The sequence below is a fragment of the Neorhizobium sp. S3-V5DH genome, assembly GCF_004343065.1.
GTDB lineage: Bacteria > Pseudomonadota > Alphaproteobacteria > Rhizobiales > Rhizobiaceae > Neorhizobium > Neorhizobium huautlense.
Map to the genome: position 1 here is coordinate 110347 of NZ_SMCL01000001.1, position 228227 is coordinate 338573.

Below are 228227 nucleotides of genomic sequence, written 5' to 3' on the forward strand. Positions count from 1 at the left end.
ACGCGAGACTGTCGAACGCGAAGCGGTTGATCTTGACAAGGCTTTCGAGGATCATCTGACCCATCTGCTGGTCCACGGTTTCCTGCATCTGTTCGGTTACGACCATATCCAGGCGGACGAGGCGGAGAAAATGGAAGCGCTGGAGACTCGCATTTTGGCGAAGCTCGGCCTATCTGACCCCTATGCGGGGCAGGACCCGATAGTATAGTATTGGACCTATGAACGATTTTTCGAGCAATGTTGCCCGCGAGGGCAAGGACGCCGACACCAGTTCCTCGGAAGAGGGCAGTAGTCCGTCACGATCCGAACACCAACCCAGATCGCATAATTCATTCTGGTCGCGCGTCCTCAGGCTGCTGCGCCCGTCGCAAGGCGAGAAGCTCCGGGAAGATCTCGCCGACGCGCTGCTGACCGATACCAATGTCAGCAACGCTTTTTCGCCCGAGGAAAGGGCGATGCTGCACAATATCCTCCGCTTCCGCGAAGTTCGCGTCGAGGATCTCATGGTGCCGCGCGCCGATATCGAAGCGGTCGACATGAACATGACGATCGGCGAGCTGATGATCCATTTCGAGGAGACCGGTCGTTCGCGCATGCCCGTCTACGGCGACAACCTCGATGACGCCCGCGGTTTTGTGCATATCCGGGATCTTCTCTCCTATCTTGCAAAGCAGGCTCGCAACAAACGGCGCGTGAGTGCGCGGGCGGCGCCGGCTCAACCGATGCCGCTTTCGACCGACAAACCGGAAAAGGCGGAAAAGCAGATCCGCACGCCACGGCCGGCCTTCGATCTCGGCCGCGTCGATCTCGAGCAAACGGTCGCCGAGGCCGGGCTCATCCGGAAGATCCTGTTCGTGCCGCCATCCATGCTCGCCTCCGATCTGCTGCAGAGCATGCAGGCGGCGCGTACGCAGCTTGCGCTCGTCATCGACGAATACGGCGGCACCGACGGCCTTGTTTCGCATGAGGATATCGTCGAAATGGTGATCGGCGATGTCGAGGACGAACATGATAACGAGGAGGTCATGTTCTCCCGCGCCGGCGATGATGTTTTCGTCGCTGATGCTCGCATAGAACTTGAGGAAATAGCCAAGGCGATCGGCTCGGATTTCGATATCCGAGATCGCCTGGACGACGTCGATACGCTGGGCGGACTGATCTTCTCGGCCCTTGGCCGTATTCCGGTCCGTGGAGAAGTGGTGCAGGCGGTTCCTGGCTTCGAATTCCAGATCCTTGACGCGGATCCCCGCCGCATCAAGCGTGTGCGCATCATGCGCAAGCGCGCTCTCACCCGCCGCCGTCCGAAGGGCGAGGCAGATCTGCTCCTTGCCGACCAGACGGCGCCTGCCGTATTGCCGCCTCCATCAACCCGCGAGGCGGAACGGCCTCATCAATAGCAGCCCGGGGCGTTCGGTCTCTTTGGCTCACGACAAGTCGGCCGTTTTTTGGAAGACTGCGGCGGCTGATTCGGGGAAAAGGGGACGATATGGAGCGGCTGGCGGGCAGGATCATGCTTCTTTGGGGCTTTCCGCGCGTCATCGTCGCTTTTCTAGCCGGGGCGATCGGTGCCCTGGCCCTGCCGCCGGTCGGATTCTTCGCCACCTTTTTCATCTCCTTCACGCTGCTCGTCTGGCTGATGGACGGTTCGACCGGTAATCCGGCGGGCGGAGTTTGGCCCCGCTTGCGTGCCGACTTCCTGCTCGGCTGGGTTTTCGGGTTCGGTTATTTCGTCGCCGGTCTCTGGTGGCTGGGCAACGCGCTCCTGGTGGAGGCGGACGATTTTGCCTGGGCGCTGCCCCTGGCGGTCCTTGGTCTGCCTGCCTATCTCGCTTTGTTTTATGGCTTTGCCACATCGGTCGCCCGCCTTCTCTGGTCTGATGGCGTCGGCCGGATCGCGGCGCTCGCCTTCAGCTTCGGTCTGGCGGAATGGCTGCGTGGCTTCGTCGCGACCGGTTTTCCCTGGAATGCCGTCGGTTACGGGGCGATGCCCATGCCTTTGATGATGCAATCCTCTGCGGTGTTGGGCATCGGCGGCGTCACCGTGCTTGCCGTCTTTGTTTTTTCGGCGCCGGCCCTCGTAGGCACGCGAAAAGGCATGCGCACCGGCCTGGCGGCGGCTGCGGTGCTGTTTTGCGCTCACCTCGGATTCGGCGGTTACCGGCTGTACATTGCCGACCGCATCCCGGCGCCAGCCACCGCGAGCCAGATGACGGTTCGCATCGTCCAGCCGGTGATCGATCAGGCCCGTAAGCTCGACGATAGGGAGCGGGCGGCGATCTTCGAGGAGCATCTTTCGCTTTCGGCCCTGCCACCCGAAAATAACGGCAAGCGGCCGGATCTGATTGTCTGGCCGGAGACCTCCGTGCCGTTCATCCTCACCCAGAATCCCGACGCGCTGAGCCGGATTGCGGAAGTTCTTGAAGACGGGCAGGTCCTGATAACGGGGGCCGTGCGTTCGGAAGACGCGGGCGCCGGCTTGGCGCCTCGCTTCTACAATTCCATCTATGCGATCGACAGCGACGGCCAGATCATATCCGCGTCGGACAAGGTGCATCTCGTGCCGTTCGGCGAATATGTGCCCTACGAGGATCTGTTGCGCAATATCGGCATTCCGGACGCAATCGCCATGCCGGGCGGCTTCACGGCGGCGCCGGCGCGGGCGCTCCTGACGCTCCCCGATGGCAGGACCTTTTACCCGCTCGTCTGTTACGAGGCCATCTTCGCCGACGAGATCGGCTCCGACGTCGAGGGCACGAGCGCGTTGTTGAATGTCACCAATGACGGCTGGTTCGGCGCTACGCCCGGTCCATATCAGCATTTTCAACAGGCCCGGATACGCGCCGTCGAGAGCGGTCGGCCTCTGATTCGTGCGGCAAATACCGGCATTTCAGCGGTTGTCGATCCATACGGAAGAGTCGTAGCCGGTTTAGGTTACAATCAGAAAGGCGTTATGGATGCAACCGTCGGAGGTGATCCGGTATCGCATTGGGACAGCGAAACACGCAGAAATTACTTCTGGTTGCTTACGGCATTTATGTTGCTGATTGCAGTCGTCTCGCGCACTGGTTTTAATTTTCGAAAGAATTGACCAAAAACCCCTAAAAATGCATAGTGGCTTTAGCCTCTCGTCGCGCCCGTTATGCTTTTCAGGTTGAGCTTGTTGTGACCAACCTTACGAAGCGTAGCATACACGCAGACCGGGTTATGGGGATTGAACAGCAAACTCGACAGGACGTCGTTATGATTGAGAATAAGAAGAAGCCGAACCCGATAGACATTCATGTCGGGAGCCGGATTCGCCTTCGCCGAACCATGCTCGGAATGAGCCAGGAAAAGCTGGGCGAAAGCCTCGGGATCACCTTTCAGCAGATCCAGAAATACGAAAAAGGTACCAACCGGGTCGGTGCGAGCCGGCTGCAGAACATATCGAGCATCCTGAACGTTCCGGTTTCCTTCTTTTTCGAAGATGCTCCGGGCGAACATTCCGGCCAGGGGGGCATGGCTGAAGCGTCGAGCTCGAACTATGTCGTGGACTTCCTGTCCTCCGCTGAAGGCCTGCAGCTCAACCGGGCTTTCGTAAAGATCGCAGACCCGAAGGTGCGGCGTCGTCTGGTGGATTTGGTCAAGGCGCTTGCGGCGGAAGCCGAAACCGAGTGAGGCGAATCGCCACGACCTCTGAAAAGCGGCCTTCAAGGCCGCTTTTTTGTTGGTTATTTGCTGGATCTGCCCGTTGCAAGATTTTTTAGGATGCACACATAAAGATATATTTATGTGGTTGTACGCTTGTTTTTGGGCGCAAAAATCACTAAACACGTGGCCGTATCTTTCTTTGAGGGGAATTCCCATAATGCGCGCAAGTTACCTGTTCACCAGCGAGTCCGTTGCCGAAGGCCATCCGGACAAGGTCTGTGATCGTATTTCCGATGAAATCGTGGATCTTGTGTACCGCGAGGCCGCCAAGACTGGCGTCGACCCGTGGACAGTCCGCATCGCCTGCGAAACGCTCGCGACCACCAACCGCGTTGTGATTGCCGGTGAAGTCCGCCTGCCGCTGAGCCTAATGAAGAAGGACAAGGACGGCAACGACGTCATCAATCCTTCCAAGTTCAAGTCCGCTGCACGCAAGGCGATCCGCGATATCGGCTACGAGCAGGATGGCTTCCACTGGAAGACGGCGAAGATCGACGTGCTGCTGCATTCGCAGTCGGCCGACATCGCACAGGGTGTGGACAGCGCCGCCGACAAGCAGGGCGACGAAGGTGCCGGCGACCAGGGCATCATGTTCGGTTACGCCTGCAAGGAAACCCCGGATCTCATGCCGGCGCCGATCTATTATTCCCACAAGATCCTTCAGCTTCTCGCTGCTGCCCGCAAGAAGGGCGAAGGCGATGCCGCCAAGCTCGGCCCGGACGCCAAGAGCCAGGTGACCGTGCGTTATGAAAACGGCAAGCCGTCCTGCGTCGATTCCATCGTTCTGTCGACGCAGCATCTCGACGAGAGCTGGGATTCCAAGAAGGTCCGCCAGGTGGTGGAGCCCTATATCCGCGAAGCGCTGGGTGATCTGAAGATCGCCCCGGACTGCAAGTGGTACATCAACCCCACCGGCAAATTCGTCATCGGCGGCCCGGACGGCGATGCCGGCCTGACCGGCCGCAAGATCATCGTCGACACCTATGGCGGTGCCGCGCCCCACGGCGGTGGCGCATTCTCCGGCAAGGACACGACCAAGGTTGACCGCTCGGCTGCCTACGCAGCCCGTTATCTCGCCAAGAATGTGGTTGCCGCCGGCCTTGCAGATCGTTGCACCATCCAGCTCTCTTACGCGATCGGCATCGCGCAGCCGCTTTCGGTCTATGTCGATCTGCACGGGACCGGCAAGGGCGTCACGGAAGACCAGGTCGAAGCCGGGATCCGCAAGGTCATGGATCTCTCGCCGTCGGGCATTCGCCGGCATCTCGATCTCAACAAGCCGATCTACGCGAAAACATCCGCCTATGGCCACTTCGGCCGCAAGGCCGGCCGCGATGGTTCCTTCTCCTGGGAGAAGACGGATCTCGTGAAGCCCCTGAAGGAAGCGCTGAAGGAAGAGACGCTGGAAGCCGCCTGATCGGCCTTTACGGATCGTTCAAGAAGACTGTAAAGCGGGTGTCTCGCGAGCGAGACGCCCGCTTTTATCATGAGAGATAGCCCATGACCGGACAGCAGCACCCCAGTCGCGCCACCGAAGCCTTCTTCGGCCGTCGCAAGGGAAAGCCGCTACGCGAGCGGCAGGCGGAAGGCATGGCGACGCTGCTGCCGGCCTTGAAGCTTGATCTTCAGAACGAAGCACCCGCGCGGTTGTCGGAGCTTTTCCCCGTGCCGGTGGAGGATCTACGGCTGGAGATCGGTTTCGGGGGCGGCGAACACCTCATCCATCGCGCCCAGGAAAATCCGAAGACAGGCTTCATCGGCATCGAGCCCTTCGTCAATTCGATGGCCAAGCTTCTGTCGCGGGTCGATGAGCTGGAGCTGAAGAATATCCGCGTTTACGACGATGACGCTACGCAAGCGCTGGACTGGTTGCCGGACGCATCGCTCGATCGCATCGATCTGCTCTATCCGGACCCTTGGCCGAAGCGGAAACATTGGAAGAGGCGGTTCGTCTCGCAAGTCAACCTCGACCGCTTCCACCGCGTATTGAAGCCGGGCGGCCTCTTCTGCTTTGCGTCCGATATCGACACATACGTCAATTGGACGCTGATCCACTGCCGCAACCACGGCGGCTTCAAGTGGCTGGCGGAACAATCGTCCGACTGGCTAACACCCTTCGCCGGCTGGCCGGGTACACGATACGAAAACAAGGCCCGCCGCGAAGGCCGTTCCTCGGCCTACCTGAGGTTTCGCAAAATCTGAAGGTCAGTGCAGGCTGACGGTCTTCAGATCGTCTTCAGCAGCCTTGAAAAAGGTGCTGGAACGGTTGTCCGTCAGGAGGATCGGTGTGCCATCGGCACCGAACAGAGCCCAAAGATCAAGACTGGGGTCGATTTCGGGGGCTTCGGGGAAACAGCGGGACACTTCGTCCGACCGCATCTTGCGAATGTATCCGACCTCTCCAGCGCCCAGGTGAGCAAGTTCGGACTGCGTCAAACGCGTATTCGCTTCTTTCAGGAGCATTCCAGCCTCCATGGTGAGGATGCAACGGCATTACCGCCGTTGACCTACTCTGAGACGGAAATGTTAATTTTTCGCACCATACGCGCCGGCTCCGGACGGATGAGGTCGATCGAGAGAAGTCCGTTCTTGAGTCCGGCACCTGAGACCTGCATTCCGTCGGCCAGCACGAATACGCGCTGGAACTGGCGGGCCGCGATGCCCCGATAAAGATAATCGCGCTCGGCCTGCTCCACTTGCCGGCCCCGGATGACGAGCTGGTTCTCCTCCGTCATCACCTCAAGTTCGGCTTCCGAAAACCCCGCAACCGCCAGCGTGATGCGCAGGCGCTCCGGATTGCCGGCGGCATCTGGGAGAATGCGCTCGATATTGTAAGGAGGATATCCGTCGTTGGCCTTTGCAAGGCGTTCGAGGGTCTTTTCCATGGCGTCGAAGCCCAGAAGCAGCGGGCTCGCAAACGGCGTTATTCGGCTCATTATCCAGTCCTTGCAACAAGCGACCATGCCGATGCCCGGAAGTCGGCGCATCAGCTCGAAAATCTATATGGGGAGCGGCCGCGGAGACCGCAAGGATCGTGAGGCCGGTCCGGAAACACTGATCTGCCACTGTCCGGGCGCACTTGACAAGGCATTACCCCGAGGCCAACAAACCCCGGCAAATTAAGGGGCTAAACATGCAGAGTAGAAAGATCATTATCGATACCGACCCAGGCCAGGACGATGCGGCAGCCATCATGCTGGCCTTTGCAAGCCCTGAGGAGATCGAGGTCCTGGGGCTTTGCGCCGTCGCCGGAAATGTGCCGCTTTCCTATACGAGCCGCAATCTGAGGATTGTCTGCGAATTGTGCGGAAAGCCGGATGCCCCGGTTTATGAGGGAGCGAAGAAGCCGACGGTCCGCCCGCCGGTGACGGCCGAGCATGTCCATGGCCGGACCGGCCTGGACGGTGCGGAACTGCCGGAACCGACCATGCCGGTCCGCGATCAGCACGCTGTCGATTTCATCATCGAGACGCTCCGTTCCGAACCTGCAGGAACGGTAACGCTCTGCACGCTTGGCCCGCTCACCAACGTGGCTCTGGCGCTGCAGAAAGCCCCCGACATAGCCTCGCGTGTCAAGGAACTGGTGATGATGGGCGGCGGCTTCTTCGAAGGAGGCAACATCACCCCCGCAGCCGAGTTCAACATCTTCGTCGATCCGGAAGCGGCAAAGACGGTCTTCTCTTCGGGCATGCCGATCGTGATGATGCCGCTCGACGTAACGCACCAGCTTCTGACCACCAAGGCCCGCGTGGCGAAAATCGCCGCTTTGGGCACGCGGCCGGCACAGGTTCTGGTCGATTGGCTGGCCTTTTTCGAGCGGTTCGACGTGGAGAAATACGGGTCCGATGGCGGGCCGCTGCATGACCCGACGGTGATTGCCTATCTGCTGAAGCCGGACCTTTTTTCGGGCCGCGACTGCAATGTCGAGATCGAGACCCAATCAAAACTGACGGTCGGAATGACCGTGGTGGACTGGTGGCGGGTTTCCGACCGCAAGCCGAACGCGAAAGTCATGCGGAATGTGGATGCCGACGGCTTTTTCGATCTTCTGACGAAACGTGTGGCCCGGCTTTGACCGGCCGGTAACGAAAAGGCCGCCGGATAACCACCCGGCGGCCTGGCTCAAAGACGCCGCGTGCGCGATCAGAACTCTTCCCACTCGTCGGCGACAGCGGCCGATCCGTGCGAAGCCGCAGCCTTGGCGACAGGTTTTGCGCGTGCAGGCACCGGAGCCGCCGGACTGGCTGGGGGCTCCCGCAGCGAGCGGGCAACCTGGCGCAGAGCCTGAGGCGCGGCATGAGCAACTCCGCCCACTCCGGCAGAGACCCGGAAGCGCGCGACGAGGGAGCGGAGGGTTTCCGCTTCGTTGCTGAGCACGGAGCTCGCCGCCGTGGTTTCTTCCACCATCGCGGCATTCTGCTGGGTGACCTGGTCCATCTGGTTGACGGCGGAGTTGATCTCCTTGAGACCGGTCGCCTGTTCGCTGGCGGATGCGGAGATCTGGCGGATCAGGCCGTTGATCTGCATGACCTGTACCGCAATCTTCTGCAGTGCGTCACCGGCCCTGCCGACCAGTTCGACACCCTCGCCGACCTGCGTTGTCGAGGCGTTGATAAGCGCCTTGATCTCCTTGGCGGCATTGGCGGAACGCTGCGCCAGTTCCCGCACCTCCTGGGCAACGACGGCGAAACCCTTGCCCGCTTCACCGGCGCGGGCCGCTTCGACCCCTGCATTGAGCGCAAGCAGGTTGGTCTGGAAGGCGATTTCATCGATCACGCTGATAATGCGGGAGATCTCCTGTGACGACTGCGCAATGCCCTGCATCGAGGCGACGGCCTTTTGCACCACTTCGCCCGACTTTTCCGCGTCGTCGCAGGCCAGATTGACGGTCGAGGCGGCGGAGCCGGCATTCTCGGCGCTCGAATTCACCTGCGCGGTGAGCTCGTTCAGTGCGGCGGCGGTCTCTTCGAGGCTCGCCGCCTGCTGTTCCGTCCGGCGCGACAGATCCTGCGCGCTGGAAGCAATTTCGCGGGTGCCGTTGCCGATATTGTGCACGGTCGAATTGACGGTGGCGATCGTATCTTCGAGGCTCTCCAGAGCCCTGTTGAAGTCGGTCTTCAGCTTTGCATATTCGCCCGGAAACTCTTCCTCGACCCGGTAGCCGAGGTTGCCGTTGGACAGTTCGGACAAGCCCCTGGCAAGCGATGCAACAATGCGCTGCTGCTCGTTGGCATTCGCCTCACGCTCGCTTTCCGACCGTGTCCGCTCGCTTTCGGCGGCTTTGCGCTGTGCCTCGGCTTCGGTTTCCAGCCGGCGGCTATCGGCAAGCGTGTGGCGGAAGCCTTCGAGCGACGAGGAGAGGGAGCCGATCTCATCGGAGCGGTCCTGGCCTTCGACCGGCTTCTCGTAACGGCCCTTGCTGAGCAGATCGACGCTGCCGAGGATAGCGCCCAGAGGACGGCGCACGAACACGGTGCTGCCGAAATAGAGGGTCACGATGCAGGCGCCCATAATGATCAGGCCGCCGAGGACCATCATCCACGTCTGATCCTGGACAGGCGCCGCGATGACGCTATGCGGCACGTCAAGAACGATGGCCCATGTGGCGTTGAGATCCGGCACGGTGAAGGGATAAACGACGCGCTCGTAGGCCTCCGGAGCGTCAGCAGTGAGATTGGTGAGCTGCAGAGGCGTGTTCGCCTTCAAGGCGGCGAGAAGCTCGCTGGCCTTCTCCCCTTCCACCGGCTTCATCAGCTTGTCGGCATTGACCGGAACGATCCACTTGCCGCCCTGGGACACGAGGAGAACGCGGCCGGAACCGAAGGGCCGCATGGCCTGCAGCTTCTTCGACAGGGTCGAAAGCGAGACATCGAGGCCTGCGACGCCGAGAAATTTGGAGCCGGACATGACCGGATAGGCAACCGAACTCATGGCGGTAGCGTCGCCCGTCGTGCTTTCCACGTATGGCTGGGTCAGTGAACCCTTCTTCGAATTGGCGGCCAGCGAATACCATTCCGCTTGGGTATCGATGTCGAAGACGCTGTAGGCGATCTCCCCGGAGCGGCTCTTCGTCCAGTAGGGCGCAAGTTCGCCCTTCTTGTTGCCGCCCATCTCCTTGTTGTTCACGAGATCCGCATTTTTGCCGTCGAACGTGCCCGGCGCCTCGGCGAACCAGCTACCGTAGGCGAAGACATTCTGCTCCAGATTGGCCTTGAGGGCGTCGACGACGCCTTTGCGGTCGAGGTAGCCGCCGGCATGGCCGCGACCGATTACGCCGGCAATCGAACGGGCGGCACCGGCGAGCTGGCCGATTTCGACGGCGACCTCATTGGCGATCGAGCGCGCTTCCGCCTCGGCCTGCGCCATGGTCAGCGTTGAAACGCGGCTCCGGGTCTGCGAGATCAGGAAAAGATTGGAGAGCACAAGGACGAGAGCTATCGCCAGGCTCGTGACCAGGATGAGTTTCGTGGAAAGGGATCGGATCTTCAACGGGAACATGGGGCGCGCGCCTCGCAATGAGCATTACGGAGGGGAAAATTCACCTTTATCCGATTTGCCCCGTCATGAGGCCGCTCGCGGAAGGCAAGGCGTTCCGCGGAGGTGATGGTGCCACCCTAGGGATGATGTCTTAAATTTGATTAAAGTTAACCTGGTTGGCTTTCGCACTGCAAAAGCAAAACCTGAGTGACTTTAGATCCGGCTGTCGACCTGCTCGGCGACAGGTATGGACGGCTGGGCACCTGGCGTGAGACAGGCGAGCGAGCCTGCAACGGCGGCGCGGCGGAGCGCATCGGAAAAACCGAGGCCCTGTTCGAGGCTTGCGGCCAGATAGCCGCAGAACGTATCTCCGGCACCGACGGTATCGACGGGCTCGATCTTCAAACCGTCAGCTGCAAAGAAGGTCCCTTCGCGGATCGCAATGACGCCTTCGCCGCCGAGCGTGACCACGAATGTCTGGCCGGTTTCGGCATGCAGTTTTTGGAGCGCGGCTTTCCGCGCGTCCCGATCGGCTAGCCGTTCGCCCGCCAGCAGTTCGAATTCGGTCTCGTTGGCAACGACGATATCGGCAAGGCGTGCAAGCCGTGCCGCGTCCGGCGTCAGGGGGGCGGTATTGATCATCGTGGTGATTCCCTTGGCGCGAGCGGCTTTCAAGGCTACCTCCACCGTCGATCCCGGAATTTCGAGCTGCAGCATCAGGATGTCGCCCGGCTGCATCGGATCGATCGCCGCAAGCGCTTGGGCCTCGCGCACAGTGCCATTGGCGCCCGGGACGACGGCGATCATGTTCTCGCCGGTACCGCCGACCAGGATCAGAGCCGTACCTGTCGGTTCGCCGACGCGTGCGACCCCCGAAAGATCTGCGCCGGCATCCTTGAGGAGCGCCAGCGCCTGCGCCGCGAAGGCGTCTTCCCCCACCGCGCCGACCATGTGAACCGCGCTGCCTGCGCGTTGCGCCGCAAGCGCCTGATTGGCTCCCTTGCCGCCGGCTGCAGTCGAGAAGCTTGATCCGGCCACCGTCTCGCCCGGCTCCGGCAGCCGTTCGGTGGTTGCGATAAGATCCATGTTGATGGAGCCGAGAACGGTGATCATGGGCGGCCTGCTGCTGCTTGTTGAATGCGCCGGACACTGCCCGACAGGATCACTCCTCGTCAACTACCCTCAGCTTCAGAAGCCCGGTCCTGCTTTCGACGACCTTGGTTTGCGGCGTCTCGGCGTCTGTCTCGGACTGTCCCGGCGCTTCGAGCTCCAACGCTCCGATTTTGGCGCCGCGCCTCGTGAGCTTTTCGCTCGATGTGACGATTTGCTCGACATCTCTCTGGGCTGCCAGGAAATGCCCCTGGAGCTTGCGTGTTCGATCGTCGAGGCGCGTCAAATCTTCCATGAGCAGTGCCACTTCACCCTGGATCAGATGCGCCTGCTCGCGCATCCGCTGGTCCTTCAGGACCGCCTGGATGACCTGGATCGACAGCATCAGCAGGGAGGGCGAGACGAAGACGACGCGCGAGCGCTGTGCCTTTTGCACGACCGCTTCGAAATGCTCGTGGATTTCCGCAAAGATCGATTCGGAAGGGACGAAGAGGAAGGCCATGTCCTGCGTCTCGCCCGGAAGAAGGTACTTCTCGGAAATATCCTTGATGTGCACTTCCAGGTCGCGCCGGAATTGCTGGGCGGCGGACCTGCGTGCTTCCGGCGCGGCCGCCTCACGGAATGCGTTCCAGGCCTCCAGGGGAAACTTGGCATCCACCACCAGCGGCGGCGCGTTGTTCGGCATCCGGATCGTACAGTCCGGGCGGGTGCCGTTGGAAAGCGACGACTGGAAGGAATAGGCGCCGAGCGGCAAGCCGTCGGCAACGATGGTTTCCATGCGTCCCTGGCCGAAAGCGCCTCGCGTCTGTTTGTTGGAAAGGATGGCCTGCAACCCGACCACGTCCTTGGCGAGCGTCTGAATGTTGTTCTGCGCCGCGTCGATCACGGCAAGCCTTTCCTGCAGCTTTCGCAGGTTCTCATGCGTCGATCTGGTCTGCTCGGTGATCGTCGTGCCGATCCGATGCGTCATGCCGTCGAGCCTTTGGCTGACCGCCTGATTGAGCTCCGACTGGCGGGTCGACAGGGTCTCGGCCATCACCGACAGGCGTCCCTGCATCTCGCTTTGCGCCCGGATGAGTTCGGAAAGCCGCGCTTCCGCTTCCGCAGCCTGTCGTGCAGCATCCTGCCGTCGGCGGCTGTTGCTGCGCAGAACGAGTACCAGGAAGAGCAGGATAACAGCCGCCGCGGCGGCTGAAAACATCACGGTTAGCTGCTGAGAAAAAAGAGGAGAAAGGCGGCTGAAGAGATCGTTCATGCTTTCAGCCTAACAGATTTCTGCGAAGGAGGAAGATCAAAACGTGAACATTGGTTACCAATACAGCGCGATTCCTGTTCCATCGGAAAAAGAGTTGCGTTATGGGGAGATCATGACGATCAAGCCCCTGATTATTTTGCCCGACCCCATCCTGCGCCAGGTGTCCAAGCCCGTCGAGCAGGTGGATTCCGATATCCTGAAGCTTGCAGACGACATGCTGGAGACGATGTATGACGCGCCTGGCATAGGCCTGGCGGCGATCCAGATCGGTATTCCGCGCCGGCTTCTGGTGGTGGATATCGCGCGCGAGGGTGAAGAAAAGGCCCCGCAGGTCTTCATCAATCCGGAGATCGTCAAGTCTTCGGACGAACGTTCCGTCTACGAGGAAGGCTGCCTGTCCATTCCCGAATATTATGCGGAAGTGGAGCGCCCCGCCGTCGTCACCGTCAAGCACATCGGCCGCGATGGGAAGGAACATCTTGTCGAGGCCGATGGCCTGCTTGCGACCTGCCTGCAGCACGAGATCGACCATCTGAACGGCGTGCTGTTCATCGACTACATCTCCCGCCTCAAGCGCGAAATGGTCATCAAGAAATTCACCAAGGCCGCCAAGACGAAAGCCGTCTAAGGCTGACGCCCGCACGGTCTTCAGCTCGAAGGCGCGTTCTTAAAGCGCGAAACGCCATGTCTCTCCGCATCACCTTCATGGGCACGCCGGAATTTTCCGTGCCGACGCTGCAGGCGCTGAAGCAGGCGGGACACGAGATCGCCGCGGTCTACACCCAGCCGCCTCGGCCAGGCGGCCGCCGAGGGCTGGATCTGGTGAAGTCGCCGGTCCATCAGGCTGCCGAACTGCTCGGCATTCCCGTTTTCACCCCCGTCGATTTCAAGGAGCGGGAAGAGCGCGAGAAATTCCGCGCGCTGAATGCGGACGTGGCGGTCGTCGTCGCCTACGGCTTGCTGCTGCCCGAAGCGATCCTCACCGGCACGCGGCTTGGCTGCTACAACGGCCATGCCTCGCTCCTGCCGCGCTGGCGGGGGGCGGCGCCGATCCAGCGCGCCATCATGGCCGGCGATAAAAAGACCGGCATGATGGTCATGCAGATGGAGAAGGGTCTCGATACCGGCCCGGTCGCCCTTACCAAAGAGGTCGAGATCGGCGAAGGCATGACGGCGGGGGAGTTGCACGACAAGCTGATGCTCGTCGGCGCACGCGCCATGGTCGAGGCGATGGAAAAGCTCGAGGGCGGTGACCTGCCGCTGACGCCGCAGCCGGACGAGGGTGTGCTTTACGCCGCCAAGATCGACAAGGGCGAGACCCGCATCGATTTTTCGAGGTCCGCCCGTGACGTGCACAATCATATCCGAGGGTTGTCGCCTTTCCCCGGCGCGTGGTTCGAGGCCGAGATCAACGGCAGACCGGAACGCGTGAAGGTACTCGCCTCGGAAGTGGCTAAAGGCCAGGGCGAGGCAGGCACCGTTCTTGACGATACATTGACTGTGGCCTGTGGCGAAGGCGCCGTGCGGCTCCTGAAGCTTCAGAAGGCGGGTGGCAAGCCGCTGGCGGCGGCTGAATTCCTGCGTGGAACATCCGTTCCCGCCGGCACGAGGTTTTGCTGATGCCGCGCTACCGCATGACCGTCGAATATGACGGCACGCCCTATGTGGGCTGGCAGATGCAGGAGAACGGCCATTCCGTCCAGGCCGCTCTACAGGCTGGCATCCTGTCGCTCACGGGAGAGACAGTCTCGATCCGTGGTGCGGGCCGGACGGATTCAGGTGTACATGCGGTGGGGCAGGTGGTCCACGTTGACCTTTCCCGGGACTGGAAGCCCTACAAGCTGCGCAATGCGCTCAACGCCCACCTGATGATGGCTGGCGAAAAGGTCTCCATCCTGGACGTCTGGGCGGTCGACGACAGTTTTGACGCGCGGTTCTCGGCGCAGCGCCGGCATTATCTCTACCGCATTCTCAATCGGCCCTCGCCGCTCGCCCTTGAAGCCAAGCGTGCCTGGTGGGTGACGCGCGAGCTTGACCACGAGGTCATGCATGCGGCCGCGCAGACCTTGATCGGGCATCACGACTTCACGACCTTTCGTTCCGCCCACTGCCAGGCGGCGAGCCCGATGAGGACGCTCGACCGGCTGGACGTGACCCGCAGCGGAGACCTGATCGAGATCCGGGCGAGCGCCCAGAGCTTTCTGCACAACCAGATCCGCTCCTTCGCCGGCACCCTGAAATTGGCGGGGGAGGGCAAGATGACGCCGGACGACGTTCGCGCAGCGCTCGACGCGCGCGACCGCGCCGCCTGCGGACCGGTCGCTCCGCCGGAGGGGCTCTACTTCCTGAAGGTGGATTATCCCGGCGATACCTGACTGTCTGAAGGGCCCGTGATCGTCAGAAAGGATAAATTCCGAGGAAGCGCTGCATGGCGCCGGTCAAGATCATGTTCGGCACCAGCAGGACAAGGACCAGCGCCGTGGTCATCAGCAACTGCGGCCCGCAGATCATTCGCATGATCCGAGATACCGCAAAGACCAGAACCATGAGCAGGATGAGCTGCATCAGCCCGATGATCGGCGTCAGGACGGGCAACAGAAGCATTGCCAGGCACAATAAACCGTAGATCCATGCAAATGGAACCGCCAGCCAGTTGATCGTCACGGCGATGGCCGGGAATTTGCGGTGGATGCCCATGAACAGGCAGATCAGAGCCGCAAAGACGATCGGCAGCAGCCAGTTGAGAACTTCGAGCATCGCCACGCGGACAAAGAACATACCTCCGAGCCGCGTGCCCGGCGGCATGCTTTGAACCAGCAGGGACCGCAGCCAGATCCAGGACACGAAGACGGCCGGCAGGCACCAGACGAAAGCCCAGAAGGAACGCATCATGCCGCGGTCGGAAACATCGAGCAGGCGGAATCCCTGCGCATCGCCTCTGATCAACAGCCAGAGGCCGCTCAGATATAACCTGACTTCACTGTAGGAGGGCATTATCGAACCAGCGGGAGATGAAGGTCCCATAGATTTGGGTGAGCATCTCCAGATCGGCAAGGGCCACCCGTTCATCGACCATATGCATGGTCTGGCCGACCAGGCCGAACTCCACGACCGGGCAGTAGTCCTTGATGAAGCGTGCATCCGATGTGCCGCCGGTGGTGGAAAGCTGCGGCGTGCGGCCGGTGACCTTTTCTACCGCAGCCGAGAGCGAGGCGATCAACGCGTTGTTGCGGGTCAGGAAGACGTGGCTCGGGCGTTCGGCCCAAGCAATCTCATAACGGGCCGGATCGCGGCCCGGACGCAACGGGCTTTGGACTGCTGCGAGATCGAGCCGGCGAATGATCTCCGCCTTAACCGTATCGGCCGTCCAACTGTCGTTGAACCGGATGTTGAAGGCAAACCCTGCCTTGGCCGGTATGACATTGGTGGCCGAATTGCCGACATCCACAGAGGTGACTTCGAGATTGGAGGCCGGGAATTCCGGCGTGCCTGTATCGAAGGGTGGGTCCATCAGCGCGCTCGCCAAGGGAAGAAGGCCCCGAACCGGATTGTCGGCGAGATGGGGATAAGCCGCATGACCCTGCACGCCGAATACGGTCACTTTGCCGGATACGGATCCCCGCCGGCCGATCTTGATCATGTCGCCGAGTTGATCCGGATTGGTCGGCTCCCCCACGAGGCAGGCGTCCCAGCGCTCGCCCTTTTCGGCAGCCCATTTCAACAGCTTCTCGGTACCGTTGACCGCAGGCCCTTCCTCGTCGCCGGTGATCAGGAAGGAGATCGAGCCTTTCGGAGCACCATGCTTTTCGATGTGACGTGCCAGAGCCGCCACAAAGCAGGCAATTCCACCCTTCATGTCGACGGCGCCGCGGCCAAAAAGCTCGTCGCCCGCGATTTCGGCCGCAAAAGGCGGATGGCTCCACGATGCCTCGTCCCCCGGAGGAACGACGTCGGTGTGGCCGGCGAACATCAGATGCGGACCGTCGGTGCCGAGCCGCGCATAAAGGTTCTCGATATCCGGCAAGCCCGGCTCCGTCGCCACCATGCGCTCGACCTTGAACCCGAGCGGAATGAGCATGGATTCCAGAGCGGTGAGCGCGCCACCTTCGGCCGGGGTCACCGAAGGGCAGCGGATGAGGTCCTGAAGATTGGCGACGGGATCGGATGCGGACATTTCGGATGAGCAGCCTTGAGGTCAGTCGCGCAGAAGTTCGTTGATGCCGGTCTTGGAACGGGTCTTTTCGTCGACGCGCTTGACGATGACGGCGCAGTAGAGGCTCGGGCCCGGTTCCCCGTTCGGGAACGGCTTGCCCGGCATCGAGCCCGCGACGACCACGGAATAGGGGGGCACTTCGCCATAGGTGATCTCGCCGGTCGCGCGATCGACGATCTTGGTCGACTTGCCGATGAAGACGCCCATGCCGAGCACGGAACCCTCGCGCACGATGCAGCCTTCGACGACTTCGGAGCGCGCCCCGATGAAGCAATTGTCCTCAATGATGGTGGGGCCGGCCTGCATGGGCTCCAGCACGCCGCCGATGCCGACGCCGCCCGACAGGTGGACATGCTTGCCGATCTGCGCACAGGAGCCGACGGTGGCCCAGGTGTCGACCATCGTTCCTTCATCCACATAGGCGCCGAGGTTGACGAAAGAGGGCATCAGCACGACGTTCTTGCCAATGTAGGCCGAGCGGCGGGCGACCGCACTCGGTACGGCCCGGAAGCCGGCCGCACGGAATTCGTTCTCGCCCCAGCCTTCGAATTTCGACGGCACCTTGTCCCACCAGGTGGAGTTGCCGGGGCCGTGCTTCACCACCTCCATGTCGTTCAGGCGGAAGGACAGCAGCACCGCCTTCTTCAGCCACTGGTGTACGGTCCAGTTTCCGTCGGCACCACGGCTCGCCACGCGCGCCTTGCCGCTGTCGAGCAGGTTCAGCGCCTCCTCGACCGCATCGCGGATCTCGCCTTTGGTCGATACCGTCACATCGTCCCGGTTCTCGAAGGCGGTCTCGATAGTCTTTTCGAGGGAGGAAAAGTCAGCGCTGCTCATGGGAAATCCTTAAACGTCACTCGGTATCGTGATGGTGGAGAGGTGGCCATTTAGTTCTATTTGCTCTAAGCGACCGCCACTCAGGCGTCAATGTGAATTGGCGTCAACGCATGTTGGCGCTGGAAGGGTCATGCAATGGCAAAGGCGAAGAAGGACGGACCGCGGCGCAAGGATGGCGTCTGGGATCCTCTGAAGGACAACAAGGCCGACAAATATGCGGCCGCCGGTCAGCCGAGGACGCCGCAAACGGAATCTCCGTCCTATCGCCTCGCCTATGCGGACGACGACTTTCTGAGCCGCGAAGAGCTGCGGCCGGTCCGTCTTCAGCTGGAACTTACCAAAGCCGAGATGATGCTTGCCGAACGCGGCATCAAGTCGACGGTGGTGCTGTTTGGCGGCGCGCGCATCCCGGCGCCCGGGCAAAGCGCCTGGGCTGCGCGCAACGAGGTTCAGCGGAAGAATCTCGAAGCGGCATCGGTGTTTTATGACGAGGCGCGGAAGTTTGCTGAACTCTGCGGAAAACACTCGGCCGGGTATAATCATCAGGAATATGTGGTGGTGACGGGCGGCGGACCAGGCGTGATGGAAGCGGGCAATCGCGGAGCCTCGGACGCCGGTGCCCCGAGCGTTGGGCTCAACATTATGCTGCCGCACGAGCAGGCGCCGAACCGTTTCGTAACGCCCGAACTCAGCTTCAACTTCCACTATTTCGCAATCCGCAAGATGCATTTCATGATGCGCGCCAAGGCGGTTGCGGTATTTCCGGGCGGCTTCGGGACTCTCGACGAGATGTTCGAGGCGCTGACGCTCATCCAGACAAAACGCATGGAGCGGATCCCGCTTATCCTCTTCAGCGAGGCGTTCTGGCGCGGCATCATCAATTTTGGAGCACTGGCGGAATTCGGCACGATCGCGCCGGAAGACCTCAATCTCATCAACTTCGTCGAGACGGCCGATCAGGCCTGGAAGATCATCGCCGACTTCTACGAGCATTAGAACTGAAAGAACCCGCCTCTCGGGGGAGGGGCGGGTCCTTCAAGACGACGGCCGGTATTAGTTCCAAAGGGGGCGGGGAACTAGAGGGGGCGGTCCGGCAGGTCGTCGATGGAAATGGTGCCGTCCTTGTTGACGTCCATGCGGGTGAACAGCTGGTCGCCTGCGGTGGTTGCTTCGGTCTTGGTAATCTTGCCATCCCGGTCTTCATCGACCATGCGGAAGATACCGCGGCCCATCATGCCGCCATGTCGCGGGCCATCCCAGCGCGCATTGTGGCGATCCTGGTCATCGTGATCCCGCCCGCCGCGGTGCCAGCCATCGCGATCCCCGTCGTGGCGGCCGTGGCCGCGGTTTTCAGCCTGTTCCGGTGGCGGGTTGTCCTTGCGGAACTCATCCATTTTAGCCTGGCGGAAATCCACGAGTTCGCCTCGGGTGACGGTGCCGTCCTTGTTTGCGTCGATTTCGGCAAACAGCGCATCCTGGCGGGCGGTCAGCTCTTCCTTGGAGATCTTGCCGTCCTTGTTGCCGTCGGCATTCTTCAAGAGACGAACGAACATCACGTCCTGCATCATGCGGCCGCCGGCGCCCTCATGGCGGCCGGGTCCGTCACGTCCCGGTGCCGCGAATGCGGGCAGAGCGGCTCCTGCGACCAGTACGGCACTGAGTGTCGCTAAAACGATCTTCTTCGCGGTCATCGAATGGGTCCTTTCCGGTTAAATCCGATGACCTGAAGATAGGCCCGGCAATCGAAGGGAACCACTTAAACATCCGTAATGTGGATGAACATTTGGTAAGACGGCGGGAACTCAATCGGGCCGAATGCCGGACAGGAAACCTGCCAGATCGTCGGTCACGTAGTCGATATGATCGTCCTCGTCGGTCAGCTTTTCCCAACGCTCCATCAGCACCGTATCGAGGTTGCGGGGAACCAGAAGAACGGTGCGCATACCGAGCGTCTTCGGGACCTGCAGATTGCGAGGGAGGTCTTCGAACATGGCGGCGTGCCTGGTATCGACGCGGTGCAGGCTCGCGAACTTGTCGTAGGTGGCGCCCGCAGGCTTCGGGACATAACCCGCCGCAACGATGTCGAAGATATCGTCGAAATTGTCGAGGATGCCGAGCGCCCGGGCGGCGGCTTCGGCATGCGGTACGCTTCCGTTGGTAAAGATGAACTTGCGGCCCGGCAGCGCCTTGATCGCCTCTCCGAGTTCCGGATGCGGCAGCAGCGCCGAATAATCGATCGCATGGGCGCGCTCTAGAAAACTGTCCGGCTCGATCCCGTGATTCAGCATCAGGCCCTGCAGGGTCGTCCCATGCTCGTGGTAATAGCGCTTTTGCAGCGCCCTTGCGTCCTCCGGCTCGAGCTGCAGCAGCTCCTGCACATAGGCCGTCATGTTCTTGTCGATCTGCGCAAACAGATTGATGTGATGCGGGTAGAGCGTGTTGTCGAGATCGAATACCCATTCCCGGATATCGGCGAAATCGGCAGGATCGGGGGATGTTTTCGGCGTCTTGTCCATGCCCGTCTTATGCACGGCTTGGGCGTCGAAGAAAATCGAAAAGGCGACCTGTTCAGGCCAAATCCGGCCTTGGCGGCCAAATAGCCGGCATGATACCGCCACCAGCATGGAACTTTGGATCCCCATTACAATCGCTGCGGCCTTCTTGCAGAACCTGCGCTCCGCCTTGCAAAAGCGTCTGCAGGGTTCGCTCGGCACCCGCGGCGCGAGCTTCGTGCGCTTCGGCTACGGGTTTCCGATCGCAATCCTCTATGTGCTGGCTTTGCATCACATTGCCGGCTACCCTTATCCCGAAATCAACCCGACCTTCGCCATATGGGCCGGGATCGGGGGGCTGGCGCAGATCTTTGCGACCATCATGCTGGTGCATCTCTTTTCGCTCCGCAACTTTGCCGTGGGCACGGCCTATTCCAAGACGGAACCGGTGCAGGCGGCGATCTTCGGTTTTGTCCTGCTTGGAGAGAAACTCACCTTAGGCGCCATTGCGGCGATCATCGTCGGCGTACTCGGCGTGATGATGATCTCCACGGCGCGGATGCCGCTGTCCTGGCGCAATCTCGCCGTCGCGCTGACGGGGCGGACTGCATTGATCGGTATAGCCTCCGGTGCGGTCTTCGGCATTTCGGCGGTGGCCTATCGCAGTGCCGCGCTTTCGCTTCAAGGGCCGGGGCCGGTTATGGACGCGGCGGTTACGCTTGCCTGTGTAACGACCTTCCAGACAATTTTCATGCTGGTCTGGATGTTCTGGAAAGACAGGCGCGAGATCGCGCAGGTGGTCCGCAGCTGGCGCTCGTCCTCGCTGGTAGGCCTGGCCGGCGTCCTCGGTTCTGCCTGCTGGTTCACGGCGATGACGCTGCAGCAGGTGGCTTACGTCCGTGCCCTCGGTCAGATCGAACTGGTCTTCACCTTCATGGCGTCCTATTTCCTCTTCCACGAGCGGGTGAACCGTATGGAAGCGATCGGCTGTATGCTCATTGTCTGCGGCATTCTCGGGTTGTTGTTCTTCTGAGCCGCGTTTTCTAGGATCGTAAATCGGCGCCCGATTTACGGCGGCGAGAGGCGCAAGCGCGGCTATAACCGCGGGATCAGAAAGGGAGACGACATGGACCAGAAAGAAAAGGCTACCGCATTCGCTGCACTTCATCAGAAGGGTAATCCGGTCATCATCTACAATATCTGGGACGCCGGCACGGCAAAGGCCGTTGCGGACGCCGGCGCGAAGGCTCTCGGCACCGGAAGCTGGTCCGTGGCTGCGGCGCAAGGTTATGCCGATGGCGAGAACCTGCCGATGGAGGCGCTGCTTTCGACCGCAAAATCGATCGCCTCCGCTGTCGAACTGCCGCTGTCGGTGGATTTTGAAGGTGGGTATGCGGAAGATCCGACAGAGCTTGCCAAAAATGTCGCGAAGGTCATCGACACGGGCGCGATCGGCATCAATTTTGAGGATCAGGTGGTCGGCGGCAGTGGCGTTTACCCGATCAGTCGACAGGCGGAGCGCATTCGTGCCATCCGATCTCTGGCAGATTCGCGCGGGATTCCACTCTTCATCAATGCCAGGACCGATCTCTTCCTTCAGGAGGGCGACCGGACAAAGCATACGGCGCTTCTGGATGAAGCGGTCGCGCGGGCGAGGGCCTATGCGGAAGCTGGCGGCAATGGCTTCTTTGCGCCGGGCCTGGCAGATGAGGAGCTTATCCGCAAGCTTTGCGAAGCTTCGCCAGTGCCGGTCAATATCATGATGATGCCGGGCGTCTCGGCGCCGAAGCGGCTCGGAGAACTCGGCGTCGCAAGGGTGAGCTATGGCCCCGGTCCCTACCGAGCGATGATGGCGAAGCTCAAGGAAGATGCCGCGGCGGTCTTCACCGCCGCCGCTTAGGCCTCGATCGAGGAAGGGGTCACGGCACGATCAGCGTGCCGGCCCCATGCTCGGTGAAGATTTCGAGAAGCACCGAATGGGCGGTCTTGCCGTTCAGGATGACGACGCCCTGGACGCCGGCCTTGATAGCGTCGATGCAGGTCTCGACCTTCGGAATCATGCCGCCGGAGATCGTGCCGTCCTTGATGAGCGCCTGGGCCTGCGCGACCGTCAGCTCCTTGATGAGCTGCTTGTCCTTGTCCAGAACACCCGGAACGTCGGTAAGGAAGAGCAGGCGGGTGGCATTGAGGGCGCCGGCGATGGCCCCCGCGAACGTATCGGCATTGATGTTGTAGGTGGCGCCGTCGCGGCCGGGGGCTACCGGGGCGATAACGGGGATCATCTCCGACTTGGCGAGCAGGTCGATCAGCGTGCGGTCGACTTCCACCACTTCACCGACAAAGCCGAGATCGAGCACGCGCTCGATATTGCTGTCCGGGTCGACGACGGTCTTCCTGGCCTTTTCGGCAAACACCATATTGCCGTCCTTGCCGCAAAGGCCGATCGCCCATTCGCCGGTCTGGTTGATCAGCGCGACGATTTCCTTGTTGATCGAGCCTGCCAGTACCATCTCGACGATCTCGACGGTTTTCTGGTCGGTGACGCGCAGGCCGCCTTCGAACTTCGACTCGATGCCCATCTTGGTCAGCATGGCGCCGATCTGCGGACCACCGCCATGCACAACGATCGGATTGACGCCGGACTGCTTGAGCAGCGCGATATCCGCCGCAAACGCCTTGCCGAGCTCGGAATCACCCATGGCGTGACCGCCGTACTTGACGACGATGGTCTTGTTTTCGTACCGCTGCATGTAGGGCAGCGCCTGCGCCAGAAGTTTGGCCTGAAGTTCGCTATCGGAAGTCGTCATCGATTTCCCCGTGATGTGAGTGGGCGCCTTGTAGCGCATGTTTTTGACGGGGGAAATAATCCGATGGCAAGATTTGCCCGTATACCGGCAACGACGCGCCCGGGGAGACACGTGCTTGGCGACAGACATTGAAATAGCCGCCTTGATCGGCCGCGTCGCATTGCGCGACCGAGCCGGTCTGGCGGCGCTTTACGCCGCTGTATCTCCGAAACTTTTTTCCGTCTGTCTTCGTATCCTCAAGGACAGGGCCGATGCGGAAGATGCGCTGCAGGAAATTTTCGTCAAGATATGGCAACGAGCCGACCGGTTCGCTGCCTCCGGTGCGAGCCCGTTGGGCTGGCTTGTGGCGGTGGCACGCAACCAGGCCATTGATCTTATGCGTGCCCGCAAGCCCGTTGCCGACAGTATCGACGAAACTTGGGACATCGCGGATGCGGCGCTCGATCCCGAAACGACCACCGTCCTCAAAGGCGAGGGCAAACGCATTGACAGGTGCATGGAAGAGTTGGAATCTGAACGAGCCAGCGCGGTGCGAAGCGCATATGTGGAAGGTCTGAGCTACCAGGAGCTGGCAGACCGCCACGGCGTGCCGTTGAATACGGTGCGCACCTGGCTTCGGCGCAGCCTTTTGAAATTGAGAGAGTGCCTCGACCGATGACGACGCCCGAACAGAGCGAAGGAGACCGCTCCCGCGATGAATTGCTCGCAGGCGAATACGTCCTGGGCGTACTCTCGCTTGCCGATCGCGAGCGTGTGGCCGCGCGCATAGCGCGAGACCGGGTCTTTGCGGCGATCGTCGCTCGATGGCAGGAAAATCTGGCGAGCTTCAACGACGACTACGATGAGGTTCTCCCACCCGCAGCTGTCTATTCGAAGATAGAGACCCGGCTTTTCCCGCACAAGAGCTTCGCGCAGGAGCTCGTCGCGACCGGCAAATGGTGGAACTCGCTGCTGTTGTGGCGTGGCATTGCGCTTGGGTCCGTGGCTGTACTGATCGCTTACGTTTCGCTGGATACAGGCTGGATAGGCACACCGACGTCTCGTCCGCTGGTCGCCGAGCTTGCAGGGGAAGGCAATTCAATCAGCCTGGTCGCCGCCTACAACGTCGTCGACGGCCGCTTGCGGGTGACACCGGTTGCGGCCGGTGCGGCGGATCAGCATTCGCTTGAACTCTGGCTGGTACCTGGCGGTGACGATCCGGCAATCTCCCTCGGTGTACTGCCTCAGACGGGCGAAGGTTCGGTCGAAATTCCGGCTCACCTCCGTCCGAGACTTGGCGAAGGCGTGACCCTCGCCGTCAGCCTCGAGCCGTTCGGCGGCTCTCCGACCGGTAAAGCCACCGGTCCCGTGATCGCGGTTGGACAGACGCGTCGGTCCAATTAAAATTAGCGCTTAAAAACCAAGTAGTTGAAATTTTTCTGCCACTTTTTTCACTGTGGCTGAAACTCTTTCCCTCTCCCTTCCGTCCCTTGCTGCGTCCCGCAGGCCGCGGGACGTGAACCGCCCTGGGAGGCGCATCCGTGCCGGGGCGATCAGATCCTTTAAAAGGAAGAGGAAAACAGAATGTCCAACTTCGCACTCCGCACATTTGCCGTCGCAACAGCTCTCTCCGCAGCCGTGGTCGCGGCCCATGCCGCCAATCCGAAGGTCGGCGGCGCGGCCATGTTCGAAGACAAGAACATCGTCGAGAACGCGGTGAATTCCAAGGATCATACGACCCTGGTGGCAGCCGTCAAAGCGGCCGGCCTGGTCGAAACGCTGCAGGGCAAGGGGCCGTTCACCGTGTTCGCGCCGACCAACGACGCGTTCGCGGAACTCCCTAAAGGCACGGTCGATACGCTTTTGAAGCCGGAAAACAAGGCGCAGCTGACCAAGGTTCTGACCTGCCACGTTGTCGCTGCGAACGCCATGTCGAACGCTATCGAAAAGATGATCAAGGACGACAAGGGCACCCATGACGTCAAGACCGTCGGCGGCTGCGTCCTGAAAGCCAAACAGGACATGGGCAAGATCACCTTGACCGATGAGAACGGCAATGTCGCCCAGGTTACGATCGCCGACGTGAAGCAGTCGAACGGTGTCATTCACGTAGTCGACAAGGTCGTGCTGCCCAAGATGTAAGGGCCGGTCGCAGGCGTTTTGCCGTTACATCCGGAGCCGGTCGCTTCCTCTGAAGCGGCCGGCTTTGTACGAGAAGTTACAATGGCTGGCCGACGGTCTCCTCGATCGCCTGACGGAGTTCGTCGATGCCTTTGCCTTTCTCAGAAGATGTCGAAAGCACGAAGGGATAGGCAGCGGGCCGTTTGCGGACCTTTTCCGTCGTCTCGGCGATCAGCTTGTCGACCGCCGGCTCCTTTATCTTGTCCGTCTTGGTCAGCACGATCTGATAGGAAACCGCCGCCTTGTCGAGCAGGTCCAAAACCTCGTCGTCATTCTTCTTGAGGCCGTGGCGGCTGTCGATCAGGACATAGACACGCTTCAGCGTGGCACGACCGCGCAGGTAGTCGAAGACGAGCTTCGTCCATGCGTCGACGTGCTCCTTCGGCGCCTGCGCATAGCCGTAGCCCGGCATGTCGACCAAGGCCATGGGGGGCAGATCCAGCCCTTCACCGGAAGAACCCTCCGGCACGAAATAGTTGAGCTCCTGGGTGCGGCCGGGCGTATTGGAGGTGCGTGCCAGACCCTTCTGGCCGACAAGGGCATTGATCAGCGAGGACTTGCCTACATTCGAACGTCCTGCGAAGGCCACTTCAAGCGGGCCTTCGGGCGGCAGGAATTTCATCGAAGGTACGCCACGGATGAAGATCCAGGGGCGGCCGAAGAGCGGCTTGTCGTCCATGTTCTTGTCAGCGGGCATTGGGTTATCGGTCCTGTCTCAATCGAAGCGACACGGCTTCCGGGTTTTGCCGCAGAATGTCAAGCTACGGAAGATATTTGCCTGTCGTCATAAAAGAAAACCCCGGCGGACCGGGGTTTCGGAAGCTATTTCGAGGCTGCCGGTTTTCGCCGGAAGAGGCCCTTCAGATTGTCGAAGAGCTCGATCTTGGCGCCGTGGCGCTTCATGATCATCGCCTGCTGGGTGATCGAAAGCGTGTTGTTCCAAGCCCAGTAGATGACGAGGCCAGCCGGGAAGGATGCCAGCATGAAGGTGAAGACCAGCGGCATCCAGGTAAAGATCATTGCCTGGGTCGGGTCCGGCGGCGTCGGGTTCATACGCATCTGCAGGAACATCGTGACGCCCATGACGAGCGGCCAGACGCCAATCAGCAGGAAGTGCGGCACGTCGTAGGGAAGCAGGCCGAACAGGTTGAACAGCGACGTCGGATCGGGAGCCGACAGATCCTGAATCCAGCCGAAGAAGGGCGCGTGCCGCATCTCGATCGTAACGTAGATGACCTTGTAGAGGGCGAAGAAGACCGGGATCTGCAGCACGACCGGCCAGCAACCGGCGATCGGATTGATCTTTTCCTCCTTGTAGAGCTGCATCATCGCCTGCTGCATGCCCATACGATCGTCGCCGAACTTGGCCTTCAGCTCCTCCATCTTGGGCTGGACGCGCTTCATATTGGCCATGGAGGCGTATTGCTTGCTGGCCAGCGGGAAGAAGAGCGCCTTGACCACCACGGTCGTCAGCAGGATCGCGACGCCGAAATTGCCCACGTGACGGAAGAAGAAGTCCATCAGCTGGAACATCGGCTTGGTGATGAAGTAGAACCAGCCCCAATCGATCAGTCGGTTGAACTGCGGGATTTTGAGTTCCGTCTCGTAGCGCGAGATCAGAGGCACTTCCTTGGCGCCGGCGAATACGAGGTTCTTAAGCTCGGTAGACTGACCCGGCTGGACCGTCAGATCGTCGCCCTTGTAGTCTGCCTGGTAGCTCGCCTGTCCGCCGGTGAAATGCGAGAAACGGGTGACGTAAGGCATGGACTGGGGCGGAGCGATCGTCGCAGCCCAGTATTTGTCCGTGATGCCGAACCACCCGGTGGTTGCCTTGTCGTGGGTATATTGTTCTTCCTCGATATTGGCATAGGTGTGTTCGCTAAGCGCGCCGTCTTCACCCATCACGCCGATGAAGCCTTCATGAATGACCCAGACCGAAGGAGTCGCAGGCTTGTTGTGACGCAGAATCCGCCCATAAGGCGTCAATGTGACGGGTGCGCCGCTGGTGTTGTCGATCTTGTCGTTGACGGTCAGCATGTAATGATCGTCGACGGAGATGGTGCGCGTGAAGGTGATGCCCTTCTCGTTTGTGAAGGACAGCGTCACCGGCGTCTGCTGAGTGAGTTTCTCGCCGCTTGCTACCGTCCACTGGGTTCCCGCGCCAGGAACGGTGCCGATGGATTCGTTCGGAATATAGCCGAGTTCGGTGAAATGCCCGTCCTTGGTGTCGGAGGGCGAAAAGAGCGTGATGATCGGGCTCTGGTCGTCAACGGTTTCGTGATATTCGCGAAGCTTCAGGTCGTCGAAACGCGCGCCGGTGAGATTGATGGAGCCGATCAGGGCAGGGGTTTCGATCTGAACGCGCTGCGACCGTGCAAGCGCCTGATCGCGGGTGATGGTCGTCTGGCCGGATGCGGCACCCGGAAGATTGCCTGTCGGCGCGCTCGAGGCGCCGGGGCTTTCCGGGGATACTGGCTGGGCCGTTTCTCCCTGGAGCGCGCGGCGAGCCTCTTCGGCACGCTGCTGCGCCTCCATCCTGGGATTCATGTAGAGGAACTGCCAGGCAATGACGATCAGCACCGAGAGCGCGACCGCGATGAAGTAGTTACGGTTTTTTTCCATCATGCTTTCCTGGAACGGGTCTCCTCGGACCGCTTCGGCTTCGGCCTGTTTTCAATGCGCTCGATGAGCTGAGCCGTCATATCAGCGAAGGGAGCCGACAGCACCTCCCGACGCGCGACAATCACATAGTCGTGTCCGCTCTTCATTGCAAATCCGGCGGAGTGCCTGACGGCCTCCTTGAGGCGCCGACGCATGCGGTTGCGCTCGACTGCGTTGCCATGTTTCTTAGTGACGGTGAAGCCGACCCGCGGCGCTTCGTCCGGCGCATTGCGGTCGAGCACTTCCAGAAGAAAGGTGCGCCCCCGACGGCTTTCGCCTTGCCGAACAGCAAGAAACTGCGGCCGGCTTTTCAGCCGCCCGACAGTTTTCTTGTTCTTTTTCTCGTCTGTCATCGCCCGGTGATCTCGGGCATCCCAGCCTTAGGCCGAGAGACGCTTGCGGCCACGGGCGCGGCGTGCGGAAAGAACCTTCTGACCACCCTTGGTGGCCATGCGGGCGCGAAATCCGTGGCGGCGCTTGCGAACAAGCTTGGACGGTTGGTACGTACGCTTCATTTATTTAATACCGCGGTGTGCGGCCCTTCTTGGAGTTTGCTTCCGCAAAGAAAGCAAGAGCGTTTAGAGAAACGATCTGCGCAAGCGGCTGCACGCGTGCAAGCCCGCCGGAGCTGAACGTGCGCGGCTTATAAGAGGACTCTGTCTGAAAAGTCAATCGCCGGCGAACTTTTGCGGCTCCGCCCGACCTCCAGAACATTCAATTTGATCAAATCCATTAAGGGTTGCGGAGGTTGCCTGCGCAACTGAAAATGGTTGAAATGTGGCAAAACGATCCCGATTTCTGTCACCCTGTCATCTTTTCCGACAAATAATTCGGGAGAATACAGCGTTCGTTGACAAATTTTCCTCCTCGCTTCGCTGCGTTCAAAGCCCGCCTGCTCAAGGATTGTTAATGACTAGGTGCTAATTCTAGCAGTGATGTCGCGGATCTTCCGCATCAGTGTGCCGTGTCGCCAGCATCCCATGGTGTCTTGCAGGGGGAAAACTGCAGTGAGAATTAGAGCCAAGATCAACCTTCTCGTCGGGCTGATGAGCTTGTTTGCCTGTCTGATCGGCGGGCTTTCGCTTTTCGCGGTCGAGAAGTACCGGGCCCAGAGCCAGCAATACGCCGATGTGGCCGATCGCGCCCACAACGGAGAGCACCTCAACCGGTTGGTCACGGCAGTCGTCATGGATGCCCGCGGTATCTATGCCGCAAAGGATATCGCGGCGACCAAGCAGTTCGGCGAAGGGATTGTGAAATCGCTGGCTGAAATGGAGAAACTGCTAGCCGCATGGCAGCCGAAAGTGCCGGCAGAACAGAAAGCGATCTTCGAGAAGCTGATGGCCCGTTCGGCGGAATTCAAGCAGTTCCGCAGCGAAACGGTCCGCCTCGGCCAGACCGAGGGCCCCGCGGCTGCGAACGTCCAAGGCAATAACGAGGCAAACCGCGCCAACCGCAAGGCCTATCAGGCCGAGATCGATGCGGTGGTGAAGATGGACCAAGCGCAGCTCGACGAGCTTAGCGCCGGTATGGATGCCTTCGGCAACATGGTTTTCTACAGCGTGCTCATCGTCACCGTGATCGGCGTTGCCGGCGGAATGGCCTTCGGTCTGTATCTTGGCCGCAAAGAGCTGAGCCAACCTATTCTCGACCTCACCTCGTCAATGAAGACGCTGGCGGACGGAGATTACTCCGTGGCCGTTCCGCTCGTCGGCCGTAAGGATGAAGTCGGCGACATGGCTGCTGCTGTCGAGGTTTTCAAAAGGAATGGCATCGAGGTCGCTCGCATGAACGCCTCGGAATCCACCCTGCGCGGGAAGAACAACGAATTGCAGGCGCTGATGTCGGCCGTGGTCGCCGCCGCCGCCGAGGGCGACTTCACCCGCCGCATCGACAAGCAGTGGGGCGAAGAGAGCCTCGACCGCTTCGCCAGCAATGTCGACCAACTGGTCGCAAGTGTTGACGCCGGCATTTCCGAAACACGACGGGTCGTCAGGAGCCTTGCCGAAGGCGACCTTACCGATAGCATGAACGGCAATTTCAAGGGAGCTTTTGCCGAGCTGCAGCACAACGTCAACGCCACCATGGAAACGTTGCGCGGAACGATGATCAACGTCCGCAGCGCCAGCGGCTCCATGAACGGCAGCGCTGCCGAACTCAGCAAGGCTACCAATGACCTGTCGCGGCGCACGGAGCAGCAGGCCGCCGCGCTGGAGGAAACCTCCGCCGCCCTCGACGAGATCACGGCTGTGGTACGGACCTCCACCGAAAGGGCTCAAGAGGCAACCGTGATGGTGGGCGAAGCCAAGCAAAGTGCGGTGCAATCGGGCGAAGTAGTGCGCAATGCCGTCGACGCCATGGGCCGGATCGAGCAGGCTTCCCGTGAGATTGCCCAGATTACCAACGTCATCGACGAGATCGCCTTCCAGACCAATCTTCTGGCGCTCAACGCCGGTGTCGAAGCCGCCCGTGCGGGCGAAGCCGGCAAGGGCTTTGCTGTCGTGGCACAGGAAGTTCGCGAGCTCGCCCAGCGTTCTGCAAACGCGGCAAAGGACATCAAGGCGTTGATCAGCAAGTCGGGCGACGAGGTCGCCGGAGGCGTGCTGCTGGTCCAGAAGACCGGCGAGGCGCTGTCGGAGATCGAAACCCGCGTGTTGCGCATCAACGACCATATCCACTCGATCGCGGTTGCCTCCCGGGAGCAGGCGACGGGACTGGCGGAGGTCAACACCGCCGTCAACCAGATGGACCAGGTGACCCAGCAGAATGCCGCCATGGTGGAAGAGACTTCGGCTGCGACCCAGAAGCTTTCTTCTGAAGCCGACAGCCTGTTCGCCATCGTCTCCAAATTCAACATCGGGCATCAGGAGCATCGCGCCGCCGAGCCTGCAAGGTCTTCGCGCCCAGCGGCGGCTGCCACGGCTCAAGTCCAGCGCCCGCGCGTCTCGCCGGTCAAGGCGATGACGGGTGCTCTGACGCGGGCTTTCGGAGGAGGGGCTGCGGCTCGGGCTCCGGTAGCAGCGGCTGCGGATTGGGAAGAATTCTGATCCGACCGGCCCTTTCAAACGAATAGGAAAGCGGAGACGGATGCCGTCTCCGCTTCTCTTTTTGCACTGCCGAAAGAGGGGCTGGTAAAAAAGCGTTGAATCTCTAAAATAGTCGATCATCCGTTGGCTCTGCCAGATGTTGGGCGGAAACGGAATTCGGGAATGGAGATCCGCATGGACGGCGAGGTTCATACCTCGGGGCGCTCGGAATCCTCGCCGGATGGCGCAGGACCGGAACCCATGCCGCGTCTCTTCAGCGGCCTTTCCGGCAGACTTCTCTGGCTTACCGTCATTTTCGTCATGCTGGCGGAAATCCTGATTTTCGTTCCATCTGTCGCAGGCATGCGCATGAACTGGCTGCGCGACCGTCTGGATACGGCCGCCGCCGCGGGCATTGTCATCGACGGTCTGCAACCGTCGGAGCTTCCCCGCGCGGTGCAGGACGATACGCTTCTGGCGACGGGCACCAAGGTCATCGCGCTTAAAAAGGACGGCACTTCCCGCCTGCTGGCGGCCACCGACCTGCCGCCGCAGGTTGACCAGGTCTTCGATCTCACCGATGTGCCGATGTGGATCTCGATGCGCGACGCTCTGGACACCCTGTTCCTGGGCGGGGGCCGAGTCATGCGTGTTTTCGGGGCGATCGGCGACACCGACATGATCATCGAACTGGTGATGACCGACGACGCGCTGCGCAAGGACATGCTGAAATATTCGAAGATGATGTTTCTGCTGTCTTTGCTGATTTCGCTCATTACAGCGGTGCTCATCTTCCTGGCCATCAACCGGATGATGATCATGCCAATCCGCCGGCTGACCCACAGCATGCAGTTTTTCTCGGAACAGCCGGAGGATCCGAGCCGTGTCTTTGCCGGTGACCGGTCGCGCGGAGAGCTTGCCGTGGCCGGCCGGCATCTCGCCGCCATGCAGGTGGAACTGCAGCGCACCCTGAAGCAGCAGAAAAACCTCGCCGATCTCGGTCTGGCCGTTTCCAAGATCAATCACGACATGCGTAACATCCTGGCGTCGGCCCAATTGATGTCCGATCGGTTGACTGATGTCGACGATCCGATGGTGCGCAGTTTTGCGCCGAAGCTCTTGCGCACGATCGACCGGGCCGTGGGTTATACCAGCGAAGTATTAGCTTATGGACAGGCATCCGAAGCGGCCCCGCGCCGCCGCCGTATCCGCCTGGCCGAACTCTGCCAGGACGTGCGCGACATTCTTGCCATCGATCCCGACGCCAGCATCGAATTCATCGATCAGATCCCTGCCGATGTCGAGGTGGATTGCGACAGCGAGCAGCTTTTCCGGGTCATCCACAATATCTGCCGCAATGCCTTGCAGGCGCTGACGAACTTCGATCCCGAGGACACCTCCATGGTCCGGCGCATTACCGTCTCGGCCCATCGGATCGGCAGCGTCGTCAGCATCACGGTCGACGATACCGGCCCGGGAATGCCGCGCAAGGCGCGGGAAAACCTGTTTTCGGCCTTCCGCGGCTCGGCTCGTTCGGGCGGCACGGGCCTTGGTTTGGTGATTGCCCGCGAGCTGGTTCTGGCGCATGGCGGCACGATCGCGCTGGTCGAAAAACCCGGCCCCGGAACGCAGTTCCGGATTGAGATTCCCGACCGTCCAGTTTCGCTGGAAGACTACCGGGCTCGAGCTTGACGCTAATAGATGTTGCTTCTCAATGGCTTGGGCGAGAAGTGACAGCAAAATGACGTTGCCCTCGGTAAAATCGCTTGCAATCTCTCGCGGCACCGATTAGAGGATCGCCACGCAAGCGGTGACGCACTGCTTGCCTACGCACCCGTAGCTCAGCTGGATAGAGCACCAGACTACGAATCTGGGGGTCAGGAGTTCGAATCTCTTCGGGTGCGCCATTTTCTCCTCCATCAGCAATACTCTTCCGAAGCGGTGGCAAACTGCCATTTCCTTGTTGATCCTCGCCGCAGGCCGTGCCACGTGCAAGGTTGAATGTTCTTCCGTGAGGGCGGCAATGGATCGAGATGGCGGCTTTGTGGATCTGCGGGAGCGGCCCGGGCAGGGCAGCAGGCTCGCCAATTTTCTCTCGGGCGGATTGTGGCCGGCGACGCTTTTTCTCGGTGTTTATTTTGTCGCCAGTATCGCCACGCGGCTGGCTTTGCCGCATTCGCTGACACTCGACGAGGCCGAACAGTCTCTGTTCTCGCAATATTGGCTCGCCGGTTACGGCCCGCAGCCACCCTTCTACAACTGGGTACAGAACGCTTTTGTAAGCATCATGGGAATCTCGCTGCTCGCGTTGACGCTGCCGAAGTTCGTGATGCTGCTTCTTTGCTATTTCTTCTTTGGTTTGGCGGCGCGGGAGATCGACGGCCGGGCGGGCTTCGTGGCGATGGCGATGCTGAGCCTGCTCCTGCTGCCACAGGTCTCCTATATGCCGCAGCAGGATCTGACGCACACGGTCGCGGTGCTAATGGCGACCTCTCTGTTTTTTTACGGCTTGTTCCGAACGCTCGCCCGTCCGGATTGGATGGGTTATGCGCTGCTTGGACTGGCGATCGGCATCGGCACCATATCGAAATACAATTTCGTGCTGCTTCCGGCAGCTACGGTCGTTGCCGTCTTCGCCGACAGGGAATGGCGCGCCCGCCTCTTTGACGTCCGGATCCTGCTGACGGCGGCGATCAGCGTGACGATCATCATGCCGCATGCGTTATGGCTGCTCGGTAACCTCGATCTGGCAACCAAAGGCACGATCAGCAAGATGGTCGAAGCGAACGCACCGCACGGGATTGCCCGTATTGCCCGCGCTCTCGGCTCGCTGGCACTCGCCTGCCTTGCTTTCGGGGCGTTGGCGTTGGTTGTTTTTGCGGTGGCCTTCAAAAAGCAGTTCAGGCCGGCGCTGAAAATGAGCACCCGGTGGACGCGTCTCCTGGGCATCATGATGCTGGTCTCGCTGCTTGGCGTGGTTCTGGTGATCCTTTTGGCGGGCACGACGAAAATCACCGAACGCTGGCTCGATCCCTATCTTCTGGTACTGCCGCTATACCTTCTGGTGAAGTTCAGAGGAGCTGGAGCGGATATCGTCGCCAGTCTGAAGCGATTCCTCCCAGTTTTTCTGACCATCATGGCGATCACGCTGATCCCATTGGCGGCAAAGACGGTGACGGCAGGAATGACCGGCAGTTACACGAGGATCAATTATCCGTTCACGCTCGTTGCCGAGACGCTGAAAGCGGAGGGGCAGCCATCATTGATCATCGCCGGCGGCACTCACCTTGGCGGGAATATGCGGCTGCGGTTCCCCGGTACTCCCGTGGTCGACCCGGGCCGGCCGATTGCTGGTTTTCCGCCTCTGGACTCTCTAAAATCACCAATCCTGGTCATCTGGCCGATCAATTCGGACACCGTGCAGCAGCCCCCCTTTGCCCTGCCGCCGGAAGTATCGGCGCTCGGCCTTACGGCCTCTCCCGTGCAGTCCCTGTCGTTCCCGCACGAATATGGCGATGGCAGAACCGGATTGAAGCTCGGCTATCTCTGGCTTCGTTGAAGACCGTAGGTTACCTGATATACCTCTCGCCGAAGTCGCGGCGCGACGAGAAAATTTCACGGAGATCCCGGATGGCTGAAACGGAAAAAGTGGCTCTGATCACCGGTGGCGGGCGCGGCATGGGCGAGGCGATCGCCCGCGAGCTTCATGCTGAGGGATACAAGCTGGCGCTGATGTCGCCGTCCGAAAGCTGTGAAAAGCTGGCGGGCGAATTGGGCGGCGTAGCCTCCCGAGGCGTTGCCGAGAAGGCGGAGGACATCCAGGCGATTTTCGACCTGACGATGAAGACCTACGGGCGGATCGACGCGGTCGTGAACCATACCGGCCATCCGCCGAAGGGAGATCTGCTGGATATTTCTGACGAAGCCTGGACGCTTGGGTCCGACATGATGATCCTGTCGCTGGTACGCATGGCCCGCCTCGTCACGCCGGTCATGCAGAGACAGGGCAAGGGCGCCTTCGTCAACATCACCACGTTTGCGGCCTATGAGCCGTCGTTGGTCTTCCCCGTTTCCTGCACCTACCGTGCGGCGGCGGGCGCTTTCACAAAGCTTTATTCCGATCGTTATGCGGCCGATAACATCCGGATGAACTGCATCCTGCCCGGCTACATCGACAGCCTCAACCACAAGCCGGAAACAGCCGACAAGGTCCCGATGAAAAGAATCGGCCATGTGGAGGAAATCGCCAAGACGGCGGCGTTCCTGCTTTCCGACGGTGCCGGCTACATTACCGGTCAGAATATCCGCGTCGATGGCGGCGTCACCCGTCACGTTTGATCAGAGGTAATGAGATGAGGTGGAAGCGCACCATTCAGCTGCTGGACGTCCATTGCGAAGGCGAGATCGGCAAGGTCGCGATCGGGGGAGTTCCGAAAATCCCGGGCGAAACGCTTGCCGCGCAGCTTCACTGGCTGAACACCGATCCGAAGGGCAGCGAGCTTCGCCGCTTTCTCTGCCTCGAGCCGCGCGGTGCGCCGATCGGTTCTGTCAATCTGCTTTTGCCGGCGAAACATCCGGATGCGGATGCGGCCTTCATCATCCTGCAGCCGGACCAGGCGCATGCAAGTTCCGGCTCCAATTCGATCTGCGTCACGACAGCACTGCTGGAATCCGGTATCGTCGAGATGAGAGAGCCGGAAACGGTCGTGACCCTGGAAACAGCGGCCGGCCTGGTGAAGGCGACGGCCACTTGCCGCGATGGGCGCTGCGAAAAGGTGAAGCTAACCATGGTGCCGTCCTTCGTGCATGACCTCGATGTTGCGCTGGAGACGCCGCACTGGGGACGGATCACACTCGATCTTTGTTATGGAGGCATCTTCTACGCGCTTGTGGACGTCAGCCAGATCGGTTTGACGATCGACAAGGGCAATGCCGCGACGCTGGTTCAGGCAGGAATGGTGCTGAAGGACTTGATCAACCGGGAGATCCCGGTGGTGCATCCGGAAATCCCCGCGATCTCGGGCGTCGCTTATGTCATGTTCAGGGATACGGAATCGGACGGCACGGTTCGTACCTGCACGACCATGTGGCCGGGCCGGGCCGATCGTTCTCCTTGCGGGACCGGGAATTCCGCCAATCTTGCGGCGCTTCATGCGCGTGGCCGCGTGAAGGTGGGCGATACGTTCAGGTCGCGCTCCATCATCGGTTCTCAGTTCGAAGTGGGCCTTGCAGCAGAAACGACAGTCGCGGGAAAGCCGGCGATCGTTCCCACGATCGCCGGCCGCGGCTTTACGTTCGGGCTTCACCAGATTGCGCTCGATCCCTTTGACCCACTGGCAGAAGGTTTCGCCATGACCGATGTCTGGGGCCCTTCCGCAGGAGAGATCTAGATCTCTTTGCCGACGGTCCTAGGCGTCTCCATGTCGCCTGGTTTCAGTACGAGCGAGTTGACGCTTTCCGATTCGGAAGGGTCGTTTGGCGCCGGAACGACGCCGAGTTCCTGCATCTGCAGGAATTTATAGGCACCGAAAACGTCGCCATGTTCGCCGGCTTCGCGGTACATCTCCGCAGCCTTGACGGCGTTGGCTTCGATGCCTTCGCCGGCTTCGTACATCAGGCCCAGATTGATCATGGCGTCCGTATTGCCACGTTGCGCAGCCAGATCGTACCAGGCTATAGCCGTCTGATCGTCCTCCGGAACGAGATGGCCTTCGTCATAAATGGTGCCGATATTGAAGGCAGCGGTGTCGTCGCCCTCGGCCGCGGCCTTGTCGAACCACTGCAGGGCACTGTGAATGTCCGGCTTCGTGCCGAGTCCGTCGCGGTAGGCGACGCCGAGGTTATAGGCGGCAAGCACGTTACCGCTGTGTGCGGCTTCTTTATAGAACTGAAATTCAGCCTGTTCATCACCCAATCGGCCCATCAACATTCCGAAATTCACCTTGGCCGCGGGGTATCCGGCCTGGACGGCTACATTGTAGGCGCTCATCGCCTGGTCTGCCTGTTGAGCCTTGTTGAAAGCTCGGCCGAGCTGATAGGCGAAACGCGGATTGCCGGTGCTTTCGAAAGCCACACGACAGGCATCGACCGCAGTTCCATCGATCTCGCCGATATCAACCGGTGCGAATTCATTGTTGCGTTGCTGATCATAGGGGCTTCCAGCCAGCCGGTCGCATTCGCCTTGCATCATGGAGACAAGCTTCAGATTCGCCTGCTCTTCGGCGCCTGGTGAAACCGTCAGTGCGCAAAGCGCAACGGCAGTGCCTGCGGCAATTGCCAATCCCTTATTGACTTTAAAGGCGCGGGATTTCATTGTGTGCTCCGCTTCACAGATCCTTCAGATTGATTAACGAACGCCGAAAGCGGACGTGGGTTCCTTATGTCCTGGCTTTCGATTGCTGTTCTCTGCCTCCTATTCTGCACATTTGCGTGAAACTCGATATTTGGCAGATGAGATGCCTGGAGCGGTGTCAATCATCACATGTGATTGTTTTGGATGAGTCGTTGGTGGTATGCGGGTGAGATCGAACACATTCGGAAATTCACCATGAAGACACTCACTCTCCGCCGCCCCGATGATTGGCACCTGCATCTGCGCGATGGCGCAGTCCTGCAAGGAGTGATCGGCGATACGAGCCGCCATTTCGCTCGCGCCATCATCATGCCGAACCTGGTGCCGCCAGTGGTGACGACAGCCGACGCGCGGGCCTATCGGGGTCGCATCCTTCAAGCCCTCCCCGAGGGCGACCGGTTCGAGCCGCTGATGACCCTCTATCTCACGGAACACACGGATCCGAACGATGTCGAAGAGGGCCGGAAAAGCGGCCTCATCACCGCCGTAAAACTTTATCCCGCTGGTGCCACGACGAATTCCCATGGCGGTGTCCGGGACATCGACAAAGCCCTGCCGGTGCTGGAGCGCATGGCGAAGATCGGACTGCCGCTCTGCGTCCATGGGGAAGTGACGACGCCGGAGGTGGATATCTTCGACCGGGAAGCGGTGTTCATCGAAACGGTTCTCGACCCGCTGCGCCGGCGCCTGCCCGAGCTCAAGATCACCATGGAGCACGTGACGACCGCAGACGGGATCGATTACATCAAATCGTCCAGGGGCAATCTGGCCGGATCGATCACCACCCATCATCTGATCATCAATCGCAATGCCATCCTGGTCGGCGGCATTCGCCCGCATTACTATTGCCTGCCGGTCGCCAAGCGCGAGAACCATCGTTTGGCGCTCCGCTCCGCCGCGACGTCTGGCGACCCGCGTTTTTTCCTCGGTACCGATTCCGCTCCGCATGTCGACCCGCTGAAGGAGTGCGCCTGCGGTTGCGCCGGCATCTACACCTCCGTGAATACCATGAGCTGCCTGGCCCACGTCTTCGAGCAGGAAAATGCCCTGGACAAGCTCGAGGCATTTACCTCGCTCAACGGTCCGGCATGGTACGGGCTGAAGCCAAATGAAGAAATGATCACGCTTGAGAAGCGGGATCAGCCGGTGAACTTTCCAGGCAAACGTGACACAGAGGCTGGCCCGATTACAGTCTTCGATCCGATGTTTCCGTTGCATTGGGAAGTTCTCTAGAAAGACGCTTCCAATCAGCCCGGCGGCGTGACCGCATTCCTGACGGGTGGTTTCTGCACCTCCTATGCGGCATTCGTCCCCGCCGTTATTTACTGCATCGTCTGGCGCGCCGGCCCGCTTGCTGCTATTGCGGCCCGTGGTTGTCAAACAGGAGCGGGCGCATGATTCAGACCACATTTCCGGAACGCGGCGTAATGGCCGAACTGATGGCGAAGATGCTCTGGGAAATCGGAGCGGTGCATTTCAGCGCCGACAAGCCCTACAAGCTTTCCTCCGGCATGATGAGCCCGGTCTATATCGACTGCCGCAAGCTGATCTCTTATCCGCGCATCCGTTCGGCGATCATGGATTTTGCCGCCGCGACGGTGATGCGCGATGCCGGCTTCGAGAAGTTCGATTGCGTGGCAGGTGGCGAGACTGCCGGCATTCCCTTCGCAGCCTTTCTCGCTGAACGGCTCGGTTTGCCGATGATCTACGTCCGCAAGGCGCCAAAAGGTCATGGCCGCAATGCCCAGATCGAAGGTCATATGCCGGATGGAGCCCGCGTTCTGGTCATCGAAGATCTGACGACCGCCGGCGGCAGCATGTTCAAGTTCATCGACGCGATCCGCGCTGCCGGCGGTGTGGTCGATCATGGTATCGCGCTCTTTTTCTACAGCATCTTCCCGGAAGCCGAACAGCGGTTCTCGAACGGCAAGGTCCAGCTTCACCATATCGCGACATGGCGCAACGTGCTGGCCGTCGCCCGGGAAGCCAAGCTGTTCGATCACAAAACGCTCTCCGAAGTCGAAGCGTTTCTCGATGCGCCGCTCGCCTGGTCCGGGCGCAACGGTGGCGTCAGCGAACTTGCTCTCTGAATTTTTGCTCTGGCAATTTTACAAAAGCTCGCTTAATCGATTGAAATACAGCTTGGACTGGCGCGGGAGGACCCTATGATTTTGTGCTGCGGCGAAGCCCTGATCGACATGCTCCCGCGTGAGACCACGCGCGGGGAAAACGGCTTTGCGCCTTACGCGGGCGGAGCGGTCTTCAACACCGCCATTGCGCTTGGCCGGTTGGGACAGCCCGCGGCCTTCTTCACCGGTCTGTCGGACGACATGATGGGCGATATACTGCGCGATACCTTGCGCAAGAGCCAGGTTGACTTCAGCTACTGCGCGACGCTTTCCAGACCGACCACCATCGCCTTCGTGAAGCTGGTCGACGGCCATGCCTCCTATGCCTTCTATGATGAGAACACCGCTGGTCGGATGATCACCGAGGCGGACCTGCCCGCTCTCGGCGAGGACTGTGAAGCGTTGCATTTCGGTGCAATCAGCCTCATTCCCGAACCCTGCGGCTCGACCTATGAAGCCCTGATGGTGCGGGAGCATGCAAAGCGGGTCATATCGCTGGATCCGAACATCCGTCCCGGCTTCATCAAAGACAAGGCGTCCCACATGGCGCGTATCCGCCGTATGGCGGCGATGTCCGATATCGTCAAGTTTTCGGACGAAGATCTGGTCTGGTTCGGCCTTGAGGGCGACGAGGAGACGCTAGCCCGCCACTGGCTGCATCACGGCGCGAAGCTGGTGGTCGTCACGCGGGGCGCACAAGGTGCTGCCGGCTACACGGCCAATCATAAGGTGACGGTGCCCAGCGAGAAGGTAACGGTCGTGGATACTGTCGGCGCGGGAGACACGTTCGATGCCGGTATCCTGGCATCACTCAAAATGCAGAACCTCCTGACCAAGGAACAGGTCGCCAATCTCTCGCAAGACCAGATTGCCAAGGCTCTGGCACTCGGGGCAAAGGCCGCGGCGATTACTGTTTCGCGTGCCGGCGCCAACCCGCCTTTCGCCCACGAGATGGGTCTGTAAGACAACCATATGCCGTTGGGATAGAATAGGGCGTGTGAACCCGTCCCTCTGCCGGCAGTGCAGAGGGACTTGAGTGGCACAGCGGCACAGCTAGTATCTGACCAATCCGGCGGAAGGCGGACAAGCCGCCCTGCGGTTGGCTATTTCTTCAATTCCGCCAACGCCTGCACCAGCCCCTGCGTTGAGCTGTCATGCCTTGCGGCGCTTTCCTTGCCTTCGATGACCGGCAGCAGGCCCGTTGCAAGCTCCTTGCCGAGTTCCACGCCCCATTGGTCGAAGGAGTTGATGCGGAACAACACGCCTTCCACGAAGACGCGGTGTTCATAAAGTGCGATCAGCCGGCCGAGCGCGAACGGTGTCAGCTTGTCATATACGAAGGTGATCGAGGGCCGGTTGCCGTTAAAGACGCGGTGTGGGGCGATAAAATCGGCCTTCTTCTCGTCCATGCCCTTGGAGGTCAGCTGTTCCTTGGCTTCGTCGAATGTACGGCCCTTCATCAGCGCTTCGGATTGCGCTAGGCAGTTGGCGATCAGCAGTTCGTGCTGATGGCGCAGATGCGGTTCGAATCCGTTGGCGGCGATCATGAATTCGGCGGGTATGATGCTCGTGCCCTGATGGATCAGCTGATAGAAAGCGTGCTGGCCGTTGGTGCCGGGCTCGCCCCAGACAACCGGGCCGGAATTGCCTTCGACCGGTTTGCCGTCGATGGTCACGCCCTTGCCGTTCGATTCCATGTCGAGCTGCTGCAGATAGGCGGGGAAACGGAGGAGCCGCTGGTCGTAGGGCAGGATGGCGCGGGTCGGGTAGCCTAGGACGTTTCGGTGGTAGAAGCCAAGCAGGCCGAGGAGCATCGGAAGGTTCTGGCGAGTCGGCGCGGTGCGGAAATGGGTATCCATGGCATGGGCGCCATCGAGGAATTTGCCGAAGTTTTCGGCCCCGATCGCAATCATCAGCGGCAGGCCGATCGCAGACCAGATCGAGTAGCGGCCGCCGACCCAATCCCAGAAGCCGAACACGCGGTCGCTTTCGATGCCGAAGGCCGCAACCTTGTCGAGCGCGGTGGAGACGGCCGCAAAATGATGCTTCACCGCCGCCTCTCCGAGTTTTTCGGCGATAAAGGCACGGGCAGAAGCCGCATTAGTCATGGTCTCGATGGTGGTGAAGGTTTTCGACGCAATGATGAAGAGGGTCGTTTCAGCATCGAGCAGCTTCAGCGTGTCGGCGATATGCGCGCCGTCGACATTCGAGACGAAATGCGCGCGGGGGCCATCATGAAAAGGAGCAAGCGCAAGCGTTGCCATGACAGGGCCGAGATCGGAGCCGCCAATGCCGATATTGACGACGTCGGTGATCTTTTTGCCCGTAGCGCCTTTCAGCGCGCCCGCGCGGACGCCGTCGGCAAACGCGCCCATCGCGGCGAGGACGGCGTTGACGTCCGGCATGACATCCTTGCCGTCAACCAGAACCGGTCTGTTTGACCGGTTGCGGAGTGCGGTATGCAATACGGCACGCCCTTCGGTAAAGTTGATCGGAACGCCCGAAAACATTTCTTCGCGTTTTTTGGCGACGCCTCCGACTTCGGCAAGCCTTTCGAGGAGCAACAGGATCTCGCTGTTCACCGCCGTTTTGGAATAGTCCATCAGCAGGTCATCGAAGGTCGCGCTGAACCTCTCAAAGCGACTGGAATCGGCCGCGAACGCAGCGCGAATATTGGTGGCATTGGTTTTCGCCACAGCGGATTTCAGGTCTTGGATGATGGCCTGCATGGAAGTTCCTCGCGGTCGGGGAAATGATGAACGGGAACCTATTCGCTTTCCCGGTCAAATCAACCCATTTGGAGCCGTTGCCCGGCAGCTTCTACTGGCCGACGGCCGTCGTCACTGTGTTGCCGGCTGCCGTTCCAAGGCGAAGGATCTGTTCGTCGTAGGACCGGCGCGTCGCGGGATCGAAGACCGCGATCGGGGTGCTGACCGCGACGCTCGCCGCGCCTCCGACCGTTTGCGCAGCACCGAGCGCCACAGCGCCAAGGCGGTCACCGAGCCCGACATCCGAGTCCGTAACCGCCTGGCCGGCGATCAGCCGGTTGCCGATCAGCTGCACCACTTCCGGGCTTTCGGCGAATTTCCCGTGATTGAGGCGATCGCCACCCTTCAGAGCCGTAAGGTCGAGGACGACGATGCCGGCTTTCTCGAATTCCGTGCGGTAAGGCTCAACGGTCGGATCGACCTGCCCCAGACGGTCGATATTGCCGGAGATCCGCCTGGACAGGCTGAGTGCCCGATCGTCGCGGGAGACGAAGAGCGTGAAATGCGGGCGTTTTTGACCGAGCTCGGCAAGCTGCCGGCCGAAGACGTCGACGTCGAGATCGGGAGAGGCGAGAATGACGTTCTGGATTTTCGGGGCGACGCGTCCGTCGCGGATCGCCATCTGCCGTAGCGCCTCGACCGTCAACCAGGAGCCCATCGAATGCGCCATGATGGTGACCTCACCGACGCTCGGCTCCTTGGCCAGGCGATGCAGCATCTCTTCGAGCGCATCGCGCGAATAGTTCGTGCTTTCCTTGTCGTAGTTATAGGCAAAGATGCTGCCGCGTGAGGGCCAGGTGAACAGCACCGGCGCCACATCCGCCTTGGAATCGTGGACGATCTGAGCGAACCGGTAGACCGCGTCCTCGTAGCGGTTGTTGAAGCCGTGTACGAAGACCATGACGCGCCGGCTTTTCGGCAGGTGCTGTCTGAGCCAGCCCTCGGCACCGGTCCGGTCGAGCGGCGTTACCGATACTGTCGCAAATTCCTTGGCGGGATTGGCGGGCAGTTTGGCAGGCCATTGAACCTGGCCGACCTTGCGGGCGCTGTCGGAAGGAATGGAGACAGAGATTTCCGTGACCTGAGGCTCCTTGCCGCGCTCCCCGGAAAACAGCACCCCCGGTGTATCGGTTGGTCGCCGCGTCGTGGCCACGAGGACATCGACCTTGGTGGCGCCGTCGGCCCGAGCCACGGTCGGGATCAACACGCCCTCAGGTCGTCCAGCGCAGCCCGACAACGCGGCCAACGTCGCGACGACGGCAATCAGACGAAGCGGATAAACGGCGCGGCTAAACAAGCGAACTCCAACATGCTCTTGCCCACCCCTGGAGAGAAGCGCTAGTCAAGGAACGCGCCTGCGTCCAGAGCCAAGGCTTCGATTCAGGCAGCGGCACCGGTTCTTGCTGTCGATCTGTCGCCGCAATGCAACGGCGGTCAGCCGCGCAGCTCGCGCCGCAGGATCTTCCCAACGTTCGATTTGGGCAGTTCGTTGCGGAATTCGATAAAGCGCGGCCGCTTGTAATTCGTCAGGTTTTCGATGCAATGGGCCTTGATCTGTGCTTCGGTCAGGTTCGGGTCCTTTTTGACCACGAAGAGTTTGACCGCCTCGCCGGAATGTTCGTCCAGTATTCCGATTGCTGCGCATTCGAGTACGCCAGGATGCTTGGCAACGACCTCTTCAACCTCGTTCGGATAGACATTGAAGCCCGACACCAGGATCATGTCCTTCTTGCGGTCGACGATCTTCGTATAACCCTGCCGGTCCATATAGCCCATGTCGCCGGTCCGGAAGAAGCCGTCCGCAGTCATGACTTTGGCGGTTTCATCCGGACGGTTCCAGTAACCGGCCATGACCTGAGGCCCCCGGATGCAGATTTCACCGACGCCGCCAAGTTCGACTTCCGCACCGTCGTCATCGCGGATCGAGATTTCCGTCGACGATATCGGCAGCCCGATCATGCCGCTGAATTCGGTTGCGTCGAGCCGGTTTGCGGTGGCGACCGGAGAGGTCTCCGACAGGCCATAACCTTCGGTGATCTGGCAGCCGGTCATCTTCAGCCAGCGCTCGGCGACCGGGCGCTGCACCGACATGCCGCCGCCAAAGACGAGCAGCAGCGACGAGAAGTCGAGTTTCTGGAAATCCGGGTTGTTCATCAGCGCATTGAACAGCGTGTTGAGTCCGGGAAAGATGTGGATCTTGTACTTCTGAAGTTCCTTGACGAAGGCCGGGATATCGCGCGGATTGGCAATCAGGATGTTATGACTGCCGGTTGCGACGCCCATCAGCGAATTCACGGTCAATGCGAAGATATGGTAGAGAGGCAGGGCGCAGAGGAACTGGAGCTGATCCGGCCGCGGCTTCGTCAGGAACGCCGTCTCGAGCCAGGTCGCCATCTGCTCCTTGTTAGCGAGCAGGTTGGAATGGGTGAGGATTGCTCCCTTGGAGATACCTGTCGTGCCGCCGGTATATTGGAGGAAAGCGATGTCGCGGCCATGCACCTCGACCGGGTTCACGGTCAGCCGCGCGCCCTCGGCACGCACCTGCTTGAAGCTCTTGGACGAGGCAAGCGACCATTCCGGCACAAGCTTCTTTATCTTGCGCACGACCACATTGACGATATGTCCCTTGAGCCCCAGCATGTCGCCCATGGTTGCAACAACCACATGCTTCACTTCGGTGTTCGGCAAGGCCTGCTGCACGGTATGGGCGAAATTCTCCAGGACGAAGATTGCCTTGGCGCCGGCATCCTTCAACTGATGCTCCAGCTCCCGCGGCGTATAGAGGGGGTTGACGTTGACGACGACTAGGCCAATGCGGAGGATACCGTAAACGATTACCGGGTTCTGGAGGATGTTCGGCAGCATCACTGCGACGCGGTCGCCCTTAACCAGCCCCTGCGCCTGCAGCCAAGCTGCGATTTTGCGGCTTTCCGCTTCAAGCTGCCGGAAGGTGAGGGTCTTTCCCATGCTCGAAAATGCTGGCCGGTCCGCAAAGCGCGAGCAGCTGTCTTCGAAAAGCTCACCTAGCGAGCGATGGGTCAGAGGCGGAATTTCCTCCGGTACCGTCGGGGGATAGGAGGCCAGCCAGATCTTGTCGGGATTGGCGTCGGTGCGTGCAGTGACTTCGCTCATGTGAAACCTCCTCCATCATTCTTCTTGTTGTTCCGCGCTTTCCCTACGCGTGCGGCAAAGTCCTCCACCCTGCCGCGAGAAACAGATTATGCCATGGTCCTACAACGTAAAGCCATAGTGGTCATTTTTAACAGCTATCTAACCTTAACGTAAACGTCAATGCATCTGCCAACCTGGCCACGCACCTTTGCGGGTCGGACAGGAACATACGGGATGGCGGAGCGTTTCCACTCAAGTGATACGAGGAAACCAAGGAGGTGCGTTATGCTGCATCATGAACCCCGGGCCGGTCAGGATCCCTACGTCAAGGATACCCCGTCGCTGATTGCCAGCGACAAGGTGGAAGGGACCCGCGTCTATGGCGCAGACGGCAAGCACATCGGCTCGATCGAGCGCGTACTGCTCGAAAAGCGCGGCGGCCGGGTAGCCTATGCAGTCCTGAGCTTCGGCGGCTTCCTGGGGATTGGTGACGATTATTACCCGCTGCCCTGGGAAAAGCTGCGTTACGACGAAGAACTCGACGGCTACCGCATCGATCTGACCAAGGACCAGATCACGGGCGCGCCGCGCTATCGCGATCTGGACGATGATACCTGGTACAACGACAAGGGCCGGACGATCTACGACTATTACGGCGTGCCGCCCTATTGGATGTAAATCGGTCGTGAGAAGCTTCAGGAGGCTCCGCCATTCGCGGGGCCTCTTTTCATTTGTTTAAAACTATTCTGGCACGCTGCCGTCCGCCCCGATGGAAAACGGGGCGAGAGGACGGCAAATGGGCATGACGGCGGACAAGGCGGGCGGCGTCCGGGATCTGGAACGGGAGGACCTGCCGTCGGTTGCTCAACTGTTTCAGAAGACCTTCCGCGACTCTGAGCCCTTGCGGCCGTCGATGATCCAGTATTTCCGCGAGATCTATTTCGACCACCCCTGGTATGATGACGAAATCCGCTCAAAGGTGTTCGTCAGCGCCGCGGGCGAGATCGAGGGTTTCATCGGCGTTTTTCCATCGCGACTGGAATTGAACGGCAGATCGCTGCGGGCAGCTTTCGCTGGCTCGATGATGGTCGACCGGCCGGAACAGAACCCGCTGGCCGGGGCGCGCCTTCTGCGTTCGTTCCTGGCGGGTCCGCAGGACATATCGCTGACCGAAACCGCCAATGCGCTTGCCCTTGGCATGTGGCAGAAGCTCGCTCTGCCGCTTGATATCGCCTACAGCCTCAACTGGCTGCGCGTCTTGCGCCCCGCCTCGGCGGCGGTTCAGGTTGCCGAACGTGCCGTTAAAGCTGCGCGCTTCCTGCGACCAGTCGGTGCATTGGCCGACGGATTGGTCGAGAAGATGGGCGTATCGCCGTTTCGTGCACCCAAGGTCCATGGCGTAGGTCGGGCAAACTTCTGGGATGCGCCGCGCGAGGAGTTCATCGAGGCGGTTCTGAAACTTGCTGATACTTTCCCGCTGAAGCCTCAGTGGGACCGGCCGACGCTCGAATGGTTCATGGACCAGGCGGAACAGAAACGGCAATACGGAAAGCCGGTCTGGCGTATCGCGGAATCCCGCAACGGCCAACTCGTCGGCTGTTATGTCTATTATGGCCGCCCGGGCGGGATCGCCTGGCTTCTGCAGGCGCTCTGCTCGCCGGCGGTTGCGGGCGATCTGGTGGAGGATCTTTTCGCTCACGCCGATGCCAGTGGTTGCGCCGCGATCCGTGGTGCCGGTCATCCTTGGCTGACGCCCGAGCTCATCAGCCGCAAGACGATGTTTTACGGTCGCGCCTTCTTTGTCGCTCACGCCAAGGACAAGTCGCTATTGGAGCCGGTCAAAACGGGGCAAGGCCTGATCAGCGGTCTTGCCGGCGAAAACTGGACGCGCCTGATCGGCGACGACTTCGACTAAGGCGAGAGAAAAATGCGAGCGTTTTCAGCGCTCGCACTTGCCCAAGCAAATAAGTCCGCCGGTTTACCCGAGCATGGTCAAGGGCTGGGCGTGCAGGTACTCCGCGACCTTGCGCTTCGAGGCGATATTGCGCCAGACGGCGTCCACCTGCTCAGGCGTCAGTTCGGCAGCCTCGCCGACGTCTTCGCGGGCAATGCCGTTGTCGAGACCGTAGAGGCAAAGGTCCATCCGGTCATAGGGTAGCGAGAAGTAATATTCATCCTGGCCCTGGGGCAGCGACCACGTGTCGGTGGTCGGCGGCCGCCGGCGGATCTCGGCGGGTACGCCAAGCGCTTCGGCAAGCTGATAGACCTGGCTCTTGTAGAGATGCGCGATTGGCTTGAAGTCAGCCGCGCCATCGCCATTCTTCACGAAAAATCCCTGGTCGTATTCCAACCGGTTCGGCGTACCCGCCACCGCGGAGTTCAGGCGGTCGGCATGGTAATATTCGATCTGCTTGCGGGTGCGTTGCTTCATATTGGCGGCGGCGATCATGCCGAGATAGACGTCCAGCGGCATGCGATGGCGGCTCTGCTCGCCGGCAGGATTGGCGACCACCAGCCAGGAAATATTGTATCCGCGACCGGTCAACGCATCTTCCAGGACCACCTTGCAGCCCCAGCCCTCGCCGAATTCCGGCACGACCTGGCGGATGAAACCGTCGCGGCGGGTATAGCAACCTGCTGCCGCAAGGGCGGGGCCGATGTCCTCAAGGACCGTTTCGACGCCCACGGCATCGGCGAGCGCCCTGCCAAGGCGAAGGCTCTCGGGGTCGCTGTCATGCTCGGGCATGAAGATGCCGGTCACTTTTACCGGCCCGAGCGCGCGGGCGCAAAGTGCCGCCGTGACGCTGGAATCGATACCGCCGGAAAGTCCGAGCACGGCGCCGCGTTTCCGGAGGTCCTTCGTCACCGTCTCGCGTATCCAATTTGAGATGCGCTCGATCTCCGCCTCCGCATCGAGCTTCAACGTGTCTGGAGAGAACTTTCCCGTCTTCTCGGCAATTTTCATGGCTCGCATCATGCGACATTCCCCTGCGTCGGTTCGTTGTTGCTGTTGTTGGCATTCAGTCTGATTTTTCCGGTGGTCGTTCTCGGTAAGGCATCGCGGAACTCGACGCTTTTGGGCACCATGTAGTCTTCGAGCCGGCCTGCACAGTGCCGTATGATATCGCGCTCGGTAAGGATCGCGCCTTGGCGGAGCACGACATAGGCGCGGATGACCTCACCGAAGACCGGGTCCGGCACTCCGCCGACTGCGGCCTCGGCGATCTCGGCGATCTCGTAGAGCGCCCGCTCGACTTCCTGTGGGCTGACCTTTTCGCCGCGGGTCTTGATGATGTCGTCGCGCCGGCTGACGAAGTAGAGAAATCCGTCCTCATCGGCGCGGAACAGATCGCCAGTATAAAGACGCCGGCCGGTCGGGAGCGGCACGAGTTTTTCCAGTGTCGTCGGGGCGTCGCGCCAATAGCCAAGCATGACATGAGGCCCCTCGACGACCAATTCGCCGATCGTGCCCGGTGATGCCGGGTTTCCGTCTTCATCGACCACATAGGCCCGGGTACCGGGGATGGCTTTCCCCGCGGACAGGGGGCGGTGAGTGGCTTCTGCCGGCGGGAGATAGGTGGCGCGCATGCATTCCGTCTGCCCATACATCAGGAAGAGCTGAGTCTCCGGAAATACATGCCGTAGCCGTTCGGTGAAGGCGGGCGGCATGGCGGCCGCCGCGCTCGTCATGTAGCGTAGGTGCGGCAGGGAGCCCGGCTCGAGATCTTTCATGCCGACGACGAGCGCGGCCATGGGTGGAACGAGAGGAAATCCGGTCACCTTCTCCTGCGCCAGCCGCTCCAGGATCTTGCGAGGGAAGGCGAAGCTCTTTTCCAGGATCAGCGTGCCGCCGACCATGATCATGGTGACGACCTGCGTGATGCCGTAACCAAAGGAAAGCGGCAGGACGTTCAGGACAATATCCTCGGCGGTATTGCCGAGATAGCTGACGATCGATTGGCAGGCCGCATTCACATTGGCATGGGACAGCATCACGCCCTTCGGCTTTCCCGTCGAGCCGGAAGTATGGATCAGCAGCGCGAGGCTGTTGCTGTCTTCGAGTATCTCGATTGGCGCGCTCGGGACACCATCGACGGCGTCCTCGAAACGCAGTGTGAAGTCGGCCTCGTCGCACACCTCTGCCTGAGCCACGAAGACGACCGGACGAATTTTCGTCGCGGCAACCGCCGTTTCGACCGTCGGCTGCAGCCGGGCCTGGGTGATGATCGCAGCAGCTTCGGTACTGTCGAGGATGGCAGCCAGCTTGTCCGCTTTGATGGAAGGATAGAGTGGGCACGGGACGGCGCCTATCTTCCAGGCGCCAAAGAATCCCAAAACAGCCTCCGGCCCATTGTCGAGGATCATCAGGATGCGATCCCCGGGCTTCACTCCATTGCGAACGAAGCTGTCAGCCAGGCGATCCGAGCGGGCATCAAGTTCCCCATAGGTGAGGCGGATGTCGCCTGCCACAAGCGCCGTCTTGCCGGCAAAGCGCCGGGCACTGTCGCGAAGCCTCGCCTCAAGCCGCATCACTGGTCGCCTTTTCGGTCAGTCAGGCAGCGACAGGAAGCTTGTTTGCGAGGTATCTTGTCATGTTGTCGACGCTGTCGAGATTTTCCGGGATGATTTCCTCGTCAGCCACCGTGATGCCATAGGTGCTTTCGAGAAAGGCAATCAGCTCGAGAACCCCTGTGGAGTCGATCACGCCGGTATCGAGCAGAGACTGGCTGTTGGAAATATCGGCATCGGCGCGAAAGAGGAAGTTCTCGGCAATAAACTCGCGCACGGTACCTGTGAAACGTTCAGTCATCGAACAGCCCCTTCAAAAAGCCACACCATGCCCCTTCGAGCCGCCGGGACCGAAGACACATTGGTTTTACTGCGGCTATCCTTTGCCGATAGTCCTGAATCTTTCGCTAAAGCATCCGTGTTGTTTTGAACTGTTCCCGATTTTGCATCCAAAAGCGACGTTCTGCGTTGTGTCAGACTTCAAATAAGGAGACCGGTAATGGCAAAACGGGAACTGATCGATACGGGCACGGACAAGCGCTATGTCCGACGTGATGACAACGGCCGCTTCAAGGAATCCGACGACGTCGGGCGCTCGCTGGCTCAAGATGTGCGAAAAACCGCCAGGACGAAGGCAAAGGCGGGCGAGGGCGATAGAGGCGATCGCCCGCGCTGACAGTGCCCGGTGAAGATCGCGACCTTCAATGTGAACGGCGTCAACGGTCGCCTTGACATTCTTCTCGACTGGCTTGAGGAGGCGCGGCCGGATGTCGTCTGCCTGCAGGAACTGAAGGCTCCACAACAGAAGTTTCCAATTTCAGCCATCGAGAAGGCCGGTTACGGCGCCATCTGGCATGGTCAGAAGAGCTGGAACGGCGTCGCCATTCTCGCTCATGACACCGATCCGATAGAGACGCGGCGCGGCCTTCCCGACAATATGGACGATGAGCACAGCCGCTATATCGAAGCGGCTGTCGGGGGCGTGTTGATCGCATGCCTCTATGCGCCCAACGGCAATCCGGCGCCCGGGCCCAAGTTCGACTACAAGCTCTCCTGGTATCGGCGTTTCCTGGGTCACGCACGGGCACTCATGGATACTGGCGCTCCCGTCGTTCTGGCGGGGGACTACAACATCATTCCGACCGACCTTGACGTCTATGCGCCAGAACGATGGCGCGACGACGCGTTGTTTCGTCAGGAGGTGCGGGATGTTTTTACCGAGCTTCTAGATCAGGGTTGGACGGACGGGCTTCGCAGTCTTCATCCCAACGAGCGCATCTATACCTTCTGGGACTATTTCCGGAATGCCTGGGGTCGCGATGCCGGCCTCCGGCTTGATCACCTGCTGCTCAGCCCTTCGATCGCCGGCCGGCTGGAACATGCCGGCGTCGACCGCCATGTCCGCGGCGGGGATCATGCCAGCGATCACGCGCCGGCCTGGATAGAAATCTCCGACTAGGAGAGAGCGAGCGACATTTCGGATTGTGTCAGCCTGCTTTTGTGCCAGCCGATGCGCCGCATGAAGAGGTCGAGTTGGCCTTCCGGCACGTTCTCGATGATGTAGAGCTTGCGACCGGGATAACGGGCAGCGAGTGCATCGGCCAGCGCGCGACCGGCACCCTGGCGGCGATGGGCCGGGTCGACTGCAAAGCCATAGAAGCGTATGTCCTCGCCGCTGTCGTCGATCAGTGCAGCCGCCCGGCTTTCCAGTGCCATTCCTCTGAGAGGCGAGCCTGCCTGTCGAAAGGATGCGGGGTCCGTCTGCCAAGTGGGATCGGTATCCGAAAATCGCGACAGCATGTCGACAGCTGTCCCGAGATCGCATTCCTCGGCTGGAGCGACATCCGGTACGGCAAGGGATGCAGCCCGGCTGAAGCCAACCAGCGTCCGCGTGATTTGAAAACCGAGCGACAGATAGAGATCGCACGCCTTGGTATTGGAATTGATGACTTCGAGGATCAGCTGCCTTTCGCCGCGGCTTCGAGCGGCGTTCATGGCCTCCTGCATGACGCGCCGGCCGAATCCCCTGGAACGGATGGCCGGGCCAACACCGAGCGCACTGATGCGCGAGCGGTCGCCTCGCCTCGAAATGAGCAGAATGCCGGCGGGCCTGCCGCCGTCGAAGAATATTTCGCTGATGTCAGCGTCGACATCCTCCCGGGCGATACGAAGTGCCAAGGCCTCCGGCCTGACGCTGACCGGCACGACATAGCCGACGAAGCCTTCCGTAAAGGCCTTGGCCGCTTCATCCAGCGAACAGGCTGAAAGCGGGCGACGAGTGACGGCCGCATTCTGATCCATCGATTGTGCCTCCGGCGTTACAGCGCGTTGGTAGGACTGCCCTTTTCGAAGTTTTCCAGATGGCTGACGACTTGCGCCCAAAGCGTCTGCATTGCCTCGTCGCTCGCCCAAGCGACATGCGGCGTAACGATGACGTTTGGTCGGTCGAGGATCGTCAGCAGCGGATTGTCCGGCAAGGGAGGCTCCTTTGTCAGCACGTCGAAACCGGCACCGGCAATCAGCCCCTCGTCGAGTGCCGTTACCAGATCGGCTTCATTCACCAGCCCGCCGCGCGCCGTATTGATGATCAGCGGCTTCCGTTTCATCCGGCGGAACTCCTCTATCCCGATCAGGTTGCGGGTCGTCGGCGTGAGCGGCATATGGAAGCTGATGATATCGGCGGTCTCCAATACCTCGTCAAAGCCGGTGTAGCCGGGCTCGACAGTCTCTGCGTCCTTGCGGGCTGCGAAAACCACGTTCATGCCGAAGGCGTCAGCGATTTTCGCCACGGACTTGCCGAGCGTGCCGCGCCCGAAAATGCCGAGCGTCGAGCCCGCGAGGTCGCGGATCGGATGCGTGAAGAAGCAGAACTGGTCCGCACGCTGCCATTCGCCGCCGATCACGTCCTGACGGAAGCCGACGATCGATCGGCGCAGCGCAAAAATGAGCGCGAATGTGTGCTCGGGCACGGTATTGACGGCGTAGCCGCGCACATTGGAAACGATTATGCCGCGTTCCTTGGCAAACGCGAGATCGATCACGTCATAGCCGGTGGCGGCCACCGCAATCATCTTCAGCTTCGACGCACCGTCGATAGCCCCCTCGCGGACCGGCGCCTTGTTGGTGATGACGATGTCGGCATCGGCAATACGTGCGGGCACGTCCTCCGGCGCCGTTTTGCCATACTCCACCCACTTATGCGCAAAGGCAGGCCGGGTAATCTCGACGGATGGCCCGATCGTATCGCGGTCGAGAAAAACCACCTTCAGCATTGCCTGAAATCCCGCATGGATCAAATCCTCCCGTCGTCCAAAGCGCTGGCCGCGCTCGATTTCTCGTATATCATCCCGCCCGCCATCCGGAAGGTAAAAGTGCGGAGCAAGGAATGGGGGAAGTGTTGGAGCTCGATTGCGTCGTCATCGGCGGCGGCGTGGTGGGGCTTGCAGTGGCGCGTGAACTGGCGATCGCCGGCCGCGAGGTCGTGCTTCTCGAAGCCGAGCCGATGACCGGCAGCGTAACGTCTTCCCGCAACAGCGAAGTGATCCATGCCGGTCTCTATTATTCGACCGGCAGCCTCAAGGCCGAACTCTGTGTTGCCGGCAAGCGCAAGCTCTACGACTATTGCAGGGAGCGCCATATCCCGCACAAGCGGTGCGGCAAGCTGGTCGTGGCTTCCAGCGAGGCGGAGGTCGCTTATCTCGAAAAGCTTCTGAAGCAGGCCGAGGCCAATGGCGTCGATGACTGTTCATTGATCGATAGCGTCGAACTGGCTCGGCTGGAGCCGCAGATCACCGGCTTTGCGGCACTCGTTTCGCCCTCCACCGGTATCATCGACAGCCATCGTCTGATGGAAAGCTATATCGCGGATATCGAAGCTCACAGCGGTGCCATCGTACTGAAGTCCCCCGTGCTCGGCGGAGAGCTTCTCTCCGGTGCAGTTCGGCTTTCGGTAGGCGGCCGCGATCCAGTCGAGATCGAGGCCAAGCTGGTCGTGAATGCCGCGGGTTTGAACGCCTGGGCCGTGTCCGAAAGCATCCTCGGCCTTGATCGAGCGACGGTGCCGGAGCGCTACTACGCCAAAGGCTGCTACTTTTCCCTTGCCGGCAGCGCTCCCGCCGGACGATTGATCTACCCGGTTCCGGAGCCAGGCGGGCTTGGCGTCCATCTGACGCTCGATATGGCGGGACAGGCGAGGTTCGGTCCGGACGTCGAGTGGGTGGAGACGATCGACTATGACGTCGACCCTCGGCGGGCCGACAGGTTCTATGCTGCAATCCGCCGCTACTGGCCGGCTCTGGCGGAGGGCGCGCTGCAGCCGGCCTATTCCGGCATGCGGCCCAAAGTGATGGGGCCGGAAGCGGGAGGCGGCGGCGATTTCATCATTCAGGGACCGGACGCAACCGGCCATCCCGCCTATGTCGCGCTTTACGGTATCGAATCCCCCGGCCTGACGGCCTCCATGGCGATCGCGGAGCGGGTTAGACGCCTGATTTAGGCTGAACCTCGAAGAGACCCCCTCATCCGGCCCTTCGGGGTTGAGGGGGCAGCGTTAAGCGACTATCTCAAAACGCCGCCCGCTTGTCCCGCTTCGCAAGCCGGCCAAGCAGGTAGTCCACCTCCGCCTTGGCCGTAGCCGAAAGCATCTGCGCCGGCTTGCGCTGCACGTCCGTGGCGATGACGCCGCGCCGCTTCAGCACATGCTTGCGCACGGCAAGGCCGACGCCCACTTGCTGTTCGTAGCGGATCAGCGGCAGATGGGCGTCGAAGAGGTCGTGGGCCTCGTCCCGCTTCCCGTCCGCAAAGAGGCCGATGAGTTCCGTCAGCATGTCCGGGAACCCGTAACCGGTCATTGCGCCGTCAGCGCCGCGCTCCGGTTCGAAATCGAGGAACATGCCGCCATTGCCGCAAAGGATAGAGAAGGGCCGCAGGTCTCCAGCCTTCTGCAAGGCGCGAAGCCTGGAGATTTTTTCGAGCCCTGGCCAGTCTTCATGTTTCAGCATCAGGCAGGAGGGATGGTTGGAAATGATCTTCGCGATCACGCCGGGCGACATCACGACGGTCAGCGTCAGCGGGTAATCCTGCAGCACCCAGGGCACGTCGTCGCCGACTGCTTCGACGGCGCCGGCGAAGTAATTGACTATCTGGTCGTCGGTGCGGAGCGACGGCGGCGGTGCGATCATCACCCCTGCCGCTCCCATTTCCATGGAATCGCGCGCCAGGGATCGCATGCCGGCAAAGCCCGGTGCAGAGACGCCGACGATCACCGGTACCGTGGCGTGCGAGACGACGCGTTTGACGATTGCCCGGCTCTCCTCCGGCTCAAGCTTGGGCGCTTCGCCCATGATGCCGAGGATGGTGATGCCGGTGCAGCCGCTTTCCTGGTAAAAGTCGGTCAACCGGTCGACCGAATTGAAGTCAATTGCCCCGTTTTCCAGGAACGGAGTGGTCGCAATTGCATAGACGCCTTTGGATTCCACGCCGAATGTCATTTCTGGCTGTCCTTCCAGGCCTGATAACGGGCCTTGGTTTCGGCATTCATGGGGTAAAGACCAGGCAGCGGTACGCCCCGGTCGACTTCGGTCATGATCCAGGCTTCCATTCGTTCCTGTTCGGGCGCCTCGGCCAGAACGGCATCGAGCAGCTTGGCCGGGATCAGAACCGCGCCGTCCTCGTCCACAACGACGATGTCATCCGGAAACACGGCAACGCCACCGCAGGAAATCGGCTCCTGCCAGCCGACGAAGGTGAGGCCGGCGACCGACGGCGGCGCGGCAATACCATTGCACCAGACCTTCATGCCGCTGCCGAAAACACCTTCCGCATCGCGCAACACGCCGTCGGTAATCAGGCCTGCAACGCCGCGCTTGGCCATGCGGGCGCAGAGGATGTCGCCGAAAATACCGGCATCGGTCACGCCAAGTGCGTCGGCCACGGCCACGCACCCTTCCGGCATGGCTTCGATCGCGGCGCGGGTGGAGATCGGCGAAGACCAGCTTTCCGGCGTCGCGAGATCCTCGCGTGCCGGTACGAAGCGCAGCGTGAAAGCTTTGCCCACGACCCGGCCCTGGCCCGGCTTCAACGGCTTGGTGCCGCGCATCCAGACATTTCGCAAGCCCTTTTTCAAAAGCACCGTGGTCAGCGTGGCGGTGGAAACGCTCTTCAGCGTCTCGGTGATGTCAGGGTCCAGCGACATGAATTCTCCTCGGGAATTTCTTTGGACCGCCACGGCCGGCGGCGGGCGATATTCCTTCGACCTGCTTCCGTCGTCAAGGAACAAGCGGAGGTATCCTGCGGGGCCAGAATGGCGTAACCGGCCATCGTTAAGGATGCTCTAAATTAAGCCTCGCTTAAGGTTAAGGACTTACTCTCCTCAAATGGACAAGGGGATTTTCCGATTGGCCACTGTGCTGGCCGCCCTCGCATTCAGCCTCGTACGCCCCGCCGACGGGCTTGCCGGGCAAAAGCAGGTGTGGCGGGATACCAATGCCCCTCTCGTCATCGACGCCTACGAACTCAACGTCATCGATTGGCGGAAACTCCTCACCGACAAACGTATAGCCGGCTTCATCCACAAGGCCTCCGACGGGCTTCCGGAAAGCTACAGCTGCACCGGAAAACACGGCGGCGATACGGTGGCGCACTGCAAGACGATGTGGCGGAAGTACGCGGTGAGCCGTGAACTCTACCAGACACGTCGCCTCGTCGCACGCGGCGCCGGCCTCCTCTGGGGCGCCTATCATCTTGCGCGGCCGGGAAATCCGATCGACCAGGCAAATCACTTTCTGGATTATGCGGAGCCGGACGACAAGGATCTCATGGTTCTCGATCTTGAGGACCTGGACGACAAGTTCATGTCGCTCGAGGATGCCGAAACTTTCGCGCGGCATCTGAAGGCGAGAACCGGCCGCTACCCCATTCTCTATACGAACCACAGCGTCGCCCGATACATCGCGGTCCGGCGCAACGACTACAAGCTGTTGTCCCGGCTTCCGATCTGGTACGCCCGCTACAAGCCGGATGTTGCCCAGGTGTTTCCGATGGGAAGCTGGTCGAACTACTTTCTCTGGCAGTTTTCTTCTTCATCGAACTGCTCGAAGCGGCATTGCCCGTACCGCGTCCCCGGAACCTCCACGGACATCGACGTCAATGTCGCCGGTATGGGTCTCGATGATCTGAAACGTGTCTGGGCAAAAGGCGAGCTTCTGCCGTCCAATACGCCTGATCCGGCGCTGATCGCGGAAGCGGACTTGCCCTACCGGCCATTCTGAATCGCCACATGGTGTGAAAATGGTGCCGCTTACGTGACTCGAACACGTGACCCCATCATTACGAATGATGTGCTCTACCGACTGAGCTAAAGCGGCACGGGCAGCGGACGGCATCGGCCGGGCTGCGAGTGATGCGGCTGATACAGGCAATGACCTGCAATTTCAAGCCGTGATTTGACCCGGTCTGCGATTTTCCTGTCGGCTGCGGCCGGAACCCGCGCTCAAAGCGCGAGCCGCTTCCGTGCCGCCTCGTATTCCCGCTCGAGCCGGTCGACAAGCTCAGCGACGGGAGCCACTGCTTTCACCGCGCCCACGCCTTGTCCGGCACCCCAGATTTCCTTCCAGGCCTTCGGTCCGCTCACCGCCTGGTCGAAATCCATCTTGGTGGGGTCGGCGACCGGCAGAGCGTCGGGATCCATGCCCATCGCCTTGATCGAGCCTTTCAGATAGTTGCCGTGAACGCCGGTGAAATAGTTGGAATAGACGATGTCGGCGGCGTTCGAATCGGCAATCATCTGCTTGTAGGCGTCGACCGCGCGGGCCTCCTTAGTGGCGATGAAGGGCGAACCGATATAGGCCATGTCGGCGCCCATTGCCTGTGCTGCGAGAATGCCGCCCCCCGTCGCAATCGCTCCGGCCAGCAACAAAGGCCCGTCGAACCATTCACGGATTTCCTGGACGAGCGCAAAGGGCGAAAGCGTTCCCGCATGGCCTCCGGCGCCTGCGGCAACGGCGATCAATCCATCTGCGCCTTTACGGATTGCCGAATTGGCGTGCCGGTTGTTGATGATGTCATGCAGCACGATGCCGCCGTAGGAATGCACCGCCGCATTGACCTCGGGTACAGCGCCAAGCGATGAGATGACGATCGGTACCTTGTATTTCACGCACATCATCAAGTCGTGTTCCAACCGCTTGTTGGACGTGTGCACGATCTGGTTTACGGCGAAGGGCGCGGAAGGCTTTTCAGGATTGGCGGCATCGTAGGCGGCGAGATCTTCGGTGATCATTGCGAGCCATTCGTCGAGCTGGCTTTCCGGCCGCGCATTGAGCGCCGGAAAGGCGCCGATGACACCTGCCTTGCATTGCGCCAGCGTCAGTTCCGGATGAGAGATGATGAAAAGTGGTGACGCGATCACGGGCAGACGCAGCCTGTCCCTGAGGATTGCTGGAAGCATGCGGAAAAGAACCTCCCGATTGACGTTTACGCAAACGTAATTCTGTCTAGCAGATCGGGTCGCGCAGGAAAAGCCGGTGGAAAAATTTCGGAACATTTGTCGCTCATTTCTTCCGGGAGCGCATGAGACATAACCTGACCTTATTTTTCAGCAGTGTGCGGCGCTTGCAGTTCCGCGTGAGAGAGGTTACCGAAACGTAAACTCCCGCGTATTGGGGAATGAGTAGAAGAAGGACCGGCAGTGAGCGGTTTGGAAACGGCCATCAGGAACGCGCTGGATCGCTCCAACAGAGCGGACCGGGAAACCAGGGTTCGTATTTATCAGTCGGCGCGGCAGGCGCTTGATGCCGGCCTTCGCAAGCAGGGCGTGACCGATCGGCTGATCATCATGCAGCAGCATGAGTTGTTGGAAGAGAAGATCCATCAGATCGAGACGGAGGAAGTGCGTCGGCTGACTGAGGCAGCGCCACCGCCCGAGATCGAACTCGAGACCGAGCTTCCCTATATCCCCGCCTCCGAGCCGGTTGCGCCGCCCGTGGTTGTCGCAGCTCAGCAGCGGGCAGAGCTCGGGCCGGACGTGACGCTCGGTGGCGAAACGCGCTCTGCCGCATTCTCAACGCCCCACGCCGCTCACCACGTTGCCCCCGTCACCTCCGAGGCCTCGCCCGTGGCGCCGGTTGCCGCACCCGTTACGACATCCGCGCCGGAGACTTTCGTGGCGCGAGAAGGTGATCTTGGCCGGATTGCAGTCGATCGTGATGAACGCATTGAAGCTGGACCGCCGGTCAAGGAGTCGAAGACGGGAAAAGCCGGGAAAAGCCGGCCCGAACCCTCCGGCACAGGGCTGGACGTGCCGCCGGAGCGGGCCGCCAAACCGCGCAAGCGCCGCAGTTTCCTGTCGCATCTTCTTACGTGGCTGATCACCCTAGGCGTTGTCGGTGGCGCCTGCTGGTGGTTCTACCAATCCGGAATGGTCCAGTCGTTCATCGAGGAGGCAATGAAGGTTGCCGACCAGTCTCTGAGCCGTCAGCAGACCGGGCAGGAGGCAGGAGGTTTCGATCCGCGCAATGGTTTTTCCGACGATTGGGTGGAAATTTTCGTTCCTTCCGGTATCGCGAAGCTGAAGCCCGCCGGTCAGGCGCGCGTCGAAGCCGTGGCCGGAGCGGAGGGACAGGCGGTCCGTATCCTCTCGACGACCACTGGCGAGGGAGGCGACGTCTCAATTGAGGTGCCGGCCGAAGTGCTTCGCGAAATGGCCGGCAAAAGCTCGACCGTGGCGCTGACGTTGCAATCTGCGCAGGATCGTTCCGTGCAGCTGTCGGTACGTTGCGACTTCGGAAGCCTCGGCAACTGCAGCCGTCATCGCTTTACCGCCACGCAGGAAAAGCTGGAGGCGCTCTTCCGCGTCACGTTCGAGCGCTCGCTTGCGCCGAATGCCCCCGGTCACCTGGTCATCAATGCCGGTCTTGACGGGCCTGATCTGCCCGTACTGCTTTATTCGGTCCGCATCCTGCCGGGACAATAGTCCTTATTTCAGGAATTTCGGGCCCTGGCCGAGAATCTTGTGGTCGATCTCACCAATGGCGCTCTTGTCCTTGCCCTCGTAATCGAGCGCCAGCAGCATGTGGCGAATGACATTGAGCCGGGCGCGGCGCTTGTCGTTGGCCAGCAGGATCGTCCAGGGCGTCTCCTGCGTGTGGGTCTTTTCGAGCATGATGTCACGCTTTTTGGTATAGTCGTGCCACTTGTCGAGCGCGGCGATGTCCATCGGCGAGAGCTTCCAGATCTTCAATGGATCGTGCCGGCGGTCGTGGAAGCGCTTGAGCTGCATCTCGCGGCCGATATCCAGCCAGAATTTGAAGAAGATGATGCCCTCGTCGTGGATCGTATCTTCGAACCGCGGCACTGCCTTTAGGAAATCCTCGTATTGTTGGGGCGTGCAGAAGCCCATGACCGGTTCCACTCCGGCCCGGTTGTACCAGGACCGGTCGAAGAGGACGATTTCTCCCGCCGTCGGAAAATGTGCGACGTAGCGCTGGAAATACCACTGCCCGGCCTCGGTCTCCGTCGGTTTATTTAGAGCAACGACGCGGGCCGAGCGCGGATTGAGATAGGCATGGATCGAAAAGATGGTGCCGCCTTTGCCGGCGGCGTCCCGCCCTTCGAACAATGCCATTAGCCGCTTTCCGGTGGCCTTCAGCCAGAACTGCACTTTCACGAGCTCGATCTGCAGTTGTTCAAGCTGCTTTTCGTATTTGTCCTTGTCCATCTTGTCGTCATAGGGATAGCCGCCCGAGGCCAGGGACGCGTCATCGATCCAGTCCGGCAGAACGGGATCATCTATGTCGAACCGTCTGAGCTTGCCGTCGATTTCCAGATTAACTGCCCGGTTCCCTGTCGGATCCGCCATGGTTTATCCCTCCGATGTGCTGGTTTCCCCATATGTAGAGCAGCTTCAATGTTCGGGCACTATCGGGCGGCCATCGTTTTTTGCGCCGACCGCTGCGGGCGATGTATATCTGTCATGCAAGGGGTATATGTGCGCGTGTTCAATATCAAAAACAGCGAGTCGGATCGTGGAGTCGGCACAGGCGAAATGGCGGGAAAGGTTTGGTGGGTTCACGGCGCGGGCACGCCAGGAACGCCCCCTGCTGCTGCTCCTGACGCTGGTTGCCACCCTTGCTCTCGTTGCCGGAATGCAGTGGCCGGGCGTGCTTGCCGGCTGGTTGCTGCTGTTGCTGGCGGTGGTGGCCCGCAAGCCGGCCCAGGCTCCGGCGGCAGAGCGGCAGATGGTGATTGAGGTGGAACCGGTCTTTGATCCGATGCCGCAGGTGGCCGCAACCTTGGCCGCGCTGGACATGCCGGCATTGGTGCTCGGCCAGGATGCCATCATTCTTTTTCAGAACAAGGCGGCAGAAAAGGCTCTCGGAGCGCTGCCCGCCGGTTCGCATCTTTCCGCGAGACTCCGCTCGCCTGGTATTCTCGACATGGTGCGCGAAACGATCGCCACCGATGAGCCGAACCAGATCGAACATTCCGAACGGCTGCCGTCCGAGCGTGTTTACACATTGCGTATCGCTCCGATCGATTTTGGCCGGGTAGGCGATCAGCCTGATCAGGCGCCGCAGAAACTCTACCTCCTGTCGTTCAAGGACATCTCGGAATTGCGCCGGATCGACCGAATGCGCTCGGACTTCGTGGCAAATGCCAGCCATGAGCTGCGCACCCCGCTTGCTTCGCTGCGTGGCTTCATCGAAACCCTGCAGGGGCCGGCGCGATCCGACCCTGCCGCCCAGGAACGCTTCCTTGCGATCATGTTCGACCAGGCCACGCGCATGAGCCGCCTGATCGATGATCTCATGTCGCTTTCGCGCCTTGAGCTCAAATCACACATCGCACCGGATCAGACGGTCGATCTGAAGCCGCTGATCGGTCATGTCCGAGACGCACTCCTGCCTCTTGCCGAAGATCTTGGCGTGGAGATCCGCACTCATCTGCCGGAGGGCAAGGTCGAAGTGCTGGGCGACCGGGACGAACTTGTGCAGGTTTTTGAAAACCTGATCGAGAACGCCTGCAAATACGGGCAGGAGGGCGAGGTTGTCGATGTCTATGTCCGGAACGATCCCACGGAGCCCGTCGAGGTAAGCGTCGTTGACCGCGGGCCGGGCATCCCCGCCGAGCATGTCCCGCGTTTGACAGAGCGGTTTTATCGGGTCAGCGTGGCAGACAGCCGCTCCAAGAAAGGCACCGGTCTGGGGCTTGCGATCGTCAAACACATCCTCACCCGCCACCGCGCCCGGCTGATTGTGAAGTCCGAGGTTGGCAAGGGAAGCGAGTTCACCGTCAGGTTTTGACATAAAACCAGTCGCATCCAGGATACGAACGAGATTCATCGTTTAATTTCAGTTATTTAATATGTCATAAATGTTTCACCGAACTGACATAAAAGAGACGGGCAATAGCCGTTAAGACAAGCGGGCTGAACGCCGGCGAGAGCGAGAGCCGGTGACCTCCGTATTCACACAAGCCCCATAATGGGAGATTCCTCATGAACATCATGAAACTTTCTGCGGCAGCCCTGGTGGCCTCTGTTGCGTTTGCCGGCGCTGCCGCCGCACGCGACCAGGTTCAGGTTGCTGGCTCCTCGACCGTTCTTCCCTACGCAAAGATCGTCGCTGAAACCTTTGGTGAAACCTTCCCGGACTTCAAGACGCCGATCGTCGAGTCGGGCGGTTCGGGCGCCGGTCTGAAGGAATTCTGCAAGGGCGTCGGCGAGGCTACGATCGACATCGCTAATTCCTCGCGCCCGATCAACAAGAGCGAGATCGAGGCCTGCAAGGCAGCCGGTGTCGCAGATGTCCAGGAAATCCGCATCGGTTATGACGGCATCGTCTTCGCCGTCGATTCCAGCAACGGCGACGTGAAGGTCGAGCCAAAGGACCTTTACAAGGCACTTGCCGCAGAGGTCGTCGTAGACGGCAAGCTCGTTGCCAACCCTTATAAGAACTGGTCCGAAATCAACCCGACCCTGCCGAAGGGCCCGATCGCCGCCTATATCCCGGGCACGAAGCACGGTACCCGCGAAGTCTTCGAAGAAAAGATCATGGCGCACGGCTGCAAGGACGCTGGCGCTCAGGACGTCATCAAGGCCGCCATCACCGATGCCAAGCAGGCAACTGCGAAGTGCGTTGCAGTCCGCAAGGATGGCGTGGCTGTTGACATCGACGGCGACTACACCGAAACCCTGGCCCGTATCTCCGCCAACAAGACTGGCCTCGGCGTTTTTGGTCTCGCTTTCTACGAAAACAACGCCGACAAGCTAAAGGTCGCGACCGTCAATGGCATCGTTCCGTCCACGGAAACAATCTCTTCGGGCAAGTATCCGGTCTCCCGCCCGCTGTTCTTCTACGTCAAGAAGGCGCATCTCGGCGTTATCCCGGGCCTGAAGGAATATGTGGAATACTTCATCTCCGACGACATGGTCGGTCCTGAAGGCCCGCTGGCCGAATACGGTCTCGTAGCTGCTCCGGACGATCAGCGCGAACAGGTCCGCAAGGACTTTGCCGCCGGCAAGACGATGTAATACCAAAGGCCGGCGCCGCTTCGCGGTGCCGGCCACTTTTCTGTCGGAGGTTGGGTGCCCGGCCGGCAAGTGAGTTTGTTGCTGAGATTGTTGCGCTTGCGCGACCGCGAATGCGATCGGCTCCGATGAACGGAGCTGGGCGGTGATGGATTGCCGCCGAAGGCGGTACGCCGGGGGATTTTGATGAGTACATCATTGATATTGTTGATTGTGGCGATAGTCGGCCTCGCCGGTTACGGGATCGGCGCACGGCGTTCGCTGGCCATCGCCGGAGGGCTTTCTTCGAAGCTTCATTCGAGGCCCGGTTATTATGGGTCTTTCGTGGCCGTATGTGCCATCGTTCCAGCCGTTTTTATCCTTTTTGTCTGGCTGGTTGCCAGCCCGGCCGTTATCAGTTCCTCGATACGCGGGTCCTTTCCCGAAGAGGTGAAGGCGCAATCCGAAGCAGAGCAGGGACTGGCATTCGGAATGATCACGTCGATCGCCCGCGGTATGAACGTCCTGAGCCTGGAGGAGATCGACCGGATCGGCAGCAATCCTGTCGAGCTTCGCTCGGCACTCGGCGCCAAGGGTGTTCCGCTTGCTGGCGATCCGCAGCCCTATATGATCGAGGCCGCCGGAAACCTGAACACCATGACCTATGCCAGCCGGCTGGCGATGACTGCCGTCGTGGTGGTGTTTTCCGTGCTTGGTGCAGGTCTCGCCTATCGCAGGATCGCGCCGCGTTTCCGTGCCCGCAACCGGGTGGAAAAGGTGATCCTTGTCAGTCTGGTCGTTGCATCCTCCATCGCGATCCTGACAACCGTAGGTATCGTTTTGTCCATGCTGACGGAAGCGACGCGCTTCTTTACGCATGTACCGGCGTGGGAGTTCTTCTTCGGCACCGTCTGGGATCCGCGTTTCGCGGCGGCCGGCTCCGGGGGTTCGGAGGGCCAGTTCGGGCTGATCCCGCTCCTGCTCGGCACCCTCTATATCGGCTTCGTTGCTATGCTTTTTGCCGTGCCGATCGGTCTCTTCTCTGCGATCTACATGGCTGAATATGCGTCGCCGCACGTCCGGTCGACCGCCAAGCCGCTGCTGGAGGTCCTCGCCGGCATCCCGACCATCGTCTACGGCTTTTTTGCCCTGACGACGGTTGGCCCCTTTCTCAGGGACCTGTCCTCGCAGCTGAACGGGCTGGTAACCGGTGACTATTCGAACTTCATTCAGGCACAGAGCGTTCTGACCGCCGGCTTCGTCATGGGCATCATGCTGATCCCATACGTCTCGTCGCTGTCGGATGACATCATTACTGCCGTACCCCGCGCCCTGCGTGACGGGTCTCTCGGGCTCGGCGCCACCCGGTCGGAAACCATCAAACGTGTCATCCTGCCGGCGGCACTGCCCGGTATCGTCGGCGCATTGCTGATGACCGCCTCGCGTGCGGTCGGCGAAACCATGATCGTGGTTCTTGCCGCCGGCGTTGCCGCCCGCATCCAGCTCAATCCCTTCGAGCCGATGACGACGGTGACCGTCAAGATCGTAAACCAGTTGACGGGCGACCTCGAATTCACGTCGCCGCAGACGCTGGTGGCCTTCGCACTCGGTATCACGCTCTTTGCCATCACGCTTTGCCTCAACATCTATGCACTTTACATCGTGCGCAAATATCGGGAGCAGTACGAATGACCGATGTGGTTTCTCCCGTCTCAGGTATTCCCAAGACCAAGGCCGGTCGCAGGGATATCGGCATCAAGCGCCGCTACGCCGCCGAGCGTCGCTTCAGGGCCTATGGTGTCGCCGCTCTTTCCTTTGGCATCATCTTTCTGATGCTTCTCCTGTGGTCGGTGGTCTCAAAGGGCTACACTGCCTTCCAGCAGACGATGATCACCATACCGATCGAATTCTCCGAGCAGACCATCGACCCGCAGAACGAACGTGCCGCAAATCCCCAGAAGCTGATGACCGCGAACTATCCGGTCGTCGCCCGCAATGCACTTGCCAAGACGCTCGGCGTCAGCGTCGATGACCGTGTGAAGATCCGTGCTGTCGGGCAGTTGTTGTCTGACGGCGTGCGTACCCAGCTTCGCGACATGGTCGTCGCCAACCCGGCGATCATCGGAACAACTCAGAACGTCGCCTTGCTTGCTGCCGGTGATATTGATTCTGCCTTCAAGGGCCAGATCAATCTCTCCGTTGCCGAAGGGAACCGCAAGATTTCGGACCAGCAGGTGACCTGGATGAACCAGCTCGCAGAAAGCGGCGTGCTCGCCAAGCACTTCAATACGGGGATCTTCGTCAACGGCGCGTCAAGCCGGCCGGAAGCTGCAGGCGTCGGCGTCGCGCTGATAGGCTCGTTCTACATGATGCTGATCGTTCTGGTCCTGTCGCTGCCGATCGGTGTTGCTGCTTCGATATATCTTGAGGAATTTGCACCGAAGAACAAGTTCACGGACCTGATCGAGGTGAACATCAACAATCTCGCGGCGGTCCCCTCTATCGTTTACGGATTGCTGGGACTGGCTGTGTTTATCAACTTCATGGGCCTGCCCCGCTCCGCGTCTCTCGTCGGCGGCCTGGTGCTGACCCTCATGACCCTGCCGACGATCATTATCGCCACGCGAGCCGCTTTGAAGGCGGTGCCGCCGTCGATCCGGGCAGCCGCCCTTGGTCTCGGGGCGTCGAAGATGCAGACGATCTTCCACCACGTCCTCCCCCTCGCCATGCCTGGTATCCTGACCGGCACCATCATCGGACTTGCTCACGCACTCGGAGAGACGGCGCCGTTGCTCCTGATCGGCATGGTGGCATTCGTGGCCAACTATCCGGCGACGCCGCTCGATCCTTCAACGGCATTGCCGGTCCAGATCTACATGTGGGCGAATGAGGCCGAACGTGCGTTCGTCGAACGTACCTCTGGAGCGATCATCATTCTGCTCCTGTTCCTCATCGTAATGAATGTTGGCGCAATTCTCTTGCGGCGACGCTTTGAGCGGCGCTGGTAAAAGGAGTAGGACACGATGAACATGATGTCAGAAGCAGCAGTTGAAAAGGCGCTGGATCAGAAGATGAACGATTCTTCCTACAAGATGATCGGCAAGGACGTGTCGGTCTATTACGGCGAAAAGAGAGCGCTTTTCGACGTCAACCTGAACGTCCGGGAAAACACGGTGACTGCCCTCATCGGTCCTTCCGGTTGCGGCAAGTCCACTTTTCTGCGCTGCCTCAACCGCATGAACGATACGATCGAGAACTGCCGCGTCACGGGCAGGATCACACTCGATGCCGACGATATCTATGATCAGAATATCGATGTCGTTGAATTGCGCGCCCGCGTCGGCATGGTTTTCCAGAAGCCGAACCCATTTCCGAAGTCGATCTACGAAAACATTTCCTACGGCCCACGTATCCACGGTCTGGCCAGAAACAAGGCCGACATGGATCAGATCGTCGAAGCCAGCCTCCAGCGGGCCGGCCTCTGGACCGAGGTGAAGGATCGCCTGCACGAATCCGGCACCGGCCTCTCCGGTGGTCAGCAGCAGCGTCTCTGCATTGCCCGCGCGGTGGCAGTGTCGCCGGAAGTGATCCTGATGGATGAACCCTGCTCGGCGCTCGATCCTATTGCAACCGCCAAGGTCGAGGAGCTGATCCACGAACTCCGGGCCAACTATACGATCGTCATCGTGACGCATTCGATGCAGCAGGCGGCTCGCGTGTCGCAGCGCACTGCCATGTTCCATCTGGGTCAGCTTGTCGAAGAAAACGACACAGACAAGATGTTCACCAATCCGGACGACCAGCGCACTCAAGATTACATCATGGGCCGTTTCGGCTGATCTGCCGACTGCGCCGCCCGACAACCCAATATCGAGGACTAGACGATGGCATCGACCCATATCCTGTCGGCCTATGATGACGAACTGAAATATTTGAGCCGCCGTATCTCCGAGATGGGCGGTCTTGCTGAGCAGATGTGCGCGGATGCTGTGCGCGCCCTGGTGAATTCGGACTCGGCTTTGGCTCAGAAGGTCATATCGGATGATGTGATCCTCGATCATGCTGAGCGGGAGATTCAGGACAAAGCTATCGTCACGATCGCCAGACGCCAGCCCATGGCTGCCGATCTGCGCGAGATCGTCGGCACGCTGCGCATAGCAGCCGATCTCGAACGCGTCGGCGATCTGGGCAAGAACACCGCCAAGCGTGTCATCGCGGTGCAGGGCACGGGCGTGCCCCGCAAGCTTGCACGCGGCATCGAGCACCTTTCCGATCTGGCGCTGGTACAGCTCAAGGAAGTGCTGGACGTCTATGCCAGCCGCTCGGCGGAAAAGGCCGAAGCGATCCGCATCCGCGACGAAGAGATCGACGCGATGTACACCTCGCTGTTCCGGGAACTCCTCACCTATATGATGGAAGATCCGCGCAACATCACCACCTGCACGCATCTTCTCTTCTGCGCCAAGAACATCGAGCGCATCGGCGACCACGCCACCAACATCGCCGAGACGATCTACTACATGACGACGGGCGCCCAGCCGGAGGGCGAGCGCCCGAAGGACGATACATCGAATACGCTTGGCGCGATCACCGAATGACGGAATGCTGATGGAGCAGAGCTGAGATGCTGCCAAAAATTGCTGTGGTGGAAGACGAGGAAGCGCTGAGCGTGCTTCTTCGCTACAACCTGGAAGCTGAAGGGTATGAGGTCGAGACGATCCTGCGCGGCGACGAAGCTGAAATCAGGCTTCAGGAACGCACTCCGGATCTCCTGATCCTCGACTGGATGCTGCCGGGCGTCTCAGGCATCGAGCTTTGCCGCCGTTTGCGCATGCGCTCGGAGACCGAGCGCCTGCCGATCATCATGCTGACGGCCCGCGGCGAGGAAAGCGAACGCGTTCGCGGTCTCGCAACGGGTGCGGACGACTATGTGGTGAAGCCGTTTTCGACGCCGGAACTCATGGCGCGCGTCAGGGCCATGTTGCGGCGTGCCCGGCCGGAAGTCTTGTCCAGCGTGCTGCGTTGCGGCGATATCGAGCTCGATCGCGAGACCCATCGCGTGCATCGCAAGAGCCGCGAGGTTCGCCTGGGCCCGACCGAATTCCGCCTGCTGGAGTTCCTGATGGCCTCGCCAGGCCGGGTTTTTTCTCGCTCGCAGCTTCTCGACGGCGTCTGGGGTCATGATATCTATGTGGACGAACGCACGGTCGATGTGCATGTCGGTCGTCTGCGCAAGGCGCTCAACTTCTCCAACATGCAGGATGTCATCCGCACCGTTCGCGGCGCCGGTTATTCGATGGAGTCCTGACGGGCGGCGTTGCTGATCGGGCTTGTTTAACCGGTCTTGCTGATCGGGTCGGCCACGGCCTTGGATTCCGGTGACCCCTTGAAGCGCAGGAAGATCGACAGAACCACCAGCACCGCAGTCGAGAGGAATTCGGATTGCCAGTTCTGGAAGGATTCAAACCAGAATTGCGCGTCTCCCAGATATTGCCAGAAAGGCATTGTCGGCTGCCCGTGCATGGCGGCTTCCACATTGGCAGCCTCGAAGCTGTAGCGAAGATGCAGCACGAATGTGAGCAGGAACAGCAGGCCGAGCGCGATCCCGAGCGAATAGGAATAGAGGCCGCGAATGAAGGAGCCCGCCTTTACCGGCCATGGCGCCTCGGGATCGGGTAGATGCTTCCGCGGATCTTCATCCTGCGGGTTGGGTTGATCCGGATCCTTCGATTCCGCCGAGCCCTTTTGATAGAGCATCGCCGTCAGCATAACATAGGCGGACATCTGCAGAAATTCGCTCTCCCAGTTCTCGAAGATGGCGGAGAGAAAATGTCCAGAGGTGAGATAGTCGACAGCCGAGAGCGCGACCTGTCCGTGTTCGGCGAGTTCGTCGTTATGAACGCTCCACCCGGAAATAAACGTCCCGCCGATCGTGGCAAGCGCCGCCACCATCAGCACGATCGTCAGACCGTTAGCTCGCAGGAAAGACATGATCGAACCTTCAAACCGTGATCGGATATCCGCATCAACGGTTGATGACATAGAACGTTCCATGCCGGTTCTACGAGCAAAAACAGAACGTTGATCGGGGATCCTACGTGGGTTGGCCAAGGTGCCTAAGGCGTTGGGAGACCGTTATCCGGTGGTAGCTGCCTTGGACCATTCCGGCAGCGGAAACAGCCGGTCATAGGCCCAGTTGAAGACGAAGGCATAGATCACGTAGAAAACTGCGAAGGATATATCCATTGTCAGCGCCTGAATGAGACTCACGTCGAGATACCAGGCGATCAGCGGCAGCAATACGATAAGCAGGCCAAGCTCGAACAGGATCGCATGCGCTATCCGCACGACAGGGCTCTTTTGCGTGCTGCCGGTCAGCCGCCGCATCAGGTGGTCGAAACCGATATTGTAGAGGTAGTTCCATCCCGTTGCCAGCGTAGCTGAGCCAATCCCGACAATCCCGATATCTTCCACCGGCATGCCGAAAGCTATGGCGCCGAGCGGCGTGACAAGAGCGAGCCCGATCAGTTCGAAGCTGATTGCGTGGCGGATGCGGTCGCGTGTGGAACGCATGGTAACCTCCAGGGAGCCCTGAACCCAAGGTCCTTGTTCTTACCGGGTCGTCCCGATGTGATGCCCATGAGGGGGAGGTCGTCCTCGCGCACATCAAAATAGGCATCATCTAACGACGAGGCAAGCGCCGGAAGACATGGCTGCTATGCGGAATGAAGAAAGCGGGCAAAAGCCCGCTTCAATTCCCGTCTCGGAGCGTACCGGTCTTATGCCCGGGCAGCAGTCCTGCGGCGATCGTGTATCGGCTGATAGGCAAGCCGTGCGTGGTAGCTGCAATAGGGGGAGGAGTCCGGGGATTCGCAGCCGCAGAAATGGAAATCTTCCTTCAACGGGTCGCCGACCGGCCACTTGCAGGTGCGTTCCGTCAGCTCGGTCAATGCAAGGCGACGGGAGATAGGCACCACCACGTTGGAAGCCGGACGGTATTCCATCTCCTCGAAGGCTTCGACTTCGATCTCTTCCTTGACCACGGTCGCGCCGACGGCACGGGCGACTGTCCGGGTCGCGACGCGAGATGCATAATTCGGTGCCCGAGGCGCTGAGGTCGTCCGCTTGGCCGCCGCGCGGCCCGTAGCGACAGTGCCCCCAGCCTTTGCCCGGCCCGGCAGGCTGAGGCGGTGCACCTTTCCGATCACGGCATTACGGCTTACGCCTCCGAGTTGTGCGGCGATCTGGCTGGCGCTCAGACCTTCCGACCACAGTCTCTTGAGTTTCTCGACACGCTCGTCTGTCCAATTCATGCCCGTTCTCCGCCTTTGAACGTTGTCGGCATGCAGAATCCTTCCACCTTTGCCGCAGACATCATTCCGCAGCACCCACTACATATATGTTTGAGGTGACTAGTTCCGCCGCATGCAGTCTAGTAATTGATCTTTAACCTAGTGTGAGGCTGACTCCGTGGCAAGAGTCGCGGGATTCGCAGAGAATCGATTTCTTGGTTTTCCCCAACTTGCTGTCTGGAAGAGTCATTTTTGTCACATGGGCAGGCGTTGCCTGTTTTCGGTTGTAGTGCGGCAGAATGCCGAGCTTTGTTGACATCCGGGCCTTAAACATCGATAGTGCGGCTGGCCGCCCATTGGGCGGCATTTTTGATTTTTCAGGCTGGTTCGCTGGTCTTTAAGCTGCCTAGAGGAGTGATGTCGCCATGGCTGAAGCCACGCTTTTCGACACCTTTGCCCGGGCCCCGTTGCGTTTTGAGCGTGGCGAGGGTGTATGGCTCGTGACGGAAGGCGGCGAGCGATATCTCGACTTCGGCGCCGGCGTTGCCGTCAATTCGCTGGGACATGCTCATCCGCATCTCGTCGAGGCGTTGAAGGCGCAGGCAGAGAAGGTGTGGCACACGTCGAACCTCTATGAAGTGCCCGGTCAGGAAACGCTGTCTCGCCGCCTGACCGACAATTCCTTCGCGGATAAGGTGTTCTTCACGAATTCCGGAGCCGAAGCGCTGGAATGCGCAATCAAGACGGCCCGCCGCTACCAATATGTGAAGGGCCATCCCGAGAGGTTCCATATCGTCACCTTCGAGGGCGCGTTCCACGGCCGCACGCTGGCGACCATCGCCGCTGGCGGACAGGCGAAATATCTTGAAGGCTTCGGTCCGAAGGTGGAAGGTTTCGACCAGGTTCCGTTTGGCGATCTCGACGCTTTGAACGCTGTAGTTGGCGAAAAGACAGCCGCGATCCTTATCGAACCCATCCAGGGCGAGGGCGGCATTCGTCCTGTACCCAAGGAGTTCCTGCAGGCGCTGCGCAAGATCTGCGACGACAACGGCCTTCTGCTTATTTTTGACGAGGTACAGTGCGGTGTGGCCCGTACCGGCAAGCTCTTTGCCTATGAATGGTCGGGCGTGGCGCCGGATATCATGGCGCTTGCCAAAGGTATCGGCGGCGGTTTCCCGGTCGGCGCTTGCCTGGCGACGGCCGAAGCGGCGTCCGGTATGACCGCCGGCACCCACGGCACGACCTATGGCGGCAATCCGCTTGCCATGGCCGTCGGCAACGCCGTGCTGGATGTCGTCCTGGCCGAGGGTTTCCTCGATCATGTTCGCGACGTTTCGCTCGTTTTCCGTCAGGGTCTGGCAAGCCTCAAGGATCGGTTCCCCGATATTATTGAGGAAATTCGCGGCGAGGGGCTGTTGCTTGGCATCAAGGCGAAAGTCCCCGCGGGTGATCTGGTCGGCGCGATGCGTGGCGAACGCCTGCTGGGCGTTCCGGCGGGCGACAATGTCGTGCGCCTGCTGCCACCTCTGACCGTTACTGCGGAGGAGGCCCGAGAAGGACTTGCTCGCATAGAGAAGGCGGCGGAAAAGCTTTCCGCGTCGTTGATGAAAAAATCGGCCTGAGAAGGTAGAAGGGGGCGCCGTTTCTGGTTCCCTCTCGACAGGGAACCAAAATGGCATCACCGAAGCATTTTCTTGATTTTTCCGCTGTTTCCGCTGCAGACCTGCGCGTGATCCTGGAAGACGCCAAGACCCGTAAGCAGGCGACCAAGGCCGGAACGGCAGCAAAACCCCTGGCCGGCAAGATGCTGGCGATGATCTTCGAGAAACCATCTACCCGCACTCGTGTCTCATTCGACGTCGGCATGCGCCAGCTTGGCGGGGAAACCCTTTTCCTGTCGGGTACGGAAATGCAGCTTGGCAGAGCTGAAACGATCGGCGATACCGCCAAGGTTCTTTCCCGTTATGTCGATGCAATCATGATCCGCACCACCGATCATTCGCGCCTGCTGGAGCTTGCCGAACACGCAACCGTACCGGTCATCAACGGCCTCACGGATGATACGCATCCCTGCCAGATCATGGCCGACCTGATGACGTTTGAAGAACATCGCGGCCCGGTCGCGGGGAAGACCTTTGCCTGGACCGGTGACGGCAACAATGTCCTCCATTCCTTTGTCGAGGGTGCCGCACGGTTCGGTTATCGCATGAACATGGCCGTTCCCATGGGGTCCGAACCGCACGACAAGTTTTTGAACTGGGCGCGCAATAACGGCGGCGAAATCATGCTGTGCCACGATGCCGAACGGGCGGTTGCGGGTGCCGATCTCGTCGTCACCGACACGTGGGTTTCCATGAACCAGGAGCATAAGGCGCGCGGTCATAACGTCTTCCAGCCTTTCCAGGTCAATGAGGAGCTGATGAAGCGGGCGGATAAGAACGCGCTCTTCATGCACTGCCTGCCCGCCCACCGCGGCGAGGAAGTCACCGATGAAGTCATCGACGGGCCGCAGTCGGTCGTCTTCGATGAGGCGGAAAATCGCCTGCACGCCCAGAAGTCCATCCTGGCCTGGTGTTTCGGCGCCGTCTGAATGCCGTTTCAGGCCAAATCTTGATTTTCAAAAGAGCCGGGCACATCTACCGGCTATCATTTGCGCCGTGTTGTCAGAAACCGGTGTCTCAACACACTTCGTCGATGTCTTTTCCTCCGGCCTGAGGTTCCGCTCTGGCCGGCGCTTGTGTAAAAAGTTGTAAGGGCTCGGCGCGAAGGAGCGAAGTCATGGCGGAAGCGACTGTGAACCTCAACGATCTTCATTTTGCCGGAGACGACCGGGTCGTTCCTTTTCAGGTAGAAGGGCTGGATGTGCGCGGACGGGCCGTACAGCTCGGTCCGTTGCTGAACACCATCCTCGGTCGCCACGAATATCCGGGGCCGGTTGCCCGGCTGCTGGCGGAAGCCATCGTGCTGACCGCGCTGCTTGGTACGTCCTTGAAGTTTGATGGCAAGTTCACCGTTCAGACGAAAGGCGACGGTCCGGTCGATCTGTTGGTCGCGGACTTTTCGACGCCTGATAGCCTACGCGCTTACGCCCGTTACGACGAAGAAGCGCTGGCTGATGCGGTCAAGGACGGCCGCACCTCTCCGCCGGAGCTTCTGGGGCAGGGCGTGCTAGCCTTCACCATTGACCAGGGTCGCGGCATGCAGCCCTATCAAGGCATCGTGCCCCTCGACGGCTCTTCTCTCGAAGAGATCGCCGGCGTCTATTTCCGTCAGTCGGAGCAGATCCCGACAAAGGTGCGTCTCGGCGTAGCCGAGCTCTTCGACCGGGATGCGCAGGGCAAGCCGCGCCACAACTGGCGGGCGGGTGGCCTGGTTGCGCAATTTCTGCCCCAGGCTCCGGAGCGCATGCGGCAGCCTGACTTGCACGGCGGCGACGGCGACGAACGGGACACGGATGTGGTCGACGACGCCTGGAACGAAGCTCGTTCTCTGGTGGAGACGATCGATACGGACGAACTGACCGATCCGCAGGTTGCAATCGAACGACTGCTTTTCCGTCTTTTTCATGAGCGCGGCGTTCGTGTTTACGCACCGCAGACGGTTCATGATCGCTGCAGCTGTTCGCGAGACAAGATCAAAAGCGTTTTGAACGGCTTTACGGCAGAAGAGATTGAAGCAAGCCAGGAGGACGGCCATATCGCAGTCACCTGCGAATTCTGCTCGACCACCTATCACTACGAGGTGGCGGAATTCGCCGCGGCCTGAACGGGCCGCTCGGGATTGTCGAATACGGCGGCTCTGTTTTGAACAGAGCCGCCGTATCTTTTTCGAGCATTTAAGCCGCGCGGCGTGAGCCGGAGGCAGCCGATTGGCGGTAGGTCGCCGTCGCAGAGAGACGGAACTGGCCGAGCATCTCGGTCAGGCTCTGGGCCTCGCTTGCCAGTGCTGCGCTCGCCGCCGTCGACTCTTCAACCATCGCGGCGTTCTGCTGGGTGCCCTGATCCATTGTATTGACGGCGGTGTTGATCTCCTGCAGGCCGAGCGATTGCTCGCGCGATGCCTCGGCGATCGCCTGGACGTGACGATTGATCTCCTGGACTTCGCCAACGATCTTTTGAAGCGAAGTTCCGGTCTGCGCCACCAGATCCACGCCCGACTGCACGTGCTGGCTGGACGCCGTGATTAGCGTCTTGATTTCCTTGGCAGCATTCGCGGAACGCGAGGCAAGTTCGCGAACTTCCTGGGCAACGACTGCGAAACCCTTGCCGGCATCACCCGCGCGCGCTGCTTCCACCCCTGCGTTGAGCGCCAGGAGATTGGTCTGGAAGGCGATGTCGTCGATCACGCCGATGATGTTCGCGATCTCGTTGGATGAATTTTCGATATGCCTCATTGCGTCGATGGCGTCGTTGACCACCTTGCCGGAGACTTCTGCCCCGCCCTTCGTGCGCAGCACCAGCTGGCTTGCCTCCTCAGCACGCTTGGCCGCGTCCTTCACGGTGGTGGTGATCTGCTCCAGGGCAGCGGCAGTCTCCTCGACGGAGGCGGCCTGCTGTTCTGTACGTTTTGCCAGGTCATCGGCCGCGTTGAGCAGTTCGGTGGCGCCGGCGTTGATCGCGGAGGCATTGGTGCCGACGCTGTTCATCGCCTGGTTCAGCTTTTCGACGGAATTGTTGAAGTTGCGGCGGAGATTGTCCAGCTGACCCTGGAAAGGCGTCTCGATGCGGTAGGCGAGGTCGCCGTCCGACAGCCGGTTGAGCGCCGCGCCAAGTTCATCGACCGCATGTTGCACGGAAGCTGCTTCCTTTGCCCTCTCGGCGTCGCGCTGGAGCCGTTCCGCCTCGCTCAATTGGCGCGTGGAATCCGCCTCCTTGGCAAGTTTTATACGCTCTATGGCATTGTCGCGGAAGATGGCGACGGCAGCGGCCATCTGGCCGATTTCGTCGGCGCGGCCGATGCCTTCGATCTCGCCACTCGTCTGGCCGTCCGCCAGCGTCGTCATCCGCTCGCGAAGACGCGCCATGGGCGCGGTGATCCCTGCATGCGACACGTAGAAGGCAAGCGCGATGCTCGACACCACGCCGATGCCCAACCCGATGATGCTGGTGGTGATCGTCGAGTTGACCGAGGCTGACATCTCCTCGCCGCCCGACGCCAGCAAGTCCATCATCACCGTGTTGTTGGAGCCCGTCTCGGACGACATCTGCTTCAGGAGTTCGTCGTTCTTGATGAGGATCTCCTGAACCGCGGCCTTGTCGCCGGCGGCAGACAGTTCGATTGCCTTTTCGAAATTGGATTTCACCGCCCCGACGATCGTCAGGATCTTGGCCATCGCCTCCTTCCGGCTCGGCACCATTTCGCCGACCATCTGGAAGCGCTCCATGGCGGTCTTGAAGTCGCCGTTGAGCTTGTCCTTCATCGGCTGGTAATTCGGCGCTGTTGCCGGAAGCTCCATGAGGCGACCCGCCATGGAGACGGCGGTCCAGATCCCGGCTGCGGCGCGTGCTCCGAGCACGGCCGCCTTGCTCTCGTTGGTGATGAAGCCATGATAGGTGGCATTCGCCTGGCTGAACCGCAGCGAAACATAGCCGAGGCCTGAAAGAGAGATCAGACCGAGCAGGAGCAGTACGGACAGAATCTTTGCCTTGATTCCAATTCTTGCAAGCATGGAGGTTCCTTGTCGCCCGAGGTCGTCAGTGTCGACGGACCATAGGACAATGGTTGGGGAAGGGGTGTGGAAATGCCTCGGCAGGCTGGTGACGAACGCATCATGCGAGCGGTCGGGGCCGCTTCGTACATAGTGAATAAATTGTACAACGATTAAGATACGGCTAAATTCGCCTCAACGAAGTGCTAGTTCAGCACGCGCATGAGACCCGGAGAATCCAGCGAAAAGGCGGGGATCGTCACCTTGAAGGTCTCGCCCTGATCCGTCTGCATGTCATAATGGCCAAACATCATGCCCGAGGGCGTGTCGAGCGGGCAGCCGGATGAGTACTCATACGAGTCGCCGGGTTCCAGTCGCGGCTGCTCACCTACGACGCCAGGACCTTCCACCTCGTCCACAAGGCCGTTCTGGTCGGTAATGTGCCAATAGCGATGAACGAGCTGAACCGTCAACGCCGAATGGTTTTCAATGACAATGCGGTAGCCCCAGACATAGCGGCTCTCTTCCGGGTTGGATTGCTCCTCCAGATAGTAAGGTTCGACGGCAACTTCTATGTCTCGTGTACGGGCGCGATACATGCGGCACCTGAGAATGGTTACTTACTCGATATTGTACAGAGCTGCGGAAACGTCAAGAATTCTCGCGGTTTGAACAAGCGAGTGTGAGCGTTTCTTGAGGTTAGGGATAATTTAGTTGGTAAATCCGGCAAGACCGGATTTACCATAACCAGCCGCGTCAGGCAGAAATCTTGGCAAGCGCCTGCGCGAAGTCCTCGATCAGGTCGTCGGTGTCTTCGATGCCCGCGGAGAAGCGGACGGTGCCGGCCGAAATGCCAAGTTCGGCGCGCGCTTCATCCGTCAGGTTCTTGTGGGTCGTCGTGGCCGGATGGGTGATCAGGCTCTTGGAGTCGCCCAGGTTGTTGGAAATCCTGACGATATCAAGCGCATTCTGCAGCTTGAAGGCTGCTTCTTTACCGCCTTTCAGCTCGAAGCAGACCAGCGTCGAACCGCCCGTCATCTGCCGGGCGATGATATCGGCCTGCGGATGGTCCTTGCGGCCCGGATAGATGACCCGCGCGACCTGTTTCTGTTCGGCAAGGAAATCGGCGATCCTGGACGCGCTTTCCGTCTGCTGCTTGACGCGCAGCGGCAGCGTCTCGATGCCTTTCAGCAACGTCCAGGCATTGAAGGGCGACATCGCCGGGCCTGTGTGACGGAAATAGTCATGCAGGTTTTCGTCGATCCACGCCTTGTCGGAAAGCACGACGCCCCCAAGGCAGCGCCCCTGGCCGTCGATATGCTTGGTGGCAGAATAGACGACGATATGCGCGCCGAGCTCCAGCGGCTTCTGGAAGAGCGGGGTCGCAAACACGTTGTCGACGACGACCTTGGCGCCGATCTGGTCGGCGAGCCTGGCGACGCCGGCAATGTCGACCACTTCGAGCGTCGGATTGGTCGGGCTCTCCAGGAAGAATACCTTGGTCTTCGGCGTGATGGCCTTTTCCCAGTTTTCGAGGAAGCGGCCGTCGACCAGCGTGCATTCGATGTCGTATTTCGGAGCGAGCGTCTCGACCACCCAGCGGCAGGAGCCGAAGAGGGCGCGCGCCGCGACGATATGGTCACCGGCCTTCAGCTGGCAGAGGATCGCGGCAGTGACCGCAGCCATGCCGGAGGCGGTGGCTCGTGCGTCTTCGGCGCCTTCCAGCGCGCACATGCGCTTCTCGAACATGTCGTTGGTGGGGCTGCCGTAGCGCGCATAGATGAAACCGTCGGTTTCGCCTTTGAAGCGGGCTTCGGCCGCTTCCGAGGTATCATAGACGAAACCTTGGGTCAGGAAGATCGCTTCGGAGGTTTCGCCATATTGCGAACGCAACGTGCCGCCGTGTACGAGCTGAGTTGCCGGGCGCCATTTCTTGGTCATGCGTGTCCCCATTCAGAACAAAAAAACCGGTCGCATAAGCAGACCGGTTTCGCACCCGGTCTTTTTAGCCACTTATTTAACGTGGCTGCAAGCCGACCGGCCAAATCACCACGGGATAAGAGTGGCATAGCGCCGCGTCCCGCTTGCGTCAATGGCTCGCATTTGGTTTTGTCTCGACGAAAACTCTGAGAGAGACATGATGGCTCGCGAAACAGGAATTCTGGCGGACCGCGCAATAGCGGCGCTTTTCGACAGTGGACGGTTGATCTCCGAGCGCGAGCTTGATCGGGATCAGGTTCAGCCAGCGAGCCTTGATCTGCGTCTCGGCGCAAAGGCTTTCCGGGTCCGGGCAAGCTTCATGCCGGGACCGAACAGCCTGGTCTCCGACAAGCTCGATCGCCTCAAGCTGCACGTCATCGATCTCACCGAAGGCGCGGTGCTGGAAACAGGCTGCGTGTATATCGTGCCGCTGATGGAAAGGCTCGACCTGCCGGCCAATATGTCGGCCTCGGCAAATCCGAAAAGCTCGACCGGCCGCCTCGATATCTTCACGCGCGTGATCACCGACTACGCCCAGGAATTCGACAAGATCCCGGTCGGTTACTCCGGCCCCCTCTATCTGGAAATCTCGCCCCGAACGTTTCCGATCGTCGTTCGCCGCGGCTCGCGCCTGTCTCAGATCCGCTTCCGCGTGGGCAACGCTCTTTTGAGCGAGCCGGATTTGCTGCAGCTCCACAAGAACGAGATATTGGTGGCCGCGAGCAACCCGAATGTCTCCGGGGGTGGCATCGCTCTCTCGATCGATCTCTCCGGCGACAAGGAGGGCCTGATCGGTTATCGCGGCAAGCATCACACGGCTGTTGTCGACGTCGACAAGAAGGCCCAGCACGACATCTTCGATTTCTGGGAGCCGCTCTATAGCCGCGGCCGCAACGAGCTCATTCTCGATCCGGACGAATTCTACATCCTCGTCTCGCGTGAGGCGGTTCATGTGCCGCCGCTCTATGCGGCCGAGATGACGCCCTTCGACCCGCTGGTCGGCGAATTCCGGGTCCATTATGCAGGCTTTTTCGATCCCGGATTCGGCCATGAGGCGGCGGGTGGCCGAGGGAGCCGCGCAGTGCTCGAGGTCCGCAGCCACGAGGTGCCCTTCATCCTGGAGGACGGCCAGATCGTCGGACGGCTGGTCTATGAGCACATGCAGGAAAAGCCGGAAGGGCTTTACGGAGCTGGCATGGGGTCCAACTATCAGGCACAGGGCCTGAAACTCTCAAAGCATTTTCGCGTCTGAGCGGCGGGGCGCCGCTTGACAGCCGGCCTCATCTGTTGAAAGTCTCGGGTTGTCCTGTTACGCATGCTGCCGTCTGAAACCGGGTTTCGTTTTCGGACAGCATGCGAAAAGCGGGTGTAGCTCAATGGTAGAGCAGCAGCTTCCCAAGCTGAATACGAGGGTTCGATTCCCTTCACCCGCTCCAGTTTCTCAAATCCGTCAGATCAGCTTGCCCCAAGCCGGGTCCCATTCCAGGCCCTCTGCCAGTTCCACGTAGATCGGGTGCTGCTCCGGGCCGCGGCTTTTGTTTTCCGCCATACGGAAAGCCGCTTCCGGCTCCATTTCTTCGCCGGGGAAAACCATGTCGTCTTCTGAAGGTTCGGTCACCTTGCGGATGAAGCCGCGGACCTGATCCCCTGAATGGTAGAATTTGATGATCAGAGCGCCGGGAGCCGGGTCGGTTCCGTGATAGCGGTAATAGGTATGCATCTCTCGCCTCCATCGTCAGGTTCACCTATCTGACGTGCGGAGGCTCGAAATGTTCCTCATATTGGCTTCAGAAAAGCGACCTCAGCTTCTGCAGCACATGCCGGCGGATGCGATAGTTCGTCTTCCCGCGCGCATCTCGCCAGGCCATCTTGAATATCTTCCGGCGCGTGTTCCAGGACAGCGGGGGAAGCTTGTCCACGACCCGGTAGCATCCGACCGCGTAAAGCCAGCGCTGCTGGATCTTATGGGTGATGGATTTCGCAGCATAGAGCTGTTCGGAATCCGAGCCGCGAAAGAAGATGTACATCGGCCCGTCCACCCAGACGATCAGATCGCGCATGACAAACTCGGCAACGGCGTAGGAGGCCGCGCACCACGGGCCCCCGAGGGCCGGCCATCGCTCCAGCAGGATATCCGCGCCGCCTGCCGACCGGTAGACCCCGTAAAACCATTCGGAGGGAAATCTCAAACCACGCGGCACCTTGCCTTGGGATGCGTTCTCCTGAAAGTTGAATATGTTCGGTTCCGGTTTCAGGATTTGCGTCTTGTCCGAATCGATCCGTTCCGACGACCCGACGGCTAAAAGCTTGTCCGGGTTCTGCTCCAGCGCATGGAGCAGCGCGGAGAGGTAATCGCTAGTCGACAGATCGTCACAAGCCCGCAGGCAGAAATATTCTCCCTTCTCGGCGCCGAGCTTGATGCAGAAGATGAAATTGTCGATCACGCCGAGATGGCGTTTCTGCTGGATGACCTCGAAGCGTTCGTCTTGAGCGCAAAATTCACGGGCTATTTCCAGCGTGGCGTCCGTGGATTTGTTGTCGACGATGATCGCGCGAAAATCTGAAAAGTCCTGATCTGCAATGCATTGCAGGCTTTTGCGCATCGTCTGGGCGCCGTTATAGATCGGGAAGACGACCACGAGCTTCGCTTTTTCCATGTTGTTCTTGATCCTCGGCGGCACGGCTCAGCGCTGCGCATATATCACGCCCGTTGATAAGCGCAAAAGGCAGGCGGCAGTAGGGCGGTTCACGCCGGAGACTCTATATTTTCCGGGTGCTGGGTTGGTGTGGCGTCTTGTTCCAGACGAACGGTTTCGACCGTAGTTCCAGGACCGCTTGCCATGCTGCGATCGAGGTCATCAGCCAGTAAAGCGGCACGGCGAGCCAGCGCCGGCCGATCAGCCGCTTCTCGTGTTCGATCATCGAGCTCAGCCCCAGGGCGAGGAAGACCAGATAGCTGCCGAGAATATTGATCACGTCGATCACGAACAGCGACAGCATGCCGGTGGGAATATCGTCCGTCGGCGCTTCCAGCATGGAATGGGCGCCGATGCCGGCAAAGACGATGATCAAGGGATGCAGGAGCGAGGAGAGCAGCATGCCTCCGACCATCAGCTGGAAAGTGCAGAACGCCGTCAGGCCCATCTGCCGGGCGAGACGGCGGGGATGGCGCATCAGCACCAGCCAGGTCTGCAGCCAGCCTTTGGGTCAAATGTCTTAAAGGAACATGGTAGTCCAAGATGTCTCGAAACATTATATATAAGTCAGTAGGTTACTGGAGCGCATGGGCAAGGGCTAATCCCTCTTCAACCTTAGTGGTCCAATGAAATCCGGTCGATTTGTTGCTACGAAGTTGCTACAGTGAGCCATGGCCTATGGAGAAACTATGAAGAAGGCTCTCACAGCATTAATGATCGCCGGCCTAAAGCCGGCAGCAACGGCTTACTATGTGGGCGATGCTAAGCAAGACGGACTCCGTTTGCGTGTTGCGCCAGATGGGAAACTCACGTGGAATGTCACGGTCCGGATCAAATACGGAAAGCTTCTCAGTACCTCTTTGGGTCGATGTGACCATGAGGGGCGAAATGGGCTTGACCTAGCGGGCGCAAGAGAACGAGCAGCGGCGATCGTAAAAGCAGCAAGGCTAGGAACCAACCTTATTGCTGAAGAGCGTGCTAGCCGGGAGGCACGTGAAAACCTCACCATAACTTCTGCCTTGATCGATAGCTATTGTAAGGACATCGCTAATCCCAACCGAAAGGGAGGAGCGCTACGAACGGCGGAAGAAATCCGCAGGCGTCTCAAGCGTGCACTCGCAGCGAAGTTGTCCAGCCCGGCGCAATCATTAACTCGGCGAGACATTTCTTCTCTTCTGGATCCAGTGGCAGGGGAGTTTCCAAGGGAGGCTGAGAAACGTCGACAGGTTATTGATGCGATGTTCCGATGGGGCGTTGCTAAGGGATATGTGGAGACGAACCCGGTTCAAGGGCTACCCTCCTACGGCGCTGGTGCGCCACGGGACCGGGTCTTGAGCAACGACGAGATCAAGAAATTTTGGCTTTGGCTAGAGAATGGTGCAGACAACATGCCGCCGGATACCATTACGGTTTTGAAGCTGCAGCTTCTGACCGGCGCCCGCGTGGGCGAAATCGCAGGAATCGAGGCATCCGAAATTTGGTTTGAGGAAGGGCGCCTACTTTGGACCCTCCCTGAAGAGCGTTCGAAAAATAAAAAGCCCTATACCCGACCATTTGTAGGACGGGCTCGGGCGATAGTGGAAGGTCGTCTTGAGTCAGAACCGAAGGGTCCGCTGTTCCGCATACTGGATAAAAGCCGGAAACTTAGATCTGACGATATAGGTCTCGCACTGAACCACCGAAAACGCCCGATTCGGCATTTTACGACCCACGATCTCAGGCGAACGGTTGTCTCGGGCCTAGATGAGCTCGGCGTTCCACTTGACACGATCGCAGCCGTGGTCGGTCATCAGCGGGGAGGAAAGGATACAAGAACACTCATCAAGCATTACAGTCGTCCCAATCTTGATAGCCGCATCGAGACGGCATTGCTGACTTGGGATGAACATATTGACCAGCTTCTGAAGTCCTGAGTTGACCATTGCCTATCGAAAACAATGCCGAAACAGCCTATCGTCGTGGTGATCTTCTAGAAAGGCGCCGGGAGATATCGGGCGAATGACCGACGTACGTGACATCCTTGGATCGAAAGAATTGAGTGAAGCCGTTCAAGCCGTGAGGTCGCTGACCAACCGCTACTGTTCGCAACGCAAGCCCGAAGGGCAGCCAAGTTTCGCCTCGATAGCTCTTGGCAAGACCTTTCGAGCTGATAAGGCAGCTCCGATAATCTCAGCGGCCGATCCGTCTTATCGGGGTATAGTGGAAGTGTTGTTTCTAGGGTTTTGCGGATGGGGTGATTTCGCCGTCTGACGAAACCGTCGAACAAATCCTTATGTCCCACGCAGTTCTTGATTATATGGCGGAAATCGAGGACAGCTCAGAGATTTACGAAAATTATGATGTTGGTCTTGAATTGGTAAACGCATACGTCTGTATTGGCCCGGACTTCATGCGAGACGTATACTACGAAATGAGCGCGCATTCAGGGTTCCGAGTGACCCCCGATCGAATTACGCTGGAAAGCCTCGTTTCTTCTGAACGTAAGTCACTGAGGACACTGGTTAAAGCATGCGAGCTTCTACATTATTCTCTTGATCACCTTAATGATCTCGGTGTTTACCATCGGCCTAGCCTGACCATGATTATCACGGTGATCAGCAGTTATAAGGATGACGATTTGGTCGAGCGGACGGTCTTTTATAACAAATGGGCTAAAAACAAGTCGACGATTGCGTTGCTGTACGCAGCGTCGACAATCAAGGTCGGCGATCAGGTGCTCCTCGATAAAATCTTGGATGGTGAGATAAAAGCAACCGACTTTATCGGCGTATTTGATGTCTGGCTTGGTCGCGCCCGCTTCTTTTGCGACAATTACCTATCCAAGCTTGGTATTAAAGGGATTGAAAAGGACAACGCCAAAGCGTTGAGATTTGCTTCGCAAATGCCCTTCGAAACCTCATTTTTAGACCCCCGAGAGATCGACTTTTTGCGTCGAAACTTTAAGAAAGAACAACAGTTTAAATCTTCTAGATCCGCTCGCTAACCGGACCACTCCGTTTGGTCACCGGACTTCCGGCTGCTCGCATTTTCCTACATTTTTCTCCTCGTGATCAAAACGCACTAAGGAGATAGCGGTGACACATCACTTTCCCGAACTAGCGCTAAGCGGCGATACGCCGGACGCCCAGCGCCCATTCCCGAAGACCGGCTTCGTTCGCCTAAAGCAAATCCTCGGCCCTCACGGCCCCCTGCCCATCAGCCGCTCAGGGTTCTGGGCCGGCGTGAAGTCGGGCAAATTTCCGCGGCCCCGTAAAATATCGGCACGGGTCACCGTATGGCGAGCCGAAGACATCCATGCTCTGCTCGCTCAAATCGAGCAGGGTCAGCCCTAAGGCTGGTCTGACTAAATCGGCAAGCGGTGCGGTCTGGGTGATCTTCTGCGATTTAGCAATGGGCGCCTGACCGCTTAGCCGAACCAACACTCTTCTTCATCTTCAACCTTTTCGCCGGAGAGCTAGTGGCCTCCGATTGCGAACTCATGCTCACGGAGTCCCTATGTCTACGAATAAGCCAACCATCATCCGAACCGGCCTCGAAAGGTTTCTCTACGACAACGAGTTCGAGATCCGCCGATACTTCAAGGCGATCCACCCGGGCAATACCTTCTCTGTTGACGGCATAGCCAGCTCTCAACAACGCCGTGTTCAGATACTTGAGACCGTTAGATCGGGTCTGGGCCGCGAAACCCTGGAATCGTCATGGAACAGAGCTACGTACGGCGGCTCTAGTGCTGGATGCGCTTTCGAACAGTTCCGAGTTAGAGCTTGGATACTTGGCGAATTGAGCGCGTCCCTCCAGTCAGATTTTTCCAACCTCTACCACCTCACCCTCGTGGACACCGGTTATCGACGTGAAGCCGGTAAGCTGCGGTTGTTCAATTTGAACCGCTGCATATTGCGCGCAATAACCACGTTTCATGACCTTGAACGCACCTATCCGGACATGTGGGCTTTTGGCAGTCTAGAGATCTCAGCGACGCCAACAGCTGATGACGGTCTGGCATTTGAACCTCATTTCCACATCCTCATCGACGGCGCTTCTGAAGAGGCCATTCGGACAGCATTCCGATCGCGCCTCACTGCGAAGTCCGGCGCGCTTCGTCCGATACATCTATCGCGAGTATCTACTCGGGCTGAGATGCTCGTCGTCCTGAGCTATCTCTCTAAGGTCGAGCCCAACATCCGCCAACAAATCTTAGGCCGGAACGGTCGTCTTATCAGCGCTCGACCTAACCCTCTCAAGGGCGACGGCTACGCTGAATGGTTGGCTTGGATGGCTGCTCACCGCGCTGATGAGTTGCTTATTGGTCATGGCCCGGCGGACCACCTGCTCAATGATTTCCCAATGCGCGAAATGCAGCCAATTGTGGAAGAACTCCTAAGATTAAGCCTTCGGGAAGGCCGTTAGCCTCTCGAACTACCCCTGTTGAAATGCGGGTGATGAAGCTGCAGCGCAGGAGGCTCCTGCGCTGCCAGTTGCCCAAAATCGTGATTTTGCAAGTAAGCAAGTAAGCAAATAAGGAAACCGAAATGACGAAGAGACTCGTAATCGAAATGCGATCTGGCGCGGTAGTCGAGGGTAGTTCTCAAAGGCATATGACCGTCCGGGCAAAGGCGGGGAACGACACCGCCGTGACAGTCTGGCTACTGAACAAGCATGCTACCAACGCGGGAATAGTGGCTGATGAGCTGGTACAGGCAGGCTTAAATACTTTCGAGACGGACCGCATCAAGCAGGCTCACAAAGCGGCCGTCAAGAACGTCATTTTCAATCCTGCCACGGTGGTCTCGAAAAGTGGCTGGCATGGACGGGACTTCGTCTTTGACGGAAGGGTGTTCCGCACGGGAGAAATTTCCTCCTTCCGTTTGCACCAGAATCTGAGGGAAACACATGTTCCTTATCCATCCAAGAAGAATGATGATCTCATCGACTTTATCGATGATGCGGCTAGTCAAAGTGATCTTCTTGCAGCTGCAGTGATGATCGCGTTCGCCCAGCCGCTGTTGGGACTTGCCCAGCCCCCGGAGCGTCCGGTCGTCTATATTTGGGGCGACTCGACCACCGGAAAGACATCTCTTGGTTCTCTAATGAATGCGATCACGCGGCCGCCTGCCGACCGGGAACTACAGTCGTTCGACTCGACGCAGCGAGCTTTCGAGGAGAAGCTGAAGTATTACTCCGACAATGTAGCAGTGTTCGATGAACTTAGCTCTCTCGATGACGCTGCACTCGAGAAGGCATTTTCGACCTTCATTTACATGGCCGCGAATGGCCGCGGTAAGAATCGCTCGGAGGGGTCGAACTTCCCAAATCTTCGCTGGCGGACGACAGCCGTCATCACCGGCGAAAAAGACCCCGATACCATCAACGCGAGACGCAAACGAACAGGGCAAGATGCGCGGCTTTTGATCCTGCCGGTTCCATCGCGTGACGAAGGTGGTATCTGGCCCTCATCGATGACGTTAGATGAACGTGTGGCTATGTTGACCAAGCTGGACGCGCTGATCGCCACATACTCCGGGCATAGCTATCTCAATTGGATTAGATGGGTCGTAGCCAAGCAGGATGAAGTCAAGATACGCTATGCAGAAAGCGTCTCATCATACGCACGTCAGATGGCGGGGGAAGGCGGTGACAGCCTGGATCGCAGGTCTGCGGTCAAGTTTGCCCAGTTGGCCGCAGCTGGTGATGAGATAATCCGCGCAGGAATTGTCGCGTGGGATGATGAACTTCCATTTGAGGTTCTCAATCGGCTCTATCAGGCAGACAGGTCAGCGAAGCAACAGTCAGGTCGAGGCGGTAAAACGGCTCAACAACATGCGATTTCTATCCTGGCACGCTGTGGCGCGGGGACAATTCCGGTCGCAAACAGGAAAGACGCGATCAGCAGCATGCCTGCATTCGTGAAAACATGGGACGGTCAGCCATGGGTTATGATTCGGAAGGGCGAAGTAGAGCGGTTCGCGGGAGCGCCTGAGGCACTGGTCATGGAAGCTTTGTGTACGACGGGGATCAGCGTTGCACATGGCTCTACCCCGTATTTCCAAGATCGGCGTCTCAACAAGCGCTTTTTGCGAGTGAGCGTGGCGGATCTCGCGCGTCTTGCATTCGGTGATCGGGCGTAGCCGGCGAAGAGTGGCGGCAAACGCCGCCACTCGTCAGGAATTCTCTGGTTCAAAATCAAAGTCAATGGTGGACTGCAAATCGGGACAAACTGCTAAGATATTGACAAATATGACTAAATCCGATATATTGGCGATGTTTCGTCGTGCTGTGCCGTTGTAGCGTATTCTGAACTAAACCGGCCCACGGCCGACAATGCCTTTCAACCTGAGCGCCCTTTGTGGCGCTCTTCGTCGTTTCAGGAGCACGTCCATGAATACGTTTTCGACAGCACCCACGGTGCAGAATTCCCGCAACGTTTCGTTACCCCACGTTTCGATCATCAGTGGCCCCCGACCAAACGTGAAGGTCGAGAAGTCGAAATCTACACCGGCCCCGAAGGTAGAACCGCCCGGCAACCCGAACGTGCTCCTCGTCGGACTTGATGATCAGGGGCGGCCTCATGCGTCCTGGTTTGGCGAAGATGATGGCGATGCCGCCGCCGTAGCTGCCGACCTCATGGACATGGCCATTATCGAAGTCAGCAACGAAGAATTGGCTGCGATCGCGAAGGCGCTTCCACGTGGGAAGCTCTTCGGCAGCGGCAAGGCATTCGTGCCTTTCGTCAAGCGCACCGTCTACGATCAACTCGCCACCTACCTGGACGACGACTACCTCGCCGCCGCTGCTGCCCGTGTGGAAGCCGTTGCAACAGCGGCAGGGTCTGCTGGTGAAGGTTATGCCAAGGCAAGCAAGGGAGAGGTGCCACCGCGCAAACCGGAGGACTGGTCGAAGATCGCAGTCGGCGACCTTGTGCTGGCGACCGATGATCCCGAGGAGGGCTGGTTCGACGCGATCGTGATCGAGCAAGCAGGGGAAGACAGGTTTCGCCTGCGGTGGAGCGATTGGCCCGATCTGCCGACCTTCACACGGGGCGTCACCGAAATCGCCCTGCTGCATCCCAGCTACGTGGCCGCGTGACAGTGGCTGAGATGATTACCATCTTGCCCATGATGCACGTCACCAGCGCTTTGCAGGGAGGCTTGCAGACCATGACGGAAGCGACACCTTCCGCTAGCCATGATGTTCGCAGACTAAACGATGCCTTGAGAAAGACGCTCATCGGCGGGCGGGTGCTGCTGACGAGCGGAGTACAGCGGCTTGATGAGGCGCAACAGGCTGAACTTCTGCAGGCCGTTCGCAGCTTTGATACCTTCACCGCTGCCAACGATCCCTACGGCGAGCATGACTTCGGTCGCGTCGTAATCGCCGACGAAGGGTATTTTTGGAAGATCGACTACTATGACACGGATCTTCGCTACCAGTCGCCCGACCCTGCAGACAGCACCGTTACGACACGCGTCCTCACCATCATGCGGGAGGACGAATATTGATGCCCGTGGTCATCCCATCGAACTCACCAAGCCGCGCTCACCCCGCGGCTTCTTTTTTGTCAGGCTTTGTTCGGCTTGGCGGCTTTGCTCTTTCGACCCGGTTTCAAGGGAGCCGGCTCGTTGCTGTCGGGTGGAGGCACTCGAAACAGATCGACAACATCAACCATCAACGCTTCGGCAATTCGCTCCATCACATCCACGGAGGCGTTGAAATCGCCACGTTCAAGACCGCTGATAGTCGTCCGATCAACTCCGGCGTCAACCGCAAGGTTCTCTTGGGTTGTCTGCCGAGCAGTCCTCAACGCTCGAAGGTTCCAGGCGATACGTGCGCGCACTTTCATGCCTGCATCGCCACCATCTTGAGGTTGTTTTATCCATCGGATATATCCAACATATTTCTATTCGATCACTCCGCCCACGGCCGCGAGCGCGTGAAGCGGTCAGCAAGTCAAAAGTCAGAAGGAAGCTATATGACCGCCTATCTTGATGCTGTTCGCCGCTATGCGGTCTTCTCCGGCCGCTCATCGCGCTCGCAGTTTTGGTTCTATCACCTGACGTTGCTGGGTCTGGCTGTTGCCGGCTTCATCATCGACATCGCGATCAGCGGCGGCAGCGAACCGCAGCCGCTCATTTCCGCCCTGATCGTCATCGGCCACTACATCCCCTCGCTGGCGATCATCGTCCGGCGCCTACACGACGCTAACCTGAGCGGATGGCTGGTGCTGCTGTGCCTGCTGCCGGGTATCGGCGTGATCGCCTTCATCGTTTTCGGCTGCTTGGCACCCACCCCCGGCCCCAATCGCTTCGACCCCTCGCATTCGACCGGGTCACAATCGGCCACCGATGGCCAGACAGGGGCGTCTCAGGCTGCCGGCGCATCAGCGGTCGAGCGAATTGAGAAGCTCGCGTCTCTGCGGGCCTCAGGGGCGATCAACGACGGCGAGTTCGAGCGGATGAAAGCCGATGTCCTGGGCAAAACGGAGCAAGGCAATGGCTAAGGGCGCTACATTAGCAGGTGCCCTTCTGCTGACGATGAGTGCGCTGCCGGCGACGAGCGGACAGACGCAGTATTTTATGGGCGATGTTTGGGGAGTCTGGCAGGTGCTGCCAGACGGTGGCGAAGGGCCAGAGGAAAAGCCTCGCTGCATGTTCGGGACCCGAACTTGGACGCACAAGGGGCTGAATTTCATGTACGTGCTAACCGGCCTCAACTACATCGAGCCTCAGCTGCAGGTTTATTCGGAAAATTGGGAACTTCCCGTCGGCGAGAAAACCAATGTAGATCTCGTAACCGTTGCCGGTCCCCTGAATTTCGAATTGAAGGCCGAGGGTACCAACTACCTGACGGGCTCACTCGACCCGGCTGTTATCGGGAACGACAAGGCATTCGCTCTTCTAGGAGCACTCTCATATTTGCTGGATTCCCGCCGCAGCGGAATAAGTATGAGCGTCAAGTTTGCAGGCAACGAATCCGAATGGCCTATCCCTCCCATGAAGCAGCTGGAGACCTATCGAGTGAAGGGGGCAATCGACAAATGCTACGCTGACCTGAAGGCCAAAGCCGCTGATTATTTCGCGAAAGATGGGGGCCAGCCGAACCGGAAGACGTCGCCGTTCGCCCAACCGTAACGGGGATCAACAACTTCATGAGAAGGACCGCAGCCGCGCGGTGCGACGGCAGCGAAATGGAAAACACCGCTGTAGGAGCTAACGGCGGCGCGGGACCCCGTCTCACCACCACATGGCGCCGTATCGGCGGGTAAAAAGTATTAACCGCTCCAACTCTGCTACGAAGGTGTACAAAACTTTTACTTGCGTGTAGCGCGGCTATCCAGCAACCTGCCAAAGAAACGTCTGGGGGTCAGCCGAATCAAGTTCATTCACATAAAGCGGTGGAGGTTGCTCGTCTCCCGCCCGTAGCTCCGGCTGTTTTCCTGCGTCCGGTGGGGTGCAGATATCAACGGGGTGAAGTGGCTGATCGTCGCATGTAGGCCCATTCAGAAGAGTTCTATTTAATGTTGAGTTTAACAATCAACTCATGAGAGCCGACGCTCAAGTCGGTCTTAGTTGCGTGGTGGTCGAAGGCAGAGAGCTTGTTGCTATGATCGGACTGTATGTTCAGGCATTGGTTGTGGCTGGGTGGTTGGTTATCGGCTTGTACCTGCTGTACGTGAACACCCAGCAAGCAGCCGAAGCTGAAAAAAACGGTGTAGGGGTCTGGGGCATGCACTGGTCACGAATCAACATTGATGATCCTCGGTGTCCGGCGTCGCTTAGGCGGCAAGTAATTACCAACGGGCGCAGGTTCGGAATTCTGAACGTGGCAGCGCTTTCTTTGATCGCGCTCGCAGAAATAATCAATAGAATCATTTAATGGAGATATGGAAAGTGACGTCTATTCCAGTGTACTTCAAAGTAGATCCTCCCAGCGAAGATAGCATTCGGAAATATCTTGTCTCCGCCCTTGACGACGTTATAAAGGATATTTTTCAAGGAAACCCTCTTCCTGCGCCTCTGACCTTCCTGACTAAGGCAGTTGGTGTTGCAACTCTGTCAGAATTTGTTGCCGATATTCACGTAGATGGTGATTTTCTATACGTGAATTCAGCGAAGCTGGCGCTCGACACGCTAGGTACCGGCGGGGTGGCGTACGCTATCTCCTGGGCGGCTGGCAAAATTGCGCCGGCTCTAGTAGCTGCGGGGCCCTTGTCTATCGGCGCCGTGGTCTTCGGTATCGGAGCCTCAGCACTGGCCACGTATGTCTGGTCAACTTTTGACGAGGCATTTTCCCTTGAACAGAGGGTCGAGGCCGTCTTGGGTCAACAGGATGTACAATTCATATACCTGAAAGATGGCAACCCGCTCTCCGGTGCCATATATGATAATATCAGTCCCGCGGATATCCCTTCCGCACTGGATGGCCTCGCGTACTACGCAGGTGCCGTCGATGGCTCCAAAATACAGATGAAGCAATTTGGAAGTGAGACCGAATACTCGGTGTTCGGAGGTAACGTGGCTGCGAAGCTGGTTGCCGCCATGGGAGTACCCCTTAGTGAGTTTTATAGCTGGGGTTGGGCGCAGGACGAAAAGGGGGGGGCTTCTACTAACGCTGCTCAGATAATTGTGGGAGGGCCGGTGGGCGGAGAAGGCAGTATGTCCTTCATCAACACTGGATCCTCGATCGCACTTAAGATCTGGAAAAGCGACGGTAGCGAACTCGAAAACATCACTATCGACATCGACAACATCGGGTTTGGTGAGCTTCCAGATGATCCAACCTCAGGACCGTTGGTGATTATCGGCTCCGACGGTATTGATGTCCTGAGAGCCGGGGCGCAGGGTTCGTATATCTTTGGGGGCAGAGGGGATGGAGACATTCTCAATGGCGGCAGTGGCAATGACCGTATCATCGCGGACTCTCTAAGTCCTCAATACGGAGAGAGAGGCATCAACACGCTCGAAGGGAATGGAGGTAAGGACCTTTTAGTCGGTGGAGGTGGAAACGACATCATCAAGGGCGGCAGCGGCGAGGATGTCGCGTTCGGGTATTGGGGTGATGATAAGATTGAGGGGGGAAGCGAAAACGACATTATCCATGGTGATTCGCAGATTTCGCAGGGAATGCTCGATGGTCGAGACCGGCTTGCGGGCGGTGACGGGCAGGACAAGATTTATGGCTCAGGAGGGGCAGACATTCTCGTCGGCGGAGACGCGGTGGATTTTTACGATCAGTCCCTGCGTTCATTCCACCCAGACTGGAATGATGGAGAGAGGGATCTTCTCGCTGGCGGTTTCGGTAACGATCAATATCTAATATCTCATCGTATCGATGCCAATTATTCTTTGAGTCTAGCGGCATCACTATCCTTCGTTGATATAATAGATGAAAGTTCCGGTGACGGTCGTGGTGATATAAAAATACAGAATTTCGACAGCAATACTGGTGAGGTTAAGGCGATACGGGCCTCGGGGTTTTACGAGCCGGTCGCCACCTCCCCGGAAGGGACGTTTTACATCAACTCTTCATATTCAGTCGACGACCTAGGAGATGATTGGGTTCCTAAGCTTGTCGTATCTTCGATTCTTGATGAACTGGGTCAGCCCTACATTTTTCTCATTCCGGAGTACCCGGACTGGGGTGCACCCTACGTCGCCATCCGGAACTTCCGTCAAGGCGACTTCGGAATTACGATTAGCGGTTACGGCGGCGCAAGGGAAGGAACACCCGGCGGTGATGTCATCGGCGGTAGCGGTAGCCGCGCCTTCGGGTCTCTCGACGCGGGCGATGCAAACCAAAATCTCTCATCGGACGATGCTCAACGCATTCATGCAGGCGGGGGCGATGACATTGTTTATGGTCGGAACGGGCAGGACGAAATTCGCGGTGAGGACGGGAACGATCGCCTGCAGGGAAACCGGGGCGACGACCTTCTTACCGGAGGAACAGGGAACGACGTATTCGTATACGGTCGCGGAGACGGCACTGACACTATCCGAGACGCAGGAGGTGCTAATGCTGGTCAAGACAAGATCGAGTTTACCAATGTGCTCGCCAGTGAGGTGAGGCTGACCCAGCAGGGGAATGACCTTATCATAACAATCCTAGACTCGGAGACCGGCGCCGGAGACGGTGGCTCTATAACGCTGACTGGCGCAATGGCGACCAATCAAGGTGGCACATTGCCATCCATAGAATTTTCCGATGGCACAATTTGGAACCCGCAACAGGTCATTACACACATCACCGAGGTTTTGTCCGGTGAAATAGCCGGTACAGCTCAGGCGGACCAACTTGAAGGCACTTGGGAAGGCGATGTGCTGCGAGGCAAGGGAGGCAACGACTCTCTCTCAGGAATGTTCGGCAGCGATGTCTACATCTACAGAGACGGTGATGGCAGCGATATTATTAATGACGGAGTGAACGTTTCTTCTGAAACCGACGTATTGCACTTTGAAAATCTGACAGCCTCAGATGTCTCATTGACGCGCGTCGGCGAGGCGTTGGTGATTACCATCGCCGGCAGCGAGGATACAATCACAGTCCGAAAGCAGTTTCTCCCAAATGGCTATTGGGGACTGGAAAGGATCCTATTTTCCGATGGCACTTCATTAGGTAGAGACGAAATTTTGAGCGTTGGGTCGGGCCAGCCGGAAATCGATTTCGAAGGCACTGACGGAGCGGATACGATCTATGGAAGTGGCGCAAGCGAACTATTCAGCGGAGGTAAAGGCAACGACCGATTACTGGGTGGCGGCGGCAGCGACATCTACATTTACTCTTCGGGGGATGGGTCTGACTTTATTGACGACGAAGCAAATGAGTCCACGTCAATAGATACTCTTCGGCTGGTTGACCTTAATCCAGATGATGTCTCCGCCTCGAGACGGGGCGAAAATCTTGTCCTGACCGATCTCACGACGGGCCACACAATCACAATCGATGAGCAATGGTACTCCGATACCGGTTACTGGGGGTTCGAGAGGATCGAGTTCCTGGATGGGACGGTCTGGAACAGGGCAACCATAATGGCGATACCTGTGGGACCGATCGTGGGATCCCCCCACAATGACGAGATTGAAGGCTCCCACGAGGACGACGTTATCCAAGGCGGCCGAGGGGACGACACCATCGAAGGCTATAGTGGAAGCGACATCTACCTATACGCGATGGGAGACGGAAACGACCTGATCCGAGATGGCGGAAGCGATCTGGGTGCGATCGACAAGCTCATTCTTTCGAATTTGACGGCCGGTCAGGTGACGGCTGCAAGGCAGGGGATAGCCCTTGTGCTAACCGTCTTGTCGACCAATCAGACGATTACCCTGACCAACCAATACTATTCGAGCAGCATGTCCTATGGGCTCGAAACAATCCAATTTGCGGGTGGGGCAGTCTGGGATCGGCAGCACCTTATGCAACTGGGGTTCGTGCCGACGATGAATGGCACAGCAAATGCCGACGTCCTTACGGGGATTTGGTTCGATGAAACCCTTCGGGGAGGTCTAGGCAATGACCAACTCATCGGCGATCAAGGAAGCGATACCTATATTTATGCCAACGGAGACGGCTCCGACATTATTGATGACAGCGGATACGATGCAGCGGATACAGATAGGCTGAGCTTTACCGATCTCACCGCGGACCAAATTGTGGCCCAACGTCAGGGCGATGACTTGATGCTGACGGTCAAGGCTAATGGCCATTCGATTACTATTGACGATCAGTTCAGAAGTTCCACTGGTTTCCACGGCCTTGAAGTAATTAGTTTCGCGGATGGCACCGCGTGGGACCGAGCGTCGATAATGGCGATCCAGGAACCAGGACTCACGTTGAGCGGGACGATTGAAAACGAAAGCCTCGTCGGTGCGACAGGAGACGATCTGCTCGACGGCAAGGGGGGATCGGATTGGCTGAAGGGTGGAGCCGGATCGGACACCTATGTCTATTCTCTCGGAGACGGAAATGACAATATTGACGACGATGCCAATCTGCAGACATCTGACATCGATGTCCTGCGGTTTACGAACATAGGTCCTGCAGGTGTGTCGTTGGCAAAGGTCGGTCCTGACCTAGAGATAACTATTGCCGCTACAGGCGAAGTAATAAAAGTTTACGATCAGTTCGCGGCTCAGACAGGTTCACCCGGCCTTGAGCGTATCGAGTTCTCCGATGGCACATACTGGGACCGTGTAGTCATTCTCTCTGCCCCTGTTGGCCCTATTCGGGGAACCGAGGCTGCAGAGGTACTTTCCGGCTCGGACGGCGACGACGTCATCATCTCCGGTCGCGGTGACGACTACCTCATGGAAACCGTCGGCTCAGACAGCTATACTTTTTCATCCGGCGACGGGAATGACATTATTATGTCCGGGGCCGACCGCGCCTCTGATGTCGATATTTTGAAGTTCACTGATGTTACCGCCTCGCAGATTTCCCTTGTCCGAAATGGTAATGCCCTTTTAGTGAAAGTCCTACCGACGAACCAGACCATCGAGGTCTGGGAGCAGTTTGCGGGCCAAGGGTTCCGCGGTATCGAGAAGATCGAATTCGCAAACGGCGTGATATGGAATCACGCCAATATCGTAGCGCTCGGTAACGGAGCTCCGCAGACACGACCGCCCACTATCGTCGGCGGCACGGGCAACGACGTCCTCAATGGAACGGTGGCCAGCGACGTGATTGCCGGGCATCAAGGGAACGATGTCCTGCAAGGCGGCTGGGGAGCCGACAGTTATCTTTATAACGTCGGCGACGGCCACGACACCATCGAGGACTGGGACAATCCCGAGTCGATCGACACGCTGTGGCTGGGATCTGGGATCAATTCTGGCTCTACCTTAGTTACGCGCGGCACAGAGGGCTTTTGGGACATTGTCCTGAACTTTGCCACCTCCAGTACGATCACCATCAAGAACGGATTTTTCGCCGCCAGCTCTGTCATTGAAGAGGTTAAATTCAATAACGGCATCGTTTGGGATCTTAGCGATCTCCGTGTTCAGTTCCTGAAGCAGGCGTCTACTTCCGGCGGCGATGAAATATATGGGTTCCTAGATTCTCACGACGTCATCACGGGTGGCGGGGGTTCTGACACCTTAAATGGCCTCGGTGGCAATGACGCTCTGTCGGGCGATGCTGGGGATGACACGCTGGTCGGTGAGGAAGGCAATGACAGGTTAATTGGCGGCGTCGGCGCCGATTCGCTTTTTGGCAACAGCGGCAGCGACATCTATGCCTATGAGTCCGGCGACAGCAACGACTACCTGAACGATGAAGATTCCGACAGCATCGCCGTTGACGTTCTACAGCTGACCGACCTCAATTTGACACAAGTCGAGTTCATGCGCTCCGGCGTCAGCCTGATCATGACGGTAGTTGCCACCGGACAAACCATCTTTATCAACAACCAATTCAACCAACAGGATGGCGGCTATTGGGGCATTGAGAAGATCGAGTTCGCCGGGGGCTCATCATGGAACCTCGCGCAAATCAACGACGTGGGCTGGATCCGGGGCACGTCTGGCAATGACAGCCTCACCGGAACATGGCGGCAGGAGATTTTGTCCGGCGGCTCTGGCAACGACAGCCTCAATGGCGACTGGGGAGATGATACCTACATATTCAACCTCGGTGACGGGCACGACACAATCCAAGACTGGGACAATCCTGAAGCTACCGACATATTGCAACTTGGTGCTGGTATCAGTGCAAATTCAGTCTCCGTGGAGCGGGGCGCAGCCGGCTTCTGGGATATGGTTCTCGACTTCGGGACTTCCGGCTCGGTGACGATCACAAACGGCCTCTACTCTGCGAGTACCGTCATCGAACGAGTCAACGTTGCCGACGGAACTGTCTGGACGCTCAATGATCTGCAAACCTTGCACCTGCAGCAATCAGCGACGTCAGCCGGTGACACGCTCTTCGGATTCATCGATCGCAATGACGTCATCAACGGCGGAGCAGGCAACGACGACCTCACGGGCTTCAGCGGCAATGATACGTTGCTGGGTGGCATCGGTGACGACAGCCTGAGTGGGGATGAAGGGGGCGATACGCTCGAGGGCGGGGCTGGCAATGACAGCCTCACCGGAGGCGACGGTAGCGATGTCTTCGTGTTTAAATCCGATTTCGGTTTCGACTGGGTTCAGGACTTCACTGCAGGTGCGGGGACCGATGATGTGATCGAAATCGCCGACAGCCCCATCACTGACTTCCAGGCTATTCTCGCAGCCGCGTCGCAGGAGGGTATCAATACCGTGATTGCACTGGATGCGAACAACACCATCACTTTGCATAATGTGATGCTGAGCAACCTCCATGCCGACGATTTCAGGTTTGTGGCCTGACGCGGAAGAATTGTGCGATCGGGCTTTCAATGCGGCGGTTGGCCGCCGCATTGATTGCATCCACGAACCGAGGGAGAGGACGGGCCGGTGGCTCCGTCTATTTGAGGTCGAGGCAAAGTATTTGGCGCGATGCCGATGATCGACGAAGCATGGACCGTGGTGAAGTTTGTTCTGTTACTCGCGAGCGCAGGCTACGGAGTGTATCACAAGTGGATCAACGCGAAACATGTCGTCGCGGCTCGGGAATGCGGAATTCAGGTTTCCGGCATTTACTGGGCGTGGATCGACGTATCGGAACCGCGCTGCCCAGTTTCGCTAAGAGATGAAGTTCTTCTGGCTCGCCGTCGCGGCTTAGCGGGGGCTATTGTTTTTCTATCACTGCTAATCCTAGGTGAAACTTTAATTCGCGCTGTTTAAGGGGAAAATAGGCGTGCGGACGTCATTACTGCAGTTTTATGATCCCTGCCTCGCAACTCCGCCCTGACGCGGGATCCCTCGCGGTGCCGGAGAGGCGGCCCTTTTTGGAACCTCCATGGACATTACGATCTGGTACGGCATATTAGCAACTGGACCTATTTCGAAGAGATGAGTTGCCGGAGTACTGATTGCGGGCCTATGATCGTGCGCGCATGAGACGATGACCCTGCTCAGCGCCTTAAACGCAAATTTTCCTTCGGAGCTGGTTGGGTGAAATTTTACCTACATGTTGATGATGATGCCGGTCTGGTACGGGATCTCAATGGCATCGAATTCGAAGGATTGGAAACAGCGGTCACCGAAGCCACCATCGCCGTGCACGAGATTGTAGCCGAGCATTTTCAACAAGACGAACCCCTGACGCTGAAGGCGATTATCATCTGCGGCGAAAACGGAGAGACGCTCCATAGAATAAGCGTTGCAGAAGCCCTCGCGACCTCTCGTGAGGGCTCTGCTTTACTCATGTAGAAGCACCCGGCTTTGCCCGGTGAACGTGGGCGGTCGTACGGTAACCAGAAAGCGCGCGCTGCCGACAGGTATTAGACGATTTTCGGAATGAAATTGCAGGCGTGGCGCTAATTGTGTTCCACAGTGGCGATCCTCATAGAGGTCGTCGATTTGTCGCCTCGCGCTGGAACGACGTATTCCCTTTGCCGTCAGGCTCTGGATGATGCATTGGACTCTCCTCAGGGTAGCCGACCTAGCCATTCAACGCTCTACCGATGTCTGGTTTCGCATGGAGCTGCTTACCAAGATCCTCAATGCCATACGGTTTCGCGAGGAATATAACATTCGAGGGAAGCTTGCCTTGTACTCGACGGACATGTCCAGACGTCGCAATAACGCGGATTTGCGGCCAGCGATCGTGAATCGCCCTCGCCAGACCGACTCCGTTGAACTGTCCCGGTATGTCTATGTCGGTGAAAACCGTTCCTATATCGTTTCGGGATTCCAAAACTGCGATTGCCTCGTCAGAACCGTTTGTCACCACGGCTTCAAGCCCGGCATCCTCAACGATGATTGACGCAACCGGCTGACAAGGGGGTCATCTTCGACCAACAGAACGACATTCTTCTCCGCTTGCTCCCGATAAGAACCCATGGACCTTACGCCTTCCTAACCCACACACATCAGCGGTTCTGACGCTACTCCGTAGGCGAGGCGAACTCCTTATTCACCGATCGGTTCCCGATTTTTTTGTCGCCCGGCTCAATTTCAAGCTGGTGTTGCGAAAGCGGATCATGATCCTATCCCTTGACCGGCAGTTGCCGGAATTGAACCACCAGAGCCCTATACTGAGCTGCTGCCATTGGATTGGCCCGAGGTTCATGCGTGCCTAAAGGCATCAGTTGGCCCATAGTAGACAAAGGCGGTCGCGGTAAGCCAAAACGGTCTTTTCGATAGGGTCAATTCAATGCAAAACATTGCAGCCAGCATAACGGGGTTTTTGTTGTGGTTCCTGATGGCCATCCCCGCCCTTGCAGGAGATCAGCATGGCCCCAAGAAGGTAATGTGGATTTCTGCGACAATTGGAGGCGCTCGTTTGCAGGTGCCTCTGGTGCACGGATTGCTCATTAGCACCACTGACCGCAAGAACGATTTTCATTTATCGGGGGGACAGGCGGACCATGTTCAGGCCGAGATCCGAAACCGACTGCAGTCAATGGCCAACAGCGAGACTGGCTTACAATTATCCAATTTGACGTTGATGATCGACAAGGTCTGTGCGTCGGGTGTTGATGTTCCGCTATGCCGGCATGCCATGGTTCCGCCCGCGGAGAAAGCCCATGTAAGCTGGATAGAAGTCATCCATCGTCCTGATATGGCGTTCGCAATGGAGTTACTGAGTCTGAAGGAGGCAGGCGAGGCCCCGTTATCGGGGACATCATCATTCCGCCGAATCACCCACCTCCACAAAAATCAAGGACATCCCTATGCCTGCCCCCCGGATCGAGAATTCGGTTTTTGTTGGATGTATATGAAACTAGGAGATGACCTGTTGGCAGTAATTATGTTCTGGCGGGAAAAGAACATGTCTCATTTGACCCCGTTCGCACAGATCGCTGATGACATGGGGATGACGATCGCGCAGTTGATGAAGGAATAGGCAGACCTGCCGCCGGTAAGCGAGCCTGCGGAAGTTTTTTTCCTTTAGGGTAAACACGGGCGCGGTCTTCGAAGCCGCGCGATGCAACTGTCCGCTGACGATCAAAGCGATATTGGGCGCGACAAATCTAGCTTGCGAGACGCGGCGTGCTCACGATCTTGAGGAACAGCGTGTTCATGGCTTCTTTGATGCCTTGCGAAGGGCTCACCTCGAAAAAGTAGCCCGGGGTGGCACAGTTTTGCATCATTGGGCCGATCTCATGCTGGAAAGGTTTGATCCACGTATTGTACCAGCCGTTCGTCGGGAGAGGCAGGTACGTCGTGTAAAGAACCGCGATTTTATAGCCCTTCTTCTTCAGCTGGTCGCAAGCCTTGATGTCGATCGGCTGCTGACAGCGGCTGCTCGTCAGCTTTTTCATACAGCCGCTCGCCTTCTTGCTGTCGTTGACGCCGTCCGACACGAAGAACACGATCTTCTCAGGGCTCCCGGCAGTCAGGCCGGTGCCCGCTGCGCCCATTTTGTTGCCGATATCCTTAAGCGCGCGGTCAAAGTCGGTCTGCTGGTCGTTGTCGTATCCCTGATATGGGATCGACATCAGATCGATAAGCGCAGCGTTGCTTTTTGCCTTCGTCAAATCATCGGTGAGTGAGGAAATTTCCAGGAGCTTCGTGTCCTCTGCCTTTTGTCCGAACGTATAGACGGCCATACGAAACTGGTTTGAGGTCTTTCTGACGTTTATAGCAGTGTCCATGAGCGCAGCGGTTGCTTGAGCCACGACGTTGATGCGGATGGTTACGCCGAGCTTCTTAGCGAGATTGTAGTAGCTATTCTTATCTTCGACGCCCTTGTCGATGATGTGGCATGCAAACGCGCATTTGTCTGAGGTATTGGCAACCATTTTATTGATGTCGGCGGGCGTCGCTCCGACACCCATCGACGGTGTGTTGTCGAGAAGCAGATAGAAATCGCGAAACGTCTCCGTCTGAAAGACCGCTGTCGCCGTGCCGCTGATATTTAGCTGGTTTTTGCCGATGACCTTCAGCAACGTCGTCGGCATGCTCGCGCTGTAGGAAAACACAGCTTTGATCTGATTATTTTCGCGTATGACTTCCGCATGCGTGCTGTCGATCACAAAGCCTGTCTTCGCCGACAGCTGCCCGCTAAACAGCTTCTCTGCATCTTCGGCTGCCTCACTGATATTGCCGTCGTCGGTCATCAGCATCGCTTCTTTGAACGCGACCGAGCTTTCTGCCACAGCGCCCAACGCTGCGGCGTCTGCTGCATCTTGAAGCCGAGTCTTCAGCGCCAACGCGTCGCTGATGTCGATGGCAAGTCCCGCGACTCCGATCAGCGGGACGAGCATCAAAGCGCTCATAATCCCGAAGTTGCCTGACCTATCGCGCAGATATTCTCGTAGCATAAGCAGCCCCCGTATTTGCTTTGTTACGATGATAAGCAAGAGCTTTAATTCTCGTAAAAAGAGGGCGTTGCCATAAGGGGTATGACGGTAAAGGCAGGTTGATTTCCCTACTAAGGTCAATAATACCTAAACGGTTCCGGAGATCATTTCTCAGCGGCCATGGCAAAACTCGCACTGAAGGTCGGTTATCGGCAGCCACATGGACCTCAACCGTGGGCAAGAATACTTCACACAAGGCTGACCAAGTAAAGACCAGATGGCCTCCCCGCAACGGCGGTCCCATAGAGATTAAAAGTCATGAGCGATCGCAGCTTCATTTTCGACTACCAAGATCAAAAGGCGAAAATGTTCAGGTTCGGGAACTGCCTTTACGATCTGCAGACCGAAAAAGCCCTCTTCAGGATAGAAAACGACTGGGCGATTTGTCTGGAAACGGGCGGGAGGGCGTTCTGGATCCACGACCGCTACATGTACCAGTATTTAGGCGGATCAAGACTTAGCGTGCAACCGGTAATGTATCATGACGAGCAGGGTCCTGTTCGCCCGATCTATGAGCGTCCCGTCAGCCGTCTCAGCAACGCAAAGACGAAGGTCAACCCCATTGTGCAGGTTCGCATCGCTATTGGTATTGCGCTTCGGAAAATGGCCGGCGCATTTCGCTGTTGGTTGGTCAGGAAGACTTGCTCGGCAGTCTCTATTCTCATGACGGTCATCAAGCGCTCAGCGCGCCGGCTTAAAATGATGCCGCCATAACCTGCAGCGGCGGTCTTTACCGGTCCAAGTACGCATATGCTCAGTAGCAGGGTTAACCTCGTCGCGGCGAGGAGACCGGCTCCACCATCAACCGTCGATCGATGTCACAGCCCCTCACGGGCTTGAACGTATTGAGCTGACATCCATTACCCAGTGCTCGACCCCGGCTGGGTTCAGGTAGGCTGCCATGAACGCGTCTAGATCGGCGCGTCTAGGGCCGAAGCTGTCGAAAATCTGCCGCGCCTCCCGAGCCGGCAAACCATAGCGATGGCGAAACGCGGTGATAGTATAGATATTTTCGTCAGAAGATTTTGGCATCGATGCTCCTCCGTTCGTGTACGAATTCCAAGAAGCCGCAAATGTTCCATCAAGTCGTCCCTCGGCATAGCTGCTCACGCTGGTTCATGGGACGTGCAAGGATCTAGTCTATCGCTCCGAGTCGATGCGCAACGTCTAATTAAGTTATTCATGTTTTCATCATCTAATAGATATTCGGATTGCGCGGCCTCTTCAAAGATAGTCCGCCAACAGTTGCAGGCATGAATGACCAGCCATGTTCTTGGATGAAGATCACGAAGCACTCGAAGCAGCCGAGCTTACCAGCAGACGCTCGTCGACACCCAGGAGAGGATGGGCATGATGCTTGACCTCATGCCGATGGGGCTGCTTATTCATACTAGGCAGGGGATTATTTTCGGAAACCAGGAGGCGGCACGCCTCCTGCAAGTGCCGCAAAGTGAAGTCGTCGGCAAACACTTCCTCGACTTCCTGACCACGCATGCGGAAGAAGCCGCCCAACAGATGGAGGAGGCATTTGACGGACGGATCAGTGTCGAGCCGACCGAGGCTGAGGTCAGAACCGCCGCGGGTGCAACAAGGACGATCAAATTGATCGCAGGCGCTTTGCCTTGGGAGGGCAACCCCGTCGTGCAGCTTCTTCTCCAGGACATCACGGACTTGAAGATGATCCAGCAGAGATTGCATCTTCTGGCGGTCACAGACGAACTGACGGGGGCGTTCAACCGTCGTCATGCATTCCAGATGGGCCATGCGCTATTTCGAGAGGTGGAAGCTGCTCCCACCGGAATTGCCCTTGCGGTACTCGATGTCGATCATTTCAAGCGAGTCAACGATACCTACGGACACACAGCAGGTGATGCGGCTTTGAAAGCGCTGACGCAGTCCGTCCAGGAGTTCATAGCAGCCGAGGCAGCTCACAAGATGACCTTTGCCCGCGTCGGCGGTGAGGAGTTCATGATCTTGTTTACCGCCACGGAGCCAGAGGCGGTGGTGGAGGTGTGCGAACAGATCAGGCGTGAGATCGAAAAGCGACTCGTCCTGTCGACTGCGGGCAGTTTCAAGATCACGGTCTCGATCGGCGTCGCAGTTCAAAACCAAACGGACAGCTCCTTCGACACGCTTTATTCCAGTGCTGACAGGGCGCTCTACGAGGCCAAGTCAGCCGGTCGAAATCGTGTCTGCCGCCATGATGCCGGACCGCAACCGCGCGGACGTTCGACCGCGACGTGACCTAGAGCGCGCTCCCTTTTCACGCAGGTGAACATTCGCTGACTACATGATTTCCAAATCTTCCGCCCTAACTTGGTCTACGTTCTGCAGAGCAAATGGGATCAAGAGGCAAAGGTCATTAGGGCTAATGGAAGTTGATGGACTGCTCGTCGCGTACATCCGAATCCTCGGCGTCGCGGCCCTTGTCGTCTACGGTTATTCCTGGATAGCACGGACCATAGATCGAAGTCTCGTTAAAGGCACCGCTATTGGTCTGCTCTTCGGCACAGGCGGCGTCATTTCGATGCATGATCCGGTCGTCATGATGCCGGGGCTGATCTATGATGCCCGCTCGATCCTCCTCATCCTGTCCCCCATCTATGGCGGCCCGGTCGGGATGATCATTGCTGCCCTGATGATGATAATCCACCGTCTCTTGATTGGAGGCATTGGCGCGATCGGCGGCACTGTGAGCATTCTGGTTGTCGCGGGGACCGGTTATCTATTCACCCTCATGCCGCGTTCGTGGCTGGGGACGGGATGGCGACGGTCCCTGTTGCTCGGGCTGGCGACGGTCTCTTCTTTCGTTGTGCTGGCCTTTCTGCCGTCGGCTGTCGCGATCGAGCTATTCCAGACGGCAGCTCTTCCCGTGATGCTGGCGAATGTCGCTGGCGTGATGCTTCTGACGGATCTTTTTCATCGGGAAAAGGAACGGGTCCGCATCCTACGCGCGTTGGAAAATGAAGCGAGCGTCGATCCGCTGACGAAGTTGCCCAACCGCCGTTTCTTTCAACGCGCCGCCGACCGCTGTGCCGAGGAAGCCGGTTCGAAGCGCATCCCATTTTCCGTCATCATGCTCGACATCGATCATTTCAAGAAGATCAACGACACATGGGGACATTCAGTCGGCGACACTGTACTTGCCAAGGTGGCTGATACCATCCGCGACGCCATTCGCAAGACCGATATTGCCGCACGATATGGCGGCGAGGAGATCGTTGTCCTGTTACCGTACACACGCCGGCAGGATGCCTTCAATGTGGCCGAGAAGATCCGCAGCCAAGTCGAAGCCGGAAGCCTCTTGGTCGATGGGCAAGAGATCAAGGTAACGGTAAGCCTCGGCGTTGCCAGCGCCAACGCTCATGCTCCTGATCTCCAGGCAGCCCTGAAAGAGGCAGACACCGCACTCTACAGAGCAAAGTCGGCCGGTAGAAACCGATGTGAAATCGCAATGGCGGCATAAAGGCGCTATGCAACGCGCCTCGGTCCTCCGATGCGAGGGAACGACTGCTCCTTGTAGGCGTTAGGCTTCGCTCGGCCGAGGCTGGCCGAACCTGCGGAGCTCCAGATGAATGATATGTCTGCGATGCCATTGGTCTTGTTAGTCGAAGATCAGCCGCTCCTTCTTCTCGAGGCGGAGGATATTCTTAAGCAACAGCACTTTCAGGTGATCTCCGCCGTGAACGGAAACGAGGGGCTGTCGGAATTGGACCGAGATGCAACCCGCTTTAGCGCCGTGATAACAGACGTGAGGCTAGGCGATGGCCCCAACGGTTGGGACGTTGCCCGGCATGCGCGCGAATTGGTTCCGGCGATGCCGGTGGTTTATGTGACGGCCGACAGCGCGGATGAATGGGCGGCAAATGGGGTGCCCGAAAGCATTCTGATAGCGAAACCGTTCGTGCCGGCGCAGTTGGTAATGGCCATCGCCACGCTTCTGAACCAGCAAACGGTTTCTCATGCGACCGGCAACATGCCCGCACCGGACCAGTAGCGCCATCACCTTGCCCGCCGCTTTGCGGATCTCGCATCCATTTGCGCTTGCGATCGTGCCAGCTCGCGGATCTCATGACGCGCGACGCCTATGTCTGCCAGATCACGGTCCGATAGCCACTGTAGTGCCTGTTCCGTTTCGCGCCGTTGCCACCAGCGAAGGACGATGGGTACTGGAATCCGCAAAGCTGCGAGTTTCGGGAGCAGGTTTCGGGCAATGCGGTCGGAGACTTCGTTCTGTCGGAGTTCGAATGTCATGGTTTCCATCCCGGTTATGCTGCGGTGAAGCCAATCTAGTGAGATACCGTCCGACGTGGTATCGGTAGTCTGGCAAATTATGTCTGTGAGACGCCATGATAGCCCCTGACAACCTAACCAACGTTCATCTGCCTCAAGACGGCTTCGGAGATTATCCGCACACCGCCGTCGCCCAAGGTGGAGCGGAACCCGCCGGGCGAACCTATTCCTTCCACACGCATCACCGCGCTCAGCTTTTCCAGATCGTGCGGGGGTCGCTCAGGCTGGAGACCGAGCGGGGTTACTTCATCGTTCCGCCTGAACGTGCCGTATTCGTGCCATCAGGAGTCCTTCACGAAGTGACCTATCTTCAGCAGACGGAGCGGAGCTATCTGTTCTTTCGGCCCGACGCGGTCGTAAACCTGCCCTCCGAGGTCTCCGTGATCGGAACGACGACGCTCCTGCGCGAACTTATCCTTGCGTTCCTGGAGATACCACGCGCAGAGGCCGGCAGCGACCGTGCCGAGCGGCTTGTTGCAGTCATCCTCGACCAGCTTCAGGCAAGTCCGGTCGCCCCGTTGTCACTTCCCTCACCGGCATCCGAACGTCTCCGTAACGTCGCTGCGGACATCAGGAACGAGCCGGGTGGGAATTGGCCGCTCAATGAACTTGCGTCCCGTGCGGCCATGTCCACACGCAGCTTCCAGCGCCATTTCCAAACTGAGACCGGCATGAGTTTTCGCGCGTGGCGTCAGCAGGCGAAACTCCTCAAAGCAGTGGAGTGGCTCGCCGCCGGTCGAAGTGTGGGCGATATCGCCTTCTCGCTCGGCTACTCCGGCCCCAGCGCTTTCATTGCAGTGTTCAGGGCGGCCTTCGGCGTCTCTCCCGGACAATATTTTGAGGGATCTCTCCGGGCTATGGTACCGGATTCGACGCGTGGCTGACGCAATGAGACGTCCTATGGCTCAACGGACCCAGATCATCCGCATCGACGAAAGCCAGCTAGCGACCCCATCTGGGTGAACTTAGGAGTAACGAAGCGAGTGCTGATATGATTGATCGCTTCGCACTGCACGACAAGGATGAGCGGTCTCCGGCAAGCGCGCAATGGCAATTCAGTAACTTCAGGGTATACCCCGGCGTGGCAGGTTTGCAGGTTACGGCGGGTCGCGTAACATCCGGGTTGACGCCGCCTATTTGTGACAAGCTAGGCTTTGGCCTAAAGCTAGAGGTTACAAATGGCCCGCATTGGTTACGCCCGCGTCAGCACAATTGATCAGGATCTACAGCTCCAGCTCGACCGGCTTCGGTCTGAGGGCTGTGAAATCATTCGCTCGGAGAAGGTGTCTGGAGGAACGCGCGAAGGTCGCGCCGAACTTGCGACGGTGATCGAGTTCCTGCGGCGAGACGACGAGCTGGTTGTTACCCGGCTGGACCGGCTCGGACGCGACACCCGCGATGTCCTAAACATCGTTCATGAGTGCCAGCAACGCGGTGCGTTCGTGACGGTGCTTGACCCTCACGTTTCGACCCGTGGAGAAGTCGGTCATGTGGTGCTAACGGTGCTCGGGATGGTGGCACAGATGGAGCGGCGATTCATCAAGGAACGTCAGCGCGAGGGTATTGCTCGCGCGAAAGCGGCCCTTATGTACAAGGGGGGTAGCCCACGTTTGGATCACAAACTCATTCACAAGCTGCATATAGAGGGCTTGGGGGCATCAGCTATCGCCAGACAAGCCGGATGTTCGCGAATGCAGGTGTATCGCGTGCTTGCGAAGACTGTGGCGACCGCTACCTGACAATTGCCGGCCGAATGAATGTAGCAATCTGGGCGGTCGGCATCTGAGATCCAGACATAGCAAGTTGCGTGTTTTTGTGAGATTCGAAATTCGGCGCTGCAATCAAGGAAAGTGCTTCGTTCAACGTGCTCTGCATGGTGGCAAATCCCCCCTTCAGCAATCCTTCACGCTGGGATCGTACAATCGCACCTCTATCCTACCAATGAGCTTTACATGACGATTGTACACGTTAGCGCAAAAGCATCCTTCCCGTCCCTTATCGCCGACTGCGCGTTATCCCAGAAAGGATTTTTTCTTCGTCCGATAAAGTTGCCAATGGATGGAAATCGGCAAGGACGCGCCGCGTTCTTTGGATCCGCCGTGAAAATGATGCAACAAAAAGCCGTGGAGATTAATTCCACCATCGTAGCCGCGTACGCCGGGGACACGAGCGCAGCGCGAACGTACCTTAAATACCTCAAGGCGAACGCAGATTCATTGACGGACCTTTCGCGCCTCAAAGATTTCTTCTTAGAACTCCCGCAACACCCGTTAGTATCCAATGTAGTTGATCGAGAATTCGTAATTGTCGGTTTGTACGTCAATGGACAGACCAAGCGCGCATTTAAGTTCACGTTTCCAGACTGCGTGTGGCTTGAAGATAGTGAAATAACTGTGGGGTCTGGTGCAGAAATCGTTGAGCGAATTATCGCCAATTCTAAGACTAAGGTGTTGAAGCCGTCAGAGGAATTCCGCGACGCAGAAATGAAATTCATTTCGCTGGTAGCATATCTCTTGGGGCACGAGGGCTTCACTTCAGAACCACATCTAGAAAAATTCGGAGGAGCTTACACGGGGTTCATTCACGACGGCTCTAGATTCTGCAAGAACGCCCCGTATGTCGCGATGCATTGGGGCGCAACTGTTTCAACTAAAGGAAAAATCGAGCGGCAGGCTCAACCCGTAATCTTGGACAGCCAGTGGATCGACGATTGGGTGCTTGTACGTCGCGCGCATGCCCATGGCGGCCGAAGGCAGCCTGATTTCACGCAGGATGAATGGCTCATTCCGCCGCTTATGTCCGATTTTGGCTATCCAGAAGAAGAAGCCTTCGATGATCTTCTTCTTGAACGCCTTAGAAAGGATTATTTCAGTAAAAATTTCTTGCTTGTGTCAGAGATAAGCTGCCACGGAAAAACTCTACAGATGAGCGCGTGCCACACATTGTATGGTGAAGCGGACGATGCCGCTTCCCTTACGAAGTCAGGTGATCGCCATGAATTTAAAGTCCGCAATGAAGTGCTAAAGCGAAACATTGACCTTGCCCTAAAACGGCTAAGGCAAAAGTCAGGTATATAGACAAAAGCGGTTCGCTTAAGCCGCCAACGTTTCTTATCAGCAGAGCTGCCAAGGACCCACGTAACGTTACTGACCGAAGCTTTATTCACGGTTTCAACCTTTTGAAGGTAACCGGCCCCGCCGTATTCATTGCGCGTCGCCACATTCGGGCAGTCCAGGCCAACCCAGATAGCTGGTCCTTGGAGCCGTCATACTCAAGCCTCGCTGCGCCATAGAACTCGTTATCGTCTGACACGTTGTCAGTAGCGTTTACTTGTTTGTAAAAATAACAAATACCGGGCGCTAGCAGCCCTTTTTTTGGAAAAGGGTCCACACTAATTGTGTCAGACCTATCGATGGGCGTGTTGCCTTTCGGATTCCACATCTTCATTTCAAAACTCCACCACGTCTGCGTGATTTCAGCCTCCAGAACGACCGGAGTGAGCGGGGCCAACTGGTCCGACGAGCATTGTCTCATGTCAAGTACAACGCTCTTTGATGCCGCAGCATCGAGAAGTTGTTGTTGTCTGGGCCAATTTGATGCCAATTCAACCCGCCACCGGCCATTAAGATCGGGAAAGATGAGCTTCCCAAGAATGGGAAATTTGCGCCAAAACCACCGCCAAACCGGATTCCATAAAAGTGCGTTCAGAAGCAGCCAAGCTACCCCTGGAATGGAGGAAGCCCTCAGCTCGACCGACAATATATTCGGCAGGCTGTACGCGAGGGAAAAAAGGCCGACGATCAGCCATCCGAATCCCACGAACATCATTTGTTTTGAAAGAATTCTGTACATTAGCGCCTCAGCCCACTTGAAACAGGAAGTTGCAAATCCCATTGTTGAACAAAACATGATCAAATTATAGGTGTTATGTGACTCTTGCAAACGCGCATGCGCTATTCTGTGGTCTGAAATCCCAACCTAGTTACCTTGCAAATCTTACTATCGAAGAGGATGAACGCACCGGCTTGATGGAAGCGAGGCGTGAGATTCGCGCCACCCTCAAAGCTGCCGCAGCCGGAATCATCACGCATGATGAATACTGGCAAGATGCCTATTCCAACCGAAACTGGCGCACACGCCCGGCCATTGAAGTAAAATTCATGACGCAGGGCAGTTTTGCCTACGGAACAATAAATGCCCCCGCTCAAAAGCCGCATCAGGAAATCGACCTAGACGATGGTATGTACGTTCCGGTTGAATTCTTAAGCAATGGCGAACCGGCCCTTGCAGCGAAAGGGCTGTTCGCGTTCGTCGAAACCGCCCTCGCGGACCTCTGCAAAAAGAATAACTGGAAGCTAGCGGAAAAGCCGAACTGCGTGCGCGTAAAGTTGTGGCCGGGGGCGCACATCGATATACCGATCTATTCCATTCCTCGTGAGCGCTTTGAAGCGATCAGGGAAGCTCTGGAGAAGAGTCACGCTGCAACTTTTGCCGCAAGGGACTCCGTAACCACCTCTTGGCGTCTTCCTTCTGATAAAATTATGCTTGCGCAGCGCGATGGTACGTGGGTTCAGTCGGACCCACAGCAACTTCACGACTGGGTTGTAAGCAGGTCAGACCGCTACGGCGCAGTGTATAAGCGTCTATGCCGGTTCTTCAAAGGGTGGCGTGATTATATATGGTTAAAATCACCGTTGTCTTCTCTTTGTATTATGTGCGCGGTCGATCAAGCTCTACAAAAGCTCAACGGCTTTCCCACGGAAGATCGCGATGATGCTCTTATTCTGGAAATCGCGAAGGAGCTGCCTGACCTGTTCAATGGCAAGATTGAAAACCCGGTTCTGAAGCATCTTTGCATCAACGAGTGGTCTGAGGAAGATCGAGACGCCATCGTGTCCGCGGCTCGGGAACTCCGAGACGAAATGAGCTCCGCGCTTGAGCGGACAGGCGATGCAGAATTGGTTGTCAAGAAGCTGCGAAACAAGTTCGGACAGCGAATGCCCTACCGCCCTGATTCGGTAAAAATGGCCTCCAAGATTGCCGCCGTTCAAACCGCCATTCCTGCTACTGTGGCAGCACCGCGCGTCACAGCCTCAACGTCAGGATAATGGATAAAAGGTCTGCTCTCCAAAATATCGACGCGACTCTCCAAAGGATTGGTTTTCAATACACCGGATCCGGAGTCGCTGACTACTCGGGTTCGATCAGTGTCCACGGCCAACCGATAGATATCTCACTTTCGATTCCAGATGTTAGCTTTGTACAAAAGCCGCGAGTATTCTTAAAAGATCGATCTCAGATTCCACTTGAAACCCTAGCCCATGTCGAGTCAGGTGACGGTATTTGTTATGCTTCCGGTGCCGGCTTGCCGATTGATCTCTATAGACCTGGCGAGGCAATCCTACGAATACTTGATGAAGTCAAGCGTACCCTGGAGCTTTCATATCGTGGCCGCGCAAAACTCGAAATTGTAGATGAGTATCAGCAGTACTGGTACCCTAAACTTGGCGTGCAGGTCCTATTGCCCAAACAGCAGTCTTCGGGTGGGACCGATGGTTTCGTATTTTTCGCGAGTAGGAATGGTCAAGTCGAGTTTCTATGCCTAGATAGAAGGCCGGCACTGCGTGGGTACGATGTTACTTTTCCCGAGCCGGCACGCCTACGATGCGTAAGCGAAAAGCTCGGACCCGGGGGTGGCATTAGAGCGCCGAAGACACTCGAAGATTTACGGCGTTGGGTCGATGGCCAGCCCGCACTCGGTGTTAATTGGCAAGTAATCTTCAATGAACTTTGCCAAGGGCTAACCGTGTTCTTCGCTGGTCCCAATGCGTTTGTTGGCGTCAAGATGGAAGTGCCTAAGGAGATCGCGACAGCTATCCTTCGCAAGTCTATTCGCAAACAATCCCTTACGAAGCTGTTAGTCAACAGGATGGATAAAGTGAGTGTGGAGCGATACGCAGGCAATTGGTCCAGCCTAGACCACGTCAGTTCACGCAATATTCCCGAACGCGACAATTTTAAGAATATATCAGTTGCCTTGATCGGCGGCGGAACAATTGGCGGCTACTTGTCACGGTTGCTTGTTCAAAGCGGCGCGGGAATGGATGGACGCCTGTCTATCTTCGACAATCAGTTATTGAGCGAGGGGAATATAGGCCGTCACGTGCTGGGGTTCGAATATATCGGCAAACCTAAAGCGCTTGCGCTCAAGGCTGAGTTGGAGCGGTTTCACCCGCAAGTAAGTGTACGAGCATTCAACGAAAACGCGCTGGACTGCTGGAGCCAAATCGCAAATTGTGACCTTATCATCGACGCGACCGGTGAATGGAATGTGCAATCAGCCTTGAACGATCGATTTCTTGCAGGACGTGATTTTCGGGCAGCAGCACTCCTCCATACGTGGATATTCATGAATGGCGCAGGGGTCCAAAGCTTCCTCAACCTCCGAGACGGTCTTGCCTGCTTTCGCTGCCTTAAAACAAGCTTTGATGGTCGGTGGCGATATCCTGCAGGGGATGAACGACATGTGCTCAATGTTCAGCCAGCTAGTTGTGGCGATGGCTCTTATGTGCCGTTTTCGGCTGACGCTGCGGTAATGGCTGCAAGCTTGGCAAACCGAGCTGCGTTGGATTGGGTATCAGCTAAGCCGGGTGCTCGCTTGCGGACAATTGCAGTTGATTTGGAGCGGGGAAGATATCAAAAGCCGGTCTCGCCCACTGCACTAAAAAGCTGCCCTGCTTGCCTAGGTAATTCGAGTTCGCTTTGATAAAGGTCTTGCTTCCCAATCTCATAGTACAAGAGATCCGAAGTTATCTAGGCAATAGTTCTGGAAACAATGAACATGGTGGGTTGTTGCTCGGCTTCCGAAAGCCTTCAGCAGTCCAGGTCCACTCCGTTACTTTTCCCGATCAATGGGATCGGTCGACGCCAACGCGTTTCCATCGATCTCATCGCGGTCACGAGGATAGGGCAATCAAGCAATGGCTGTCGTCCGGGAAGACCGTCGATTGGGTTGGAGAGTGGCACTCTCATCCTTTCGGAACCAGCCTCCCATCATCCATTGATCGCGATAGCTGGAAAAAAATTGTGTCGCATACTGCGCGTCCAATGGTGTTCATAATATTCGGTCGACTAGATATGTATGTCGGCCTGCAAACCGCTCTCGCCGGATCCGCGTTGCGTCTCGTTGTTGAAGAAAAGTCCGACAACGCCGCGCTTTATGGATAACGGAGGCCGACAAACGTTGTCCGGCCACGTACGAATTAAGCCATCAAAATCCGGCTGCAAATGTGGGTATAAAGTGGGTCGCAGGTGCTTGCTTTGAAAAATAGCCGGTTTTTCGATCGCTTGCAAAGCACATTGGCGGAGAGGGTGGTAGCCGTGCGTTTTATCCGAGTGGGCAGTGTAACGTGATGGGAGCGCAAAATGGAAAAACTTGAGACTGATTTCAACGCTGCGATGTTCTCGATCGACCAGCGAGCTAAATCAGAAGCTCGGTATAACGCGACGGTATTCCTGAGAATGCTCACGGAACGGGGTGGGTGGAAACAGCAAAGTATCTTATCAACGCTACAAAGCCCTCAGATGGGTACATAAATCTCCTATGAACGGCAATGCTTGGATCTAACCGTCGAGGCGATGGTACTGGAAAATGTGAGGTGGCACGCGTTATTCATCGACGACGAGCTATCAAGAGCGAGAGCGCGACTGGATGAGTATCACTACCAGCACGAGGCTTGAGCGGGATGGCACTCCCAGTGTCGCTGCCCGTCCAGTACATTCCCGGCTCCGGAGACACCACCCCTTGGCGAGTGAATGTTGCTATGATGTTGCTGTCGTCCAATTCTCAGCCGTGGATATCGAATAAATATCTCGCGTTTGCAATAGGTTATGATTCCTTTCGTAAAGGTGCAGCCAGCCCTTGAACCATCGGCTTCGCTGAGCCATCCAGACGCGGATCGCGGTCGGGGCGTCCTCGAGCGTCTGGCGCACGATCACATCCGCGCGGTAGCCGAGGCGGTAGAGGCGTAGACCGAGATCCGCGTCCTCGGTGACGTTGAACGGATCCCATCCGCCGACGGCAAGCAGGGTTTCGGTGCGGAAGTGATTGGAGGTGCCGCCGAGCGGCAGAGGCATCCGGCTGCCGGCGAGCATCGGCAGCAGGCCGCGAAACAGGCCCGAATATTCGAGGGAAAATAGCGCGCTGATCCAGGATTCCTTGGCATTGGTGATGATCAACGGCGCCTGCAGGCAGGCAACCTCCGCAGGTGAGGTTTGAAAGCGCGCGTAAGCCTCGCGAAGTTGCTGCGGATGGGGCCGGTCTTCGGCGTCATAGATCGCCAGATATTCGCCGCGTGCCGCAGCCAGCGCGTAGGTGAGAGCCTTCGGCTTGGTGCGCGGATTGCAGGGAGGCACCTCCACGATCTCGAAACATGGGCCTAAGGCAAGCGCCTTGAGGGCTGTGATCGTCTCGTGGTCGTCCGCCTCGCAGACGAGTTTGATGTCGAGCAGCGCGGCCGGCCAGTCCAGCCGCTTGAGGCTTGAGATCAGCTGCTCTGCAACGGCGGCCTCGCGGTAGAGCGCTACCATCACCGTATAACAGGGAAGCGGCGCATCCCGCGCGGGTAGCGCCGGCAGCATGGCCGGGGCGAAATTTTGCCGGGTGAAGGCGGCAAATCGCAGGAATAGGGATGCCAGATAGATGCATGACAGCCCGATATGCAGCATAAGCAGTGTTGCGAGCGGCATGAAGATCAGCGCGGAGATAATGGCGGCAAGCCCAAGTCCCGCATAAAAACCTTGGTGGCCGGCCAAAACGATGCGGGCCGAGAAGTCGGGAAATTGGTCGAAAAGAGTGGTGACAGCTTCCTGGACGCGTCTGCGGGCACCGGCCCTCCAGACTGCGCTGCGGACCGCCGAAGGCGTGGTTATCGCAAGATCGCGACCGAGAGCGGGCATGGCCGCAAGGGCCGCGCCGAGGTCGGCGAGCCTTGAGGCTTCCGGCACCACGGCCACCTGCGGAGCGCGATGCCGGTGGGCGATGCGGATCTGGCTGGGGCGCCGCAATTGCGTGTCGAGCAGAGGTATGTCGGTTAAAAGGGACGGATCGATGGTGCCGATAAAAGGCAGGCGCAGAAAGCGCGCCATGGCTCCGTAATAGGCGTCTTCCTCGACCTAGCCGCTATGAAGCAATTCGCATTCGATGGTGGTGCCGTTTTGCCGCGCCCGCTCGGCAAGCGTTGAACGCAGGGGTTTTGAAATGCCGAGCGCCGCAAGGGCTATCAGCTCCGGGTCTTCACTCGAAACGTGGACATTTTCGGCAGCCTTGCTTGCCGGTGGAGCGTGATCTTGCCACACGCCATCTTGCACCGGCGGCGATGCCGGCGGATATTCCCCTAAACGCATGACTCTGCTACACCGCCCGCAAGCGGACGCCCCAACCTTGTCCCGATCTGGATCATAGCGATGCGTCTTCTGATTGCATGCCCGAATATTAAGGGGTTCTTCACCATTTTGCAGCTTTGCCTTGCGGCGGGCGCATTGTTCGCCTTTCTCGTGTCGAGCCATGCGGCTCGCGCGGACGATGGGCTGCCGTTGATGTTCGATGCGCGCGAGCGTCTCCCGCGGCCGGATCTTTCCAGCCTCGTCCGGCTGAGGATACTGACGACAATCGACTTTCCTCCTTTCAACTTTGCCGATCAGACAGGTCGGCTCGCCGGTTTCAATGTCGATCTAGCCCGCGAAATCTGCGGTGAGTTGAAGATCGAGGCGAAGTGCCAGATCCAGGCGCTGCCGTTCGAGGAACTGGAAAAGACGCTGGAAAGCGGGGCAGGCGAGGCGGTGATGGCCGGCGTCGCGGTTACGCCGGATCGGCGCCGGCGGTTTTCGTTTTCGAGGCCTTATCTCGGCGTGCCGGCTCGCTTTGCCCGCAACCTCGCCGCCAAGATCGACGGCGACACGGCTGCGGCGCTTGCCGGCAAGCCGGTCGGCGTGGTCGAGGGAACGGCCCATCAGGTGATGCTGAAAGCCTTCTTCCCGAAGGTCACGATCATCCCGTTCGACAGCCATGAGATGATGCTGGAGGCATTGAAGGCCGGCAAGGTGGATGCCGTGTTTTCCGATGGCCTGAGACTGCCCTTCTGGGTTGCGGGAGAAATGTCGGCAAAATGCTGCGCGCTCTTTGACGGCCCCTATCTTTCGGAAAAGTTCCTCGGCGAGGCGCTGACCGTCATGTTCCGCAAGAACGATCCCTTGCTTGTTGCGGCTTTCGACCACGCTCTCGGCGCGCTCTCCCGCAATGGACGCTTGCAGGACATCTACCTGCGGTATTTTCCGAATGGGCTTTATTGAGGGGAATTCTTTCCTAGCGGTTCGCCATGCCTATTGGCTCGCCCAGATGATGCGTGCCATCCAGTCCACTTCCGAAAGATCGAAGCTGCGGTTCGGATGCTCGGGATTGAGCGACATCAGCTCGACCGTCCGGGCCGTCTGGCGCGAGAGAACCTTGGCCATGACTTCGCCCTCGCGGGTTTTCAGGACGACGCGGTCGCCGCGCCGCACCTGTGCGCCCGGTTCCACGATGAGCACATCGCCGTCGCGATAAAGCGGCATCATCGACTCGCCCTGGACTTCAAGCGCATAGACGCCGGCCTTGCGCGAAGGGTCGATCGGGAACTCCACCACATCCCAGCCCTGGCCGGCAGGAAAGCCGCCGTCGTCGAAAAAACCACCCGCACCCGCTTGAGCAAAGCCGAGGAGCGGGATGGTGCCCCCCTGCGGCGGGAAATTGCCTTCCGGAAATGCCGAACGGCTGGAGGAGGTCGGCAGATAGCTCATGAACTGGTCTACCGTCGCCCCCGTCGCCTCCAGCACCTTGGCGATCGATTCCGTCGAAGGCCAGCGCAGGCGCCCGTCCGGCCCGAGCCGCTTCGACTTGTTGAAGGATGTCGGATCCAGGCCGGCACGCCGCGCAAGGCCCGACGGTGTCAGTTGATGGCGTTGGGCCAGCGTATCGATCGCGTTCCAGATCGTTTCATGTGACAGCATTTTGCCCGTACCCGGCGCGCGAGACAGGGCCGGACAAACCGGCGCTCGGCGGCACCCCTTCGATCAATCTCTCCACGGCCTTCAGGCTGCATGACAGCAAGCCCAGACACCCCGGATTTTAACGGAGGGCGGGCCTCGCGTAAAGAGAAGGAAGGAATAAAATCCTGCAATATGGATGAGGCTGGCGCTAGGCCACCAGGGCCATGTTGATCTTGCCGAGCTTGATCACCGCCTGCGTCCGGCTGTCGACGTTGAGCTTCAGCAGGATTGCCGAAACATGCGCCTTGATGGTCGCCTCCGAGACGCCGAGTTCGTAAGCGATCTGCTTGTTCAGCAAGCCTTCGCCGAGCATGGTCAGCACCCGGCTCTGCTGCGGCGTGAGCGTTTTCAGCCGATCCATGAGTTCGGCAAGGCCGGGATCTTCTTCAGGCTGGGTGGAATCGCCCTTTGGCGCCCAGATATCGCCCTCGAGAACCGCCTGAACGCCGGCCCGGATCTCGTCGAGGCCGGAGGATTTCGAAATGAAACCCGAGGCGCCCAGTTCCAGGGCGCGGCGTATCGTGGTGCCGTCGTCGCTCGCCGAGACGATAACGATCGGCAGGCCGGAGAATTCCGCCCGCAGCGACATCAGCCCGGAAAAACCGCTAACGCCCGGCATTGCCAGGTCGAGCAGCATCAGGTCGGCCTCGGGATTGGAATCGGCGGCACGCCGCGCGGCTTCGAAATCACCCGCCTCGATGATCAGGACTTTTTCGGCGATCCCCTGAACAGCCTGGCGCAGGGCGCCGCGAAACAGCGGATGGTCGTCAGCGATGATAATTGTAAGTGTCTGCATTCCCACGCTCCCTCCCAAGAGCATAGTTGTGCCTCTGTATCTTCGAAAGTTGTAAACCTCCGGAGCGACGGAAACAAGTGCGGGAATTCACGTACGATTTGGTTGAGGTTTGTCCGCTTCCCGCTCGTCGATGAATTCGCCGACGATCGCCATGAAACGCCGCATGAACTTCTCCATGATGGAGAGAGACTTGTCCACTTCCTCGTCGGTGGGCAGTGCCGTCGGCGGCGTCTGGCTCAGCCGCTCCTCAAGCGACGTCACCCTCTTTTCCAGTCTGTCGAGTTCCTCTTCGTAAGCTGCCCGCTCGTCCGGCTGCATGCGGCAGGTCAGCGTCCCGTTTTCCTCGCGGCAGAGCGTCATGGCGCCGGTCTGCGTATCGAGCCGAACGACGCCGCTTTCGGTCCGTTCCAGCTGAAAACGGTTCTGCTGCGGCGCCTGGGCGTAGGAGGCCGCGGGAATGACGAGTGCCACGGTGAATAGTGTCAGAACCTTCATCTTTTGGTCCTCCTCAGGTGGACAAGCGCCGGGCTTTGCGGCAAACGCACCGATTATAACAGATACTCGAGAGTTCATGATGACGGATATGGTGTATAAGATCGTGCCGGAAACGCTCTGGCGCCAGGCGAAGGGTAGCGGTGTCTTCGACGGCGCGGGTATCGATCTCCAGGACGGCTACATCCATTTGTCAACCGGGCCTCAGGCCAGAGAGACGGCCCGGCTGCATTTTGCCGGCGTTGCAGGCCTTGTCCTGGTGGCCGTCAACGCGGCGGAGCTTGGCGAGGCGCTGAAATACGAGCCCTCGCGCGGGGGTGACCTCTTCCCGCATCTTTACGGCAAGCTGCCTTTTTCGGCGGTGCTTTGGGAAATGCCGCTGCTGATCGGCGCAGACGGCGTGCATGCCTTTCCGGAGAAAATGCCATGATCGGTCCCTTTGCCGGGCTTGCCTCGCGCAGCCTTTTCGTCTTCGACCCGGAAACGGCACATGGTCTGTCGATCGCGGCATTGAAGACCGGCCTCGTACCCACCTGCCGTATCGCGAACGATCCACGTCTTGCCCAGACGATTGCCGGGATCACCTTTCCGAACCCGCTCGGCCTTGCCGCCGGTTACGACAAGAATGCCGAAGTGCCGGATGCGATGCTGAAGCTCGGTTTCGGTTTCACCGAAGTGGGCACCGTGACGCCAAAACCTCAAGCCGGCAACGACAAGCCGCGCATCTTCCGCCTGGTGGAGGACCGCGGGGTCATCAACCGGCTCGGCTTCAACAACGAGGGGCATGAGGCGGCCTTCGCCAGGCTTTCGGCACGGCACAATGCCCCGGGGATCGTTGGCGTCAATATCGGCGCCAACAAGGATACCGCCGATCGCGTGGCCGATTACGTCGCGGGCATTCGAAAGTTTTATGCGCTCGCCACCTATTTCACTGTCAACATCTCCTCCCCTAATACACCGGGCCTGCGCGACCTGCAGGCCCGCGACAGCTTGAAGGCGCTGCTGGAAGCCGTGCTTGCGGCGCGGGCGGAAGAGGGGCTGCGGTATGGACGAACCGTGCCGGTCTTTCTGAAGATCGCGCCCGATCTGACGGAGGAGGGGTTGGACGATATTGCCTCCGAAGTGACCTCCCATCCGCTGGACGGCCTGATCGTTTCCAATACCACGCTTTCCCGCGACGGGCTGAAGGATCAGATCCAGGCGAAAGAAGCGGGCGGCCTTTCCGGCGTGCCGCTCTTCAAGCGGTCGACGGTGATGCTTGCCAAGATGCGCAAACGCGTCGGCCCGGCTCTGCCGATTATTGGTGTGGGTGGGGTTTCCAGTGCGACGGACGCCTTGGAAAAAATCCGCGCCGGCGCGGACCTGGTGCAGCTTTATTCCTGCATGGTTTATGAAGGCCCCGGCCTGCCGGCAACGATCCTGAAGGGCCTCTCGTCGCTTCTCGACCGGGAAAAGCTCTCCTCGATCCGGGAAATCCGCGACACCCGTCTCGATCAGTGGGCGGCGGAAAAACTCTGACGCGCCTTGCGGGGCACCATCGCCGCGAGGAAGATGCCGCGCATCAGCAGGAAGAGGTTGAGCGACAGCCAGAGCCCGTGATTGCCGAAAAGCGGCACGAGCGCGGCGAGCGCTAAACAATATCCGGCGAAGGAGGCGAGCATCATGTTGCGCATCTCCCGTGACCATGTGGCGCCGATGAAGACGCCGTCCATCTGGAAGGCCAGCACGCCGGTCAAACCCGTCAATGCCGCCCATCCGAGATAGCTGTAGGCCGTCTGCCGCACGTCTTCGGACGTCGTCAGCATGTCGATAATCGGCTGCCCGAAGAGAATGAAGAACAGTCCGACGGCGCCCGCCATGGCGAAGGACCAGAGGCCGGTCAGCTTCAGCGCACGGTCGAAGGAAGGACGATACCGCGCCCCGACCGCCCTGCCGGCCAGCTGTTCGGCAGCCCCCGCTAGACCGTCCAGGAAGAAGGCAGACAGCATGAAGACGTTCATCAGCACGGCGTTGGCGGCGAGCGTCACGGCGCCGAAGCTGGATCCGACGCGTGTCAGCAGCGCAAATGCGCCGTTCAATATCAGTGATCGGATCAGGATATCGGCATTGAGGTGGAAGAGCTGTTTGAGCTTGGCCGCGTCGAAGATGTCCACACGGCTCGGCCGATGGACAGCAGAAAACTGCCGGCTGACGATCAGGAAGCCGATCACGACCGCCGCGGTTTCGGCAAGCGCGGTTCCCCAGGCCACTCCGGCAATACCCCAGCCGAGACCGAGGCCAAGAAAGATCGAAAGCATGATGTTCGTGCCGTTGAGAATGATTTGCAGGACAAGGCCCAGCAAGCCCTGGCCGCGCCCGAGCACATAGCCGAGGATCGCGAAATTGGCGAAGGTCGCGGGGCTGGTCAGCACGCGGATCCTGAAATATTGGCGTGTGACGTCAGCGACGGCGGGATCGCTGGTCATCAGCTCCGGCGCGAAAGCGAGGATCAGCGGAGAAAGCGCCAGCATGACGAAGCCGAGCCCGAATGCGCTGAGGAGGGCTCGCCAGAACACCGCCTGCTGTTCGCGATGGTCGCCACGGCCGAAAGCCTGAGCGACGAGACCGGTGGTGGACGTGCGCAGGAAGCTTAAGCTGCCATAGATGAGGTCGAAGAGGATTGCGCCGATCGCCAGCCCGGCGAGCGCCTCGGCCTTTCCGAACTGGCCGACGACGGCCGTATCCGTAAGCCCGAGCAGCGGGGTCGTGAGAAAGCCGAGCGTCATCGGGATCGCGATGCCGAGTACCAGCCGGTGCGTCACGTCGAACGGCTTTGCGGCCTGCCCTTCTGGTCCGCGGCCATCCATCGCCTAACCCGAAAGGACCATGGCCCAATAGGTGCGGCTGTCATCGGCGCGCGCCACGGCGACGCCGAGCCCCCTGAAGGAACCGAGCATGTTTTCGAGATGCTTGGGAGAGTCGATCCAGGCCTGCACGGCTGCGTTTACCGAATCCTGGCCGCTGGCGATGTTTTCGGCGGCGGGCAGCGCCACGTCATTGCGCTTCATGCGCGAGCCGAAGTCGTCGCCGAAGCCGATCAGGTGTTTCATCTTCTCGGCTTTTGCCATGCGGATAGCCTGCTGGGAGGCAGCCTTGCGTGCAGGCGTATCGAGGGTCAGTGCCGCCAGACCGCGGCTTTGTCTCAGCTTGTTGACCATCGGCAGCGCCGCTTCCGTTTCGTCCTCGGCGCCTGCGGTCGGGGTGAGAACAGATGTCGTGGAACAGCCGGCGAGCAGCAGGCCCATTCCTGACATCATGAGGAAACCCCGGCGGGAGGAAATATAGAGGTCGGTCATGTCAGCGGCGGTAGCTCAACAGGCGCAGGATGACGAAGATCGGAATGACGACGATGGCGCCCAGCACCAGATAGTTGCCGACCCGGCCGAGAGCCCGGAAACCGTTGTACCAGAGGTCCAGGAACCAGTAGCGGACCGTATCGACGATATTGTCCGGCGTGAAGCCAAAAAACGCCAGTACGAACCCTACGATGAGGCACACGACGATCAGCTTGATGATCGTGCGACCCGGCGTATCGCCCAGGAACCTGTTCATCCCGTCCGCCATCCTTGTCTGTCTCCGAATTGCCTGAAACGCATACCCGCGGCTCGTCTGCGCCGCAAGCGCCTTGGCCTCCTCAAATAGAACTTGAGTTTTTTTGTGGCTTCGGCAAAGAACCCGCGACCCTTGGGAGCCGATCATGTCCGCCAGCCAGTTCTCCTCCGGCGATGTGATCGCCGACCGCCGCGCCGACTATGCCCGCATGTTGGCGGAGGCGGGCGATTTCGCCGCCGCCGCGGAACTCGTGGAACAGGCCCTGGAACTCGTCCCCGGCTGGGCCGCGGGCTGGTTCCGGCTCGGCGAATATCGTGAGAAGGCCACACTTGCGACCGCCGCGGACGCATATCGGCAGGCGCTCGATCTCCAGCCAGACGACATCTTCGGCGCAAGATTGAAGCTCGCGCTGCTCGGCGCCGAGGAAATGCCGGCCCAGCCCCCGAGCCGTTATGTCGAGGGCCTGTTCGATGACTATGCCGACCGGTTTGATACGGCGCTTGTCGAGAGGCTAGAATATTCCGTGCCCGGCAAGCTCGCCGCTCTCGTCGCACCCCATGCGCCGTTCAGGAATACCGTCGATCTCGGTTGCGGCACGGGCCTTTTCGGTGCCGAAATCCGTGGCGGGACGGAGCGCCTCGAAGGCTTCGACCTCTCCGGGAACATGCTGGCCAAGGCGGAGGCAAAGGGCCTCTATGACCATCTCGGCCAATCGGATCTCAGCCTTTCCCCAGAGATGTCCGGCCTTTTTTCCGGCGTTCTTGCGAGACAGCGCGCCGATCTCGTTTCCGCCGCCGACGTGCTGATGTATCTCGGATCGCTGGAAACCGTCTTCCCACTGGTTCTTGAATTGCTCGCACCTGCGGGGCTCTTCGGTTTCTCCGTCGAGGATGCGGGCGAGGAGCGGTCTTTCGTTCTTCGGGATTCTTTGCGTTACGCCCATTCCGAAACCTATATCCGGTCTCTGCTTCATCGCTACGGCTTCGAAATTCTCGCGTTGCAAAAGACCCCCATTCGCACGGATGCCGGCAGACCGATCCAAGGTATCCTCTTTCTGTCGCGAAAGCTCGCCTGACCGAATGTTTCTTGCTTTTTTCGCAGCCACCATATCGCCGCTTGAACGGGCTTGATGACGGTTTTATTGCAGTGCAATATCGCCGAGAATGAAGGGGTCGGAATTGGCCGGGCAGCAGAAGCAGGTTCAGAGAAAAAGCCTCGGCTTTTATAGCGCCGATCCGTCGCAGCACACACTCCTTGAGGACGGTCAGGGGCTTTTGACCGGCGCCATGGTGGCTGCCCTCGGCTTCTATTTCCTGAACAAGGTCGGCCTGCTCACCGGCGGCACTGCGGGCGTTGCTTTTCTTCTGCACTACGCCTTGGGTATTTCCTTCGGCCTCCTGTTCTTTATCGTCAACCTGCCGTTTTATTATCTTTCGTTTCGCCGGCTGGGGCTCGCCTTCTCGGTAAAGACCTTCGTCGCGATCGGGCTTGTCTCCGTGATCTCCGAGGTCGAGGGCCGCTTCTTTCTGATCGATTATCTGCATCCCTTCTGGGCGGCTCTGCTCGGCGGGCTGCTTCTCGGCTATGGTCTCCTGGCGCTATACCGCCACCGGGCGAGCCTCGGTGGTGTCGGCATCCTGGCGATCTACATCCAGGACCGGTTCGGCATCCAGGCCGGGCTGATCCAGCTTGCCTTCGACCTCTGCGTCATGCTCTGTGCCTTTGCGGTGGTCAGCCCGATGACCGTGGCCTGGTCGGTGGTCGGCGCTGTCGTTCTCAACCTCTTCCTGGCGATCAACCATCGCTCGGACCGCTATATCGTGGTGCGCTGATGTCGGATGCCGCAGCCAAGAAAAGCCCGGTCGGCTTTTGGGCCTCCAGCTCGGATAAACACTCGCCGCTGGAAGACATGCAGGGCGTGGTTGCCGGCAGCATGCTGGCGGCGCTTGGCGTGACGATGCTGGCCAAGGCGGAGTTCCTGATCGGTGGAACCGCCGGCCTCGGCTTTCTGATCCGCTACTCGACGGGCTTGAGTTTCGGTCTCGTCTTCTTCGCTCTCAATCTGCCGTTTTACTGGATCGCCTACAAGCGGCTGGGTCTCTCCTTCACGGTCAAGACCTTTGCAGCCGTCGCGCTGACCTCCGTGCTCACGGATTTCCTGCCGCAACTGATCGGCTTCGACCATATCAACCCGATCGCGGCCGCTCTCTTCGGCGGACTGCTGATCGGTGCGGGCATGCTGGCGCTCTTTCGTCACCGGGCTTCGCTCGGCGGCTTCGGCATTCTGGCGCTTTATCTGCAGGACCGCTTCGGCTGGCGGGCCGGCTTCGTGCAACTCGGGCTGGATGGACTGGTGCTGGCGCTCTCCTTCTTCGTCGCCAGCCCGTTTGTCATTCTCTGCTCGATTCTCGCGGCAGTGACCCTGAACCTGACGCTCGCGATCAACCACCGCACGGATCGATATATCGTTCGCTAGCTGTCCCCGGTCACGCAGCCTTGGCCGGCTGGTCGATCGGGTGAAGCGCGCGGAAGCCGACGCAGAGCCGGTTCCAGACGTTGATCACGCCGATTGCGACGGTGATCTTCATCATTTCCTCTTCCGAGAAATGCGCCTTCAGCACCTCATAGGCGCTGTCGGGAACATGGGTGTCGGCAACCTTGGTCACCGCATCGACCCAGGTCAGCAAAGCGCGTTCCTTCTCGTCATAGATCGGGGATTCTTCCCACACGCTCATCATGTTGATCCATTGCTCGGAAAGCCCGTCATGTCGGCTTTCCTTGACATGCATATCGACGCAATAGGCGCAGTGGTTGATGATCGAGGCGCGAAGCTTGATCAGATGGATGAAGCGGCGCTCGAGGCCGGATTTCTGGACGTAGTTTTCCAGATCAAGAACGGCCTTGTAGGCATCCGGCGAGGCCTTGGCGAAGTTCAAACGAGGCTGCATCGGTATTCTCCTTGGGTTGTGGCCGTCTCAACGGGCCGCTTTGCGTTCGTGGATTTCGAGGAAGGCGCAGCCGCGGGCGGCAATGCCGCCGTCGTCAGTGGCCTTCAGGTCCGCCAGGATGTCCGCGATCGTCACCTTGGCGAGTTCGGCGCGATAGGCTTTTTCGGCCTTCAGCATGGCGGCGTTGATGCCGCAGGGCTTGGCGAAATACCGCCCCGGCAGCGGGTTAGGGCCACGCTGACGGATTTCGGCGCAGCGAAAAGCCGGCGCAGGCCCTTCCACCGCCAGTACGATATCGAGCAGCGTGATCGCCTCGGGCGTCTTCGCCAACCGATATCCGCCTTTTGGGCCGGGCACCGTGCTGACCAGCCCGGCGCCGGAAAGCGCCTGCAGATGTTTCAGAAGATAGCTGGTGGAGACGCCGTGGAACTCCGCCAGGGCTGCGGCGGAAAGCACGCCGCCTTCGGAAACGCCCGAAAGCATGGTCATGCAATGGATCGCCTGTTCGATGCCGTCGCTGAGTTTCATGATCTGCTCCATATCATGGATATTCTTTATCCATGATTATGTGCTGACGTCAAGACTCTTCTTTTTTGCCGCCTTCCGCTTATCTTCAGGCTCGTGGATATCGTTGAAACCCAATCTTCCGGCCGTGATGCCGCGCTTCTGCCCCGGCCGTTCCTGAAATGGTTCGCCGAAAAGGGCTGGCAGCCGCGTGCGCACCAGCTCGAATTGCTTTCGCGCGCCACCGCCGGCGAAAGCGTGCTGCTGATTGCACCGACGGGTGCCGGCAAGACGCTCGCCGGTTTCCTGCCGTCGCTGACCGATCTCACCCGTCGCGGTAAGATCCCACCCGGCTCGGTCTTCACCGGCATCCACACACTCTACGTCTCGCCCCTGAAAGCGCTGACGGTGGATATAGAACGCAACCTGATGAAGCCGGTGACGGAAATGGGCCTAGCCGTCACGGTCGAAAATCGCACCGGCGATACCCCGCAAGCCAAGCGCCAGCGCCAGAAGCTCAACCCGCCGGACATTTTGCTGACGACGCCAGAACAGGTGGCGCTGCTGCTTGCGAACAAGGAAGCCGAGCGTTTCTTCAAGGACCTGAAATATGTGGTCCTCGACGAGCTCCATTCGTTGGTCACGTCGAAGCGCGGCCACCTGCTGTCCCTCGGTCTCGCCCGCATCCGCCGCCATGCGCCACAGGTGCAGACCATCGGCCTTTCGGCAACCGTCTCCGACCCGATGGACCTGCAGTGCTGGCTGGTGCCACAAGGCGAACATCCCGCTTCGCCCGCCGGCCTCGTCCATGTCACCGGCGGCGCCGCACCCGACATCACGATCATGAAGACGGAGGACCGCATTCCCTGGTCCGGCCATGTTTCCACCTATGCCATGCCGGAGGTCTATGAGGAGATCAAACGTCACAACATGACGCTGATCTTCGTTAATACCCGCTTTCAGGCGGAACTCCTCTTCCAGACGCTCTGGACGATCAACGAAGACAATCTGCCGATCGCGCTTCACCACGGCTCACTCGATGTCGGCCAACGCCGCAAGGTGGAAGCTGCCATGGCGGCGAACAAACTGCGCGCCATCGTCGCCACCTCGACGCTCGACATGGGCATCGATTGGGGCGATGTCGATCTCGTCGTGCATGTCGGCGCACCGAAGGGCGCCTCGCGGCTTGCCCAGCGCATCGGCCGCTCCAATCACCGCATGGATGAGCCGTCCAAGGCGATCCTGGTGCCTGCCAACCGCTTCGAGGTGATGGAATGCCAGGCAGCGCTCGATGCCAACTATCTCGGCGCTCAGGATACGCCGCCGGTAGGCGAAGGTGCGCTCGATGTCCTCGCCCAGCATGTTCTCGGCATGGCCTGCGCCGAACCCTTCGATCCGCTCGAACTCTACGAGGAGATCATTTCAGCCTCGCCCTATGCCGACCTCTCCTGGGAAATGTTCGAACGTATCGTCGATTTTGTCGCGACCGGCGGTTATGCGCTGCGCTCCTACGAGCGCTACGCCAAGATCAGGAAGACCAAAGAGGGGCGCTGGCGCGTTTCCAATCCTCAGGTCGCGCAGCAATACCGGCTGAACCTCGGCACGATCGTCGAGGCGACAGAGCTCAACGTCCGCCTCGTCCGGCGTGGAGCCAATGGTGCACTCGGGCGCGGTGGCATGTCGCTCGGCAAGGTCGAGGAATATTTCCTTGAGCAGCTCGTGCAGGGCGATACCTTCCTCTTCGCCGGCAAGGTGCTGCGTTTCGAAGGCATCCGTGAAAACGAGTGCCTCGTCTCTAACGCCTTTTCGCTGGACCCGAAGATACCGGCCTATGCCGGCGGCAAGTTCCCGCTCTCCACCTATCTCGCCGATCAGGTGCGCGGCATGCTCGCCGACCCCGATCGCTGGCAGAAGCTTCCCGATCAGGTGCGGGACTGGCTGAATATCCAGCTGGAACGCTCGATGCTTCCAAAGAAGGACGAACTGCTGATCGAGACGTTTCCGCGGGGAAAACGCTTCTTCATGATCGCCTATTGCTTCGAAGGGCGCCTGGCGCATCAGACGCTCGGCATGCTGCTCACCCGCAGGCTCGAGCGCGCCGGGGCTAGGCCGTTGGGTTTCGTTGCGACGGATTACTCGCTGGCCGTCTGGGGCCTGAAAGACATCGGCGCGATGATCAAGGCGGACCGGTTGAGCCTGTCCGACCTCTTTGACGAAGACATGCTGGGCGACGATCTGGAGGCCTGGCTCAATGAAAGCTACATGCTGAAGCGCACATTCCGCAATTGCGCCGTGATTTCCGGTTTGATCGAGCGCCGCCATCCGGGCAAGGAAAAGACTGGACGGCAGGTCACGGTCTCGACTGATCTCATTTACGACGTTCTCAGAAGCCACGAGCCGGATCATGTGCTTCTGGAGGCTACACGACGGGATGCGGCATCCGGCCTTTTGGATTTGAGCCGGTTAGGCGATATGCTGAAGCGAATCAGGGGGCACATTACCCACCGCGATCTCGACCGTGTTTCGCCGCTTGCCGTTCCGATCATGCTGGAGATCGGCAAGGAATCAGTACCGGGCGAGGCGCATGATGCGGTGCTGGAAGAGGCCGCCGAGGAACTGATAGCGGAGGCGCTCAGCTGATGCCCGCCGCACCATGGGAAGACATTGAATTGATGCATCGCCTCGGCCTGGCCGCCCGGACATTATCGATGACAGATGCGGCCTCGGGCGCGGAAGAGATTATCGTAAATGGCGTCCTCGCCGTGTGCGATCCGCTGGGCGGCTTGTACCTGCCGGAAACCGGCACGCTCGTTGTCTCCGACCTGCATCTTGAAAAAGGGGCAGCCTTTGCCCGCCGCGGCATGATGCTTCCGCCCTACGACACGGTTGCGACCCTCAATATCCTTTCGGCCGTCATCACCCGCTACGATCCGAAGCTCGTCATCTCGCTCGGCGACAATTTTCATGACCGGAAAGGCTCGAAATACCTTGCCCCCGAGCTTCGCGCGTTGATTGCCGGCATGGCGCGCGGCCGCGACTGGATCTGGATCAACGGCAACCACGATCCGGATGGCACGGTCGATCTGCCCGGTAGCTGCGCCGATGAACTGATTTATGGCGGCCTCGTATTCCGGCACGAACCGAGTCTGATTTCCGGCAAGGGCGAAATTGCCGGTCACCTGCATCCGTCGGCCACCGTCCGCCGCCGCGAAAAATCCGTCCGCCGCCCATGCTTTGCGAGTGACGGCAGCCGCCTGCTGATGCCGGCATTCGGCGTGCTCGCCGGCGGCCTTGATCTTCGTCATCAGGCGATGCATGGCCTCTTCGACCGGGAGAAGTTGGTCGCGCACCTGCTGGGCCGCGACCGCATCTATTCGGTCCGTTATACCAATCTGACCGCCTGATCAGCGATAAACCAGCACCGGCGTCTTGGAATGCGCCAGCACCTTCATGGTTACGCTTCCGAGCATGAAGGCCTTGAAGCCGGATCGGCCGTGAGACGCCATGGCGATGATGTCGCAATGTTGTTTCTCGGCAGTCTCGACGATGGTGCCGGCCGGATCCAGGCTCGTCAGCTTGAGGGTTTCGCAAGCGACCATGCGTTGCTTGGCCGCCTGGGTGGCGTCGGCCAGGATGCCGTCGGCGGCTTTGTTGTTGCTCTGGTCATAGGCCGCATAGGCAACTTCCAGGCCCGTCGGGTTGAGGGTCATCACCTGTAGCGGCTCCATGACGACAAGCACCGTCGCTTCCGCTCCGATCTCGCGGGCGAAATCGAGAGACTTTTCGAGCGCCTGCGTCGAAAGCGCCGATCCGTCGGTGGGGATGAGAACGTGTTTGTACATCTGAGGCCTCCGTTGTTTTGGATAGTATGGACGCCCGGCGCGATTCTACATTGATATTGCGCAATTTCGGTGGGCGAGGGAGGTGGCCTCGCTGTTATCCCAAGGGTTTACTCCATCCCGCAGCCAGCAAAGCGTATCGCGCCAGAAGCCGTCTGAATGACGGGAATGAAAAAGGCTGAAATGCCCTATTTCCCGAAGGCCGTAGTGGGCGGGCGATAAGAGGACCTGGTCCACGGCCGCATTGCGATAATAGCCGAGTGTCCGCTGGATTGCCGCCGGCGTGCCGATGTCGTCGTCTTCCACCGCCACCGCAAGGATCGCGGCCTTGACCGCGTCGAACCTTTTGATCACATCGGAGCGCTCCGTTGCAGGATGGGTGAGTTCCATTCGGGCGCGGCGAAAGCTCCATTCGTTGGCGACACCCGCCGGCAGGTCCTCCAGCCAGCCGAGCCGTTTTCCCGGGAAAAAGCCAACGAGCGCCGTCAGGACTGGCATGGTCACGTGCCATTTCAGAAACAATCGTATGCGATGGCCGGCGGCATAATCGGGCCAATAGGCATATTGCGCGCCCATGGTCAGCATACGGTCGATCCGCTCCGCCTTTGGCGAAAGCCCAGGCAGGTAACCTCCTATGCTATGGCCGACCACGTGGAGCGGTTGGTCGGGGCGGGCGAGATCCATATGCCGGAGCGCCGCGTCGAAATCTTGCTCGCCCCATTCCCGCCAGCGATAGCCGCACCCCTTGAGCGTCGCCGGCCGCGAAAGTCCGATTCCCCGGTAGTCATAGGTCAGGACATCGAAACCCTCCCGGCTCAGGAAATCCGCGTAATAATGATAGTAGCGGGCAAGAACGCCGGTGGCCGGATTGATGATGATGCTCGCAACTGCCGAACCATGCGCCGGCCAGAAATGGCCGTGCAACACGACGCCATCGCGGCAGGTCAGGCTGACCGCTTCGCCGGTTGGACGCGGTTTTGATGCCGCGCCGGCATCCGCAATGTCCGCGGTTTCGGCGGATTGGCTGTCGGTCATGGTATCCTCCTCCTGAACGGAGAATATTCGCAGCTCCTTGCAGCGCAATAAGCCAAAGGGAGAAGACAGAGCAGGAAGAGAATGGGATCGACCAAGAGGAAAGGTCGGCCAATCCCTACCGGCCCCTCAGTTCCTTCGCCATCTCAAACGGCCTTCCCGACCTCATAGTTCAGGATTACGGAGCCGTTGGCTGCTATGCTGGACGAGATCAGCTTCAATCCCGTCTGTTGCCCGGTTTGCTTGAAAAGCGGATTGCCCGAACCGAGCAGGACCGGCGCGATGCAGATGCGATACTCATCCACCAGACCGTCCTTCATCAGCGATGCCACCAATTCCGCGCTTCCGAAAACGAAGATCGTTTTGCCCTCTTCGGCTTTCCGCTTTTTCAGTTCGGAGGCGGGATCGCTGACGACCCGGCTATTGTTCCACGCGGCCTCCTTCATCGTCCTGGAGACTGCCAGTTTGGCAATGTTGTTCATGTATTCCTTGACCTTGGAGTCTTCCTCGGCCGTCGGCCAGTAGGCCGCCATGCCCTCATAGGTCTTGCGGCCGAAGACCAGCAAATCGCCTTCCTCCCCGAATTGCTCCGAAAGCTTTTCGAGCTCCGGCCCCCAGGCATGGTTGTGAAAGGCTAGATCCCAAGGCTTCTCGCCTTCGAAATAACCGTCAAGCGTCATCAGGTTCCAGACCACCAGCTTTCTCATCTCATTCCTCCCAATGTTAAACCAGTTGCGATTAGCAATCGGTTGAAAGTTAGCTAAACTGATTTTATAATGCAAGTAGTTTTGGAGAAGAAAATGCAAGACACCTATCGCTCGGGTTGCCCGATCAACCTCACTCTGGAAGTCCTGGGCGACCGCTGGAGCCTGATCGTCATTCGCGACATCATGTTCGGCAATCGCCGGCACTTCCGCGAGCTGCTGCAGAATTCGGAGGAGGGAATCGCCTCCAATATCCTCGCTGACCGCCTGAAGCGGCTGGTGGAGCGGGGACTGCTCTCCCGCGAGGACGATCCGAGCCACAAGCAGAAAGGAATCTACAGTCTGACGGAAATGTCCATTCGGCTCGTGCCGATCTTTGCGGAAATGGGCACCTGGGGTCGGCATTTCATGCCGGTGTCGGAAGAGCTTTCGATCCGGGCCCAGCTTCTGGAGGAGGGTGGCCGGCCGCTTTGGGAGGACTTCATGGAGGAGCTGCGCGTGCTGCACCTGCACGCGCCCCGCGATCCCTCCAAACCCTCCGTGTTCGACCGGCTGCGGGCGGCCTATCTTGAGGTCGTCGCCCGCAACATGGCGGCTGCATCCGCCGAGTGATCAATCCTTGCGGAACATCAGGCTTGCGCCCCAGCCGGTAACGACGGCGATCAGGACGCAGAGGAAACCATAGGCGAGCGGCCGCTCGTGGGCCGCGTCGGTGATCGCCTGCTCGATGCCGGTCTTCACCACCCGGAGCGGCAGCTCGCGCTGGGCAATCAGCTGCCCGCTCTTGAACAGGTAGGCGCGCACCATATGCATTCCGTCCGGGATGTTTGCAGGCAGCTTGACCGACGCACGGAACAGGCTGGACGAGACGAACCGCACGCCGCTTGTATCCCGCTGATAGAGGCCGTTCGCGAGCTTCAGGCGCCGATAGGCGTCGCGGAATTCCCTGATCGACCCGGAATCTGCGATATAGCCGACGGGATTGAGCGGCAGGTGCGCGATGCCGACGCCGATACTGTTGAGGCTCGGCGCTTCGTCGATGCTTTCGATCTGGCGGGTGCTGGCCAGCGAATAGCTTTCCGGCACCTGTTCGAAGGTCATCGATTGGGCGTTCATCCAGATGCCGAAGATGCGTTCCTTCCGGCGTACCGTCGCATAGTCCCTCGGGCCTTCTAGCGTCACGACGACGTCATACTGGCCGATGGCCAGGAACAGCTCGTCGGCATTGGTGAGAGCGCCGAAGATCGTCAGATCGGCCCCGCGAAAATCCGAGGCGATGGCGATTTCGCTTGTCGACGCCCCGATCTCGAGCCCTTCCTTCACCGTCGACGCCTCGCCCATCGGCACCTGCGCCGCAGCCGGTGGAGCGAACGCGAGGAGAGGCACGAGAAGGAGCGTTTGAAGCAGCCGGCGCATCAGTAGGAGAGCCCCCCGACCGCGACCGAATAGATCTCCTCCGGCGTCACGATGAGGCCGATCGCAAGGCGGATGCCGACGGCGAGCACGAGCAGCGCGAGCAGCGCGCGCAGCTGCTCGCCGCGCAGCTTTTGCCCGACGCGGACGCCGTATTGGGCGCCGATGACCCCGGCGATCATCAGGATCGTCGCCAGCACGATGTCCACCGAGTAGTTGGTGGCGGCCTGCACCATGGTCGTATAGGCCGTGACGAAGATGATCTGGAAAAGCGAGGTTCCGACGACCACGCTGGTGGGGATGCGCAGCAGATAGATCATTGCCGGCACCATGATGAAACCGCCGCCGACACCCATGATCGAGGTCAGCACCCCGATACCGAAACCGAGTGCGACGACCGGAATGGCGCTCAGATAGATCTTCGATTTCTTGAACCGCATCTTGAGCGGCAGCCGGTGGACCCAGTTGTGCTGGCCGGGACGTTTGAGCGGCAGCTGCTCGTTGTTCCTGGCGCGGCGCAAGGCCCGCAGGCTTTCCTGCAGCATCAGCGCCCCGATCGTGCTGAGCAGCACGACGTAGAGGAGTGAAATGAAGAGGTCGAGCTGGCCGACCCGGCGGAGCCACGAGAAGACCCAGACGCCGGCCGTTGCGCCGGCCAGACCGCCGACCAGCAAGACGCAGCCGAGCTTCATGTCCAGCGTGCCGCGCCGGAAATGGGTGATCGCGCCGGAAATCGACGAGGCCACAACCTGGTTCGCGCCGGTCGCCACCGCCACTACAGGCGGAATGTTGTAGAAGATCAGAAGCGGTGTGATCAGGAAACCGCCGCCGACGCCGAACATGCCGGAGAGGAAGCCGACGGCTGCACCCATGCCGAGAATGATGAAGATGTTCACCGACAGCTCTGCAATCGGCAGGTAAACAGTCACGGCCGAACCCCGACAAGGTAAAAAAACGCGACACCCCCGCGGACAGATCGCGATGTGGCTATCCACCCGCTGCGGTAATGGGAAATCAATCTCACATGCCGCGTGAACGGGGCATGAAGGGCTTCATCCGTCATGCTCCCGGCCACCGGCCGAGTCAAACCGCAAGTCTCAGATAAGGCGGCAGGTTTGCCGTTTTTGCGGCGGCGTGATGAATATGCCGCTTCTCCTCAAGTCCGGTCGGGTAAGTCGAGTTACTTGTTGCGCGCCAGAAGCTCCTTGACCAGCGCGTCGTTGATCTTGCCGGTCGGCTCCTGGCCGACGGAGGTCTGGAAGGCCTTGATCGCCGAAACCGTCTTGGCGCCCATCTTGCCATCCGGAGTACCAGCGTCGAAGCCGTTTTTGCCGAGGATCGCCTGGATGTTGCGGATCGCCTTTTCCATGTCGACCGAAGCGGTGGTGAGCGGTTTGCCCGAGGCCCATTCGTCGGGCAGGTTGACCGAGTTCGCCTTGGGATCGAGCGGCTTTACCTTCCATGCATCAGCCTTGGCGCGGGCGCTTTCGAGCTGCTCCTTGCGCATGGCGTTCGCCACCTCGTCGCGTTTCTGCGCCGCATCCTTGTCACCGTCCTTTGCAGCGACGGCGAACCACTTGTAGGATTCCTCGAGATCCTGCTTCGCGCCATTACCGCGCGCATAGAGGATCGCGAGGTTGAACTGGCTGTCGGAGACGCCGAGATCGGCGGCCTTGCCGAACCACTCGACGGCGGCGGCATAGTCCGGCTGGCCCGCGGCTCCGGATGCAAAGAGGACGGCGAGATTGTGCATGGCGCTCGCATTGCCCGCCTCGGCGGCCTGCTTGTAGTAGTGCAGCGCCTTGTTGACGTCGCGGGTGACGCCAGTGCCTTTCTCGAAAAGGTTGGCAACCCGGTATTGCGCCGGGGCAAGGCCGCGGTCGGCCGCAAGCTTGTACCAGTTGGCAGCTTCCGAGAGGTCGGCCTTGACGCCGCGTCCTTCGGTGAAGCGGGCGCCGATTTCGAAGAGCGCGTTGGGATCGCCGCCCGCTGCCGCATCTGCGAGCGACTTCGGCGCGATGTCTGCCGGGACAGCGATCTGCGCCGCTTCCGCCTTCTCGGGCGGTGTGAAGCCTTCGCTTGCTTGGACCGGGCTGCCTGCCGGCTGCACGGCGGAAATCTCGCCTGCTGCCGGTTGCGGATCGGTAAGGTGGCTGCCGGCGTCGATCTGTCGTGGAGGTTCGGCGGCTTCCGGCAGCGCGGCGTCCGCCTCGGCGCCGTCGGTTGCGGGCTGGGTCTCGATCTCCGAGGTGCCGCTGCTGCCGGTCACATTGGCAGGCGCCGCAGGCTGGGCTGGTGCTTCGATCCTGGCGGCAGGTGTTTCGGGTGCTTTCGCGCCGCTGGTAAGCGTCTTGGCAAGCGGCATCGCCATCAGGGCCAGAAGCACGGCGCCCACGGCCATCAGGATCGGGCGGCGATGCCGGGAAAGCAGGCTTCCGATGCCGCCGGCGGAAGGTTGAGCGGCTTTACGCATGTCTTTGGCTGGCGAGACCGGCTTTGCCGGATCGGCTTCCTGCGCGGCTGCCTTGGCCGCGCGACGAGCGGCTGCGATGTAATCCGCTTTGGCGGCACCGCTCGCCCGGTCTCCGTCGAAGTCGCCGGCAGCCTGACTGGCGCGGACCCGTTCCAGGATCTTCTTGACGTCGGGTGCGCCGGAACCCGGCTCCAGCAGATCGTTCTCGTGGTCGGGCGGCAAAACGTTCGACGGGTCGATCGACGGCGTCGGGTCGATGACGGCACGCACGTTTTTAGGAGCCGGTTCCTTGTGGCCGGGGAGGAAGCGGCGCGAAAGTCCGGCCAACAGGCTTGGCTTTGCGGTTTTCTCCGGCGTCGCGGCTTTCGGCTCGGCGTGGTCCGAATGCAGCATCACTTCAGCTTCCTGAGTGTCGCCGATGATCGTTTCTCGGGTGCCGAACGCTGAGGCCTGTGCTCTTGCCTCCTCGATCTCCTTGTCCGCAATCTCCAACGATGCGACGGCAAGCGGCGCCGCTGCCGGCATGACCGGCGCGGCCCGAACTTCCTGCCGTGCCGGCTCGGCATATTGGTGCTGGGGTTCCGCGTGGGCTGCCGCCGCAAGCCGCTCGTCTATGCCGTCCAGCCGGTCGGCAATCTGTACCAGCGTGCCGTGCAGGGCTTCGAAGGTTTGGTGCGTTCTTTCCTCGGAGTTACGTGTCAGGTCCTCGAGGTGCCGCAGGTCGTCGGCAAGCGCGGAAAGCGCCGCCATATCGGACGCCGCGACGGGGCTGCCGGCCGCGGTATTGCGGGAATAGGACTCGATCACCGCCTCGGCCGCCTGGCGGGCAGCCTCGATGATATATTCGTCATTGGTCGCCATGTAGCCTTCGATCGCGCTCATGCGGTCGTCGAAGTCGGCAGGCAGCGCGCCGGCGGCCGCCTGCGGTTGGCTGATGAGGGCGGAAAGATGAGCGATCTGGTCTTCCAGATTGCGCAATGCGCTTTCGTCGCCGCGCGGTGCGGTCGTCGCGTCGTCGAGGCGTGCGGCTATGTCGCTCAGCCTGTCCTCAATCCGTCCGAAGGCCGTCTGGTCCAGCGCCGGCTGATTGCGCGGCTGGAAGTCCATTTCGTCGATTCGGCGGGCGAGGTATTCGAGCCGTTCGGCAAGCACGTCGTTGACCGTGCCCTGTTCCAGTCCGTCGATCTTGCGGGAAATATCGGCGAGATGATCGGAGAGATCGGATTGCTGGACGGGCCTGTGCGCCTGTTCCATGAGCAGCGAAAGCTGCTCAAGCCGCTCCTCCAGGCGCGTGCCGGCCTGTTCGTCGGAAAGCTCCTCGATGCGGACCGTCAGCGCCTCGATGCGGGCGGACAGCGCCTCGGTCGGATCGGCCCGGCGGCTGGTCGCGTGGGTCATCGTCTCGATCTGGTCGGAGAGCACATTTATCCGGCCCTCGAGCCGCTGCAGGAACGACTGGTCAATGGAAGCCGCTGCGGAAGCCCGGCCGCCGACAGCGATGGCGCGGCTGATTTCGTCGAGCCGCTGGTCGAGGCTCGCGAACTGTTCGGCAATGATCGCGTCATTGGGCTGCATGCGCGAACCGAGCTGCTCCATGGCGCTCGCCACTGCGATCAGCTTCTGTTCGAGTGCCCGGATGGCGGGGCTGTCGCTCATCTCGCCGAGCTGGCCCTTGATGTCGTCGATGCGATAAGCAAGCGCGATCAGCTCCTCGCGAAGAGCCGCTGAATCGAGGTCATGCATCCGCTCTTCAAGACCCTGCCAGTGGCTTTCCATCCGGCGGACCGAATCTTCGCGGGCAAGCCCTTCCATGACGGAGCGCAGCTCCTCGAACTCGGCGCGCAGGTCGGCGGCTTCCGGCGTTGCCTGATACCCCAGATGGTCGATGCTCTCGGCAAGCCGGGCAAGGTCGCTGCGCAGGTCGTCTGCAAACCGCTGGTCCTCGGCGATCGACCGTATCGAGCGGATCTCGCCGCGAAGCGCGTTCATTTCCCGGGCGACGCCCTCGGAGATGTCCTGTTTTAAGTCCTGGCGAAGACTGATCAATGCCTGGGCAATGTCGCGAAGGCCGTCGGCCTGTTGAGGCTGCGGCGCTTGTGGACGTGGCTGGGGTGAGGCGCGTCGGGTATCTTCGTGCAGAGCGCGCGGCTCGTGGTGACGGGCCGGTTCCGTGCGGAGCACCGGACGATCGGATGGTCTATGGGCTTCCGGCGGCCTGATCTCGTTGCGGGGGGGCTCGGCATAACGGGGCTCCTCGCGCCGCCGCTCGGGCATGGACGTACGCTCCGGCCTTGCGCCACGTCCGGCGTCGAGGATGCGCTGGCGCTCGCGGATTTCGGCGAGCGGATCGCTGGCTGGCATACGGTTCGAAGCGGCCTTGCGCGGCTCGGACGCCCGGACTTCCTGCCGTGGGCCCCGATAATCGCCGGCCTTCGGCTGAGGCCCCTCGCGGCCCTTTCCCGACATCAGTCCTTCGATACGAGCCTCCAGCCCTTCAATGGTGCGGTTCAACGCATCCAGGGAGGAGCGGTCGCCATGACGGTGAGAGGTCGATCGTGATCCGTTCATTTGCTCGCTCGTTTCGACGTTGCTCCTGCAGGCTCTCGCCAGGGCCGGTCGGAGGGCTCTCCCTCCATCAAATTCAGCCGCATGTTCGAGATCGCCTACGCAAGACTTGCCATCCGGCGAACGTGGCATCCCTTGCGGATCAATGCTCTGCGTCGCGCCAAGGTCCACTATTTCCCGAAACGTGGTAAACAAGCCGTTAATCCGGCCGAAAATTTTAACCTTTTCGGCGTCCATGGCCTCTTTTGTTGTGATGCGGTTTCGCTTGCTGGCCCTATCTTCCCGCCTCTCGCATCCAGCTTGGCGACCGCTCGAGGTATTAACCGGATGTCGGAGGAGGAGAAGAGAGGATGAGCCGCGACGAAAAAATCCCGCTGTTCACATTTGACGTTTACGCAAACGTCAATTATTCATAGTGACGGAATGCGGGCCCGCCATGAGCCGAAGGCCCGGGACGAGGATATGGAGGAAGCTCGACCATGCCAGTGTACAAGGCGCCGGTAAACGATACGCTTTTCATCTTGAACGATGTGCTGGGGCTGGAGCGCTATGGCAACCTTCCAGGTTTTGCCGATGCCACGCCTGATATGCTGGAAGCCATTATCGGCGAAGCCGCCAAAGTGGCGGAAGATGTTCTCTTTCCGCTGAACCTTTCCGGTGATCAGGAAGGCTGTACCCGCCACGACAATGGTACGGTATCCGTGCCGAAAGGTTTCAAGGAAGCCTATGACCAGTATTGCCAGGCCGGCTGGATTGGCCTTGCCGTTCCAGAGGAATTCGGCGGCCAGGGGCTTCCCTATACGCTGCATGCTGCCGTCGGCGAATATATGTCCTCCGCCAATATGTCGCTGATGATGTATCCAGGCCTCACCCAGGGCGCGATTGCAGCAATCCTCGTTCACGGTTCGGAAGAGCAGAAGCAGACCTACCTGCCGAAGATGGTCGAAGGCACCTGGTCCGGCACCATGAACCTTACCGAGCCTCATTGCGGCACCGATCTCGGCCTTCTGCGCACCAAGGCGGTTCCGCAGGCCGATGGCTCCTACAAGATTTCCGGCCAGAAGATCTTCATCTCCGCCGGTGAACACGGCATGACTGACAACATCGTGCACCTGGTTCTCGCCCGCATCGAGGGCGCGCCGGAAGGCACCAAGGGCATCTCGCTGTTCATCGTGCCGAAGTTCATGGTCAAGGAAGACGGTTCGCTCGGCAAGCGCAACGGCGTCACCTGCGGCGCGATCGAACACAAGATGGGCATCCACGGCAATTCGACCTGCGTCATGAACTATGACGAGGCGACCGGCTACCTGATCGGCGCCGAGAACAAAGGCCTTGCTGCGATGTTCGTGATGATGAACGAGGCGCGTTTGGGCGTGGGCCTGCAGGGTTTGGCGATCGCCGAAACCGCTTACCAGAACGCCGTCATGTATGCCCGCGAACGCATTCAGGGCCGCTCGCTTTCCGGTCCCAAGGCGGCGGACAAGAAAGCTGACCCGATCATTGTCCATCCCGATATCCGCCGTTCGCTGATGACGATCCGGGCATTCAACGAAGCGGGCCGCGCCTTCCTGCTGTGGACGGCGCTGAAGTCGGATATCGCGCACCGCTCGGAAGACGCGGCCGAGCGCCAGAACGCCGACGATCTCCTCGGCCTCGCGACTCCCATCCTCAAGGGCGTCATGACCGACAAGGGCTTCGACCATGCCGTCATGGCCCAGCAGGTCTTCGGTGGCCACGGCTATATCGAAGAACACGGCATGAGCCAGTATGTCCGCGATGCCCGCATCACCATGATCTACGAGGGCGCAAACGGTATCCAGGCACTCGATCTGGTCGGCCGCAAGCTGGCGCTGAATGGCGGCCGCGCCGTCATGGCGATGTTCAAGGAGATCGGCGATTTCTGCGAGGAAAATCGCGCCGACGAGCAGATGGCACCGTTCACGAAGGCGCTCAAGAAGGGCTTGAACGACCTGCAGGCCGCAACCATGTGGTTCATGCAGAATGCTATGGCCAAGCCCGACAATGCCGGCGCCGGCTCGACCGATTACATGCACCTCTTCGGCCTTGTGACGCTTGGCTATATGTGGGCAAGGATGGCGAAGACCGCGCAGGAAAAGCTTGCTGCCGGCGACGCCCGCGCAGACTACCTGAAGAACAAGCTGGTGACTGCGAAGTTCTTCATGGAAAAGATCATGCCTGAAACGGCAATGCGCAAGACCCGCATCGAGGCCGGTGCCGACAGCCTGATGGAACTGGCAGCCGAGGCGTTTTGATTAGGGTCCTTCTTCTCCCCAACGGGGAGAAGGTGGCCCAAAGGGCCGGATGAGGGGTGAGAAGCGGTCGGCGCAGCCGACGAAACGATCCAGTGAATCGTTTCGAGCGCCGAACGCCCTGAGCTTGAGCGAAGGGCCGGGCTGCCGGTCCCACAGAATTCTACGGCGCCACATGCGCCACCCAGGGAGATGACACCATGACCGAAGTCTTCATTTATGACCACGTCCGCACCCCGCGCGGCCGCGGCAAGAAGGACGGGGCGCTGCACGAAGTGCCGTCCGTCCGCCTCGCCGCCAAGGCGCTCGAAGCAATCCGAGACAGGAACGGCCTCGACACGACGACCGTCGACGACATCATCATGGGCTGCGTCGATCCGATCATGGATGCAGGCGCCGTCATCCCCAAGGCCGCAGCCTTCGAGGCCGGCTATTCGACCAGGGCGCCCGGCATGCAGATCTCCCGCTTCTGCGCCTCGGGCCTCGATGCGGTCAATTTCGCGGCCGGCAAGGTCGCGGCCGGTTCGGACGACATCGTCATCGCCGGCGGCGTCGAGTCGATGTCGCGGGTCGGCATGGGCATGTCCGGCGGCTCCTGGTACATGGATCCGTCGGTCAACTTCCCCGCCTACTTCATGCCGCAGGGCGTTTCGGCCGATCTGATCGCCACCAAATACGGCTTCAGCCGCGACGACGTCGACGCCTATGCCGTCGAAAGCCAGAAGCGCGCCGGCGCTGCCTGGGATGCCGGCTACTTCAAGAACTCGGTCATTCCGGTCAAGGACCAGAACGGTCTGACCATCCTCGACCGCGACGAGCACATGCGCCCGACCACCGACATGCAGTCGCTCGCCTCGCTCAACCCGTCCTTCCAGATGCCGGGCGAGATGGGCGGCTTCGAAGCCGTCGGCATCCAGGCCCATCCGGAGATCGAGAAGATCAACTACGTCCACCACGCCGGCAATTCGTCCGGCATCGTCGATGGCGCAGCGGCTGTCCTGATCGGCTCCAGGGCCGGCGGCGAAAGCATGAACCTGAAACCCCGCGCCCGCATCCGCCACTTCGCCAATATCGGTTCCGATCCGGCGCTGATGCTGACCGGCCCGGTCGACGTCACCGAGAAGCTTCTGAAGCGCTCCGGCATGAAGATCTCCGACATCGACCTCTTCGAGCTCAACGAAGCCTTCGCCGCCGTGGTTCTCCGCTACATGCAGGCCTTCGAGATTCCGCATGACAAGATCAACGTCAACGGCGGCGCGATCGCCATGGGCCACCCGCTCGGAGCGACCGGCGCAATGATCTTAGGCACGGTGCTGGACGAGCTGGAACGCCGCGACCTCAACACAGCGCTGGTAACCCTCTGCATCGGCGCCGGCATGGGCACGGCGACGATCATCGAAAGGGTTTGAGGGGTTAGCCCCCTCATCCGCCTGCCGGCACCTTCTCCCCGAGGGGAGAAGAGGAATTGCCGCAACGCCTCCGATCCTCCTCCCCCGCGGGGAGAGGGTGGCCGAGCGAAGCGGAGGCCGGGTGAGGGGGCGGTACGGCACGCCAAAAGATTTTCAGGGAAGAGGAAATCCCATCATGAGCACCTACAAGAACTTCACCGTAGAAACCGACGCGGACGGCATTGCACTCGTCACCTGGGACATGCCGGAAAAGTCGATGAACGTCTTCACCATGGAGGTGATGGACGAGATCGACCAGATCGTCGATGCGACCGTGGCGGATAGCGCCGTCAAGGGTGTCGTCTTCACGTCCGGAAAATCGTCCTTCTCCGGCGGCGCCGATCTCACCATGATCAAGTCGATGTTCTCGATGCTCGCCGAAGAGCAGGCGAAGGACCCGGCGACGGCCGCCCAAAAACTCTTCGATGCCGCCGGCCGCATGTCCTGGCTGTGGCGCAAGGTCGAGACCAACGGCAAGCCCTGGGTTGCCGCCATCAACGGCACCTGCATGGGCGGCGCGTTCGAACTGTCGCTCGCCTGCCATGGCCGCGTCGCCGCCAACTCCAAGTCGGTGAAGATCGCGTTGCCGGAAGTCAAGGTCGGCATCTTCCCGGGCGCCGGCGGCACCCAGCGCGTGCCGCGGCTGGCGAATGCCCAGGACGCCCTGCAGATGATGACGACAGGTTCGTCGCTGACGGCCCAGCGCGCCAAGGCCATGAACCTCGTGCACCAGGTCGTCGAGCCCGCCGAGCTCATCAATGCCGCCAAGCAGATGATCAAGGACGGCCTGAAGCCCGTCGCCCCCTGGGATGAAAAGGGCTTCAAGGTTCCCGGCGGCGGCATCTGGACGCCGGCCGCAGCCCAGCTCTGGCCAGCCGCGCCTGCGATCCTGCGGCGCGAATCCGCCGGCAACTATCCCGGCGCGCTCGCGATCCTGAAATGCGTCTATGAAGGCCTGCAGCTTCCCTTCGACACGGGCCTCAAGGTCGAGCAGCGCTATTTCACCGAGATCCTGCGCACGACGGAAGCGTTTTCGATGATCCGCTCGCTCTTCGTCTCCATGCAGGAACTCGGCAAGGGCGCCCGCCGCCCGGCCGGCCCGCCGAAGACGGAGTTCAAGAAGGTGGGCGTCGTCGGCGCCGGTTTCATGGGCGCCTCGATCGCCTATGTGACGGCGGCAGCCGGCATTCCGGTCACCCTCATCGACCAGACCCAAGAAGCCGCCGACAAGGGCAAGGCCCATTCCGAAAAGCTGGTGGCCGAACAGGTCGGTAAGGGCCGCATGACCAAGGAAGAGGGCGAAAAGCTGCTTTCGCTCATCACCCCGACGCCCGATTATGCCGCCCTTTCCGATGCCTCGCTCGTGGTCGAAGCGGTGTTCGAGGACCGCGCCGTCAAGAAGGCGGTGATCGAGCAGGTGGAAGCGGTCATTCCGGAAACCACCATTTTCACCTCCAACACCTCGACCCTGCCGATCACTGGCCTTGCGGAAAATTCCAGGCGCCCCGACCAGTTCATCGGCGTGCATTTCTTCTCGCCGGTCGAGAAGATGATGCTGACCGAGGTCATCCTCGGCGAAAAGTCGGGCGACAAGGCGCTCGCCGCAGCGCTCGATTACGTCGCGGCCATCAAGAAGACCCCGATCGTCGTCAACGACACCCGCGGCTTTTATGTCAACCGCTGCGTCTTCCGCTACATCAACGAAGCCTATGACATGCTGATCGAAGGCGTTCCGCCTGTCATGATCGAAAACGCCGCGAAAATGGCCGGCATGCCGGTCGGCCCGCTGTCGCTGAACGACGAGGTCGCCGTCGATCTTTCCCAGAAGATCATGAAAGCCTCGATCGCCGATCTCGGCCCCAACGCCGTCAAGCCGGAGCATATGGCCCTCATCGACCAGATGGTGGACGTGCTCGACCGTCGCGGCCGCAAGAACGGCAAGGGTTTCTACGAATATCCGGCGAAGCCCGCCAAGAAATATCTCTGGCCGGAACTGAAGACGCTCTACCCGCAGAAAAAGGCCGAGGAGGTGGACGTCAACGTCCTGAAGCAGCGCCTGCTGGTGACGATCGCGCTCGAAGCCGCCCGCACGGTGGAAGAAGGCATCGTCACCGACCCGCGCGAAGCCGACGTAGGCTCCATCCTGGGCTTCGGCTTCGCCCCCTATACCGGCGGCACGCTCTCCTACATCGATGGCATGGGCGTGAAGAATTTCGTCGCGCTCTGCGAAAAACTGGCCGCGAGCTACGGCCCGCACTTCAAGCCGACGGAACTGTTGAGGGATATGGCCGCGAAGGGTGAGACGTTTTACGGGCGGTTCGACCCGTATGGGAAGGTGAGGGAGGCGGCGTGAGCTGCCTTCCCGCACTCGTCAAAGCTCACTTGGGCTAGTCCTGCCAATCTTCATCGAATTCAACAGGGTCGCTAGGAGGTTGACCGAAGAACGCTTGCCTATGGAGGTGAATATTCACACGTGCGGCGACGTATCTCGGCTTCTGGAAGACCTGCGACCTCTCAGCCTGCCGCCGCGCCAAGGCTTGCAAGGGCTTTCCCACGGGGCTCAATATCGCACCGAGCCGGGTTATCACACCAGCTTCCCACCCTGTGTCGGCCCTCGCGGGGCACGCCAGCAGGAGGTGCTGGCGGGCATGAGGCAGCTGGACGGAGAGGCGGAAGACGACGAACCGAAATATGACGGCCGCAAGGAAACGGAGAACCGATACCCATGACCGCCTAAGCCGCTGCCCGCGGCAGACCGGCTTTGGCGGCTTGCTTCGCCCTCCCTATTGAACCAAATGGCATTTCCACGGGTTGAAGGAACAAGCCAAACAAGGGCCGCGCCGCCGTGGATCTCATGCCGATGATCGAGGAGCTGGAAGCCTGGCTCAGGACCTTCGTTCTGAGCGAATGGACGCTTTATCAGCTTGGGATCATCGCGGTCGGCTTCGCTCTCTCATCCTTCCTCGCGTCGCGCACCGAACCCGTCTTCGAAGCTCGCGCCCGCCGCATCAAGGGAAATCCGGATCTCCTCAGGGTCATTATCGCCTTCATGCGGCGCCTCAGATGGCTTTACCTCGTTCTGTGGCTGTGGATTGCCCATGCGGCGCTCGCGCCGAGAACCTGGCCGTCGCAGCGCTGGCTTCTCGGTACGGTCCTCACGCTGGTAGCCGCCTGGTTTGCGGTCGCCGTCCTCACCAAGATCATCCGCAACCCGACCCTGTCGCGGCTGGTGGCGATCGTCAGCTGGACCTATGTCGCGGTTTATGCGATCGGCCTCGACGGCCCGCTGATCTCGGCCATGGACGGCGCGGCGATCACGCTTGGGGCCATGCGGCTTTCGCTGCTCGTCATCGTCAAGGCGATCGTGCTGGCCGTCGCCCTCGTCTGGCTCGCCGTGCTCTTCGGAAACGTGCTCGGCCATTGGGTGCAGCGCTCCAGCGACCTGTCGCCGTCCTTCAAGGTGCTGATCACCAAGCTGATCAAGATCAGCCTCATCGTGGTCGCCGGCGCCGTCGCGCTATCGGCCACCGGTATCGATCTGACCGCGCTCACCGTCTTCTCCGGGGCCGTCGGGGTGGGGGTGGGTTTCGGGCTTCAGAAGGTGGTATCGAACTTTATTTCCGGGATCATCATCCTCCTCGACAAGTCGATCAAGCCGGGCGACACCATCACGCTCGGCGATACCTTCGGATCGATCCGGGATTTGCGCTCCCGCTTCGTCTCGGTCATCACCCGCGACGGCAAGGAATATCTCATTCCCAACGAGGACTTCATCTCGCAGCAGGTGGTCAACTGGTCCTTCTCCAGCGATTATGTCCGCATCGATGTCGATTTCGGCACGTCCTATGACAGCGACCCCCACGAGGTGGTGCGGATCGCCATCGAAACGGCCTCCGCCGTCCCGCGCGTCGCCAACAATTACAAACCGCCCGTCTGCTGGCTGACCGCCTTCGGCGCCTCGTCGCTGGATTTTCGCCTGCGCTTCTGGATTTCCGACCCCGCCAACGGGCTTACCAATATCCGCGGAGAAGTGCTGCTGGCGCTCTGGGATGCCTTCAAGGCCTCCGGCATCGACATACCGTTCCCGCACCGGGAGATCATCATGAAGACGCCGGTGTTATTCAGGCGGGATGGCGGGAGAGAGAAATGATGCTCCCGCCGCTCTCAATTCATCGCAGGTGCCGCGGGCTGGCCCCAGGTCGAGATCGGCTGGCCCGCCTTGGTCGCAACGCGCATGTCGTAGAGCGCAAGCGAGGCCTGAAGCTGCCGCATGTCGCTGCAGCGGTTGATGATGCCGCCGATATATTGCACGCAGTCGCTGGCGGTTCCCTGCACCGAACCGCTCGCCCAGTCCCTCACGATCCCGTCCGGCCCCACCAGGAAATAGGAAAGCCGGTTGTTCTGCGAGACGCTCGAACTGCCGACAAGGCCGGCGAAATTCGTGCCGCTCTCGGTCCTGGCGCCGGGCGCCATGTGCCGGTAGATCGTCGTGCCATTGGTAAGTTGCGTCTCACCGATCATCGGCCCGAAGGTCGCGCCGGAGCCGGAAAGCCGCGCCATCGGCGATTGGCCGAGATTGGCGACCTCCTGATAAGGCTTGCCCAGCGCATAGCTGGTGAACGAGCGGTTGGCGGCACTCTCCGCCTTTTCCGCAACTTGAGAACACCCCGCCAAAGCGATGGCGAGGCCGATCGCCAGAATTGTCGCAAAACCCATGCCGTAACCCCCGTGCCGGCTGCCGCCACGCTTCGGAACCCAGCAGGCTCCCATCGCCATCCGGTCGGCAGCTGTCCCCTTTACCCGCCGTCTTTGCTAGCAGATTCCGGGGATTTTGGAAGCGGACGTCACGCCTTATCGAGCGCCATCGTCAAATCGGCGATCAGGTCGTCCGGGTGTTCGATGCCGATCGACAACCGGATGGTCGAGTCGAGGACGCCGATCCGCTGGCGCACATTCGCCGGCACGCCGGAATGCGTCATCGTCGCCGGATGGCTGGCAAGCGATTCCGTGCCGCCGAGGCTGACCGCCAGCTTGAAGATCGACAGCGCGTTCAAAAACCGGAAGGAAGCTGGCTGTCCGCCCTCGATGTCGAAGGAAAAGGTCGATCCGCCACCGGTGCATTGGCGGGCAAAGACCTGTCCGGTCGGAGACTGCGGGTCGTCGAACGGCAGGTAGTGGAGTTTTTCAACCCGGGGGTGGCTGCGCAGGAACTCGGCGACCGCCGCCGCATTCGCATTCGCCTTTTCCATGCGGATCGACAGCGTCTCGAGGCTGCGGCCGAGCATCCAGCAGGAATGCGGATCGAGCTGGGTGCCGATTGCCCCGCGCAAGGCCTTCACCTGCTTGATGACCGCCTTGGAGCCGAGCGCGGCCCCGGCGATCAGGTCTGAATGGCCGCCCACATATTTGGTAAGGGAATAAAGGGAGATATCGGCGCCATGCTCGATCGGCCGCTGGAAGACCGGGCCGAGCAGGGTGTTGTCGCAGGCGATGACCGGCATATGCCCCTGGGTTTCCCGGATCGTCTCAGCGACGCGACGGATCATCGCGACATCCACGAGGCTATTGGTCGGGTTTGCCGGCGTCTCGATCAGGATCACCGAAACGCGGCCTTTCGACATCGCCTCTTCCGCAGCGGCGGTGACGGATTTTTCGTTCACGCCGTCCGCAAAACCCACCGCCGCGACGCCGAGATTGAGGAAGGTTTTCGCCAGCAGCGTCTCGGTGCCGCCATAGAGCGGTTGGGAGTGGAGGATGCTGTCCCCAGGCCTCACGAAGGCCATCAGTGTGGTGGCGATCGCCGACATGCCGGAGGAAAAGAGCGCGCAGCTGTCCGTCTGCTCGTAGACCGCCATCCGGTCCTCGACGATCTCGCTGTTCGGATGGTTGAAGCGGGAATAGACGAGGCCCGCACCGGTCCCGGGTGGCGGCTCCTTGCGACCGGAAACGAAGTCGAAGAAGTCGCGGCCTTCTTCCGCCGATTTGAACACGAATGTGGAGGTGAGGAAGACCGGTGGCTTCACGGCGCCTTCGGAAAGTTCCGGGTCGTAACCATAGTTCAGCATCTGCGTTTCTGGGTGGAGCTTATGATTGCCGATATGCGTCTTCGAAGGGTGAGGCGCCGTCATGCTGGTCTCCTGCGGGCGAGAATTTCTATCATGGAGATAAGCTTCATGCCGTCATTCTCAAGCCGCCTCGTGGGCAAGACGAAAAGGACGAAATGTCGGAAGTATGCCGTTGACGATGATTGCCGGCAAACGCTATCACTCGATGCTGTTCCAATGGGAGGATGCCTCGTGAAGTGCCGGGCATCATTGATCAAATATGGCTCGTCTCACCGCATCCACATCCCTTCCTGCCGATGTTGCAAAGCCCGGATATGACCGGGCTGCGCTGAAGCCCGGCATCGTTCATCTGGGGCTTGGCGCATTCCACAGGGCGCATCAGGCGGTCTACACGGATGCAGCGTTGGAAGCGGAATTCGGTGATTGGGGCATCGTCGGTGTGAGCTTACGTTCCGTCGATATTGTTCACGACCTGAGAGCCCAGGACGGCCTCTACACTGTCGTGGCCCGCAGCGCGGCGGGAGACGATGCACGCGTCGTGGCCTCGGTGATCAGAGGGATGTCCGGAACCGAAGATCGGGAGGAAATCTTGTCGTTGATGGCCGATCCGGCGATAAAGATCGTCACCATGACGGTCACGGAAAAGGCATATGGCTACGATCCGGGCTCGGGCGGGCTTGACCGCAAGCATCCGTCGGTCGCCGCTGACCTCGCCGATCCCGCCTCACCCGTCGGCGTCATCGGTTATATCGTCGAGGGCCTTTCCCGTCGCCATGCCGCCGGGCTGCCGCCGTTCACGGTGCTCTGCTGCGACAACCTGCCGACCAACGGCCGCATCGTCCGCCGTCTTGTGATCGAAATGGCAGGCGCCCGCGATCCGGCGCTCGCCAACTGGATCGCGGCCCGGGGTGCCTTCCCGTGCAGCATGGTCGACCGAATTGTGCCGGCCGCAACGGAAGAAACAAGGGCGCGCGCCGAAAAGCTGCTTGGCGCCGAGGACAAGCTGGCGCTTGATACCGAACCTTTCCTGCAATGGGTTATCGAGGACCATTTCATTTCCGGCCGGCCGAAATGGGAGACCGGCGGGGCACTTTTTGTCGATGACGTTGAGCCCTACGAAAAGATGAAGCTGAGGCTCCTGAACGGCGCCCATTCGCTGATCGCCTATCTCGGCCAGTTGAAGGGGCTGGAATATGTGCGCGATGTCATGGCCGTGCCCGAATATCGGGCGCTCGCGCGTCGGCATATGGATGAGGCGCGCAAGACGCTCGATCCGGTGCCCGGCATGGACCTCGATGGCTATATGGACGAACTGATCCAGCGCTTCGAAAACCCGACGGTTGCCCACAAGACCCGGCAGATCGCCATGGACGGAAGCCAGAAACTGCCGCAGCGGATTTTTGCGGGCGCAGCCGAGGCGCTTGCGGCCGAAGGTGACGCCGACTCCTGCGCCTTTGCGACCGCTCTCTGGATCGCCTATGTGATGCGTACGCCGGATCTGGATGATCCGCGCCGCGACGAGTTGTGCGCTGCCGCGGCCAGGTCCGCCGGCAACGACCTCTCGGCTCCGTTTTTCGAACTGCCTGGGCTTTTCCCGCGGGCTCTCATGGAAAATGGCGCATGGCGTGCGCGGGTGAATGCAGAGCTCGAAAAGCTAAACGCCGGCTGATGCCGGCGTTGCCTGTTTTCTTACCCGTTCTCTCAGCCCTTGAAGGTATATTCGGCGATCGATTGAGGCTTCATTTCGATCGAGAAACCCGGCCTTAGCGGCGGCATATAGGCGGCATTCTTGATGACGCAAGGATCGACGAAATGCTCATGCAAATGGTCGACATATTCGATCACGCGGCCTTCCTTGGTGCCGGAGACGGCAACATAATCGATCATCGACAGGTGCTGCACATATTCGCAAAGCCCGACGCCGCCGGCATGCGGCCAGACCGGCAGATTGTATTTCGCGGCGACCAGCAGCACGGCCAGAACTTCGTTGAGCCCGCCCATGCGGCATGAATCGATCTGTACGATGTCGATCGCGCCTTCGGCGATGAACTGCTTGAACATGATGCGGTTCTGGCACATCTCGCCAGTCGCGACCTTGACCGGGCCGATAGCCTCGCGGACCTTGCGGTGACCGGCGATATCGTCCGGGCTTGTCGGCTCCTCGATGAAGAAGGGCCTTGCGAAGGCGAGCTTCTTCACCCAGTCGATAGCCTGGCCAACCTCCCAGACCTGGTTGGCGTCGATCATCAGGTAGCGGTCGGGGCCGATCACCTCTCGGGCGATGGTGAGGCGGCGGATGTCATCCTCAAGATCGCGGCCGACCTTCATCTTGACGTGATTGAAGCCGGCATCGACCGCCTCCTTGCAGAGCCGACGGAGTTTTTCCTCGGGATAACCGAGCCAGCCCGCGGACGTCGTGTAGCAGGCGTAACCCTCGCGTTTCAGCGTCGCGATCCGTTCGGCCTTGCCCGTTTCCGCCTTTTTGAGGATCGCCAGCGCGTCCTCGCGCGACAGCACGTCGGTTAGGTAGCGGTAGTCGACAATATCGGCGATCTGTTCGGCCGATAGTTCCGCGACAAGCTGCCAGACCGGCTTGCCCGCATCCTTGGCATAAAGATCCCAGAAAGCGTTGACCACTGCGCCGGTTGCGAGATGCATCGCGCCCTTGTCGGGGCCGATCCAGCGCAACTGGCTGTCGCTCGTGAGGTGCCGCCAGAATTTCCCCGGATTCTGGCGGAACGCTTCCAGCTCCTGCCCGACCACCAGATGCCGCATGGCCTTGATCGCCATGCAGCAGATGTCGTTGCCGCGCCCGATGGTGAAGGTTAGTCCATGGCCGGACAGATTTTCGCTATCGGTGTCGAGAATGACATAGGCCGCCGAATAGTCCGGATCCGGATTCATCGCATCGGAGCCGTCAAGGCTTTGCGAGGTCGGAAAACGGAGATCGAAGACGCGGAGTTCGGTGATACGGGTCATGAGGCTCTCTTCGTGAAGTCAGATGGTCCAGCCGCCGTCGATCGCGTAAGCTTGGCCTGACGTATAGGTGGCGCCGGCAAGATAGAGGGCGAGTTCGGCAATTTCTTCCGGCGTGCCGAGCCGACCCATCGGCTGGCGGGCGATGAAGGTAGCGCGGGCTGTTTCGTAATCGCCCTGGGCTTTCATGCGGTCCTGAAGCGAGGGGCTTTCGACGGTACCCGGGCAGATCGCGTTGCAGCGGATGCCCTGCGTGACATAATCTGCCGCAACCGATTTCGTGAGCCCGATCACGGCAGCCTTGGTCACGCCATAGGCGAAGCGGTTCGGCACGCCCTTGATGCTGGAGGCGACGGACGACATGTTGATGATCGAACCCTCCTGTTTCGCCAGCATGCCCGGCAGCACGGCGCGAATGGTGCGGATCATCGCCTTCACGTTGAGGTCGAAGGCGAATTCGAGATCGCTGTCCTTCATGTCGACGACGGTTCCGCCATGCACGACACCGGCGCAATTGAAAAGGACGTCGACGGTGCCGATCTTTTCGATGCAGGCTTTGACGGCAGCATCGTCGAGCACATCGAGCTTCGCGGTTTTCAGATTAGGAAGCGCGGAAAGGGCGGCAAGAAGCTGCTCGTTGATGTCGGTGGCGTAGACGGTAGCGCCCGCTTCGGCGAACGTGATTGCGCTTGCCCGACCGATGCCCTGGCCCGCAGCGGTTACGAGGGCGGTTTTTCCATCCAGTCTGATCGTCATGTCTTGTCCTCAACTCTCTGGCGGAAGGCGTCAGTCATGATGGAAGACCTCTTCCATCATCGCCCACCATTCGCCTTCCTTGCGACTTTCGAGCGGCCTCTGGCAAGGGATTGTGAAGGACCACCATTCCTGATTTTTCGGGTCAGCCGCCATTTTCGCCATGTCGGCCTCGAAATCGGTGCCGTGATATTCCCAGCTGCCGAACAAAAGGTTTTCCGGCTCCCGCAGAAAGATCGTGTAGTTACGGATGTTGCATCGGCTGATGAGATCGAGGATTTCCGGCCAGACTGCGGCGTGCAGCCGCTTGTACTCGGCGACCATTCCCGGCTCAACGCCGATAACCATGCCCATTCTTTGCATGCGCTTCTCCTTCAGACTTCCACCAACGCCTTGACAACGCCGGCCGAAGGGTCGGTCAGTCCGGCAAAGCGCTCGGGCACTTCAGACAGTGTCATTCGGTGTGTAATCAGGGCATCGGGAATTTCGCCTGCGCGCATGGCCTGCATCACGCGCTCGAAATCCGCCCGCGTTGCGTTGCGGCTGCCGAGCAACGAGGTTTCGCGCTTGTGAAATTCCGGGTCGGAGAAGGTGATATCGCTTGAGACGATCGAGACGAGTACATAGGTACCGCCGTGGCCGACGAAACCAAAGCCGCGTTCCATCGCCTTCGGATTACCGGTGGCATCAAAGACGACGTCGAAGAAATCGCCGTTTGTCACGGCCGCAAGCTGCTGCGCGTCGTCGGCTCCGAGGGTGACGGTGGAGGAGATGCCGAGATGCTGGCTGGCGAAATCGAGCCGGTCGGTTCTGCCGTCGATGATGGTGACTTCGCCGCCATCGAGCTTGGCGAAGATTGCCACCGACAACCCGATCGGACCGGCACCGACCACGAGCACTTTTTGGCGGGGCTCTACACGAGCCCGGGTTACCGCATGGGCGCCGATCGCCAGGAACTCCGCCATCGCAGCCTGGTCCAGCGAAAGACCGTCCGCCTTGAGGACGAATTCTTCCGGCAAGCTCAGATATTCCGTCATGCCGCCGTCGCGATGGACGCCGAGCACGCCGATATTGCGGCAGCAATTCGTCTTGCCCTTGAGGCAGGCGCTGCAGCGGCCGCAGGAAATATAGGGGATGACCGAAACCGTATCGCCGGGCGAAAGGGCGCTTCCGGCCGGAGCCTCCTCCACCGTTGCCGCAAGCTCATGACCCATCACGCGCGGATAGGAGAGATACGGCTGGTTGCCGGTGAAGATGTGCAGGTCCGTGCCGCAGACGCCGATGCGCTGCAGCTTTATTAGAACTTCGCCTTCGCCGCGGACCGGCTTTGGGCGGTGGATGGCGCTGAGTCGACCGGGTTCGTCGCAGATTATCGTCAGCATTTACTTACACTCCAAGCCGATAGACGCGGTTGGCATTGCCTCCGAAAACCGCCGCATGATGTTCGGCGGGCACGACATCCAGGCATTGAGCCAGCCACTTGCTATATTCTCCGGCCAACCGCAGCACCGGCCAATCGCTGCCCCAGATCACCCGTTGCGGACCGAAGAGATCGAGAATCGTTTCCGCGTAGGGCCGAACGGCCTGAGGCTTCTGGTCGCCTGCTTCGGTCAGCAGTCCCGAAAGCTTGCAATGGACATTCCGAACTTCGGAAAGCGCCTTCATGCGGCCATACCAACTGATGAAGCGGCCTTCCGCGATCGGCGGCTTGGCCCCATGGTCGATCACGATCGGCAGATCCGGATGGCGGCGGGCGAAAGCAAGCAGAGGCTCCAGATGACGCGGCAGGACGAGTGCGTCGAAGACCAAATGGCGTTCGGCCATCGCCGCGACCGCGGCATCCAGTCTGGGATCGTCGATCCACCTGTCGTCGGCAATATCCTGCAGCATCGGGCGGAAACCCTTGAGCTTCGGGTGCTTAGCCAGATCGGCGATATTGGCCGCGGCGTCCGCCGCATTCATGTCAGTCCAGCCGACCACCCCGAAGATGAACGGCGTCTTATCCGCAAGGCGAAGCATGAAGGCGGTGTCTGCCTCGTGTTCCACCGTCTGCACCAGCACGGTGCCGTGGATTTTCGCTTCATCAAGCAGAGGCTTCATGTCTTCGGGCATGAAGTCGCGATGGATCGCGGCGAGTTCCGGCGGCGGCCATTGACCCACCCGGTCGGCAATCCGCCAAAAATGCTGGTGCGCGTCGATCCGCATGACTCAGGCGCCTTCACGGGGGATAGGTGCACCTTCGGCAACCAATCCGCGCTCTTTCAGGAGCCTCCAGAAGGACATTGGAACCTCTTCCGCAAACCACTCGACATTCGACTTGATCTGCCCTGCCGTGCGCGCGCCGGAAACGACCGTGATCACCGCGGGATGGGCAAGGGGAAACTGCAGCGCGGCCGCCTGAAGGGAAACTCCTTCCTGGCTGCAGGCTGCCTGCAGTTCGTCGACGCGGGCAAGAATATCGGCAGGCGCCTCGGTATAGTTGAACTTCTTGTTGCCGGCGAGCAGGCCGGAATTGAAGGGGCCGGCGACGACAATGCCCACGCCCCGCTTGGTGCAATCGTCCATCAAGGCGAGACTCTCCTGCTCCAGAAGCGTGTAGCGGCCGGCAAGCATGGCAACGTCGATGTCGAAGACCTGCATGGCGTCGCGGATGATCTCCCATTCGTTGACGCCGAGGCCAACGGCCTTGGTCAGGCCTTCATCGCGCAGCTTGCCGAGGGCGCGAAACCCGCCGCCTTCGGTCAGTTGCTGCCAATAGTGCTGGTGCTTGTCCCCATGCGTCACGCTGCCGATATCGTGGACGTAGAGGATGTCCGGCTTCAGGATGCCGAGACGCTGTTGACTTGCTTCGAACGAGCGCAGGATGCCGTCATAGGTGTAATCGTAAACTGGGCGGAAGGGCAGAGGCTCGATATAGCCATCTTCTTCCGGGCCGACGGTGTCGTCCGGCGTCATGACGCGCCCGACCTTGGTGCTGAGGACGTAGTCGCTGCGCGGCAGGTCGGTCAGCATCGTGCCTAGCCGGCGTTCGGAGCGGGTGAAACCGTAGAAGGGAGCAGTGTCGTAGTAGCGGATGCCGGCATCCCAGGCTGCCTTGAAGGCGCCTGCCGATTCCTCATAGGACGTTTTGCGATAGAGATTGCCCATCTGGGCGCAGCCAAGACCCATGAGGGTGATTTCGACCGGGCGGCGGGGCAGGGTTCTCTTGTCGGCGACGTTCATCAGTATGACCTTGAGCAATCGGCTGAATAAAGGGGGCACGCGCCATTTGCGACGCGTGCCCAGGCGGGGGAGGATCAGTAAAGGACGTTCTTGGCTTCCGGCTTTTCGATGTTGTCCTTGGTGACGACGACAACGCCGGTATCGACGAACTTTTCGACCTTTTCCTTGTTCATGGCCTTGAGCACGGTCTGGACGCCGAGTTCGCCCATCTGGAACGAGCCCTGGACAGCGATCCCGGCAAGCGTGCCGTCTTTCACGAATTCCTGCAGGTCCTGGTTTCCGTCGAAGCCGATCGCGACCACCTTGCCGGCCTTGCCGGATTGTTTCAGGGCGCGGCCCATGCCGATTGCCGTCGGCTCGTTGGCGCCGAAGATGCCCTTGAGATCGGAATTCGCAGCCAGAACGTCGGTGGTCTGGTTGAGTGCCGTCGCCATCTGCGACTGCGAGTAGAACGGTCCGACGATCTGGAGCTTGGAGTTCGCCTTGATGTAATCGGTGAAGCCGCCGACACGGCCGATTTCCGAACCGGCGCCCGCGACATAGGACATCACGGCGATCTTGCCTTCCTTGCCGACCTTGTCGATCAGCGCCTTGGCGGCCAGTTCGCCGGCCTTCTTGTTGTCGGTCGCCAGGAACGACTGGTAATATTGCTCCGAGCCCTTGGAGAGCATGGAGTCGATGATCACGACGGGGATGCGGGCTTCCCATGCCTTCTTTACGGCCGGAACCAGCGCGTCCGGATCGGAAGGCGCCAGCACGATGCCGGAAACCTTACGGTTGACGGCATTCTCGACCATATTGACCTGGTCGGCGATCGCCGATTCCGCCGCAGGACCCTGGAAGGTCATGGTATTGCTGCCTCCGCCGGCCTTCATGGCTGCATCGGCGCCCTTCTGGACGTTCTGCCAGAAGGTGGAATTGACGGTTTTCACGATGACCGCGATTTCGCCTGCCTGAGCCATCGAGGCCGTCGTAAGGGCGATTGCGGATGTCAGCAGTGCTGCAGCAAGCTTTTTCATTGTATTCCTCCTCTTGAGATTGGCCTGACCGGCCGGTTTCAGGAGAGCTCCTCGCTCTCTTGGCAGTGTCGCGGTTAAAGGACCGCGTGCCCCCTCCTCAGCGGCGGTTGCGCAGCTGGTCGATCCAGACGGTGACCAGAATGACGAGGCCGATGATGATCTGTTGGGTGAAGGCCGAGACGCCGTTCATATTCAGTCCGTTGCGAAGGATACCGATAACGAAGGCGCCGATGGCGGTGCCGGAAATCGTGCCGACGCCACCGATCAATGAGGTGCCGCCGATCACGGCGCTGGCGATGGCGTCGAGCTCGTACATCACCCCCTCGTTCGGCTGGGCGGTCACGAGCCGCGACATCAGCACGCAGCCGGTGAGGCCTGCAAGCGTGCCGGACAGCACATAGGTGAAGCTGACGATGCGGCTGACATTGACGCCGGAAAGACGGGCGGCATCGGGGTTTGATCCGACGGCATAGATATGCCGGCCGAGCACCGAGCGGTTCAGCATGAAGGAGACGGCGACCGCGATCACCACCATGAGGATGACGGGATAGGGGATGCCCGGGAAAACGACGGTCGGAAACCCGTCCTCGCCGATATTCACGACCCGGAGGAAAGAACCATTGCCGAGCTCGCCGAAGGATTCGCCGAGACCGGAAACTGCCCTTGCGCCGGTGATCTGCAGTGCAACGCCGCGAGCGATCAGCATCATGCCGAGCGTCGCGATGAAGGGCGGCAGTCGCAGGCGCGTGACCACGAAGCCGTTGATCCAGCCGCAGATCGCGCCGGTCAGAATGCCGATCATCATGCCGAGCCAGACCGGCGTTCCGTAGTCCTTGACGGCAAGCGCCGCCACGACACCGGAAAGCGCCAGAACCGAGCCGACCGACAAGTCGATGCCGCCGGTAATGATCACGCAAGTGGCGCCGATGCCGAGAAGTGCGATCGAAGTGACCTGCAGCGCCACCGTCATCCCATTGTCGATGGTGAAGAAGGCACTGCTCGTGAACGAGAAGACGGCGATCAGCACGAAAAGGCTGCCAAGTGCCGCAAATTTCTGGATGATGTCCTTCTGCCGGTCGCTGAGCGAGACGCTCTTCTGCTTGGAAACTTCGGTGATCTCAGCCATGTCTTTCCCCATCCCGCCGGCCATAGCCGGAGGCGTATCGCATGATCTCTTCCTGGTCGGTCTTCTTCGTTTCCAGGACGCCGGTGATCCGGCCCTGGTGGAAGACGGCGACGCGGTCGGTCATGCCCAATATTTCCGGCAGCTCGGAGCTGATCAGCACGACGCCGATGCCCTCGGCCGCAAGCTCGTCCATGATGCGGTAGATCGCCAGCTTCGCGCCGACATCGATGCCGCGGGTCGGCTCATCGAAGAACAGCACCTTCGACTTGCGGAATAGCCATTTGCCGATGATGATCTTCTGCTGGTTGCCGCCCGAGAGCAGCCGGACCGGCTGCTTGATCGACGGCGTGCGGATGTTCAGCAGATCGATGTATTCCTTCGCGGCCGTGGCATGCTTGCCGAAATCGATCAGCCCGAAGCGGTTCGACACCGCCTCCATGTTGGCAAGCGTCATATTGACGTCGACCGGCATCTTGATCGCGAGACCCTGAGCTTTCCGGTCTTCCGAGAGGTAGGCGATGCCGGCAGCGATCGCATCGCGTGGCGATGTGATCGAAAGAGCCTGACCGTGCAACGTGACCTTGCCGGCATCGAGCGGATCGGCGCCGAAAATGGCGCGCGCTACTTCCGTGCGGCCGGCGCCCATCAGGCCGGCAAAGCCGAGGATTTCGCCGCGGCGCAAGGTAAAGGAGACGTTGCGGAAGACGCCGGCGCGCGACAGGCCTTCGGCGCTCAGGATGATCTCGTCGCTCGGGACGGAGGTCCGGTCGGGAAATTTCTCTTCCAGCGACCGACCGACCATTTTCGAAACGATCGCGTCGATACTGGTGGCGCCGAAGTCGTCGGTGGCTATATAGCGGCCGTCGCGGAGCACGGTGACGCGATCGACGATCTCCGCCATCTCGTCCAGCCGGTGCGAAATATAGACGATGCCGACGCCGGATGCCTTCAGGTCGCGGATCACCTTGAAGAGAAGCCGCGTCTCCTGCTCGGTCAGCGAGGAGGTCGGTTCGTCCATGATCAGCACTTCGGCGTCGAGCGAAAGCGCCTTGGCAATCTCCACCATCTGGCACTGGGCGACCGACAGGCCGCGTACCGGAGCATCCGGGTTGATGTCGACGCCAAGCCGATCGAGACAGCGCTTTGCATCGGCGCGCAGCTTTTTGCGGTCGACCAAAAAGCCTCGCCTTGGCTCACGGGCAAGATAGATGTTCTCGGCGACCGAAAGATGCGGAACGAGGTTGAGTTCCTGATGGATGATGGCGATGCCTGCCGCCTCGGACTCGCGCGTCGACGAAAACTGCCGTTCCTCGCCCTTGTAGATGATCGTGCCGCCGCTTGGCTGGTAGACGCCGCTGATGATCTTCATCAGGGTCGATTTGCCCGCACCATTTTCGCCGCAGACCGCATGCACCTCGCCGCGGCGGAGGTCGAAATGTACGTTGGATAGCGCCCGTACGCCGGGAAACTCCTTGCTGATATTGTCGAGGCGCAGCAGAAATTCCGTACTGGAAGCCGGCACGCCGCGGGTCGCCGTCGTGGCGATGCCCGGAACGCTTCCGTGATGCTCGGTCGGCCGGCTTTCCATGAACTCCCCTCCCAGGCTATTGCAGCCCGATATCCCCTCGGCTCCTCCCGAGGACTTCTTTAATGCGTAAACCCGCATCTAAAACTGGTCAAGCCAATTTTTACCTCTTAATACGAAAGAGGGCTGTTCCTGCAGGCGAGTACAGTGGAACATCTAGAAAAATCCTGAAATTTCAATGATCTGATTTGCTCCTTGCTCTCCGCGGTTTCGGCAGTTATGGTAAGGCCGCATTCTTAGGATCGCCAAACCATGAACGGATTCATCAAGGCAGCGGAGCCGCGTCGGCTGTATCAGCAAATTGCTGATCAGATCCGATCGCTCATTCAGGGCGGGCATTTTCCGATCGGCACGAGACTTCCTGCGGAACGTGATCTCGCGCAGCAGCTCGGGGTGTCCAGGCCCTCCTTACGTGAAGCCCTGATTGCGCTTGAAATCGACGGAAGCGTCGAAATCCGCATGGGATCAGGCATTTATGTCACGGCTGAGCCGGATCGGCGGCAGTGGCAGGCGGGCTCCATGGGCGAAAGCCCGCTGGAGCTGATGCAGGCCCGCGCCGCCGTGGAAGGGGCGGTCATCGTGCTAGCTGCCTCGAAGATCACCGTGGAAGGGCTGAAGTCGCTGCGCCAGACGCTGGACCAGATGCAGGCGGAAATTGCCGAGGGACGAAAACCGCTCGACCTTGATCGTTTGTTTCATCTGACGATTGCCAATCAGTCGGGAAATTCGGTGCTCGCCCACATTGTCGGCGATCTCTTTGACGAGCGGCACAGTCCGCTTTCGGCTCAAATTCGGGTGCGCTACGAGACGCCTGAAACCTGGAGTTCGGCGCTTGCCGAACATGAAGCAATTTACGCCGCCCTGGAAGCGCGCAATCCGCTGCTCGCCCAGGCCATGATGCATGCGCATCTGGAGGAATCGAAACAGCGGTGGATGAATAACGAGGCCCGCTGAAGCAGCGCCTTGGGAGGAGCAAGACATGAACGAGGCGGTTTCGCCAATCATCATCCTGAACCCGGTCGACGATGTCGGTGTGGCGCGGAAGCCCATGCCCGCCGGGGGGGCTACGGGCTATGGGGATCTGGTCGCACGCGAACTGATCGGTCGCGGCCACAAGGTGGCGATCAAGGCCATCCCAGCCGGCCAGGAGGTGAAGAAATACGGGCAGGTGATCGGGGTCGCCACGCAGGATATTGCGCCTGGCAGCCATGTCCATCTGCATAACCTCGCCATGCTCCCGTCGGAACACGAATATCAGTTCAGCGTCGATATCGAGGAAAAAGGAATGCTGCCGGAAGCGGAGCGGCGTACGTTCCTTGGTTATGACCGCGGCTTCGGCGGAGCGGGAACGCGAAACTTCATCGGCATCATCTCGTCCGTGAACTGTTCCGCCACCGTGTCGCGTTACATCGCCGACTACTTCAATCGCATGGGAGGCCTGGACGGCTTTCCGAATGTCGATGGGGTCGTGGCGCTCACCCATGGCGGCGGCTGCGCACTCAACACCAAGTCGGAAGGCTATCGGCTGCTCATCCGCACCATCCAGGGTTATGCCAAGCATCCGAATTTTGGCGGCATCCTGATGATCGGCCTCGGTTGTGAGACGAACCAGATCGCGCCGATCCTCGAACATTACCGGATGGAAGAGGGCGACCGCCTCCGCACCATGACGATCCAGCAGCATGGCGGCACCAAGAAGACGATCGATGCCGCGATCGCCATCATCAAGGAAATGCTGCCGGGCGTGAACGCCGCAAAGCGCACGCCGCAGCCGTTGTCGAAGTTGAAGCTGGCGCTCGAATGCGGCGGCTCCGATGGCTATTCCGGTATCTCCGCCAATCCCGCGCTCGGCTACGCCTCCGATCTCATCGTCCGCAACGGTGGCACGACGGTGCTTTCCGAGACGCCGGAAATCTATGGTGCCGAGCATCTGCTGACCCGTCGTGCCGTAACGCCTGATGTGGCCAAGAAACTGCTGCAGCGTATCGACTGGTGGCGGGACTATACGGCCCGCAACGGCGACGAGCTGAACAACAACCCTTCCCACGGCAACAAGCTCGGTGGACTGACCACGATCCTCGAAAAATCGCTCGGTGCAGTCGCCAAGGGTGGCTCCATGCCGCTGAAGGCGGTTTACGAGTTTGCCGAGACCGTGACGGACCAGGGCTTCGTCTTCATGGATACGCCCGGTTACGATCCGGTCGCCGTCACCGGGCAGGTAGCAGGCGGCTGCAATGTCATCTGTTTCACCACCGGCCGCGGCTCGGTCTCGGGCTTCAAGCCGGCGCCGTGCATCAAGATTGCCACCAACTCCGAAATGTACGAACACATGAAGGAGGATATGGACTTGAACTGCGGCCGGATCGTCACCGGCGACGAGACGATCGAGGAGGCGGGTAGGCGGATTTTCGAGGATGTGATCGCGGTTGCGTCGGGAAAGAAGACGCTCAGCGAAATCTACGACTACGGCGACAACGAATTCGTGCCGTGGCAGGTCGGGGCGGTGACCTGATCTTCCCTTCGCCCTTCGGGGAAAAAGTGGCTCGAAGGTACGGATGAGGGGGAAGGCGCGTTCTGTCGCTTGACCCTCTCGTCTGCCTGCCGGCAGCCTTTGAACGAAACGAGGCGGCAGGTAGCCGCCTCGTTATGCCTTGTCTCGGGGAATTTCCCTTACCGAAGTACCATCTGCTGCGGCCGAGCTGTTTGCGACTGCTGGGCCTTCACCGGTTGCGGAGCCGGTGTTGCGCCAAACAGCTTGTCGCGTTCGCGCCAGAGCGCGGGAAGCGACAGCAGGCCGATCGAAACCAGCGCGATTGCCGTCTTGGTGATCTCGTTGAGTTCCGGCGAACGTCCGTCGAAATAGTAGACGAAGTAGACGATCGCGACGTGCCACACATAGACATAGAGCGAGTGGCGGCCGAGCAGCTGCAGATACTTCAGCGAGAAGACCCAGGTGATCGCGGAAGCGATGCGGCGTACCCATGCGGCCTTGTGCTTCGGCCCCGCAACGATCAGCCAGGTAACCAACATCGCCATGGCAGCGAAGTTCAGCAGATAGACTGGGCCAAAGTCGGCACGGATTTCCATCGAGGCGAACTTGCCGATCATGTGCGGCGGCATCAACTCATGCGCGGTGATGAGGCGAAGCGGCAGGAAGAAAAGCACCATCAGCAGCGCAGCCTTCGGTATGAAGGTGTTCTCCGGGGAGAGGATCTTCTTCCAGTCGATTTTGCCTGCGGAGGTGAGTGCACCCAGCACCAGCGCAGTATAAAAGACGATCTGCCAGCCGAGCAGATTGAACGACGCGCGAATGCCCTGTTCGTCCGCCCCCATGATCATGTCGTGGACAGGCGTGGTCACGATTTGCTGCAGGCCTAGCTGGGCGGCCATCCAGAGCATCACGGAACCGGCGATGACGTAATGCCACTTGTCTTCCAGCACGAGCTTCACAAGCATGGGCGCAAACAGCATGTAGACGATGTATTGCGGCAGGATATCCATAAAGGTCGGCTGATAGAAAAAGGCCGCAATCGCCGCGAGACGAAGCGGATCATCGAAGTTAGTGTAGCCCAACCAGTTGAACCAGATGGTGTATGCCCCAGGCAGCAGCATCTGTGCGACCAGTACAACCAGCACGATGCCCATAGCATAGCGATAGAGCTCGAAGGCGCGGTTGTAGATTGCCGCGCGGCCGGCCGCATAACCGTTCTTGATCATTTTCTTGGCATAGACCATGCCGATCAGCAGACCCGACAGGAAGACGAAGCCCTGAGCATCTTCCACGAAAGCGAGCTGATTGTGATTGATCTTGACCAGGAAATAGCCGCCGGCGAAGATCAGGTGGTTCAGAACCATGAAAACGAGGAAATATCCTCGCATACCATCAATAATATCAAAGCGTTTCATCGGTCGCGGTCTCCGTCTCTGCCGGTCCCGATGGCTTGCGCCTCTGGGTCCGTAAGGCCTCTGCGGGCCAGGATGTCACGCGCCTAAACGTCATAAAAAGCCGGACAGTTCCAGCCGAAACGAACGCTTAGACCGGATATATCCTAAACAATGCGTGATGACCCTGCGATGAACGCGAGATTGACTGCGGGCCTGACTATTCGGCGGCAATCCGTTTGATGCTTGCAACCTGGGTAAGATAGGCTCGCATGGCAGCCGGGCGGACCGGCTTGTGCTGCACGGCTATCTCGTGTCGCTCAGCCTCGGCGCGGACTTCCGGCGTACGATCGGCCGTAATGATCAGGGCCGGGATGGCCGCCTGATATTCCCCCCGCAATTTAAGGATTGCGTCGATGCCGTTTCCATCGTCGAGATGGTAGTCGGCGATGATGATCTCCGGCGGAGGCTCGCGGCGGGCGATGATTTCGTCGAGCGCGGCAATCGAGTCCGCCTGACCCACCGTGCAGCCCCAGCCGCTGATCAGCAGAGCCATGCCCTCGAGGATCCTCGGCTCGTTGTCGATGCAAAGGACGCGGAGCCCGTTGAGCGGCTGCGACCGGTGACGTCGTTCCGGCTGATCGCCGGTCCGTGATGCCTGCGGTACGGAAAGGTCGATCGGCATCTCCACTCGGAAGCGCGTCCCGCGCCCGGGGGTCGACGAGAGCTGGACCGGATGGCTGAGGACACGGGAAATCCGATCGACGATCGAGAGACCAAGGCCGAGGCCCGCCGCGGTTCGGGCGCCTTCATCGAGACGGGCGAACTCCTTGAAGACGGTGCGGAATTTTGACGAAGGAATGCCAATGCCGGAATCGAAGATTTCTATGATCACCTTATCGCCGCGCCGTCGGGCGCCGATCAGCACTTTGCCGTCGATCGTATATTTGATCGCATTGGAGACGAGGTTCTGCACCAGACGGCGCAGCAGATTGGCGTCCGACCGAACCCGAAGCGACGTGGGCATGACCACGAATTCCAGCTTTTTCTCGCGCGCCATGGGCGCATAGTCGGTTTCGATCCGCTTCAGGAGATCGTCGAGCGGGACGGACGTGAAGCGCGGCTTCATTGCACCCGTATCCAGCCGCGAGATATCCAGAACCGCACCGAGAATTGTCTCGACGGATTCGAGTGCGGAGTCGATGTTGCGCACCAGTGTACTGTCGGCATCGGAGCCGCCGAGGCGTTCCACGAGGGCCGAAGAATAGAGGCGGGCAGCATTGAGAGGCTGAAGAATGTCGTGACCCGCGGCGGCGAAGAAACGGGTCTTGCCGATATTCGCTTCGTCGGCGGAGGCGCGGGCCTCGGCGAGTTCGTGATTGACGCGGGTGAGTTCGGCCGTGCGTTCGCCAACGCGCTGCTCCAGCGTCTCATTGGCCTGTTTGAGTGCCTTGTCGGCCGCGACGCGTTCGGAAATATCCGTGAAGGTGGCGACTATTCCCTTGTCCGGCATGGCGTTGGAGCGGACTTCGATGATTCGTTCGCCGCCGGCAAGCACCAGGGAAAACGGCGCATCCAGCGTATGGAAGTGGCGGATCACTTCCGCCTGCTCTGTGGCGACGATATCGCCCCGCTCGGAAAGGATCGCGACGATATCTGCAAGGGGATAACCCACCTGGCCAACCTGTTCGGGCAGATCGAGAAGATTGCGGAACCGGCGGTTCCAGATGGTGAGCCTCTCGGAATTGTCGAAGACGGCGATACCCTGATCCATCTGCGACAGCGCCGTCTGCAGCATGTCTTGATTGTATTGCAGCGCCTCGCTGGCCTGATCGAGCAGCCAGGCCGTGTCTGCATTGGTGTCTTCCGCCTTCTGCAGGATCAGCGACAAGACAAGCCTTGCGGAGGAGGAGCCGATCGCGCTGCCGAGCAACTGCTCGGAAAAATGGATCATCGCCATATCGGCAGGTTGTTCGTCGCTGAAGGTTCGGCCGGCGGTTCTTTCATAGTTCGAGAAGGAGCGGTGCATGCGCTCCTCGCCGAGATAGCGGGCGATGGCGGCCTTCAGATCACCGACGCTGACGCGGGTTTTCCATCCGCGTGTGGCGAACTGCGAGCGCAGATGCCTTTTGACGAAGATTCCCGCCTGGATTCGCTCGACCGGCCGCGGATTGCGCGACAAAGAACCGAGAAGGAAGGCGAGCGTGTTCAAAGACAGGCTGAAGATCGTCGCATTGACGAGCGGGTCGGTTTCCGGGCCGGCAAATATCGTGGTACCCGGAAAGATGAAGTTCAGGATTGCTGCAGCCACGTAGGAATTGTCCGGGCCGCCAAGGCTCGGGACAAAGAGCAGATAGGCCCAGGCGAGGAAGCCGAAGGACATGCCGAGGATGGCGCCGCGGGCATTGGCACGCCGCCAGACCAGGCCGCCAAACAGGGCAGGCGCGACCTGAGCGATTGCCGCGAAGGCAAGTAGTCCGATCGACGCAAGGCCCGACTGGCTGTCGGCCATGCGGTAGTAGCCATAGCCGAGAAACAACACCACGAAGATTGCCAGCCGCCGGATGTTAAGGAGTGTTCTCGTAAAATCCATGCGCTGGCCGGAACGGGCGGCCATCAGGCGCTGTCGGAGAAAGATCGGAATGATGATGTCGTTCGACACCATGATCGACAGGGCGACGGATTCGACGATCACCATCGCAGTCGCGGCGGAAAACCCCCCGATGAAGGCGATCAGCGAGACGACCTGCAGTTCGCCCGTGAGCGGCAGCGTGAGGACATAGAGGTCGGGATCGCCGATACCGCCGAAGGTAACGAGGCCTGCCATTGCCGCCGGCAGGACGAAAAGATTGATGGCGATGAGATAGAGGGGCAGCAGCGTGCCGGCGACCTTGCGTTCGCGCGTGGTGCGGTTCTCGACCACCGTCACATGGAATTGCCGCGGCAGCAGGATGATCGCGAAAGCAGACAACCCGATCAGGATCAGCCAGCGGCTGAGCGGCGTCTCGTAGGCGAGGGCCGACTGGACAAGCAGATTGTCGGACGCCTTGGCAAGCAGGTCGGCGGGGCCATCGAACAGCACGAACAGAACGGAAAGCCCGACGGTGACAAAAGCCGCCAGCTTCACGACGGATTCCATCGCAACCGCCAGGATCAGCCCGTCCTGATGTTCCGTCGCATCGGTATGCCGTGTGCCGAACATTACCGCAAAGCAGGCCATCAGCAGCGTCACGATCAGCGCGAGGTCGATGAAATAGAGATTGCCGCTGCCGATGCCGTAGTCGGATGGATTGACCACGGCGGCAACTGAACTCGACACGGCCTTGAGCTGCAGGGCGATATAAGGAACCGCACCGACAAGCGCGATGAATGCAACGATCATCGCGACGGTGGAGTTCTTGCCATAGCGGGCGGCGATGAAATCCGCGACCGAAGTCAGCTTCTCGGCCTTTGCCAGGTCGACGATCCGCCTAAGCACCGGCATTCCGAGGGTAAAGGCGAGGATCGGGCCTATATAGATCCCGGTGAATTCCAATCCTCGCTGCGAGGCCAGTCCGACGCCGCCGAAATAGGTCCAGGACGTGCAATAAATGGCAAGGCTCAGCGCATACACCACGGGCCGGCCGTTCTTCGGTACGCCGAACACACGGCTTCGCCGGTCGCCATAACTTGCCACCGCAAACAGCAGCAGCACATAGGCGAAAGCCGCAGCCAATATGATCCAGCCTGGAAGCATCGTTCCTCCCCGCAAAGAATTGCGGCAGCTTGAACATTAGGGGAAAAGCATGCGGTTGGAAATCGCGGCGCTCTCGGCAAAAAGTCCAATAGAGGGTCAGCTTCGCGGGTCCGGAAATTTTCGTCTTTTCCGGCCCGCCGAACGCGCTATCTTGGGCGGGAGCGAAACCTGACAAGCCGGGGGTACAGAAATGTCAATGATCAGCGAGTTCCGTTCTTTCGTCGCCAAGGGCAATGTGATTGACCTCGCGGTCGGCATCATCATCGGCGGGGCCTTCACCGGAATCGTAAACTCTCTTGTAAACGACATCGTCATGCCGATCGTTGGCGCTGTTACCGGAGGCGGATTCGATTTTTCCAATTATTTCCTGCCCCTCTCGAGCACCGTCACCGCGCCGACACTTGCTCAGGCCCGCGAACAAGGTGCCGTTTTCGCCTATGGCAGCTTTATCACCGTGTTCATCAATTTCCTCATTCTGGCCTGGATCATTTTCCTGATGGTCAAGGCGGTGAACAGGATGCGCATGATGGAGGAGAAGAAACCGGCCGAAGCCGCTCCGCCACCGGCTGATGTTCAGCTTTTGACTGAGATCAGAGACATTCTTCAGTCGAAATGATCCTTTGATCACGTTCGGCAATCATCAGCGGAATCGATTGCTGGCGCACGGATTATCATGGGATTTTCAGGCCTTCCTGAGTTACACAAAGGAAACACGCAGGAAAATTTCATGTCGATCATTGCCAGCCTCAGCCCCCGTGCCGTCTCCGCGCCTGAAAGCGGGATCGTCGAAATCATCAACCATGCCCGTGGCCGCGAGGGCCTGATTCCGCTTTGGGCAGGTGAAGGGGATTTGCCAAGCCCGGACTTCGTCAACCGGGCGGCAGCCGACGCGCTGTTGGCCGGCGAGACGTTCTACACCTGGCAGAGGGGCATTCCGGAACTCCGTCAGGCGCTGTCCGACTATTACACCCGGCATTTCGCCGTCAGCCTCCCGGTCGAACATTTCTATGTGACCGGGTCGGGCATGCACGCGATCATGCTGGCGGTACAGGCCATCACCTCCCCCGGGGATGAGATGATCTATCTGTCGCCGACCTGGCCGAACATCATCTCGGCAATCGACATTTCCGGTGCCCGTTCGATCGGGCTTCCGCTTGATTTCATCGGCGGGCGCTGGTCGCTCGACCTCGCCAAGCTTGAAGCGAAGATTACACCGAAGACCAAAGGTCTCTTCATCAACACGCCTTCCAATCCAACGGGATGGACAGCCACCCTCGACGATTTGAAGAACATCCTGGCGCTCGCGCGCAGGCACGGCCTCTGGATCATCGCCGATGAAATCTACGCGCGTTATTATTACGGCGGCGCGCCCCGGGCTCCTTCCTTCCTCGACATCATGGAGGAGGGAGACCGGATCATCTTCGCCAATTCCTTCTCAAAGAATTGGTCGATGACGGGTTGGCGCATCGGTTGGCTGGTGGCTCCGCCTGAAATGGGTCAGGTGATCGAGAACCTGGTGCAGTATTCGAATTCCGGCGTGGCGCAATTCATGCAACGCGGAGCAGTCGTGGCTCTCAACCAAGGTGATGACTTCGTCCAGGAAAATATCGGCCGGGCGACAAAGGCGCGCGACATCCTCTGCGATGCTTTGATCGCGACCAATCGGGTTGAGACCTTAAAACCGGAGGGCGCCCTATATGCTTTCGTGAAGGTGGACGGAATTACCGACAGCCGCAGGGCCGCGCTCGATATCGTCGACAAGATCGGCGTAGCACTTGCACCGGGTTCCGCATTCGGCGAGGGAGGAGAGCTTTTCCTGCGCGCCTGCTTCCTGCGCGACGCGCAGCAAATCTCAGAGGCTGCCGGGCGTCTCGCGGAATATATCATCCGGCTCTGAGCCGATTTGAGATGAATCGATAAAATTCGAACGGTTTGCTCAAGAGTAGGTTTGCCCTGATGCGAGATAAACCCGGCGCACGTCCCATCGGGTAAGCATTGCTGAAGCGAGCCCGTGTTTTTCTCCTGCCAAGACAAAAGGCAGGGAAGAATAGCATGGCAGTTCTGGTAACAGGCGGTGCAGGTTACATCGGCAGCCACATGGCTTGGGCTTTGCTTGATGCCGGGGAGGAGGTCGTTGTCCTCGACAGGCTTTCGACAGGCTTTCGCTGGGCGGTTCCCGGTGAGGCACGCTTTTATCTCGGCGATGTCGGTGATCGTTCGATCCTCCAGCAGATCTTTGCGGAAAACCACATCGACGCCATCTTGCATTTCGCGGGCTCCATCGTCGTACCGCAGTCCGTCGCCCAGCCATTGGATTATTACGAAAACAACACCGGAAACACGCGATTGCTCGCGGCCGCCGCGATCGAAGCCGGCATTCGTCATTTCGTCTTTTCATCCACGGCCGCCGTTTACGGAGATCAGAAGGACGACGCCCCGGTGCTCGAAAGCGCCTCTTTGCAGCCGAAAAATCCCTACGGCCAATCCAAGCTGATGTCCGAGATGATGCTCCGGGATGCCGCCATGGCTCATGATTTCCGGTTCGTGGCTCTTCGCTATTTCAACGTTGCCGGCGCGGATCCGCTTAGGCGGACAGGGCTGTCGACCGACGGGGCGACGCATCTCATCAAGATCGCCTGCGAGGCAGGGCTTGGAAAGCGGCGCGGCGTTGATGTTTACGGGACGGATTATCCGACGCCCGATGGTACCGGTATCCGCGACTATATTCACGTTTCCGATCTGGTGGATGCGCATCTGAAGGCACTCAGCTATTTGCGCCGTGGCGGCGAGCCCCTGATCGCCAATTGCGGATATGGTCGCGGTTATTCGGTCCTGGAAGTCCTGCAGACCGTGATGCGGATCGGTGGCCGGAAATTTGAAATTCGCTTTGGCCCCCGCCGTCCCGGGGATGCGGCGAGCGTGGTCGCCAATTCGACATTGGCGCGCCGGCTGCTCGACTGGACGCCGCGTCATGACAAACTGGATCTCATCGTCGAGACGGCGATCGCCTGGGAGAGAGGCCTGGCTTCTCGCAAGGCCGAGGATCTTCGGTCTCTGCAGCACCGACTGGCAGCCGTCCGGTTCTGAGGTTCCCGAAGAACACGGAAATTTTAACTGGAACTTCCTCCATTGTGTTGGGTTGGGGCCGTGTAGGCAAACAAACCTACCGGCCCAGCCGGTTTTTCACGGAGGAATCCCAATGAATTTCAAACTTGTTACTGCAACCGTTCTCTCCCTCGGCCTGGCCACCAGCGCGTTTGCTCAATCGGGAACCGGCGGGGCAAACCTTGGTGCCGGTTCACAGCAGCAGCAAGGCAGCGACGATACCAATCGGGTATTGGATCCGAATACGACCAACAGCACGACTGGCGGTAGCGCAAGCGGCGGTGCGACGATGGATAAGCGCACCAATTGCGCGCCTAACATTCAGGCTCAAGGTTCTGCTTCGACGGATGCGACAGGCAGTGCTTCGACTTCCGCCGGCGAAGCTGGTGCCAATACCAACGGCCAGGCCAGCGACTGCTGAGGAATAAGGACTTCGTTGCGAAAGGCCGGCTTGGACCGGCCTTTTTTCTGCCGGGTCAGTTGGTCGCATGGAGATTTTCGGAATTTGGCGTTAACGAGAACCATCTCACCTTCGGTATCTCATGCGCTTCCTTTCCTTCTCCGCGTTCTTTGCGCTGGTGGCCTTTGCTGCGAGCGCCGAAAATCTGCCCGGCCAGCTAAATGGGCCGCAAAGGCCGAAATTGATCGAGCCCCACCTGCGCGTGGAGGGTACCGGCAACGCGGCCCGGCCCAGGGTGGCATTGACGTTCGACGCTTGCATGGGGGAGGCGGACGAACGGATACTCTCGGTTCTTGTGCGCGAGAGAATTCCGGCGACGATTTTCGTCACGGCCCGCTGGATCAAGAAAAACCCGCAGACAGTGACCATTTTCCTGCAAAATCCCGATCTCTTCGAACTGGAAAATCATGGCCAAAACCATGTGCCGGCAGTGGATGTAGCAATTTCCATCTATGGCATTGCGGCTGCCGGTTCGCCGGAAGGCGTCCGGCAGGAAGTGGCTGGTGGAGCGGAGGCGATACTGGCGGCCGGCTTTGCCCAACCCCATTGGTTTCGCGGCTCGACGGCAAAATACGATCTTTCCGCAATACGGCAGATCCGGGCCATGGGATATCGGATCGCCGGCTATTCGTTGAATGGCGATGGCGGGTCCCTGTTGGATGCCGGCACCGCCCAGAGGCGTATTGCGGCGGCAAGGGATGGCGACGTGATACTTGCCCACATCAACCAGCCAACCCACGCAGCCGGCGAAGGTGTTTCGCATGCGCTTCTTGCACTCAAGGGCAGAGGGTTCGAGTTCGTGCGGCTTTCGGACGTCAGCGGGACCGGCGACGCCGGCACCACGCAATAGCATCCGGCGCTGAATTTGAACGGCGAAGAGGGGCCACTGGGGCCCCTCTTTAATGATCGTTACATAATAAAATCGCTGCTAGCGGACGATCTGGACGACGGTGCGGGTCTGGGGATCGACGATCACCCGCTGCTGGTTGACGACCGCATAGGCGTATTGCGGAGCCTCCGGAATCGGCGTCAGCACGACGGCCGATGGGACCGGCTTGCCGACCACGATCCTTTCTTCCACGACGATCGGGTCGGCCGGAAGCGGGGCCTGTTCGACGTAGCTGACAACGCGCTGCGGCGGCGGGTCGATTGCAGTGCCGGCGATGGCGCCGACAACGCCGCCGACTGCGGCACCGACCGGCCCGCCAACGATGGCGCCGGTAACGGCCCCGCCTGCTGCACCGTTGACCGTGCTCTGCTGAGCGGAAGCGGCCGGAGCCAACATGCCAAGGGCCATTGCAGAAAGAACGATGATCTTGGTATTCATGACAATTCTCCTTCGGGCGTTTGGGAATGGCTGTCTTGGGCAGCATTCCGGGATGGTCATGCCTATTTCGTGACTGGTTCAAGTGCCTGGACTTTCGGCAGGCTCACATCGATATTGACGTCTCGGTCTCCGAGATAACCGCTCGCATACAAAATGAATCCGCCGACGATGACGACGATCAGCAAGATGGCAGCAACCGTCCAACCGCTGCCGCTATCTCCGATCACTGTAGGTTCGCGGTCACTCATGGTTGCGGTCCTCCAGATGGGCATCAACCAGCCAGAATGTAGACAACCTCATGGGTCTTCGGCTCGACGATGATGATCCGGCCGTCGGCAAGCACGAAGTATTCGTAGCCGCGATAGGCAGGTACGATTTCAACGATCCGCGGCGGCAACGGGTGGAATTCCACCGTTTCGGGTACGGCGACGCCGACACTCACGTTGATGTCGATATCTACGGGCTCGACCTTGTTCTCGACGAGAATGCTGCGAATTTCTGTCTTCTGTTCCGTCGAAACGTTAATGCTGCCGGTGGTCTCGTTCGAGGGAGCGCTCGTCGCTGCCTGGTTCGAATCCTGCGTCTGACCGGTCTCGCCTGCGGGCTTCTGCTGCGCGGTATCGTCGCTGCGCGGCTTCTTTGGATCGCCGCTTTCCGCATTCATGGCGTCAGCCGGTTTTTCCTGGCCCGCACTTTCGCCCTTCGGCTTCAACTGGGGATTAGCCTCCTGGCTCTGAGCATTCTGGCCGCTGGCGGTTCCAGAGTCTGAGGGCCTCTGTGTCGTGGCGCCCATATCCTGGGACTGCGACTGAGATTGGCCCGCCGTGCCGCCCTGTGGCGCCGTCGTGCCAGATGAACCCTGAGTGCCGGAACCCTGGCGGGGAAGGATCGGAGCAGCACCCGTGCCGCCCTGGCTTTGCTGAGCTTGCGCGATTGCCGGCATGACCGAAAGCGTTGATCCGGCCAAAAGGGCGATCGCGAGCGTGTGTTTCATAAAGGCCTTCATGGTGTCTCCTCTTGTTCTTATCTCGCTTGTGAGGCTCCGCATGAGCCCACTCGTTCTCCAACGCCGCCTAACAAGCCACGTTCCTGCTCTGGGGCTTCAGTCGGGTAAGGAAGGGACTTCAGGCCCATCGCTTATAGGCCTTTCGTCCGATTGAACGACGCAAAGGTCCAAGGGGGATGAAATTACGGAACCATGGACTTATCATGTGGTTGGCCCGGAGCTTCTTCAGGAGGTTCCGCATGGACAACAGCGTATTTCAGGCCCGATGGCTGTTAATTCCCGTGGGCGGGCTTTTTGTCGTCGTCACTGCGTTGGGGGCGCTCGCCGGCTAAAGATTTTGAGGATTCCTGCGCGACATCGGTCCCTTTCAGCGCAGAATCTGGCCCGCCGATCGTCACGTGACGACCGGCGGGCTTTTTGCCGGAATCGGAACCATGAAGGAAATATCCGGTTTCATCGCTATTATAAGTGCGACAGATATAAACAAAGCAATGTCAGGAGTTGCAGATGGCCCCGCGTAAGATCACGGCCCTTGGCACGACATTCACGGCGATCGTTCTCGCCGTTATGCCGTTTCGGGTGGCAACCGATTTTCACGGTCTGCCGTCCTTTGCTTCGCCGGCTGCCTTGGCTCAAGATGACAATGGCGGCGGCAATGGCAACGGCGGCGGCAATGGCAACGGTGGCGGCAACGGCAACGGGAACGACAATGGCAATTCCGGAGGCAACGGAAACGGCTCAGGCAACGGAAACGGCTCCGAAGGTGGTGGGGCCGGCAATGGAAATGGAAGCGGGAATGGTTCGTCTGCCGGCTCAGCCCAAGGGGCGGGCGCCGGATCGACGTCAGTAACAACGCCTTCGGCTAGCAGATCGGCGCCGGCCTCGCCGAAGGCCGCCGAGGTGCAGGTGGATCCCCGCAGTTCCTCGATCACCGTTCGCCACGGCAACGGGACGACAGAGAAGCTGTCCGGGGGCCGCTACGAGATGCGCGATTCCCGTTCGAGGACCATCGTTAACCGCGCTGCCACTCCGTCCGATGCTTCGCGCCTAAAGTCGTTCGGCCGCTGAGCGCTGATCTGCGGCATCGCGAAGGGTGAGTGCCGCTTCTGTCCGGTTGGACACTTTCAGCTTCGACAGAATCCGGGTCATGTGATGCTTGACGGTCTTTTCGTGAAGGTCGAGTTCGCGCGCTACTCTTTTGTTGCTGAGCCCTGAGGCCACCAACGTCAACACTTCCTGCTCGCGCTCCGTCAGTTCCGCCAGCAGATCTTGTTTTTCCGCTTTTTCCGCAGGTGCGGAGAGGCCTGCAATAAGTTTTGCGGAAAGGGCCGGTGACACGTAGCTCTCACCGGAAGCGACGGTCTTGACGACCTCTGCAAGTCCTCTCGATCCCACGCCTTTAAGGACATATCCTTTCGCACCGAGCTTGATCGCCTTGGCTATGTCGTCGCTTGCTTCCGAAACGGTGAGCATCACGATCTTCAGCTCCGGACAGATATCGAGCGCTTCGGCAATTGCATCCAGGCCGTTTCCGGGCATGGAAATGTCCATCAGCATGACGTCGGGACATATTTCCCGCACGATGCGGATGGCATCCTCCCGGGATCCGCCTTCGCCGACCATTTCGAAGCCTTCGATTTCACCGAGGCTGCGGGTAACGCCTTCCCGGAATAAAGGGTGATCGTCAACAACGGCAATTTTGACTGCTGTCATCAGGCCTGCTCCATTTCCTGCACGTTCAGGGACATCCTGACCCTGGTTCCGTTTTTCGACGTAGAAATTTCGAATGTGCCGCCCAAGCTCTCGATTCTCTCCCTAAGGCCTGCGAGCCCCAACCCTTCCGGACGCGCCGCCGCCGGATCGAAGCCCGGACCTTGGTCGGAGACCTCGACAAGCACATTACCGTTCTCAAACGTCTGGCGGACGCTTTGGCCGACGCCGCCGCCATGCCGAAAACCATTATTAAGGGCCTCTTGCACGAACCTATAGATACAGATCTTCGCCGCGGGGGAAAGGGAGTGTGGGCTTTCTGACATCGACAGCATGACATCGAAACCCGTCCTCTGACGGTGCGCGGCAACGGCTCGGGAAAGCACGTCCGGCAGCGCTGCCGCTTCGATCTGCGGCAGGACAAGGCCGCTGCAGATGCTGCGTATCTCGTCCATGGCTTCGTCCAGCCGTGCCTTGATGGTAGACACCTCCTCTTCGCGGGCGCTCGGCGGAGTGGCCGGATCGGTAAGCACTTTGCTGTCCACGCGCAAGGCAGCATAGGCGACGAGCTGGGCGGGGCCGTCATGCAGGTCGGCGCCGAGGCGGCGCAGATAGCTTTCATTAAGCGCCGTCGCCCGCCGCGAAGCGCGCTGCGCGCGGGCATGCAGGGCTTTGTTCTGAGAGAGCAGCTCCGAAAGCTCCGCCACCCGTTGGGTCAGGGCCTGCCGCTGATTGTCGATAATGCGGCTCCCGCGAAACACGATTGCAGAAAGGAGGAGGAAGAAAGCGACGGTGACGCCTGCAACTGCAAACCAGCTTCTCAGCTGAGCCTGATGCAGGCTGTTTTCAAAATCCTGGGCAACTTCGTAAAATTCGGAAACCGCAACGACCTCGCCCGACCAGGGCTGGAGAATAGGATTATAGATCTCGAGAAGAGGAACGCCCTTCGAGCGCTCGAATTCGCTCTCCAGATCCTCAACCGGCCCGTATTGCGCCACCATCTGGCCGGAAAATGCCGCCTTCAGATCGCCGTCCGGCTCGAACCGTTTGCCGATCATGCTCTTGTCCGTGGCATAGAGGATTGTTCCGTCGTTGCGCCAGAGCCTGAAGGATATCACCTTGCCGCCAAGCGCACCCTGCCCAAAGGTCTCGTCGAGCGCCCGGGTCGTCACGTCGTCGAGCGTATTGCTGGTTTTCATGTCGGGAAGTAAGGGTGCGATAATGCTGTCGACGTAGAGTGCCGTCGACGCGGCGGAATTGCGGGTAACGGCAGCTTCGATGAGGCTGGTGACGTAAGCTCCGACAAGCAACATGGCGCAGAAGGAGACGAGCCCACCGGCGAGAAGAAACTGCCTGGCAAGCGATTGATCGTTCCAGTGATTGAGAATTCCACTTATCCGCACGAGACACCGGTCATCGTTCAATCATGATGGCGCAAAGCACGCCGATGCCCCGCAACGCGCGAACGCCCAACTTGTTGCATGGGATGGTCGAGGATTATATTGCGCGAGGCGGGGAGGAACAGGAAGGCAATTTCGAATGCTCATCGCTGGTCCGGACAACAGAGGCATCTTCCGGGGGAAATGGTGCTGCTAGAGAGATTTGAAGCCTGTCAAATCTGCCTACAAAAGCCCTGAAAACAAGGATTCTTCGCCGCCGAAATTGAAGCGATGTGTACCCATATTGTGGTGTCACGCGAAATGCAAGACTTCGGTGTTTTCGGAGGCGACCAAAGTCACGATTGGTGCGCTATCGGAGACGTCCGCCAAGGGCGTGAGGCCCTTCCCCGGGAGGAGGGCCGCAGACGAATGCCGAGTGCGGGATGTTCGAATGCGTCACGCAAAAGTACATGACGGCAAGAAGTCCATCCTGAATGCCATCTCGCTAAAAGAGACAACTGGCCTCGTACTCAAAACTCTAACAACCTTTTCAAGTTTAAGAATCGCATCTTGCAGGAGACGTGAATTCTCGTAATGGTGGTGCTTGGTCCCGTTCTGGAATGCCGCAATGCAACATAAGAAGATTACTCGTACAGCCGATGCCACACCGCATGCCGCTGCTCTGATCGAAGGTCTTAGGGACATCGGATATTCGCTAGAAACAGCCATATCTGACGTCATCGACAATTCGATCACTGCCAATGCTAAGAGTATTGAGATAATCAGCGAAAGCTATTCCGAAGAACCTTATCTGGCGATCATCGACGATGGAAAGGGGATGTCCGAACAGGAACTGATCGCGGCAATGCGTCCTGGTAGTACCAACCCGCTCGAAACGAGAAGGGAGCCCGATCTCGGCCGCTTTGGCCTTGGACTTAAAAGCGCCAGCTTTTCTCAATGTCGGCGGCTCACGGTTGTATCTCGCGCTTCCGGACTGACTTCGGCAGCCGTGTGGGACCTGGATGAGGTTGCAGAGAAGAACGAGTGGGCGGTCCAGCTTCCGGACGACATAGATGATATCCCCGGGGTGGAGCATCTTGGTTCTTCAGGTACGCTTGTATTGTGGGAAAAGCTGGATCGACTAGGCGGTGGCATCTCCAGCAATCTGGCCAAGCGTGCCGAGGTTATCAACCAGCGGCTTGCCGATACCGAACGCCATCTTCGGCTAGTCTTTCACCGCTTCATGGAAGTTTCAAAGCCGATCAAGATACTGCTGAATGGCCGCAAGCTGACGCCGCTTGACCCATTTGCTCGGAAAAACCCCGCCACTATTGCGGACCCTGAGGAGACCGTAAACCTCTCACAAGGCTCGATCGAAATCCAAAGCTTTACGCTCCCTCATCACAAGCAAATGAGCAACCCCGACTGGGAGGAGCTGGGTGGCCCCGAAGGGCATTTGAAATCCCAAGGGTTCTATCTTTATCGTGGAAAGCGCCTCATCCTTTTTGGAACATGGTTTGGTCTATGCCGTCAATCCGAACTCACTAAGCTTTCTCGTGTCCGGATAGACATCCCGAATACAATGGATGCCGACTGGAAGATCGATGTTAAAAAATCATCCGCTCAGTTACCTCCGCTTGCCAGGGACAGACTCCGCAAGGTCATCGAGCGAATTCAGGATGGCTCGAAGAGGACATACCGTAAGCGGGGGCAGAAACTCGTTGACAAGGATCGGCTGCCTTTGTGGCAACGCATTCAGGCGGAAGGACAAATCCGTTATCGGCCTAACGTGGATCATCCAATCTTCTCGGAGTTCGCGGAAAGCTTGCCTCAAGGGCTTCGACGAGGCTTCTTCAACTGCATTTCCATAGCCGGCGCGTCGCTTCCGATCGAGACACTGCATGCTGACATGTCTGGAATGGCCGAGCAGGTAATGCCGGATCAAGTCGATGAAGACACATTGGTCCAAGCTGTAAAATCGACGCTGACAGTGTTGAGGAATGCGCGAAAGAGTGTGGACGAGATTGTCGTGCTGATGAAGGATGTCGATCCGTTCAGGTCGGCTTGGGGTGATACCCAAAGAATTATTTCACACATCTTGGAAAAAGAAAACGCATGACAAACCCCATACTGAGCAGCATCGAGGGAATGGCGGTTATGTTCATGACCGCTCAGCCTGGACCTCCGACGGCGGAGATTATTCGACAAACGATTTCCCAACTTCGCTCTACAATGTTCCAAGGAAAGATCGACGACCTAGAAGCAGAGGGTTTAGCGCGACTTCTCGAAGAAAAGTACGGTATCAGCATGGGCCTTGGCGCGATAGTGGATGCTGACGACTTCCGACCTTGGCTACACGATGCACGCATAAACGGCGAGGTTCGTGATTACTACTGGGGCCGCTACCGCATGCTTCTGAATAAGAACGGGCTTCCGAAGACGGTCATAGATGCCACTGACGAAGTCACGGACAGGGTTCTCGATCGTCTCGGTGATCCGCGCAACAAGAGCCCTTGGAGCAGACGAGGCATGGTAGTCGGCCATGTGCAGAGCGGAAAGACTGCGAATTACACTGGTCTTATTTGCAAGGCTGCAGACGCTGGGTACCGTCTTATCGTTGTGATCGCCGGCATTCACAACAACCTGCGCAATCAGACGCAAGCTAGGATCGACGAGGGGTTTATAGGTCGCGACACAGGCCGTCTTTCACATGCCAATAAGGCCCAGCGCCAGAAAATCATCGGTGTGGGTCTCTTCGATCAGCGCGAGTTTCCCGTTTCCCTCACGAACACCCTGAGAGACTTCAACAAGGCGACGGCGACAACCAACACCAGTCAGATCGGGCAATACAATGTGCCCGTCGTTTTGGTTATCAAGAAGAATTCCAGCACTCTCAACAATCTCTTGGAATGGCTGACGGAGCATTCGGTCAACCAAGGGACGCAGATGGTAAGCCAGCCCATGCTTCTGATCGATGATGAGGCTGACAACGCGTCGATCAATACGGGCTATTCACGGGATGAGGTTACCCGCATTAACAGTCAGATACGCGAGCTTCTGTCCCTCTTTCACAGGAGTTGTTACGTCGGTTATACAGCTACCCCGTTCGCGAACATATTTATCGATCCGGATACAGACGATGAGGCTCTCAAGCAGGACCTTTTCCCTCGTCACTTTATCATCGGGCTTGACGCGCCTTCCAATTATTTCGGGGCGCAGAAGATTTTCATCGACAATCGCGACCGTCATTTCTGCGAGATTGCAGATAATGAGGATATTTTCCCGATAGCTCACAAGATAAGTCATCCGGTCGATGCGTTACCTGCCAGTTTGGAAAAAGCCGTTCGAACCTTTGTCGTGGCAAGAGCCATCCGAAATGCCCGAGGACAACAGGCACAACACGCGTCGATGCTCGTCAACGCCTCCCGTTTCACAGATGTGCAGGGAAAACTGCGGTCAAGAATTGTGGACCTCGTCGAACGTATCCGTGACGCGGTGGTTGTCGACGCAGGTAAGGGAAAGGCGGCGCTGAAGAACCCGGAGATCGCCAAGCTTCAGGAAGTCTGGCAAGCGACGTATGAAGACGCTGAAGCGGCAGATTGGCCAACAATCCAATCGCACTTGCATGAAGTTCTGGTCTCATTGCGCGTTATCGAAGTGAACGCCTCGAAACGGTCGCAGGCCTTGAATTACGATCATGGCGGTGAACATGGTGTAACCGTTATCGCAGTGGGAGGTTTTTCGCTGTCGCGAGGCCTCACACTCGAAGGCTTGATGATCAGTTACTTCCTGCGCAATTCCATCATGTATGACACACTAATGCAGATGGGCCGCTGGTTCGGCTATCGGCCAGGCTATGAGGACCTGTGCCGAGTATGGATGCCACGTAGTGGTGCCAATTGGTATGCTCACATTCAGGAAGCGATGGATGATCTTCAGGATCAACTCAAGCGAATGGAGCTCGCAAAGGCTACACCAGAGCAGTTTGGTCTTGCGGTCAGGAGTCATCCGGAAACACTGATTGTAACGGCGAAGAACAAGATGGGACGGAGTGAGACGGTCCCTGTCCGGGTAGGGCTCGCGGAGCAACTCATCGAGACGACGCGAATAGTCGTTGATGAAAGGCAACTTGGCCTCAATAAGGATGCAGGAGAGAAACTGGTTCTTGCGGCAATCAACCACGGTGCAAACCTTGGCCCAGCTTCTGGCAACGGCTTTCTGCTCAAAAGTGTTCAAGTCAGCTTGGTCCAAGAGTTCCTCCGGGAGTTTCGTGCGGAACCAGGCGACCGACCCACAAACCCACTGACTGACCCAAAGCTTATTCGGGACTATATTGATGCAAGAGCCAGTTCAGAGCTTGGCGAGTGGGACATATACATCGCGAGCTCCACTGGTACGGCGGTCGCACCCGCGGGGTTCGCCGGCAAGGAGATCACGCCATTCGAGCGATCGGTCGATCCAGACGCTTTGAGAAGCAAGGTGCTTTTGATCAGCGGCAAAAGCCGCAGGATTGGCTCTGCAGATGACGAAGCTGAAGGTCTGACAACCGATCAGATAAAGGCTGCAAAGGATGGGTTTTTCCTGCGACAGAAGGAAGCAAAAAAAACCTCAAAGACTGTCAACCCGAAAGTCTATCGACAAGTCGCGGGGCGAAATCCGTTGCTCATATTGCGCTATGTCCAGCCTAAATTGGGCGAGGAACCTTTGAAGGACATGCCGCCCGAAGGAGTTCTTGTCTGGGGTCTGTCGTTCCCGTCGAGCAATGTCGCAGGTGGTGCCGTCGAGTACGTGGTGAACACCAGTCGGCTGCGTGAGCTCTTTGGCGAGGATGAGACTGAGGAAGAGGCTCGTGGCGATGCTGAGTGAAAGCCCTTGGAGCCGATTGGAAACCGGCGCAATCGAGTCTCGTCGCGTGGACCATGGTGCTCGCTGGAACTGGTTTTGGGCGGTCATTCCCGGCGGCGACGTTGCTCTCGTGATGAAGCTGGATGTCCTTCCCGATCCCTTGCCCGAACTGCCGAAGCTGAGGAATCTGGAGATGCGCTTCGAAAAACTGGCGACGGGCCCAATACTTTGCATCCGCTTGAAGGATGATCGTCAGATCGAACTCTTCGAGACGCTGTGTCGTGATGTCGTTACCGCGGGTGAAGTGGCAGAAGCAGAGTTGATGGCTGTCGAAAGAGCGATCCGCCGCACTTTTCGCTGGCACAATCTCCTACGCGGGGAAACTTCGCGAATCCTTTCCGACGAAGAACAAAAGGGCCTCATCGGCGAGATTGAAGTCCTCAAGTTACTCATTGCGGAAATGGGCGCGAAGCCGGCGCTTTCATGCTGGACGGGACCTTCAGGCGCGCCGAAAGATTTTGAACTCCCTTGCGACTGTATTGAGGTCAAGGCAAGGCGGACAGCTGCTCAGCCTTTTGTAAAGATATCCAATGAGTTTCAACTTGCTGATGTTCCCGGGCGTCGGCTCTGGCTTGTCGTAATAGCTGTTGACAAGGTTCCCGATCCACTCGGCGAAACGTTAACGGATGTGGTCAGCACGATCGCAGCCTTGATCGAAAGCGACGATCCATCTGCCATGATGGAATTGGAAGTGCGCCTCGCTGAAGCGGGTTACGACTCCGATCATGATTATTCCAGGTACCGCTGGACAGTGTCTGAGCCAGAGTTTCATGCGGTCTCGGAAGAATTCCCGAGAATTGCAGCACCGATAGCGCTTGGCGTTTCCAACGTGAATTATTCGATCGCGCTTTCCGCCTGCGCGCCATTCCGAGCAGACATACGCAGTGCGAAATCCGCTATCTTTGGCAGGGGCAACAATGAGTGAGCTGGACGAGTATCATAGGAACCTGATGGCCGACATTCGCCGTGAGGCCGACGCAAGCGGGATTATGATGGTCGAAGCCTTCTTCGATAGAATGAGCGAGCGTCTGACCGAGGCAGGCGAACTTGATGTTGCGGACCGGGCTTTTTATCAAAACGGCGAAGCAGCTCAGAAGATGAGGGTGGACGGCTATGCGGGAAACCCGCGCGATAGCGAAGGCGTCTTGGGTCTGATCATTTGCGATTTCGTCGATAGCGATGATCTTCAGGCGTTTGGGAAAGTTGAGGTGAAACCTATATTAAATCCCCTCATTCGCTTCTTGAACAAGGCTCGCACCTCAGCTTTTCGCGATAGTTTGAACGAAGTCAGTCCAGCATTTCAGGTGTCCGACTTGCTAATCACTACGTGGAGCCATGTCACCAAGATCAAGCTTATCGTCATGTCGAACCGACAATACATCGGACGAGACGACAATGTGAAGCTTGCCGATATCGGCGACATTCCCGTTACATGGTCGGTATGGGACCTAGCGCGATTCGAAAAATTCGATCGATCTGGACAGGCACGCGAAGATATGATCCTCGATATCGCGGAGAATTTTGGTTCGCCACTACCGGCGCTGAAAGCTTCGCAACACGACGCAGCACTCGAGAGCTACCTCGCCATTGTGCCAGGAGCTCAATTGGCTTCCATTTACGACCGATGGGGCGCTAGGCTTCTCGAAGCTAACGTACGGTCCTTTCTGCAAGCGCGTGCCAAGACCAACAAGGGCATCCAGAAGACAGTCAAGGATGAACCAGAACTCTTCTTCCCATATAACAATGGTCTGTCTGCAACGGCCGATGAAGTCACCACTGTTCAGACCGAAAACGGTCTAGCCATTAGCAAGATCACCAATCTGCAGATCGTAAATGGAGCCCAGACGACGGGATCGATCCATTCGGCGCTGAAGTCCGCAAAAGAGCAGCTTTCAAAGGTCTTCGTGCAGATGAAGTTGACCGTCGTTCCTCCGGAGCGGTCGGAGGAAATCGTCCCGAAAATTTCGGAATTCGCCAATACCCAGAACAAGGTGAACGCCGCAGACTTCTTCTCCAACCATCCGTTCCACATAAGGATGGAACAGTTCTCCCGAAACGTGATTTTTACGGCAAGGGAGGGCGAACGACACGACAGCAAGTGGTTTTACGAGCGCTCCCGTGGCCAGTATATCAATGCCCGCGGACGCCTTACCGCTGCGCAGCAGAAGAAATTCGACTTGGAGTTTCCGAAAATCCAGCTTTTCAGCAAGACCGATCTTGCAAAGTTCGAGTTCTCGGCAATCGGCCAGCCTCACGTCGTATCAAAGGGTGCCCAGAAGAATTTTGCCGAATTTGCTAAGGATATTGGACAGAGCTGGTCGCAAAGCGATGCGAAGTACGACGAGACCTGGTTCCGACGCGTGATCGCCAAGGCCATCATTTTCCGGAAGCTAGAAGAGGAAGTTCCAAAGCAGGGCTGGTACGAGGGGGGCTATAGAGCCAACATCGTCACATATGCGATGGCCAAGGTTTTCCATGACGGCAAGTCGGAAAGGCAGACTCTTGACCTTGATATCGTCTGGCGCAAGCAGTCAGTTCAGGATGCCCTGCTTGATGCCCTGCTCGTCGCGGCGAGGGCTGCCAATGATGAAATTACCCATCCGCCTACTGGTGTCAGGAACATGTCCGAATGGGCCAAGCAACAGGCCTGTTGGAACCGACTGAAGGAAAAGGAACTGAGCTACGCGGACAACTTCAATGATTGCATCGTGGCCCTCGATACAGCACGCACCGCAGTGCGGGATGCTCGAAGCGAAAAGGCTCAGACTCAGGCGATCATGGCACAAACCGAGGCCGTTAACCTCGGCGGCAAATTCTGGTCCGAGGTAATGGCATGGGGCCGTCTCAAAAAGCGGCTTACACCCAAGGACGCGCAGATCGTGCAAATTTGTGCCGCTATACCGTCCAAAATTCCCACGGACGGCCAAGCTGTTCATGCAATGAAACTCTTGGAGAAATTCCGGGACGAGGGCTTTGGGGCGAGGCAACCAGATGCCACTGGTGTCTAACTCGCTTGCCTTGCATAACCATCATGTACAAGTACGTGACAGCTGTTCGAATCCATCCCGCGTTCCGAGATCACGCTTGGGCGGGGTGGGGGATTGTGGAGAACGTCATGTACCTGTACATGACGACCATCAATTCGTTTCGCATACGGAACGTATTTTCGGCGCTTGACCAAGACTCTGTCCCGCATGACCATAAAAAAACACCACGTCGCAGGGCGGGAACCCTCAGTGGTGTTTTTTTGGAGTTGCCAGATGAGCATCGCTGTTGGCGAAATTGCTGTAAAGACCCCCCACCGTAATCGGTGAGCCCGAGGTCGGGACATATCCCGACCCGCTCGACACTACCGCCTGACCCTACAATCAAAAATGTTGACAAATCCGACGAGCACGCAGGCTCCGGAAATCAGTGTAAGGTCGGCGCAGGGGCCTGCGTCCTACCCGAATTCTCCCTTGACGGCGAATGGCGCAAGGACCTGACGAGGCACCGTCCCGTCGGCATGTCCTGGCGTATGCCTTCCGAGGAACTCAAGAAGGTCCTCGATGTCCCGGTGATGGAGACCGCCTCCGAGCAGGAAGTGGTGGACGCCCTGACGGCCGACGCCATCATCTCGGCCCATCTCTATCCCGGCCGCCGTATCTCCTATTCGAGGCGCGAAGCCTACTGGCAGAACCGCGCACGGTATACGGGTCCCGCGTTCCGACGCAGCACGGTCATCAAGGCGGTGGACGCTCTGGTCGCCAAGGGCATCCTGATCGAACACGACAGGCGGCCGGCGGGTAAGCGGGGCATCCAGTCCTCCTATCTGCCGAACCCGATGCTCGTCGCTTTCGAGATGCCGAAGCTGAACCGCAAGCGCGGGGAAACCATCATCCTGCGCGACAAGAACGGCGACATACTGGCTTACAAGGACACGCCCCAGACACGGGACAGCCGATACGTTCTCGAGAAGGTCAACGACGTCCTCGAGAAGACCCGCTTCACCGTCGAGGGCGAAGGCGTGGTCACCGACGGACAGTGGACCCGTATCGAGGACCGCGTGTTCTCGACCTCGGCGACCGCCATGCACCGCGTCTTCAACCAGGGTGTCTGGACATCGGGCGGGCGTTTCTACGCCGGGTTCTGGCAGACCATGCGCGGCCGCCACAGGCATACCATCCTGATTGACGGCGAGCGCACCGAGGAGGTTGACTACGACTACCTGCACGCCAGGATCATCTATGCCTGGGCGAAGAAGAGACTCGTCGGCGATCCCTACATCATCGAAGGCTTTCCGAGGAACGTGGCGAAGCGGGCGTTCTTCATCATCGTCAACGCCGAGGGCTATCTGGCTGCCAAGGGAGCCGTCGCGAACTACCTCGAAAAAAAGGGACTGGACAGGAAACTCGCCGCCAAGCTGATCGCCGTGATGAAGGCCCGCCATGCTCCGGTCGAGAAGTACTTCCATTCGGGCGTCGGACTGGAGTTGCAGAACCTCGATGCGAAGATGGCCGAGTACGTTCTCCGTGAGATGACGGTCCGCAAGGGTGTCCCGTGCCTGCCGATCCACGACAGCTTTATCGTTCCCGCTGGACAGGTGAAGAACCTCGTCAGGACGATGAAGGCTGCGTACGAGAAGTTCGTCGGACGGTCGAATTCGGGTGTCTGCTCCGTGAAGTCGTCCGTTGCAACTTCCGATTCAACAAAATCAGAGACTTGGCATCTGGATTCACCACACCTTCACAACCCGCCCTTCACCACACCCGCCGAGGTCAAAGATAGGACTCCAGTACTCGGCGATTCCGTACTGCAGAATCGGGAACCCCGTTCGTCGAAATCAGTGTCCTCCGTGGCCGTCGGAACGGGGTCTTCAATCCTGGTAGACAGCAAGGAAGACCCGAAGGCGGAACAGCTGGGCGTCAAACGTCGTCCCATGCCGGAATTCATGAGAAAGGCAATGGAGGATCGAAAGAAGGCCTGGAAGCAAAAGGAAGCACGAAAGCAAGCCATACGCGAGAGCCGCCAACGTGGATGCCAGCTGGTGTATGGTGGGAAAGATGGATCGGTAGTCGTCCAAAAGGTTTGACTGCATCTGGAGGGGCTGGGAGGCTCAGTACGGAAGTACACGGAATATCTCGTCGGGGTGGTCGGCCCCGGTTCCCGCCAAAGCGACTCTTCTGAACCTCTCACGGCGGCCCTGATTCCGATCTCGACATGCGAAAACCCGCCGCAACCCTTTCAGGGTCGCTATGCTCACGGCTCCGGATGCTCATACTTCTCGATTGGCGGAAGCAACGGTTTGACGCAAGGCCGGCTTGGCATGTTCAGGTTTCTCAAGGAGGAAACATGAACTGTCTTCATCCGTATTGCCCGATGTCTGCACCGTCAGGCAGTCCCGCCTAGACTCCGGTTCTCGACCGGCCTGAACTGAAAATCAGGGTGGCCGACAGACCTGCCGTGGCAGCGTTTCTTGACGCCAACTTCCGCGCCGTCGGCACCTGGACATCCGCGGCCTTGTTCACGTCTCCGTTGAACCGGGCGATGCTGAAACGACTGCTGGAATACTGTCCATGTCTGTTTACGCAAATCGAGGTTTCCCCCACCGCCAGAGCGGTCGTTCACCTCTGCGAACTCACGCTTGGCACCCGAGTAGACTCGTCAAACGTTCATGATGCCTTCCTGATCCAGCATCCTCGTCCGGGCACTCCAGCAATGGCCTATCCGCCGCGCGAAGCTGTCCGGAATATCGGCGGTACGATCATGGAGTTCCTGTGCAGTGAGGTACTTGCATCCGCCGGCGTGCCGCTGATGGCGCTGGATGGTGACAATTGGCCGAGATGGCAGATGCCCGGTCATATCATCATGAACGAGGGGAGGATGCAGGCACTGAAAGCGTTCGGGGGCATCCTCATCCCATGCGCGCCTACCAACCTCGTCATCTCTGTGAAGAGTGAAGCTGCGCGGGAAAGACTCCTCTACTCTTCCAATTCCATCGAGGGAGTGGGGTTCGGTTTCTTCAATCAGCCAGAGGAGTTCTGGACCAGTAGCCGCATGGCGCTGTTCAAGAGGATGGGGTTCTCGGCCATCTACATGCCCGATGCCACGCATTCGGCGGTCATGGCCCGTGTAGTGGATGATGGTAGGGAGAGGCATGCTGTAAACCTCAATGGGGCTGACCTCTATCGGCCTCTTGCTCAGTTCGGAGGCGACATGAGGCGAGTGGTTGGCAGATCAACCCTCGAACTCTGATGTCGACGAAAGCTGCAACAATAATCAGTTGACATCCATTCGTTCATGTTATGTTCTATGGATTACTTCCTGCCGTAATGTCAGAAAGACTCCCAGAGAATGCCGAGGTGATTCATGAGTGATTTTTCCGCCCTGCGACAGAAAACTGGCCTGGGTATCTCCGAAACAGCCGAACGACTGGGCTATACCGAACGTCAGGTCTACCGCTGGGAGTCGGGGAAGAACGTTCCCCGCAAGGTGGTACTGGACTCCCTGGAGACTGTTCGAAACGAGCGATGCGCCGAGTCGGCCTCCGAACATTCCTTTACTTTCATTGATCTGTTCGCGGGGATTGGAGGGCTTCGTCGCGGTTTCGATGCGATCGGCGGAAAGTGCATTTTCACGTGTGAGCGTGACAAGCATTCGCAGGAGACCTATCGGGCAAATTACCCGGAGGATGACCACGACATTTTTCCGGACATTACGAAACTACGCGAGGAGGACATTCCGCCTCACGACGTCCTGTTAGCCGGTTTCCCGTGTCAGCCGTTCTCGATAGCGGGCGTCTCCAAGAAGAACGCCCTAAACCGGCCCCATGGCTTCGCCTGCGAGACGCAGGGAACGCTGTTCTTCGATATCCAGCGCATCCTTGCCTTCCATCGTCCCAAGGCGTTCCTGCTCGAAAACGTGAAGAACCTAGTCAACCACGATAAGGGGCAGACCTTCAAGATCATCCGGAACGTGCTGGAAAACGAGCTGGGCTATACGATCCAGTGCAGGATACTGGATGCCAAGTCCTGGTTGCCGCAGCACCGCGAACGCATTTTCATTGTCGGTTTCAGGGACGAGTGTGGTTTCGATTTCGAAGACCTTGTTGTGCCTGACGTTTTGAAGGGACCAACCCTCAAGACCATCCTGCATCCGGAGAACGGAGAGGAAGCCCCCGAGAAGCCGTTTACGGATGGCAATATCGGCCGGGTATCGGACAAGTATACACTGAGCGACAAGCTCTGGGCCTACCTTCAGGCCTATGCCGACAAGCATAAGGCAAAAGGCAACGGTTTCGGTTTCGGTTTGTTCGGCGCGGAAGGGGTCGCCCGCACGCTCTCGGCTCGCTACCACAAGGACGGATCGGAAATCCTCATCGACAGAGGTGACGGACGGAACCCGCGCCGGCTGACGCCGCGGGAGTGCGCACGGCTTATGGGCTTTGACCTTCCAGGACATAGCGACTTCATAATCCCCGTATCGGACACACAGGCCTACCGCCAGTTCGGGAATTCCGTCGCGGTTCCTGCTGTCGAGGCGGTTGCGCAGCTCATGAAGCCCTACATTCTCGACGCCCGCAAAGAGGTCGTCAGAAAGCGGGCCTGATGGCGGATATCGTCACCCCGGAGAAGCGTAGCCTGATGATGTCGGGCATCCGGGGAAAGGATACGAAACCGGAAATCCTGATCCGCAAGGCGTTGTTCGCGCGTGGATGGCGATATCGTCTCCATGACAAGCGCCTGCCAGGCAAGCCCGACCTGGTGTTCCCGCGGCTTAGAGCCGTTGTGTTTGTGGACGGCTGCTTCTGGCATGGACACACTTGCCACCTGTTCAGGCTCCCGTCTTCACGGGTCGATTTCTGGACGGAAAAGATCGCGCGCAATCGGCAACGGGACGTCGAGGTCAGGAAGGCGCTGGACGGACTGGGGTGGCGGCACCTGACGGTTTGGGAATGCGCGCTGAAAGGCAGGACGAGGTTGCCGATCGTCGAGGTTATCGACAAGGTGGCGAACTGGCTCGAATCGGGCAGGTTTGCTGCGGATATAGAGGGGACGACGGATGGCGATCAGTGACCTGACGGACTGGATGGACGAGTACGGTCGACCAGGTTTCGTTTGGTACGCGAAGCGCCTGTCGGGTAACGACACGCTGGCGAACGGCTCGCATCAGGCCGGCCCTTATATCCCGAAAGATTTTCTTTTTGAAATCATCCCCAGCCTGAATCGTCCTCAGGAATTGAATCCGGATGCCCGCTTCGAACTCTATGTCGACTCCCATCCTGATGTCCGGACCATAAGAGCGGTCTGGTACAATAACAGGCTCCATGGAAAGACCCGTAACGAGACCAGACTGACCAATTTCGGCGGCGGCCAGTCCGCACTTCTGGATGCAGACAGTACCGGCGCGCTTGTGGTCTTCGCTTTCGCGCCCGAGACGGACGCTGCCGATGCATCGTGCCATGTCTGGCTATGCGATGATGGCATCCAGGCCGACCTGATCGAGGAAAGACTTGGGCCAGTTGAGCCCAAGGTTCCAGTCATTTGGCGTCCGGGAATCTCGGAGCCACAGGCTGACCTGTTCACCATTACCCCAGCAGCGCGAACTTCTTGCTGGCTGGGTCCGGCCGAGATGCCTCCTGAGTGGCTGGTGACGTTCCCGACCGGGCGTCAGATCATCGAAAAGACTATTTCGCTCAGGCCGGCAACAGGGACGAATGCCGATGTCCGGCTGATGCGACGTCGTGCATGCGAGTTCGAGATTTTCAAGAGCGTCGAGCAGGCGACGTGGATGCCCAAGATAAGCGAAGGCTTTCATACGATCGACGGATTTCTCGGCCTCGCCAACACCATCCTGCAGAGCCGGAAATCAAGGGCGGGCAAATCGCTTGAATACCATGCCAGTGCGATTTTCGAGGAAGACGGATTGTCGCCTGGTGCCAATTTCGTCCACAACCCGGTTATCGAGGGCAACAAGCGACCTGACTTTTTGTTTCCCAACGTCGAAGCCTACGAGAACGGGGCCTTCCCCGCCAACAGGCTGCGCATGCTCGCCGCGAAGACTACCTGTAAGGACCGCTGGCGTCAGATCATCAACGAAGCCGACCGCATTCCGACAAAGCATTTGCTGACGCTCCAGGAAGGTGTGTCTCAGGCCCAGTTCAACGAGATGACGGAAGCGGGCGTCCGGCTCGTCGTTCCCGCCGGCCTGCACGACTCGTATCCCGATACCGTGCGCCCGCATCTGATGACGCTGGAAGAATTTATCGGGGACGTCCGAATAGCTTGAACAGATCAAGCGGAATGCGATTTCGGCGTCAGTCGGTCCCGCGTCACCCGTTCCGGGTCGCTATGCTGACGCTCCTGCGGCAGACGTGATTCCGAAATCGCATGCGCGAATTCCCGCGGTCTCCTCGATATCGAGGACCACTATGTTGACCGCTCCGATATGCTCTTCTTCATCGTGGGGCGCGGTAGCGCGCCAGAATGGTCCATGAGTCCATTTTAAGCTCAAGTGTGCTGTACGGGGCCGTATGCGCGCCCATACAGCACGCTTGGCTTCTCGAATGGGTCCGACTACCCCTGAATCCCTTTCCCACCCTCCGCGCTAAGCCTGCCACCGTTCTCACTCTGTCAACGCCCTTGGGCGTCCTACACTCCGTTACGGCCCTTCGGGTGACTCCCATTGCGAGCGGTGGCGATCATGGAGCTATCGGGACGGGGAACACATCAGATGGCCGCGCTGCGCGCGGGTTCGACTTGGCCTGCGGCCCGCATCGAACAGGGAACAGGCCCTCATCTTCACATCCGTAAAATCCTAGCAATCCAGTTGGGTTTTCCTCCGGCACAATACAACCATGCCGCGTCGTCCCCTGGGCTCCATTGCCCCGATGTGCTATAAATATGTCAACGAAAACAGTCGTAATCGAGGTCCAAAATGGCAATCACGAGCACAACGTTTCAAGGTTTGACCTTTAATCTTCTGGTTGAGGAATTCGCCGATCGGGACACGGCCGGCCGCCTCAATGGATATCTGGCATCGATCTACAGGATCGAAAAAGGAACCTCCGTCCGCCATCTTATCCGTCGCTCCCGTTTGCCTGGTGCGGCCGCCGCGATGCGCGACGAGATCGAACGGGACGGCATCCAGGCGTTCCGCCGCTTTCAGCACGTCTGAAAACCCACATTCCCACATAGAAAGGAAATGCAATGCTCCTCCTCCGCATCCTGACCTTCCCGATCGCACTGTTTGCCTTCGCGACCCTCTACACCATCGCCATCAAAGCTCCGCATGCGGTCGAAGTCGGCAGCCTCGTTCTCTGGATCATCCTGCCGCTTCTCATTGTCACCAAGCTCGCCAGGGCCATGCTGCCCAATGCAACCTTAAATTAATTCAAGAACTCGATGTCGAAATTCAAGAACTCGAATACAGGTTTAATTCAAGAACTCGACGAGCGGACTAGCGCAACGAGTTCTTGAATTAAAACAATAGCTTACACTATTGACGTTGAACGGATCGTTTCTTATATGTTGCTTTATCGAAGGGGCGGCGCAAACAATTGATCCTCGCCACTGAGGCGGAGAATACAACTATGTATAGAAAGGAAATGCGTGTGAGAGAGTATCCATGGAATGAGAGCGACAAGAGCGCCAAGTGCAGGGTTCGTCGGGCCGGCGCGTCGTACTATTTGTACGTCAGCGACTTGCCCGACATCCGCAGTGCTGCGTGGTTCCTCCGGAAAGGCAAGCGGGTTATCGCAAGCGGCATCACCTCCGAGATGCCGACGGCGCTGGCGCAAGTAGAACACGCGTTCGAAAACTGGACGTCGAACGCCTGGCGAGTCCACGGCTGAAAAATCTTCTCAGCCGGCGCATTTTCCCTCTTGCGCGGCCGTTGGAATGCTCCAACACTTTGTATGTGGACAGTCACAAACGCACTTCCCCACATCACATGAAATCCTGAAAAATGGAAACGAAATCAATGAACAACGTGCTTCGGCGCGCGGCGGAGCCGTGCCCGCAGGCCAAGTGAAAGGTATCGAAATGAACATCAGCAAGATCATCGACGGCCTCCGCTACAACACCGCGACAGCAGAGGAAATCTGCTCTTTCGAAAGCGAATCCGGGCGAGGAGATTTCCGTCACGAAGTCACCACTCTGTATCGGACGCCCCGGGGACGTTTCTTCCTCGCAGGACGCGGTGGTGCGATGACGCGCTGGGCTCAACCAGTCCAGGGCGGGCAGTCAGATGGCGAGGGGCTGCATCCTGTAGGTACCGCACAAGCCCGCAACTTCGCCGAACAACATGCCGACGAGGACACCATTGCCCGCTTCTTCGTGGTCGAGGAGGCATGACATGGCTCTGGCCTCCTCCAACCACCAGGCCCGACCGTCGCGAAGAGAGCGCGCGGACAGGCTGACAGTGGACCTGCCTGCCGGGACGCTTACGGCACTCAAAATCCACGTTGCACAACGTGAAACGACGATCCGAGAGGTCGTCACCGACCTCATCGAACGGGAAATCATCAACGAAGGAACGCACCCATGACCATGACAGCTTTCAATCCCGCTACAGCCGCAGCCGCTCTCAAGAGGTTTGCCGAGGCCAACGCGCATCCGTCGCTCAGGCAGCAGATTTCATCACCGGAAGTCTGGTCCGTCATCGAGGAAATGACGCGGCAAGGTTTCTCGCTCAAGACGATTGCACGCGGCCTCAACGCCGCAGGCATCGAAATCGCAGAAGCTACGTGCCTGAACTACATCGCAACGATCCGCAAGGAGAAGGAAGTTGCAGAAGGAGCGCAAGAATGAACACGGAATTCAGATTCGACGACTTCGGTTTCAATGACAAATTGGCTATCGTCGATCGCTCCGACAACTACGAGTGGGTAGAGCCGCAAATCTCGTCGTTGTTCAGCGCAGGCATTGTCCGCGTCGAACTCGTCGCCGACAGCGGTGAAGGTGACGATGATGTCCGCGAGGCGCTGCGCGAATATGTCAAACAGAACTACGTGGTGGATATCCAGTGCGACTTCGGTGACGAAGCGGACATCTCCCGCGCAGTGAGTGAAGCTGTGGCGATCCGGGACCGCTTTCTGGCGGGCAACTATGTCTCGTTCGGAGAAATGGCATGACAGACCCGAAGAAGTGGCAAATCGGCAGTACGCTGGCGGATGACGGAACACGCCGGGAATACATCGTGCATCTCGTGTCACCGCGCTTCACGGCGCGCGTGGTCAGGGTCGACCCTTTCGAACAGCAGCCGGTCGAGAAAGAGGGGGAAGCCGACGTTGTGAACGGGTTCGTGTACCAGATCGACCGTCGAACCGTTCTTTGCGAAATCGACTGGACCGACAGGATTCCCGATGCGGACGAACGAGATTTCGCCGCGCACTGGCTTGGCGAAGCCGACAGGGCGTGGGATCGCCTGCGGTCGCATTTCCTCCGCTGGAAGGCCTTGTCGCCTGTTCAGGACATGGCCTCACGGATCGATCTGGACATAAGCGGATGCAGCTCGTGGAGCGACTATACGGAAGCGTTCTGCAGTGAGAACGACCGCTCCGATGGCGATCTTGTGAAGCGCGTCAGGCATCTGGCGAACGTGGTTTCAACAGGCGAAGTCCCGGTTCTTATCGGCATGCTGCATGCCGCCGACTACTCGCGTGTGGCCGACCAAATCGGCGGCGGCGATATCTGGCGTCGGCTTTCCCGGACCTGTGGCGAACATGCCGAGGCGGCCGCCCTCGCAATTATGCGGCAGTAGAAAAGAAGCGTCTGCGCGTTTGTCGTGCAGACCTCAATTTCCACGTAGTATTCGTGAATTCGTAACCGTCGCCGTGCCATTTCCGTCATGTACAGGTACATGACGTTTTCAGCAGGGTTTTCAGTGCAGGCAGTGGAATTGTTTTGTGGCGCGGGCGGCATGTCCCGCGGCCTGATAGATGCGGGTATCGAGGTCATCCGGGCATACGATGCGTGGCCAGTGGCAGTGGAAAACTACCGCCATAACATCGGCCCTCATGCAGAGGTCGCAGACCTCAAGAACCTCCTTTCCATCATTCCGGAGATTGTTCGTCTTGCACCGGACATGATCTGCGGTGGTCCGCCGTGCCAGGACTATTCCCTGGCCGGCCGGCGTCAGGAGGGCGAGAACGCCAGCATGACGGTTGCCTTCGCGATCATCGCAACGGCCGTCCGCCCGGAATGGATTGTCATGGAGAACGTCATCCAGGCCTCGAAATCGCAGGCTTGGGCCGAGGCACGGGCAATGCTCAAACGCGCCGGTTATGGTCTGTCGGAGTCGCGCACCAACGCGAGCCTTTATGGCGTTCCACAGAGCAGACGTCGATTTATAGTGACAGCCCGCCTCGGCGAGCGAGACGGCTTTCTGCAGTCCGCCGTCGCGGACGCGGCATCCGCCCGACCGATGACTTTGCGAGATATGTTTGGTCCACTCATCAAAAGCCCTCTATACTTTCCAGCGACGTCGGCAGCCAGACGGTCACTCTATTCGCCTGACGAATCGGCTCCGACGATCCGGGAGCGGTCGATTGGACCTGTTCCCGCAACATGGCATCCCCATGCTGCCGACATTGCCCTGATCGAGAACGGATACGTATACTCTCGGCCGGTGCGTGGCGGACGAGGCGTCAGGACGATAGACGAACCATTTCCGACTGTCACAAGGACGTCTTGGGAACGTCCGGCCCCGAAGTACCTGGGCAATCCGCATCCCGACGACCCGGCACCGGCCGAATTGACTGCCACCCTCACACGAGAGCAGGCATCAAGGATTCAGGGGTTCCCGGAAGACTGGCAATGGATAGCCCGCACGCAACGGGACATCTTGCAAATGATCGCCAACGCTGTTCCCGCCCCGTTGGCGAAGGCGATCGGTGAAATCATCCTGGCCCGTCAGGCGGGGCAGACCGTACCTGCGATCGAGGGCAGGTTTCTGGACTGGCTTGAGCACAACGGACAACGTCGGACGATTGCACGAAACATCAAGGCGAGCGCGATGAGAGCGCGGCGTCTCCTGGGTGGACGGACGTATGCTGATTCAGCGAGGGAACTTGCGGGCCTCGATGCCGTGGCCGGTTTCGCCAGTTTGCCGAAGAACACGCGGAGTGACCTTCGGAGAGCTCTGGTTCTCCTCGCCGAGTTCGAAAGCTCGAAGAAATCACGACCAAAGACAACACGGCAGACCCGAGCGACCGAGACCGCTCCCGAACCGATTGTGCTGGCGGATGCCGCCTGACCGTTCTTTCTCGAGATATTCGGCAATCGCTGCTGAAACGTGGCGCAGGCAGGTCCGTACAGCGCGTTTGGCTGACATGGATGGTGTCTGGCACCTGTGAAAACGAAAAGAGCGGCAAATCCACTCTCGCTTAACACTCACCTCGCTTCGATGTTGAACCTCAGGATGCCCTTTGCAGTCTGCCCCGTTCCTGTGTCCGTCGTGCGTACCGAAAGCTCATGCTCACCCGCTACGGGAATCCCCGAAAACTCCCGCGTTTTCGGATCGTACGTCATCCAGTCGGGCGTTGACGTTGGCACGACCTGGACGGCCCCCGTCGACCTGGTGACGACGACGCCCACGGTCAACGACTGGCCTGCCTTGTGGCGTTCGGTTGGCGACGTGTCGGGACTGACGAACTCCACGCGCAGCGCGTCGGCGGGTGGTTGCAGGAGCGATCCCGCGTAAGCCGGTAGGGTCGCCAAGGCGAGAAAGATGAGACCGCTGAACAGGGAACGTGTCATCGCGGAATAAACCTCATGTGCATGTCGAGAGTGGGGATGCGCTTTCCGTCGCGCCACATCTCGACTGTGTAATTGCCTGGTTGAGGGATGCCGCGCAGCAGATGCCCGTCTGCCGTGGAGACCTCACGTACGAAGGGCGGCAGGCCGACAAGCTGGATACCCTGAAAGCCGTGCATCCTCAAAAACACCTCGTCTCCGTCACCAGGCAATTCTTGATGTCGGGTCGTGTGACCACGAAACCAATATCCCCGTTGCCCGCCTTGCTCGTGTGCGCCCTGTTCATGCGGCATGAACTTCGCGGGTAGAGGCGACGTGTGAAGTATCACCTCTGCCACCGCAGGCCCCGCCATGAATGCCGCCAGTGCGGCGACGGCGATCGTGATGGATTTCATTGTTCGCCCCCAAATGCTTTTGGGAGTCGCCATAATCCCATTCTCGCGCCAATGATCACGGGCCATGAAATCAGGCATCCGCCGAGAAACAATGTCCCCGATATCGCCCAAGCCCACACGAAAGCCCACGCAGCCCATTCGATAATCCAGACGAAATCAGGCCCGTAGGCTTCGGCCAATAAGGCGACAAAGCTGAACTCGCCTCTCATGCTCCGCCCTCTCTCTTTCCCCCGAGTGTTTTGGAGCAAGGGAGCTGCACCCATACAGCGATGCGATCAGGCAGAGACCACACGACACCAAAGGACCAGACGGCGAGGACCTGCAAGGCGCAAAACACCGTTAGCGTGACCAGTGTGGCAGACAGGTGGGGCAACCCCACGAGACCGCAGACCGTCGCTATACTCAGCCCGCCGGCCGTCCAGAATGCCGGTTTCTTCATTTCGACTTCCCTCTCTTGCTGAGCATCGCCACACCAGTTTTCGGCAATAACCCGCGTCCGGCAAGACCGAGCATTCCGCCGATAGCGCCGGAGGCGATGCTTGATTCCCCCGCCGTTCCCGGAAGGCCGAGCCAGCCGAGAACCCGATCCGGAAGCGCCCACGATTGCCCGAACAACTTCAGGCTGACGTACCAGGTCAGATAGAGCTGGATGATGGACATCACGAGGAAACCGATGAGGCCGACGACCGCGCCGCCAGTCTGGGCGAGGAAGGCGGTCGCCCACATCGAATCCATCGTCCTGAGAACGACGTTGAAAACCGGGTAAGAGCCGCAATAGGCCAGGATCGCAAGGGACGGACGTAGGAAGACGTTGACGGTCAGCATCAAGCCCATGCGAACGCCCTCGGCGGCGAAGTCGTCGCCGCCCTCCATTTTCAGCCATTTCAGGCACCACAGCGGCAGTGCGATCATGGCCTCAAGCAGAGCGGCGACAAGGGCGATGCCCGCGGCAAGGACGAACAGGAACGGAAGGATCGGGATCACGTAGGCGCGTAAGCCACCGATGAACATGAGGGCCCCAATAACCCAATTGCCCCAGCCGAGCAGGAAGTCGGCCGCCCCGCCCGCACCGACCGCGGACGAAAACCAGTTCGAGGAAGCGACCATCAACGTCGCTCCCGCGCCGATAGCCGTCCAGGCGATCGACAACATCGCATGACCCGAGGAAATCAGGTTGGACATCGCGTCACCCGATTTGGCAGATGATGACGCCCCCCATTCGGCAAGACCACGGGAAATTGGCGCAAGGAGCTTGACGAGGAAATTCGAACCTTCATCTCCCGCAGCGGCGAAGTCATTGGCCGTAAGGTTCGCCCTGTCGGTCTCTCCAGAGACCTGCAGGCGCAGGACGGCGAAGGCCCGATCCAGCGCCAACCCGAAATCCCCATCTGTCCGGGGCGCAACGTCTTCCAAGGTCTCATTCGAAAGCGCCGTCGTCAGTTCACTGATCTGGCCCAGTGCCCGGAAGTAAGTCCCCGCACTTAAAAAGCCTTCGAGCTCCGCGTTCTTGACCAGCTTTGACCTCGACTCTTTTTCGACTGTCGCGGCTTCCGTCTTGGCCGCTTCGGAAATCTTCGCGTCGAAGGCAGCCCCGCGGGCGCGGATATCCTGCACGATCGCCAGGGATAGACCCTTGCTGCCGAGCGCCTTCGTCATTGCGTCGGCGGACGAGAGGCCCGAAGTCTCGGCGGCCAACTGGGCATACCGCTGCGCCTCTGTCCTGTAGGCGGACACGATTTCCTTGACCGCCTCACGCCGTGCGTTGGAGAAACCCTCCCGGTTGTCGGGGACCGTATACGAGAAATGCCCGCAGGTCGGCCCGTAACTCCATACGGCCTTCTTGCCGAAACCAGGGATACCGAGGCCAGCGACATCGCCGGCCGGTTCGGGCAACGGTGCTTGCCAGCCCCACAGGGAACCCGCGTGATTGTAGACGGCAGCGCATATTTCGTGTTGCAGGATCGCCATGGCGACTGTCGATCCCGAGGACGACACCGGAAGGATTGTCGTCTCCCCCGATGCCACCACCTTCACGAAGACCCCCCAAGAGTCATCCGCCAGATTTATACCGCCACGGGCAACGACGTCACGCAGCAGGTAGTGTACCGGAGAAAACCCCGTCGACGGCGTCGGGATAAGAAGTCCCAAGCCAACGATGACCCGCAGCGGCGTCCATATCTGATGCCAGCGATCCCCAAGCGTTTTCCCAGTGTAAGCCGACTGCACGATCCCGGAGATGACACCGTAGCCGAGGATCACAGTACAGAACCCGAAGAGCGCCGACGTGAATACCTGCAACGTCTGGCCCCATGCCGACGTCGCGTCAGACGGTAGGACCGCCTTGACCAACTGCCACGCCAGATTAGAGTCGGGAGGTTCCTGAAACAAACTTGCTATGTAGTCGATCATTTCGGGCCTCCTGGTTTGGGACCCGTTGACCCGTTTGGGCCGTCAGGCGTGGCATCGTTCTTCGCGTTGGCATCGCTGGCGTCGTCGTCGGGAGCCAACGCCTTCATCTCGGCCTGGGTCAGCACCACAGGGACGACAGGTAATGCCAGCGGCGATGAGGGTTTCGGCTTCGCCGCCGTCCCCGCCGATCCGGCCTTGCCCGCGCTGCCCTCGTCGCCGCCGCCGTCGCCGGCCTTCGTGTCGGTATCGGTCGGCGCTGGCGCGACTTCGAAATCCGCCGCGCTCTTGGGTTCGTCCGCGCCGTCAAGGATCGTCTGGCCGATCCCCGCAAGCTCGGGCAGGCAATGCCAAATCGCGGCCAGCCAGGGACGGACGCAAGGATGCATGTCCGTCTCGTGGAGCAGTTCCGCATGATGCCGGATACGTTGCTCCAGCGTCCGCCAGCCTGCCGCGTCCCCTGACGTCGCCAGCGTTTCGAGGTAGGCGAGAAGTGGTGGAGACTCCGCCTCTAAAAAGGTCTGCCGGTGATGTGTCGGACGGCCTCGGTGTCGTAAGCACCACCGAACGACGTCCACCGCCGCCCCGTGTGCGGGATCAAGGTGGAACATTCCGATATCGCGTGTGACCGCACGGGCGTTCTGCCAAAAAATCTCTTCGCCGACGTCCATCATGGCGTCATCCCTCCCGGTGCTGGTGTCGGTGCCGGCTCATCCAGCGCGGCGGCGAGTGCCTTGGATAAAGTCCGGATTTCCTGCTGCGCAGCGAGGAGACGTTGACGCTGTTGGCGGAATGCGTAACTTGCATCGGAAGCCTTTCGCTCAAACTCACGACGTGAGTTTCGCTCTCTACCGGCGGCGGCTCTGGCCTTTTCCACGGCAGCCTTCGCGGCGGCGAGATCGCGGGCGAACTCTTTTCGAATCTGGTCGCGGATGCGGGATTCCTGAATTCCGTCGATAGCCGCCCGGAATGCTCCCCCGATGCCTCTCAGGCGATCGGCAGCCGCCCTTACCTTCGCGGCGTCTACCCTGACTGCCTGGGCCTCGGCTTTGGTGCGATCGATATACTCGCGCCCCTTGGCGTCCACCGCCGCCGCGCGCTCCACGGCCTGCTTGAGTGCCTGCGCCTGAGTCCGTTCCGCCATCCATTCCTCACGCGTCAGGCGTCGGCGCGCAGGACCGAGACGCGTCAATCCGCATGGCGCGGCCACTGCCTCGTGATACGAGTCCTGCCATTCGCGCATCGCGCCCTTGTAGGCTGCGTTGGACCGCTTGTTCAGGGCCTTTCCATCTTCACCCGGCCGTCGCCCTTCGGCCATCACCGCTCGTTTCGCAACGATACCGGGATGAAAGACCGCAGCCTTCAGTTCCCGGTCCTCACTCGGCAGCACGTAGGCGTGGATGTGCCATTGTTGCTCGTCCGTGTGCCGAATGACGGACTTCAGCGCCGGCCCGTATTGGCGCTTGAGCCAATCGATCGTCAAACGCTCCCATTGCCGGACCTCTGCCAACTTGGCCTTGTCGGCGCGGACTTCCTCGACAGTGTAAGGGTGCGAGGCGACAACGGTATGCAGAGTCTTTTGACTCACCGCGATCTTCCGGAGCTTGCCCCGCGCACCGGGCGTCATCGCCACTTCCGCGGCGGCGTCATGCATCGCCCGGACTTCCTCGACGCCGACGCCCCAGATCGTGGTCGGCGGTTTGGGATCGCGAACGTGGACCGACGCCACCGGCTTTCGGGAGGCTTCATCGAAAACGAAGGTGGTGTTGCGCCCCTTGGCATCGGGACGTCGGCACCAGGGTTCGAGGTGGACGAACTGGAAGGCCATGACTGCACCTCATCCTTGCAGAGGGACAGTCATGCAGCAGACGAGTTCCCCGTCGCGCTCCTCGACCGTGAAACGCGGATCGCGCGCCTTCGCTTCCTTGTCAGCCAGCCAGTCCGCGCGACTAACTCCATCGGGAATGATGTACGTGAAGGGCCGATCGTGGGAGACGCTGAAAACCCCGGCGACCGTATCCAGAAATGCGTCCGTCTGCATCGTCGCGATCGCTGGCGATGACACGTCCACGGTATCTGTGAAGTCCCAGGACTTCAACTGCGCGAAAAATTCGTCGGCTTGGCGGATGATTATAAGTGAAGCAAATCGGCCATGATCGAGACGGCCATGATCGAGACGAACGAGCATGAAGTAAATCGAGGGGCGTGGCATGGAAAGCACTCGGAGGAATGAACCAAGCGTGCCTGCCGGCGGAAGGAAAAGGAAGGCAAAAGTACCATGATAGTGACCGACTATCATCATTCCTGCGTCATGATGGCGGCTCCCCGAGGGCCGCGCTGCGGAGCCATTTCATGGAGACCCGGCAGGGGCCAAGACGTCGCCAGAGCGACGAGGCAACCATGCGGTGGCCCTCGGTGACTTCGTCTCTGATATAAGCTCTCGGTCCATTTCTGCCGGTTGCAGGAGACGGTAAACCGGAAGCCTATCGCAGCCGCGTAATCGACCTACTGTTCCTCCAGCTCAGGCAACGGCTGGATGGGATGTTCTGCGCGGAATGCGTCAAGGAAAGGCTGACGATCATTAAGGCGCACCAGCACCGGATTTTCGCAGGATGAAGCCTTGCCGAAGATCACGGCATGCCGCGCCTCAAGGCTTGGAAGCACGCCCGCGTAGTCCCTCCCAATGTAGTTGGACAAAAACTCCTTTCCCGTATCATCGAATGTTCGCATGGCGAAGATCGTATTACACTGGTTCAAAATGGTCTTCGTGACGTTGGCGGTGCGCTGCGTAATGAGCAGGCAACCGAGACCGTATTTCCGCCCCTGAAGGATCGCGCGCGCGCTGCGTGCCGTCGCCGCCTTGTCCCCTTCGGCGACCACCGAATTCCATTCCGGGACGAGCGAATGCGCTTCTTCGTAGACAAGGCATACCCGCGCCCGATCGATCATGCCGAGTTCCTGACACACCGTTAGGGCGGCATCCGATATAATCGCGGTGATCTCCGCGGGCGTAAGTGTCGCCATATTGGCGTTGCCTTGGAACATACCGCCCGCCTGCCGCGTAACTTCAAACTGGGCGGGGTTTAAGATGCGCAGCCACCTTTGCTCGGCTGGACTAACGAAATCGCGGAGCTGTTCCGTTACCCGTGCCCGAAACGCCAAATGGCTCCCGCCTTGTTCCTGATTTTGATGTGGAGCGCCGCCCTGGCCTGCCACCACAAGCTCTTGGCGTCGCAAGTCCTCAAATACGGGGTCAATGAACTCCGGCAGAAGCTGGGCGTACTGGTTGGTAAGATCAAGACAGATCACCTTGATTCCATCCGCGATCATCCGCTCGACCAGCTCATTCGACAGATAGCTCTTGCCGATGCCGAGAATCCCGAGGATTGCGGTATTGTGTGTTACTGCCTCCGAGATATTCAAACTTACACCAAAGCCCGTATTCGGAAAATGCCCGATCGAGTCAGGTGCAAAGATGTGCTCGTGTGCATCAAGCAGAAACACGGGCGCATTGATGCGGGGCAACCATTTCACAGGCACGAATTTTCCGACATCCGTGTCCCATCGGCCGATCTTTCGGGCCTTTGCCCGCGCATAGCCGTAGGTGTTTTTCTGCTGGACGATTTCCTCCCGTGTCAGACCGTCGATGATCTGAAAAATGACGTGATGGTCGCCGATACGGGCTTCTACAAGCCTTCCTTCAGCAAGGTCCCGATCCTCGGTGACTTCAAACAAGATGTAGTCAAGGTTCGTGTCACTGACGACGACGCCGCACAGGCGGTTAATCCATTGGATTGCTGGCACGTCCGCCAGTTCATCCGGTGCAGTGGACAGCGCGAGGGCTATCCCCGTACCTCTCGCCTCCGGCAGCTTGCTGATACGTCTCTTGAGAACTTCCGGCAGCCGCGTGGTAAGCACACGCAGTAGATTGCCTTCGTCGCGTCCGACATAGTTTAGTGCAACACCCAGCATCCACGGCCCGTTATCATCGGCGACCACCATGGGCGTACCGCGCGCCACGCTGTTATCGCCGAGCTGCCGTACCAGCACGATTCCGGGAGACTGATACGCCGCTATTGCGCCGATAACCTGAGCGGCCCTGACCACGCCCCATTGCTCGCTAGCCCAATCAACGAATCCCAGGACCGACTCCACCGGCCGCAGGACGACGATCACAGCCCAGGCGCTGAGAATGGTCGCAACCTCGTCGGCGCGGGTCCGGTGAAACAGCCAGACGCACAGCAGAATGACGATCGTGAAAATCACGACTGGGCTTCCCAAGCCGCGAACGGCTCTGTCCGCGAGTCGGACATAGGGGCGGGTTTCTGCGCCGACCGGGGGTCTGATAAGCAGGACGAAGACGGACACGACGCATATGGTTGCGCAAAGCGCAATGACGCTCCACAAGAGCACCGCGTCGCCGCTGCCCGGCGTGACCACGAGCGACCCCGCTACCAGCGCCGCCAGAGCCATGAAGGCGTTCGTGGCGGCATCGGCCGGCGGCGTAAAGTGCGGATTGAGCAGGCGGCTGCCGAACAGGAGACTGGCAAACCCGCTATAAATCCAGATAGCATTTTCGTTGGGCATCAAGCCAGTCGAAACAACACAATACTGGATTGCCGCCAGCAATAAGGCATAGACCAATAGGCTAGCGACCCTGTGCCGAGTTTGCTTTCTGGCAGTTTCCATTACGAGCCCCTCTACTTGCTGTAGAAAGAAGACAAATTACAACCCGCGTCAAGGAGGGCGGGGCGCACTTTAAAGACGCAACGGAATGGCACCGATGGCACCGCAGGTCACAGTAGCCCTCAGGTCGATGTCAATCCATGTATAGCAATGTCAGCAGCATCTAGCAGCCAGAGTGGGTAGTTAGAAACTTCGATTAGTGGACGTTGGTGCGCTGACGAGTACCAATGGAAGACACCTGGCAGAAGTACGCAATTAAAGAAGACTTCGGCCAAATGCGACATTCGACCCATGCTGGGCGTTTCTGTGGTCACAAGTACGATCACTTTTCACTTGTGCGCCGACCCTGCGCTGATTTGATGCTCGCTAGCGGTCTTTCTCTGTGATCAAGACTGAGAAACATTAACAGCGGGCACACGCCACTTTCAGATGGCCGTCGCTATCAGCGTATTGATGGCATTGTGACCTCCCCACGCGCGTTTGCACGTCCTGCGCTCCACCAAGCTGAGGTACTTCGAGGCGTACAGGATGGCGCTCCGCACGTAGTCGGACGGCTCGTCCTCGTAAGAGGTCCGCACGGTCCGTTTCTGCTGCGCGACGCCGTGCTTAGCGGCAAAAATCGCGGCCATAGCACGTGTTTCTTTCGCCATAGTGCGGTTCTGGAGCCACTGAAGAGCGGTGTTCACCGTTGCACGGGTGACATTCCTCGCCCTGAGCAGGGCTGCCAGCAAGAACATGCGCTGGTAGTCGGATACGTTGCCGTCGTCCACCAACTCCTCAAGAGCATCAACGACGTCCTGGTTTGTCCGGACAAACGTGGAAATGTAGGAGAAGTACAATCTGGTCTGGTGCGGTTTTTCCTTGAGGTTAGCCAACACGTGATCGACGGCGCTGTCAGACTGAGATGAACGCAGGATAGGAAGGCAAAATTTCTCAATCTGCTCTTCATGGTTCGGATAGTCGCCGATGTTTTCCATCAGTCGCTCGACGGCTGCGTTTTCGAGGTCTTCCTCCTCCTCCTCATCCTCGTCATTATCTTCCTCGTCTTCCTCCCACTCGATTTCAAAGCCGTAAGGGCTGGCCCGCTCATAGGTCTCGTCATTCTCGACCTCCTCACGAATCTCGTCGAAGAGCCGATCAATCGCGGTCTCCTCACGGGCAACCTCGTCGGCGGGTATGATCTTGGACTTGTATTCGTTTAGATGCAGCCCGTCTTTGCGTAGGGTCTCAATCAGACTGGCTAGCCCACGTCGAGCATCCGCTTCCGACGGGAAACCCATATAGATGTCATCGACGTACCTAGCTGAGAGTATGTCAGAGAGTTCACAATAAGCGTCGAAGTCGGAGAGGAAGAAGTTGCCGAGGGCATCGGACGGATACACGCCTTGGACTATGCCAGAGGAATTCCGCTCGCGGAACGACAACAGCATTTCCTCAAGCAGGTTAACGACTTCTGGCGCGCACCCCGCTGCTGCCATGAGGTTCACTAGGTGATGCTGCGGCAACCGCTCGAAGTAATTCGAGATGTCAGCTTTAAGGATGAACTCGCTCCCGTCGCAGATTTCGGCCACGCTGGCTTGGAAGCGCTCCCAACATTCGTGGTTGGGCTCGAACATCTGCCCGTCCTCATTTGAGGGAACGTGGCTAAAGGACCGCTCGCGGTCTAGGCCGTCCTCCAGATTCACCATTACAGTGTCGACGAGCGCTTGATACATTAACCTGTCGGCGGGTCGGAGGATGCTGCCCGGGCGCGTGAAGAAGCGTTCTTTTGGAACGCTCATGGTGATCGGAAGCTCAGGTTGGTACGTCCCCGCTCGGAGCTGCTGCTTGACTTGCTCCCACAGCTCGTCGCCCGCCTGGCTGAATATCGAGTTGTAGTGCGGAGCAAGGATGAAGTCGCTACGAATGTCGGCCTTCACGTGGGCAATGACGCTCTCGTGGTCGATTCCAGCGATTATTCTTCTATCCAAGCCCGGCATATCTTACCTATGTCTCCAAGAGAAAGGACAAATTGTAGGCCCCTCGGGCAAGCGGTCTACGCTTGCCGCGTCGACTTGCCCGACTCTTATCACGAGGCATCTATTGTTAGATTCAGGCGGCAATAGACCTCCGCCAAACCCGGAGCAGTGGACTTGAGAAATCGCAGCACAGAAGCGTTACGCTTGGCGGGCGTGGTTTGCATCTCGATTTCGGCAATTCGAACATTCAGGCCGTAGTAATCCATTAGGGCATGAAGATCGTGAACCGCCAAAACTGCTACGGCCTTGTCGATTTGGCGGGTGAGCCTAATGGACATGGCAACTAGGCTTGTGATGTCTTTGAGGGTAGCCTGCCCACTCTCAAAATCAGCGAGCAATCGATTAACCGACAGGCCTGCAAAACCTTCATCAATCTCTTTTTCGGAATCGACCAATTTCTTTCGCTGGATAGGCGTGAGCGAGGCGCGGGATCGTGGATGTACCACCCGATTTCGCCAGTGAACTAATAACACAGCGCCGACAGCTAAATAGCTGTCAGGGCCCACCGCCTCGAACGCTACGTCGGCGAGCATCTCTGCGCGAGACGTTTTGCTGTTCCAATTGCTCCGGATGGCGCTGAAGCGTGGCATTCGTGCCATCGCTTTCACGAACTCGTCTAGTGCTTCGGCGACCCGAACAAGTACCGCTTCAAGCATAAACCTCCGCGATTTGCGAGCTGCGGCGACGCGATCCTTAGGATTCCACGAGATATTTAGCGCATCTGGCTTTTCGTGGCCCTTCTCAACCGCGTCGAGGCCGACGACGGCGGTATTTAGGTTCGCCACTGTCTCGCCAACGCTCGCCAGAAAGTCTCTAAGAGGTTGATTCGGGTATGTCTCAGTATTGGTGGCATCATCGGGATTCGAACCCGCGCTATCTGCTTTCAAAGTGCATTCCTCTAATCGGCAGATGTGCTAACCGCTACACTACGATGCCACAAAAAATCTATAGCAGGAGTGAGTTCAGCCCGTCTATCGTCTTGTGACCCTTATCGACGACTGGAGTGCAACGACCAAATTTAAGCCTATGATTTTTGGGGAACGGCGCGGCTCCGGTCGCCGCTGGATCAACGCTCGGTAGCAAGGGCATGCGACAAATTAATGTAGAAAAACGTTAGAAGGGTTGGCTTTCCCGTAGATTGGCGAAACCGAGGTTCTCGTAACGCAACTTCTGGATTTCCTCATTCAGTACCCGGAGTTTACGCAAGCCCGTGCCGTACCTCTTCGACATGCCGCCTGAGCTATGGCCAAGAAGAGCGTCCACGATTCCCTGGGGGATCAGACTGTCGAGGGCGGCATCTTCGAAATTGTGGCGGAACGAGTGGAACGAGTTCCGGTCGTGCTTGATCTTCAGGTTCGTCAGGAACCGATTGAATCGTGGTGCATATGCGGTCGAATAGTAGCCATCGCTCGACTTCGGCATCTCAGGGAACAGCCGTTCGTGGCCGGCCAGCCGCTGATCTTCGGCAAACCCGAGGAAACCAAGTTCGATCAGAGCAGGATGGATGGGAACCTCACGGAGTGAACTGTCGGTTTTTGTTCGCTGCTCTTCGCCGTCATCCGTGATGTTCAAATAATGGATGCCTCCGAGCGTGCGCACGTCCGCGACATTGAGCTGGATGATTTCACCTGCCCGAGCGCCTGTGTAAAGGCCGAGCAAAGGCACCCAATAAATCCCCTCGTCGTTCGGGATATGAGCACCCTTGGTCAGCCACGACGCCGATGATTTGCAGCCCGTGTAGAGCGGTGCCTTGAAGATGGCTTGTAGTTCGGTTTCCGTGAACGGAAGACGGTCATCCCGCCCGCTTTCGCCGAGCCTGATGTTCAGCCCGTTGAATGGGTTCCTCGGAACGTCGTCGTAATGAGCTTCGGACCAATTCCACAAAGCCCGGACGAACCCAAGTATCTTGTTCACGTTCCGATCTGACATAGGCGAGAGTGCAAGCTCCTCAGCCTTGTCCGCAGCCTCGGCAAAGGCCAGACCTATAAGCATCGGGTGCCGCGTATAGTGGGGCGGAAGCCGTTTCAGGACACTCTTGAACTCACGGGCATCCTTCTTCGCATACTGATCTAGCAATTTGTCACCGGCCATTTCCATGAACCGCTCGGCCCACAGCCGGTTCATTTCGGCGCTGGAATCAACCCATGCAGTTTTCTTGTCCTTGGCCCACGCGGCAATGGCGACCGAAAGGAGCGGCGCTGCGGACGTGGATACTGGGGTGGGTGCCGCGATTGAAGCCGGAGCGCTGCCTTGAACTGTCGGATACAGATTTGCATAGGGATCGACGGTTGGATCGGCGTCGTCGTTGCTCAGGTCTCTCAGATACATCCGGGCACGATGTGCGGCTTTCGCGACCTTCTTTCGCAGGAGTTCCATACTCTCTTCGTAGAGGCGGATGCCACGCTCCCCTAAATAGGAATTGATCTCGGGGTCATTTCGCTTTGCCAGAATTAGCTCGGCCAGCGCTTCTCTCCCCGGCATGACTATCATCTTGGTTTTGGGATGGTCAGGATGATCCTTGAACTCAAAAGCATCCACCGATCTGGCCCAGCTTGAATCGGAGAGCTTGCTTGGATTTTCGAAATTGGCGGCGATCTTCTTTCGATAGATTTCACCAGCCATAATCGCGGCGTCGTGTTCGCTCAGGTGTGTAAGGCCAGCCCGCAGGTTTGCGAAGCGTTCCTCGATCTCGGCGGCGACCTTGGAGAAGCGAACCTTTGCCTCACCTATGTCTTTCGTTCCGAGGCTTTTGACGATCTCTTTCTTGCCGACGATCGGGCGCAGGTCCTCGGGGACGCGCTTTCGATATTCGTAGACTCCGGTACGTGAATCTTTTCTGGGCTGGGCCATTCTCAAAACCATGTGTGTACCCGCCTTGTGTACCCATAAGCGGTTACGAAATCCTTGAGAACCAGAATGTTCAGCATTTTCAGGGGGAAATAGTGGTGCTGCTAGAGAGATTTGAACTCTCGGCCTCTCCCTTACCAAGGGAGTGCTCTACCCCTGAGCTATAGCAGCATTTGGCCGGCGCGAAATGTCCGCGTCGTCGGCGAGGGGCCTATTGCCATAGGTTCATCGGTAGCGCAAGCCGCAAATTCGAAGTTCTTGTGCCCGAATGAGGAAAACATCGCCGCGGCTTTCGCCGGCGCGGCTTTTTCGCTATGGAAAATCATGACCGAAGAAGAAGATCAGCACTCGCAAACGGGAAAGGCGAATGAGACGCGGGGCGCGCGTGCACGCGCGGCTGCGGCTGCGAGGGAGGCCGAGCGCAAGGCCCGCGCCGCGGCGAAGCTCCGCGAGAACCTGATGCGGCGCAAGAGTCAGGCTCGCTCCCGGCGCGCCGGCGAAGCCGATACCGCACATGGATTGCCTGCCGCAAAAACGGACGAATCATCCTGATCTATACCGAACCTGACGGTGGGCCAAATTTAGCAATCATTGAAGTAGCGGCGGATTTCGTCTAAGGACGCGTCCTTTCGCGCTCGCACAAGAAAGAGTGACAACGCATGGATCGCATCAGAATCGTCGGCGGCAATGAACTGAGGGGGACCATTCAGATTTCCGGAGCGAAGAATGCGGCCCTGCCATTGATGATCGCATCGCTTCTGACGAGTGACACGCTGACGCTCGAAAATGTCCCGCATCTCGCCGACGTCGAGCTCCTGATGCGCATTCTCGGCAATCATGGCGTCGATATTGCAGTGAACGGTCGCCGTGAACGTCAGGAAGAAGGCTATTCCCGCACCGTCAATTTTACCTGCCGCACGATCGTTGACACCACTGCTCCCTACGAGTTGGTTTCCAAGATGCGTGCGAGCTTCTGGGTGATTGGTCCGCTCGTTGCCCGTGAGGGCAGGGCGCGTGTATCGCTGCCCGGCGGTTGTGCCATCGGCACCCGTCCCGTCGACCTTTTCCTGGAGGCACTGCAGGCGCTCGGAGCCGAGATCGAGATCGACGGCGGTTACGTCAATGTCAGCGCGCCGAAGGGCGGGCTCGTCGGCGGCCGTTATGTCTTTCCGAAGGTTTCCGTCGGCGCGACGCATGTGATGCTGATGGCGGCGACGCTGGCTAAGGGCACCACCGTGATCGAAAATGCTGCGCGTGAGCCGGAAATCGTTGACCTGGCAAAGTGCCTGACGGCGATGGGTGCCAAGATTTCCGGCGCCGGCACGAAAACCATCACCATCGAAGGCGTGACGTCGCTGTCGGGCGCACGCCACCGCGTTTTGCCGGATCGCATCGAGACAGGCACCTATGCCATGGCGGTCGCCATGACCGGCGGGGACGTGACGCTGGAAGGCACGGATGCTTCGCTGCTCCAGGGCGCTCTCGATACCTTGCGGATGGCCGGCGCGCAGATCACCGAAACCGGAAACGGCATCCGGGTGGTTCGCAACGGAAACGGCATCCAGCCGGTCGATATCACCACGGAACCCTTTCCGGGCTTTCCAACCGACCTGCAGGCGCAGTTCATGGCGCTGATGACCCGGTCCTCCGGCGTCTCCAACATCACCGAGACCATTTTCGAAAATCGCTTCATGCACGTGCAGGAATTGGCCCGCCTCGGCGCCAGAATTTCACTGTCTGGTCAGACGGCGAGAGTGGAAGGCGTTTCGCGCCTCAAGGGTGCTCCGGTGATGGCGACGGACCTGCGTGCCTCCGTTTCTCTGGTAATTGCCGGCCTGGCAGCCGAGGGCGAGACGATGGTGAGCCGCGTCTATCACCTCGACCGCGGCTTCGAGCGGCTTGAAGAAAAGCTCACCCGTTGCGGCGCGACGGTTCAGCGCGTCAGCGACTGACAGTTTTTGAAATTCGGATTTCGCGGGAACGGCAGGGGCATTGCCCTTGCCGTTCTTTTTTGTATTCCTATCTGCCGCAGGCATTCCACCTTTGCCTCCCGCTTCACAATCCTGATCCGGTATATCGCGGAGATTCCCCATGGCTGAAGTTTCCAATCCCGTCTGGTTCATCACCGGCTGCTCCACCGGCTTCGGCCGCGAACTCGCCAAGCTCACGCTCGACCGCGGCTGGCCGACGGTTGTGACTGCCCGCGACAAAGCAAGGGTCGCCGATCTCGCCCAAGGCAGGGACAATGTCCTGGCGCTCGATCTGGATGTGACTGACAGCGGTCAGGTCCATGCTGCCGCGAAAGCCGCGGAAGAGAGATTCGGCCGCATAGACGTGTTGGTAAACAATGCCGGCTATGGCTACCAGGCAGCGATCGAGGAGGGCGAGGAGGATGAGATCCGTGCCATGTTCGACGCAAACGTCTTCGGTCTTTTTGCCATGACGCGGGCGGTGTTGCCGGGCATGCGCGCCCGCCGCAGCGGGCATATCATCAACATCACCTCCATGGCCGGTTTTATGGGCTTGCCAGGCTCGGGCTACTACGCGGCGACCAAGCACGCCGTCGAAGGGTTTTCGGACAGCCTGCGCCTTGAGGTCGCGCCGCTCGGCATCAAGGTAATCGGAGTCGAACCTGGCCCTTTCCGCACCGACTGGGCGGGCCGTTCGCTGAAACAGACGCCGAGCCGCATCGCCGACTATGCCGAGACGGCCGGCGCGCGCATGAGTTCCACCGCCGGATATAGCGGAAAGCAGCCCGGCGACCCGGTCCGGGCCGGCGAGGCGATGATCGCCGCAACCCAAGCCGATGAGGCGCCGCGCCATCTGGTGCTGGGTGCGATTGCCTACACCGCGGTCACTGACAAGTTGAAGGAGCGGCTTGCCCAGATCGACCGCTGGAAGGAAACCAGCCTTTCGGCGGATTTTCCGGCCTAGCCTGGAGTTGCGTCCGCGCTCTCGGCATCCTATTTCGGATTTAGGAACATTGGCGCGGAACCGCGTCTCAGGATGGATAGTCGAACGCGATGACCGAACTCAAGTTGCTGGCCCTGGATACGGATGATCTGGGGATAATTTCCGCTCATATGCAGGATGCGGTGTTCAAGGTGGGCGATGTCCGCTGGTCGCCTTCCGAAAAGAACTTTTCGCTGGCGGCCAACCGGTTCGTCTGGGAAGAGACCGGCAAAAGGCGAAAGGGCTTCGAGCGTCGCCGCTCGGCCCTCGTCTTGAAGCGTGTGGAAGCGGTCCGCTCCAGCGGCATCGACCGCAACAGGAAGGACGACGTGCTGTCGCTGCTTGCGGTGACCTTCACGCAGAAGGGCGACGGCCCGGAAGGAACGGTGGAACTTGTCCTCTCCGGCAAGGCCACGATTGCGCTTGATGTCGAATGCATCGAAGTTGCTCTTGCGGATATCGGCGGCGCGTGGGAAACGGCATCCAGGCCCCGACATCCCTGACCGGGACCGCCCCGACCGTGATAGAACGTCATCTTGAGTTGAAGGAATATCCGCTTGGCAATCTGGCTGGAGCAGGCATCGCAGGATTTTGAGGCGAAATTCTCCGCCTTTCTCTCCACCAAGCGCGAGGTGTCGGAGGACGTCAATGCCGTGGTGCGCGCCATCATCGACGATGTGCGCGCCCGGGGCGATGCAGCGCTCATCGATTATTCTGCCCGCTTCGAGGGCATAGACCTCGCCAAGGCGGGTATCCGGGTAAGCAAAGCGGATATCGACGCCGCGGTTGCCGAGACCGATCCGAAGGTCATGGATGCGTTGAAGTTCGCGGCCGAGCGGATCGAAAGGCATCACGCGCGGCAGATGCCGAAGGACGATATCTATGAGGATGCACTCGGCGTCGGTCTCGGCTCCCGCTGGACCGCGATTGAAGCGGTCGGCTTGTACGTGCCCGGCGGCACCGCAAGTTATCCGAGTTCGGTGCTGATGAATGCCGTCCCTGCAAGGGTTGCCGGTGTACCGCGTGTCGTCATGGTTGTTCCGACGAGCGGCGGCAAAGTCAATCCAGCCGTGCTGGCTGCGGCCCGCATTGCCGGCGTGACGGAAATCTACCGGATCGGCGGAGCTCAGGCCGTGGCAGCTCTTGCTTATGGCACGCAAACCATTGCCCCGGTCGCAAAGATCGTCGGGCCTGGAAATGCCTATGTCGCCGCCGCCAAGCGACACGTCTTCGGAACTGTCGGCATCGACATGATCGCTGGTCCCTCCGAAGTCCTCGTTATTGCCGACAAGGAAAACGATCCGGATTGGCTTGCGGCCGATCTGCTCGCTCAAGCCGAGCACGACGCAGGAGCCCAGTCCATCCTGATCACCGACGATCGCGATTTCGGTCAGGCAGTGGAGGCCGCGGTCGAACGCCAGCTGAAAATGCTTTCCCGCTCCGCAACCGCTGCTGCGAGCTGGCGCGATTTCGGCGCCGTCATCCTGGTGCCGGACCTGCAGTCCGCTCTGCCGCTCGCCAACCGTATCGCGGCCGAACATCTGGAACTGGCGGTCGCGGATCCGGAAGCGCTGATGCCGGGGATCCGCAATGCCGGCGCGATCTTCATCGGGCGCCATACGCCTGAAGTCATCGGCGACTATGTTGGCGGTTCCAACCACGTGCTTCCGACCGCCCGTTCGGCCCGCTTCTCCTCGGGGCTTTCGGTGCTGGACTTCGTCAAACGCACCTCGATCCTGCGCCTTGGCCCGGACCAGTTGCGTCAGCTGGCACCTGCGGCGATCACGCTCGCCCATTCCGAGGGGCTCGATGCCCATGCGCGCTCCGTCGCCATTCGCCTGAATGACGGAGGGTGAGCATGGGCCAGGGGGACTTCCGGCTCTCCGATGTCGAACTCGACGCCTCGATCGGGCGGTCGACCCCTGATGTCGAGCACGAGCGGGCGGTCGCCATCTTCGATCTCGTCGAAGAAAATTCATTCGAACCCATCGGTCATGCCGGCGGCCCTTACAAGCTCAAGCTCTCGCTCGTGGATTCCAAGCTGGTGCTCGGCATTGCCACGGAAGCCGGCGAGGCCGTCGCGACCCATATCCTCTCGTTGACGCCCTTCAGGCGGATCATCAAGGATTACTTCATGATCTGCGAAAGCTATTATGAGGCGATCCGCTCCTCCACGCCGAGCCGGATCGAGGCGATCGACATGGGCCGCCGCGGTATCCACAACGAAGGCTCCCAGACGCTGATGGATCGTCTGGACGGCAAGATCCGTGTCGATTTCGATACGGCAAGGCGGCTCTTTACCCTGGTCTGCGTTCTCTATTGGCGCGGCTGAGCATGGCAACCGCTCCCACGCCCGAGACGAAAAGCAAGCGGCCGGGCGCCATCCTTTTCATGTGCGGGTTCAATTCCATCCGCTCGCCAATGGCGGAAGCCATTGCAAAACGGCTCCTGCCGCACGATATCTACATCCAGTCCGCCGGTGTGCGCGCCGGCGAACGCGATCCCTTCGTGGATGCCGTGTTGGAAGAAGTCGGCCTGTCGATCGGCCGGCATCAGCCCCGCACACTCGATGAACTTGAAGATGATTTTTTCGATCTCATCGTGACGCTCACGCCGGAAGCCCATCATTCGGCGCTGGAACTGACCCGTTCCAATGCTGTTGATGTGGTTTATTGGCCGACCATGGACCCCACAGCAGCGACGGGAACCCGTGACCAGACGCTCGACGCTTATCGTGAGGTTCGCGACCATCTCTGGCGCCTGATTGAGCAGCGACTTTCGGGCTTGAACCGGCGCTCGGCAGAGACGGCCTGAAAGACATTCAGAATCGCTCTCAAGCGAGGTTCACAAAGCGGACATGATTGTGTAGTTTCCGCGCACATTTTCGGGCGGGCGGAAAAGGCTCCCCCGCTTTCGATTCAAAAACAGGAAGAAACCCTTTAGATGGCCAAAGAAGAAGTCCTTGAATTCCCGGGCGTCGTTACCGAACTGCTGCCGAATGCGACGTTTCGCGTGAAGCTTGAAAACGAGCACGAGATCATTGCCCACACGGCTGGTCGCATGCGCAAGAACCGCATCCGTGTCCTGGCGGGCGATAAGGTGCTTGTCGAAATGACGCCCTACGACCTCACCAAGGGCCGCATCACCTACCGCTTCAAGTAACCACATCCTTTGCAGCGGGCACCCATGGCGCTGGAACAAAAGCTGATACTGGCCTCCGGTTCTCCGCGCCGTCTCGACCTTCTGAATCAGGCCGGTCTGGCGCCTGCGCGGCTTATGCCGATGGATATCGACGAGACGCCGAAGAAGTCCGAACATCCCCGATCGCTTGCGCGCCGGCTTTCAACAGAGAAAGCCGAGGCAGCGTTTGCGGCGGTGAACGGCGATCCCAACTGGCGGCACAGCTATATTCTTTCCGCCGATACGGTCGTCGCCGTGGGGCGCCGCATTCTGGAGAAGACGGAATATACGGAAGAGGCCTCCGCCGCCCTGCACCTGCTTTCCGGGCGCGGCCACTGGGTCTACACCGGGATCTGCCTGGTGACGCCTGGGGGCCAGTTCCGTCAGAAGGTCGTGCAGACCAAAGTGCGCTTCAAGCGGCTTTCCAGCCGCGAGATCGAAAACTATATCGCGTCGGGACAATGGCGCGGCAAGGCTGGCGCCTACGCGATCCAGGGGGTCGCCGGCACCTTCGTTCAGAAGCTCGTCGGCTCCTACAGCAATGTCGTCGGGCTGCCGCTTTATGAGGTGACGAGCTTGCTTTCCGGCGAAGGCTTCGACGTGGCTGCCGCCTGGCCGGAAGCCTGAGAGGAAGCCGGTGCAGCCTCCGCCGCCGGTGTCCCCCAAGAAATGGAGTGCTTCGAAACTATGGCATCCGAACCCATCAAGACCGGCGGCAAGGTCGAGCCGCTGAGAAAAACCAGACCTTGCCCCGAATGCGGAAAGGCATCTTCACGCGAGCACTATCCATTCTGCTCGGACCGATGCCGAACGCTCGACCTGTCACGGTGGCTGACCGGCTCCTATGCTATCCCCGTGGCGGAAGACGAGACCAAGGCAGACGGTTCCGACGAACGCGAGTGAGCAGAACCGGCAGACCCGGTTTCAAGAACTTTTCCCGGACCGAATTTCAGCAGGCCCGAACCGAGGATCCGGCGAACTTTTTATCGCTTTGATGAAATCGCTAACCCGGCAGACGCCGCGGCAGTCAGCCGATCCAGGCCTATGCTGTTTTTATTGATGAAATTCGGAATTTCGCAAAGCTGTCAAAAAAGTGGGCTGTGGTGCTGGACATGGCCGAACAAGATGTTATAACCCCGCTCGCTTCCGGGGGAGTTACCCCCGCCGGCCTCGGCCGGAAGGCTGAATGGCCTCGATGCCCGGATAGCTCAGTTGGTAGAGCAGCGGATTGAAAATCCGCGTGTCGGTGGTTCAAATCCGCCTCCGGGCACCATTATTCCCGAAAAGTTCGGCAATGCATTTTGTTTGGCGTCCGCTAGCAGTCGAAGACAAGTCGCTGCGAGCGCATTTATCAATGCCGGACGATATGCGCAGGACATATCCTTGGATCAGCAGTTCTTCGACAGAAATTCGATAGAGGTGGCGCGTGATTTGATCGGCGTCGAACTCGATGTGTCGGGCCTCGGCGGGATCATCGTCGAGACCGAGGCTTACGAGCCTGATGATCCCGCATCGCACAGCTTTCGCGGCCCGACGCCGCGGAACTCGGTGATGTTCGGGGCGCCCGGCCATGCCTATGTCTATCGCTCCTACGGAATTCACTGGTGCCTGAATTTCGTATGCCGCCCGGGCAGTGCAGTGCTGGTCAGGGCGCTGCAGCCAGTCCGTGGTCTGGCTGAAATGGAGAAAAGGCGCGGAAGGGCGGATCCCTTGCTGCTCTGCGCAGGGCCGGGACGGGTCTGCCAGGCTCTGGGGATAACGATAGAACACAACGGGCTGTCGCTTTTCGGCCCGCCCTTCGCTTTCAGCCCTCCGCAGGTACCGCCGTTGATCGTCACAGGGCGGCGGATCGGCATTTCGCAGGCGGTCGACCAACCCTGGCGTTTTGGCCTTTCCGGCTCGCCTTATGTCAGCAAGAGGTTTGTCGGCCGGGGCGTCCCGGCTCCGTAGAACTGCTCATTTATCGCGGCCGAGCAGGGAAAGCAGGCCACCGGTCGCGAGGCCGAGCAAGACGCTGCCCGCCCCCAGAAGCAGCGCATAGGACATGATGTTGTCCGAAAGCCAGTTCGCTGCGATCAGCCGGGCGTTCTCGAAGGAGAACGGTTGCGTCGGGCTGAAGCGGAATTGGCCGACAGGCACCTCGCTTGGTTCCTTGTCCGCGCCTTCGTAGACCGTGATGCGCCCCTTGAGCTTGTCCCATTCGGTGCGCGTGGAAAAATTGCGCATCCCCTCGGCCAGCAAATCCGTATCGGGCGAGATGACCGCGGTCCAGGTGCCGAGTTCTGTCGGATCGCTTTGCTGGGCGACGATCAGCCGCGCTGTCGGTGGCGGTTTGTAGAATTCTTCGGTCGCGGGCGCGAAACGCAGCATTGCAAGCGAAAGGTCGAAATTCTCCTTTGCCCAGTCGCCGATTGTCGAGAACTGGCGTGCAAAGAAATTCGTTCCGGAACGCTGCTGCCAGTCCTGCAGCGTCAGGGACTGGTCGCCGCCGGTCTTTGGGGAGGAGCCCGAGCGCGTCCAGTTGCTGCGGCTGTCCTGGTCGATCTTCAGCTGGGCCAGCACATTTGCCGGAAATTCGGATATGGCGCCGACGAACAGGGCATTGACGCCGGAAACCCGCGCTGCCGATGTGGTGACGTCGACAGGGATGACGTATTGCGCGGCCTCGGCCATCTTGCCGAGGAAAGTAGCGGCTGCGGCGAGTGTCTGTTCGTCGATGCGGCCTAAAAACAGGGAAACGGGCGGCGGACTGGTCCGATACGGGAATCCCGTTCCTGCGGTGGCAGCGAGGTTGGGGACCTGGGCGATGCGGGCAAAATTCGGCATATGAAACTGCGAACTGCCGAAGAGCGCAAAACGCGCCTTGGGATCGGCAGGCATGCCGGGTGCGCAGACCGCATCCTGCGGGGTCAGGAGCGCCGCTTCGATGGTGATCGTATTGACGCCGGGCCTGAAGTGCCGAAGCGTCATCTTGATCGGGAGATGTCGAAATACGCCGCCTCGGTCGGAGGTGATTGGTACGGTCGAAGCGATGTTGCCGTTGACGAATACGTCGATATGGCTGCCCGGTTGAACCTCGGACGTATAGGCGGCATCGAGCAGGATGCGACCTTCGCCATAGGCATTTGCATAGAAATCCGAGGGAACGCCGACCGTGAAGCGGGTGCGGAAGAGGCGGCCCGAAAACTCCTGGCTTTCGATGCCGAGGCGGGTGAAGTCGGCAACGGCATTGGAGTAAAGGAAGGGTGTGTCTATTCCGTGCCAGGATTGGGTGGCGAGTGTCTCGCGCCTTTGGGTCGCCGCGCCGTTCGTGGAGGAAATCAGGCTGTTCACCAGCCCTTCGATTGCCGGCCAGCCTGGGCCGGAAATGACGAATGTCGAAACACCGGCCGCGCCGGGATAGTCGAGGAAGTTTGCCGCGCCGCCGTTTCTGGTCGAGTCCGGCAGTGTCGGGAGTATCGGTTTCAACTCGTCATGGGTGCCGACGAAGATCGCGAGTTCTCCCGGCTGCGGCGGGGCGCTTGGCGTCTTTTCGAAGGTAAAGGACTGGTTCGGCATACCGCTCATCAACGCCAGCCCCTGGGAGAGCCGCATCAATACGTCCGTTGCGCCCAGCTGATCGAGCGCGGGTACGATCAAGCGGAAGCGAGTATTGCCTTTGTTGTCGACACCCACGGCGCGGATGTCGTCCAGACGCGAAAACCGGCCCGCATTCGGAGCGTCAAAAGCGAGGAACGTTCGTTGCGGGTCGATCTCTGTCCAGAGTTCGAATGTCGACTCGATCGTGCAATCGGTACGATGGCGTTGGTCGGCGCGAAAGCGAATGATATTGGACCCGGCCTTCAACGTTCCGGCGGGGATGTCGATCACGCGGTCGCGATAGCCTTCCGGGGAGGAAATCTGGTCATTGTGGATAGGCATGTCATTGATGACAACGGCCAGACGCGATGTTTCCGGCGCCACCACAATGGAGTTCTGGTAGCCGACGTGGAGCTTGGCCGGCGCGGCTGCCTGATCCGGCGTGAGATAGATCGACCAGGAGCGTTGTTCGCCTTCGCCGCGCAGCTGCAATGTCCTGTCGGGCACGAGATAGCGGCGCGCAGCAAGCTCCGACGATGCGGAGGGCGGCCGGGCCGGAGTGGGTTGCCCGGCGGCGGGAATACGCGCATCACCGCTGACAGGTGGAGCTGGAGATAACGGTCGTGCACCGGGAGTGGTGACGGGAGGGGCTGACGGAAGACGTTCCGGCCCCCGTTCCTGATTCATGTCGAAGGGAGCCGGACTTTGGGCCGAGGCGATACCTGCAGCAGCAAGAAGAAGCGCGAACATGAGGGTTCTCTTCATGACGCTCTCCTACTTTCGCACGCTTGCAGCCGTATCGTGGGCGGTGTTGCGGAATAGGTAGGAAAGACCGCGCACTGTCTGGTAGGCCGCAAGACCCAGGAACCAGAGAGAGCCCCAGATCAATCCCGGATTGCGCCGGCGCGATATCTGAAACTGCGTCCATTGCGTCGAATTGGCGAAGATCAGGTCTGCGATAAGGCGGTGATCCGCGGGCTTTTGCGGCATGTAGCGGCAACCGGCCGAGGTAACGTCACCAGCCGTGCTGAAATGGCGGATTTCGATCGGCAGTTCGCTGACCGGCATGTCGCTGTAGGGCTGGAAACGCAGTTTGGCTGCCTTGCCGACTGCCAGGTCCTTGAAGCCCTCGGCATAGATCTGAAGGGCCGCGCCATGAGCGGAAACGTCCTCGATGGTGGCGGCAAACCAGCGGCCGTCGACGCCCAGTTCACAGCGCCGGCTCACCTTGACCCGCCGCGAAGCCTGGCGTTCGCCGCGCTCGGACACCACACCGAGCGCACAGCCGGCGAAAATGATGTTCAGCACGTTCCAGCCGCCGACCACCAACGTCACATCGGCTTTGTAGGGTTCGGTATAGATGCGATAGACGCTGATGCCGAAGGCGACGAGCAAGACGAAGAAGATGACGAAGAAGGGGCGGCTGATCTCCGACAGGCGGCTGGCGGACACCGATTCATCCTTGGCGGTGACCTTGAAGGTGGGCTTTCGCGGATTGAGTATGACCGACACGACAGCCGGCAGAAGATGCACGGTCTGCACATATTCATAGAGCTCGGAAATCCAGGGCCAGCGAAACGATCCGTAGAGATAGTTCTGCATCATCAGGTTTACGACGATATAGGCAAGCGAATAGACCATGAACTCGCTGCCTGAAGAGGTGAATATCTGAAGGTCGAAAAAGAGATAGAAGAGCGGCGCGAAGAGGAAGACGGTCCGCGGGAAGGGAAATAGCCAGAAAAGCGTGGAGGACATGTAGCAAAGGCGCTGCGGGATGGAGAGCCCACGCTTCAGAGGCGGAAAGCGGAAACGCAGGATCTGCATCATGCCTTGCGCCCAACGGCTGCGCTGGCCGATAAAGCTCGCGAAAGTGGCCGGCTGCAAGCCGGCGATCAGCGGCCGATCGACATAGATGCTGTGCCAGCCGAGACCGTGCAGGTCGAGCGCCGTTTCGCAGTCTTCGGTGATGCTGACGCCGCTGAATCCCTTGGAAACTTCGAGCGCCTTCCGGCTTAGAACGGCTGCCGAGCCACAGAAGAACGCGGCGTTCCATTTGTCGAGCCCACGCTGGATGACGCCGTAGAACATCTCGTTCTCGCTCGGCATTTTTTCGAACGTGCGTAGATTGCGCTCGATCGGATCGGGGTTCAGAAAAAAGTGCGGCGTCTGGACGAGGAAGAGCTTCGGATCCTCGTCGAAATAGCCGACGGTTTCGAGCAGGAAATCGCGAGCGGGCGCATGGTCGGCATCGAAGACGGCTATGAGCGCTCCCGTCGAATGTTGGAGGCCGTTGTTGAGATTGCCTGCCTTTGCGTGCTCGTTGCGCTCGCGGGTCAGGTAGCGGACTCCGAGCTCTTCGCAAAGCTGTTGCAGCACGCGATGGCGTGTCTCTGCGGCATGGGCTTCGGCAATCTTGCCGGACGTGCGTTTTTGCACGGTGCCGCCATCGTCAAGCAGCCAGACCGTGAACTTCTCCGGCGGATAATCCATATTACGGGCCGCGGCAAGCGTATTGGCGAGCAGTTCTTCGTCCTCGTTATAGGTCGGTACGAAGACATCGACGGTGGGCAACTCTCGGCCCTTCCGTTCATAGGGCGGGCGAGGGGGCAGCGGCATCGAGACGACGAAGAGGCTGAGACCCAACATCAGCACGCTGTACATCTCAGCAAGATAGACGAGCAGGCCGGGGATGAAATTCTCGAGCTGGTTGACAGGCGGCAGAGTGCTCGTCGTGCGCCAATAGACATAACGGAAGACCATCGCCGTACCGAAGGCAAGCGCAACGAGGCGCCACTGGCCCTCGGCTTTCAGCGCCCGGATCACCATCATCACTCCGACCACCAGCAGGCTGGTAATGAGCTGCGTGCGCGTATTGATCGGCAGGGTTACCAGGACGATGATCAGCGCACTTGCAAGCGCCCAGACGACAGCAGACAGGATCATCCGCATGGGTGGCTATCTCCAGCGGTCGGAAAAAACGGTCGGCAGTCGGTGTGTCGCGTGCGGTTTATCGGCATGCATTGGCGGCTCCGCTCGTCATGTCGGTGCAGGAAGGCGGTGGTATGGTTACCTCCCGCGCTCCCATCGCAGCGGAAGGCGAAGGCACAAGCGGCGCCGGGATGGCGTTTGATACGGCCGGCGTGGAAACACTGTTCGGTCGACTTCCTGCAGATGCAGGACCTGGCACCGATACTGCCGAAGCCGACACGACGGAACCTGTTTTCCGAGTCACAGACTGAGCTTGTGGCAGGGTGACGGGTGCGGAGCTCGTATATGTGGTCGTCCTCGGCTGTATGATCGGAACGATCGGCTCGGAGCTTGCCGGTCGCGGATAGATCGGCGCGCCGACGCCGCCGAGAGAGGACGGGACGGATCTTGGCTCGCCATAGGGGTTCCACCCGCCGGCATCTACGGAGCCGACAATCGTATAGTTGTACATCACCGCGAGAAGCTGTTCCTCAGTTCCGCCCGCCTGGCAAAGCCTGAGGCGGATCTGGATCGAACCGTAATTCGCAAGCGGTGAGATAGTTCCCGACGGCGAGCGGATCTGTTGCCAGGCGTACATGCAAAGGTCGCTGCGGGCGCCTCGTCCGAAGGCGTAGCCGAAGGGACCGTAGTTGTTCTGGACAAAGAACGAGGACCGCGCCATGCGGATGCCCGGCAGTGCGCGGCGCATCTCGGATGCGATGCCGGCCTCCGTGACCGGCGTGGAAGTCAGCTTGTTGTCGCTGAGCTTGAAGGGGCTGGTTGTGCCGAAGAACTGCGCCTTGATTGAATTCTGGCCCGGCGTGAGGGCGGAAGTGGCAAGGAAAACGTCCTGTTCCACGGCATTGTCAAAGCGCCTTTCGACGACGCTCACGATCGCCGGCCCGCCGGGAGGGGGTAGCGCCATGGCCTGTTCGCTGGAAAGATTTCGCGCAAACGTACCGGTCTGCACCGGCTGCCCCGCGCAGCCGACAGCAACGAGCGGCAGCAGGAAGCTCAGAATCGCCGCTCTCAGAGAGCCGAGGCCGGTCATTTTCTGTTTCCCATTCATTGCTTTTCCGTCATGCCGAGCAATATCGCAAATGGCAGACGTACATCGTCCGCTGAGTCGTTCCAGGAGGTCGATACGCAAACTCATCCCTGCGCATCAGCCTTCAAAGAGCCGACTCAGGCATTTGATGAGCTAAATCTAAATTGTTCGTTAACCATATCCGTTCATTCCTTTGGAATTATTGGCGCAGGGAGCCGAAGTTCGTCCGCATGAGGCGCTGACGGAGATTGTGGACGATCGCGGAGTGGCTATGCGGTTTTCGCTCATTGCATTGACGATCCTGGGCGCTGTGGCCGTGGGAGCCCTTGGCCTCAATCGTCCTGCGGTGGTCGATCCGGACACTTTGACGAGTTCGGTGACGCCGAATCCGGTGCAGGACGAAACGGGACCGCCGCCGGCCACGACCTTCGCTGCCAAGACGGAGCGAATCGTTGCCCAACTCATTCAGCCGAAGCGCCCAGGTGAAGTGCGGCCGGATTCGTCTCCGGTCGTTGTCGCTCAGGCTCCGGCCAATCCCCTACCGCCTGCTTCGCGTTCCGAGCCGGATCCCTCTGCAGATACTCGACCTGTAGAGAACCGGCCGGAGGTCGACGAAAGCGCACTCAGATATTTTGCTGCGCGCGGAGACAACGCTCGTCTGCAGGCCGAAATCTCCCGGTTGAGAGCGCTCTATCCGGACTGGACCCCGCCTGCCGATCCTCTGGCCGCGCGGGTTACGACCGACCGTCAGCTTGAGAACATGTGGCAGCTCTATGCCCAATCCCGTTATGCGGACGTGCGTAAGGCAATTTCCGACCGCCAGGCTGCGGAACCCGAGTGGCAGCCGCCGGTGGATTTGTTGGACCGCCTGAAACTCGCCGAGGCGCGTGCTGCTCTCGTTGTGGCATCGGATGCCAAAAGCTTCGATGCGGTGATCCGGACCGCGGCTGAAAACTCAAGCCTGCTGACCTGCAGCGAGGTTGACGTTCTCTGGCGTGTGGCCGAAGCCTTTGCCAAGACGGAGAAAGACGGCAGGGCGCGCGACGCCTATCTCTATATTCTCGAAAACTGCGACAATGCCTCCGAACGTTATGCGACCGCTCAGAAGGCGAGCGAGTTGCTGCCGGCCGATATGCTGGAGGAGGTGCTTGCAAAAGAGCGTGTCTCATCGGATGGCAAGCCGGAATTCGAGCCGTTACGCGATGATATCGCCCGCCGCCTTGTCGCCCAGGGCAATGACGATCCGAAGCTGGTCGTCCCGGAAAAATACCTTACCCGCCTTGAACGTCAGGCCGAAACCGCCGACCTGGCATCCGATGCATTGCTGCTCGGCTGGTATTTCTACCGGCGCGATAACCTGGGCGGGGCCGAACGCTGGTTCCGCAGGGCCTTTGCCAAAGAGGAAACGGCATCCGCCGCTGAAGGTCTGGCACTGACGTTGATCGCGCAGAATTCGCCCGTCGAGGCGGAATCGGTGCTCTATCGCTGGCGCGAGTCCTCACCCGGGGCCAAGGATGCCTATCTGGCGGCGGTTGCCAATCTGCTGGCTCTCGATCCTCCTCCGGTATTGCAGCAGGAGGTCCTGCAGCGCATGGCGCCGGTGGTCATCACCTCCCGCAATCCTGCTGCCGCCCAGCAGTTCGGCTGGTATGCCCGCGCGATGCGGCAGCTCGAAACGGCCGCCGAGTGGTTTCACGCGGCTCTCTCCTGGAAGCCGGACGACGAACCCTCGGCTTATGGCCTGGCGTTGACGCGCAATGATCTTGGGGACAAGCCCGGCACTGCGCAGATCCAGCGGGATTGGGCCGGCCGATCGGAGCGCATCGCAAGACTGGGTGAGGTCGCGGAAACCGACGGATCGGAACAGCAAGCGCCGGTCCGGCGATCCGCTCCAGAGCAATCTCAAGTTTCGCGCGAAAGCACTTCCCGAACGACGCGGGTAGAGACCCGTGAGACGCGTGCCGACATGCCTGCAACGCGAAGGGTCGCTCGCGTTCAGGGCACGGCGGTTAGGGGGCAATGCTGGACAACTCAGGATCCGCGCCGCATGTCGCCGGAAGCAGCGCTTGCGAGGGGCTGGTGTCTCATGGACATCAATAGGCCCCTGGAGGCAGCAAAAGCTTTCGACGCGGCCGATGCGAGTTCGTCGGAGACGGTGCGCTCCGACGCTGCCTATGGCAAGAGTCTGGCATATCTGCGGGTAGGCCTGACCGACCAGGCCTCTGTCGCTGCCGCCACCGCACCACAGGCGAACGAACGAGCGGTTGAGCTTCAGACTGCCATTCTGGCGGACCGGGCGCTCAACGCCTTCAAGCTCGGACGCTACCGCGAGGCTCTGCTTGTACTCGATCAGCGGGCGCAGATTGCCCCCGAACAGACGGATCTGATGGCGCTGCGAGCATATGCGCATATGAATCTCGGCAGGCTTGGCGATGCCCGCCGTATTTTCCAGGCGTTGGCAGATATGGGCAACAAGGCGGGTCTCCGCGGGCTGGCCGATATCGAGGCCATGAACTGATAAAAGAGCTTTTGCGGTGCATTCCGCGAGAGATGCGCGTCATGCGGGTATTGTGTCTCTTATTGAGCTAAAACTGGTGCTCTCCTGCCCCTATTAACCTTCAGGCAAGGAATTAACCATACAAATTGGAAACCACGGCGAAATGGGATGACTGCGGTCTCTCACCAGGCATGAAGCCGCAAAGCCGTACCGGTGACAATCCGGTATCCGCTCATGAAAATCCAGGAAAGCCTGCGGTGGCCGCGTTGCCCATGCCCGGCGGATATTGATCCGTACCGGCAAGCATCTCCGATTCATCTCTGGCGCCTGGCCGACAGGAGCCGCATGCCGCCAATCCTCCGGGTTGGCTTTGACGAATTTGGGGATGGTTTTGGTGCAGGAAACGCCATCGGATCAGGCGCGACGGAACCAGGCGGGCAGCCTGGGCGAGAGACTGGCATTTGCCGGCCTCGACGGCGAACTGCGCGATCTGCTGCGCCGTTGCCGCCCGCAGATGGAGCGCCACCTCAAGACCGGTCTGCGCGACCTGTTTCATCGATTCCAATCCTTTCCCGAAGCCGCCCGGAATTTCGACAGCGAACAGCAGATCGAGCGGCTCCATGATCTTCAGGCATCCCACTGGGGTGTCCTGACGGACGCTCGCTTCGATGCGCTGTACGCCGAACGGGTAAAGGTCCTTTCCGACACGGAAAGCCGCATGGGTCTGGACCCGCGCTGGCATGTCGCCGGTCACGGGGTCATGCTGGAGCACCTCATTGCAGGCGCGATCGCCGACCTGGCTCCAAAATCGCTGCTGCCCGGCGGGCGCAAGCGCGAACAGGAGCTTCTCGATCTTGTCGGTGCCATCACCCGCCTCGTCATGGTGGATGTCGAGATCGCTGTCTCGCTCCGTTTCAACGAGTTGCGTCAGAAGCATCAGCGGGCCCTTGCCGAACAGCGGGAGGCCGATCACGCGCAGGCGATCGAGACCTTCTCCGAAGTGATCAGGGCGCTTGCCGACCGCGACCTCACGGCCTGCCTTCCCGCCGACGTCCCGGAAGCCTATCGCGAGCTGGCCGATCTCTTGAATCAGGCGATCGCCGGCCTCCGCAACTCGGTAGAAGAATCGGACCACTACGGGCAGAAAGCGGGTGCCATCGCGCAATCGCTGTCCGAAGGCGTACAGTCCTTTGCCGCGGCTTCCGAACAGCAGGCGGTGCGTCTTAAGGATGCGACGCGGGCGCTGACCGACATAGCGGTCAAGGTCAAGGGGAGTGCTGCGGAAACGGTTGCCGCCGAAAAGGCCGCGGCCGAGACGCGCCGTTCGGTCGAGGCAAGCGGTGAGGTCGTCGGCCGCGCCATCACCGCCATGGCAGATATCGAAAGCTCCGCCGAAAAGATCGGCCAGATTATCGGGGTAATCGACGACATTGCGTTCCAGACTAATCTGCTTGCTCTGAATGCCGGCATCGAGGCGGCGCGGGCCGGCGACAGCGGTCGCGGCTTTGCTGTCGTCGCGCAGGAAGTGCGCGCTCTTGCGCAGCGCTCCGCAGAGGCCGCCCGCGAAATCAAGACGCTCGTCAACGGCACGAAGTCGCAGGTCGATGCAGGTGTCGAAATGGTTCATCGCACGCAGGATGCGATCGGCGGCATCGTGCGCCAGGTCTCGGCGATCAACGACGTGATTGCCGGGATCGCGCGGGAAACGGGTGATCAGGCCCAGGGCCTCGACCGTCTGACCGCCGAAGTCGGATCGGTGAGCGAGAGCGTCGCCGCAAACGGCAATCTAGCATTTCAGGCAGGCGAAGGGGCGGATGATCTGCACACCGTGATCCTGGAACTCGGCCGCACGGTCCGGGAGTTTCGGATCGAACGGCAGAACCGCTATGCGGAGACACGTCGGCCTGCAGCCCCACGCAATCCACCGGCGCTCGTCGCGATCGCCGGGGCGCCGGACGAAGGCCCGGGCGAGCGAGAACATCTCCTTCAAAAACGACAAGGATTAAGCTGATGGCAGCAAAGAAGGCTGGACCGGAGAATTTGAAGCTGGCCGCGGTGCTGGACCTCAACGAGGCATCGGTTCTGCACGGCAAGCTGATCTCCATGCGCGGCAGCGACATTGTGCTCGACGCCTCGGACGTCGATCGGGTCGGCGTGCAATGTGCGCAGGTCCTGGTCGCAGGCGCTCGTGCCTGGGAAAAAGACAAGAAGTCCTTCGTCGTGGAAAAGGCTTCGGACGCATTTGAGAAGACGATGCAGCTGATCGGCATCAATATCGATAATTTGGTTGCTAAGGAGATCTAGCAATGAAGAAAAAAGTACTCACGGTGGACGATTCACGGACCATCCGGAACATGCTTCTGGTGACCCTGAACAATGCAGGCTTTGAAACCATCCAGGCCGAAGACGGTGTCGAAGGCCTCGAAGTCCTGGAAGATGCCAACCCGGACGTCATCGTCACCGATATCAATATGCCGCGCCTCGACGGTTTCGGCTTTATCGAAGGCGTTCGTCGCAACGAAAAATATCGCGCCGTGCCGATCCTCGTCCTGACAACCGAAAGCGACGCGGAAAAGAAGAACCGCGCCCGGCAGGCCGGCGCGACGGGTTGGATCGTCAAGCCCTTCGATCCAGCCAAACTGATTGATGCGATCGAGCGTGTAACTGCCTGAGCCAGGAATTCCTCCGATGGATATGAACGAAATCAAAGAGATCTTCTTTCAGGAATGCGAAGAGCAGCTCGCTGAACTGGAGTCGGGTCTTCTCAAGCTGAACGACGGGGATCGTGACCCCGAGACGGTGAATGCCGTTTTCCGTGCCGTTCATTCCATCAAGGGCGGAGCGGGTGCCTTCGGTCTCGATGACCTAGTCGCTTTTGCCCATGTTTTCGAGACGACCCTCGACTGCGTCCGTTCAGGCAAGCTGGAACCCGGCCAGGACGTGCTGAAGGTCATGCTTAAGTCTGCCGACGTGCTCGCCGATCTGGTCAGCGCGTCCCGTGATGGCGGCAGTGTGGACGAATCCAGGACGCGCGGCCTCGTCAAGGAGCTGGAAGCCCTGGCGCATGGCGAGATGCCGTCAAATGCGGCTCATGACGCGCCGAAACCGGCCCCGGCTGCTGCCGCTGCGCCGAAGGTGGAAACGCCGAAGCCTACCGACGACAGCGGCTTTCAGCCGATCCCCTTCACATTCGAGGGTTTCGGTGAGGAAGAGGAGCCGGTAATTGAAGGCTCAACTTACGAAGTCCTCTTCAAGCCACGCCGCGAGCTCTATTCCAAGGGCAATGAAGCAGCGCTCCTGCTGCGCGATCTCTCCCGTGTCGGCGAGATGAGCATTGCCTGCGACACGGACGCCTTGCCGGACCTCGACAAGATGGACCCGGAAGAGTCCTATTTCAGCTGGAAGATTTCCGTAAAAACCACCAAGAGCGAAGACGATATCCGCATCGTTTTTGAATTTGCCGAATGGGATTGCGATCTCGAGGTGAAATTCGCCGACGGGGCTTCATCGGATGAAGACCAGCCGATGAAGCCGGTGCCCTTCGATCTCTCGATCCTTGACGATGACACCTCCGGCGAGGATGGGGACAAGCAGTCCGAACAGAGCTCCGATCAGACCGTTGCCGAAGCCGTATCGGCCGCCGAAACCGCGGCCAGCGTTACGAAGGCCGCCGGTGCTGCCGCTCGCGCTGCGGAACGGAAGGAATCGGCTGCCGCCGCCGCCGCAGCAGCGGCGCAGAACAATGCGGCTGCCGCAGCCGCTTCAGCCGGCCAGACGATCCGCGTCGATCTCGATCGCGTCGACCGCCTCATTAACCTCGTCGGCGAGCTTGTCATCAACCAGGCCATGCTCTCTCAGAGCGTTATCGAAAACGATGCGACCGGCACGTCGGCCGTCAACATGGGCCTCGAAGAGCTGCAGCAGCTTACCCGCGAGATCCAGGACTCGGTCATGGCGATCCGCGCACAGCCGGTAAAGCCGGTCTTCCAGCGCATGTCGCGTATCGTCCGCGAAGTGGCCGACATGGTCGGCAAGCAGATCCGCCTGGTCACCGAGGGTGAAAACACCGAAGTCGACAAGACGGTCATCGATAAGCTTGCCGAGCCGCTGACCCACATGATCCGCAATGCCGTCGACCACGGCATCGAATCGCCTGAAAAACGCGAAGCTGCCGGCAAGAACCCGGAAGGCACGATCAAGCTCACCGCGAAGCATCGTTCCGGCCGCATCCTGATCGAGCTTGCCGACGACGGCGCTGGCATCAACCGCGAGCGCGTCCGCCAGAAGGCGATCGACAACGATATCATCGCCGCCGACGCCAACCTCACGGACGACGAAATCGACAACCTGATCTTCATGGCCGGCTTCTCGACTGCCGACAAGATCTCCGACATTTCCGGCCGCGGCGTCGGCATGGATGTCGTCAAACGGTCGATCCAGGCGCTCGGTGGTCGTATCTCGATCTCGTCGCGCCCGGGGTACGGCTCGACCTTCACGATGAGCCTGCCGCTGACGCTCGCCGTTCTCGACGGCATGGTGGTGACAGTTGCCGGCCAGACGCTCGTCGTTCCGCTGACGGCGATCGTCGAAACCCTGCAGCCCGAAGCCTCCGCCATCCACTCGTTCGGCGCCAACCAACGGCTGATCTCGATCCGCAATTCCTTCTGCCCGCTGGTCGATGTGGGCCGCGTCCTCAATTATCGCGCCACCCAGGCCAATCCGGTCGAAGGTGTCGCGCTACTGGTGGAATCGGAAGGTGGCGGCCAGCGTGCTTTGATGGTCGACGCCATTCAGGGCCAGCGTCAGGTTGTCATCAAGTCGCTCGAAGCGAACTATACCCATGTTCCAGGTATTGCCGCCGCCACCATCCTCGGTGATGGCCGCGTCGCCCTGATCCTTGACGTCGATGCGGTCGTTTCGGCCTCGCGCGGCCAGTCACTGAAGCCTGAAATGTCACTTGCAGCCACGGGTTAATTGGTATGTCGTACGCCGTGAAAAACCTTGTCCAGGGAAGCCGGGAGCTGATCGCCTTCCGTATCGGTGATCAGGAATTCTGCGTGAACATCATGTCCGTCCGGGAAATCCGGGGTTGGACGCCAGCCACGCCGATGCCGCATGCGCCGGCTTATGTTTTGGGCGTCATCAACCTGCGCGGCGCGGTTCTGCCGATCGTCGATCTGTCGGCTCGTCTCGGGATGCAGGAAGCAGAGCCAACGGCGCGCCACGTGATCATCGTGGCGCAGGTCAAGAGCCGCGTCGTCGGCCTGCTTGTTGAGGCAGTTTCCGATATCCTTACGATCACCGAGGAGAATATCCAGCCGGTTCCGGAAATTTCGTCCGATCTGGAGAAACAATATGCCCGGGGAATTCTTGCCATCGACAAGCGGATGATCTGCATGATCGAGCTGGATGCCCTTTTCCCGGAAAAGGAAAGCGAAGCTGCATGAAGCCTTTGGGGGCCATTGAAAGCCGACAGTCACCGGACGAGGTGCTGGCCAGTGGAGAATATCCACTGACGCGCCGCGACCTGTCCGACATTGCGGCGATGATCTATTCGGATGCAGGTATCTATCTCAACGATTCCAAGGCGTCGCTCGTCTACTCTCGTTTGTCCAAGCACATACGTGCATTGGGATTGCGCGGGTTCAGGGACTATTGTGAGCTTGTAGCATCGCCGGAAGGTGCGGCGGCGCGCCGCGAGATGCTTTCGCATCTGACGACCAACTTCACGCGCTTCTTCCGCGAGAACCATCATTTCGAGCACCTGCGTGACGAAGTCCTGCCGGGGCTTATCAACCGGGCCAAGACCGGCGGTCGTGTGCGCATCTGGTCGGCAGCCTGTTCCGACGGTCAGGAGCCCTATTCCATCGCGCTGACGGTATTGTCGCTTTTGCCGAACGCCGTGGACTACGATTTCCGGATTCTTGCGACCGATATCGACCCCAAGATCCTGGCTGCCGCCCGAGCCGGCATCTACGACGAAAACGCCACGGAAACCATGACGCCGGCCATGCGCAAGCAGTGGTTTCGCGAGGTTGACGCAGGCGGCAGACGCAAGCTGCAGATCGACGACAAGGTCAAGAAGCTTATCACCTTCAACGAATTGAAC

The 228227-nt window shown here is 59.4% G+C and carries 213 protein-coding genes, 6 tRNA genes and 1 riboswitch (2 of these 220 only partly in view); of the genes, 127 read left to right on the plus strand and 92 right to left on the minus strand.

Annotated features, from left to right (window positions below; translation table 11 throughout):
• The 6 genes from ybeY to trmB form a co-directional block, all read left to right on the plus strand.
• On the plus strand, positions 1–208 hold the 3' end of the coding sequence (gene ybeY / locus EDE09_RS00575; protein ID WP_132408335.1) for an rRNA maturation RNase YbeY. 302 nt of this gene lie to the left of the window's left edge; the window shows 208 of its 510 coding nt (coding positions 303–510); its start codon lies beyond the left edge, outside the window; its stop codon occupies positions 206–208.
• Positions 209–218: 10 nt separating this feature from the next.
• Complete coding sequence (locus tag EDE09_RS00580; protein WP_132408337.1) at positions 219–1397, plus strand: hemolysin family protein; 1179 nt, start codon at positions 219–221, stop codon at positions 1395–1397.
• 89 nt (positions 1398–1486) lie between these two features.
• Positions 1487–3088 (plus strand): apolipoprotein N-acyltransferase, encoded by a 1602-nt coding sequence (gene lnt, locus EDE09_RS00585; RefSeq protein WP_132408339.1) that lies wholly within the window; start codon positions 1487–1489, stop codon positions 3086–3088.
• Positions 3089–3240: 152 nt separating this feature from the next.
• Positions 3241–3657, plus strand: coding sequence for a helix-turn-helix transcriptional regulator (locus tag EDE09_RS00590; RefSeq protein WP_105370482.1), 417 nt, complete (start codon positions 3241–3243; stop codon positions 3655–3657).
• 190 nt (positions 3658–3847) lie between these two features.
• Positions 3848–5107 (plus strand): methionine adenosyltransferase, encoded by a 1260-nt coding sequence (metK, locus tag EDE09_RS00595; RefSeq protein ID WP_132408341.1) that lies wholly within the window; start codon positions 3848–3850, stop codon positions 5105–5107.
• Positions 5108–5190: 83 nt separating this feature from the next.
• Positions 5191–5892, plus strand: a complete 702-nt coding sequence (gene trmB, locus EDE09_RS00600) for a tRNA (guanosine(46)-N7)-methyltransferase TrmB (RefSeq protein ID WP_132408343.1) — start codon at positions 5191–5193, stop codon at positions 5890–5892.
• A gap of 3 nt (positions 5893–5895) precedes the next feature.
• On the opposite strand, the gene EDE09_RS00605 is transcribed toward trmB, so the two are convergent.
• Together EDE09_RS00605 and EDE09_RS00610 are read right to left on the minus strand one after the other, a co-directional pair.
• Complete coding sequence (locus tag EDE09_RS00605) at positions 5896–6153, minus strand: DUF1150 family protein (protein WP_105370485.1); 258 nt, start codon at positions 6151–6153, stop codon at positions 5896–5898.
• A 44-nt stretch (positions 6154–6197) separates the two neighbouring features.
• Complete coding sequence (locus tag EDE09_RS00610) at positions 6198–6626, minus strand: Hsp20 family protein (protein ID WP_105370486.1); 429 nt, start codon at positions 6624–6626, stop codon at positions 6198–6200.
• Positions 6627–6823: 197 nt separating this feature from the next.
• On the opposite strand from EDE09_RS00610, the gene EDE09_RS00615 reads away from it, so the two are divergent.
• Entirely contained in the window at positions 6824–7765 is a 942-nt protein-coding gene (locus EDE09_RS00615; protein WP_105370487.1) for a nucleoside hydrolase, read from the plus strand.
• A gap of 68 nt (positions 7766–7833) precedes the next feature.
• Here the strand turns inward: EDE09_RS00615 and EDE09_RS00620 are convergent, their stop codons facing one another.
• The 3 genes from EDE09_RS00620 to rmuC all read right to left on the minus strand — a co-directional run bounded on the left by EDE09_RS00620 (position 7834) and on the right by rmuC (position 12478).
• The gene (locus EDE09_RS00620) at positions 7834–10188 is read right to left on the minus strand and encodes a methyl-accepting chemotaxis protein (RefSeq protein ID WP_132408345.1); all 2355 of its coding nucleotides are present in this window, start codon (positions 10186–10188) and stop codon (positions 7834–7836) included.
• A gap of 192 nt (positions 10189–10380) precedes the next feature.
• Positions 10381–11280, minus strand: a complete 900-nt coding sequence (locus tag EDE09_RS00625) for a ribokinase (protein ID WP_105370489.1) — start codon at positions 11278–11280, stop codon at positions 10381–10383.
• Between the two features lie 49 nt (positions 11281–11329).
• Positions 11330–12478 carry a DNA recombination protein RmuC gene (gene rmuC, locus EDE09_RS00630; protein ID WP_245505061.1) on the minus strand — a complete coding sequence of 383 codons (1149 nt, stop codon included), beginning with the start codon at positions 12476–12478 and terminating at the stop codon, positions 11330–11332.
• Positions 12479–12644: 166 nt separating this feature from the next.
• On the opposite strand from rmuC, the gene def reads away from it, so the two are divergent.
• From def to truA, 3 genes are read left to right on the plus strand one after another with little or no spacing between them, the layout of a single operon-like run.
• Positions 12645–13160: a peptide deformylase gene (def, locus tag EDE09_RS00635; RefSeq protein ID WP_105370711.1), complete on the plus strand. Its 516-nt coding sequence runs from the start codon at positions 12645–12647 to the stop codon at positions 13158–13160.
• Positions 13161–13216: 56 nt separating this feature from the next.
• Positions 13217–14152, plus strand: a complete 936-nt coding sequence (gene fmt, locus EDE09_RS00640) for a methionyl-tRNA formyltransferase (RefSeq protein WP_132408349.1) — start codon at positions 13217–13219, stop codon at positions 14150–14152.
• Entirely contained in the window at positions 14152–14907 is a 756-nt protein-coding gene (truA, locus tag EDE09_RS00645) for a tRNA pseudouridine(38-40) synthase TruA (RefSeq protein ID WP_132408351.1), read from the plus strand. Before fmt ends, truA begins: the two co-directional genes overlap by 1 nt.
• A 22-nt stretch (positions 14908–14929) precedes the next feature.
• On the opposite strand, the gene EDE09_RS00650 is transcribed toward truA, so the two are convergent.
• From EDE09_RS00650 to dapD, 3 genes are read right to left on the minus strand one after another with little or no spacing between them, the layout of a single operon-like run.
• Entirely contained in the window at positions 14930–15526 is a 597-nt protein-coding gene (locus EDE09_RS00650) for a hypothetical protein (protein ID WP_132408353.1), read from the minus strand.
• On the minus strand, positions 15510–16706 hold the full coding sequence (dapE, locus tag EDE09_RS00655) for a succinyl-diaminopimelate desuccinylase (protein ID WP_132408355.1): 1197 nt from the start codon (positions 16704–16706) through the stop codon (positions 15510–15512). Before dapE ends, EDE09_RS00650 begins: the two co-directional genes overlap by 17 nt.
• A 21-nt stretch (positions 16707–16727) precedes the next feature.
• Positions 16728–17582: a 2,3,4,5-tetrahydropyridine-2,6-dicarboxylate N-succinyltransferase gene (gene dapD, locus EDE09_RS00660; RefSeq protein ID WP_105370495.1), complete on the minus strand. Its 855-nt coding sequence runs from the start codon at positions 17580–17582 to the stop codon at positions 16728–16730.
• Positions 17583–17717: 135 nt separating this feature from the next.
• Here dapD and EDE09_RS00665 point away from each other — a divergent pair, with 135 nt between their 5' ends.
• Complete coding sequence (locus EDE09_RS00665; protein WP_132408357.1) at positions 17718–18578, plus strand: LOG family protein; 861 nt, start codon at positions 17718–17720, stop codon at positions 18576–18578.
• Positions 18579–18658: 80 nt separating this feature from the next.
• On the opposite strand, the gene EDE09_RS00670 is transcribed toward EDE09_RS00665, so the two are convergent.
• Both EDE09_RS00670 and EDE09_RS00675 read right to left on the minus strand, forming a co-directional pair.
• Positions 18659–19273, minus strand: coding sequence for a hypothetical protein (locus EDE09_RS00670; protein ID WP_112797462.1), 615 nt, complete (start codon positions 19271–19273; stop codon positions 18659–18661).
• A 111-nt stretch (positions 19274–19384) separates the two neighbouring features.
• Positions 19385–20098: a pyrimidine 5'-nucleotidase gene (locus EDE09_RS00675; protein WP_112797537.1), complete on the minus strand. Its 714-nt coding sequence runs from the start codon at positions 20096–20098 to the stop codon at positions 19385–19387.
• A 106-nt stretch (positions 20099–20204) separates the two neighbouring features.
• On the opposite strand from EDE09_RS00675, the gene EDE09_RS00680 reads away from it, so the two are divergent.
• The gene (locus EDE09_RS00680; protein ID WP_112797460.1) at positions 20205–21107 is read left to right on the plus strand and encodes an EamA family transporter; all 903 of its coding nucleotides are present in this window, start codon (positions 20205–20207) and stop codon (positions 21105–21107) included.
• A gap of 93 nt (positions 21108–21200) precedes the next feature.
• The gene (locus EDE09_RS00685; RefSeq protein ID WP_112797458.1) at positions 21201–21974 is read left to right on the plus strand and encodes an isocitrate lyase/phosphoenolpyruvate mutase family protein; all 774 of its coding nucleotides are present in this window, start codon (positions 21201–21203) and stop codon (positions 21972–21974) included.
• Between the two features lie 19 nt (positions 21975–21993).
• Here EDE09_RS00685 and argB read toward each other — a convergent pair whose 3' ends face one another.
• On the minus strand, positions 21994–22881 hold the full coding sequence (gene argB, locus EDE09_RS00690) for an acetylglutamate kinase (RefSeq protein WP_105370500.1): 888 nt from the start codon (positions 22879–22881) through the stop codon (positions 21994–21996).
• Between the two features lie 115 nt (positions 22882–22996).
• On the opposite strand from argB, the gene EDE09_RS00695 reads away from it, so the two are divergent.
• The 3 genes from EDE09_RS00695 to EDE09_RS00705 all read left to right on the plus strand — a co-directional run bounded on the left by EDE09_RS00695 (position 22997) and on the right by EDE09_RS00705 (position 25002).
• Entirely contained in the window at positions 22997–23539 is a 543-nt protein-coding gene (locus EDE09_RS00695) for a sigma-70 family RNA polymerase sigma factor (RefSeq protein ID WP_245505049.1), read from the plus strand.
• Positions 23536–24264, plus strand: a complete 729-nt coding sequence (locus EDE09_RS00700; RefSeq protein WP_112797454.1) for an anti-sigma factor — start codon at positions 23536–23538, stop codon at positions 24262–24264. The genes EDE09_RS00695 and EDE09_RS00700 overlap by 4 nt, the downstream gene beginning before the upstream one ends.
• Positions 24265–24444: 180 nt before the next feature.
• Positions 24445–25002 (plus strand): fasciclin domain-containing protein, encoded by a 558-nt coding sequence (locus EDE09_RS00705; protein WP_112797452.1) that lies wholly within the window; start codon positions 24445–24447, stop codon positions 25000–25002.
• A 76-nt stretch (positions 25003–25078) separates the two neighbouring features.
• Here EDE09_RS00705 and yihA read toward each other — a convergent pair whose 3' ends face one another.
• From yihA to rpmH, 4 genes are all read right to left on the minus strand, one after another.
• Positions 25079–25738, minus strand: a complete 660-nt coding sequence (yihA, locus tag EDE09_RS00710) for a ribosome biogenesis GTP-binding protein YihA/YsxC (RefSeq protein WP_207914794.1) — start codon at positions 25736–25738, stop codon at positions 25079–25081.
• A 125-nt stretch (positions 25739–25863) separates the two neighbouring features.
• Complete coding sequence (gene yidC, locus EDE09_RS00715) at positions 25864–27663, minus strand: membrane protein insertase YidC (RefSeq protein ID WP_132408359.1); 1800 nt, start codon at positions 27661–27663, stop codon at positions 25864–25866.
• Positions 27663–28055 (minus strand): ribonuclease P protein component, encoded by a 393-nt coding sequence (rnpA, locus tag EDE09_RS00720; RefSeq protein WP_112797450.1) that lies wholly within the window; start codon positions 28053–28055, stop codon positions 27663–27665. The genes yidC and rnpA overlap by 1 nt, the downstream gene beginning before the upstream one ends.
• A gap of 27 nt (positions 28056–28082) precedes the next feature.
• Positions 28083–28217: a 50S ribosomal protein L34 gene (gene rpmH, locus EDE09_RS00725; protein WP_025555461.1), complete on the minus strand. Its 135-nt coding sequence runs from the start codon at positions 28215–28217 to the stop codon at positions 28083–28085.
• 492 nt (positions 28218–28709) lie between these two features.
• Between rpmH and EDE09_RS00730 the strand changes: the two genes are divergently transcribed.
• The 6 genes from EDE09_RS00730 (at position 28710) to EDE09_RS00755 (ending at position 36118) form a co-directional block, all read left to right on the plus strand.
• Entirely contained in the window at positions 28710–30749 is a 2040-nt protein-coding gene (locus EDE09_RS00730) for a methyl-accepting chemotaxis protein (RefSeq protein WP_112797448.1), read from the plus strand.
• Positions 30750–30989: 240 nt separating this feature from the next.
• Positions 30990–32420, plus strand: a complete 1431-nt coding sequence (locus EDE09_RS00735) for a HAMP domain-containing sensor histidine kinase (protein WP_245422745.1) — start codon at positions 30990–30992, stop codon at positions 32418–32420.
• 138 nt (positions 32421–32558) lie between these two features.
• Positions 32559–32635: transfer RNA gene (locus tag EDE09_RS00740), tRNA-Arg, on the plus strand.
• A gap of 116 nt (positions 32636–32751) precedes the next feature.
• On the plus strand, positions 32752–34287 hold the full coding sequence (locus tag EDE09_RS00745) for a glycosyltransferase family 39 protein (protein WP_112797446.1): 1536 nt from the start codon (positions 32752–32754) through the stop codon (positions 34285–34287).
• A 71-nt stretch (positions 34288–34358) separates the two neighbouring features.
• A complete protein-coding gene (locus EDE09_RS00750) occupies positions 34359–35066 on the plus strand; it encodes an SDR family oxidoreductase (protein WP_112797444.1) in 708 nt (235 codons plus the stop codon).
• 14 nt (positions 35067–35080) lie between these two features.
• Positions 35081–36118, plus strand: a complete 1038-nt coding sequence (locus tag EDE09_RS00755; protein ID WP_112797441.1) for a 4-hydroxyproline epimerase — start codon at positions 35081–35083, stop codon at positions 36116–36118.
• On the opposite strand, the gene EDE09_RS00760 is transcribed toward EDE09_RS00755, so the two are convergent.
• Positions 36115–37041 carry a tetratricopeptide repeat protein gene (locus EDE09_RS00760; RefSeq protein ID WP_112797438.1) on the minus strand — a complete coding sequence of 309 codons (927 nt, stop codon included), beginning with the start codon at positions 37039–37041 and terminating at the stop codon, positions 36115–36117. The two genes, EDE09_RS00755 and EDE09_RS00760, sit on opposite strands and share 4 nt — an antisense overlap.
• A 234-nt stretch (positions 37042–37275) precedes the next feature.
• On the opposite strand from EDE09_RS00760, the gene pyrC reads away from it, so the two are divergent.
• From pyrC to EDE09_RS00775, 3 genes are all read left to right on the plus strand, one after another.
• Entirely contained in the window at positions 37276–38313 is a 1038-nt protein-coding gene (gene pyrC, locus EDE09_RS00765; RefSeq protein ID WP_112797436.1) for a dihydroorotase, read from the plus strand.
• A 161-nt stretch (positions 38314–38474) separates the two neighbouring features.
• Positions 38475–39170 carry an orotate phosphoribosyltransferase gene (locus EDE09_RS00770; RefSeq protein ID WP_105370512.1) on the plus strand — a complete coding sequence of 232 codons (696 nt, stop codon included), beginning with the start codon at positions 38475–38477 and terminating at the stop codon, positions 39168–39170.
• A gap of 75 nt (positions 39171–39245) precedes the next feature.
• A complete protein-coding gene (locus EDE09_RS00775; protein ID WP_112797434.1) occupies positions 39246–40172 on the plus strand; it encodes a carbohydrate kinase in 927 nt (308 codons plus the stop codon).
• A 140-nt stretch (positions 40173–40312) separates the two neighbouring features.
• On the opposite strand, the gene pgi is transcribed toward EDE09_RS00775, so the two are convergent.
• The 3 genes from pgi to EDE09_RS00790 form a co-directional block, all read right to left on the minus strand.
• Complete coding sequence (gene pgi, locus EDE09_RS00780) at positions 40313–41938, minus strand: glucose-6-phosphate isomerase (RefSeq protein ID WP_112797431.1); 1626 nt, start codon at positions 41936–41938, stop codon at positions 40313–40315.
• Between the two features lie 91 nt (positions 41939–42029).
• Positions 42030–43274: an alpha/beta hydrolase gene (locus EDE09_RS00785; protein ID WP_112797427.1), complete on the minus strand. Its 1245-nt coding sequence runs from the start codon at positions 43272–43274 to the stop codon at positions 42030–42032.
• A 137-nt stretch (positions 43275–43411) separates the two neighbouring features.
• Positions 43412–45109 (minus strand): long-chain fatty acid--CoA ligase, encoded by a 1698-nt coding sequence (locus tag EDE09_RS00790; RefSeq protein ID WP_112797425.1) that lies wholly within the window; start codon positions 45107–45109, stop codon positions 43412–43414.
• Positions 45110–45373: 264 nt separating this feature from the next.
• Here EDE09_RS00790 and EDE09_RS00795 point away from each other — a divergent pair, with 264 nt between their 5' ends.
• Positions 45374–45766 (plus strand): PRC-barrel domain-containing protein, encoded by a 393-nt coding sequence (locus tag EDE09_RS00795; RefSeq protein ID WP_105370517.1) that lies wholly within the window; start codon positions 45374–45376, stop codon positions 45764–45766.
• A gap of 118 nt (positions 45767–45884) precedes the next feature.
• Positions 45885–47003 (plus strand): GNAT family N-acetyltransferase, encoded by a 1119-nt coding sequence (locus EDE09_RS00800; protein ID WP_162712271.1) that lies wholly within the window; start codon positions 45885–45887, stop codon positions 47001–47003.
• 63 nt (positions 47004–47066) lie between these two features.
• Here EDE09_RS00800 and nadE read toward each other — a convergent pair whose 3' ends face one another.
• The 3 genes from nadE to EDE09_RS00815 are packed head-to-tail and all read right to left on the minus strand — an operon-like array spanning position 47067 to position 49898.
• Positions 47067–48053, minus strand: coding sequence for an NAD(+) synthase (gene nadE / locus EDE09_RS00805; protein ID WP_112797532.1), 987 nt, complete (start codon positions 48051–48053; stop codon positions 47067–47069).
• An 8-nt stretch (positions 48054–48061) separates the two neighbouring features.
• Complete coding sequence (locus tag EDE09_RS00810) at positions 48062–49618, minus strand: class I adenylate-forming enzyme family protein (protein WP_112797421.1); 1557 nt, start codon at positions 49616–49618, stop codon at positions 48062–48064.
• 22 nt (positions 49619–49640) lie between these two features.
• Positions 49641–49898, minus strand: a complete 258-nt coding sequence (locus EDE09_RS00815) for an acyl carrier protein (protein WP_112797419.1) — start codon at positions 49896–49898, stop codon at positions 49641–49643.
• 198 nt (positions 49899–50096) lie between these two features.
• Between EDE09_RS00815 and EDE09_RS27970 the strand changes: the two genes are divergently transcribed.
• Together EDE09_RS27970 and xth are read left to right on the plus strand one after the other, a co-directional pair.
• Complete coding sequence (locus EDE09_RS27970) at positions 50097–50273, plus strand: hypothetical protein (protein WP_165924081.1); 177 nt, start codon at positions 50097–50099, stop codon at positions 50271–50273.
• A 9-nt stretch (positions 50274–50282) separates the two neighbouring features.
• Complete coding sequence (gene xth / locus EDE09_RS00820) at positions 50283–51056, plus strand: exodeoxyribonuclease III (RefSeq protein WP_112797417.1); 774 nt, start codon at positions 50283–50285, stop codon at positions 51054–51056.
• Here the strand turns inward: xth and EDE09_RS00825 are convergent.
• A complete protein-coding gene (locus EDE09_RS00825; protein ID WP_132408361.1) occupies positions 51053–51898 on the minus strand; it encodes a GNAT family N-acetyltransferase in 846 nt (281 codons plus the stop codon). The two genes, xth and EDE09_RS00825, sit on opposite strands and share 4 nt — an antisense overlap.
• A 17-nt stretch (positions 51899–51915) precedes the next feature.
• Positions 51916–52869 carry a D-2-hydroxyacid dehydrogenase gene (locus EDE09_RS00830; protein WP_165924082.1) on the minus strand — a complete coding sequence of 318 codons (954 nt, stop codon included), beginning with the start codon at positions 52867–52869 and terminating at the stop codon, positions 51916–51918.
• A gap of 113 nt (positions 52870–52982) precedes the next feature.
• On the opposite strand from EDE09_RS00830, the gene EDE09_RS00835 reads away from it, so the two are divergent.
• A complete protein-coding gene (locus tag EDE09_RS00835) occupies positions 52983–54092 on the plus strand; it encodes an NAD(P)/FAD-dependent oxidoreductase (RefSeq protein ID WP_207914795.1) in 1110 nt (369 codons plus the stop codon).
• A 67-nt stretch (positions 54093–54159) separates the two neighbouring features.
• Here EDE09_RS00835 and EDE09_RS00840 read toward each other — a convergent pair whose 3' ends face one another.
• Positions 54160–55086 carry a dihydrodipicolinate synthase family protein gene (locus EDE09_RS00840; protein ID WP_112797413.1) on the minus strand — a complete coding sequence of 309 codons (927 nt, stop codon included), beginning with the start codon at positions 55084–55086 and terminating at the stop codon, positions 54160–54162.
• Positions 55083–55790, minus strand: a complete 708-nt coding sequence (locus EDE09_RS00845; RefSeq protein ID WP_132408363.1) for a ribonuclease activity regulator RraA — start codon at positions 55788–55790, stop codon at positions 55083–55085. Before EDE09_RS00845 ends, EDE09_RS00840 begins: the two co-directional genes overlap by 4 nt.
• A 181-nt stretch (positions 55791–55971) precedes the next feature.
• Between EDE09_RS00845 and EDE09_RS00850 the strand changes: the two genes are divergently transcribed.
• Complete coding sequence (locus tag EDE09_RS00850) at positions 55972–56865, plus strand: glycoside hydrolase family 25 protein (protein WP_132408365.1); 894 nt, start codon at positions 55972–55974, stop codon at positions 56863–56865.
• Between the two features lie 20 nt (positions 56866–56885).
• Here the strand turns inward: EDE09_RS00850 and EDE09_RS00855 are convergent.
• Together EDE09_RS00855 and EDE09_RS00860 are read right to left on the minus strand one after the other, a co-directional pair.
• Positions 56886–56961, minus strand: a tRNA-Thr gene (locus EDE09_RS00855).
• A gap of 125 nt (positions 56962–57086) precedes the next feature.
• A complete protein-coding gene (locus tag EDE09_RS00860) occupies positions 57087–58043 on the minus strand; it encodes a nitronate monooxygenase family protein (RefSeq protein ID WP_132408367.1) in 957 nt (318 codons plus the stop codon).
• Between the two features lie 240 nt (positions 58044–58283).
• Between EDE09_RS00860 and EDE09_RS00865 the strand changes: the two genes are divergently transcribed.
• Positions 58284–59567 carry a hypothetical protein gene (locus tag EDE09_RS00865; RefSeq protein WP_132408369.1) on the plus strand — a complete coding sequence of 428 codons (1284 nt, stop codon included), beginning with the start codon at positions 58284–58286 and terminating at the stop codon, positions 59565–59567.
• 3 nt (positions 59568–59570) lie between these two features.
• Here the strand turns inward: EDE09_RS00865 and ppk2 are convergent, their stop codons facing one another.
• On the minus strand, positions 59571–60452 hold the full coding sequence (gene ppk2, locus EDE09_RS00870) for a polyphosphate kinase 2 (RefSeq protein ID WP_132408371.1): 882 nt from the start codon (positions 60450–60452) through the stop codon (positions 59571–59573).
• A gap of 166 nt (positions 60453–60618) precedes the next feature.
• Between ppk2 and phoR the strand changes: the two genes are divergently transcribed.
• The 7 genes from phoR (at position 60619) to phoB (ending at position 68409) form a co-directional block, all read left to right on the plus strand.
• Positions 60619–61896 carry a phosphate regulon sensor histidine kinase PhoR gene (phoR, locus tag EDE09_RS00875; RefSeq protein ID WP_245505050.1) on the plus strand — a complete coding sequence of 426 codons (1278 nt, stop codon included), beginning with the start codon at positions 60619–60621 and terminating at the stop codon, positions 61894–61896.
• 194 nt (positions 61897–62090) lie between these two features.
• Positions 62091–63125: a substrate-binding domain-containing protein gene (locus EDE09_RS00880; protein ID WP_105370531.1), complete on the plus strand. Its 1035-nt coding sequence runs from the start codon at positions 62091–62093 to the stop codon at positions 63123–63125.
• Positions 63126–63308: 183 nt separating this feature from the next.
• Positions 63309–64793, plus strand: coding sequence for a phosphate ABC transporter permease subunit PstC (pstC, locus tag EDE09_RS00885; RefSeq protein WP_105370532.1), 1485 nt, complete (start codon positions 63309–63311; stop codon positions 64791–64793).
• On the plus strand, positions 64790–66109 hold the full coding sequence (gene pstA, locus EDE09_RS00890; protein ID WP_105370533.1) for a phosphate ABC transporter permease PstA: 1320 nt from the start codon (positions 64790–64792) through the stop codon (positions 66107–66109). Before pstC ends, pstA begins: the two co-directional genes overlap by 4 nt.
• A gap of 15 nt (positions 66110–66124) precedes the next feature.
• Positions 66125–66940, plus strand: a complete 816-nt coding sequence (gene pstB / locus EDE09_RS00895) for a phosphate ABC transporter ATP-binding protein PstB (RefSeq protein ID WP_105370534.1) — start codon at positions 66125–66127, stop codon at positions 66938–66940.
• 45 nt (positions 66941–66985) lie between these two features.
• A complete protein-coding gene (gene phoU, locus EDE09_RS00900; RefSeq protein ID WP_105370535.1) occupies positions 66986–67699 on the plus strand; it encodes a phosphate signaling complex protein PhoU in 714 nt (237 codons plus the stop codon).
• Between the two features lie 26 nt (positions 67700–67725).
• Positions 67726–68409: a phosphate regulon transcriptional regulator PhoB gene (gene phoB / locus EDE09_RS00905; protein ID WP_105370536.1), complete on the plus strand. Its 684-nt coding sequence runs from the start codon at positions 67726–67728 to the stop codon at positions 68407–68409.
• 26 nt (positions 68410–68435) lie between these two features.
• Here the strand turns inward: phoB and EDE09_RS00910 are convergent, their stop codons facing one another.
• The 3 genes from EDE09_RS00910 to EDE09_RS00920 form a co-directional block, all read right to left on the minus strand.
• A complete protein-coding gene (locus EDE09_RS00910; protein WP_132408892.1) occupies positions 68436–69092 on the minus strand; it encodes a DUF6766 family protein in 657 nt (218 codons plus the stop codon).
• Between the two features lie 144 nt (positions 69093–69236).
• Positions 69237–69674, minus strand: a complete 438-nt coding sequence (locus EDE09_RS00915) for a PACE efflux transporter (RefSeq protein ID WP_105370537.1) — start codon at positions 69672–69674, stop codon at positions 69237–69239.
• A 206-nt stretch (positions 69675–69880) separates the two neighbouring features.
• Positions 69881–70414 (minus strand): GcrA family cell cycle regulator, encoded by a 534-nt coding sequence (locus EDE09_RS00920; RefSeq protein WP_112797390.1) that lies wholly within the window; start codon positions 70412–70414, stop codon positions 69881–69883.
• A 404-nt stretch (positions 70415–70818) separates the two neighbouring features.
• Here EDE09_RS00920 and EDE09_RS00925 point away from each other — a divergent pair, with 404 nt between their 5' ends.
• The 3 genes from EDE09_RS00925 to EDE09_RS00935 all read left to right on the plus strand — a co-directional run bounded on the left by EDE09_RS00925 (position 70819) and on the right by EDE09_RS00935 (position 74158).
• Complete coding sequence (locus EDE09_RS00925) at positions 70819–72015, plus strand: aspartate aminotransferase family protein (protein WP_112797388.1); 1197 nt, start codon at positions 70819–70821, stop codon at positions 72013–72015.
• Between the two features lie 50 nt (positions 72016–72065).
• Positions 72066–72983, plus strand: coding sequence for an ornithine carbamoyltransferase (gene argF / locus EDE09_RS00930; RefSeq protein ID WP_105370540.1), 918 nt, complete (start codon positions 72066–72068; stop codon positions 72981–72983).
• A 188-nt stretch (positions 72984–73171) separates the two neighbouring features.
• The gene (locus EDE09_RS00935; RefSeq protein WP_105370541.1) at positions 73172–74158 is read left to right on the plus strand and encodes an Hsp33 family molecular chaperone; all 987 of its coding nucleotides are present in this window, start codon (positions 73172–73174) and stop codon (positions 74156–74158) included.
• A gap of 70 nt (positions 74159–74228) precedes the next feature.
• Here EDE09_RS00935 and EDE09_RS00940 read toward each other — a convergent pair whose 3' ends face one another.
• The 3 genes from EDE09_RS00940 to EDE09_RS00950 form a co-directional block, all read right to left on the minus strand.
• The gene (locus EDE09_RS00940) at positions 74229–76061 is read right to left on the minus strand and encodes a methyl-accepting chemotaxis protein (RefSeq protein ID WP_105370542.1); all 1833 of its coding nucleotides are present in this window, start codon (positions 76059–76061) and stop codon (positions 74229–74231) included.
• A 185-nt stretch (positions 76062–76246) separates the two neighbouring features.
• Complete coding sequence (gene apaG / locus EDE09_RS00945) at positions 76247–76639, minus strand: Co2+/Mg2+ efflux protein ApaG (protein ID WP_105370543.1); 393 nt, start codon at positions 76637–76639, stop codon at positions 76247–76249.
• 157 nt (positions 76640–76796) lie between these two features.
• On the minus strand, positions 76797–77981 hold the full coding sequence (locus EDE09_RS00950) for an O-succinylhomoserine sulfhydrylase (protein ID WP_105370544.1): 1185 nt from the start codon (positions 77979–77981) through the stop codon (positions 76797–76799).
• A gap of 43 nt (positions 77982–78024) precedes the next feature.
• Positions 78025–78103: riboswitch (SAM riboswitch) on the minus strand.
• 74 nt (positions 78104–78177) lie between these two features.
• Here EDE09_RS00950 and EDE09_RS00955 point away from each other — a divergent pair.
• Both EDE09_RS00955 and EDE09_RS00960 read left to right on the plus strand, forming a co-directional pair.
• Positions 78178–79272 carry a 2'-deoxycytidine 5'-triphosphate deaminase gene (locus EDE09_RS00955; RefSeq protein ID WP_165924083.1) on the plus strand — a complete coding sequence of 365 codons (1095 nt, stop codon included), beginning with the start codon at positions 78178–78180 and terminating at the stop codon, positions 79270–79272.
• A gap of 110 nt (positions 79273–79382) precedes the next feature.
• Positions 79383–79456, plus strand: a tRNA-Gly gene (locus tag EDE09_RS00960).
• Between the two features lie 14 nt (positions 79457–79470).
• Here EDE09_RS00960 and EDE09_RS00965 read toward each other — a convergent pair.
• The 3 genes from EDE09_RS00965 to EDE09_RS00975 form a co-directional block, all read right to left on the minus strand.
• The gene (locus EDE09_RS00965; protein WP_105370545.1) at positions 79471–79740 is read right to left on the minus strand and encodes a hypothetical protein; all 270 of its coding nucleotides are present in this window, start codon (positions 79738–79740) and stop codon (positions 79471–79473) included.
• A 67-nt stretch (positions 79741–79807) separates the two neighbouring features.
• Positions 79808–80677 carry a glycosyltransferase family 2 protein gene (locus EDE09_RS00970; protein ID WP_132408375.1) on the minus strand — a complete coding sequence of 290 codons (870 nt, stop codon included), beginning with the start codon at positions 80675–80677 and terminating at the stop codon, positions 79808–79810.
• 103 nt (positions 80678–80780) lie between these two features.
• The gene (locus tag EDE09_RS00975) at positions 80781–81194 is read right to left on the minus strand and encodes a hypothetical protein (protein ID WP_207914796.1); all 414 of its coding nucleotides are present in this window, start codon (positions 81192–81194) and stop codon (positions 80781–80783) included.
• 211 nt (positions 81195–81405) lie between these two features.
• Here EDE09_RS00975 and EDE09_RS00980 point away from each other — a divergent pair, with 211 nt between their 5' ends.
• The 8 genes from EDE09_RS00980 (at position 81406) to EDE09_RS01015 (ending at position 88212) form a co-directional block, all read left to right on the plus strand.
• On the plus strand, positions 81406–82629 hold the full coding sequence (locus EDE09_RS00980) for a tyrosine-type recombinase/integrase (protein WP_165924084.1): 1224 nt from the start codon (positions 81406–81408) through the stop codon (positions 82627–82629).
• Between the two features lie 85 nt (positions 82630–82714).
• Positions 82715–82966: a hypothetical protein gene (locus tag EDE09_RS00985; RefSeq protein WP_132408379.1), complete on the plus strand. Its 252-nt coding sequence runs from the start codon at positions 82715–82717 to the stop codon at positions 82964–82966.
• Between the two features lie 22 nt (positions 82967–82988).
• A complete protein-coding gene (locus EDE09_RS00990; protein ID WP_132408381.1) occupies positions 82989–83699 on the plus strand; it encodes a hypothetical protein in 711 nt (236 codons plus the stop codon).
• Between the two features lie 91 nt (positions 83700–83790).
• Positions 83791–84048, plus strand: coding sequence for an AlpA family phage regulatory protein (locus EDE09_RS00995; protein WP_132408383.1), 258 nt, complete (start codon positions 83791–83793; stop codon positions 84046–84048).
• A 163-nt stretch (positions 84049–84211) separates the two neighbouring features.
• Complete coding sequence (locus EDE09_RS01000) at positions 84212–85123, plus strand: hypothetical protein (protein ID WP_132408385.1); 912 nt, start codon at positions 84212–84214, stop codon at positions 85121–85123.
• A 122-nt stretch (positions 85124–85245) separates the two neighbouring features.
• On the plus strand, positions 85246–86841 hold the full coding sequence (locus tag EDE09_RS01005; RefSeq protein WP_132408387.1) for a DUF927 domain-containing protein: 1596 nt from the start codon (positions 85246–85248) through the stop codon (positions 86839–86841).
• A 250-nt stretch (positions 86842–87091) separates the two neighbouring features.
• A complete protein-coding gene (locus tag EDE09_RS01010; protein WP_132408389.1) occupies positions 87092–87799 on the plus strand; it encodes a hypothetical protein in 708 nt (235 codons plus the stop codon).
• 71 nt (positions 87800–87870) lie between these two features.
• Complete coding sequence (locus EDE09_RS01015) at positions 87871–88212, plus strand: DUF3768 domain-containing protein (RefSeq protein ID WP_132408391.1); 342 nt, start codon at positions 87871–87873, stop codon at positions 88210–88212.
• 59 nt (positions 88213–88271) lie between these two features.
• Here the strand turns inward: EDE09_RS01015 and EDE09_RS01020 are convergent, their stop codons facing one another.
• On the minus strand, positions 88272–88553 hold the full coding sequence (locus tag EDE09_RS01020; RefSeq protein ID WP_132408393.1) for a helix-turn-helix transcriptional regulator: 282 nt from the start codon (positions 88551–88553) through the stop codon (positions 88272–88274).
• A 129-nt stretch (positions 88554–88682) separates the two neighbouring features.
• Here EDE09_RS01020 and EDE09_RS01025 point away from each other — a divergent pair, with 129 nt between their 5' ends.
• The 6 genes from EDE09_RS01025 (at position 88683) to EDE09_RS01055 (ending at position 99640) form a co-directional block, all read left to right on the plus strand.
• Positions 88683–89210: a DUF805 domain-containing protein gene (locus EDE09_RS01025; RefSeq protein ID WP_132408395.1), complete on the plus strand. Its 528-nt coding sequence runs from the start codon at positions 88683–88685 to the stop codon at positions 89208–89210.
• Positions 89176–89841, plus strand: a complete 666-nt coding sequence (locus tag EDE09_RS01030; RefSeq protein WP_132408397.1) for a hypothetical protein — start codon at positions 89176–89178, stop codon at positions 89839–89841. Before EDE09_RS01025 ends, EDE09_RS01030 begins: the two co-directional genes overlap by 35 nt.
• A 472-nt stretch (positions 89842–90313) precedes the next feature.
• Entirely contained in the window at positions 90314–90586 is a 273-nt protein-coding gene (locus EDE09_RS01035; RefSeq protein ID WP_132408398.1) for a hypothetical protein, read from the plus strand.
• A gap of 14 nt (positions 90587–90600) precedes the next feature.
• On the plus strand, positions 90601–97056 hold the full coding sequence (locus EDE09_RS28420; RefSeq protein WP_132408400.1) for a calcium-binding protein: 6456 nt from the start codon (positions 90601–90603) through the stop codon (positions 97054–97056).
• A gap of 687 nt (positions 97057–97743) precedes the next feature.
• Complete coding sequence (locus EDE09_RS01045) at positions 97744–98001, plus strand: hypothetical protein (protein ID WP_132408402.1); 258 nt, start codon at positions 97744–97746, stop codon at positions 97999–98001.
• A 946-nt stretch (positions 98002–98947) separates the two neighbouring features.
• On the plus strand, positions 98948–99640 hold the full coding sequence (locus tag EDE09_RS01055) for a hypothetical protein (protein WP_132408404.1): 693 nt from the start codon (positions 98948–98950) through the stop codon (positions 99638–99640).
• Between the two features lie 127 nt (positions 99641–99767).
• On the opposite strand, the gene EDE09_RS01060 is transcribed toward EDE09_RS01055, so the two are convergent.
• A complete protein-coding gene (locus tag EDE09_RS01060) occupies positions 99768–101060 on the minus strand; it encodes a pilus assembly protein TadG-related protein (RefSeq protein ID WP_132408896.1) in 1293 nt (430 codons plus the stop codon).
• Positions 101061–101357: 297 nt separating this feature from the next.
• Here EDE09_RS01060 and EDE09_RS01065 point away from each other — a divergent pair, with 297 nt between their 5' ends.
• Positions 101358–101813: a hypothetical protein gene (locus EDE09_RS01065; protein ID WP_132408406.1), complete on the plus strand. Its 456-nt coding sequence runs from the start codon at positions 101358–101360 to the stop codon at positions 101811–101813.
• A gap of 114 nt (positions 101814–101927) precedes the next feature.
• On the opposite strand, the gene EDE09_RS01070 is transcribed toward EDE09_RS01065, so the two are convergent.
• The gene (locus tag EDE09_RS01070) at positions 101928–102131 is read right to left on the minus strand and encodes a hypothetical protein (RefSeq protein WP_132408408.1); all 204 of its coding nucleotides are present in this window, start codon (positions 102129–102131) and stop codon (positions 101928–101930) included.
• Positions 102132–102449: 318 nt separating this feature from the next.
• Between EDE09_RS01070 and EDE09_RS01075 the strand changes: the two genes are divergently transcribed.
• The 3 genes from EDE09_RS01075 (at position 102450) to EDE09_RS01085 (ending at position 105096) form a co-directional block, all read left to right on the plus strand.
• Positions 102450–103343 carry a sensor domain-containing diguanylate cyclase gene (locus EDE09_RS01075; protein WP_165924086.1) on the plus strand — a complete coding sequence of 298 codons (894 nt, stop codon included), beginning with the start codon at positions 102450–102452 and terminating at the stop codon, positions 103341–103343.
• Positions 103344–103470: 127 nt separating this feature from the next.
• A complete protein-coding gene (locus EDE09_RS01080; protein ID WP_132408412.1) occupies positions 103471–104565 on the plus strand; it encodes a diguanylate cyclase in 1095 nt (364 codons plus the stop codon).
• 105 nt (positions 104566–104670) lie between these two features.
• On the plus strand, positions 104671–105096 hold the full coding sequence (locus EDE09_RS01085) for a response regulator (protein ID WP_207914797.1): 426 nt from the start codon (positions 104671–104673) through the stop codon (positions 105094–105096).
• A 5-nt stretch (positions 105097–105101) separates the two neighbouring features.
• Here EDE09_RS01085 and EDE09_RS01090 read toward each other — a convergent pair whose 3' ends face one another.
• Positions 105102–105353 carry a DUF1127 domain-containing protein gene (locus EDE09_RS01090; protein WP_132408414.1) on the minus strand — a complete coding sequence of 84 codons (252 nt, stop codon included), beginning with the start codon at positions 105351–105353 and terminating at the stop codon, positions 105102–105104.
• A 95-nt stretch (positions 105354–105448) separates the two neighbouring features.
• On the opposite strand from EDE09_RS01090, the gene EDE09_RS01095 reads away from it, so the two are divergent.
• The 3 genes from EDE09_RS01095 to EDE09_RS01105 all read left to right on the plus strand — a co-directional run bounded on the left by EDE09_RS01095 (position 105449) and on the right by EDE09_RS01105 (position 108469).
• On the plus strand, positions 105449–106276 hold the full coding sequence (locus EDE09_RS01095) for a helix-turn-helix transcriptional regulator (RefSeq protein WP_132408416.1): 828 nt from the start codon (positions 105449–105451) through the stop codon (positions 106274–106276).
• A gap of 294 nt (positions 106277–106570) precedes the next feature.
• Positions 106571–107131: a recombinase family protein gene (locus EDE09_RS01100; RefSeq protein WP_132408418.1), complete on the plus strand. Its 561-nt coding sequence runs from the start codon at positions 106571–106573 to the stop codon at positions 107129–107131.
• A 213-nt stretch (positions 107132–107344) separates the two neighbouring features.
• The gene (locus EDE09_RS01105; RefSeq protein ID WP_132408420.1) at positions 107345–108469 is read left to right on the plus strand and encodes a hypothetical protein; all 1125 of its coding nucleotides are present in this window, start codon (positions 107345–107347) and stop codon (positions 108467–108469) included.
• An 85-nt stretch (positions 108470–108554) separates the two neighbouring features.
• On the opposite strand, the gene EDE09_RS01110 is transcribed toward EDE09_RS01105, so the two are convergent.
• Complete coding sequence (locus tag EDE09_RS01110) at positions 108555–109244, minus strand: hypothetical protein (protein WP_132408422.1); 690 nt, start codon at positions 109242–109244, stop codon at positions 108555–108557.
• Between the two features lie 77 nt (positions 109245–109321).
• Here EDE09_RS01110 and EDE09_RS01115 point away from each other — a divergent pair, with 77 nt between their 5' ends.
• Positions 109322–110500, plus strand: a complete 1179-nt coding sequence (locus tag EDE09_RS01115) for a cyclic GMP-AMP synthase DncV-like nucleotidyltransferase (RefSeq protein ID WP_132408424.1) — start codon at positions 109322–109324, stop codon at positions 110498–110500.
• A complete protein-coding gene (locus EDE09_RS01120) occupies positions 110500–112158 on the plus strand; it encodes an E2/UBC family protein (protein WP_132408427.1) in 1659 nt (552 codons plus the stop codon). The genes EDE09_RS01115 and EDE09_RS01120 overlap by 1 nt, the downstream gene beginning before the upstream one ends.
• A 1055-nt stretch (positions 112159–113213) precedes the next feature.
• On the opposite strand, the gene EDE09_RS01135 is transcribed toward EDE09_RS01120, so the two are convergent.
• Positions 113214–114539 (minus strand): glycosyltransferase family 2 protein, encoded by a 1326-nt coding sequence (locus EDE09_RS01135; RefSeq protein WP_132408431.1) that lies wholly within the window; start codon positions 114537–114539, stop codon positions 113214–113216.
• Positions 114540–114566: 27 nt separating this feature from the next.
• Positions 114567–114797, minus strand: coding sequence for a hypothetical protein (locus EDE09_RS01140; protein WP_132408433.1), 231 nt, complete (start codon positions 114795–114797; stop codon positions 114567–114569).
• Positions 114798–114857: 60 nt separating this feature from the next.
• Between EDE09_RS01140 and EDE09_RS01145 the strand changes: the two genes are divergently transcribed.
• On the plus strand, positions 114858–115742 hold the full coding sequence (locus tag EDE09_RS01145; protein ID WP_132408435.1) for a transporter substrate-binding domain-containing protein: 885 nt from the start codon (positions 114858–114860) through the stop codon (positions 115740–115742).
• A 30-nt stretch (positions 115743–115772) separates the two neighbouring features.
• Here EDE09_RS01145 and EDE09_RS01150 read toward each other — a convergent pair whose 3' ends face one another.
• The 3 genes from EDE09_RS01150 to EDE09_RS01160 all read right to left on the minus strand — a co-directional run bounded on the left by EDE09_RS01150 (position 115773) and on the right by EDE09_RS01160 (position 117768).
• Positions 115773–116438, minus strand: a complete 666-nt coding sequence (locus EDE09_RS01150) for a helix-turn-helix transcriptional regulator (protein ID WP_105370548.1) — start codon at positions 116436–116438, stop codon at positions 115773–115775.
• 187 nt (positions 116439–116625) lie between these two features.
• Entirely contained in the window at positions 116626–117273 is a 648-nt protein-coding gene (locus EDE09_RS01155) for a response regulator transcription factor (protein WP_132408437.1), read from the minus strand.
• 87 nt (positions 117274–117360) lie between these two features.
• Entirely contained in the window at positions 117361–117768 is a 408-nt protein-coding gene (locus tag EDE09_RS01160) for a hypothetical protein (RefSeq protein ID WP_105370550.1), read from the minus strand.
• Positions 117769–117844: 76 nt separating this feature from the next.
• Between EDE09_RS01160 and EDE09_RS01165 the strand changes: the two genes are divergently transcribed.
• Positions 117845–118195 (plus strand): DUF952 domain-containing protein, encoded by a 351-nt coding sequence (locus tag EDE09_RS01165; protein WP_207914798.1) that lies wholly within the window; start codon positions 117845–117847, stop codon positions 118193–118195.
• Positions 118192–119283: a quinone-dependent dihydroorotate dehydrogenase gene (locus tag EDE09_RS01170; protein ID WP_132408441.1), complete on the plus strand. Its 1092-nt coding sequence runs from the start codon at positions 118192–118194 to the stop codon at positions 119281–119283. The genes EDE09_RS01165 and EDE09_RS01170 overlap by 4 nt, the downstream gene beginning before the upstream one ends.
• On the opposite strand, the gene EDE09_RS01175 is transcribed toward EDE09_RS01170, so the two are convergent.
• Genes EDE09_RS01175 through EDE09_RS01185 form a run of 3 tightly spaced genes read right to left on the minus strand, consistent with a single transcriptional unit; the run spans position 119259 to position 121368 of the window.
• Entirely contained in the window at positions 119259–120611 is a 1353-nt protein-coding gene (locus tag EDE09_RS01175) for an MATE family efflux transporter (RefSeq protein WP_105370552.1), read from the minus strand. The two genes, EDE09_RS01170 and EDE09_RS01175, sit on opposite strands and share 25 nt — an antisense overlap.
• A 3-nt stretch (positions 120612–120614) precedes the next feature.
• Positions 120615–121100, minus strand: a complete 486-nt coding sequence (locus tag EDE09_RS01180) for a CAP domain-containing protein (RefSeq protein ID WP_112797363.1) — start codon at positions 121098–121100, stop codon at positions 120615–120617.
• Position 121101: 1 nt separating this feature from the next.
• Entirely contained in the window at positions 121102–121368 is a 267-nt protein-coding gene (locus EDE09_RS01185) for a DUF6460 domain-containing protein (RefSeq protein WP_105370554.1), read from the minus strand.
• Positions 121369–121501: 133 nt separating this feature from the next.
• On the opposite strand from EDE09_RS01185, the gene EDE09_RS01190 reads away from it, so the two are divergent.
• From EDE09_RS01190 to EDE09_RS01200, 3 genes are all read left to right on the plus strand, one after another.
• On the plus strand, positions 121502–122431 hold the full coding sequence (locus tag EDE09_RS01190) for a methyltransferase domain-containing protein (RefSeq protein ID WP_132408443.1): 930 nt from the start codon (positions 121502–121504) through the stop codon (positions 122429–122431).
• Positions 122432–122534: 103 nt separating this feature from the next.
• On the plus strand, positions 122535–123188 hold the full coding sequence (locus EDE09_RS01195) for a YitT family protein (RefSeq protein WP_245505051.1): 654 nt from the start codon (positions 122535–122537) through the stop codon (positions 123186–123188).
• Positions 123188–123832, plus strand: a complete 645-nt coding sequence (locus EDE09_RS01200; RefSeq protein ID WP_132408447.1) for a YitT family protein — start codon at positions 123188–123190, stop codon at positions 123830–123832. The genes EDE09_RS01195 and EDE09_RS01200 overlap by 1 nt, the downstream gene beginning before the upstream one ends.
• Positions 123833–123842: 10 nt before the next feature.
• Here EDE09_RS01200 and EDE09_RS01205 read toward each other — a convergent pair whose 3' ends face one another.
• A complete protein-coding gene (locus tag EDE09_RS01205; RefSeq protein WP_132408449.1) occupies positions 123843–124304 on the minus strand; it encodes a carboxymuconolactone decarboxylase family protein in 462 nt (153 codons plus the stop codon).
• Positions 124305–124331: 27 nt separating this feature from the next.
• Positions 124332–124832, minus strand: a complete 501-nt coding sequence (locus tag EDE09_RS01210; protein ID WP_132408451.1) for an Rrf2 family transcriptional regulator — start codon at positions 124830–124832, stop codon at positions 124332–124334.
• A 93-nt stretch (positions 124833–124925) separates the two neighbouring features.
• Here EDE09_RS01210 and EDE09_RS01215 point away from each other — a divergent pair, with 93 nt between their 5' ends.
• Positions 124926–127448 carry a ligase-associated DNA damage response DEXH box helicase gene (locus EDE09_RS01215; RefSeq protein ID WP_132408453.1) on the plus strand — a complete coding sequence of 841 codons (2523 nt, stop codon included), beginning with the start codon at positions 124926–124928 and terminating at the stop codon, positions 127446–127448.
• A gap of 68 nt (positions 127449–127516) precedes the next feature.
• A complete protein-coding gene (gene pdeM, locus EDE09_RS01220; RefSeq protein ID WP_245505052.1) occupies positions 127517–128212 on the plus strand; it encodes a ligase-associated DNA damage response endonuclease PdeM in 696 nt (231 codons plus the stop codon).
• On the opposite strand, the gene EDE09_RS01225 is transcribed toward pdeM, so the two are convergent.
• The 3 genes from EDE09_RS01225 to EDE09_RS01235 all read right to left on the minus strand — a co-directional run bounded on the left by EDE09_RS01225 (position 128213) and on the right by EDE09_RS01235 (position 130386).
• Complete coding sequence (locus tag EDE09_RS01225) at positions 128213–128650, minus strand: universal stress protein (RefSeq protein WP_105370559.1); 438 nt, start codon at positions 128648–128650, stop codon at positions 128213–128215. It abuts the gene before it with no gap.
• 45 nt (positions 128651–128695) lie between these two features.
• The gene (locus EDE09_RS01230; RefSeq protein WP_132408455.1) at positions 128696–129682 is read right to left on the minus strand and encodes an alpha/beta fold hydrolase; all 987 of its coding nucleotides are present in this window, start codon (positions 129680–129682) and stop codon (positions 128696–128698) included.
• Positions 129683–129825: 143 nt separating this feature from the next.
• The gene (locus EDE09_RS01235) at positions 129826–130386 is read right to left on the minus strand and encodes a dihydrofolate reductase family protein (protein ID WP_132408457.1); all 561 of its coding nucleotides are present in this window, start codon (positions 130384–130386) and stop codon (positions 129826–129828) included.
• Between the two features lie 93 nt (positions 130387–130479).
• On the opposite strand from EDE09_RS01235, the gene EDE09_RS01240 reads away from it, so the two are divergent.
• Complete coding sequence (locus tag EDE09_RS01240; RefSeq protein WP_132408459.1) at positions 130480–130995, plus strand: helix-turn-helix domain-containing protein; 516 nt, start codon at positions 130480–130482, stop codon at positions 130993–130995.
• Here EDE09_RS01240 and EDE09_RS01245 read toward each other — a convergent pair whose 3' ends face one another.
• The 3 genes from EDE09_RS01245 to EDE09_RS01255 form a co-directional block, all read right to left on the minus strand.
• Positions 130996–131799, minus strand: a complete 804-nt coding sequence (locus EDE09_RS01245; protein WP_105370563.1) for a TIGR02186 family protein — start codon at positions 131797–131799, stop codon at positions 130996–130998.
• The gene (locus EDE09_RS01250; RefSeq protein ID WP_105370564.1) at positions 131799–132725 is read right to left on the minus strand and encodes a sulfite exporter TauE/SafE family protein; all 927 of its coding nucleotides are present in this window, start codon (positions 132723–132725) and stop codon (positions 131799–131801) included. The genes EDE09_RS01245 and EDE09_RS01250 overlap by 1 nt, the downstream gene beginning before the upstream one ends.
• 251 nt (positions 132726–132976) lie before the next feature.
• Positions 132977–136837: an SEL1-like repeat protein gene (locus EDE09_RS01255; protein ID WP_132408461.1), complete on the minus strand. Its 3861-nt coding sequence runs from the start codon at positions 136835–136837 to the stop codon at positions 132977–132979.
• A gap of 476 nt (positions 136838–137313) precedes the next feature.
• Between EDE09_RS01255 and EDE09_RS01260 the strand changes: the two genes are divergently transcribed.
• The 5 genes from EDE09_RS01260 (at position 137314) to EDE09_RS01280 (ending at position 144702) form a co-directional block, all read left to right on the plus strand.
• Positions 137314–139107: an acyl-CoA dehydrogenase C-terminal domain-containing protein gene (locus EDE09_RS01260; RefSeq protein ID WP_132408463.1), complete on the plus strand. Its 1794-nt coding sequence runs from the start codon at positions 137314–137316 to the stop codon at positions 139105–139107.
• 197 nt (positions 139108–139304) lie between these two features.
• Positions 139305–140513 (plus strand): acetyl-CoA C-acetyltransferase, encoded by a 1209-nt coding sequence (locus EDE09_RS01265; protein WP_112797329.1) that lies wholly within the window; start codon positions 139305–139307, stop codon positions 140511–140513.
• Between the two features lie 175 nt (positions 140514–140688).
• Positions 140689–142905, plus strand: a complete 2217-nt coding sequence (locus EDE09_RS01270) for a 3-hydroxyacyl-CoA dehydrogenase NAD-binding domain-containing protein (protein WP_132408465.1) — start codon at positions 140689–140691, stop codon at positions 142903–142905.
• A gap of 79 nt (positions 142906–142984) precedes the next feature.
• Positions 142985–143281, plus strand: a complete 297-nt coding sequence (locus EDE09_RS01275; RefSeq protein ID WP_132408467.1) for a hypothetical protein — start codon at positions 142985–142987, stop codon at positions 143279–143281.
• A 116-nt stretch (positions 143282–143397) separates the two neighbouring features.
• Positions 143398–144702, plus strand: a complete 1305-nt coding sequence (locus EDE09_RS01280) for a mechanosensitive ion channel domain-containing protein (protein WP_112797322.1) — start codon at positions 143398–143400, stop codon at positions 144700–144702.
• Between the two features lie 14 nt (positions 144703–144716).
• Here EDE09_RS01280 and EDE09_RS01285 read toward each other — a convergent pair whose 3' ends face one another.
• Together EDE09_RS01285 and EDE09_RS01290 are read right to left on the minus strand one after the other, a co-directional pair.
• Positions 144717–145268: a hypothetical protein gene (locus EDE09_RS01285; protein ID WP_132408469.1), complete on the minus strand. Its 552-nt coding sequence runs from the start codon at positions 145266–145268 to the stop codon at positions 144717–144719.
• Positions 145269–145396: 128 nt separating this feature from the next.
• Positions 145397–146680, minus strand: coding sequence for a cystathionine gamma-synthase family protein (locus tag EDE09_RS01290; protein WP_132408471.1), 1284 nt, complete (start codon positions 146678–146680; stop codon positions 145397–145399).
• A gap of 196 nt (positions 146681–146876) precedes the next feature.
• Between EDE09_RS01290 and EDE09_RS01295 the strand changes: the two genes are divergently transcribed.
• Entirely contained in the window at positions 146877–148286 is a 1410-nt protein-coding gene (locus EDE09_RS01295) for a mannitol dehydrogenase family protein (RefSeq protein ID WP_112797316.1), read from the plus strand.
• A gap of 32 nt (positions 148287–148318) precedes the next feature.
• Here EDE09_RS01295 and EDE09_RS01300 read toward each other — a convergent pair whose 3' ends face one another.
• From EDE09_RS01300 to EDE09_RS01340, 9 genes are all read right to left on the minus strand, one after another.
• Entirely contained in the window at positions 148319–149596 is a 1278-nt protein-coding gene (locus EDE09_RS01300) for an L-fuconate dehydratase (protein ID WP_132408473.1), read from the minus strand.
• 18 nt (positions 149597–149614) lie between these two features.
• Positions 149615–150349, minus strand: a complete 735-nt coding sequence (locus tag EDE09_RS01305) for an SDR family oxidoreductase (protein WP_132408475.1) — start codon at positions 150347–150349, stop codon at positions 149615–149617.
• Positions 150350–150379: 30 nt separating this feature from the next.
• Positions 150380–150709 carry an L-rhamnose mutarotase gene (locus tag EDE09_RS01310; protein ID WP_132408477.1) on the minus strand — a complete coding sequence of 110 codons (330 nt, stop codon included), beginning with the start codon at positions 150707–150709 and terminating at the stop codon, positions 150380–150382.
• Positions 150710–150720: 11 nt separating this feature from the next.
• Positions 150721–151728: a zinc-binding alcohol dehydrogenase family protein gene (locus EDE09_RS01315; protein WP_105370578.1), complete on the minus strand. Its 1008-nt coding sequence runs from the start codon at positions 151726–151728 to the stop codon at positions 150721–150723.
• A 4-nt stretch (positions 151729–151732) separates the two neighbouring features.
• Positions 151733–152551: an amidohydrolase family protein gene (locus EDE09_RS01320; protein ID WP_105370579.1), complete on the minus strand. Its 819-nt coding sequence runs from the start codon at positions 152549–152551 to the stop codon at positions 151733–151735.
• Between the two features lie 3 nt (positions 152552–152554).
• Complete coding sequence (locus EDE09_RS01325) at positions 152555–153568, minus strand: aldo/keto reductase (RefSeq protein ID WP_105370727.1); 1014 nt, start codon at positions 153566–153568, stop codon at positions 152555–152557.
• Positions 153569–153642: 74 nt separating this feature from the next.
• Complete coding sequence (locus EDE09_RS01330) at positions 153643–154587, minus strand: ABC transporter substrate-binding protein (RefSeq protein ID WP_105370580.1); 945 nt, start codon at positions 154585–154587, stop codon at positions 153643–153645.
• A gap of 97 nt (positions 154588–154684) precedes the next feature.
• On the minus strand, positions 154685–155713 hold the full coding sequence (locus EDE09_RS01335; RefSeq protein WP_105370728.1) for an ABC transporter permease: 1029 nt from the start codon (positions 155711–155713) through the stop codon (positions 154685–154687).
• Positions 155706–157301 carry a sugar ABC transporter ATP-binding protein gene (locus EDE09_RS01340; RefSeq protein WP_105370581.1) on the minus strand — a complete coding sequence of 532 codons (1596 nt, stop codon included), beginning with the start codon at positions 157299–157301 and terminating at the stop codon, positions 155706–155708. The genes EDE09_RS01335 and EDE09_RS01340 overlap by 8 nt, the downstream gene beginning before the upstream one ends.
• A gap of 249 nt (positions 157302–157550) precedes the next feature.
• Here EDE09_RS01340 and EDE09_RS01345 point away from each other — a divergent pair, with 249 nt between their 5' ends.
• Positions 157551–158252, plus strand: coding sequence for a FadR/GntR family transcriptional regulator (locus tag EDE09_RS01345; protein WP_105370582.1), 702 nt, complete (start codon positions 157551–157553; stop codon positions 158250–158252).
• 25 nt (positions 158253–158277) lie between these two features.
• Positions 158278–159810: an altronate dehydratase family protein gene (locus EDE09_RS01350; protein WP_105370583.1), complete on the plus strand. Its 1533-nt coding sequence runs from the start codon at positions 158278–158280 to the stop codon at positions 159808–159810.
• Between the two features lie 158 nt (positions 159811–159968).
• On the opposite strand, the gene opgC is transcribed toward EDE09_RS01350, so the two are convergent.
• Both opgC and EDE09_RS01360 read right to left on the minus strand, forming a co-directional pair.
• Complete coding sequence (opgC, locus tag EDE09_RS01355; RefSeq protein ID WP_105370584.1) at positions 159969–161204, minus strand: OpgC domain-containing protein; 1236 nt, start codon at positions 161202–161204, stop codon at positions 159969–159971.
• A gap of 196 nt (positions 161205–161400) precedes the next feature.
• Positions 161401–164916 (minus strand): PAS domain-containing hybrid sensor histidine kinase/response regulator, encoded by a 3516-nt coding sequence (locus EDE09_RS01360; protein WP_105370585.1) that lies wholly within the window; start codon positions 164914–164916, stop codon positions 161401–161403.
• Positions 164917–165112: 196 nt separating this feature from the next.
• On the opposite strand from EDE09_RS01360, the gene mscL reads away from it, so the two are divergent.
• From mscL to EDE09_RS01385, 5 genes are all read left to right on the plus strand, one after another.
• Positions 165113–165532, plus strand: coding sequence for a large conductance mechanosensitive channel protein MscL (gene mscL, locus EDE09_RS01365; RefSeq protein WP_105370586.1), 420 nt, complete (start codon positions 165113–165115; stop codon positions 165530–165532).
• Positions 165533–165643: 111 nt separating this feature from the next.
• Positions 165644–166813 (plus strand): pyridoxal phosphate-dependent aminotransferase, encoded by a 1170-nt coding sequence (locus EDE09_RS01370; RefSeq protein WP_105370587.1) that lies wholly within the window; start codon positions 165644–165646, stop codon positions 166811–166813.
• Between the two features lie 155 nt (positions 166814–166968).
• Positions 166969–168003, plus strand: a complete 1035-nt coding sequence (gene galE / locus EDE09_RS01375) for a UDP-glucose 4-epimerase GalE (protein ID WP_105370588.1) — start codon at positions 166969–166971, stop codon at positions 168001–168003.
• Between the two features lie 112 nt (positions 168004–168115).
• Positions 168116–168442 (plus strand): hypothetical protein, encoded by a 327-nt coding sequence (locus tag EDE09_RS01380; RefSeq protein WP_207914799.1) that lies wholly within the window; start codon positions 168116–168118, stop codon positions 168440–168442.
• Positions 168443–168563: 121 nt separating this feature from the next.
• Entirely contained in the window at positions 168564–169331 is a 768-nt protein-coding gene (locus tag EDE09_RS01385) for a polysaccharide deacetylase family protein (protein ID WP_132408479.1), read from the plus strand.
• Between the two features lie 78 nt (positions 169332–169409).
• On the opposite strand, the gene EDE09_RS01390 is transcribed toward EDE09_RS01385, so the two are convergent.
• The 3 genes from EDE09_RS01390 to EDE09_RS01400 all read right to left on the minus strand — a co-directional run bounded on the left by EDE09_RS01390 (position 169410) and on the right by EDE09_RS01400 (position 170814).
• Entirely contained in the window at positions 169410–169808 is a 399-nt protein-coding gene (locus EDE09_RS01390; protein WP_105370590.1) for a DUF1236 domain-containing protein, read from the minus strand.
• A 62-nt stretch (positions 169809–169870) separates the two neighbouring features.
• Positions 169871–170056, minus strand: a complete 186-nt coding sequence (locus EDE09_RS01395; protein ID WP_105370591.1) for a hypothetical protein — start codon at positions 170054–170056, stop codon at positions 169871–169873.
• A 23-nt stretch (positions 170057–170079) separates the two neighbouring features.
• Positions 170080–170814 (minus strand): DUF1236 domain-containing protein, encoded by a 735-nt coding sequence (locus tag EDE09_RS01400; RefSeq protein WP_245422739.1) that lies wholly within the window; start codon positions 170812–170814, stop codon positions 170080–170082.
• Between the two features lie 507 nt (positions 170815–171321).
• On the opposite strand from EDE09_RS01400, the gene EDE09_RS28035 reads away from it, so the two are divergent.
• Positions 171322–171882 (plus strand): hypothetical protein, encoded by a 561-nt coding sequence (locus tag EDE09_RS28035; RefSeq protein ID WP_165924088.1) that lies wholly within the window; start codon positions 171322–171324, stop codon positions 171880–171882.
• Here the strand turns inward: EDE09_RS28035 and EDE09_RS01410 are convergent.
• Positions 171862–172530, minus strand: a complete 669-nt coding sequence (locus EDE09_RS01410; protein WP_105370593.1) for a response regulator transcription factor — start codon at positions 172528–172530, stop codon at positions 171862–171864. The two genes, EDE09_RS28035 and EDE09_RS01410, sit on opposite strands and share 21 nt — an antisense overlap.
• Positions 172527–173927, minus strand: a complete 1401-nt coding sequence (locus EDE09_RS01415) for a sensor histidine kinase (RefSeq protein ID WP_132408483.1) — start codon at positions 173925–173927, stop codon at positions 172527–172529. Before EDE09_RS01415 ends, EDE09_RS01410 begins: the two co-directional genes overlap by 4 nt.
• Positions 173928–174531: 604 nt before the next feature.
• On the opposite strand from EDE09_RS01415, the gene EDE09_RS01420 reads away from it, so the two are divergent.
• The 18 genes from EDE09_RS01420 (at position 174532) to EDE09_RS01505 (ending at position 193043) form a co-directional block, all read left to right on the plus strand.
• The gene (locus EDE09_RS01420; protein WP_132408484.1) at positions 174532–176022 is read left to right on the plus strand and encodes an ATP-binding protein; all 1491 of its coding nucleotides are present in this window, start codon (positions 174532–174534) and stop codon (positions 176020–176022) included.
• Positions 176019–178769: a Z1 domain-containing protein gene (locus tag EDE09_RS01425; RefSeq protein ID WP_132408486.1), complete on the plus strand. Its 2751-nt coding sequence runs from the start codon at positions 176019–176021 to the stop codon at positions 178767–178769. The genes EDE09_RS01420 and EDE09_RS01425 overlap by 4 nt, the downstream gene beginning before the upstream one ends.
• A complete protein-coding gene (locus EDE09_RS01430) occupies positions 178759–179733 on the plus strand; it encodes a PD-(D/E)XK motif protein (RefSeq protein ID WP_207914806.1) in 975 nt (324 codons plus the stop codon). The genes EDE09_RS01425 and EDE09_RS01430 overlap by 11 nt, the downstream gene beginning before the upstream one ends.
• Complete coding sequence (locus tag EDE09_RS01435) at positions 179726–181816, plus strand: AIPR family protein (RefSeq protein ID WP_132408490.1); 2091 nt, start codon at positions 179726–179728, stop codon at positions 181814–181816. The genes EDE09_RS01430 and EDE09_RS01435 overlap by 8 nt, the downstream gene beginning before the upstream one ends.
• 497 nt (positions 181817–182313) lie before the next feature.
• Positions 182314–183879 (plus strand): hypothetical protein, encoded by a 1566-nt coding sequence (locus EDE09_RS01440; RefSeq protein ID WP_132408492.1) that lies wholly within the window; start codon positions 182314–182316, stop codon positions 183877–183879.
• A gap of 353 nt (positions 183880–184232) precedes the next feature.
• Positions 184233–185042, plus strand: a complete 810-nt coding sequence (locus tag EDE09_RS01445) for a hypothetical protein (RefSeq protein WP_132408494.1) — start codon at positions 184233–184235, stop codon at positions 185040–185042.
• 114 nt (positions 185043–185156) lie between these two features.
• Positions 185157–186395, plus strand: a complete 1239-nt coding sequence (dcm, locus tag EDE09_RS01450) for a DNA (cytosine-5-)-methyltransferase (RefSeq protein ID WP_132408496.1) — start codon at positions 185157–185159, stop codon at positions 186393–186395.
• Positions 186395–186862, plus strand: a complete 468-nt coding sequence (locus EDE09_RS01455; protein ID WP_132408497.1) for a very short patch repair endonuclease — start codon at positions 186395–186397, stop codon at positions 186860–186862. The genes dcm and EDE09_RS01455 overlap by 1 nt, the downstream gene beginning before the upstream one ends.
• Positions 186849–188075 (plus strand): type II restriction endonuclease, encoded by a 1227-nt coding sequence (locus EDE09_RS01460; protein ID WP_132408499.1) that lies wholly within the window; start codon positions 186849–186851, stop codon positions 188073–188075. Before EDE09_RS01455 ends, EDE09_RS01460 begins: the two co-directional genes overlap by 14 nt.
• Before the next feature lie 648 nt (positions 188076–188723).
• Positions 188724–188963, plus strand: a complete 240-nt coding sequence (locus EDE09_RS01465; RefSeq protein ID WP_132408501.1) for a hypothetical protein — start codon at positions 188724–188726, stop codon at positions 188961–188963.
• A 32-nt stretch (positions 188964–188995) separates the two neighbouring features.
• Positions 188996–189178, plus strand: coding sequence for a hypothetical protein (locus EDE09_RS01470; protein WP_132408503.1), 183 nt, complete (start codon positions 188996–188998; stop codon positions 189176–189178).
• 200 nt (positions 189179–189378) lie between these two features.
• Entirely contained in the window at positions 189379–189639 is a 261-nt protein-coding gene (locus EDE09_RS01475) for a hypothetical protein (protein WP_132408505.1), read from the plus strand.
• 46 nt (positions 189640–189685) lie between these two features.
• Positions 189686–190141 carry a hypothetical protein gene (locus tag EDE09_RS01480; RefSeq protein ID WP_132408507.1) on the plus strand — a complete coding sequence of 152 codons (456 nt, stop codon included), beginning with the start codon at positions 189686–189688 and terminating at the stop codon, positions 190139–190141.
• Position 190142: 1 nt separating this feature from the next.
• Positions 190143–190334, plus strand: a complete 192-nt coding sequence (locus EDE09_RS01485) for a hypothetical protein (RefSeq protein WP_132408509.1) — start codon at positions 190143–190145, stop codon at positions 190332–190334.
• Positions 190331–190597, plus strand: coding sequence for a hypothetical protein (locus EDE09_RS01490; protein ID WP_132408511.1), 267 nt, complete (start codon positions 190331–190333; stop codon positions 190595–190597). The genes EDE09_RS01485 and EDE09_RS01490 overlap by 4 nt, the downstream gene beginning before the upstream one ends.
• The gene (locus EDE09_RS01495; RefSeq protein ID WP_132408513.1) at positions 190594–190920 is read left to right on the plus strand and encodes a hypothetical protein; all 327 of its coding nucleotides are present in this window, start codon (positions 190594–190596) and stop codon (positions 190918–190920) included. Before EDE09_RS01490 ends, EDE09_RS01495 begins: the two co-directional genes overlap by 4 nt.
• Complete coding sequence (locus tag EDE09_RS01500) at positions 190917–191549, plus strand: hypothetical protein (protein ID WP_132408515.1); 633 nt, start codon at positions 190917–190919, stop codon at positions 191547–191549. The genes EDE09_RS01495 and EDE09_RS01500 overlap by 4 nt, the downstream gene beginning before the upstream one ends.
• A 99-nt stretch (positions 191550–191648) precedes the next feature.
• Positions 191649–193043, plus strand: coding sequence for a DNA cytosine methyltransferase (locus tag EDE09_RS01505; RefSeq protein ID WP_165924090.1), 1395 nt, complete (start codon positions 191649–191651; stop codon positions 193041–193043).
• 137 nt (positions 193044–193180) lie between these two features.
• Here EDE09_RS01505 and EDE09_RS01510 read toward each other — a convergent pair whose 3' ends face one another.
• The 12 genes from EDE09_RS01510 to EDE09_RS01565 all read right to left on the minus strand — a co-directional run bounded on the left by EDE09_RS01510 (position 193181) and on the right by EDE09_RS01565 (position 206066).
• Positions 193181–193546 carry a hypothetical protein gene (locus tag EDE09_RS01510; RefSeq protein WP_132408519.1) on the minus strand — a complete coding sequence of 122 codons (366 nt, stop codon included), beginning with the start codon at positions 193544–193546 and terminating at the stop codon, positions 193181–193183.
• Positions 193543–193938, minus strand: coding sequence for a hypothetical protein (locus tag EDE09_RS01515; protein WP_132408521.1), 396 nt, complete (start codon positions 193936–193938; stop codon positions 193543–193545). Before EDE09_RS01515 ends, EDE09_RS01510 begins: the two co-directional genes overlap by 4 nt.
• Before the next feature lie 435 nt (positions 193939–194373).
• Positions 194374–196347, minus strand: coding sequence for a DotA/TraY family protein (locus tag EDE09_RS01520; protein WP_132408523.1), 1974 nt, complete (start codon positions 196345–196347; stop codon positions 194374–194376).
• On the minus strand, positions 196344–197018 hold the full coding sequence (locus tag EDE09_RS01525; RefSeq protein WP_132408525.1) for a hypothetical protein: 675 nt from the start codon (positions 197016–197018) through the stop codon (positions 196344–196346). The genes EDE09_RS01520 and EDE09_RS01525 overlap by 4 nt, the downstream gene beginning before the upstream one ends.
• Positions 197015–198172, minus strand: a complete 1158-nt coding sequence (locus EDE09_RS01530; protein ID WP_132408527.1) for a hypothetical protein — start codon at positions 198170–198172, stop codon at positions 197015–197017. Before EDE09_RS01530 ends, EDE09_RS01525 begins: the two co-directional genes overlap by 4 nt.
• Positions 198173–198181: 9 nt before the next feature.
• The gene (locus EDE09_RS01535) at positions 198182–198646 is read right to left on the minus strand and encodes a hypothetical protein (RefSeq protein WP_132408529.1); all 465 of its coding nucleotides are present in this window, start codon (positions 198644–198646) and stop codon (positions 198182–198184) included.
• Positions 198647–198849: 203 nt separating this feature from the next.
• Positions 198850–201033 carry a DUF87 domain-containing protein gene (locus tag EDE09_RS01540; protein WP_132408531.1) on the minus strand — a complete coding sequence of 728 codons (2184 nt, stop codon included), beginning with the start codon at positions 201031–201033 and terminating at the stop codon, positions 198850–198852.
• 422 nt (positions 201034–201455) lie between these two features.
• The gene (locus tag EDE09_RS01545) at positions 201456–203000 is read right to left on the minus strand and encodes an RNA-directed DNA polymerase (RefSeq protein WP_207914800.1); all 1545 of its coding nucleotides are present in this window, start codon (positions 202998–203000) and stop codon (positions 201456–201458) included.
• A 98-nt stretch (positions 203001–203098) separates the two neighbouring features.
• A complete protein-coding gene (locus EDE09_RS01550; RefSeq protein WP_132408535.1) occupies positions 203099–203935 on the minus strand; it encodes a hypothetical protein in 837 nt (278 codons plus the stop codon).
• Positions 203893–203984, minus strand: a tRNA-OTHER gene (locus tag EDE09_RS01555). The genes EDE09_RS01550 and EDE09_RS01555 overlap by 43 nt, the downstream gene beginning before the upstream one ends.
• Before the next feature lie 177 nt (positions 203985–204161).
• Positions 204162–205898, minus strand: a complete 1737-nt coding sequence (locus EDE09_RS01560) for a site-specific integrase (protein WP_207914801.1) — start codon at positions 205896–205898, stop codon at positions 204162–204164.
• A gap of 93 nt (positions 205899–205991) precedes the next feature.
• Positions 205992–206066 (minus strand) — tRNA-Thr (locus tag EDE09_RS01565).
• A 153-nt stretch (positions 206067–206219) separates the two neighbouring features.
• Here EDE09_RS01565 and EDE09_RS01570 point away from each other — a divergent pair.
• The 12 genes from EDE09_RS01570 (at position 206220) to EDE09_RS01625 (ending at position 213977) form a co-directional block, all read left to right on the plus strand.
• Positions 206220–206447: a hypothetical protein gene (locus EDE09_RS01570; RefSeq protein ID WP_105370730.1), complete on the plus strand. Its 228-nt coding sequence runs from the start codon at positions 206220–206222 to the stop codon at positions 206445–206447.
• 107 nt (positions 206448–206554) lie between these two features.
• Entirely contained in the window at positions 206555–207847 is a 1293-nt protein-coding gene (gene murA, locus EDE09_RS01575; protein ID WP_132408539.1) for a UDP-N-acetylglucosamine 1-carboxyvinyltransferase, read from the plus strand.
• A gap of 139 nt (positions 207848–207986) precedes the next feature.
• Positions 207987–208829: an oxidoreductase gene (locus tag EDE09_RS01580; RefSeq protein ID WP_132408541.1), complete on the plus strand. Its 843-nt coding sequence runs from the start codon at positions 207987–207989 to the stop codon at positions 208827–208829.
• Positions 208830–208918: 89 nt separating this feature from the next.
• Positions 208919–209350, plus strand: a complete 432-nt coding sequence (locus EDE09_RS01585) for a DUF2948 family protein (protein ID WP_132408543.1) — start codon at positions 208919–208921, stop codon at positions 209348–209350.
• Positions 209351–209404: 54 nt separating this feature from the next.
• Entirely contained in the window at positions 209405–210703 is a 1299-nt protein-coding gene (hisD, locus tag EDE09_RS01590; RefSeq protein WP_132408545.1) for a histidinol dehydrogenase, read from the plus strand.
• Positions 210704–210705: 2 nt separating this feature from the next.
• A complete protein-coding gene (locus EDE09_RS01595) occupies positions 210706–211179 on the plus strand; it encodes a UPF0262 family protein (protein WP_105370599.1) in 474 nt (157 codons plus the stop codon).
• A 2-nt stretch (positions 211180–211181) separates the two neighbouring features.
• Positions 211182–211661, plus strand: coding sequence for a low molecular weight phosphatase family protein (locus EDE09_RS01600; RefSeq protein WP_105370600.1), 480 nt, complete (start codon positions 211182–211184; stop codon positions 211659–211661).
• A gap of 129 nt (positions 211662–211790) precedes the next feature.
• Positions 211791–212009, plus strand: a complete 219-nt coding sequence (gene infA / locus EDE09_RS01605; RefSeq protein ID WP_004435948.1) for a translation initiation factor IF-1 — start codon at positions 211791–211793, stop codon at positions 212007–212009.
• A gap of 24 nt (positions 212010–212033) precedes the next feature.
• A complete protein-coding gene (locus tag EDE09_RS01610) occupies positions 212034–212654 on the plus strand; it encodes a Maf-like protein (RefSeq protein WP_105370601.1) in 621 nt (206 codons plus the stop codon).
• Between the two features lie 60 nt (positions 212655–212714).
• Positions 212715–212930, plus strand: a complete 216-nt coding sequence (gene yacG, locus EDE09_RS01615) for a DNA gyrase inhibitor YacG (protein WP_105370731.1) — start codon at positions 212715–212717, stop codon at positions 212928–212930.
• Between the two features lie 294 nt (positions 212931–213224).
• A tRNA-Phe gene (locus EDE09_RS01620) sits at positions 213225–213300 on the plus strand.
• Between the two features lie 110 nt (positions 213301–213410).
• Positions 213411–213977: a DNA-3-methyladenine glycosylase gene (locus EDE09_RS01625; RefSeq protein WP_162712261.1), complete on the plus strand. Its 567-nt coding sequence runs from the start codon at positions 213411–213413 to the stop codon at positions 213975–213977.
• Between the two features lie 6 nt (positions 213978–213983).
• Here EDE09_RS01625 and EDE09_RS01630 read toward each other — a convergent pair whose 3' ends face one another.
• From EDE09_RS01630 to bcsN, 3 genes are read right to left on the minus strand one after another with little or no spacing between them, the layout of a single operon-like run.
• Complete coding sequence (locus tag EDE09_RS01630) at positions 213984–216371, minus strand: cellulose biosynthesis cyclic di-GMP-binding regulatory protein BcsB (RefSeq protein WP_132408547.1); 2388 nt, start codon at positions 216369–216371, stop codon at positions 213984–213986.
• Positions 216372–216380: 9 nt separating this feature from the next.
• Positions 216381–218555: a UDP-forming cellulose synthase catalytic subunit gene (bcsA, locus tag EDE09_RS01635; RefSeq protein WP_105370619.1), complete on the minus strand. Its 2175-nt coding sequence runs from the start codon at positions 218553–218555 to the stop codon at positions 216381–216383.
• 58 nt (positions 218556–218613) lie between these two features.
• Positions 218614–219624: a cellulose biosynthesis protein BcsN gene (gene bcsN / locus EDE09_RS01640; protein WP_165924091.1), complete on the minus strand. Its 1011-nt coding sequence runs from the start codon at positions 219622–219624 to the stop codon at positions 218614–218616.
• Between the two features lie 268 nt (positions 219625–219892).
• Here bcsN and EDE09_RS01645 point away from each other — a divergent pair, with 268 nt between their 5' ends.
• The 7 genes from EDE09_RS01645 to cheR all read left to right on the plus strand — a co-directional run.
• Complete coding sequence (locus EDE09_RS01645) at positions 219893–222139, plus strand: cellulose synthase (RefSeq protein ID WP_112797276.1); 2247 nt, start codon at positions 219893–219895, stop codon at positions 222137–222139.
• Positions 222140–222509: 370 nt separating this feature from the next.
• Positions 222510–224129 carry a globin-coupled sensor protein gene (locus EDE09_RS01650; RefSeq protein WP_112797509.1) on the plus strand — a complete coding sequence of 540 codons (1620 nt, stop codon included), beginning with the start codon at positions 222510–222512 and terminating at the stop codon, positions 224127–224129.
• Positions 224129–224422 carry an STAS domain-containing protein gene (locus EDE09_RS01655; protein WP_105370622.1) on the plus strand — a complete coding sequence of 98 codons (294 nt, stop codon included), beginning with the start codon at positions 224129–224131 and terminating at the stop codon, positions 224420–224422. Before EDE09_RS01650 ends, EDE09_RS01655 begins: the two co-directional genes overlap by 1 nt.
• A 2-nt stretch (positions 224423–224424) precedes the next feature.
• The gene (cheY1, locus tag EDE09_RS01660; protein WP_105370623.1) at positions 224425–224790 is read left to right on the plus strand and encodes a chemotaxis response regulator CheY1; all 366 of its coding nucleotides are present in this window, start codon (positions 224425–224427) and stop codon (positions 224788–224790) included.
• 16 nt (positions 224791–224806) lie between these two features.
• Entirely contained in the window at positions 224807–227092 is a 2286-nt protein-coding gene (locus EDE09_RS01665; RefSeq protein WP_132408551.1) for a chemotaxis protein CheA, read from the plus strand.
• A gap of 5 nt (positions 227093–227097) precedes the next feature.
• Positions 227098–227565 (plus strand): chemotaxis protein CheW, encoded by a 468-nt coding sequence (locus EDE09_RS01670; RefSeq protein WP_105370625.1) that lies wholly within the window; start codon positions 227098–227100, stop codon positions 227563–227565.
• On the plus strand, positions 227562–228227 hold the 5' portion of the coding sequence (gene cheR / locus EDE09_RS01675) for a protein-glutamate O-methyltransferase CheR (protein WP_105370626.1). Its footprint extends 243 nt past the window's final position; only the first 666 of its 909 coding nucleotides appear in the window; it begins with the start codon at positions 227562–227564; its stop codon lies beyond the right edge, outside the window. The genes EDE09_RS01670 and cheR overlap by 4 nt, the downstream gene beginning before the upstream one ends.

Excerpts from the sequence above, each read along its gene's own strand:
- EDE09_RS01395 (WP_105370591.1), bottom strand. The coding sequence starts at position 170,056 with ATGAGTGACCGCGAACCTACAGTGATCGGAGATAGCGGCAGCGGTTGG.
- EDE09_RS01320 (WP_105370579.1), bottom strand. The coding sequence starts at position 152,551 with ATGCGGATCGACGCGCACCAGCATTTTTGGCGGATTGCCGACCGGGTG.
- EDE09_RS01025 (WP_132408395.1), top strand. The coding sequence starts at position 88,683 with ATGACCGCCTATCTTGATGCTGTTCGCCGCTATGCGGTCTTCTCCGGC.
- EDE09_RS01495 (WP_132408513.1), top strand. The coding sequence starts at position 190,594 with ATGAACACGGAATTCAGATTCGACGACTTCGGTTTCAATGACAAATTG.
- EDE09_RS01570 (WP_105370730.1), top strand. The coding sequence starts at position 206,220 with ATGACCGAAGAAGAAGATCAGCACTCGCAAACGGGAAAGGCGAATGAG.
- EDE09_RS01095 (WP_132408416.1), top strand. The coding sequence starts at position 105,449 with ATGATAGCCCCTGACAACCTAACCAACGTTCATCTGCCTCAAGACGGC.
- EDE09_RS00860 (WP_132408367.1), bottom strand. The coding sequence starts at position 58,043 with ATGCTTCCAGCAATCCTCAGGGACAGGCTGCGTCTGCCCGTGATCGCG.
- EDE09_RS01460 (WP_132408499.1), top strand. The coding sequence starts at position 186,849 with ATGGCGATCAGTGACCTGACGGACTGGATGGACGAGTACGGTCGACCA.
- EDE09_RS01245 (WP_105370563.1), bottom strand. The coding sequence starts at position 131,799 with ATGCGCCGGCTGCTTCAAACGCTCCTTCTCGTGCCTCTCCTCGCGTTC.
- EDE09_RS01540 (WP_132408531.1), bottom strand. The coding sequence starts at position 201,033 with ATGGAAACTGCCAGAAAGCAAACTCGGCACAGGGTCGCTAGCCTATTG.
- EDE09_RS01610 (WP_105370601.1), top strand. The coding sequence starts at position 212,034 with ATGGCGCTGGAACAAAAGCTGATACTGGCCTCCGGTTCTCCGCGCCGT.
- EDE09_RS01505 (WP_165924090.1), top strand. The coding sequence starts at position 191,649 with ATGACGTTTTCAGCAGGGTTTTCAGTGCAGGCAGTGGAATTGTTTTGT.
- EDE09_RS01140 (WP_132408433.1), bottom strand. The coding sequence starts at position 114,797 with ATGCGTTTAGGGGAATATCCGCCGGCATCGCCGCCGGTGCAAGATGGC.
- EDE09_RS01585 (WP_132408543.1), top strand. The coding sequence starts at position 208,919 with ATGACCGAACTCAAGTTGCTGGCCCTGGATACGGATGATCTGGGGATA.
- EDE09_RS01030 (WP_132408397.1), top strand. The coding sequence starts at position 89,176 with ATGTCCTGGGCAAAACGGAGCAAGGCAATGGCTAAGGGCGCTACATTA.
- EDE09_RS00610 (WP_105370486.1), bottom strand. The coding sequence starts at position 6,626 with ATGAGCCGAATAACGCCGTTTGCGAGCCCGCTGCTTCTGGGCTTCGAC.
- EDE09_RS00665 (WP_132408357.1), top strand. The coding sequence starts at position 17,718 with ATGGCAAAGGCGAAGAAGGACGGACCGCGGCGCAAGGATGGCGTCTGG.
- yacG (WP_105370731.1), top strand. The coding sequence starts at position 212,715 with ATGGCATCCGAACCCATCAAGACCGGCGGCAAGGTCGAGCCGCTGAGA.
- EDE09_RS01425 (WP_132408486.1), top strand. The coding sequence starts at position 176,019 with ATGACAAACCCCATACTGAGCAGCATCGAGGGAATGGCGGTTATGTTC.
- phoB (WP_105370536.1), top strand. The coding sequence starts at position 67,726 with ATGCTGCCAAAAATTGCTGTGGTGGAAGACGAGGAAGCGCTGAGCGTG.
- EDE09_RS01100 (WP_132408418.1), top strand. The coding sequence starts at position 106,571 with ATGGCCCGCATTGGTTACGCCCGCGTCAGCACAATTGATCAGGATCTA.
- EDE09_RS01265 (WP_112797329.1), top strand. The coding sequence starts at position 139,305 with ATGACCGAAGTCTTCATTTATGACCACGTCCGCACCCCGCGCGGCCGC.
- EDE09_RS00770 (WP_105370512.1), top strand. The coding sequence starts at position 38,475 with ATGATTCAGACCACATTTCCGGAACGCGGCGTAATGGCCGAACTGATG.
- EDE09_RS00760 (WP_112797438.1), bottom strand. The coding sequence starts at position 37,041 with ATGAAATCCCGCGCCTTTAAAGTCAATAAGGGATTGGCAATTGCCGCA.
- EDE09_RS01120 (WP_132408427.1), top strand. The coding sequence starts at position 110,500 with ATGGATAAAAGGTCTGCTCTCCAAAATATCGACGCGACTCTCCAAAGG.
- cheY1 (WP_105370623.1), top strand. The coding sequence starts at position 224,425 with ATGAAGAAAAAAGTACTCACGGTGGACGATTCACGGACCATCCGGAAC.
- dcm (WP_132408496.1), top strand. The coding sequence starts at position 185,157 with ATGAGTGATTTTTCCGCCCTGCGACAGAAAACTGGCCTGGGTATCTCC.
- EDE09_RS01135 (WP_132408431.1), bottom strand. The coding sequence starts at position 114,539 with ATGGCGCGCTTTCTGCGCCTGCCTTTTATCGGCACCATCGATCCGTCC.
- EDE09_RS01020 (WP_132408393.1), bottom strand. The coding sequence starts at position 88,553 with ATGAAAGTGCGCGCACGTATCGCCTGGAACCTTCGAGCGTTGAGGACT.
- EDE09_RS00910 (WP_132408892.1), bottom strand. The coding sequence starts at position 69,092 with ATGTCTTTCCTGCGAGCTAACGGTCTGACGATCGTGCTGATGGTGGCG.
- pdeM (WP_245505052.1), top strand. The coding sequence starts at position 127,517 with ATGACAGATGCGGCCTCGGGCGCGGAAGAGATTATCGTAAATGGCGTC.
- EDE09_RS01335 (WP_105370728.1), bottom strand. The coding sequence starts at position 155,713 with ATGGCTGAGATCACCGAAGTTTCCAAGCAGAAGAGCGTCTCGCTCAGC.
- EDE09_RS01165 (WP_207914798.1), top strand. The coding sequence starts at position 117,845 with ATGATGACGGATATGGTGTATAAGATCGTGCCGGAAACGCTCTGGCGC.
- EDE09_RS00915 (WP_105370537.1), bottom strand. The coding sequence starts at position 69,674 with ATGCGTTCCACACGCGACCGCATCCGCCACGCAATCAGCTTCGAACTG.
- EDE09_RS00675 (WP_112797537.1), bottom strand. The coding sequence starts at position 20,098 with ATGGACAAGACGCCGAAAACATCCCCCGATCCTGCCGATTTCGCCGAT.
- EDE09_RS00790 (WP_112797425.1), bottom strand. The coding sequence starts at position 45,109 with ATGAGCGAAGTCACTGCACGCACCGACGCCAATCCCGACAAGATCTGG.
- EDE09_RS00920 (WP_112797390.1), bottom strand. The coding sequence starts at position 70,414 with ATGAATTGGACAGACGAGCGTGTCGAGAAACTCAAGAGACTGTGGTCG.
- EDE09_RS00975 (WP_207914796.1), bottom strand. The coding sequence starts at position 81,194 with ATGCGCCATCCCCGCCGTCTCGCCCGGCAGATGGGCCTGACGGCGTTC.
- EDE09_RS01665 (WP_132408551.1), top strand. The coding sequence starts at position 224,807 with ATGGATATGAACGAAATCAAAGAGATCTTCTTTCAGGAATGCGAAGAG.
- EDE09_RS00935 (WP_105370541.1), top strand. The coding sequence starts at position 73,172 with ATGGCGGAAGCGACTGTGAACCTCAACGATCTTCATTTTGCCGGAGAC.
- EDE09_RS01110 (WP_132408422.1), bottom strand. The coding sequence starts at position 109,244 with ATGTACAGAATTCTTTCAAAACAAATGATGTTCGTGGGATTCGGATGG.
- yidC (WP_132408359.1), bottom strand. The coding sequence starts at position 27,663 with ATGGAAAAAAACCGTAACTACTTCATCGCGGTCGCGCTCTCGGTGCTG.
- EDE09_RS01350 (WP_105370583.1), top strand. The coding sequence starts at position 158,278 with ATGAACGAGGCGGTTTCGCCAATCATCATCCTGAACCCGGTCGACGAT.
- EDE09_RS00700 (WP_112797454.1), top strand. The coding sequence starts at position 23,536 with ATGACGACGCCCGAACAGAGCGAAGGAGACCGCTCCCGCGATGAATTG.
- EDE09_RS01190 (WP_132408443.1), top strand. The coding sequence starts at position 121,502 with ATGTCCGCCAGCCAGTTCTCCTCCGGCGATGTGATCGCCGACCGCCGC.
- EDE09_RS01330 (WP_105370580.1), bottom strand. The coding sequence starts at position 154,587 with ATGAAAAAGCTTGCTGCAGCACTGCTGACATCCGCAATCGCCCTTACG.
- EDE09_RS00965 (WP_105370545.1), bottom strand. The coding sequence starts at position 79,740 with ATGCATACCTATTACCGCTATCACGGAACCGACCCGGCTCCCGGCGCT.
- EDE09_RS01580 (WP_132408541.1), top strand. The coding sequence starts at position 207,987 with ATGGCTGAAGTTTCCAATCCCGTCTGGTTCATCACCGGCTGCTCCACC.
- EDE09_RS00840 (WP_112797413.1), bottom strand. The coding sequence starts at position 55,086 with ATGACATTCGGCGTGGAATCCAAAGGCGTCTATGCAATTGCGACCACT.
- EDE09_RS00815 (WP_112797419.1), bottom strand. The coding sequence starts at position 49,898 with ATGACTGAACGTTTCACAGGTACCGTGCGCGAGTTTATTGCCGAGAAC.
- pgi (WP_112797431.1), bottom strand. The coding sequence starts at position 41,938 with ATGCAGGCCATCATCCAAGACCTGAAATCCGCTGTGGCGAAAACCAAT.
- EDE09_RS01515 (WP_132408521.1), bottom strand. The coding sequence starts at position 193,938 with ATGAAATCCATCACGATCGCCGTCGCCGCACTGGCGGCATTCATGGCG.
- truA (WP_132408351.1), top strand. The coding sequence starts at position 14,152 with ATGCCGCGCTACCGCATGACCGTCGAATATGACGGCACGCCCTATGTG.
- infA (WP_004435948.1), top strand. The coding sequence starts at position 211,791 with ATGGCCAAAGAAGAAGTCCTTGAATTCCCGGGCGTCGTTACCGAACTG.
- EDE09_RS01170 (WP_132408441.1), top strand. The coding sequence starts at position 118,192 with ATGATCGGTCCCTTTGCCGGGCTTGCCTCGCGCAGCCTTTTCGTCTTC.
- EDE09_RS00835 (WP_207914795.1), top strand. The coding sequence starts at position 52,983 with ATGGGGGAAGTGTTGGAGCTCGATTGCGTCGTCATCGGCGGCGGCGTG.
- EDE09_RS01670 (WP_105370625.1), top strand. The coding sequence starts at position 227,098 with ATGTCGTACGCCGTGAAAAACCTTGTCCAGGGAAGCCGGGAGCTGATC.
- EDE09_RS01600 (WP_105370600.1), top strand. The coding sequence starts at position 211,182 with ATGGCAACCGCTCCCACGCCCGAGACGAAAAGCAAGCGGCCGGGCGCC.
- lnt (WP_132408339.1), top strand. The coding sequence starts at position 1,487 with ATGGAGCGGCTGGCGGGCAGGATCATGCTTCTTTGGGGCTTTCCGCGC.
- EDE09_RS01185 (WP_105370554.1), bottom strand. The coding sequence starts at position 121,368 with ATGGCGGACGGGATGAACAGGTTCCTGGGCGATACGCCGGGTCGCACG.
- EDE09_RS01055 (WP_132408404.1), top strand. The coding sequence starts at position 98,948 with ATGCAAAACATTGCAGCCAGCATAACGGGGTTTTTGTTGTGGTTCCTG.
- rnpA (WP_112797450.1), bottom strand. The coding sequence starts at position 28,055 with ATGACAGACGAGAAAAAGAACAAGAAAACTGTCGGGCGGCTGAAAAGC.
- EDE09_RS00925 (WP_112797388.1), top strand. The coding sequence starts at position 70,819 with ATGGCTGAAGCCACGCTTTTCGACACCTTTGCCCGGGCCCCGTTGCGT.
- EDE09_RS01500 (WP_132408515.1), top strand. The coding sequence starts at position 190,917 with ATGACAGACCCGAAGAAGTGGCAAATCGGCAGTACGCTGGCGGATGAC.
- EDE09_RS01480 (WP_132408507.1), top strand. The coding sequence starts at position 189,686 with ATGCTCCAACACTTTGTATGTGGACAGTCACAAACGCACTTCCCCACA.
- EDE09_RS00755 (WP_112797441.1), top strand. The coding sequence starts at position 35,081 with ATGAGGTGGAAGCGCACCATTCAGCTGCTGGACGTCCATTGCGAAGGC.
- EDE09_RS00625 (WP_105370489.1), bottom strand. The coding sequence starts at position 11,280 with ATGATCACCGTTCTCGGCTCCATCAACATGGATCTTATCGCAACCACC.
- EDE09_RS01655 (WP_105370622.1), top strand. The coding sequence starts at position 224,129 with ATGGCAGCAAAGAAGGCTGGACCGGAGAATTTGAAGCTGGCCGCGGTG.
- EDE09_RS00795 (WP_105370517.1), top strand. The coding sequence starts at position 45,374 with ATGCTGCATCATGAACCCCGGGCCGGTCAGGATCCCTACGTCAAGGAT.
- EDE09_RS00810 (WP_112797421.1), bottom strand. The coding sequence starts at position 49,618 with ATGCGGCTTGAGGCGAGGCTTCGCGACAGTGCCCGGCGCTTTGCCGGC.
- EDE09_RS00850 (WP_132408365.1), top strand. The coding sequence starts at position 55,972 with ATGGACAAGGGGATTTTCCGATTGGCCACTGTGCTGGCCGCCCTCGCA.
- EDE09_RS01535 (WP_132408529.1), bottom strand. The coding sequence starts at position 198,646 with ATGATGATAGTCGGTCACTATCATGGTACTTTTGCCTTCCTTTTCCTT.
- mscL (WP_105370586.1), top strand. The coding sequence starts at position 165,113 with ATGATCAGCGAGTTCCGTTCTTTCGTCGCCAAGGGCAATGTGATTGAC.
- EDE09_RS01465 (WP_132408501.1), top strand. The coding sequence starts at position 188,724 with ATGGCAATCACGAGCACAACGTTTCAAGGTTTGACCTTTAATCTTCTG.
- EDE09_RS01160 (WP_105370550.1), bottom strand. The coding sequence starts at position 117,768 with ATGAAGGTTCTGACACTATTCACCGTGGCACTCGTCATTCCCGCGGCC.
- EDE09_RS27970 (WP_165924081.1), top strand. The coding sequence starts at position 50,097 with ATGGCAAAACGGGAACTGATCGATACGGGCACGGACAAGCGCTATGTC.
- EDE09_RS00580 (WP_132408337.1), top strand. The coding sequence starts at position 219 with ATGAACGATTTTTCGAGCAATGTTGCCCGCGAGGGCAAGGACGCCGAC.
- EDE09_RS01270 (WP_132408465.1), top strand. The coding sequence starts at position 140,689 with ATGAGCACCTACAAGAACTTCACCGTAGAAACCGACGCGGACGGCATT.
- EDE09_RS01385 (WP_132408479.1), top strand. The coding sequence starts at position 168,564 with ATGCGCTTCCTTTCCTTCTCCGCGTTCTTTGCGCTGGTGGCCTTTGCT.
- rmuC (WP_245505061.1), bottom strand. The coding sequence starts at position 12,478 with ATGTTTTCAGCCGCCGCGGCGGCTGTTATCCTGCTCTTCCTGGTACTC.
- def (WP_105370711.1), top strand. The coding sequence starts at position 12,645 with ATGACGATCAAGCCCCTGATTATTTTGCCCGACCCCATCCTGCGCCAG.
- EDE09_RS00670 (WP_112797462.1), bottom strand. The coding sequence starts at position 19,273 with ATGACCGCGAAGAAGATCGTTTTAGCGACACTCAGTGCCGTACTGGTC.
- EDE09_RS01005 (WP_132408387.1), top strand. The coding sequence starts at position 85,246 with ATGACGAAGAGACTCGTAATCGAAATGCGATCTGGCGCGGTAGTCGAG.
- EDE09_RS00680 (WP_112797460.1), top strand. The coding sequence starts at position 20,205 with ATGGAACTTTGGATCCCCATTACAATCGCTGCGGCCTTCTTGCAGAAC.
- EDE09_RS01295 (WP_112797316.1), top strand. The coding sequence starts at position 146,877 with ATGGCTCGTCTCACCGCATCCACATCCCTTCCTGCCGATGTTGCAAAG.
- dapE (WP_132408355.1), bottom strand. The coding sequence starts at position 16,706 with ATGTCCGCATCCGATCCCGTCGCCAATCTTCAGGACCTCATCCGCTGC.
- EDE09_RS01630 (WP_132408547.1), bottom strand. The coding sequence starts at position 216,371 with ATGAAGAGAACCCTCATGTTCGCGCTTCTTCTTGCTGCTGCAGGTATC.
- dapD (WP_105370495.1), bottom strand. The coding sequence starts at position 17,582 with ATGAGCAGCGCTGACTTTTCCTCCCTCGAAAAGACTATCGAGACCGCC.
- EDE09_RS01360 (WP_105370585.1), bottom strand. The coding sequence starts at position 164,916 with ATGCTTCCAGGCTGGATCATATTGGCTGCGGCTTTCGCCTATGTGCTG.
- EDE09_RS01290 (WP_132408471.1), bottom strand. The coding sequence starts at position 146,680 with ATGACGGCGCCTCACCCTTCGAAGACGCATATCGGCAATCATAAGCTC.
- EDE09_RS01595 (WP_105370599.1), top strand. The coding sequence starts at position 210,706 with ATGGGCCAGGGGGACTTCCGGCTCTCCGATGTCGAACTCGACGCCTCG.
- fmt (WP_132408349.1), top strand. The coding sequence starts at position 13,217 with ATGTCTCTCCGCATCACCTTCATGGGCACGCCGGAATTTTCCGTGCCG.
- EDE09_RS01380 (WP_207914799.1), top strand. The coding sequence starts at position 168,116 with ATGAATTTCAAACTTGTTACTGCAACCGTTCTCTCCCTCGGCCTGGCC.
- EDE09_RS00615 (WP_105370487.1), top strand. The coding sequence starts at position 6,824 with ATGCAGAGTAGAAAGATCATTATCGATACCGACCCAGGCCAGGACGAT.
- EDE09_RS00605 (WP_105370485.1), bottom strand. The coding sequence starts at position 6,153 with ATGCTCCTGAAAGAAGCGAATACGCGTTTGACGCAGTCCGAACTTGCT.
- EDE09_RS01075 (WP_165924086.1), top strand. The coding sequence starts at position 102,450 with ATGATGCTTGACCTCATGCCGATGGGGCTGCTTATTCATACTAGGCAG.
- EDE09_RS01200 (WP_132408447.1), top strand. The coding sequence starts at position 123,188 with ATGTCGGATGCCGCAGCCAAGAAAAGCCCGGTCGGCTTTTGGGCCTCC.
- rpmH (WP_025555461.1), bottom strand. The coding sequence starts at position 28,217 with ATGAAGCGTACGTACCAACCGTCCAAGCTTGTTCGCAAGCGCCGCCAC.
- EDE09_RS01435 (WP_132408490.1), top strand. The coding sequence starts at position 179,726 with ATGAGTGAGCTGGACGAGTATCATAGGAACCTGATGGCCGACATTCGC.
- EDE09_RS00685 (WP_112797458.1), top strand. The coding sequence starts at position 21,201 with ATGGACCAGAAAGAAAAGGCTACCGCATTCGCTGCACTTCATCAGAAG.
- EDE09_RS01240 (WP_132408459.1), top strand. The coding sequence starts at position 130,480 with ATGCAAGACACCTATCGCTCGGGTTGCCCGATCAACCTCACTCTGGAA.
- bcsN (WP_165924091.1), bottom strand. The coding sequence starts at position 219,624 with ATGACCGGCCTCGGCTCTCTGAGAGCGGCGATTCTGAGCTTCCTGCTG.
- EDE09_RS01155 (WP_132408437.1), bottom strand. The coding sequence starts at position 117,273 with ATGCAGACACTTACAATTATCATCGCTGACGACCATCCGCTGTTTCGC.
- EDE09_RS01475 (WP_132408505.1), top strand. The coding sequence starts at position 189,379 with ATGTATAGAAAGGAAATGCGTGTGAGAGAGTATCCATGGAATGAGAGC.
- EDE09_RS00985 (WP_132408379.1), top strand. The coding sequence starts at position 82,715 with ATGACCGACGTACGTGACATCCTTGGATCGAAAGAATTGAGTGAAGCC.
- EDE09_RS01070 (WP_132408408.1), bottom strand. The coding sequence starts at position 102,131 with ATGCCAAAATCTTCTGACGAAAATATCTATACTATCACCGCGTTTCGC.
- EDE09_RS00620 (WP_132408345.1), bottom strand. The coding sequence starts at position 10,188 with ATGTTCCCGTTGAAGATCCGATCCCTTTCCACGAAACTCATCCTGGTC.
- EDE09_RS00880 (WP_105370531.1), top strand. The coding sequence starts at position 62,091 with ATGAACATCATGAAACTTTCTGCGGCAGCCCTGGTGGCCTCTGTTGCG.
- EDE09_RS01080 (WP_132408412.1), top strand. The coding sequence starts at position 103,471 with ATGGAAGTTGATGGACTGCTCGTCGCGTACATCCGAATCCTCGGCGTC.
- bcsA (WP_105370619.1), bottom strand. The coding sequence starts at position 218,555 with ATGCGGATGATCCTGTCTGCTGTCGTCTGGGCGCTTGCAAGTGCGCTG.
- pstA (WP_105370533.1), top strand. The coding sequence starts at position 64,790 with ATGACCGATGTGGTTTCTCCCGTCTCAGGTATTCCCAAGACCAAGGCC.
- EDE09_RS01645 (WP_112797276.1), top strand. The coding sequence starts at position 219,893 with ATGCGGTTTTCGCTCATTGCATTGACGATCCTGGGCGCTGTGGCCGTG.
- EDE09_RS00775 (WP_112797434.1), top strand. The coding sequence starts at position 39,246 with ATGATTTTGTGCTGCGGCGAAGCCCTGATCGACATGCTCCCGCGTGAG.
- EDE09_RS01255 (WP_132408461.1), bottom strand. The coding sequence starts at position 136,837 with ATGAACGGATCACGATCGACCTCTCACCGTCATGGCGACCGCTCCTCC.
- EDE09_RS00950 (WP_105370544.1), bottom strand. The coding sequence starts at position 77,981 with ATGACCAAGAAATGGCGCCCGGCAACTCAGCTCGTACACGGCGGCACG.
- EDE09_RS01440 (WP_132408492.1), top strand. The coding sequence starts at position 182,314 with ATGTCCTGGCGTATGCCTTCCGAGGAACTCAAGAAGGTCCTCGATGTC.
- galE (WP_105370588.1), top strand. The coding sequence starts at position 166,969 with ATGGCAGTTCTGGTAACAGGCGGTGCAGGTTACATCGGCAGCCACATG.
- EDE09_RS00705 (WP_112797452.1), top strand. The coding sequence starts at position 24,445 with ATGTCCAACTTCGCACTCCGCACATTTGCCGTCGCAACAGCTCTCTCC.
- EDE09_RS01420 (WP_132408484.1), top strand. The coding sequence starts at position 174,532 with ATGCAACATAAGAAGATTACTCGTACAGCCGATGCCACACCGCATGCC.
- EDE09_RS00825 (WP_132408361.1), bottom strand. The coding sequence starts at position 51,898 with ATGGATCAGAATGCGGCCGTCACTCGTCGCCCGCTTTCAGCCTGTTCG.
- EDE09_RS00970 (WP_132408375.1), bottom strand. The coding sequence starts at position 80,677 with ATGGAAAAAGCGAAGCTCGTGGTCGTCTTCCCGATCTATAACGGCGCC.
- phoU (WP_105370535.1), top strand. The coding sequence starts at position 66,986 with ATGGCATCGACCCATATCCTGTCGGCCTATGATGACGAACTGAAATAT.
- EDE09_RS01300 (WP_132408473.1), bottom strand. The coding sequence starts at position 149,596 with ATGACCCGTATCACCGAACTCCGCGTCTTCGATCTCCGTTTTCCGACC.
- EDE09_RS00745 (WP_112797446.1), top strand. The coding sequence starts at position 32,752 with ATGGATCGAGATGGCGGCTTTGTGGATCTGCGGGAGCGGCCCGGGCAG.
- pstB (WP_105370534.1), top strand. The coding sequence starts at position 66,125 with ATGAACATGATGTCAGAAGCAGCAGTTGAAAAGGCGCTGGATCAGAAG.
- EDE09_RS01175 (WP_105370552.1), bottom strand. The coding sequence starts at position 120,611 with ATGGATGGCCGCGGACCAGAAGGGCAGGCCGCAAAGCCGTTCGACGTG.
- murA (WP_132408539.1), top strand. The coding sequence starts at position 206,555 with ATGGATCGCATCAGAATCGTCGGCGGCAATGAACTGAGGGGGACCATT.
- trmB (WP_132408343.1), top strand. The coding sequence starts at position 5,191 with ATGACCGGACAGCAGCACCCCAGTCGCGCCACCGAAGCCTTCTTCGGC.
- metK (WP_132408341.1), top strand. The coding sequence starts at position 3,848 with ATGCGCGCAAGTTACCTGTTCACCAGCGAGTCCGTTGCCGAAGGCCAT.
- EDE09_RS01510 (WP_132408519.1), bottom strand. The coding sequence starts at position 193,546 with ATGACACGTTCCCTGTTCAGCGGTCTCATCTTTCTCGCCTTGGCGACC.
- EDE09_RS01085 (WP_207914797.1), top strand. The coding sequence starts at position 104,671 with ATGAATGATATGTCTGCGATGCCATTGGTCTTGTTAGTCGAAGATCAG.
- EDE09_RS01180 (WP_112797363.1), bottom strand. The coding sequence starts at position 121,100 with ATGACCGACCTCTATATTTCCTCCCGCCGGGGTTTCCTCATGATGTCA.
- EDE09_RS01485 (WP_132408509.1), top strand. The coding sequence starts at position 190,143 with ATGGCTCTGGCCTCCTCCAACCACCAGGCCCGACCGTCGCGAAGAGAG.
- argB (WP_105370500.1), bottom strand. The coding sequence starts at position 22,881 with ATGACGACTTCCGATAGCGAACTTCAGGCCAAACTTCTGGCGCAGGCG.
- nadE (WP_112797532.1), bottom strand. The coding sequence starts at position 48,053 with ATGAAAATTGCCGAGAAGACGGGAAAGTTCTCTCCAGACACGTTGAAG.
- EDE09_RS01430 (WP_207914806.1), top strand. The coding sequence starts at position 178,759 with ATGCTGAGTGAAAGCCCTTGGAGCCGATTGGAAACCGGCGCAATCGAG.
- EDE09_RS00590 (WP_105370482.1), top strand. The coding sequence starts at position 3,241 with ATGATTGAGAATAAGAAGAAGCCGAACCCGATAGACATTCATGTCGGG.
- EDE09_RS01260 (WP_132408463.1), top strand. The coding sequence starts at position 137,314 with ATGCCAGTGTACAAGGCGCCGGTAAACGATACGCTTTTCATCTTGAAC.
- EDE09_RS01065 (WP_132408406.1), top strand. The coding sequence starts at position 101,358 with ATGAGCGATCGCAGCTTCATTTTCGACTACCAAGATCAAAAGGCGAAA.
- EDE09_RS01060 (WP_132408896.1), bottom strand. The coding sequence starts at position 101,060 with ATGCTACGAGAATATCTGCGCGATAGGTCAGGCAACTTCGGGATTATG.
- EDE09_RS01235 (WP_132408457.1), bottom strand. The coding sequence starts at position 130,386 with ATGAGAAAGCTGGTGGTCTGGAACCTGATGACGCTTGACGGTTATTTC.
- EDE09_RS01400 (WP_245422739.1), bottom strand. The coding sequence starts at position 170,814 with ATGAAGGCCTTTATGAAACACACGCTCGCGATCGCCCTTTTGGCCGGA.
- EDE09_RS01490 (WP_132408511.1), top strand. The coding sequence starts at position 190,331 with ATGACCATGACAGCTTTCAATCCCGCTACAGCCGCAGCCGCTCTCAAG.
- EDE09_RS01455 (WP_132408497.1), top strand. The coding sequence starts at position 186,395 with ATGGCGGATATCGTCACCCCGGAGAAGCGTAGCCTGATGATGTCGGGC.
- EDE09_RS00800 (WP_162712271.1), top strand. The coding sequence starts at position 45,885 with ATGGGCATGACGGCGGACAAGGCGGGCGGCGTCCGGGATCTGGAACGG.
- EDE09_RS01390 (WP_105370590.1), bottom strand. The coding sequence starts at position 169,808 with ATGAATACCAAGATCATCGTTCTTTCTGCAATGGCCCTTGGCATGTTG.
- opgC (WP_105370584.1), bottom strand. The coding sequence starts at position 161,204 with ATGAAACGCTTTGATATTATTGATGGTATGCGAGGATATTTCCTCGTT.
- EDE09_RS28035 (WP_165924088.1), top strand. The coding sequence starts at position 171,322 with ATGGCCCCGCGTAAGATCACGGCCCTTGGCACGACATTCACGGCGATC.
- EDE09_RS01035 (WP_132408398.1), top strand. The coding sequence starts at position 90,314 with ATGATCGGACTGTATGTTCAGGCATTGGTTGTGGCTGGGTGGTTGGTT.
- EDE09_RS00940 (WP_105370542.1), bottom strand. The coding sequence starts at position 76,061 with ATGCTTGCAAGAATTGGAATCAAGGCAAAGATTCTGTCCGTACTGCTC.
- EDE09_RS01345 (WP_105370582.1), top strand. The coding sequence starts at position 157,551 with ATGAACGGATTCATCAAGGCAGCGGAGCCGCGTCGGCTGTATCAGCAA.
- EDE09_RS01145 (WP_132408435.1), top strand. The coding sequence starts at position 114,858 with ATGCGTCTTCTGATTGCATGCCCGAATATTAAGGGGTTCTTCACCATT.
- EDE09_RS00830 (WP_165924082.1), bottom strand. The coding sequence starts at position 52,869 with ATGCTGAAGGTGGTTTTTCTCGACCGCGATACGATCGGGCCATCCGTC.
- EDE09_RS01285 (WP_132408469.1), bottom strand. The coding sequence starts at position 145,268 with ATGGGTTTTGCGACAATTCTGGCGATCGGCCTCGCCATCGCTTTGGCG.
- EDE09_RS00735 (WP_245422745.1), top strand. The coding sequence starts at position 30,990 with ATGCCGCGTCTCTTCAGCGGCCTTTCCGGCAGACTTCTCTGGCTTACC.
- EDE09_RS01230 (WP_132408455.1), bottom strand. The coding sequence starts at position 129,682 with ATGACCGACAGCCAATCCGCCGAAACCGCGGACATTGCGGATGCCGGC.
- EDE09_RS01520 (WP_132408523.1), bottom strand. The coding sequence starts at position 196,347 with ATGATCGACTACATAGCAAGTTTGTTTCAGGAACCTCCCGACTCTAAT.
- EDE09_RS01010 (WP_132408389.1), top strand. The coding sequence starts at position 87,092 with ATGAATACGTTTTCGACAGCACCCACGGTGCAGAATTCCCGCAACGTT.
- argF (WP_105370540.1), top strand. The coding sequence starts at position 72,066 with ATGGCATCACCGAAGCATTTTCTTGATTTTTCCGCTGTTTCCGCTGCA.
- pyrC (WP_112797436.1), top strand. The coding sequence starts at position 37,276 with ATGAAGACACTCACTCTCCGCCGCCCCGATGATTGGCACCTGCATCTG.
- EDE09_RS01530 (WP_132408527.1), bottom strand. The coding sequence starts at position 198,172 with ATGGCCTTCCAGTTCGTCCACCTCGAACCCTGGTGCCGACGTCCCGAT.
- EDE09_RS01105 (WP_132408420.1), top strand. The coding sequence starts at position 107,345 with ATGACGATTGTACACGTTAGCGCAAAAGCATCCTTCCCGTCCCTTATC.
- apaG (WP_105370543.1), bottom strand. The coding sequence starts at position 76,639 with ATGTATCGCGCCCGTACACGAGACATAGAAGTTGCCGTCGAACCTTAC.
- EDE09_RS01225 (WP_105370559.1), bottom strand. The coding sequence starts at position 128,650 with ATGTACAAACACGTTCTCATCCCCACCGACGGATCGGCGCTTTCGACG.
- EDE09_RS00845 (WP_132408363.1), bottom strand. The coding sequence starts at position 55,790 with ATGTCGCTGGACCCTGACATCACCGAGACGCTGAAGAGCGTTTCCACC.
- EDE09_RS01370 (WP_105370587.1), top strand. The coding sequence starts at position 165,644 with ATGTCGATCATTGCCAGCCTCAGCCCCCGTGCCGTCTCCGCGCCTGAA.
- EDE09_RS00750 (WP_112797444.1), top strand. The coding sequence starts at position 34,359 with ATGGCTGAAACGGAAAAAGTGGCTCTGATCACCGGTGGCGGGCGCGGC.
- EDE09_RS01000 (WP_132408385.1), top strand. The coding sequence starts at position 84,212 with ATGTCTACGAATAAGCCAACCATCATCCGAACCGGCCTCGAAAGGTTT.
- EDE09_RS01305 (WP_132408475.1), bottom strand. The coding sequence starts at position 150,349 with ATGACGATCAGACTGGATGGAAAAACCGCCCTCGTAACCGCTGCGGGC.
- EDE09_RS01340 (WP_105370581.1), bottom strand. The coding sequence starts at position 157,301 with ATGGAAAGCCGGCCGACCGAGCATCACGGAAGCGTTCCGGGCATCGCC.
- EDE09_RS01560 (WP_207914801.1), bottom strand. The coding sequence starts at position 205,898 with ATGGCCCAGCCCAGAAAAGATTCACGTACCGGAGTCTACGAATATCGA.
- EDE09_RS00990 (WP_132408381.1), top strand. The coding sequence starts at position 82,989 with ATGTCCCACGCAGTTCTTGATTATATGGCGGAAATCGAGGACAGCTCA.
- EDE09_RS01310 (WP_132408477.1), bottom strand. The coding sequence starts at position 150,709 with ATGCAAAGAATGGGCATGGTTATCGGCGTTGAGCCGGGAATGGTCGCC.
- EDE09_RS00955 (WP_165924083.1), top strand. The coding sequence starts at position 78,178 with ATGATGGCTCGCGAAACAGGAATTCTGGCGGACCGCGCAATAGCGGCG.
- EDE09_RS01205 (WP_132408449.1), bottom strand. The coding sequence starts at position 124,304 with ATGCAGCCTCGTTTGAACTTCGCCAAGGCCTCGCCGGATGCCTACAAG.
- EDE09_RS01315 (WP_105370578.1), bottom strand. The coding sequence starts at position 151,728 with ATGCTGACGATAATCTGCGACGAACCCGGTCGACTCAGCGCCATCCAC.
- pstC (WP_105370532.1), top strand. The coding sequence starts at position 63,309 with ATGAGTACATCATTGATATTGTTGATTGTGGCGATAGTCGGCCTCGCC.
- EDE09_RS01015 (WP_132408391.1), top strand. The coding sequence starts at position 87,871 with ATGACGGAAGCGACACCTTCCGCTAGCCATGATGTTCGCAGACTAAAC.
- EDE09_RS01090 (WP_132408414.1), bottom strand. The coding sequence starts at position 105,353 with ATGACATTCGAACTCCGACAGAACGAAGTCTCCGACCGCATTGCCCGA.
- EDE09_RS01150 (WP_105370548.1), bottom strand. The coding sequence starts at position 116,438 with ATGCTGTCACATGAAACGATCTGGAACGCGATCGATACGCTGGCCCAA.
- EDE09_RS01470 (WP_132408503.1), top strand. The coding sequence starts at position 188,996 with ATGCTCCTCCTCCGCATCCTGACCTTCCCGATCGCACTGTTTGCCTTC.
- EDE09_RS01210 (WP_132408451.1), bottom strand. The coding sequence starts at position 124,832 with ATGAAACTCAGCGACGGCATCGAACAGGCGATCCATTGCATGACCATG.
- EDE09_RS01525 (WP_132408525.1), bottom strand. The coding sequence starts at position 197,018 with ATGATGGACGTCGGCGAAGAGATTTTTTGGCAGAACGCCCGTGCGGTC.
- ppk2 (WP_132408371.1), bottom strand. The coding sequence starts at position 60,452 with ATGGCGGATCCGACAGGGAACCGGGCAGTTAATCTGGAAATCGACGGC.
- EDE09_RS00650 (WP_132408353.1), bottom strand. The coding sequence starts at position 15,526 with ATGCCCTCCTACAGTGAAGTCAGGTTATATCTGAGCGGCCTCTGGCTG.
- EDE09_RS01325 (WP_105370727.1), bottom strand. The coding sequence starts at position 153,568 with ATGAACGTCGCCGACAAGAGAACCCTGCCCCGCCGCCCGGTCGAAATC.
- EDE09_RS00980 (WP_165924084.1), top strand. The coding sequence starts at position 81,406 with ATGAAGAAGGCTCTCACAGCATTAATGATCGCCGGCCTAAAGCCGGCA.
- yihA (WP_207914794.1), bottom strand. The coding sequence starts at position 25,738 with ATGCCCGCTGACAAGAACATGGACGACAAGCCGCTCTTCGGCCGCCCC.